This window comes from Mycolicibacterium arcueilense, assembly GCF_058536225.1.
Map to the genome: position 1 here is coordinate 55,683 of NZ_JBZTYL010000022.1, position 227,507 is coordinate 283,189.

The following is a 227,507-nucleotide window of genomic DNA, read 5'->3' on the forward strand; positions in this document are numbered from 1 at the left end:
CAACGAGGCCGCGCAGATGGTCATCGACGTGGTCAGGTCGATGTCTGCTGAGCTCGGCCTCACCGAAACGCAATTGGTGAACAGCGACGTGGCAGCGAGCCTCGAGGATCTCGGCAGTCTGCTGCTCAGTGCCGGGATCGGCCTCGGCATCCAGCGGGCCATCGATCCCTCGGTGCCGGCGCGGCCGTTCACCGACGCATTCGGGCACCTGGTGAAACTGCTTGCCGCCCTGGGATCGCCGAAGTAACCCGAAGGAGTTTGGATGGAATTACCGGCCGCCGCACTGTCGACCCGACGCCCGAGTCGCAGATCCCGGGCGTGCTACGGCATCGCCCGCCGAACCCTCCTCGTCCAGGTACGTAGATCCGTCGCCTATCAAGGGAGTCGATCCGCCGAGGATCGCCTTACGGCAATCGGTCGTCGCATCAATGCACTCGCGCGGCTCCAGCGACTGCGTCCGAAGCGGGGGCTGCGGGTCAGCCGGATCACGCTGGGGCGCGTCACCGTCGAGACCATCCGCACCGCCGAAGCTGCACACCGCCCCCTGTCCGACGGTGCCATCCTCTATCTGCACGGCGGGGGGTTCTTTCTCGGCGGCTTCGACACCCACCAGCACGTCGTGGTCGCACTTGCCCGGCGAACCCAACTTCCCGTGGTGCACGTCGAGTATCGGCAGCACCCTGATGTGACCGTCGACGAATCCGTCGCGGACTGCCTGCGCGTCTACCGCTGGATGTTGGACCAGGGCGCAGAGCCGGCCAACACCGTGGTGGCAGGTGACTCGGCAGGTGGATTCCTGGCCTTCGCAACCGTTCTCGCCGCCCAGGCGCAGGATGTCGGTACGCTCGCCGGCGTCATCGGTGTCAGCCCACTGCTCGAACTCGACGGAGAACGCCGCTCCGGCCATCCCAACTTCGCCGAGGACAGGATGGGAATCGGACTTGCCCTGCCGATGATCGTCGAATGCGTCGGCCCCAAGGACTCGGACGGTCATGCCCTGTCACCGGTCAACGGAGTGCTCACCGATTTTCCGCCGAGCCTGATCATCGCGGCGGAATCGGAGGCACTGCGTTGCGATGCCGAACGCATGCATGAGGTGCTGACCGAAGCGGGCCGGTCGAGCACGCTCAAGGTCTGGCCCGGTCAGCTCCACGCTTTCCCGGCGTTCCTGCCGTTTCTGCCGGAGAGCCGGGAGGCCCGCGACTGCATGGTCGAGTTCATTCAGGACTGCTTGGGCACCAGTAAGCGCAGTGCAGCCGGCACCGCGGACACCGTGACCGGCAACGGAGCCGCGTAATCCCCGTCGGCGTAGGCGTTGATCCCTGGGCATTCCACGTGGATTGTCTTGGCCCGCTTGGTGGTCACCTCGTCGAGCTCGACGTGGGTGCCCTTGAAAACCGTGGGGAACAGGCGGATCAATCTGGTGCGGGATGCCGACGTGATCATCGTGACGTCGAGCAGTCCGTCCGAATGGTCCGCACCCGGGCAGATCAACATGCCACCGCCGTAACTGCGGGTGTTACCGAACGCCGCCAGGGTGAGGTCGGTGCGGATCTCTGGGTCGTCGTCAAACGTGAGCCGGAACGGCAGCAATCGTAGCTTCGAGATCTCCGCGACCATCGCCACGTTGTAGCGCATCCGGCCGTGCGGCCACCGCATCCGGTTGGTCCGGTCGCTGACCAGCGAATCGAATCCGGCGGCCATCACGGTGCCGAACCACTTGACCGCGCCGGCGGCATCCTCGATGTGACCGAGGTCGACCGTCTCGGTGTAGCCGTCGGCGATGACGTCGGCCGCGGCCTCGGGATCGCCTGTCGGCAAACGGTATTCGCGCGCGTGGTCATTGCCCGTCCCGGCCGGGACGATGCCCAGCGGGACATCGCCGGTGGCCAGCGCCTGCAGGGCCAGCGAGATCACCCCGTCGCCGCCGACCACCACGAGGGCGTCGGTGCCACGGTCGAGGGCCTCGTCGACCAGGCGGCGGGCGTGCGCGGCGTCGGTCCCGACGATGGCGCACACGTCGATGCCGCGCCGCTGGAGCTGCGCGACCGCCCGCTCGGCCGCATGCGGCGCATTGCCATGTCCCGATAGGGGATTGGTCAGGACCGTGACCCGATTCACGGAATCAGCTTGCCCGGGTTGAGGATTCCTGCCGGATCCAGTGTGGCCTTGACGGCGCGCAACACCTGGGCGCCGAGGTCTCCGATCTCGTCCCGCATCCACGGGCGGTGGTCCGCACCGACGGCATGGTGGTGGGTGATGGTGCCGCCGTTGCGCACCATCGCTTCGGAGGCCGCGGTCTTCGCGGCCTGCCACTGCTCGATCGGGTTGCCGCGCTGGGCGGCGACGACCGTGAAGTAGAGCGAGGCGCCCGTGGGGTACACATGCGAAATGTGGCACATCACCAGGGCCGGCGTGCCGGATTCGGCGAGCGCGGTGGTCAGGGCCTCGGTGACCGCGGCCTTCAGCGTGCCCAGGTTGGACCAGGTGGTGGCGGTCTCCAGTGTTTCGCACAATGCGCCGGCGGCCAGCAGTGAATCACGCAGATACGGTGCGTTGAACCGGCCGTGCTCCCAGCCTCGCGCCGGGGCCTCGCCCAGCGACGTGCCGCCCTGGGCTTCGAGGACTGCGCGGGTCTCCTCGTGGCGGCTCTCGGTGTGCGCCGCGGTGCCCTCGAACAGCGTGATGGCCAAGCAGCCCCCGGTGATGCTCTGCTCGCCGATGCTGTCGGTGGTGGCCAGGTTCACCCCGGTCTCGGCCTCATTGGACAGCCGGATCACCGTCGGCCCGGTGCCGGTCTGGATGACCGCCCGCAGCGCCTCGGCGCCGGTCGCGAAATCCGGGAAGGACCACGCCTCGTAGCGGGTGGTCTCGGGCACCGGGTGCACGCGAACCCGGACCCGGGTGATGACACCGAACACCCCTTCCGAACCGAGGAGTAGCTGGCGCAGATCCGGTCCGGCCGCCGAGGCCGGGGCGCGACCGAGCTCGAGCGTCCCCGCCGGGGTCACGGCGCGCAGTCCACGGACCATGTCGTCGAAACGCCCGTAGCCGGCCGAATCCTGCCCCGAGGACCGGGTGGCGGCGAACCCGCCGATGGTGGCGAACTGAAAGCTCTGCGGAAAGTGGCCCAGCGAGAAGCCATGTGCGCCCAGCAGTGCCTCGGCCTGTGGCCCGGTGACGCCCGCGCCCAGTTCTGCCTCGCCGCTCACCTCGTCGAGGCTGTGCAGCGCGTCGAACCGGCGCAGATCGAGCGCCACGACCGCGGCGAAGTCGCCGCGCAACGGATCGAGGCCGCCCACCACGCTGGTCCCCCCGCCGAACGGGACGACCGCGATGCGGTGTTCGGAACAGTAGGTCAGGATTGCGGCGACCTCGTCGTCAGTGCCGGGCAGCAGGACCGCATCGGGTGCATCCTGAACGGCGGAACCATTGCGGCGCAACAGGTCCAACGTCGACTTGCCGCCGGCGCGCAGTAGCCGTGACATGGTGTCGGTGCCGCAGTGGGGTGCACCGACGATGGCGGCGAGGGCCTCGCGATCGGCGTCGGTCAGGGCCGACGGCTGCAACTGCACCTGCTCGGGTGTCGGCTCTGCCGCCGGAGCTGCGTCGACGCCCAGCGCCTGTTGCAGCAGGGAGCGGATTCCGTCGGACAGCGGCTTGGCCGCGTCCGGATCGCCCCAGGCATTCCACTTCATCGGAGGCAGAAACTGTTCGGCCGGCTGAGTCATGCGTTACAGTATTACACATGATGTCAATCAGTAACGAGAGATCGCTGAGCGACCAGATCTTGGATGCCGCCGCGAGCTGCGTGCTGGCCTTCGGCGTGGACCGGGTGACCCTGGCCGAGATCGCCCGCCGGGCCGGGGTCAGCCGCCCGACCGTGTACCGGCGTTTCCCCGATACCCAGTCGATCCTGGCTGCGCTGCTCACTGCGCGGGTTGTCGGTGTCCTCGATGCAACCGAAGTGAGCGGTCCGGACCGGGCGGCGCTGGTCGACCGCATCGTCACGGTGGCCGCGCGGCTGCGTCACGACGAGGTGATCATGGCGGTCCTGCACTCGGCGCCGGAGGTGGCGATGGTCTACATCTCCGAGCGGCTGGGCACCAGTCAGCAGATCCTGATCGATGCACTGGCCGGGGAACTCAAGCTCGCCCAGGAGGTGAGCTCTGCAACCGACCGGGTCCGCGCGGGGGATCCCCGCCAGCTGGCGACCATGTGCCTGCTGATCACCCAGTCGGCAATCCAGTCCGCGCAGATGGTCGAGCCCATCCTCGACGCCGATGCCCTGGCGGTCGAGCTCACCCACGCACTGAACGGATACCTGGCATCATGACCGGCCCGACTGCGCTCAATCACACGAGGCGCACAACCGAATTGGCGGCACTCGCCGACGGCGAACAGGTCGACGTGATCGTCATCGGCGGCGGGATCACCGGTGCGGGCATCGCCCTGGACGCCGCCACACGGGGTCTGAGCGTGGCACTGGTGGAAAAGCACGATCTGGCCTTCGGGACCAGTCGGTGGAGCTCGAAACTCGTACACGGCGGACTGCGCTACCTGGCCACCGGCAACATCGGGATCGCTCGCCGCAGTGCCATCGAACGCGGAATCCTGATGACCCGCAACGCACCCCACCTCGTCAAGGCCATGCCGCAGCTGGTGCCGCTGTTGCCGTCGATGGGCCGCGGGTCACGCGCGTTGGTGCGCACCGGATTCGTGGCCGGAGATGGGCTGCGCAGGCTGGCCGGTACCAGCGCGTCGACCCTGCCACGCTCACGCCGGGTGGACGCACGCCGCACTGTCGAACTGACCCCGACTGTGCGCACCGAGGGGCTCGACGGCGGTTTCCTGGCCTACGACGGTCAGCTCATCGACGACGCCCGTCTGGTGGCCGCCGTCGCCCGCACCGCCGCGCAGCACGGAGCCCGCCTCCTGACGAGGGTGTCGGCCGGCGCTGCCGGCGCCACCTCGGTGCAGCTGACCGACGAACTGACCGGCGATTCCTTCGATGCGTCCGCGCGCGTGGTGATCAACGCCGCCGGCGTGTGGGCCGGTGATCTCGACCCGGCGCTCACGTTGCGCCCCAGTCGCGGAACACATCTGGTATTCGATGCCGCGGCCTTCGGCAATCCCACCGCGGCCCTGACCATTCCGATACCGGGGGAGTTGAACCGGTTCGTCTTCGCGATGCCCGAACAGCTCGGCCGGGTCTATCTGGGGCTCACGGACGAAGATGCACCGGGTCCCATTCCCGATGTGCCCCAACCGACTCCGGGTGAGGTCAACTTCCTGTTGGACACCGTCAACACCGCGCTGGCCACCGACCTGACCACCGAGGATGTGCGGGGCGCCTATGCCGGGCTGCGGCCGCTGATCGATACCGGGGAGGGCAATACGGCCGACGTGTCCCGCGAGCACGCGGTGGTGGAGTCGGCGAGCGGGGTGATCAGCATCATCGGTGGGAAGCTCACCGAGTATCGCTACATGGCCCAGGATGTGCTCGACCGGGCTCTGGCGCTGCGCGGGCTCACCGCCTCGGGGTGTCGTACCGCCAACCTGCCGCTCGTCGGCGCGCCGGCGAATCCGGTGTCCACCTTGCGATCTGAACACGCGTTGCCGTCGTCACTGGTCGCGCGGTACGGCTCCGAGGCTCCCAACGTGATCGCGCGGGCACAGTGCGCTCGCCCCACCGAGCCGGTGGCCGAGGGAATCGACGTCATTCGCGCGGAATTCGAGTACGCCGTCACGCACGAGGGCGCCCTGTGTGCCGATGACATCCTCGACCGGCGCACGCGTATCGGGCTGGTCAGCGCAGACCGGGACCGTGCCGCCGGCGTGGCCGCCGAGATGATCGCCGAATTCGGGGAAGTCGAGTAGCCGGCGAACCCGGTCTGTGACTACGGCTGCGCCAGCAGCGTTTCGCGCACCGCTGAACTGGTGTGGCGCTGCCACATCGCCTGGGCGCCCACCAACAGCGGTGGTTCGAGTTCGATGACCATCACCCGGCCGTCCATGGCAGGGCCGGGGGGAGTGGTGACGAACGTGACCGCCCCAGTCGTGAGAGGGGCTGCGACGGTGGCCGCGCCTTGGACCCGGCTGACGACGTATTCGGGTTCGAAGCCGGCCCGCCGGCAGGCACCTATCAGAAAGTCGCTGTAATACGACGCCCCAGGGGGAGCCCACAGGGCGATGCGCTCGCCGGCCAGCTCGTGAATGCCGACGACCGGCCGGGCGGCCAGCCGGTGTTCACGCGGCACCGCTAGCCGAATGCGGTCGTAACCCAGGATGGCCGTTGCCAATTCGTTGGTCGGAACAACTCCCCGGCGTAGACCGAGGTGCACGCTGCCGTCGAGCACCGCATCGGTGAGCTGATCGGGGTAGAGCTGACGAAAGGTGAAGGAGGTGTCGGGGAATGCGTAGATGGCGGGTTCGAGACGGGTATAGGCCTCGCTGCCGCTGAGTGCCGGGGTGTGGCCGACTACGAACATCTCGGCGGTTCCGTGGGCGCTGTGTTGCACCCGTGTGGCCACGGTCTGTGCCGCTGCCAGCAGTGGCCGGCCCTCGGCGAGCAGCAACTCACCGGCCCGGGTGAGCGTCAGGCGGCGGCCTTCGCGCCGGAACAGCGTGGCACTGAGGTCCTTCTCAAGTTGCTGCATGGAACTGCTGAGAGCCTGCTGGCTAATGTGCAGCGAAGTGGCCGCAGCGGTAACGCTACCGACATCGGCGATGGCGATAAACTGACGTAAACGTCGCAGATCAGGCACGTCCGGTGACACTGGTTCACCCTATACAACTTGTGCTTGTGGATGCCTCCGGTTTTTGCGTTGTTGCTCTGTGAATGACGAAACTACGCTTGTGATTGTGAGCAAACTAGAGGGTAAGTCAGCAATCGTTGCCGCCGGCGCGAAGAACCTGGGTGGTCTGATCAGCGCGACGTTGGCTTCGAGGGGTGTCAATGTCGCGGTTCACTACAACAGTGCCTCCAGCGAGGCCGACGCCGACAAGACGGTGGCGGCAGTGCAGGCCGCCGGGGTCAAGGCGGTCAAGGTGCAGGGCGATCTGACGGTGCCGGCCAATGTCGAGAAACTGTTCGACACTGCGATCGATGCCTTCGGTAGCGTCGACATCGCGATCAACACCGTCGGCAAGGTACTGCGTAAGCCGTTCGTGGAAACCACTGAGGCCGAATATGACTCGATGTTCGACATCAACGCCAAGGCGGCCTATTTCTTCCTGCAACAGGCAGGCAAGCGGCTCAACGACAACGGCTCGGTGGTCACCATCGTCACCGCATTACTGGCGGCCTACACCGACGGGTACTCGACCTACGCGGGCTCCAAGAGTCCCGTCGAACACTTCACCCGCGCCGCCTCCAAGGAATTCGGCGTCCGCGGCATCAACGTCAACAACGTCGCCCCCGGCCCGATGGACACGCCGTTCTTCTACCCGCAGGAAACCCCGGAGCGGGTCGAATTCCACAAGTCACAAGCGATGGGCAACCGGCTGACCGAGATCACCGACATCGCCCCGCTGGTCGTGTTCCTGGCAGACGAGGGCCACTGGATCAACGGGCAGACCATCTTCGCGAACGGTGGTTACACCACGCGCTGAAACGCCGAATGGCCAGTTATTGCACGGGCTTTCGCCTGAAATGTGCAATAACTGGCCATTCGCGCCAGCTGAAGAGTTACAGCGGGATGTTCTTGTGGCGGCCGCGCCGGTGCGGGGCCTCGGCCAGCGCCTGCGTCAACTTGCTGCGGGTGTGGGCCGGGTCGATCTTCTCGTCGACCACGCCGATCTCGATCGCCGAATCCACACCGCCGGCGATGCGCTCGTGCTCGATCGCGAGTTCCTCGTGCAGGGTGTCGCGTTCGGCAGGATCGGCGACTGCGGCCAGCTTGCGCTTGTGCAGGATGCCGACGGCCGCCTTGGCGCCCATGACCGCGACCTCGGCGTCCGGCCAGGCGAACACCTTGGTGGCGTTGAGCGACCGCGAGTTCATCGCGATGTAGGCGCCGCCGTAGATCTTGCGGGTCACCAGGGTGACGCGGGGGACCGAGGACTCACCGAAGGCGTGCAGCAGCTTGGCGCCGCGACGCACCACGCCGCCCCATTCCTGATCGACACCCGGCAGGTAGCCCGGAACGTCGACGACCACCACCAGTGGAATGCCGAAGGCGTCGCACAACCGCACGAAACGTGCTGACTTCTCGGCGCTTTCGGAGTTCAGGCAGCCACCGAGGCGAAGCGGGTTGTTGGCGATCACGCCGACCGACCGGCCGGCCAGGCGACCGAGGCCGACGACGATCGACGGGGCCCACTTACCCTGGAACTCCTCGAAAGGCACACCCTCGTCGAGGAGAGCCTCGATGATCGGGTGCACGTCGTAGGCGCGGCGAGCCGATTCGGGCATCAGCGCGGCCAGGTCGGTGTCGCCGGCCTCGGCCTTGGTGCGATCGAAATGACCCTGCTGGCTGAACAATCCGACCAGACGGCGGCCCCGCTCGTAGGCGTCGAGCTCGTCGTCGGCGACGATGTGGCACACACCGGACTTCTTGTGGTGGGCGTCGGGGCCACCGAGCGACACCATGTCGACGTCCTCACCGGTGACACTGCGCACCACGTCCGGACCGGTGACGAACACCTTGCTGTCCGGGGCCATGATGATCACGTCGGTCAGGGCGGGACCGTAAGCCGCACCGCCCGCGGCGAATCCGACGACCACCGAGATCTGCGGGATGTAACCCGACGCCCGGATCATCGCCTCGAAGACCAGGCCGACCGCGTGCAGCGCCTTGACGCCCTCGGCCAGCCGCGCACCGCCGGAGTGCCAGATCCCCACGATCGGGCTCTGCTCTTCGATGGCGTTGTCGTACGCGTTGACGATGTGGGCACAGCCCTCGATGCCCATGGCACCGCCCATCACGGTGCCATCGGTGCAGAACGCCACCGTGCGAACACCGTTGACCGTGCCGGCTGCCGCCAGCACGCCCGAGCGGTCCCGCTCGTGCAGCAGCTCGACGCTGCCGTCATCGAAGAAGGTCTGCAGGCGAAGCAGCGGGTCGCGGGGGTCGAGCGACTCGGCAGCGGTTTCGGGGGCCATGATCGTCATTTAGGTCTCCTTTAGTGGAAAGCTCTGGAAGCTCAGTACTTTCCGAAGGCGAGCGCGACGTTGTGCCCACCGAATCCGAACGAATTGTTGATGGCGTACTTGTAGTCGCCTTGCCGCGGCTCACCGGCCACCACGTCCAGATCGATCTCCGGATCGAGGTTGCGCAAGTTGAGCGTCGGAGGAATGACGCCGTCACGCAGCGCCAAAACCGTCAGGATGGACTCCACAGCACCGACCGCGCCGACCGAATGGCCGAGCGCGGACTTGGGCGCGTAGACCGCGGGTGTGTGACCGCCCATCGCGTTGTTGATTGCCTTGCCCTCGGCCACATCGCCGACGCTGGTGCCGGTGGCATGCGCGTTGATGTGATCGATGTCTGTAGGTTGCAGGCCCGCCAGTTGGACGGCGCGGGTCATGGCGTAACCGGCCTGTTCGCCGTTCGGGTCCGGCGCCACGATGTGGTAGCCGTCCGACGTCACGCTCGCCCCCATGAGGCGGCCCAGGATGTTGGCGCCGCGTGCCTTGGCGTGCTCTTCGGTCTCGATGACCATCAGCGCACCGCCCTCGCCGAAGACGAATCCGTTGCGGTCTTTGTCGAATGGCCGACAGGCACCCGCCGGATCATCGTTGCTGTTGGACAGCACGATGCGCATCTGCGCGAAGCCGGCGATCGGCACGGCTTCGATCTTCGTTTCCACGCCACCACAGATCGCGATGTCGGCCTCACCGAGCACGATCTGGCGCCAGGCGTTGGCGATGGCTTCCGAACCCGAGGCGCAGGCGGAGATCGAGGTGCACACCCCGGCCTTGGCCTTGCGATCGAGTCCGACGGCTGCCGCCGCGCCGTTGGGCATGTACATCTGCACCACCAGCGGCGACACGGCGCGCAGCCCCTTGTTGCGCATCCCGTCGTACGCGAACACGAGTTCCTCGGAGGAACCCATGCCCGTGCCGATGGACACCATGAGCCGTCGGGTATCGACCTCCGGGGAGCCTGCGTTGGCCCAGACCCGGCGGCCGATCACCGTCGACATCTTTTGCAAATATGACAGTCGGCGCAGTTCTACCCGCGACAACTCGTGATCAAAGTCCTCCAGGAGATGACCACCGATGCGAACCGGCAGGTCGTACTCCTCGACGAACGAATCGGTGAGAGTGCGGATGCCACTCTGCCCGTCGAGCAGCTTCTTCCAAGTGCTTTCAGCATCGGTTGCCAGCGCCGTTGACATGGCTACGCCGGTGACAACCACATTGGGAAAACCATTCCCCGTGGACAATCCCGCCATATTTACGGAGTTCTTCCTTCCGTGCATTCCCTCGGTTTTTTACCCTCGGGTTTACCTACTGGACGTCTGCCGCCCTCAGTACTTCCCAAAGGCCAGAGCCACATTGTGGCCACCGAATCCGAACGAGTTGTTGATGGCGTACTTGTAGTCGCCATAACGAGGCTCGCCCGCAACCACATCGAGATCGATCTCGGGATCCGGTGTCTCATAGTTCAGCGTCGGGGGGATCACCCCGTCCCGCAAGGCGAGCACCGTCAACACCGACTCGAGGGCACCGACCGCACCGATCGAGTGACCGAGAGCCGACTTCGGCGCGTACACGGCAGCGTTCTGACATCCGGCAACGCGGATGGCATTGGCTTCGGCGGTGTCACCGATCGGGGTGGCCGTGCCGTGGGCATTGATGTGATCAATGTCCTTGGCTTCCAGACCCGCGGTTTCCATCGCCCGCTTCATCGCGGCACCGGCACGCTGACCGTTGTCCGCCGGAGCGACCATGTGGAAGGCGTCCGAGGTGATGCCGGCACCCATCAGGCGGGCCAGCGGCTTGGCGCCACGAGCCAGGGCATGCTCCTCGGTCTCGATGATCATCATCGCGCCGGCCTCGCCGAACACGAAGCCATCACGATCCTTGTCGAACGGCCTGGACGCACCCGCGGGATCCTCGTTGCGGGTCGACATGGCGCGCATCATCGAGAACGCTGCGATCGGCAGGGCCTCGATTCCGCCTTCCACGCCGCCGACGACGGCGAAGTCCGCGTCACCCATCACGATCTGACGCCAGCCGTGGGCGATGGCCTCGGAGCCCGACGAGCACGCCGACACCGGGGTGATGACCCCGGCACGGGCGCCCAGCTCCAGGCCGGCGACCGCGGCCGCACCGTTGGGCATGATCATCTGAACGGCGAGCGGGCTGACCTTGCGGATCCCGCCCTCGTTCATCGCGTCGTAGGTCTCGACGATCTTCTCGCCACCGCCGAGACCGGTGCCGATCACGACCGCGAAACGATCGGGATCGACCTCGGGCGCACCCGCGTTCTTCCATAGCCGGCGGGCCAGCACCAGAGACATGCGCTGCACGTAGGAATTACGGCGCAACTCGATGCGGGTCAGGTGACTGTCGACGTCATCGACGAGGTGACCACCGATACGCACCGGAAGGTCCCACTTGGTGACGAAGTCGTCGGTCAACTCACGGATGCCGCTTTCTCCGGCCAGGAGGCCCTTCCACGTGCTCTCGATGTCAGCAGCGAGCGCCGTGGTGGCCTCCACGGCAGTCACCACGACGTTCGGGAAGCCTCCGTTAGCAGTGGAAGGTTTTGTCATTCCGAGCCAAACTTCTCGCGCAGGGCGGCGGCGGCCTCGGGGTTCTCTTCTTCGAGCTTCTGGATGTAGGAGACCACGTCACCGACGGTGCGCAGGCCGGCCAGATCCTCGTCGGGGATCTTCACGCCGTACTTGTCCTCGGTCTGCACGGCGATCTCGACCATCGACAGCGAGTCGATGTCCAGGTCGTCGACGAACGACTTCTCGGGGGTCACCTCAGACGGCTCGATGCCGGTGACCTCTTCGATGATCTCGGCGAGACCGGCGATGATTTCTTCTTGACTGGCGGCCACAATGGCTCCTTCTTGTTGTTGACAGCCCTCCGGGTGCGGAGGACATACGGGACGTTCGGTTGGTGCTGCTATTCAGTTGTCGCTGGACTTACAGCTCGTCCAGCCCATCCAGGTCTGCTGGGGCTTTAATAGCCCTGGCCGGTGTGCCCTTCAGTTCGCGCTTCGCGATGCCGACCAGGGTGCCCGCCGGCGGGAACTCGACGATCCCGGCGCGCTCGGCGCCCTGGAAGCGATCCCGCAGGGTGGCGGTACACAGATCCCAGCGCACCGGCTTGGTCAGCTGGGACACCAGCTTCTCCATGGCATCGGCGGCCGAGGCGACGGGCTGGCCGTCTGCGTTCGACAGGAGAATCGTGGTCGGGCCCAAGGACTCTGTGGTCGTTACCGCTTCAACTGCGGCGGCGTAGCCGTCGAGGGCCGAGGCCATGTACCGGGTGTGGAATGCACCTGCGGTGGCCAGCTGACGGACGCGGGCCTTGGCCGGCGGATCCTCGGCGAGCTTCTCCAGCGCCGCGATCGCGCCGGCAGCCACGATCTGGCCGGCCGCGTTGCGGTTGGCGGGTACCAAGTCCAGCGACTCCAGCCGCGCCAGGACTTCGGCCTCGTCGCCACCGAGAACCGCCGACATGCCGGTCGGCTCGACCGCGCAGGCCTTGGCCATCTCGGCGCCACGGGTGGCGGCCAGCTTGACCGCATCATCGGCGGAGATGACGCCGGCGATCGCGTAGGCCGCGATCTCACCGACGGAATGGCCCGCGACGATGGTTTCAGCGGTCTGGGGGAGGCCCCGCTTGGTCAGTTCCTCATACGCCAGCAAGGTGGCGGCCACGACCAGCGGCTGGGTCACCGCAGTGTCGGTGATCTCCTCGGCGGTGGCGGTGGTTCCGAGGCGCGCCAGGTCCAGGCCGCTGATCTGCGACCACGTGGCGAGGCGATCGGCCGCACCGGGCAGCTCCAGCCAAGCGGAGAGCATGCCGGGCGTCTGCGATCCCTGTCCGGGGGCAAGCAATGCGAGCACGGGTTGAGGCACGTCATTAAGAGAACACTGTGAAGACGGTTTTGTGGGGTGTAAGAGATTATGAACCTTGTCTTATGTTTTTGTAGGTTCCCCACAAAAGTGCATGTTATGCGACGTTCCCTATATCGCAGCGCAATCTGGCACAGGCCTCTCGGGCGGCAGGTGATTCAAGATCAGGCCCGCTGCCTCGGGGAATGAGCCGGGCGAATCGCCGAGATGGCGGCGTTACCACCATATGGCGTGTTCGGCTGGTATGCCTGTTTGCTCAATCTGCCGACGGTCGACGCAACCCGCAGCACGTAGGCGTCCCGTGGAACGACCGGATCGCGGCCGGTGAAGTCGCCGATCCGTTTGAGCCGGTAGCGCACCGTGTTTGGATGAACGAACAATTTGCGTGCACAAGCTTCTATGGCGCCCCCGGAATCCAAGAACGCGTCGAGGGTCTCCGTGAGCGCCGGGCCGGCGTCGGCCAATGGGCGCATGACCTCGGTTTCCAGTGCTGCGATCGCAGTCTCGTCTCCCAGCAGAGCCCGTTCGGGCAGCAGCTCGCGTGCCGGCACCGGCCGGGGTGCGCCGGGCCAGCCGGCCACCGCGTTCATGCCGGAGATCGCCTCGGTCGCGCTGCGGTGTGCGGCCGTCAGTGTCGGGGAGGTCGGCCCGACCACCACCGGACCGTCCGCGAACACCGACAGCAGGTCCACCAGGAAGCGGTCGGTTGCTGACAGCGGGCCCGACACGATCGTCACCAACCAGGTTCCGTGCACGTCGGACAGTGCCGCCCGGTCGTGACGCTTCACGACGTCGTGGATGTCGTCGCGGGCCAGATCCAGCCGGTCCGGACGCGGCAGGCCGACGATCACCGTGGCCGGAGCGGTGGCGTCCCAGTTCAGCGCCGCCGCCTGGGACTGCAGCTCGGGCCCGGTATCCCCGCGCACCACGGCGTCGACGACGTTGGCCTCCATCCGCAGATCCCACGCCCCGCGGGCCTCGGCCTGGTCGGCGTACGCGCTGGCCGCCGCGAACGCCAGGTCCCGGCTGTAGCGCAGGATCCCTGCGGTCAGCGCGTTGAGCTGCACCTCGGAGCGGGCCAGCAGCGGCACCACCTCTTCGAAGAACTCCATCGAGGTCCGGACCATCTCGACCGATTGGCGTAGGGCGATCCGTCGACGCAGGTCCTGCGGCACCACCTCGAAAGCCTGCGCGGTGTAGCTGACGTCGCTTTCCGGGTCGCGCATCCACTCGACGAAGTTCACGACGGCGGTCTGCACGACCAACTGGACGCTGGCCCGCTGCGACGCGTCGAGATCGGAGAAGAAGTCGAGACGCTCGGCCATGGCGTGGACCGCCTCGGTGGCCAGCCGGCCGGAATACTGCTTCAACCGGCGCAGCGTCGACTCGGGCACGCTCTCAAGGACCTCGACGGTCGATTTGGGCGGCACGAACCGCTTGTCAGCCATCCCTAAAAGCTACGCCAATATTCTGGTGGATTCCTCCAAGAGGACCGCGCCGAGGGCTGTCGCTCCCTTAAGAGAGACAGCCCTCGGCGCCCTCGGCTAGGCGCTGCCGGTGTCGACGTAGGACACCGCCGCGGCGAACACGTCGTCGATCTTGTATTGCTTGGCCGCCGCGGTGGGCACCGAAGGATCGATCTCCCCGTCACGGGCCAGCCCTTCCAGTGCTGCCACCACGACCGACTCGGCGTCGGTGTTGAAGAAGCGCCGCGCAGCGGGCCGCGTGTCGGAGAAGCCGAAGCCATCGGTGCCCAGGGTGATGTAGGTACCGGGGACCCACGGCCGGATCTGCTCGGGCACCGCACGCATCCAGTCCGATACCGCCACCACCGGGCCGGCCGCATCGGCCAACGCGCTGGTGACATGCGGGGTGCGGGCGGGCTGATCCGGATGGCGCAGCCGGTGCCGCTCGATCTCCACGCCTTCGCGGTTGAGCTCGCCCCAGCTGGTCACCGACCACACGTCGGCCGCCACATCCCACTCCGCCGCCAGCATGTCCGCGGCGCGCAGCGCCTCGGGCATCGAGACGCCCGACGCCAGGATCTGAGCGGTGTTGCTGCGTGTCTCGGCGGCCCGCCGGTAGCGGTACATGCCGCGCAACAGGGCCTCGGTGTCCAGACCGGCCGGTTCGGCGGGCTGCACGTAGGGCTCGTTGTAGATGGTGATGTAGAAGAACACGTTCTCAGCGTGCTCGCCGTACATCCGCTGCAAGCCGCTCTCGATGATGTGGGCGATCTCGTAGGCGAACGCCGGGTCATAGGTCACCGCGGCCGGATTGGTCGACGCCAGCAGCAGCGAATGACCGTCGGCGTGCTGCAGGCCCTCACCGGTCAGCGTGGTGCGCCCGGCCGTCGCGCCGAGCACGAAGCCCTTGGCCATCTGATCCGCCGCGGCCCACAGGCCGTCGCCGGTGCGCTGGAACCCGAACATCGAATAGAAGATGTAGATCGGGATCATCGGCTCGTTGTGCGTCGAGTAGGAGGTGCCGACGGCCGTGAACGACGCGGTCGAACCGGCCTCGTTGATGCCCTCGTGCAGAATCTGGCCGACTTCGGATTCCTTGTAGGCCAGCATCAGTGCCGAGTCCACCGAGGTGTAGAGCTGCCCGTTGCGGTTGTAGATCTTCAGGCTCGGGAACCACGAGTCCATGCCGAACGTGCGCGCCTCGTCGGGGATGATCGGTACCAGCCGCGGTCCGATGTTCTTGTCCCGCAACAGTTCCTTGAACGTGCGCACCGTCGCCATCGTGGTGGCCACGGACTGGTTGCCGGACCCCTTCTTCAGCGCCTGGTAGGTCTCTGAGCCGGGCAATGGCAGCGGGGTGGTCTTGTTGCGGCGGGCCGGGACGAATCCGCCGAGGCTCCGGCGACGGTCCAGCAGGTACCGGATCTCTGGGGTCTCCGGTCCTGGGTGGTAGTACGGCGGCAGGTACGGGTCCTCTTCGAGCTGGGCGTCGCTGATAGGCACCCGGGTGACGTCGCGGAAGTCCTTGAGGTCTTGCAGCGCAAGCTTTTTCATCTGGTGCGTGGCGTTGCGGCCCTCGAAGTGGCTGCCCAGGGTGTAGCCCTTGATGGTCTTGGCCAGGATGATCGTCGGCTGGCCCTTGTGCTCCATCGCGGCGCGGTAGGCGGCGTACACCTTGCGGTAGTCGTGACCGCCGCGCTTGAGGTTCCAGATCTCCTGATCGGTCATCGGCTCGACCAGGGCCTTGGTACGCGGATCGCGACCGAAGAAGTGATCGCGCACGTAGGCGCCGTCGTTGGCCTTGTAGGTCTGGTAGTCGCCGTCGGGCGTGGTGTTCATCAGGTTGACCAGCGCGCCGTCGCGGTCGGCGTGCAGCAGCGCGTCCCACTCGCGGCCCCACACCACCTTGATGACGTTCCAGCCCGCGCCGCGGAAGAACGACTCCAGCTCCTGGATGATCTTGCCGTTGCCGCGCACCGGGCCGTCCAGGCGCTGCAGGTTGCAGTTCACCACGAAGGTCAGGTTGTCGAGCGCCTCGTTGGCGGCCACCTGGATCAGGCCGCGGCTCTCCGGCTCGTCCATCTCGCCGTCGCCGAGGAACGCCCACACGTGCTGATCGGAGGTGTCCTTGATGCCGCGGTCGTGCAGGTAGTGGTTGAACCGGGCCTGGTAGATCGCATTCATCGGACCCAGGCCCATCGACACCGTCGGGAATTCCCAGAAGTCCGGCATCAGGCGCGGGTGCGGGTAGGACGGCAGGCCGCCGCCGGGGTGGCTGTGCTCCTGGCGGAAACCATCCAGTTGGTCGGTCGTCAGCCGGCCTTCCAGGAAGGCGCGGGCGTAGATGCCGGGGGAGGCGTGGCCCTGGATGAAGACCTGGTCGCCGCCGCCCGGATGGGATTTGCCGCGGAAGAAGTGGTTGAAACCGACCTCATACAGCGACGCCGACGATGCGTACGTCGAAATATGGCCGCCCACACCGACTCCCGGGCGCTGGGCGCGGTGCACCATGATGGCCGCGTTCCACCGGATCCAGGCGCGATAACGTCGCTCGACGTCCTCGTCGCCGGGGAACCAGGGCTCCAGTTCGGTCGGGATGGTGTTGACGTAATCGGTCGACGTCAGGGCTGGGATGGCGACGCGCTTCTCGCGTGAGCGCTCGAGCAGTCGCAACATCAGGTACCGGGCGCGCGCCGGGCCGGAGCGCTCCAGCAACTCGTCGAACGACTCGAGCCATTCCGCGGTCTCGTCGGTATCGATATCCGGAAGGTAGGACGCAACCCCCTCCCGAATGACCCTCACCCGGTCGGGTTCGGCTGCGGTAGAGGAGTTTTGGGCCAGATCCTGGCGCACGAACTCGGTGGTCAACTTCCGCTCCTTGTTAGGCGGTAACAACTGACAGTGCTTGTGGCACCTTCTATCGTCCACCCATCTTGCCGCCTCCGCGCCGCTGGGGGTGGGGGTGCGTAAGTTACCCATGAGTTGCTTTGTGAACCGGTAACGTCTGCAGATCGTGCCGGTTGATGGGCGATTTGGGGCAAAGGCGAGGATTGCCGCGCGCGCAGTCGGCGGGGCCGCGGTGATCGCCATGGTGGTAGTGGGTTGTACGTCCATTACCGGCGGTACCGCACAGGTCGATTCCTCCGCTGCTCCCGTATACCGGGCATCGGTGAAAGCGTCGATCGAAGAGTCCTCTCTGAGCTCGGTGACCCGCGAATCCGAACGCCAGGCCTCGTTGACCACCCGCGCCGTGCACACCGTGTGCGAGGACCTCAGTACCTCCACGGTCGACGCAATCAATGCGGTCAACGGCTACGTCGAGGCGGTCAACAACGGGGGTGACACCGCCGCCAAGGCCGGCCCCGCGATCGACGGGCTCAACCGCAGCGCCGATCTGGTCGGTTCCGGCCTGTCGGACGCGCTGTCCCCGGATCTGCACGCCGCCCTGACCGAGTGGATCGACTCGGCGAGAGCCCTCGTCAGCGCCATTTCCGGCCACGTCGGCCCGGATGAGTTCAACGCCGTATCGCAGCGATCGAACACCGCACGAGAGAACGCACTCACCAGATGCGACAAGGCTTACTGACAGGTGCGCGGACAAACTCGCCCGCCGGACACCCGCACTGATGCCTCGTCGTGCGACGATAGATCGCAACACGCATCGCGCACGCGAATGAACGAGTGATGGTCAAGTCTTGAGAGAGGCTCGAGAAGAGGTTAAGGAGGACCGACGGTGGTCGCGGCGGGGACGGACTCAAGCCCGAACTACGCCCACATACTGGGCATCCAGAAGGATCAGATAGTCCAGGAACTGGGTTGGGACGAGGATAGCGACGACGACATCCGGGCCGATATCGAAGAAGCGTGCGGATCTGAGCTGGTAGATGAGGATTCGGACGAAGTAGTCGATGTCGTATTGCTCTGGTGGAGGGACGACGACGGGGATCTCGTCGACCGGCTGATGGATGCCATCACCCCACTCGCCGAGGACGGCGTGATCTGGGTGGTGACTCCCAAGACCGGTAGACCCGGGCACGTGCAGCCCGCGGAGATCGCCGAATCGGCGCCGACGGCCGGTCTCATGCAGACCTCGTCGGCCAAGTTGGGGGATTGGACGGCGAGCCGGTTGGTGCAACCCAAGTCGAAGGCTGCCGGAAAGAGGGGATAGTGCTCGCTGTCGGTGCCCCGGCGCCCGATTTCACGCTCCGGGACCAGAACGGCAGGCCTGTCACCCTCAGCGCGTACCGCGGTGCCAAGGACGTGCTGCTGGTGTTCTTTCCGTTGGCGTTCACCGGTGTGTGCGAGGGCGAGCTCGGAGAGATCCGCGACAAGCTGCCGCTGTACGAGAACGATCACACCGCGACGCTGGCTGTCTCGGTCGGCCCGCCCCCGACGCACAAGATCTGGTCCATCGAAAGTGGATTCACGTTCCCGGTGCTCTCGGATTTCTGGCCGCACGGCGAGGTCGCCCAGGCCTACGGCGTCTTCAACGACGAAGCCGGGTATCCGAACCGCGGCACGTTCGTCGTCGACAAGACCGGTAGGGTCCAGTTTGCCGAGATGATGGACCCGGGCCAGGCGCGCGATCAGGCGGTGTGGCGGGAGGCATTGGCGGCCTTACGGGTCTGACTAGTCTTCGCGGGATTTCCGGTCACGCCCCTGCGGCGTGTACCGTGCCTGCGACGGGGCGCGTAGCTCAGTGGTAGAGCTCTGGTTTTACACACCAGCGGTCGGCGGTTCGATACCGTCCGCGCCCACCAAGATCATCATCAGCCCGTCGGGCGTCATCCCTTGCAGTGCAGGTCGACGTAGACCGTGGTGTAGCGCGTTTGGGTGCCCACCTGGCCGGCCGGTCCCCGGATGATCCAGTTGTTCTTGACGTCGTGGCCGTCGCGCACCGCACTGACGGTGCACTGATCCACCGAGTTGTTGCCGACCTTGGCGACGATGACGTTGTAGCCGTCGGCCTTCAACTTGTCGATGGTCTCCTGCGCGGACGGGTTCGACGGTGCGGGGACGGCGGGAGCGGCCGTTATCAGGCCCAAGGCCGCTGCACCTCCGATAATCGCCACAACACCGGTCATTCGGTTATATCTTGGTCCTTTCATGATTGGAAACACCACCTTTCCAGTAGGTGAAATATCCTTCAGTCTAAGTTCGAATAGAGGTGGCATCGACCACCTCATATCGAAATCACATGTTTTCACCGGATGGTTTCCCACGGAGAATTCATATGAATCGAATGTCTAATTCACAGAGGATGGCCAGCGTCATAGAGTGCGCCATCGGCGATCCTAAGGTGAATTGCGTTCTAGAGAATCATTCCCCTGGCCGCAGCATGTATCCGACTCCGCGAACGGTGTGGATCATCGGCGAACGTCCGGTGTCGATCTTCTTCCGCAGATATGAGATGTAGAGGTCGACGATGCTCGACCGGCCGCCATATCCGTAATTCCACACCCGGTCCAGGATCTCGGCGCGGCTGAGCGCCCGGCGCGGGTTGCGCATCAAGTAGCGCAGCAGCTCGAACTCGGTGGCGGACAAGGACACGGGCACCCCGTCGCGCAACACCTCTCGGCTGGCGTCGTCAAGCACCAGATCACCCACCTGTAGCGTCTCGACCTCAGGTGATGCCACGTCACTGGATCTGCCCAGCAGGCCGCGTAACCGCGCCATGAGCTCTTCGAGGCTGAATGGCTTGGTCATGTAGTCATCGGCTCCCGCTGCCAGCCCCGGTGCGCGGTCCATCACCGAATCGCGCGCAGTGAGGAGCAGGGTCGGCGTGTAGCTGGCGGACTCCCGGACGCGTCGCAGAACCTCCAGCCCGTCGACATCGGGCAGCATGACGTCGAGCACCACGACATCCGGGTCGGTCTCATCGAAACTTGTGACAGCTTCCTGGCCGTTGCGAGCGACCTCCATCACCCAGCCCTCGTAGTGCAGGGCCATCTTCACCAGGTTGGCCAGCGCCGGCTCGTCGTCCACCAGCAGAACTCGAATGGGTGAACCGTCGGCACGGCGAATGCGCGGCTGTTGACCGGGGACCGCTCCCCGGGGTCGCTGCACACCTGTCACAGACGCCGATGTCATGATTCCATTTTCCTGACGACGGCAATCGCTGTCACCGAGGTCATATCGACTCCTAATGTGCGCAGCTCGCAATACGTTGAATGACGCATCGAACTGCATTCGAAGCGCAAACATTTGGGTTCGCTATGCGTCGGTCCGCATTGCTTGACGCCACTTTCCGACGATTAATAGCCTGGTAGTGGAGAACGGGTAAGCGATGATCGCCTACCCGCGGGTGAATTCGTTCGTGAATACTGCACAGCTTTCTTTTGGTAACGACGTCGGCAACGAAATGCCGCCTTGCCGACGCCGACCATCGACCGAAGGAGCCTGCCATTGCGCAGCGACTGACGCCGGCCACTCAGCGGCCCGCCGACGAACCAATTGGCCCGTCGGAGCAGTCGCGTCTGCACTCACTACTGCGCTATGACCTGCCGGCGTCGCTCGTCGTCTTCCTCGTCGCGCTGCCGTTGTCGTTGGGTATCGCCGTTGCCTCCGATGCGCCTGTGCTTGCCGGAATCATCGCCGCGATCGTCGGCGGCATCGTGGTGGGCATTCTGGGCGGCTCACCTCTGCAGGTGAGTGGGCCGGCCGCCGGGCTGACGGTGATCGTGGCCGGACTCGTCGCCGAGTTCGGTTGGGCTGTCACCTGTGCGATCACCATCTGCGCGGGTGTGCTCCAGGTCTTGCTGGGGCTCAGCCGGATTGCCCGCGCGGCGCTCGCGATCTCGCCCGTCGTCGTACACGCAATGCTTGCCGGCATCGGAGTCACGATCGCCTTACAGCAGACTCACGTGCTGCTCGGCGGTGACTCCGCAAGCTCCGCCTGGCGCAACGTCACCGGACTACCCGGGCAGGTCCTCGATGCGCACGGGCCCGGTACGTTCCTCGGCCTGCTCGTCATCGGCATCCTCGTCGGATGGCGCTGGATGCCGGCGCGGGTGAAAGTGGTGCCCGGCCCGTTGGTGGCGATCCTCGGGGTGACGGTGCTCTCGCTCGTCGCACCATTCGATGTGTCACGGATCAACATCGACGGCTCGCTCGTAGATGCCCTGCAGCTCCCGAACCTGCCCCATGGAAATTGGGGTGCGTTCGCCACGGGGGTACTGACGGTGGCGCTGATCGCCAGCGTCGAAAGCCTGTTGTCCGCCGTGTCGGTAGACCGCCTCCAAAGCCGCGCTCCGCGCACCAATTTCGACCGCGAGCTGATCGGTCAGGGGGTGGCCAACATTGCGTCGGGTTCCATCGGCGGACTGCCGGTGACCGGCGTGATCGTGCGCAGCTCCACCAACGTTGCCGCCGGCGCCCAGACCCGCGCGTCGGCGATCCTGCACGGCGTGTGGGTGCTGGCGTTCGCGGTGCCGTTCGCGGGTCTGGCCAAGCTGATCCCGACATCGGCGCTGGCCGGTCTACTGATCGTGATCGGCATACAACTGGTCAAATGGGCCCACATCAAGACGGCGTGGCGCACCGGCGACCTTGCGGTCTACCTCGTCACGATCATCGGTGTGGTGTTCCTCAACCTGCTCGAGGGCGTGCTGATCGGTCTGGCACTTGCCATCTCGCTGACCGTGTGGCGGGTGGTCCGGGTCAAGATCACTGCCGATCCGGCCGGCGACGGTGAGTGGCGCGTCGTCATCGACGGTTCGGTGACCTTCCTGTCGCTCCCAAGACTCAACAGTGTGCTGGCGTCGGTGCCGGAGGGGTCGCATGTCACCGTCGAGTTGTCGGTTGACTTCATCGACCATGCTGGCTACGAGACCATCGACTCGTGGCAGCGTCAGCAGGTCGCGTCGGGCGGCAGCGTCGACATCCACGATGTCGGCGCGGTCGAGATGGACAGTGCCGTCGCTGGGCCGCCGATGCGCGGATTCACCCCCATCGACAAGCGCACCGGCGTGGTGCCCTGGAGTTCCTGGCAGCCGCGGCTGCGGCCGTCGGTGCTGCACGGACTGGCGGTCTACCACCGCCGCACCGCGCCCTACATCCGGCCGCACATGCAGGAGTTGCGGCACGAACAGAGTCCCGAGACGCTGTTCATCACCTGCGCCGACTCGCGGATCGTGCCCAACGTGATCACCAGCAGCGGACCCGGCGACCTGTTCACCGTCCGCAACGTAGGTAACTTCATCCCGACCGGGCGGCAGGACGTGTCGGTGGACGCTGCGATCGCATTCGCGGTGAAGGCCCTTGACGTGTCGTCGATCGTGGTGTGCGGACATTCCAGCTGCGGCGCCATGAACGCGGTATTACGCGATGGCTCAGGCCAGTCCACTGGTGACGAAGTGTTGGACACCTGGCTGGAGTATGCACGCCCGACCCTGGCTGCCTTCGACGGTGGTTGCCACCCGATCGCGCGGTCGGCAGCCGCCGAAGGGTTCGACGCAGTGGATCAGCTGAGCATGGTGAACGTGGCGTTGCAGGTGCAGACGCTCACCGAGCATCCACTGTTGCGTGACCATTATCAGCAGGGTCGGCTCGACATTCTCGGGCTGTTCTATGACATCCCCAGCGCGGCGGTACTACGGGTGACGCCGACCGAGGTGAGCGCATTCGAAGTGGGGCCCGCACGGTCATAGTGGCGTCGCCAGACCGTCGTGTCGTGCCTCGTCATTCCTTGGGGCGCAGCATGTATCCGACACCCCGCACGGTGTGGATCATCGGCTCGTGGCCCACGTCAACCTTCTTGCGCAGGTACGAGATGTAGAGGTCGACGATGCCCGATTTGCCGCCGAACCCGTAGTTCCACACCTGATCGAGTATCTCGGCGCGACTCAGCGCCCGTCGCGGATGACGCATCAGATACCGCAACAGTTCGAACTCGGTCACGGTCAGCGTCAACGCCGTACCGTCGCGCGTCACCTCGTGACTGGCTCCGTCCAGCACGATGTCGCCGACTCGCAGCACCTCGTCGACCGGCGGTGCAATATGGCTGGACCGCCGCAGCAAACCCCGCAGCCGAGCAACGAGCTCCTCCAGGCTGAACGGCTTGGTCATGTAGTCGTCCGCGCCGGCGGTCAACCCCGATACCCGATCCACCACCGAATCACGCGCAGTGAGAAACAAGGTCGGGGTGTAGGTCTCGGCCGCCCGCACTTGCTGCAAGATCTGCAACCCGTCGATGTCGGGCAGCATGATGTCCAGCACGACGACGTCGGGTTCGGTATCGGTGAACAAAGCCATTGCGTTGCTGCCGTTGTGGGCGACATCCACGGTCCAGCCCTCGTAACGCAACGCCATCGTGACCAGGTTGGTCAGCGCCGGCTCATCGTCGACCAGCAACACTCGGATCGGTGACCCGTCAGCACGATGCATCCGGGGCAGCTGCCCCAGCATCGCCTGCCGGGGTGTTTGTCCACGTGGAGACACCGACATCGCCGCCATAACACCATTGTCCGGAGGCATAGATAACTGTCACATGGTTCATGCCGAATTCATATGCAAACAATTCACGGGTCGATAACTTCATTTCGAAGTATTTGCGCCCCGTGCGGGTCCCAGCTGTGTGCGGCTGGTCGGCGGGCTCTGCGTCGTCCGCCCAAAGATGTTCGGCCGCAACTCAAACGGAGATGGCCGATTGTGGCCTGGCGGCCACTGCGGTCATGGTCCTTGGTGAATTTCGGTGCTACGACCACACCGCCTTCGCGCGTCTCAGCGCGAGTTGTTGCCCGCGCATGGCGGTATCGCCCCGGCAGGATGGGCTGTCCCGGGAGAACTTCATGTTCACGAATCCCGTGAGATCGGCTCGGATGACGTATTTGAACGGAACCGGGCCCGTCCTGTACTCGGGGCTGCCGGGCCGGCACTGCATGCCGGGGTTGACGCGCTCACCGACCCACGCGCCGTTGTGCCGATCGGCGGCGGGGTCCCAAGCCAGATCCAGCTGCCAGGTGCCCTCCGGCGCGGGTGAGAGCACGTGCAGGCACTGCGGGCCGCACCCCGACAAGGTCCAGTTGTAGGGCTCCGGCGCACGGTCCGCCGAAGTCTCGGTGACGGTGTAGAGGCCCGGCCGAGGCAGCGGCGGAACCGGTGCCTGCGGGGCGGCGACCGGCGGGCCCGATGAGTGGAGGCCGCCGATCGCAAAACCGATTGCCAGGGAAGCGGCAACCGGGGCAATGAGCTCTTTCAAGGTTCCTCCGCGTGGGATCATATCCACGGACTCGGCGATACCCTGCCGTACGACCCGAATTCAAGCTCCGGCGAAGAACTCCAGCGCGATGCCGTCGGGATCGCGGAAACTGAGCCCCGACCCGTACGGTGCGTCGACGATCCCGCCATGGGCGATGCCCAGGCCGTCGAGTCGGTCCACCCAGGCCTGCAGTTCCGCACGTGACGCACAGCCGAAGCCGACGTGGTCCAGGCCCACCCGGAACTCGCTGAAACGTCCATCAGGGGCCGGGGTCTGATGCTGGTGGATGCCGAACAGCGTGCCGCCGTCCAGCAGCCACACCAGGTGATGGAAGCCGGCATCGGTGTCCTCGTCGAGCACCGGATCGGCACCGAACAGGGCTCGATACCACGGCCCGCTGATCGCCAGATCGCGAACCGTGACCGCCACATGAGCAAGAGCGGGGAACGTCATCTTGGCCTCCTGAAACAGACTGAGTCAGACCACTCGCTTGCCGAGCCGGTCGCGGATCCGCATGTCCCACAGGTAGATCTGATAACCCAACAGCCACACCTCGTGCGGGATCACGCGATCGGCGACCCGCAGCCCGGTCAACAGCCACTCGAAACGCCGCTGCTGATCGGCTGTCCAGCGCAACTGCATGCGGCTGCGGAACTCTGCGGGTAGAAACCCGGTGGTGGCGAACAGGTTGAACCGGCCGGCCAGCAGGCGCAGCGGGGCGGGCAGGAACGCCATCGCTGCCACGCCGTGCAGATGCTCGCGTACCGGAGGGTCGATCCGCAGGTCGTGCAGCGACTGCTTCCAGTACGTATCGAAGGCGTCCCGGTCTTCCGGCCACATCTCGTCGCGCACCTGCAAGGTGGTGCCCAGCGCGCGGGCGTCGGCGTAAATCGCGTCGGCCGATTCCTCGTCGAGCGGGCCGTAGAGGAACTCGTGCATGTCGACGTAGTAGCGGTACAGGCAGGCCGCCACCCACAGCTGTAGCCGAGGGTCGAAAGCGTTGTAGGACACCGGGCTTGAGGCCCGCGAGCGGACCAGGGCATGCACCTTGTCGATCTGGGCGCGCAGTAGCGCCCGGTCGGTGTCGGTACCCATGGTGGCCGCGGCCAGATAGGTGCCCGTGGTGCGGGCCCGTTTGAACGGATGCTTGTAGACGTTGCCGCTGTCCACCGGGCTCTCCAGCACCCCGTAGCCGACCCCGGGGGAGGACAGCTGCATGATGACGTTGGCCGCGGGCAGCAGCGCCGCCGCCGGGTTGAGCAGATCGGTGACACGTCGCGGGCGTCGTGGCGGACCCAGCCTCATGACTTCGAGTAGACCACCTTGTGAGACGCTGCCGGGGTGTTTGCGCGTAGAAGCCCGCAGGTCTGGCACCGTCGGGCCGCCGGTATCGCCGTCGGGTTCCTGGCCGACCTGCTGCTCGGCGATCCGCGCCGCGGGCATCCGGTGGCCGGGTTCGGCACTGGCGCAGCACGGTTGGAGAAGCTGACCTATGCCGACAATCGCAGGGCAGGTGCCGTGCACACCGCGCTGCTGCTCGGTGGGCTGGCCGGGCTGGGCTGGGCGGCGGGACGCGGCGACCGCATCTGGGTGACCGCGGCGGCCACCTACGTCGCGCTCGGTGGCACCTCGCTCAACCGGGTGGGTGGGCAGATGTCGACGCTGCTGGGAACGGCCGACCTCGACGGCGCCCGCGCCCTGCTGCCTTCGTTGTGCGGGCGGGATCCGGCCGCACTGGACACCTCGGGTCTGACCCGGGCCACGGTGGAATCGCTGGCCGAGAACACCTCTGACGCCCAGGTGGCGCCGCTGGTGTGGGCGGCGATCGGCGGGGTACCCGGGGTGCTGGTGTACCGGGGCGCCAACACGCTGGACGCGATGATCGGGCACCGCTCACCGCGGTACCTCAACTTCGGTTGGGCCGCAGCCAGATTCGACGATGTGCTGAACTACCTGCCGGCCCGGCTGACCGGGGTTCTGACGGTGCTGTGTGCGCCGGTGGTGGGTGGGTCACCGCGGGCGGCCTTGCGGGCGTGGCGGCGCGACGCGGCCCGCCATCCCAGCCCCAACGCCGGGGTGGCCGAGGCCTCCTTCGCCGGTGCGCTCGGGGTGCGGCTGGGCGGCCCGACGCAGTACGCGCATCAACTGGAAATCCGGCCCACCCTGGGCGACGGCCGCATTCCCGAAGTGGTGGATGTGGCCCGCACGGTGCGACTCTCGCGCGCGGTGCAGGCCTCGGCGGCGGCCGTGTCGGTGCTACTTGTGGTTGTCAGCGCCGCTTGCCGTAGCGATCGGCGATCTTCTCCTCGCCGGTGAGTTCGCGGGGCGGTTCCTTTGCGGCCGCCTGGGCGACGGCCCGTTCGCGCCGGCGCTGCTGAATCTCGGCGTAGACGAAGTAGCCCACGCCGAGCGGGGCGACGATGCCGAATGCGATCCACTGGATGCCGTAGGACAAGAACGGTCCGGCGTCGAGGTGCGGCAGGGACAACTCCCCGAGACCGCCGGGTTGGTTCGCCACCAGCTGCAGATACGACCCCGTCAGCGGCACACCGGTGAGCGCGGCGATCTGCTCGGGGTTGATCGAGTACACCTGCTGTGCGCCGTCGTCGCCGCGGAACGGCTCCTTCCCCGGCAGGCGTGCTTCTGCATCCCGGACCCGGGCGGTCACGGTCACCCGGTCGGTCGGTGCCGGCGCGAACTGGGGCACCTTGTTTCCGTCGATCGGGGTGATGAAGCCACGATTGACCAGCACCACCGGCCCGCCGTCCACGGCGAACGGGGTGAGGACCTCGAAGGCCGGTTCGCCGTCGACCACCCGCAGCCGGACCAGCACCTCCGACTTCGGCAGGTAGTGCCCGGTCGCCGTGACCCGCTGCCACTGGGCATCGGGCGCGACCGAATCCTGGTGTGGCAGAACAGTGGTCACCGGGACCGGATCGGCCTGCAGCGAATGGCTGATCTGGTTGTTCTCACGCGAGGTTTTCGTGTTCTTGCCCAGCTGCCAGGGCGCCAGCACCGTGAAACACAGGTAGGCGAAGGCGGCCACCACGATGAACAACGCCACCCATTGCGGCCGCAGCAGGAAGGTCAGGCGTCGCATCAGACTGCCGTTCCCCGGATTCCCCGGTCGGCCAGCGCCGCGTCGACCCAGGCGTGCAGCCCGGGCAGGGACGACTCGATCACGGTGAACACGTCCTCGAAATCGGCCTTGCCGCCGTAATACGGATCCTCCACGTCGAGGGCGTGCGCTCCCGAGCGCGGGTCGAACGAGCGCAGCATCCGCAAACGGTCGGGAACCACGCCCAGATCGGTCAGGATGCGCAGGTGGTTGCGGCCCAACGCGACCACCATGTCGGCGCCGAGATGGTCATCGCAGACCTGGGCGGCGACGTGCTCGCTGGGATAACCGCGCTCAGACAACACCAGGCAGGCGCGGCTGTCGGCGCCGTCACCGGCGTGCCAACCGCCCGTGCCGCCGCTGCTCACCCGGACCACGTCGGCCAGGCCGCGCTCGCGGATCTGGTGGGCGAACATCTTCTCGGCCATCGGGGACCGGCAGATGTTGCCCGAGCACACGAACGTGACATGCAGCTCAGACACCGAGCACCTCCCGAAGTGCGGTAACGCTGTCCACGTGGGCGTGCGCCGCGACCGCGGTGGGGCCGGTGAAATCGGCGGCGCCGTAACCCCAGCCGACCACCACGGTGTCGATACCGTGCTGGGCCGCACCCTCGACGTCGTGCATCCGGTCACCGACCATCAGGACGCGCTCCGGCAGGGGCTGCAACTGGGCCAGCGCGTAGGCGACCACGTCGGCCTTGGCTGCCCGGACGCCGTCGGGGCTGGCTCCCGCGATCACCTCGAAATAGCCGTCCAGGCCGAAATGCTCCAGGATGCGTCGCGCGGTCGGTTCGGCCTTCGACGTCGCGACTGCCAGCCGCACTCCGGCGGCCCGCAGATCGGCCAGCACCGCCTCGACCCCGTCGAACAGGCTGTTCATCGCCCAGCCGCGGCTCGTGTAATCGGCGCGGTAGGCCGCGATCGCGGCGTCGGCGTCGAAACTCGTCGTACCCAGACTCAACGCCTGCAACGTCTCGTGCATGGGTGGGCCGACGATGCGTCCGACCAGGTCACCCTCCGGAATACCGGCGCCGACATGGGTCAGGGCATGGCGGAAGCTCGACACGATCCCGGCCGCCGAATCGGTCAGGGTGCCGTCGAGATCGAACAGCACCAGCTGCGGTCGGGTGAGTTCCAGCGTGTCAGTCACGTCCCCATTCTCCCGTATGCCGCGGGCAGCCCTCCGACCACTAGTGTCGTGCTGTGCCGAACCCACCCCGCGCAGGCGCCCGCTACCACGGCGACCAGGCCGCATTGCCGGGAATGCTGGACTTCGCGGTCAACGTCCGCCCCGGTGGGCCGCCGGTCTGGCTGACCGACCGCTTGGCCGCCCGACTGCCGGACCTGGGCAGCTACCCGACCCAGGCCGATCAACGCCGTGCGGTGGAAGCCGTGGCGACGCGGCACGGCCGAGCCACCGACGAGGTGGCGCTGCTGGCCGGTGGAGCCGAGGGCTTCGCCCTGCTCGCCGGGCTGCGGCCACGGTTGGCTGCGCTGGTCGCCCCATCGTTCACCGAACCCGAAGCCGTCCTGGCCGCAGCCGGTGTGCCGATCCAGCACGTGGTGCTGCCGCCGCCGTTCACGCTGACCGGAGCTGTCGTGCCGGAGGAAGCGGACCTGGTGGTCATCGGCAACCCCACCAATCCGACCGGGGTGCTGCACCGCGCCGACGACATCCTGGTGTTGTGCCGGCCGGGTCGACTGGTGGTGGTGGACGAGGCGTTCGCCGACGGTATTCCCGGTGAGGCGCAGACACTGGCCCGCGAATCACTGCCCGACGTGCTGGTGTTGCGCAGCCTGACCAAGACCTGGGCACTGGCCGGGCTGCGGGTGGGATACGCCCTCGGCGCGCCCGACGAGCTGGCCCGACTCACCGCGCCGCGTCCGCACTGGCCCCTGGGCACCCTGCAACTGGAGGCCATCGCCGCGACCGGCAGTCCGGAGGCCGTGGCCGAGGCGGACGCCTCAGCCCGGCGGCTCGCCGGGTTGCGGGCCTCGATGGTCGCCGGGCTCGAGGAGCTCGGATTGGGCGTGGTGGCGGGCGACGCGCCATTCGTGCTGTTCACCGTGCCCGACGCGGAGCTGATGCGGAAACATCTGGAAAGCAAAGGCATCGCGGTACGGCGTTGCGATACTTTCGTGGGCCTGCCGGAAAACTACCTGCGTGCTGCGGTGCGGCCGGAATGGCCCGCACTCGTCGACGCCATGACGGAGGTACTGCAATGAGCGCGCGACCGGCCGGGGTGCCGTTGGCCGACGTGATCGCCGCCCTGGACGCGGCATACCCGCCGCACCTGGCCCACGACTGGGACTCGGTCGGGTTGGTGTGCGGCGACCCCGGCGAGCCGGTGGAATCGGTCACGATCGCCGTGGACGCGACCGAGGCCGTGGTCGACGAGGTCCCGGACCGCGGCCTGCTGTTGGCTCACCACCCGCTGCTGCTGCGCGGCGTGGACACCGTCGCGGCCGACACCGCCAAGGGCGCGTTGATCCACCGGTTGATCCGCACCGGCCGGGCCCTGTTCTCCGCCCACACCAATGCCGACGCGGCCTCACCCGGCGTGTCCGATGCGCTGGCCGAGGCGTTGGGTCTGAGGGTCGACGCGGTGCTGTCGCCGGTGGCATCCGGTCCCGATCTGGACAAATGGGTGGTGTTCGTACCGGCGGCGGACGCGGCGACGGTGCGCGAGGCGTTGTTCGACGCGGGCGCCGGGCGCATCGGCGACTATTCGCACTGCAGCTGGAGTGTGGCCGGAACCGGCCAGTTCCTGCCGCACGACGGGGCCGCCCCGGCCATCGGCGAGGTGGGCACCGTCGAGCAGGTGGCCGAGGACCGGGTCGAGGTGATCGCGCCGTCGCGGCTTCGGTCCACCATCCTGTCTGCCCTGCGGGCCGCGCACCCCTACGAGGAACCTGCCTTCGACATCTTCGCGCTGGCGCCGATCCCCGGGGACGTGGGCATCGGTCGGATCGGGCAGCTGGATCGGCCAGAGCCCTTGTCGGCGTTCGCATCCCGCGTCCGAGCTGCGTTGCCGGCCACCTCGTGGGGGGTGCGGACCTCGGGGGATCCCGACGCCATGGTGTCGCGCGTCGCCGTCTGCGGGGGAGCGGGCGACTCACTGTTGGGCACAGTGGCCCGCGCCGACGTACAGGCTTACGTCACCTCGGATTTGCGGCACCATCCCGCTGATGAGCACCGACGCCTGTCACCGGTCGCGCTCATCGACGTGGCGCACTGGGCCACCGAGTTCCCCTGGTGTGCCCAGGCCGCCGGAGTCCTGCGCGGGCAGTTCGGTGACGCGCTGAAGGTGCGAGTGTCCTCCGTACGCACCGACCCGTGGAACGTCGAGTGCTGATCGCTACCAACAACATGAAAGTCAGGGCATGAAAGCCGAAGTAAAACAACAACGTTCGCTTCTCGCGCTGACGGAGGTCGATGCCGAACTCGGGCGCATCGAGCACCGCGCCAAGCACCTGGCCGAACAGCAGAAGGTGGACGAGGCACAGGCCGCGCACGCCGCCGCCGGTGACGGGGTCGGCGTGCTCGGCATCGCCCTGGAAGACCTGGAAGCCCAGGTGACCAAGCTCGAAAGCGAGATCGACTCGGTCCGTCAGCGGGAGGACCGCGACCGCAAGCTGATCGACGGTGGCACGGTGGCCGCCAAGCAGGTCGCCGAGATCCAGCATGAGCTGGAAACCTTGCAGCGCAGGCAATCGAGCCTGGAGGACTCCCTGCTGGAGCTCATGGAACGCCGCGAGGAACTGGCGGGACAGCAGGCCGAAGCGATGCAGCGCATCGATGACCTTCAGGCCGCGCTGTCGTCGGCACAGCAGGCCCGTGACGCGGCATTGGTGGAGATCGACCAGGCCAAGCACCAGGCGGTGACCCGCCGCGAAGGACTCGTCGGTCTGATCGATCCTGAGCTCGTCGGTCTCTACGAACGCCTGCGCTCCCGAGGCGGGGCAGGTGCCGGGTTGCTGCAGGGCCGGCGCTGCGGCGCTTGCCGGATCGAGATCGACCGCGGTGAGAGCGCCCGGATCGCTGCGGCGGCCGAGGATGACGTGCTGCGCTGCCCCGAGTGCGGAGCGATCCTGCTGAGGTTCAAGCAGTGAAGGTTCTCGTCGAGGCCGACGGCGGATCCCGGGGAAATCCGGGACCGGCGGGCTACGGCGCGGTGGTGTTCGACGCCGAACACACCGCAATACTGGCCGAACGTAAGGAATCGATCGGCCGCGCCACCAACAACGTCGCCGAATACCGCGGCCTGATCGCCGGTTTGGAGGCCGCTACCGAGCTGGGCGCGGACGAGGTGGCAGTGTCGATGGATTCCAAGCTCGTCGTCGAACAGATGTCGGGACGCTGGAAAGTCAAGCATCCCGACCTGATTCCTCTGCAGCGCCGGGCGGCTGAGCTGGCCGCGGGCTTCGACCGGGCCAGCTACACGTGGATTCCGCGCGAACGCAACAGCCATGCCGACGGGCTGGCGAACGAAGCCATGGACGCTGCGGCAGGCATTCTCACCGAGCAGCCTGCGCCCGAGCCGGCCAAGGAGCCCGTGCAGGCCGAGAAGGCTGCGCTGTCGGCGCCGGGTTGGACCGGTGCGACCGGCGCTCCCACGCGGCTGTTGCTGCTGCGGCACGGTCAGACCGAATTGTCCATCGCCCGGCGCTATTCGGGCCGCGGGAACCCGGTGCTGACCGAGGAGGGGCGCAGGCAGGCCGACGCTGCTGCGCGGTATCTGGGCGCCGGCGGGGGTGTCGCGGCGGTGGTCAGCTCGCCGCTGGAGCGGGCCTATGAGACCGCAGCGGCGGCGGCCAAGGCGCTCGGCGTCGACGTCCGTGTCGACGATGACCTGATCGAGACCGACTTCGGCGCGTGGGAAGGACTGACGTTCGCCGAAGCCGCGCAACGGGATCCGGAACTGCACCGGCGCTGGCTGCGTGACACCAGCGTCGAGCCGCCCGGTGGCGAGAGCTTCGATGCGGTGGCGCACCGTGTCGGTCGGGCCCGCGACCGGATCGTCGCCGAGTACGGCGCGGCAACGGTTCTGGTGGTCTCGCACGTGACCCCGATCAAGACGATCCTGCGGCTGGCGCTCGATGCGGGGGAGGGCATCCTGTACCGGCTGCACCTGGATCTGGCTTCGCTGTCGATCGCCGAGTTCTACGGCGACGGTGGATCTTCGGTGCGGTTGGTGAACCAGACCGCATACCTGTAGGTCAGGCGTGCAGGTGTAATTGTTCGCCGTGCGGGCCGAAGATCGTGATCGCCTCGACCGGTCCGTCGATGACCCCGAACCAGTGCGGGGTCCAGGTCGAGAACTCCACGGCCTCACCGGGTTTGACGACGAAGTCCTGCTCGCCGAGGATCAGGCGCAATTGGCCCGACAACACGTACATCCAGTCGCGTCCTTCGTGGACCGGGAATTCGGCGGGTGGCTTGCGGCGCTTGGCACTGATCCGGATCTTGTAGGCGTGCAGCCCGGACGCCGGGCCCTGCCGGGTCAACGGCCAGTAGGTGATGTCGTGGTGGGTGTGTGAGCTGCCGGTGACCCGGGGATCCTCGGCCTGTGGCGCGCGCAGTAACTCGTCGGTGGTGACCGACAGCGCGGCGGCCAGTCGGGGTAGGTGGTCCAGGGCGAGTCGGCGCTTGCCCGATTCCAGCCGGCTCAGCGTCGATACGTCGATCTGGGCGCGGCGCGCAACATCTTCCAGGGTGAGCCCGCGTTGGGCGCGCAACTCACGAAGCCGGCTGCGGACCAGGGCGTCGATGTCGGCCGGATCGGCTGCGTTTGCCTCCATGGCAAATTAGCTTGGCACTTTGCCATGTGATTGGGCAAGCTCGAAGTCATGGAGAATGTTTGGGACTGCGTAATCGTCGGTGGTGGGGCGGCCGGACTGAGTGCGGCGCTGGTGCTGGGCCGGGCCCGCCGGCGCGTGCTGCTCGTCGACGCGGGGAATCAGAGCAATCTGGCCGCACCCGGCATCGGTGGTCTGCTGGGCAGTGACGGCCGTCCGCCTGCCGACCTCTATGCGGCAGGCCGCGCCGAGTTGGCTGCCTACCCCACCGTGGAGGTGCGCACCGGCGAAGTCGTACGTGGTGAGCCCGGATTCGCCCTCGAGCTGGCCGACGGAACCCGCGAGCAGGCGAGGACGATGCTGTTGGCCACCGGCATGGAGTACCGCGCGCCGAACATCGCGGGGCTCGAAGGCCTCTGGGGCGGCTCGGTTTTCCACTGCCCGTTCTGCCACGGCTGGGAGATGCGCGACGCGCCGGTCGCCGTGATTGCCCAGGGCGACCGTGCGGTGCACTCGGCGCTGATGATGCGCGGCTGGACCGAGGATCTGGTCGTATTGACGAACGGGGACAGTGGGCTGGACGACGCACAGGTCAAGCAGCTGGACGCGGCCGGAATCAGTGTCGACGACCGTTCGATCGCCGGCTTCGTCGCCCGCGACGGTGAACTCGAAGCGGTCGAATTCGCCGATGGCACCCGGCTGGCCAGGCGCGGTGCGCTCGTCGCCGCCACACTGCACCAGCGCTCGCCGCTGGCCGCGCAACTCGGGGCGGTCTCGGCGCCCGGGCCGATCGCCGCCGATGCGCTGCTCGTTGACGGGTTCGCACGCACCTCGGTGCCGGGCTTGTTCGCCGCGGGTGACCTGAGTGCCCAGATGCCCCAGGTGGCCGCGGCTGTCGCATCGGGCAGCCAGGCCGGCGCCGCCGTCGTGCAGCACCTGCTCGGCGAAGACGTCGGACTGCCGGTGCCGCCGTGGCCCGCGCAGACGGCCGTCACTGCCCAGTACTGGGAACGGCATTACGGGCAGCGCGGCCGCATCTGGAGCGGCCGGGTCAATGCTCAGCTGGCGAAGATCGCCGAGGGCCTGCCCGCGGGCCGGGCTCTCGATCTGGGCTGCGGTGAGGGGGGCGACGCCGTCTGGCTGGCCGAACACGGCTGGGAGGTCACGGGAGTCGACGTCTCCGAAACCGCGCTCGCCCGGGCCGCGGCCGAGGCGCGGGAACGTGGTGTGGCGGAACGGATCACGTTCGAACGCCACGACCTGTCCGAGAGCCTTCCGGACGGTCGCTTCGACCTCGTCTCCGCCCAGTTCCTGCAGTCGCCGATCGGCATGGACCGTGCCGCGATGCTGCGTCGCGCCGCCGGTACTGTGGCCGACGGCGGCCTGCTGGTCGTTGTCGATCACGGGGCTGCGCCGCCCTGGGCTCCCGAGCATGTCCGGAAATTTCCGTTCCCCAGCGCCGACGAGGTGGTCGACTCGCTGAGCCTCGACGACGCGCAATGGGAACGGGTTCGGGTGGGTGCCGACGAGCGGGAGGCGACCGGTCCCGATGGGCAACCCGGCACCTTGATCGACAACGTGATGGTGTTGCGTCGTTTGGGCTGAATCGACTTGTCGTACCCGTGTGGCATAGTCGAATGTATGTTCGATATTGCGGGTTTGGCGCAGGTCAACCCACATGCCGATGAGGCCGAGTTGCATCGGCGCATCGAGGAACTCGAACGGGCCAAGTCGGCTGCGGCCGCCGGCCAGGCCCGGTGCGCGGCCTTGTTGGACGAGAAGCGCCGGGCCGACGAGGCGGCGGCGCGGGTGCCGAGGGCCAAACGAGGTCGTGGGGTGGCCTCGGAGATCGCGCTGGCCCGCCATGATTCGCCGACGTGTGGCAGTCGGCATCTCGGGTTCGCCAAGGCGTTGGTGTACGAGATGCCGCACACGTTGGCGGCGCTGGAGTCCGGTGTGCTGTCGGAATGGCGGGCGACTTTGATCGTGCGGGAGTCGGCATGCCTGACGGTCGAGGATCGCCGGGCGCTGGATGCCGAGATGTGTGGCGATGTCACCAAGCTTGACGGTCTGGGAAACGGGCGGATCGAGGCGGAAGCCAAGAAGATCGCCTACCGGCTGGATCCTCAGGCATTCGTCGACCGGATGGCGAAGGCAGCGGAGGATCGAGATGTCTGGATCCGGCCCGCGCCGGACTGCATGGCGCGGCTGACGGTGTTGTTGCCGGTGCAGAAGGGCGTGGGCGTGTATGCGGCGCTCAAACGCAGCGCTGATACGACGTTCGACGGCCGGACGCGCGGCCAGGTGATGGCCGACACCGTGGCGGAGCGGGTGACCGGCCGCCCCGCCACGGTGCCCGAGCCGGTGGCGGTGAATCTGTTGCTCTCCGACCAGACTCTGGTCGGGGAAGACGAGAATCCGGCCGTGGTCGAGGGATACGGACCGGTGCCGGCGTCGGTGGCCCGTTCCCTCGTGAGTGACGCGGTGGCCGACGAGCGGTCGCGGGCCACCCTGCGGCGGCTCTACCGACACCCGAAATCCGGGGCGCTGGTGGCGATGGAGTCACGGTCGCGGCTGTTTCCCAAGGCGCTGGCCCAATTCATCGGATTGCGGGACCAGACCTGCAGAACCCCCTACTGCGACGCCCCGATCCGCCATTACGACCACGCCCAGCCGCATGCCCGGGGTGGTCCCACCAGTGCACGCAACGCTCTCGGCGAGTGTGAACGGTGCAACTACGTCAAAGAATCACCCGGGTGGAGAGTGACGACCAGTGACGAGAACGGTGTGCACACAGCCGAATTCGTCACCCCGACCGGCGCGGTCTACCGGTCCACCGCCCCGCCGCCACCCGGGCCCATCGAGAGGTACGACAGCGTGACCGAGCTGCGGGTCGCGATCGAGTTCGCGCGCTGCGCGCCCGCGGCTTAGTCACTGCGGTTCAGTCCGTGCGTTGGGTCAGTCGGATGCTGTTGCCCGACGGGTCACGGAATCCGGAGTCGATGCCGTAGGGCATCTGATTGGGCGGCTCGGTGAACTCGACGCCGCGGGCAGTGAGCTCCTCGTAGCTCTTCTGGCAGTCGTCGGTGGTCAGAAACACCGTGCCGGCGAAGCCCTTTGCGGTCAGCTCCTGGACTTGCTTGCGGGTCGTTTCATCCATCACGGGCTCGCCGGGCACAGCCATCAGCACGATGCCGACGTCCTCCTGTCCCGGCGGGCCGACCGTGACCCACCGGAAGTTGCCCATCTCCTCCGGAAACGAAACATCTTCGCGCACTTCCATTCCCACCTTCTCGGTCCAGAACTTCAACGCGACTTCCTGATCGTGAACCCACAGATGCGTGTAGGCGATTTTCATCATGAGCAGACGCTACGTCCGCTCCGGCCCGGCCGTCTTCTCCGTTTGTGCTGTCTTGGCCCGTCCGGTGTGCGCGCGCCGGGTATCGCGCGCCAGAATGCAACTGGGCACCGGGGCGCGCAGCATCGCAGGCGGCAGGCCGGCGCGATAGGCCGCCGGAGGCTTGCCGTACACGCGAGCGAAACTTGTGGTGAACGACCCCACGCTGTGCAGGCCGACCATCACGCAGATGTCCGCCACCGAGCGGTCGGTGTTGCGCAGCAGTGCCGCAGCCCGCTCCAGGCGCCGGCTCTGCAGATAGGCGCGCGGAGACTCGCCGAAGGTGCGGGTGAACATGCGGCTGAAATGCGCACGGGACAAGCCGGCCGCCGCGGCAAGGTCGTCGACGGTGATCGGATCCGCGTAGCGGGCGTCCGCCAGATCCTTCGCGCGGAGCAAATATCGTGCCGGTGGCACCTGAGCCATGATTTTGAGGGTAGTCTGACCAGCGCGAACGAGTTGGCTGGGCGGCCGCGGCACCTTCGGGTGTCGAGGAAAGTCCGGACTTCACAGAGCAGGGTGATTGCTAACGGCAATCCGAGGCGACTCGCGGGAAAGTGCCACAGAAAACAGACCGCCACCTGAGCCCTTGCGGCCAGGGGTAAGGGTGAAACGGTGCGGTAAGAGCGCACCAGCACCCCGGGTGACCGGGGTGGCTAGGCAAACCCCACCCGAAGCAAGGCCAAGAAGGCCGCAACCTGGTTGCGGCCGCGCAGGCGTTCGAGGGCTGCTCGCCCGAGCCTGCGGGTAGGCCGCTCGAGGCACCCGGCAACGGTGTGTCCAGATGGATGGTCGCCACTGACCCTCCTGGCAACGGGAGGGCCAGCACAGAATCCGGCTTACAGGCCAACTCGTTCGCCCCCAGCCCCCTAGTGGGCCTTGCGCACCGCCTTGGCCAGCTTCTTCAGCGCGTCGTCCAACAACGCCCGGGACTGCTGGGCGGCGTCGTGCTCCTGTTGATAGAGCAGCCCGTAGGTGAAGGTGTCCTCACCGGCGGCATGTGCGGCATCGGCTTGGGTGCTCAGATGTGCCTTGCTCACCACGCTGTCCTGGTGGTCGCCCAGCAGGGTCTGGATGCTCTTCGCCCGATCGGACACCTTGTCCGCCCCGGTCGCAGCCGCGGTGTAACGAAGCCGCTTGGCGCCCTTGCGGATCCGGTGTAGCGCCTCATCCTTCTCCTCAGCGCTGGCATCTTCGGCAGCCACCGCCGCAGCGGTCTTGGCCGCCTTGCGTACCCGCTTGTACGCGGCGTCGATACTCACCGAAGACTTTGCAGAGTCCGCGGATTCCGCCTGCTCGGCACTGACCAACTCTTCCAGTGAGTCCAGCAGCCGGAAGTAGCGCTGCGACCGCATCGCCAACAGGGAACGTCGCCAGCCGGCGGTGTAGCGGCGGTTGGCACCCTCGACCAGACGCTGGCGCACCGGGCCGCGGACCAGCTCGGCGGGCATCTCGTCCAGCGCGCGCTGATAGCGCTCGCCCAGCACCTCGGCATCACGGGCCACACCCAGGACGGCGGCCAGCGCCCGCAGCTCGTCGAGCACCCAGCCGTCGTCATCGAGTCCGAAGGAGTCCTTGGACTCCTGCAGCAGACTGCGGATCTTGCGGGTCGTCACCCGCATCTGATGCACCGAGTCGTAGGCGTCCGCACGTACCGCGCGGTCCCACTCCAGCAGTGCGTCGATCTGCTCCGCGATGGCCCGGTGTACCGGATCGGCCGGGGGAGTCGGGGCCGGGACCTGGTCGGTACCGAGGACTTTGGCCAGTTTCGAACCGTGCCCGGCCGGTTCCGCGCCGGCATCCGCCAGCCGGTTTGACAGCCGATCCATCAGGTCGTCGGGCACATCGGCGGTGAGCAGCTCCAGCTCCCACTCCCGCCAGCTCTGTTCTTCGCCCTCAACGGCCGAAGCGGTCACCCGGTCATCACAGAATTCGACGAGTGCGACGCCGTCCGTCCCGTGCAGTACCTCGACGCTGCGTTCGGTGCTGACCCGGGCCACCGGGGCCAGCGGACGATCCCGGACGATCGCCAGTACGATGTCGCGCAGATCCTCGGGCACTGTGTCGGTCCCCGCGCCCAGTGGGGTGCGGACCTCGGTGCGGGTGTCGACCCCGGCCGGGAGCTTCAGGTGCCAGCCCGCGTCGCTGCCGCCGGTGCGGCGCCGCAACGTGATGCGGTGCGCGGCCAGGTCGCGATCGGGGGTGTCGAAGTACACCGCATCCAGATGCTGGGTCGGGGTGTGCTCCACCTCGGTGACGGCCGACAAACCCTCGAACGAGGGCGAGACGGTGTCCTCGGTGACGGCGAACTTCCGCTCGATTTCGGTGTATCTCGCGGTCTTGGATTTGCCGGGAGCCATAGTCACCTTCGCTGTGCACCGGAGGCGGGAGATCGGATGGCACCAGCGTGCCATATCCGGGTGGGTGCCACGACCGGTGTCCGGTCACAGCAACATCAAGACTTGGCGCTGTCCCGACCGCGCTGTCGGTCAGGTCCGCAGACGTCTCTTACTGTTGCTGGCATGGGGGCTGAGACGACACCGGCGAACGCCAGTGCCGGGCGCGGACGCCCGCGGCTGGAGCGGCCGCGGCGGCCGGGCACGACTGCCCGCGAACAGATCCTCGACGCCGCCGCCGAGCTGTTCACCAACCACGGCTACGCCAGCACGTCGACCCGGCGGATCGCCGACGAGGTCGGGGTGCGACAGGCCTCGCTGTACCACCATTTCGCCACCAAGGACGACATCCTCGACGCCCTGCTGGCAGGCACCGTCGACGAGGCCCTGCGCCTGGGCGCCGAACTGCTCGACAGCGCGGGTACGGCGGCACAACGCCTGCACATCCTCGCCGTCGCCGATGCGCGCCAGTTGTGTGCAGGACGGTGGAATCTGGGTGCCCTCTATCTGCTTCCCGAGCTCCGGACCGACCGGTTCGCGCCGTTCCGGCAACGGCGCGCCGAGCTTCGCGAGGTGTATCGCAGGTTGTCAGAGGCGGTGATCGCCGAGTGCGAGGGTCCACCCGCGGCCGCCGACCTGCCGTTCCGGTTGGTCGAATCGGTGGTCAACACCCGCTCCGACGAGGTCGAGGGCACGCCCGCGCAGCCATGGGTGATTGCGGAGGCGGCGCTTCGGATCCTCGGGTTCGACGGCGACTTCAGTCCGCTGGTGACTGCCACCGCGGCCCGACTGGGGGTGCGACCGCCGCAAACCCCGGCCCGCTAGAGTTCGGGCCGTGACCGAGCCCACCTATGAAGCCATCTCGTTCGAACAGTCCGGAGCCGTCGCGTACATCACGCTGAACCGCCCGGACGCCGCGAATGGCATGAACGACACCATGACTCGCGAACTGGCCGACGCCGCGCGGCGCTGCGACACGCCCGCCACCAAGGTCGTGGTGCTGACCGGTGCGGGCCGGTTCTTCTGCGCGGGTGGCGACCTCAAATCGTTCGCCACCGCGCCCGACCGGGGCCGCTTCATCAAGGGCGTCGCCGACGACCTGCACCAGGCCATCTCATCGTTCGCCCGGATGGATGCCGTGCTGATCACCGCGGTCAACGGCACCGCGGCCGGCGCCGGGTTCAGCCTCGCGGTGACCGGCGACCTGGTCCTGGCCGCCGAATCCGCCACCTTCACCATGGCGTACACGAAGGTGGGCCTGAGCCCCGACGGCAGCGCGTCCTATCACCTGCCGCGGCTCGTCGGCCTGCGCCGGGCACAGGAGCTCATCCTCACCAACCGCACGCTCTCGGCCGCCGAGGCACAGGAGTGGGGACTGGTCACCGAGGTGGTCGCGGGCGACGAACTGGCCGCGCGTGCCGCCAAACTTGCCGAGCAGGTGGCCGCCGGTTCCGGCGGATCCAACGGTGCGGTCAAGTCGCTGTTGGTGTCCTCGTTCAAGAACAGCCTCGAAGAACAGATGGCTGCCGAAGGGCGCTTCATCGCCGAGCGGGCCAACTCCGCCGACGGCCGCGAGGGCGTCGACGCGTTCCTGGCCAAGCGCAAGCCCGACTTCGCCTAGAAGCTCTGGCCGTGAAAGCTCAGGCGTAGCCCTCGATCACCACGGTCTCCATGTCGGGAACGTCCTGGCGTAGTGCCAACAAGACGCCGGGCGCGGCCACCAGTCCGAGGATCGCGTCGAAGGGGACTTCGGACACCGGCTGACACGTTGTGTTGCTGAACATCCGCAAGAACGACGGACCGTCTGGATCGCTGCCGTGCTCCCGGCTGAAATCGGACACGACGAAGCCGTCGCGCAACGCCACGTAGCCGACGTCGGATTGCCTGCGGTTGGGTAGTAGCGTGCCTGCGGGGTACACCGGTGTCGTGGTGGTGCAGCGCGGTTTCCCGTCGTTGCCGTACACCGACAGCACGTCCCACTTGCGTCCGTCGTAGTGGTGGCGGACCAGGAAGTCGTCGGCGGGTGCCGGCGTGGTCTGCGCGCCGACATCCGCCGGCAGCGGCACGATGAGCTTCTTGCCCGGATCGACGTAGTAGTCGCTCGCGCGGCGCGCGTCGTGCGCACCGGTGCGGAGATAGAGACCGGTCGAGCCGGTGGGGAACGCGTAGATCGAGAAACCCCGCCAGGAATCGTCATCGAGCGACACGTCCGGCAGGTACGTGTGCTCCCAGAGCTTCGCACCGTTCTGTGGGTCAGCAGTGAGGATGCGGTGGTCCACCACGTACCGTCCCTCGCTCTCGCGTTCGCACCACAACAGTGACGTGAGCCGATTACCGGTATCGACGGCGCGCTGCTCCGAACAATCTCCGCTCGGATTCGCCACCGACCACATGGGCTCACCGGTGCGAGCATCGAACCGGGTCCACGTCTCGTCGGTGCGGTCGATAAGGAAAGGATCGGCGTCATAGAGGCCTGATTCAGCGAGGAATGCTGACGTCAATCGCGCGTCGCGGCGGGTCCACAGCCGTTGCCCGGTAACGGAGTCCAGGCCCAGCAGAACATATTTCCGGTCCCGGCCAGGGGACGGTGCCGCACCGAAGTCCGCTATGACCACGGTGGTGCCCTGGTCGTAGACCCGCGCCGAGAGTGCGGGCTCTGCCGGTCCGCTTCTGCGGTAGTGCCAACGCTCCTGACCGTCGGCACCATATGCCGTGACTTGACCGCCATAACTGACGATGAAACCCGCACCCGCCGGCCAGATTTCGTAACTCGCCTGGTCGAAAGCTGGCCGCGCCCCAGGCAGTTTCACGCTGAATCTGTGCTGACCGAGCGCTGTCGGGTACGGCGGAATGTCGACTCGATCCGCTGTGGTCGCGTCGATGAATCTGGAGTCGTTACCGGCGAACCCCGCGGCGACGGTCACCGCGCCGGACAGCACGACCGCGACGACGACACCGACCACCAGCGCCGACTTCACGCGTCGAGTCCACCAGGGCAGCCCGAAGCCCGCGAACACCGTGGCGACTGCACCGGCGATGGCAAGCACCCAGGCGCCCACCGCCGCCGGCAGCGCCACCGTGATGGGGCCTTCACTCATGACATCGCGGAAGTAGCCAGGCACGCCGGTGCTGAACGCGGCGAGGAACACGAGGGCGCAGATCGCCACCACGCCCACGGAGCCCCAACGGGGTGGCGTGGCGGCTGTCCGCGGCCGCATGGTGCGTTGGAGCGGGATCAGCAGCAATACGGCGACGACGGCTGCCGACACGGAAAGGAAGGTGGCCGAGTTCCACGGATGCTCGTCGACGCCCGAAGGGGGCGCGGCATCGCCGACTACACCGAACCTGGCGTCGAGGCGACTCCAGACTGCCAGTGCAATCGCCGACAACAGCAGGACAATGGCGGCGCCGGCGGAGAATGACGCAATTCGACTCGGTGCGGTGCGGTCAGAGGGCTTGTCCTGGTCGCTGTTCACACACTCAATCGTCACACGGATCAACGCACCGTCAGATCAACAAAAACGTCGCTGAATCCGTTCTCCAGCGACGCTTTCGTTGATCTCGGCGGGGGAGAGATCAGTAAGAGTGCTCTTCGGCCGGGAACACCCCGGACGCCACGTCGTGGGCGTACTGCGTTGCGGCCCGGTGCAGTTCGCCGCCTACGTCACCGAAGCGCTTCACGAACTTGGCGGTCTTGCCACTGGTGAGCCCGGCCATGTCCTGCCAGACGAGCACCTGGGCATCGCAGTTGGGGCCGGCCCCGATGCCGACGGTGGGGATGGTCAACTTGCCGGTGATCTGCGTGGCCAACTCGGCGGGCACCATCTCCAGCACGACCGCGATGGCACCGGCTTCCTGCACGGCGATCGCGTCGTGAATGGTCTGCTCGGCGGCGTCGCCGCGACCCTGCACGCGGAACCCGCCCAGCCCGTTGACACTCTGCGGCGTGAAGCCGATGTGCGCGACCACCGGGATGCCCGCGGCGGACAGAGTTGCGATCTGATCGGCCATCCGCTCACCACCCTCGAGCTTGATGGCCTGCGCGCCGGTCTCCTTCATGAAGCGGGTGGCGGTCGCCAGGGCCTGGGTGGGGCTGCTCTCGTAGCTGCCGAACGGCAGGTCGGCGATCACCAGGGCGTGCGGGGCGCCCTTGACGACCGCGCGGGCCAACGGGATCAGCTCATCGATCGAGATCGGCACGGTGGTGTCGTAGCCGTAGACCACGTTTGCGGCGGAGTCGCCGACCAGCAGTACCGGAATCTCGGCCTCGTCGAATACCCGTGCGCTGGAGTAGTCGTAACACGTGAGCATCGCCCACTTGTGGCCTTCGGACTTCCACTTCTGCAGTGTGAGCGTGCGGACCTTGGTGCGCGGCTTGGCTTCGACAGAATCGGAAGCACCATAAACAGACTGTTCAGACATCGTCGTCCCTTGTGATGGTCGGTTCGATCCTCGAGGCCGCTCTGCGGTCCCCGGGTTCGGCTGACAAATGCAAGTCTGCCACTGCACGTAATGAAGGCCAAAGCGACGTTCGAGTGGATTTCCTCACAGTTTGTGCGCGGAGCCCTAACATCAGCGGCATGCAACGGCTCAGCGGACTCGACGCCAGCTTCCTGTACCTCGAAACTGCCGCGCAGCCCATGCACGTGTGCTCGGTGCTCGAACTCGACAGCTCGACCATGCCGGGCGGCTACACCTTCGACCGGATGCGTGACGCGCTTTCCCTCACGATCAAGGCGATGCCGCAATTCCGGGAGAAGCTGGCCGACAGCCGGTTCAATCTCGACCACCCGGTGCGGGTGGAAGACAAGGACTTTGACGTCAACCGGCACCTGCACCGGATCGGCCTGCCCGGGCCCGGTGGGCGGGCCGAGCTGTCCGAGATCTGCGGACACATCGCGTCGCTTCCGTTGGACCGGACCCGGCCATTGTGGGAGATGTGGGTGATCGAGAACGTCGCGGGCACCGACGCCCAGGCCGGAGGCCGATTGGCGCTGATGACGAAGGTGCATCACTCCGGCGTCGACGGGGTGACCGGCGCCAACCTGATGTCGCAGCTGTGCACCACCGTGGCGGACGCACCGCCTCCGGATCCGGTCGACGGCGTAGGCGACGCCACTGGCGCCGAGATCGCCATCAGCGGTGCACTCAGGTTTGTGACCCGGCCACTGAAGCTGGCCAACGTGCTGCCCACCACCGCGAGCACGGTCATCGACACGGTGCGCCGGGCAATCAACGGGCAGGCGATGGCGGCCCCGTTCAACGCGCCGAAGACCGCGTTCAACACCAACATCACCGGTCAGCGCAGCGTGGCGTTCGCCCAGTTGGACCTTGAGGACATCAAGACCGTCAAGAACCACTTCGACGTCAAGGTCAACGACGTCGTGATGGCGCTGGTGTCCGGCGTGCTGCGCACCTTCCTGCACGACCGCGGTGAACTGCCGGAAAGCTCGCTGGTCGCGATGGTGCCGGTATCGGTGCACGACCGCTCCGACCGGCCCGGCCGCAATCAGGTGTCGGGGATGTTCTCCAAACTCGAAACCAACATCGAGGATCCGGCTGAGCGGCTGCGCGCCATCTCGGCATCGAATTCGGTTGCCAAGCAACACAGTTCCGCGATCGGCGCGACGCTGCTCCAGGACTGGACCCAGTTCGCGGCACCGGCGGTGTTCGGTGCCGCGATGCGGGTGTACGCGGCCAGCCGGCTGTCGGGAGCCAAACCCGTCCACAACCTCGTCATCTCGAACGTGCCCGGGCCGCAGGACCCGCTTTACCTACTGGGGTGTGAGGTCAAGGCCATGTACCCGCTGGGCCCGATCTTCCACGGATCCGGTCTCAACATCACCGTGATGTCGCTGACCGGCAAGCTCGACGTCGGCATCATGTCCTGCCCGGATCTGCTGCCTGACCTGTGGGATATGGCCGACGACTTCCACGTCGCGCTCGACGAACTCCTTGCCGCTACCCGATAGAGTCGGGGCACCTCGTGACCAGGCCCGGCCTGCGGCGATGTCGTGTCATGGCAGCATGGTCAGCCATGAAGTTCAGGATGAGGTTCGGCGCGCTGCTGGCGATGACGGCGGTGGCCGCGGCGGGCTGCACCCAGGTGGTCGACGGCCAGGCCAAGATCGCCGTTCCGCGGCCCGGCACGCCGGTGCAATGGCTGCCGTGCAACGCCGGCTCCGGGGACCACGTGCAGATCCCCGACAACGCCGAATGCGGGATGCTGTCGGTGCCGGTCGACTACTCGAAACCTGACGGCGACGTCGCCCGCCTGGCGATGATCCGATTCCCTGCCGCGGGCCAGAAGATCGGCTCGCTGGTGATCAACCCCGGCGGCCCCGGCGAATCCGGCGTGGAATCGGCCGTCTCCCTGCTGTCGGGCCTGCCGCAGTCGGTCAAGGACCGCTTCGACATCGTCGGGTTCGATCCGCGCGGTGTCGGATCCTCCACACCTGCGGTGTGGTGCAACTCCGACGAGGACAACGACCGGTTGCGTGCCGATCCGACGGTGGAATACACCCCCGAGGGCGTCGAGCACCTGGAGAACGAGACCAAGAAGTTCGTTCAGCGCTGCGTCGACAAGATGGGCAAGGAGTTCCTGGAGAACGTCGGCACCGAGAACGTCGCCAAGGATCTGGATGCCATCCGCGCGGCCCTCGGTGACGACAAGCTGACCTACCTCGGCTACTCGTACGGCACCCGCATCGGCGCCACCTACGCCGAGCAGTTCCCGCAGAAGGTCCGCGCGATGATCCTCGACGGTGCCGTCGACCCCAATGCCGATCCGGTGGAAGAGGACATCCGCCAGGCCGCGGCGTTCCAGAAGGCCTTCGACAACTACGCCACGGACTGCACCACCAAGAACCCCGACTGCCCGCTGGGCACCGATCCGGCCAAGGCCGTCGAGGTGTACAAGAGCCTGATCGACCCGCTGGTGGAGCACCCCGCCAAGACCCGCGATCAGCGCGGGCTGGGCTACAGCGACGCCACCGTCGGCACCATCCTGCCGCTGTACTCGCCGAATCTGTGGCGGCACCTCACCGAGGGCCTGACCGGACTCAAGAACGGTAACGGGGATGTCATGCTGGCGTTGGCAGACCTCTACATGGGTCGAGATGCCAAGGGCCACTACAACAATTCGACCGACGTCCGCGTCGCGGTCAACTGCGTGGACAAGCCCGCGATCACCGACCGGGCCACCGTCGTCGAAGAGGACCGGCGGGCCCGTGAGGTGGCCCCGTTCATGAGCTATGGCGAGTTCACCGGACATGCGCCCATGGGCACCTGCGCGTTCTGGCCGGTACCGCCTACCAGCAAGCCGCACGAGATCTCGGTGAAGGGCCTGCCTCCGACCCTGGTGGTTTCGACCACCAACGACCCGGCGACGCCATACCAGGCGGGCGTCGACCTGGCCCGCCAACTCGGCGGCACCCTGGTGACCTTCGAGGGCACCCAGCACACGGTGGTGTTCCAGGGCAACAAGTGCATCGACGACATCGCCGCGACCTACCTCGTCGACGTGACGGTGCCCCCGCCCGGAACCCGTTGCTGACCGGTCCGACCGTCAAGGTCACCGGTTGGTCTCCGGCCGATCTCTGGTCGGCCTCAGGCGCAGACCCGGCGGTGGCCGCCGTGCGACCATGACTGCCGTGTGGTGGGCGGGCAGGCGGGCGGCGAGAGCTCTTGCGGTGACTCTGCTCAGCGCATCCGCGGTGGTGTGCCCGGTCGCCGTCCCCGTCGCGGCTGCTGCGCCGGAATCCGGGCCGGAGTGGGGAAGTTGCGCTCAATGGGTGCAAGATCCGGCACGGATTCCGATGGCGCAGTGCAGCACGGTCGCTGTTCCGATCGATTGGAATTCCCCGGACCCCCAAGGCGCACAAGCACAATTGGCCGTCATCCGGATTCCGGCCAGTGGTGAGCGGATCGGCTCCCTGTTCATCAACCCGGGCGGCCCCGGTGCCTCGGCGGTGGACACCGTCGCCGGCATGGGTGCCGCGCTGGCCGGCTCCCCACTCACCGATCATTTCGATCTGGTCGGCTTCGATCCGCGCGGCGTCGGGCATTCCACCCCGGAACTGCGCTGCCGAACCGACTCCGAGATCGACGCCTACCGCCGCGAGCCGATGGCCGATTACAGCCCGGCCGGGGTCGCCCACATCGAAGACGTCTACCGCCAGTTCGCGCAGCAATGCCTCGACCGCATGGGCGCACCGTTCCTGGCCAATGTCGGCACCGCCTCCGCCGTGCGGGACATGGATGCGGTGCGGGCCGCGCTGGGGGAGGAACAGATCAACTATCTGGGCTTCTCCTACGGCACCGAACTGGGCGGCGCGTACGCCGAACAGTTCGGGAACCGGGTGCGCACGATGGTGCTCGACGGCGCGATCGACCCGAGCCTGGATCCGATCACCAAGAACGTCCGCCAGCTCGCCGGCTTCCAGAAGGCGTTCGACACCTACGCTGCGGAATGCGCGACGTCAGCCGACTGTCCTCTGGGCACCGACCCTGCCCAGTTCGTCAGCCGGTACCAACGGCTCGTGGATCCACTGGTGACGACGCCACACCCCACTGCGGACCCGCGTGGACTCGGCTACGCCGACGCGATCACCGGCACCGGCAACGCCCTGTACTCGGCGCGATACTGGCCGTACCTGACGAGCGGGCTGCTCGGATTGACGCGCGGCACCGACGCGGGTGATCTGCTGTTGCTCGCCGACGACTACTGGCGCCGCGACGAAGCCGGGCACTACCAGAACATGCAGGACGCATTCACCGCGATTCGGTGCGTCGACACGCCGTTCCCCACCGACCCGGCGGTGTGGGCCGACGCGGATCAACGGACCCGTGCTGCCGCCCCGTTCATGTCCTACGGCCAGTTCACCGGATACGCGCCGCGCGACATCTGCGCGCTGTGGCCGGTGCCCGCGACGTCGTCACCGCACCCAGTCACCGGGCCCGGACCGGGCAAGGTCGTGGTGGTGTCCACCACCGGCGACCCGGCCACGCCGTATCAGGCCGGGGTGGAACTGGCCCGGCAAATGGACGCGGCGCTCATCTCGTTCACGGGCACCCAACACACCGTGGTGTTCAACGGGAACGCGTGCGTCGACACCGCGGTACTGAACTTCTTCGTCACCCAGGGCTCTCCCGGCGACCTCTCCTGCTAACTCCTTGCAGGCCCGTAACACAGAATTAACAGCCGATGCCTACGCTGCGCTCATGGACCGCCAGAAGGAATTCGTGCTGCGCACCCTGGAGGAACGCGATATCCGGTTCGTTCGGTTGTGGTTCACCGACGTCCTCGGCTACCTCAAATCGGTAGCGATCGCGCCCGCCGAACTCGAAGGTGCCTTCGAAGAGGGCATCGGTTTCGACGGCTCTTCGATCGAGGGCTTCGCCCGTGTCTCGGAGTCCGACACCGTGGCACGGCCTGATCCGTCCACCTTCCAGGTACTGCCCTGGACCACCAGCGCCGGCAAGCACTACTCGGCGCGCATGTTCTGCGACATCACCATGCCGGACGGCTCACCGTCGTGGGCAGACTCGCGGCACGTGCTGCGCCGGCAGCTCGCCAAGGCCAGCGACCTGGGCTTCACCTGCTACGTACACCCCGAGATCGAGTTCTTCCTGCTGCAACCCGGCCCGGACGACGGGTCAGTGCCGGTGCCGGCCGACAACAGCGGCTACTTCGACCAGGCCGTGCACGATTCGGCCCCCAACTTCCGCCGCCACGCCATCGAGGCGCTGGAGCAGATGGGCATCTCGGTGGAGTTCAGCCACCACGAGGGCGCGCCCGGCCAGCAGGAGATCGACCTGCGCTACGCCGACGCGTTGTCCATGGCCGACAACGTGATGACCTTCCGCTACCTGGTCAAGGAGGTCGCCCTGGCCGACGGCGTGCGGGCGTCGTTCATGCCGAAGCCGTTCGGCGAGCACCCCGGCTCGGCGATGCACACACACATGAGCCTGTTCGAAGGCGACACCAACGCCTTCCACAGCCCCGACGACCCGCTGCAGCTGTCCGACGTGGCCAAGTCCTTCATCGCAGGCATCCTTGAGCACGCCAGCGAGATCAGCGCCGTCACCAACCAGTGGGTGAACTCCTACAAGCGCCTGGTTCACGGCGGTGAAGCCCCGACCGCGGCCTCGTGGGGCGCGGCCAACCGCTCAGCGCTGGTGCGCGTTCCGATGTACACCCCGCGCAAGGCGTCGTCGCGGCGCGTCGAGGTCCGCAGCCCGGACTCGGCATGCAACCCGTACCTGACGTTCGCGGTCCTGCTCGCCGCCGGTCTGCGCGGTGTGGAGAAGGGGTACGTGCTGGGCCCGCAGGCCGAGGACAACGTCTGGAGCCTGACACCCGAAGAACGGCGCGCCATGGGCTACCGCGAGCTGCCGTCCAGCCTGGGCAACGCGCTGGAGGCCATGGAGAACTCCGAGCTCGTCGCGGAAGCGTTGGGGGAGCACGTATTCGACTACTTCCTGCGCAACAAGCGCGCAGAGTGGGAGAACTACCGCAGCCATGTCACGCCCTACGAGCTGAAGAACTACCTGTCGCTGTAACGTCGGGGGATGGCCAAGCCTGCAACCGATCGCCCGAAACTGCCCAGCGTCGGTCGGCTCGGTCTGGTGCATCCCCAGGCAGCGGCCCACTTGGAACAGCTCGGCTGGAACACCGAGTCGCACGTCGAACTGCTGTGGTCGCTGTCGCGTGCACCGGACGCCGACGTCGCGCTGCTGGCAATGATCCGGTTGACCGATGCGCTCGGCGCCGACGCCGACGAACTCAACCGCCGGCTCCTGACCGACAAGGCGCTGCGGGGCCGGCTGTTCGGGGTACTCGGCTCCTCGCTGGCTCTCGGTGATCACCTCGTCGCCCATCCGCAATCGTGGCGGTTGTTGGCCGGTGCGGTCGACCTCCCCGGTGCCGATGAGTTGCACAGCGTGTTCACCGCTGCGGCCAGGTCAGCCGAGATCGACAGGGGCACAAGCAGTGCCGTGCCCGCGCTGCGGGATCTCTACCGGGACCGGTTGCTGGTCCTGGGTGCGCTCGACGTCGCCTCTACCGTCGAGAACGAGCCGGTGCTGCCCTTCGTCGAGGTGGCCGCCCACCTGTCCGACCTGGCCGATGCCGCGCTGAGCGCCGCGCTGACGGTGGCCACCCGCGTCGTGTGCGAAGACGGCGTGCAGCCCCGGCTGGCGGTCGTCGCCATGGGCAAATGCGGAGCGCGCGAACTGAATTACGTCAGTGACGTCGACGTCATCTTCGTCGGGGAATCGGTCGCGGACGGCGACGGCGACGACAACCTGGCCACCGCGACCCGGGTGGCCGGCGAGATGATGCAGTTCGCCGCCGATGCGTTCTTCGAGGTCGACGCCGCGTTGCGCCCCGAAGGTAAACGCGGACAACTGGTCCGCACGCTGGAATCCCATGTCGCCTACTACCAGCGCTGGGCGAAAACCTGGGAATTCCAGGCCCTGCTCAAGGCGCGTCCCGCCGCAGGCGACGCCGAACTGGGCAAGGCCTACATCGAGGCACTGATGCCGATGGTGTGGACCGCGTGCGAGCGTGAGGATTTCGTTCCCGAGGTCCAGGCCATGCGCCGCCGCGTCGAGGAGCTCGTCCCGGCCGGAGTGCGGGCCCGCGAGATCAAGCTCGGCACCGGCGGCCTGCGCGACGTCGAATTCGCCGTCCAGCTCCTGCAATTGGTGCACGGCCGCACTGACGACTCACTGCATGTGGCGTCCACCGTCGACGCGCTGGCGGCGCTCGGCGAGGGCGGTTACATCGGCCGCGACGACACCGCCAACATGACTGCCTCCTACGAATTTCTGCGGCTGCTCGAGCACCGACTGCAGCTGCAGCGGCTCAAACGCACCCACATGCTGCCCGACGACAGCGACGTAGAGGCGTACCGATGGCTGGCCCGTGCGGCGCACGTGCGCCCCGACGGCCGGCACGACGCCCAGGGCGTGCTGCGCGAGGAACTCAAGCGGCAGAGCATGCGGGTGTCGCGACTGCACGCCAAGCTCTTCTACCAGCCTCTGCTCGAAACAGTGGGCCAGCCGGCGTTGGGCATCGGTGCCGGCATGAGCACCGAGGCGGCCGAACGTCAGCTTGCCGCACTGGGTTACGAGGGGCCGCAGAGTGCATTGACCCACCTGGCCGCGCTCACCGGCCAGAACGGGCGTCGGGGCACAGTGCAGCAGGTGCTGCTGCCGACCCTGTTGGACTGGCTGTCGGACACCCCCGACCCGGACGCGGGCCTGCTGGCCTACCGCCGCATCAGCGAGGAACTGTCCGAGCAGCGCTGGTACCTGTCGACCCTGCGCGACGAGGGCGCGGTGGCCAAGCGGTTGATGCGGGTGCTGGGCACCTCGGCCTACATCCCCGAACTGCTGATGCGCGCCCCCGAGGTGATCCAGTTGTACGCCGACGGGCCCAACGGGCCCAAACTGCTCGACGGCGATCCCGACAGCGTGGCCCGCGCCCTGGTGGCCTCGGCCGGTCGGCACCCTGACCCGGTACGCGGCATCGCCGCCGCCCGCACCCTGCGCCGTCGCGAACTGGCCCGGATCGCCTCCGCGGACGTGCTGGGCCTGCTCGACGTGACCGACGTGTGCAAGGCCCTGACTTCGGTATGGGTCGCCGTGTTGCAGGCCGCACTCGACGCGGTGATCCGGGCCAACACACCCGAATCCGGCGCGCCCGCACGCATCGCCGTGATCGGGATGGGCCGCCTCGGTGGCGGCGAACTCGGATACGGTTCCGACGCCGACGTGATGTTCGTGTGCGATCCGAACACCGGCGTCGAAGACTCAGCGGCGGTGCGCTGGTCGGTGAGCATCGCCGAACAGGTCAGGGCACTGCTGGGGACACCGAGTGCGGACCCGCCGTTGGAGGTCGACACCGGGCTGCGCCCGGAGGGCCGTAACGGGCCCCTCGTGCGCACGCTGGCGTCATACGCGACCTATTACGAGCAGTGGGCGCAGGCGTGGGAGATCCAGGCCCTGCTGCGCGCTCACCGGGTGGCCGGTGATCTGGAGCTCGGCGAACGTTTTCTGCTCATCGCCGACAAGACGCGTTACCCCGCCGGTGGGGTGTCGGCCGAAGCCGTCCAGGAGATTCGCCGGATCAAGGCACGCGTGGACGCCGAACGGCTGCCCCGCGGCGCGGACCCCAACACCCACACCAAGCTGGGCCGTGGCGGACTGGCCGACATCGAGTGGACCGTGCAGCTGCTTCAGCTGCGCTACGCCCACAACCTGCCTGCGCTGCACAACACTTCGACCCTGCAGACCCTCGATGCGATCGGTGCGGCCGAACTGGTCGCCGAGAGTGACGTCGAGCTGTTGCGCGAGGCCTGGCTGACGGCCACGCGGGCGCGCAACGCCCTGGTCTTGGTGCGCGGCAAGCCCACCGATCAGCTGCCCGGGCCGGGCCGTCAGCTCAACGCGGTCGCGTTGGCGGCGGGGTGGGGCAGCGACGACGGCGGGGAGTTCCTGGACAACTATCTGAGGGTGACGCGGCGGGCGAAGGGTGTGGTCCGCAAAATTTTCGGCGGGGAGTAGCCGCCAGGGCTTAACTGGCCCCCGCGTGCAGGACGTCCCAGTGGCTGGTGTTAATAAGGGCATATAACCAATTCACTGGGAGTCCGGATGAAGCACACGTTCGACGTCATCAGCGCGGCCGAGCACGAACGGCTCGAAGCGCTCTACGAACCCTTTGCCCGGGCGATGCGCGAACTCGTCGACGCCGGCGTGCGCACCCAGGTGGACCCGCAATCCATCACCGAGGCCACCGCGGCCGTCGAGGCCGTCACCGCCTCGCTGCGCCGCGAACAGCGCGACGGGCCACACGCCTTGCTTCATGCCGAGACCAACCGCCCGGTGGTGTGGGCCAACCCGGTCGTCGGACTGCGCAACGCACTGGCCCCGCCGCTCGTGATCGAGCATGCCGAGGACGGCAGCTGCTGGAGTGAATTCGTGCTGGGCGCCGCCTATGAGGGGCCGCTGGGCTGGGTACACGGCGGCATCTGTGCGCTGGTGCTCGACCACATTCTCGGCGAGGTGGCCAGTGGGGGACTGAACGAGCCGCGCTACACGGGCACCATCACGTGCCGGTACAACCGCGGCACTCCGCTGGGGCCGCTGCGCGCCGAGGCCTACATCGACCGGACCGAAGGTGTCAAAACCTTTGCGCGGGGCCACATCAGCGATGGTGACGGGATCACCGTCGAGGCGGAAGGCATCTTCATCACGCCGGCGTGGGCACGGGACGCCGGATGAAGTTCTACGTAAGCATGGCCTTCATGGACACCCGGGAGGCCGTCGAAGTGGCCAGGGCCGCAGACGATCTCGGGTACGACGGCATGGGTATCCCGGATCACGTGGTGAACCTGGAGACGCTGTCCACACCGTATCCGTACACCAAGGACGGCAAGAGGCGCTGGGAGGCGTTCACCGACTGGCCGGACCCATGGGTGATGATCGGGGCGCTGGCGCTCGTCACCACCAGGTGCAAGTTCGTCACCACCGTCTACCTGCCCGCGATGCGTGACCCGTACTCCGCCGCGAAAGCCATCGGCACCGCGGCCTATCTGGCCGACGGGCGGCTGGAACTCGGCATCGGCGTCGGCTGGTGCGAGGAGGAATTCGAGCTGCTGGGCCAGCAGTTCGCACGACGCGGCAAGCGCACCGACGAGATGCTCGAGCTGATGAAGAAGCTGTGGCAGCCCGGCTGGACTGAGTTCGACGGCGAGTTCTATTCCACACCGCGTCTCGAGATGGAGCCCACGCCGCCGCGGATCCCGATCTACGTCGGCGGTCTGTCCGACATCGCGCTGCGCCGGGCAGCGCGCCACGACGGCTGGATCGGCGATCTGATCTCCACCGATGACGCCCTGCAGCGGGTCGATCGGTTGCGCGAGGTGCGCGCCGAAAATGGTTTGACGATGGATGATTTCACCATCATCACACCGCTGACCGACGCATTCACCCCCGAGCACTACGCGCGTGCGGAGGCCGGTGGGATTCAGGGCATCATCACCATGCCGTGGATGTTCTACTCCGGGCCTTCGGCGACCCTGGCCGAGAAGATCGACGGGATGAAGCGGTTCCGCAAGGACCTCGCGCTGGACTAGGCGGCAAGCCGCTTGCGGCGCGTGGCGTCCAACGCGTAAGCGCCACCACCGATCGCGGCGAGCAGCAGGAAGCCGAAGCAGTACAGCACGGCGAGTTCGCCGCCGTTTTCGATCGGCCACAGGCCGTTGGGCTGATGCTGGGTGAAGTAGGCGAACGCCATCTCGCCGGAGGCGATGAAGGCCGCGATGCGGGTGAACAAGCCCGCCATGATCATCAGGCCGAGCACCAGCTCGATGACGCCGGCGTACCAGTACGGCCAGGTGCCGACCGGGGTGGCGCCACTACCGGAATCGACTGGCCAGGCAAATAGTTTCGATGCCCCGTGGATGGTGTAGAGGAGGCCGAACACGACACGGAACAAACTGATGACGGCGGGCGAAAGCGAGCCGAGTCGGGTGTCCAGATTGGTCGTCATAGGCAGACAATACGCTTACCAGGACAGGAAACTCACAGCTCGAGCAGCACCGTTACCGGTCCGTCATTGACTAGTTCCACCTTCATATGAGCCCCGAAAACTCCTGTTTGCACAACCGCACCCAACTTCTTGAGTGCGTCCGCGAATTCCGCCACCAGAGGTTCAGCAACGGCACCGGGTGCGGCCGCGTTCCAGGACGGGCGCCTGCCTTTGTCGGTGTTGGCGTACAGCGTGAACTGGCTGATCACCAGGATGGGTGCGGCAACGTCCGCCGCGGACTTCTCACCGTCGAGAATCCGCAATTGCCAGAGCTTTTCGGCCATCCGCCGGGCCTTGGTGGCGTCATCGTCATGGGTCGCCCCGACCAGGGCGACCAGCCCCTGCGGGTTCGGCGCGATCGAGCCGACGATTTCGCCGTCGACCGCAACACTCGCCGATGTCACCCGCTGCACCAGAACCCGCATCGGTCCATTGTGCGGGCAGGGACCGCCGTTTCTACGCCTGGGTCGTGCTCATCGAACATCGACGACCCGGGAGTGGAAATCGACGTGACTGATCACGGTCTGTGGATACGGAAAGGCCGGGCGACACCCGAATCGGATGTGCCCGGCCTGGCCGTTCTACTGCGACTTACACGTCGCGTCGGCGGTGCCGACTTACACGTCGTAGTAGAGCGAGAACTCGTAGGGGTGAGGCCGGATCTGGATCGGCATGATCTCGTTCTCCCGCTTGTAGGAGATCCAGGTCTCGATCAGGTCCTCGGTGAACACGCCGCCCTCGGTGAGGTACTCGTGATCTTCTTCGAGCCTGTCGATGACCGCGGCCAGCGAGGTCGGGGCCTGCGGGATGTTGGCGGCCTCGTCCGGCGGCAGCTCGTAGAGGTCCTTGTCGACCGGGGCCAGCGGCTCCATCTTCTTCTTGATGCCGTCGATGCCGGCCATCAGCATGGCTGCGAATGCCAGGTACGGGTTACCCGAGCTGTCCGGGCAGCGGAACTCGAGGCGCTTGGCCTTCGGGTTGTTGCCGGTGATCGGGATACGGACGCAGGCCGAGCGGTTGCGCTGGCTGTAGACCAGGTTGATCGGAGCCTCGTAGCCCGGCACCAGACGCTTGTAGGAGTTGACCGTCGGGTTGGTGAACGCCAGCAGCGACGGGGCATGGTGCAGGATGCCGCCGATGTAGTGGCGGGCCAGGTCGGACAGCCCCGCGTAGCCGGACTCGTCGTGGAACAGCGGCTTGCCGTCTTTCCACAGCGACTGGTGGGCGTGCATGCCGGAACCGTTGTCACCGAACAGCGGCTTGGGCATGAATGTGACGGTCTTGCCGTTCTGCCACGCGGTGTTCTTGATGATGTACTTGAACAGCTGCACGTCGTCGGCCGCGTGAAGCAGCGTGTTGAACTTGTAGTTGATCTCGGCCTGACCGGCGGTACCCACCTCGTGGTGGCCGCGCTCCAGGGTGAACCCGGCGTTGATCAGGTTGGTCGACATCTCGTCGCGCAGGTCGACGTAGTGGTCGTACGGCGCCACGGGGAAGTAGCCACCCTTGGGGCGGACCTTGTAACCGAGGTTGGGACGGCCGTCGGCCTCGGAGGGCTCGCCGGTGTTCCACCATGCCGACTCGGAATCCACCTCGTAGAAGGTGCCGTTCATGCGGGAGTCGAAGCTCACCGAGTCGAAGATGTAGAACTCGGCCTCGGCACCGAAGAAACAGGTATCGGCGATACCCGTGCTGGCCAGGTAGTTCTCCGCCTTGCGGGCCACGTTGCGCGGGTCACGCGAGTAGGCCTCGCGGGTGAACGGGTCGTGCACGAAGAAGCTCAGGTTCAGCGTCTTGGCGGCGCGGAAGGGATCGATGCGGGCGGTGTCGGGGTCCGGCAGCAGCATCATGTCGGATTCGTGGATCGACTGGAATCCGCGGACCGACGAGCCGTCGAACGCGAGGCCGTCCTCGAATACGCTCTCGTCGAACGCCGACGCCGGGATCGAGAAGTGCTGGACGACGCCTGGCAGATCGCAGAAGCGAATGTCGACGTACTCGACGTTCTCGTCCTTGATCAGCTTGAAGATGTCGTCGGACGTCTTTTCTGCCACTTCAGTGTTCTCCTTTACTGGTAACCCGCGGGTTGACGCTAAGGACACGATGTTGCGCAGTCGTCAACCATATGTTGCGCGCAAGTTACGCGATGACCGTTCTCTGTGACATGAGCTACTCGCCGCAACGAAACCGGCCACGCCTATTCTGGCCCTATGGCGCGCACGATGGGAACTTGGCTGTCCGGACCTTCCTCCGAACCCGCCAGTGGATATCCGGGCGAGCGGCTCGGACTGCCCCAGCAGGGGTCCGGGTCGATCGCCCGATTCGGCCGGCGCGTCGGTGCCATTCTGGCCGACTGGCTGATCTCGCTGGGCCTGACGGCGGTGCTGGCAGTGTCCTTCGGGCTGATGAGTCGCGACGAACTGCTGTACTCGATGGATTTCCGGAACATCGCACTGCTGGTGTGGTTGGTGATCGGGGTCGCCGCCGTGCGCTTGTTCGGCTTCACCCCGGGCCAGTACCTGCTGGGTCTGGCGGTGATCCCACTCGACGGTCGCGACCACGTCGGGTTGGGCCGGGCGCTCACCCGCAACCTGTTGATCGTGCTGGTCATCCCGGCGCTGTTCACCGACGAGGACCATCGAGGTCTCCACGACCTGGCATCGAAGACCGCGGTGGTGCGGCGCTGAACCTAGCGCCGACGCACCGTGCGCTGCACGCCACGCATCTTCGCGCCGGCGGGCATCGGACCCTTGGGCATGCCGGCCGGACCGGCCTTGGTGCCCAGTGCAGCGAGCCGGGACTCGATCGAGTCCATCTGTTTGACGGTGATGTTGGCCGGCAGCTTGTTCAGGTGGCGCTCCAGCTTGGATAGCGGCACCTCGCCCTCACCGTTGCCGACCACGATGTCGTAGATCGGGATCTCGCCGACCAGGCGGGCGGTGCGCTTCTTCTCCTGCGCCAGCAGCGGCTTGACCCGGGTGGCCGAACCCTCACCGACGAAGATCACACCCGGACGACCGATCACCCGGTGCACTGCGTCGAAGTGACCCGTCGCGGCGACACCCGGGGTGACCCGCCACTTGCCACGCAGGTTGTCGAGCGCCCAGGCCGCGGCACCCGTCTGGCCCTCGGCCTTCTTGTACACCGACTTCTGGGCCCGGCGGCCGAAGATGATGAACGCGACGAGCGCGCCCAGCACCACACCGAGCGGCACCATCGTGTACATGGTGAACCCGCCGATGAGCAGGCCGGCGACCACAGCGGCGGCCACGATCAGCACGAACGCGCCGATCATGTACGGCAGCAGGCGCTTGTCCTCTTTGCGCTGGATCTGGAATGCCTGCCACAGCTGACTGCGCCGCTGTTTCGAGGCCGCCTTACGGGCAGCCTTCGCCTCGGCCTTTGCCGCCTTCGTTTCTGCGGCAGTGCGGGTTTTCGCCATTACTTCAGGATACGGGGGGGTGATCCGCGAACCGAACCCGCGCGGCCTGGGCATAGAGTCGGCCCGCGCGGTAGGACGAACGGACCAGTGGTCCGGCCAGCACACCGGCGAATCCCAGGCCCTCGGCATAGCTCGACAATTCGACGAACTCGTCGGGATGGACCCAGCGTTCGACCGGGTGGTGACGCGGTGACGGCCGCAGGTACTGGGTGATCGTGACGATGTCGCAGCCCGCATCGTGCAGGTCGTTAAGGGCCTCGCGCACTTCCTCGGAGGTCTCGCCCATCCCGAGGATCAGGTTCGATTTGGTGACCAGACCGAAGTCGCGGGCGGAGGTGATGACCGCAAGGCTGCGGTCGTAGCGGAACGCCGGCCGAATGCGCTTGAAGATGCGCGGCACCGTTTCGACGTTGTGCGCGAACACTTCTGGGCGCGACTCGAAAACCTCTTGAAGCTGTGCGGGCTCACCGTTGAAGTCCGGGGCCAACAACTCCACGCCGGTGTTCGGGTTCAGCGCATGGATCTGACGGACCGTCTCCGCGTACAGCCACGCCCCGCCGTCGGGCAGGTCATCGCGGGCCACCCCGGTCACCGTGGAGTACTTCAGCCCCATCGCCTGCACACTCTCGGCGACCCGGCGCGGCTCGTCGCGGTCCAGCTCGGCCGGCTTGCCGGTATCGATCTGGCAGAAGTCACAGCGGCGGGTGCACTGCTCGCCGCCGATCAGGAACGTGGCTTCCCGGTCCTCCCAGCATTCGAAGATGTTGGGGCAGCCGGCCTCCTCGCACACCGTGTGCAGGCCTTCGCGGCGAACCAGGCCCTTGAGCTCGGTGTACTCCGGACCCATCTTGGCCCTGGTCTTGATCCACGGTGGCTTGCGTTCGATGGGCGTCTGCGCGTTCCGCACTTCCAGACGCAGCAGCTTCCGACCTTCAGGCACCACAGTCACTGGTTCATCCTACGTTCAGCGCTACTTCCAGGCGTCCGTCGAGCGCGTCGGACACGGCCGCGGCGACGCGGCCGGTGACGTCCTCGACGGTGATGCGACGGCCGAGTTCCGCCGTCAGCGATGTCACGCCGGCATCCGCGATCCCGCACGGCACGATCGACGAGAACGCCGACAGATCGCAGTCACAGTTCAGCGCGAACCCGTGCAGCGTCGTGGCCCGGGACACCCGGATGCCGATCGCGCCGACCTTGCGGGCCGGCCGCAGCCCATCGCCGGGAACCCACACCCCGGACCGTCCCTCGACCCGGCCCGCCTGCAGACCGAGATCCGCGCACACGCTGATGAGTGCTTCCTCAAGGCGCCGAACGAAATTCACGACGTCGAGCGGCTCGGTCAGGCCGATGATGGGGTAGCCCACCAACTGTCCGGGCCCGTGCCAGGTGATCTTGCCACCGCGGTCCGTGTCGACGACGGGAGTGCCGTCCACCGGGCGTTCGTGCGGCTCGGTCCGCTTGCCGGCGGTGTAGACCGCAGGGTGCTGCAGCAGCAGCAGAGTGTCGGGCCCACCGGCCACCCTGGCATCGGCGATCTCGCGCTGTAGTTCCCAGGCGGCTTCGTAATCGACCGTCCCCAGCTGCCGCACCGCCACCGGTGTCGGCGCCGAGCGGATGGATGCTGCCATGATCGTCCACGCTACTCGCGCGCAAAATTGCTGACCGGCGCAGGGGTTTGCGCCCGATATCGTCGGACGGTGCCGACCTTTTCCGCTCGCTTCTCGCCGTGGCGACTGGTGCTGCTGCTGTTGTTCACGCCGCTTTTCGCCGCGATATCGGCCTCGATGACCTTGAACGCTGAGCTCTCGCTGCTGTACCGGGCACTCGGTGGGGCCAGTTGCCTGATTTCCCTGAGCCTGGTGGTCATCGCGGTGATCGGGCTGTTGGACCGCAGCGAGCAGGTCCGGGTGGCGCCCGACGGCATCTACTACAAGCGGTGGTCGGAGACGGTCATCCCGTGGGACGAGATCGTCGATGTGACGGTGTTCAAGGACCGCTATCAGAACTTCATCATGCTGCGCCTGGCGGACCCGCAACGGTTTCCGTCGACGACGCTGGTGGGTCGATTGGGCCGGGCCAATCGGCGGCTGGCCGGCGGTGACGTCGCAATATCGCTGACCTATATGGACCGTTCGTTCGACGATGCCATGACGGTGATCGAGGACTACCGGGCTACGTCAGCTCGCTAGTCCTTGGGCGCGGTGGCGTACGCCAGCGCCTCGCCGACGGTGTTGTGGTGGAAGCTGAATCCGGCCCGTTCCAGGGCAGCGGGGATCGCGCGCTGGCCGATGAGCAGTCCTTCGTCGGCGATCTCACCGAGCAGCGTGCGCAGCGCGAATCCCGGAACCATCACCGGGGTGGGACGGTTGAGCGCCCGGCCCAGTGCCGCGGTGAACTCGGCGTTGGTCACCGGGGCCGGCCCGGTGAGATTGACGGGGCCGGACAGGCTTTCGGTCGCCATCGCGAACAGCACCGCGCGGATCTCGTCCTCCAGGCTGATCCACGGGATGTACTGCCTGCCGTTGCCCAGCCTGGCGCCCAGGCCGAGAGAGAACAGCGGCTTGAGCCGGTTCACCATGCCGCCCGACGGGGACATGACCAGCCCGGTGCGCAGCAGCACCACTCGCGTCCCGGCGGCGACGGCCGGCGCGGTCGCCGCTTCCCAGTCCGCGCACAGCCCGGCAAGGAAACCGCGCCCTTCGGGCGCGGACTCGTCGGTCACCCGGTCCCGGGTGTCGCCGTAGTAGCCGACCGCGCTCGCATTGATCAGCACCGGCACCCCGGCATCGGCGACCGCCCCGGCCAGCACCTCGGTGGGGCCGATCCGGCTGTCGCGCAGGCTCTGTTTGAAGGCGCCCGACCACCGTTTGTCGCCGACGCCGACGCCGCAGAGGTTCACCACCGCGTCCACGCCCTGAAGCGCCCCGGCGTCGAACTCGCCGGTGTCGGGGTTCCAGAACAGCTCGTCGCCGTTCGATGGTGCCCTGCGTACGATCCGGAGCACCCGGCGATCGGCAGCGCGCAGCGCTGTTACCAGCGCCGAACCGATCAGACCGGATGATCCCGCTATCGCGATGACGGCGTCCGCCACAGTGGGGAGCCCCTCCTAACGGCGTTTACAGCCCGAGGTCGGCCTCGAAAGCACCTTCTTCGAGCCTGCGCTTGATGGTGGTCACGAACCGGCCGGCGTCTGCGCCGTCGATCAGCCGGTGGTCGTAGGTCAGCGGCAGGTAGCACACCGAGCGCACACCGATCGACTCATTGCCGTACTCATCGGAGATCACCCGCGGTCGCTTGACGATCGCCCCGGTGCCCAGCATCGCCGCCTGCGGCGGCACCAGGATCGGGGTGTCGAACAGCGCGCCCTGGCTGCCGATGTTGGTGATGGTGAACGTGCCGCCGGACAACTCGTCGGGCTTGAGGTTGCCCGACCGGGCCCGGGCCGCGATATCGGAGATGGCGCGCGCCAACCCGCCCAGCGACAGGTCGCCGGCGTTGTGGATCACCGGGGAGAGCAGACCCTGGTCGGTATCGACCGCGAAGCCGAGGTGCTCGGCGTCGTAGTAGGTGATCTCCTTGGTGTCCTCGTTGTAGCTGGCGTTGATGTTCGGGTGGATCTTCAACGCATCGATGACGGCGCGGGCGATGAACGGCAGGTAGGTGAGGTTGACACCCTCGCGCTCGGCGAAATCTGCCTTCGCCCGGGCGCGCAACGCCACGATCTTGGTCATGTCGACCTCGTGGGTCTGGGTCAACTGCGCAGTCGCCTGCAACGATTCCCGCGTCTTCTTCGCGGTGATCTGGCGAATCCGGTTGGCCTTCTGCGTCGTTCCGCGCAGGTGCGCCAGCGCCGGGGACGGGGCCGCCGAGGAGGCGGCAGGTGCGGCCGCGGCAGGGGCCGCCGGTGCGGCCGGAGCCGGGGGAGCCTTTTTGGCCTCGGCCGCGGCGAGCACATCCTGCTTGCGGACGCGGCCACCGACACCGGTGCCCTTCACCGATGCGAGGTCGACACCGTTCTCAGCGGCCAACTTTCGCACCAACGGGGTGACGTACGGCGAGCCGTCTCCGGCTGCTGCCGGGGCCGCGGGCGTCGGAGCCGCGGGAGTCGGTGCGGGGGCGGGGGCAGCCGGGGCCGGAGCAGCGGGGGCCGGCTCGGCCTTGGGTTCCGGCGTGGGCTCGGGCTTGGGTTCCGGCTTGGGCTCGGGAGCAGGTGCCGGAGCGGGGGCCGCCGGGGCCGGAGCAGCGGCCGGCGCCGCGGAGGCGTCACCGATCTTCGCCAGCTCGCCGCCGACGGCGACGGTGTCGTCCTCTTCGGCGGTGATCTCCAGCAGGGTGCCGGCCACCGGCGACGGGATCTCGGTGTCGACCTTGTCTGTGGACACCTCGACGAGTGGCTCGTCGAGGCCGACCGAGTCGCCGACCTTCTTGAGCCAGCGGGTGACGGTGCCCTCGGTGACCGACTCACCCAACTCGGGCATCACGACGGTGGTGGCCGACCCGGAGGCGGCGGGAGCCGGGGCGGACGGCGCCGGCTGTGCCGGGGCCGCGGGCTCCGGGGCAGCAGTCTCGGCCGGCGCGGCCGCGGGCGCGGTGGCCTCGGGCTGCGGCTCGGGTTCGGGTTTGACTTCCGGCTCCGAGGCCGGTGCTGCGGACGCTTGTTCGCCGGCGTCGCCGATGACGGCGAGCTCGCCACCGATCTCGACGGTGTCGTCCTCTTGGGCGACGATCTTCGTCAGCACACCCGCGGCGGGCGACGGGATCTCGGTGTCGACCTTGTCCGTGGACACCTCCAGCAGAGGCTCGTCGAGTTCGACGGTGTCGCCCTCTTGTTTCAGCCAGCGGGTGACGGTCCCCTCGGTGACGCTCTCACCTAGCGCGGGCATCTGGACGGAGATGGCCATGTATTGACTCCTCGGACGGTCACTTGTGACGACTCGAACTCTGGCTTACCACAGCTAGGTGCACTGGGTACGGCACCTAGGTGGATTGTCGGAACCATCCTGTCACTGCAGCAACATTCGCACTCACTCAGGGTTGCCGATCCTCTGGCACTATCGAGTGAGGGTTTGCAGGGCGGTTCGTCGAACTTCCCCAGAGCTGAGGAGATCCGTCCGTTGGGCCTGTTCGATACGTTTCGCCGAAACCGGTCGGCGCGCGGATCCGGCAGCGACCAGGCCGGAGACCTGCAGTATCTGCAACGTTGGGTGGCCGAGCATGTCGGGGTCGAGGCATTCGTCGAACCCCGCACCACCGTCACGGAGGTGACCGTGGTGCTCGTTGCTGCGGACGGGGAATGGACGCGGCGCCGCACGGGTGGCGAGGCGGGCGCGTGCAGGCTCAGCGAGCGTTTGCAGATCCCCGTGTACGACGTGCAGAAGGTGGGATATCCGCAACGGATGCGGGACTACGACGCGCGTCGACGCATCGAACGGCAGCGCGCCGTGTACCGCGAACTCGACGACCGTTAGAGTCAAGGCAACCGGTACCTCCGGTATTGGATACTGTTCGTCACAGGTACCTCGTGGAGGGTGGACTATGCAGCGCTTCGTCGACAGCTCGGACGGAACCCGTATCGCGGTTTACGAACAAGGGGACCGGCAGCGCCCCACGCTGGTGATGGCCCATGGCTGGCCGGACTCCCACGTGCTGTGGAACGGTGTCACGGGCGAACTCGGGGACCGCTTCCACATCGTGCGGTACGACAACCGCGGCGCCGGGGCCTCGGATGTTCCCAAGGCCGTCGCCGCCTATCGCATGGATCGCTTCGCCGATGACCTGTCCGCGGTGATCGACGCCGTGAGTCCCGGCCGCCCTGTGCACGTGCTGGCCCACGACTGGGGGTCGGTCGGCGTATGGGAGTACCTGAGCCGGCCCGAGGCCTCCGAGCGGATGGCGTCCTTCACGTCGGTGTCGGGACCCAGCACCGACCACTACGGATCCTTCGTGCGCGGCCGCCTGGCCCGCCCGTACCGGCTCATCCGGTTCGCCAAGGCGGTGAACCTGGCCTCGCGGTTCAGCTACTGGATCCCGTTCTCGGTCCCCGTCGTCGCGCCGGCCCTGATGCGGCGCGGTGCCGCGCGTCGACTGCAGGCCATCGACACCGCCGGCCCCAAGTTCCAGTCCGAGACGCTCGACACCGATGCTGCCAACGGGCTGAAGATCTACCGCGCCAACGCGATTCGCTCGTTCACGACGCTGCGGAGCGACCACTATGTGACGGTGCCCGTGCAGTTGATCTGCAACGACCACGATCCCGTGGTGCGCGGGCACGGCTATGACGAGTCGTCCAAGTGGGTGCCGCTGTTGTGGCGCCGCGACCTGAAAGCTGGCCACTGGGCGCCGTTCTCACACTGGCGGGCCATCGCCAACGCGACAGCCGAACTGATCGATCACATCGAGGGTGCCCCGGCCTCCCGGGCACTGCGGCGTGCCCAGGTCGGCCGCTCGCGTGACCCCTTCAGCGACACACTGGTTTCGGTGACCGGTGCAGGCAGCGGCATCGGCCGTGCCACCGCTCTGGCCTTCGCCGCGCAGGGCGCTGAACTGGTGGTCAGCGATATCGACGAGGCTTCGGCCAAGGCCACCGCCAACGAGGTCGCCGCGCGCGGTGGAGTAGCGCACGCCTATGGGCTCGACGTGTCCGACGCCGAGGCGGTGGAAAGTTTCGTCGAACAGGTCTGCAGCGCACACGGGGTGCCCGACGTGGTGGTCAACAACGCCGGAATCGGCCACGGCGGCAAGTTCCTCGACACCCCGGCCGAGCAGTTCGACCGGGTGCTCGATGTGAACCTCGGGGGAGTCGTCAACTGCTGCAGGTCATTCGCCCGCCGCCTCGTCGACCGCGGTACCGGCGGCCACATCGTCAACGTGGCCTCGATGGCCGCCTATTCGCCGTCGGCTTCGATGAACGCCTACTCGACCAGTAAGGCCGCAGTGTTCATGTTCTCCGACTGCCTGCGCGCCGAATTGGAGGCGGCGGGAGTCGGTTTGACCACGATCTGCCCGGGCATGATCGACACCAACATCATCGACACCACCCGCTTCGACGTCCCTGCCGAAAAGCAGGATCAGGTGGAGCAGTTGCGCGCGGCGACGAAGAAGGCCTTCGCCGCGCGGCGCTACGGGCCGGACAAGGTGGCCAAGGCCATCGTCGCCGCGGTCCGCAAGGACAAGGCGATCCGTCCCGTCACCCCGGAGGCCTATGCCGCCTACGGCGTGGCACGGCTGGTGCCCTCGGCGCTGCGCCGGGTGGCGCGGTCGGGCTCCCTGTAGACCGCTACTGCGGGTGGGCCGTCAGGTACTCGCCGACGGGTATCCGCGACTCCGCGGCGTACCCGATGGGCAGTAGTACGTCACCCGCGGTGGATACGTAGTACACATCCCAGCGGTAGAACGCGCCGAACGCCGCGGGATCGGCGGCCATCGCGGCGGCATAGTCGGTGACCGCTCGCACGTACTCGTCGGCGTTGTTGTACCGGAACAGGGCGTTGTCGGGGTCGTGCGCAAAACCGTTGGCGGCCAGGTAATTTCCGGCGGCCATGATGCTGTCCCGGGGTGAGTGGATGTCGCCGCCCAGGCCGTACGCGGCAAATGTGGATGGCATGAACTGCATCGGCCCCTGCGCGCCGGCCGAGCTGTCGCCGGTGACGCTGCCGAAGTGCGTCTCGATCAGGTTGATCGCCGCAAGGTAATTCCAGCTCACACCGGAGGCCGCCTCGGCCTCGCGGTACGCGTCCAGGAGCACCTGAGGCGGAGCCGGCGGGTTGATCCGCCACGCGGGCAGGCTGTCCCTGGGCTCGGCCAGCGTGGCGAGTTGCCGCCGCGCATCGACATTGTGGTCGTAGAACGCGACCAGTTCCGCGGGGATGCGGGGCCGGATGATCGCGTCCCATTCGGGGTGGCGGCCGATGGCCCGGTAGGCGACCTGCTGACGCCGGGCCGCCTGTATCAGCGCCGTCTCCGGTGTCGACGGATCGCGCAGGGCGCGCTCGTCGGCGACCAGATCCTGCGCCAGCCGACCCGGGTCCGCCGCCAGGAGCGGCTGCGCACCGGCGGGGGAGGTCTGCGTGGTGACAGGCGGCCGCGGTGTCGTGGTCTGGGTGCCCGGGCTCGGGGTTTCCGACGTTCCGGAACAGCCGGAAAGCACTGAGCCCAACGCGAACAAGATGGCGAGACTGCGAGCGATTCTCGGCATCTTGTTCACGTCGGCTCTGGCCCGATCAGCCGTTGTCGGCGATATCCTCCAGGACCGCGAACATCGTGCGCGTCGGCACTCCGGTGCCGCCCTTGGGCGTGTAACCCCAAGGCCCTCCGGTGTTGTAAGCCGGGGCGGCGACGTCGATGTGCGACCACTGGACCCCGTCGGCGACGAACTCGCGCAGATAGGTGCCCGCCACCAGCATCCCGGCGTAGCGGGACCCGCTGACGTTGGCCAGGTCCGCCACCGTCGACTTCAGGTCGTCCTTCAGTTCCTCGGGTAACGGCATGGCCCAGCCGTTCTCGCCGACGGACTGAGACAGCGTCGCCACCCGGTCACGGAACTCGTCGCTACCCATCACGCCCGGCGTGCGGGAACCCAGGGCCACGGTCTGCGCGCCGGTCAGGGTAGATGTCTCGATCAGATAATCCGGCTCGTCCTCGCACGCCCGCACGATCGCGTCGGCCAGGATCAGACGACCTTCGGCGTCGGTGTTGAGCACCTCGACGGTGATCCCGCCGTACTGGGTCAGCACATCGCCCGGGCGCTGCGCGGTCGACGACGGCATGTTCTCGGCCATCGGCACGGTCGCGATCACCTCGATCGGAAGGTTCTGCCTGGCGGCCAGCACCACTGTCGCGATGACCGCGGCGGCACCACCCATGTCCGAGGTCATGTGATGCATGTTGGCGGCCGGCTTGATCGAGATGCCGCCGGTGTCGAACGTGATGCCCTTCCCGACGAGCGCGACCCGCTTGGCCTTCTTGCCCTTGGCGCCCCGGTGGATCAACCGCACCAGGCGCGGCGGGCGCGATGACCCCTTGCCGACACCCACGATGCCGCCGTATCCGGCCTTCGCCAGAGCTTTGTCGTCGAGCACCTCGACCTCAAGCCCGGCGTCCTCACCCAAAGCCTTTGCGCGCTTGGCGAATTCGTCCGGAAAAAGGTGGCTGGGCGGGGTGTTGACGAAATCCCGGGCCGTCGCGACTGCCGAAGCGATGTCCACCGCGCGCTGCGCTTCCGCCTTGGTAGCGGCCTTGGTATCGGCGGCCAGGGCGACGATCTCGGTGAGGCCGGCGTCTTTGGGCGCGGTCTTGGCGCTGCGGAAGTCGTTGAAGCGGTAGGAGCCCAGGATCAGGCCCTCGACGGCGGCTTCCAGATCGATGTCGGACAGCGTGGTGACGACCGTCTCGGTCCCGTTCAACGACCGCGCGGCCGTGCCTGCGGCCCGGCGGATCGCATCGGCGGACCACTCGTCGCGCGGCTTGCCCAGGCCGACGGCCAGCACACTGGCAGCCGCGACGCCACTCACCACCACCCTGGTGACCTGGTCGGTGCCCCCCTTCGCGCCGAGCGCGGCGAGCGCGACGTCGATCTCACCGACCGCCTCGGCGTCGAGGAATGGGTTGCCGACGACGGTCGCGGTCGCGTCGTCATCCGGCCCGCTGACCACGGGAACGATCAGTACAGCGTCGCTCTTGCGTTTGGGCAGCGAGGCGCTGACGGTGACGTTGGGAACCTGGTAACCGGGATTTGCGGGGCTCACCCCGCCCACCCTAGACGCAGCGGATAGGCGGCGACCGGCTTGGCGAAGCCCTTCAGCGTCAGAGAGCGAGGCGGCGCGAACGCCTGTCCGTCGAGGAGTTCGCGCAGCGGCTCGGACACCAGGACCTGGCTGGGCTCGGCGGCCGCGACGAGGCGAGCCGCCCGATTCACCGGATTGCCGAAGTAGTCGCCGCCGATGGCCAGCATTTCTCCGAAATCGAGTCCGGCGCGCACCTGTAGATGGGTCTCGGCGGCTCGGGGGTGGGTCACCAGGTTTACGGCGACCTGGAGTAGCTCGGCGGGTTCGGAGCCGACCCACATGATGGCGTCCCCGAGGAACTTGACGACGCGGCAGCCGGCGGCGTGCACAACTTCGGTGCTGGTGGCACTGAACTCGTTGAGCAGTGCTGACAGCTCGGCGGACGTCAACATCTGGGTGAGCGTGGTGAACCCGGACAGGTCGGCAAAACCGATGCCGCACAACACATTCGAAGAGTCGTCGTGAACGACGTGCTCGAAATAGCTGCGCGCACTCATCACATGGTGGCGGTGCACGGCATCGATCATCGAGCCGATCCGGGGGATGAACCCGGCGGCCGTCCGGTAGGCCTTGGCGGTGATGAGCTCATCGTGGGACACGTTGAGCTGGACGTCGGGCGTGCTGGCTCGGCTCATCGCCGACAGCGCTTCGGCCAGGCGAGCCATACCCGAACCGATCACGCGCAGCAGGCCGGTGGCCTCGACGTCGCCGACCAGCAACCGCAACTCCGCCCAGGTGCGCAAGGTCTCCAGATCGGCCCTGCTCAGCGTCTTCACCTCGCAGCCGGCCACGGTCAGGCCCAGCGCGGCCCAGGCCCGCTGCACATCTTCCAGCGGGACGTCGAGCTCGGCGGCCACATCGGCCAGACAGAATTCCGGCGGACCCGACCACTGCAGGACATCCCCGGCCAGCCCGAACAGCCGACCCCGGGACTCGGCCTCGATCATCTGCTCGGCGGTGAAACCCAGCCCGTCGAGGTACTCGATGAGCGGGGCACGGTCCCGCGCATCGGTAATCCCGGCGGCGGCCAGTGCATCGAAATCGACCACCCGACCAGTGTGCAATCCGTCGGCCCGATCCGGCAGGCAGTTTAGGGTGAACTCGTGAGTGACGACCTGCTGCACGGACCGTTGGAAGACCGCCACCGCGAACTGGGGGCCAGTTTCGCCGAGTTCGGCGGATGGCTGATGCCGGTGTCCTACGCCGGGACCGTCTCCGAGCACAACGCCACGCGTGAATCCGTCGGCCTGTTCGACGTCAGCCACCTCGGCAAGGCACTGGTCAAAGGACCGGGTGCGGCGGCCTACGTGAACTCTGCCCTGACCAACGACCTGAACCGCATCGGAGCGGGCAAGGCGCAGTACACCCTGTGCTGCACCGAGTCGGGCGGCGTGATTGACGACCTGATCGCCTACTACGTCTCCGACGACGAGATCTTCCTCGTGCCCAACGCCGCGAACACCGCGGCTCTCGTCGCCGAACTGCGCAAGAACGCCCCCGACGGGCTGACCATCACCGACGAACACCGCTCCTACGCCGTACTGGCCGTGCAGGGGCCGAAGTCCGCCGAGGTGCTCGGCGCGCTCGGGCTGCCTACCGACATGGACTACATGGGCTACGCCGATGCCGAATACGACGGCGTGTTCGTCCGGGTGTGCCGCACCGGCTACACCGGCGAGCAGGGCTACGAACTGCTGCCGGCCTGGGACCGCGCCGGCGTGGTATTCGACGCCCTCGTCACGGCTGTGCGCGCGGCCGGCGGCGAGCCCGCGGGCCTGGGCGCCCGCGACACCCTGCGCACCGAGATGGGCTACCCGCTGCACGGACACGAGCTGTCGCTGGACATCTCGCCGCTGCAGGCCCGCTGCGGCTGGGCGATCGGATGGAAGAAGGACGCGTTCTGGGGGCGCGACGCGCTGCTCGCCGAGAAGGAAGCCGGACCGGCCCGGGTGCTGCGCGGCCTCAAAGCCGTCGGCCGCGGAGTGCTGCGCGCCGATCTCGCGGTGCTCGACGGGGACACCCGGATCGGGACCACGACCTCGGGAACGTTCTCGCCGTCACTGAAAGTCGGTATCGCGCTGGCGCTCATCGACACCGCCAACGACATCGCCGACGGGCAGCGGGTGAACGTCGACGTGCGTGGCCGCGCCGTCGAATGCGAAGTGGTCAAGCCACCGTTCGTGGCCCCGAAAACACGTTAGCCTCGGGCGATACAATCGCTGCATGACTAGCGGCCATCTCGAGTTCTCGGTTTCAGCCAACGCGAATCCGGCGACCGATGCGGTACGCGACTCGATCCTGGCCAACCCCGGCTTCGGCAAGTACCACACCGACCACATGGTGGCCATCGACTACACCGCCGGACAGGGCTGGCACGACCCGCGGGTGGTCCCGTACGGGCCGATCGAGCTCGATCCCTCGGCCATCGTGCTGCACTACGCACAGGAAGTGTTCGAAGGGCTCAAGGCCTACCGCTGGGCGGACGGCTCGATCGTGTCCTTCCGGCCGGAATCCAACGCCGCGCGGCTGCAGACCTCGTCGCGGCGGCTGGCCATCCCGGAACTTCCCGAGGACGTGTTCATCGAATCGCTGCGTCAACTCATCGCGGTCGACGAGGCGTGGGTGCCCGCGGCCGGCGGTGAGGAGTCGCTGTACCTGCGGCCGTTCGTGATCGCCACCGAACCGGGCCTGGGCGTGCGACCGGCCAACGAGTACCGCTACCTGGTGATCGGCTCGCCGGCCGGGGCGTACTTCAAGGGCGGCATCAAACCGGTCAGCGTGTGGCTGTCGCACGAGTACGTGCGCGCGTCACCCGGCGGCACCGGTGCGGCCAAGTTCGGCGGCAACTACGCGGCCTCGCTGCTCGCGCAGGCGCAGGCCGCCGACAACGGGTGCGACCAGGTGGTGTGGCTGGACGCGATCGAGCGCCGCTACGTCGAAGAGATGGGCGGGATGAACCTGTTCTTCGTCTTCGGCAGTGGTGGTTCGGCCAGGCTCGTCACCCCGGAGCTGTCCGGCTCATTGTTGCCGGGCATCACGCGAGACTCGTTGCTGCAGTTGGCAACCGACGCCGGATTCGCGGTCGAGGAACGCAAGATCGATGTCGACGAGTGGCAGAAGAAGGCCGCCGCCGGTGAGATCACCGAGGTGTTCGCCTGCGGTACGGCGGCGGTGATCACCCCGGTGTCCCACGTCAAGCACGCCGACGGTGAGTTCACCATCGCCGACGGGCAACCGGGCGAGATCACCATGGCCCTGCGCGACACCCTGACCGGGATCCAGCGCGGCACCTTCGCCGATACACACGGCTGGATGGCCCGGCTGAACTAGCCGATCGCCAGCCCGAGCGCGGTCAGCGTCGTCGTCACCTCGACGGCGGCGCCCAGCACGTCGCCGGTGATGCCGCCGAACCGTCGCACGCAGTGGGCGACCAACAGCGCCGAACAGCCCACGGCCACCAGCACCACGGCCGGGCCCTGCCACATCCGCGGACCTGCCCATGCGGCCAGGACGGCAACGGCGCCCACCCAGGCCGCCACGACGGCCACCGGCTGGGTGCCCGCCACCGCACCACCCAGTGAGCTTCCCGCTGCGGCGGGCACCGACCGCCGGCAGGCGACGACCGCCGCGACGCGTCCGGTGGTGACGGCGACGACGACGGCCACCGCGCTGAGTTGAGTGAATGCCATTGCCTGACAACCGATCACCACGATCACCGCGGCGACACCGAACGGCCCCGCCGAGCCGTCACGCATGACCGCCAGTGCCCGCTCCGGCGGGCCGTAACAGCCAAGACCGTCGACGGTGTCGCAGAAACCGTCGATGTGCAGTCCGCGGGTGGCCAGCAGCAGCACTGCCACCGCCAGGAGGCCGGGCAGGGCAGCACCGGTGCCGAAGGCCCACTGGCCACCGGCGACCACCGCGGCCGCGAGTGCCCCGAGCATCAGGCCGGCCACGGGCAGCGCGGTGAGCGCGCCCCGACCGATACCGGCCGAAGTTCGCACCGGCAGGACCGTGCCGAACGCGAACGCCCCGCCGAGCGCGGAAATCACGGTGTCTCTTCGGAGATTCCGGCTACTGCGGCCTCCTCGAAGGTGGCCATCGAGGCCAGGGTGGCGATCGCGGCCCGCACGATCGGCAGCGCCACCGCGGCGCCGGTACCTTCGCCCAGGCGCATGCCGAGGTCGACGATCGGCTCCAGTCCCAGCTGTGACAGCGCCAGGGTGTGGGCCGGTTCGGTCGACCGATGGCCGGCCTGCCACCACGCCTGCGCACCCGGTGCCAGCTTCTCGGCCACCAGGGCCGCGGCCGTCACCACCATGCCGTCCAACAGCACCGGGGTGCGCCGCACCGCGGCCTGGGCCAGGAACCCGGCCATCGCGGCCAGGTCGGCACCGCCGCACACCCGCAACAGACCCACCGGATCGCTGGTCACCGACCGGGCCCGGTACAGCGCGTCGCGTACCGCGCCGGTCTTGCGCATCCAGCCTTGGTCGTCGATGCCGGTGCCGCGGCCCACCGCCACGACAGGTTCGGTTCCCGTCAGTGCCGCCACCAGAGTTGTTGCTGCCGTGGTGTTTCCGATTCCCATATCGCCGGCGATCAGCAGATCGGCCCCGGCGTCGATCTCTTCGTCGGCGATCTGGCGCCCTGCCGAGATCGCCGCGACCGCTTCCTCTTCGCCGAGGGCGTCCTCGACCGCGATGTTGCCCGAGCTTCGGCGGATCTTGTGGGCGCCGATCGCGGGGGACAGGGGCTCGTCACAGTCGACGGCGATGTCGGCGACGCGCACCGTGGCGCCGGCCACCTCGGCCAGCACGTTGATCGCGGCACCGCCCGCGTCGAAGTTGGCCACCATCTGGCCGGTCACCGCGGACGGAAAAGCCGAAACGCCTGCGGCGGTGACCCCGTGGTCGGCCGCGAAGACCACCACGCGTGCCCGGTTGAGCGCCCGCGGCGGGCACACACCCTGACACGAGGCCGCCCAGACCGCGAGGTCTTCCAGCCGACCGAGGGAGCCGGGCGGTTTGGTGAGCCGGGCCTGGCGGGCCCGCGCCGCCGCGGCCGCCTCGGCATCTGGTGCAGAGACCGGGGCGAAGGCCTCGTCCAATTCCGTCATGACGGCTCCTTCACCGTGAGCGGTTGGCCGGCCACCACGAGCACCACGCGGTCGCACACCCTGGCCAGACGCTGGTTGACCGTGCCCAGTTCATCGGCGAACCGGCGTCCCGCCTCGGTGGCAGGCACCACCGTGAGCCCGACCTCGGGGCTGACCAGGACCAGGGGAGCGGTGAACGCGTCCACCGCCTGCACGAGGACATCGACTTCGCTGTCGACGGGTGCTCCGGTCCAGGCGCCGAGGCGGTCCATCGTCGCGGTCAGCCAGCCGCCGATGTCGTCGACAAGCGTTGCGGTGCCCGGACTCTCGCCGGCGCCGGAGTTCAGCGCCCCGGACAGATCACAGGTCTCCACGGTGTGCCAGTGCGCGGGCCGACGCACCTGGTGTGCGCTCACGCGGTCGGCCCAGGCCGGATCGCCGTCGCCGCCGGGCCCGGTGGCCAGGTAGCGCACGGGCGCCTCCCCGGCAGCGCGGGCGATCGCGGTCTCGGCCCACTGCGATTTACCCGAGCGGATACCGCCGAGCACCAGGGTGCGCACTCCTCAGGCCGCCTGGAATGGCATCAAGAGATCTTGTCGCCGCGTTCGACCGCCGGCCGCGGCGCGCGCATGCGGCGCAGCTGCGACGCCCGGCTGGCTGCGTAAAGTCCGAGCTTCCAACCGCTTTCGGTGTTGTCGGGGAACTTCTCGTCCACCATGTGATTCACCTTGCGGCCCACGATGAACCCGTCGATCAGCATGATGACGACCAGGATCAGCATCGCGTACGACAGGATCTGCTGGAACTTCAGCGACGGCAGCGCAAGCATGAAGAAGATCATCGCCAGGGCGGCGGGCATGAACAGGCCCAGCACATTGCGGCGGGAGTCGACGATGTTGCGGACATAGCGGCGAACCGGGCCCTTGTCGCGGGGCAGCAGGTAGGACTCCTCGCCGGCCATCATCTTCTCGCGGCGGTCGGACATGTCGGCCCGGCGGGTGAGCCGCTCGATCTTGCGTTCTTCCTTGGACAGCTTGGGTCCGCGCAGCTCCTTGCGGCGCTGCCGTGCCTCGGCGGAGGTCTGCGGTGCCGGTGCGACCGGGCCACGACGCTTGGCGGCCTCGTTGCGTTTTGGTGTCGGCCTGCCCTTGGGGGCGGTGCCTGAGGTCGCACCGCCGGCCGTAGATTCGGCGGCGGTCGATCCGGCCGACCCGTCGACGACCTGGTCGGTCCCGGCGGATTCGCCTTCGTTGTCCTTCTTGCGGCCCAGCAGCTTCACGACTGCCAGGTTACTGCCCGCCGCAGGTGGCCCGGCCACATGCCCCGGCCTGTGGATAAGTCGGGAATAGCGCCGGAACAAGGTACCGTTGAGGTAGTAGACGCGTGGTACGTCCTCGCGTTTCCTTGATGCCCAGGGATGTTTAGGGAGAGCTATGACTGTTCAGGACGCCACCTCCACCGAAACCCACGGTGTGACCCTGTCCGACGCTGCGGCGACGAAGGCGAAGGCGCTGCTGGACCAGGAAGGCCGCGACGACCTCGCGCTGCGTATCGCGGTTCAGCCGGGCGGCTGCGCCGGACTGCGCTACAACCTGTTCTTCGACGACCGCACCCTCGACGGTGACCTCAATGCCGAGTTCGGCGGCGTGAAGCTGGTCGTCGACCGGATGAGCGCGCCGTACGTTCAGGGCGCCACCATCGACTTCGTCGACTCCATCGAGAAGCAGGGCTTCACGATCGACAACCCGAACGCCACCGGCTCCTGCGCCTGCGGCGACTCCTTCAACTGACGTGAGCTGACGCCCAGCGGTCAGTACTGACCGCTGGTGCGCAGTACATACGAGCACACCAGAACGTGCTCGTTCTTCCCGTCTTTCTGCACCAGTAGCTGTGCCACGCCCTGCTGTTCCTGGGCGGTGGAGCTTTGGCCTCGTATCGACCCGCTGGCCGGTGCGACCTGCATGGTGAACAGCACCTGAGCCTGCGTGGTGGACCACGGCACGTTCGCGTCGATGCCCGTCACCTCGACGTGGCTGAATTGCTTCTGAAATGCGTCACTGGCCAGTCCGGCCACTGCGAGGTCCGCCTTGCGGTCCTTGACCCCGTCGTACAGCCCGCACAGCGTGTGCCGCGCAATGGTTTCGTCATCCCCGTCGAGCAGCGCGTCGAGGTACTCCTGGATCGCGGCCTGCGCCCGCGCATCGGAGACCACCACCGGTGCCGCGGTCCCGGGCCGGCCCGCGACCAGCACGGCCGTCAGCACCCCTCCCAACGCCGCCACCACCAGCAGCGCCGCCAGAATCTTGGGCCAGCGCCGCCGCGTGGGGTAGGCCACCGGCGGCGGGAGCGTCCCGGGGTATGCCGACGGTTCGGTCGGCACCGGCTCGGGATAGGGCTGGGGCGGAATGTGCTCGGGGTACTGGTAAGAACCAGTCATCAAATGACGCTCCCCGCGTGATCTGGAGGTGGGTCAGCCGTCTACGGTGACCGGGAATACGGTTATACGCAGGTTAGCGCAACCCGCGAGGTGCGACTCTGCGCGCAGATCGCCGGAAGGCCCACGCGGGTACTGTTATGTAGCCGACTTAACGAAATGAGGGGTGACACTACGTGACCATCGCAGTTACCGGATCCATCGCGACCGACCACCTGATGCGGTTCCCGGGCAAATTCTCCGAGCAACTGCTGGCCGACCACCTGCAGAAGGTGTCGCTGAGCTTCCTGGTCGACGATCTGGTGATCCACCGTGGGGGAGTCGCGGGCAACATGGCCTTCGCGATCGGTGCCCTCGGCGGCGATGTCGCGCTGGTGGGTGCCGCCGGACAGGATTTCGCCGAGTACCGGACCTGGCTGGAAGGCGCCAACGTCGACTGCGGCAACGTGTTGATCTCCGACAGCGCCTACACCGCCCGCTTCGTCTGCACCACCGACGAGGACATGGCCCAGATCGCCTCGTTCTACCCCGGTGCGATGTCGGAGGCGCGCAACATCTCCCTGGCCGATCTGGTGAACCGCGTCGGCAAGCCCGAGCTGGTGATCGTCGGTGCCAACGACCCCGAGGCGATGTTCCTGCACACCGAGGAGTGCCGCAAGCTCGGCCTGGCCTTCGCCGCCGACCCCTCCCAGCAGCTGGCCCGGCTCTCCGGTGACGAGATCCGCAAGCTCATCAACGGCGCCACCTACCTGTTCACCAACGATTACGAGTGGGACCTGCTGCTTCAGAAATCGGGCTGGAGCGAGGCGCAGGTGATGAGCCAGATCGGCATGCGCGTCACCACCCTCGGTGCCAAGGGCGTCGATCTGGTCAGCTCCGACGGCACGTTCGTGCACGTCGGCGTCGTGCCGGAGAAGCATCAGGCCGACCCCACCGGTATCGGCGACGCCTTCCGGGCCGGCTTCCTGACCGGGCGCAGCGCCGGATTGGGTCTGGAGCGCTCCGCGCAGCTGGCCTCCCTGGTCGCGGTGCTCGTGCTCGAGGCGACCGGCCCCCAGGAGTGGACCTGGGATGCGGCCGAGGCCGTGCAGCGCCTCACCGACGCCTACGGTGCCGAGGCCGGTGCCGAGATCGGCAAGGCGCTCGGCAACTAGCCTGCCGGCTCTGGGCCCGCTGGGCCCAGAGCCGCCTAGAGCTGTACCGGGTAGTGCGGTTCGGAGATCTGCGGGGTCACGCTGTGCTCGACGAAGATGGCGTGCCACAGCATGAAGATCAGCACGGTCCACAGCCGGCGGCTGTGATCACTGACGCCGCTGCGGTGCTCGTCGAGCATGGTGCGCACGGCGGCGAGGTCGACATACTGCCCCGCTCCCGACGAGGCCGTCATCGCGTAGGCCCAGTCCATCAGCTCTCCGGCGCGAAGCCAGTGCCGGATCGGGACCGGGAAGCCCAGCTTGGGCCGATTGAGCACATGGGCCGGAATGATTGGCTCCAGTGCCCGGCGCAGCGCGTACTTGGTGGTCGAGCGGGTGATCTTCTGATCGACGGGCAGCCGGGACGCCACCGCGAACACCTCGGGGTCCAGGAACGGCACCCGCAGCTCCAGTGAGTTGGCCATGGTGATCTTGTCCGCCTTGACCAGGATGTCGCCGCGCAGCCAGGTGAACAGATCGATGTGCTGCATGCGGGCCACCGGATCCCAACCCCGCGACTCGGCGTAGATCGGGGCAGTGACGTCGGTGTGCGTCCACTCCGGCCGGAAACCCGGAAGCACCGCCCGCAGCTGCTCATCGGAGAAGCTGCGGGCATTGCCGTAATAGCGCTCCTCGAGCGTCAGCGAACCGCGGTGCAGCAGGCTCTTGCCGCGCATGCCCTCGGGCAGTGGCTTGGACGCCTTGCCCAGCGACTTGCGCACCGGACGCGGCAGATAGTCGAAAGGCCGCAGCGACAACGGTTCCCGGTAGATCGTGTAGCCACCGAACAACTCGTCGGCGCCCTCGCCGGACAGCACCACCTTCACGTGCTTGCGGGCCTCGCGGGCAATGAAGAACAACGGCACCAGAGCCGGGTCGGCCACCGGCTCGTCCAGGTACCAGACGATCTCGGGCAGCGCCTCGACGAACTCAGCCTGGCTGACCACCTTGGTGACATGCCGGGCGCCGATGGCCTCGGCGGACGCGACGGCCACGTCCACCTCGGAGAAGCCCTCCCGCTCGAATCCGGTCGTGAAGGTGATCAACCGGGGGTTGTGTCGCATCGCCAGCGCCGCGGTGGCCGTCGAATCGATGCCGCCGGACAGGAACGCGCCGACGGTCACGTCGGCGCGCATGTGCTTGGCGACCGAATCCTCCAGGGCGGCGGTGATCTCGTCGTAGCGGGACTGCTCGGCGCCCTTGACGAAAGGCACCGCGTTGAACTTCGGGAAGAAGTAGCGCGTCACCTCGGGACGACCGCCGGGCTTCAGGCGCGCGTAGCTGCCCGACTCCAGCCGGCGGATGCCGCGGTGCAGCGTCTCGGGTTCGGGTACGTACTGCAGCACGGTGTAGTGCTGCACCGCCCGCTCGTCGATGGTCAGGTCCAGCCCGAGAATGTCGGCCAGGCCCAGCAGGCACTTCTTCTCGCTGCCCACCGCGGTGCCCCCGGGCCCGGTGGCCATGAACAGCGGTTTGATGCCGAACGGATCCCTGGCGCAGAACAATTCACGCTCGACGGTGTCCCAGACCGCGAACGCGAACATGCCGCGCAGTCGATTCAGCGCGTCTGCGCCCCAGTGGTGGTACGCGGCCACGATGGCCTCGCCGTCGCCGTCGGTGTGAAATACGGCACCGAACTCGGTGCGCAACTGCTCACGCAGCTCCAGGTAGTTGTAGATCTCACCGTTGAAGACGAGTGCGTAGCGGTCCGGCGCGTCGGCGGGTCCCCAGCGCAACGGCTGGTGACTGTGCGCGATGTCGATGATCGACAGCCGGTTGAAACCGAGCACCACAGTGGCGTCGCCGCTGGTGTCGGCCCACGTGCCGGGCTCGTCGGGGCCGCGGTGACGCATCAGGTGGGAGGCGCCCGCCACCGCGTCGACCAGCCGCGATCCGGCGTCGGGGGAGGCGTCACCCTGGGTGGATTGGGCTGGGTCAGTTACCAAGGCGAGCAGTCCACACACCGCGTCAGTATGCCTAATCCGGCGGCTTCCCGAGACCACCACCCGCGCGGTCGCGCCGGTCCCTCCGCTCGCGTTGCGATCCCATTCCCGAGTCGCTTCGCTCCCGTGGACCGGCGTGGTCTACGCTGCGTAGTATTCGCAAAACAACGACCGGTCGCGGTCGCGAAATACCGATCTAGGAGGCGCCAACGTGACACCTCGCGGGCTTAAGAAGGTGGCCCGAGCGGCGTTGTTGACCATTGTCCTGGGTGGCTCAGCGCTCTTGCTGAGCGGCTGCAGCTGGCAGGACGCACTCGCGCTCGGTTGGCCGACCGGAATCACTCCGGAGGGCAAACTCAACCGAGAGCTGTGGATCGGCTCCGTGATTGCGTCCTTCGTTGTGGGCGCCATCGTGTGGGCTCTGATCTTCTGGTCGAGCGCGTTCCACCGGAAGAAGAAGGGCGACACCGAGCTGCCGCGCCAGTTCGGCTACAACATGCCGCTGGAGCTGGTGCTGACGGTCATCCCGTTCCTCATCATCTCGGTGCTCTTCTACTTCACCGTGGTGGTCCAGGAGCGCATGCTGCACAAGGACCCGAACCCCGAGGTCGTCATCGACGTGACCGCCTTCCAGTGGAACTGGAAGTTCGGTTACCAGAAGATCGACTACGCCGACGGCACGTTCGATTACGACGGTGTCGACCCCGAGCGCAAGGCCGCGATGACGTCCAAGCCCGAGGGCAAGGATGCGCACGGCCAGGAGAAGGTCGGCGCGGTGCACGGTCTCAACCCTGAGGACCGCACCTACCTGAACTTCGACAAGATCGAGACCCTGGGTACCTCCACCGAGATTCCGGTGCTGGTCCTCCCGGTGGGCAAGCGCATCGAGTTCCAGCTCAACTCCGCGGACGTGATCCACGGTTTCTGGGTGCCGGAATTCCTCTTCAAGCGCGACGTGATGCCCGACCCGGTGGCCAACCACTCGGACCACATCTTCCAGGTCAGCAAGATCGAGCAGACCGGCGCGTTCGTCGGGCGTTGCACCGAGATGTGCGGCACCTACCACTCGATGATGAACTTCGAGGTCCGGGTCGTCGAACCCAATGACTTCAAGGCCTACATCGACCAGCGCAACGCGGGCAAGACCAATGCCGAGGCGTTGACGGCGATCAACCAGCCGCCGCTGGCCACCACCACGCACCCGTTCGATACCCGACGCGGTGAGCAGGCACCGCAGGCGAGCAAGTAGGGGCTACACGCAATGCATATTGAAGCTCGACTGTTCGAGATCCTCACGGCGTTCTTCGCCTTGTCGGCGGTGGTCTACGGCGTGTTGACGGCGATGTTCGCCACCGGTGGCGTGGAGTGGGCCGGTACCACCGCGCTCGCCCTCACCACCGGCCTGACCTTGATCACCGGCACCTTCTTCCGCTTCGTGGCGCGGCGTCTCGACACCCGCCCCGAGGACTACGAAGATGCCGAGATCAGTGACGGCGCAGGGGAACTCGGCTTCTACTCGCCGCACAGCTGGTGGCCGATCCTGATCGCGCTGTCCTTCTCGGTCGCCGCGGTCGGTACCGCCCTGTGGCTGCCCTGGTTGATGGTCGCCGGCATCTGCTTCGTGCTGATGGCGGTCAGTGGCCTGGTCTTCGAGTACTACTGGGGTCCTGAGAAGCACTGACCCCGTCCGGACGTGCCGATTGTGGCCTGCTCAGGTCACAATCGGGCCGTCACTTCATCCGCCACCGGCAGCGCCGGACTCGCCGGCTTCACCTCGTTGGGTAATGTTGCCGGGGCACTGTCACCAGCGAACGGTTTCGTTCGTTCCGCGTGGCAGTGAAGTTGTCGAGAAGGATAGGCGTAGATGAGCGGGCCGAATCCCCCGGAACCGGGTGCCTCCGGTTCTGATTTGCCGGATCAACCCGGAAAACACTCCGCACCCGAGGATCGGACTCCGGTGGCGGGCGCTGACGCGGATGGCGGCGAGACCGAGTTCTACTCGCAGGCCTACTCCGCGCCCGAGTCGGAGCAGTTCACCAGTGGGCCCTACGTGCCCGCCGACGTGGCGCTCTACGACTACGACGACTACGACCCGGCGACCGAACTCGTCGACACGGCCCCACCGCCGCGCTGGCCGTGGGTGGTCGGTGTCACCGCCATCATCGCCGCGGTCGCCCTGGTGGCCTCGGTGGCCGTCCTGGTCACCCGGGATGAGGACACCGCCAACCTGGCCACCCCGAAGCCGAGCACCACTACGTCGGCGCCGCCGGTGCAGGACGAGATCACCACGACGACCCCGCCCCCGCCGCCGCCCCCGCCACCTCCGACGTCCGAGGAGCCCCCGCCCCCGCCGCCTCCGGAGACTGTGACGGTGACCGAGCCGCCCCCGCCGGCGCCCGCGCCGACCGGCGAGGCACCTCCGCCTGCCCCGGGTACGTCGGCCCCGCCGACCACCACCACGACGCATGCCGGACCGCGTCAGGTGACCTATTCGGTGACGGGCACCAAGGCGCCGGGTGACATCATCACGATCACCTACGTCGACGGGAACGGAAACCGGCGCACCCTGCGCAACGTCTACATCCCGTGGACCTTCACGATGACCCCGATCTCGAACTCGGATGTCGGCTCGGTCGAGGCGTCCAGCCTGTTCCTGGTCAGCAGACTGAACTGCTCCATCACGGCGAGTGACGGCACGGTGCTCTCGTCCAACGCCAACAACTCCGCACAGACTGCCTGCTGATGTCCGGGCCCATCAGCGAACTCGAGACCACCGACCGGGTTTTGCTGGGCGCCTGCGCCGCGGTGTGGCTCGCGGCGCTGGGCGCCGGAGTGGCGGCCGTCGTCGCCCTGGTGGACCTGGGTCGTAGCCATCCGCAGGGCTCCGAGAACGCCGACGTTCCCTGGGTGCTGTACACCGTGATCGGCCTGTCGGTGTTGGTGATCGCCGGGGCGGTGCCGCTGCTGCTGCGGGCCCGAGCCCAGGCCGACAACCGCCAGCCCGGACGCAGGCCTCAGCCGCCGGCCCGCTCACCACGCCCGATCGGGGGCAGCTACCGGGCCGCGCCGGTCGAGATGAGCCGCTACGCCGCGGGCAACGGCGGCGCCGCCGCGGCCGAGGCGCTGTGGCTGCGCTGCATCCTGGCGCTCGTCTGCGCCATCGGGTTGGGCGCAGCAGCCATCGGGCTGGCCACCTATCTGATGGCGACGGGCAGTGAGGTGGCGGCCTGGTGCCTCTATGGCCTGGCCGGTGTGGTCATTGTCGGCATCGTCGCGCTGCCGATCGTGGCGGTGCGCCAGTTCGACGCGTTGCCCTCCTGAACTCGCGCGAGGCCCAGCGCATCTCGGGTTTTGCTGCGAAACGTGCCGGCTGGTGCGTAGCCTCGGTGTCCAGGTGCGGACAAGGGGCCAACGACACGGAAGGCGAGGCCGCGCATGAGAAAGCTCTTGGCGGGCTTGGTAGCGGCCGGCGTGGGCATTTCGCTTGTCGGTTGCGGGACTGACACCAAGACCGAGCCCACAACCTCCTCCGGTGCCACCTCGGCGACGACGACCACGAGTGCCGCCGCAGAGCGGCCGAACATCACCGGTCCGAACAAGACGATCAACGACTACATCACCGAGAACAAGATCGCCGAGACGCCGTTCAAGCCCGACGAGCCCGGCACGCCGGATTTCGACTTCCCGTTCCCTCCGGGCTGGAGCAGTGCAGGTGACAAGACACCCGACTGGGCCTACGGCGCCATCGTCTACGACAAGCCGGTGGATCCCGCCGATCCACCGGCCATCATCGCCATCGCATCGAAGCTGACCGGCAACGTGGACGCGGCCGAGGTCCTGAAGCACGCGCCGGGGATGTCGCAGAACCTGCCGGACTACAAGTCGGTGATGGATCCCGAGAAGGCCACGCTGGGTGGCTTCGAGGCGGTCCGGTCAGCCGGCACCTACACCCACAACGGCGAAGCGCGCGTGATCGCCCAGAAGACCGTGGTCATCCCCGGCAACGACGCCCTGTTCGTGCTGCAGCTCAACGCCGAGGCCCCGGAAGGGCAGAAGGATGTGGTGATCGACGCAGCCAAGGTCATCGACGAGCAGACCAAGATCACCCCGTAGCGGAGACCATGACATGTTGATCAGAACCAGGGCACCCGAGCTCCTGTTGGCGACTCTGTGCAGCACGATGCTGGCCTCCGCGGTTCTGGCGGCGGCTCCGTCGGCGACGTCGGCGCCCTGTCCGGGAGGCAGCACTCTGGACCCGACCACCGGCATCTGTTGGTCGGAGAACAGCCCGAGCAACAGCTTGGGCGGCTCCGGCAACATCCCTTGCCTCCCTGGGCGTCTGGGCCTGTGCCTCGGTGCGCTGCAGAACACCCCGGTTCCAGGGGCGGCACTGCAGACGACGCACCCGCCTGCCGGGCCGGCGCCGCGGTCAGGGCCCAAGGGCACCTGGCCGTAGCACTCGTCGTCGCCGGCTCCGTACCCCCGCACATAAAACAATCGCCGCAACCTCTTTCGAGAGGCTGCGGCGATTGTTCGGGGTAGGGGAGTGGTCAGTGGTGACCGTTGGTCTCCCCGTTGCCATTTCGCTCCTGCTGTTCGCGCAGGGCGGTCAGGGCCTTGTGCTCGGAGGCATGGGCAGCCTCGGTGAGCGCATCGTGCTCGACCGCCGGATCGGCGAACAGGAAACTGCCGGTGCCGGGTGAACCAGCCGAACCGAGCTTGTTCATCCGCTTCGGCAGGGCAGCGCCCTGGTACTCCAGCGGGATCGGGTGGCCGTGGTCGTCCACCGGTCCCAGCGGCTGGTGCAGCTCGACGTAGGCACCGTGCGGCAGGCGCTTGATGATGCCGGTCTCGATGCCGTGCTCCAGCACCGCACGGTCGCTGCGCTGCAACGAGATGGCCCAGCGGTAGGCGATGAAGTACACGATCCCCGGCAGCACCACCATGCCGATACGGCCGATCCAGGTGGTCGCGTTCAGCGAGATGTGGAACTTGAGCGCGATGATGTCGTTCATCGCGGCCAGGGTCAGCACCATGTAGAACGCGATCGCCATGGCACCGATCGCGGTACGCACCGGCACGTCACGCGGACGCTGCAGCAGGTTGTGGTGGGCGTCGTCGCCGGTGACCTTCCGCTCGATGAAGGGGTAGGCGATCAACAGACCGAACACACCGCCCATGATCAAGGCAACCCAGACCACCGCGGGGATGGTGTGACCGAACGGGTAGAACTCCCAGGCCGGCCAGATACGCGCCAGGCCTTCGGTCCACATCATGTAGAAGTCGGGCTGGCTACCCGCCGAGATCTGAGACGGCTTGTAGGGCCCCAGATTCCAGATCGGGTTGATCGTCAGCAGACCGCCCATGAGGCCGAGCACGCCGGTGATCATCGCGAAGAACGCACCCGACTTCACCGCGAACACCGGCATGACGCGCACGCCGACCACGTTGTGCTCGGTGCGGCCGGGGCCGGGGAACTGGGTGTGCTTCTGGAACCAGACCAGCGCCATGTGCGCGCCGATCAGGGCCAGGATGATGCCCGGGATCAACAGGATGTGCAGTGCGTACAGGCGCGGGATCAGGATCTCGCCGGGGAAGTCCCCGCCGAACAGCGCCCAGTGCAGCCAGGTTCCGATGATCGGCATGCCCAGGGTGATCGACGACAGCGCGGCGCGCAGACCGATACCGGACAGCAGGTCGTCGGGCAGCGAGTAACCGAAGTAGCCCTCGAACATCGCCAGGATCAGCAGCAGTGAGCCGATCACCCAGTTGGCCTCACGCGGGCGGCGGAACGCACCGGTGAAGAAGATGCGCGCCATGTGCACCATGATCGATGCGGCGAACATCAGTGCGGCCCAGTGGTGGATCTGGCGGACGAACAGACCGCCGCGCACCTCGAAGCTGATGTCGAGTGCGGACTCGTAGGCCCGCGACATCTGAACGCCCCGCAGCGGTTGGTACACGCCGTCGTAGGTGACGTGTGCCATCGACGGATCGAAGAACAGCGTCAGCCAGACACCGGTGATCAGCAGCACGATGAAGCTGTACAGCGCGATCTCACCCAGCAGGAAGGACCAGTGGGTGGGGAACACCTTGTTCAGCTGCCGGCGCACCGCCGCCGAGGGGTGGTAACGGGAATCGATCGCATCGCCCTGTGCGGCAGCGATCTTGGCAAGGTCAGGGCTCATGATTTGCGCTCCCAGAATGCCGGTCCGACGGGCTCGACGAAGTCGCCGTTGGCGACCAGGTAGCCGTCTTTGTCGATGGTGATGGGCAGCTGCGCCAACGCGCGCGCAGCCGGACCGAATATGGGCTTGGCGAAGTGCAACGCGTCGAACTGCGACTGGTGGCACGGGCACAGGATGCGGTAGGTCTGCTGCTCGTACAGCGACGAGGGGCAGCCCAGGTGCGAGCAGACCTTGGTGTAGGCGAACAGCTCACCAAAGTTGAAGCTCTCCTGGCCTTTTCGCTTGACCACGCGGGGCATGTCGGCCGGCTTGATGCGGATCAACATGACCGGATTACGCACACCCATCGAGATCTCGGTGAGGTGGTGCTCGGACTCGACGGTGGTGCCGTCGCCGTCAGACTCGCGCCAGGGGAAGACCGTCTCCATGCCACCGGCGTCGAGATCCTCGGGCCGCATCTTGACGAACGGCGACGAACCGGGACGTCCGGTCGCGCGAGCCAGGTAGATGGTCTCGCCGTGGAATCGGGGCGTCCACCCCGAGGTCCACAACACGGCCTTCTTGCCTTCCGCGGTGGGCACCACGGGCTTCCACGGGTTCTTGATCAGACCGCCGATGAAGGCCACCAGGGTGCCGGCCCCGAATGCGCCGAGGCCGATGCCCAGCGACAAACCGATCAGCTTGCGGCGCTTGACGGTCGAGCCCTCGAGGGCGTCGGTCAGGTTGGCCGCGATGGTCTTGCGGGCGATCTCGGGGGAACGCCCGTCGTGGCGGTCCTGGACCGAGATCTCCTCGGGGATGAACTTCTTCTGGAACAGCACCGCGCCGATGCCGATCGCCAGGATCGACAGGCCGAAGGTCAGGCCGTACAGCGGGGTGGCCAATGAGTAGAGGAACTCGCCCTCCGAGCCGAAGGGCTGGTACTCCCACGGCCAGAACAGGAAGACCAGCAGCAGCGCCAGGCCCGAAAGCCCGCCGAGCAGAAGCCAGTACGCCACCAGCCGCTCGGTGCGCTTCTCCGCCTTGGTGCCGGGGACCGGCCAGCGCGGCTCCTTGAAGATGGTCTCGACACCGTCGATCTTGCCGCCGAGCTCGACGAGCTCCTCACGCGACATCTCAGCCAGTTCGGCGTCTGACGGGATCTTCGGGGTGTTGTCGGTCATGCTCGTGCCCCGATCCACATTGCCACGCCGATAGCGGCGACCATTCCGATAATCCACATCGCCATGCCCTCGGGAGCGGGGCCGAAGCCGCCGAGCCCGTATCCGCCGTAGCTGGGCGTCTGAGCCGACTCACGGACGTAGGCGACGATGTCGCGCTTCTCTTCCGGCGACAGCTGCCGGTCGGAGAACTTGGGCATGTTCTGCGGCCCGGTCTGCATCGCGGTGTAGATCTGTGCCGGCTCGGTCTCGCCGAGGTCCGGCGCGTACTTACCGGAGGACAGCGCGCCACCCTTGCCGGTGAAGTTGTGGCAGGACGCGCAGTTCAGCCGGAACAGGTCGCCGCCGCGGGCCACGTCGGACCCGATCAGCGATTCCTGGGCCACGCCGCCGTGCTCGTCGCGGATCACGGTCGGGCCGCCGCCGTTGGCCTGAACAAAGGCGCCGAGAGCGTCGATCTGGTTCTCGTCGAAGTGCTCGGGCTTGGACGGTGCCTGGGCCTCACCGCGCATCGCGGGCATGCGACCGGTCGACACCTGGAAGTACACCGCGGCCTCGCCGGTGCCGATCAGGCTGGGCCCACGATCGGGCACACCCTGCAGGTTGGCGCCGTGGCACGAAACGCACGACGTGTCGAACAGTTGCTTACCGGTGCGCAGCAGCGCCGACTGAGACTCGTCGGCGACTGCGACCTGCGGTGTGGGTGTCAGCGTGGCCGCAACACCACCTGCGACTGACAGGCCGACCAACAGCAGGAGACCTGCTGACAGTCGTCGGCGCAGTCGTCGGCGCGACTTGCTGGTCATCGAACCCCTTCTCATCGAATCGAACATCGGCCGGCCGATCAGCGGACGAAGTAGATGGTGGCGAACAGCGCAATCCAGACGATGTCGACGAAGTGCCAGTAGTACGAGACGACGATCGCCGCGGTGGCCTGCGCGGGCGTGAACTTACTCATCTTTGTGCGGGCCAGCAGCAAGATGAACGCAACAAGTCCGCCGATGACGTGCAGGCCGTGGAAACCGGTCGCGAGATAGAAGACCGATCCGTAGGCACTGCCCGGGATGGTGGTGCCGTGCTCGACCAGGTGGATGTACTCGTATCCCTGGCCCAGTACGAAGAACAGGCCCATCAGGAACGTGATCACATACCACCGGCGCAGCCCGAACACGTCGCCGCGCTCGGCGGCGAACACGCCCATCTGGCAGGTGAAGGATGACGCGATCAGAACCAGCGTCACCGGAACAGCAAGGGCCAAATTGAGTTCGGTCGGCTCGGGCGGCCAGTCGCCACCGGCTTGCGCGCGCGCGGTGAAATACATCGCGAAGAGTCCAGCAAAGAACATGAGTTCACTGGAAAGCCACACGATGGTGCCGACACTGACCATGTTCGGTCTGTTCAGCGAATGAACGCGCGACGTTATTGCCGTTCCCGAGGTACCTACAGCGCTCGTCACATCCGCAAGTATGACGCTTTGTAGTTGTCGAACTCCACCCGGGTCGAGCAATTGGTCGGATTCGTGTCGCGTTGGGTTCCCCGCGCCCCGGAGACGAGTCCCGCCCGGGCGATAGCATTCGGCGGTGGCTCCTGCATCTTCATCGCTATCCGCATCGTCGTCCGGCTCTGTGGCGGCACCGTCGTGGCCCCTCATTCTCGGGCGCCTGACCACCGAGCAGAGCCTGCCCAACGGTTATGCGGGTTGGGCCATGGACCAGATCATGACCGGAGTTGCGACGCCGGCTCAGATCGCCGGCTTCGCCGTGGCGATGAAGATGAAGCGACCGACCTCGGCGGAGGTCGGGGAGTTGGCCGACATCATGCTGTCGCACGCGCGTCGGGTACCGACGGATCGGATCGGTCACGAGACCGTCGACATCGTGGGGACCGGTGGCGACGGTGCCAACACGGTGAACCTGTCGACCATGGCGGCCATCGTGGTGGCGGCCTGTGGCGTTCCGGTGATCAAACATGGCAACCGGGCGGCGTCCTCGCTGTCGGGTGGCGCGGACACCCTGGAGGCCCTCGGGGTGCGGATCGACCTGGGCCCCGATGAGGTGGCGCGCAGTGTCGCGGAGGTGGGGATCGGGTTCGCCTTCGCGCCGCAGTTCCACCCGTCGTATCGGCACGCCTCGGTGGTGCGCCGGGAGATCGGGGTTCCCACGGTCTTCAATCTGCTTGGGCCGCTCACCAATCCGGCCGGGCCGCGGGCGGGGCTGATCGGCTGTGCCTTCGACGACCTGGCCGAGGTGATGGCCGGGGTCTACGCGGCCCGTGGTTCCAGCGTGCTGGTGGTGCACGGCGACGACGGTCTCGACGAGCTCACCACGACGACCACCAGCACCATCTGGCGCGTCCAGGCCGGGACGGTGGACCGGCTGAAGTTCGACCCGGCGGCCTTCGGATTCAAGCGCGCGGACATCAGGGAGTTGGTCGGCGGTGACGCCACGGCCAACGCCGCCGAGGCGCGGGCCGTGCTGGGCGGCGCCAAGGGCCCGGTGCGTGACGCGGTGGTGCTCAATGCGGCGGGCGCCATGGTCGCCCATGCCGGGCTAGCCAGCGACGCCAAGTGGGTGCCGGCGTGGGAGGCCGGTCTGGAGCGGGCCGTCGAGGCGATCGACTCGGGTGCGGCCGAACAACTGCTCGCGCGTTGGGTGCGGTTCAGCCTGCAGTTCTGAGTTCTGCTGCTGGGCCGCGGCCAGGCGGGCCGAGCGGGCGGTGGCGGCCCACGTCGCGTAGCGACCCGCCGCCCCGATCGGTGTCGCGTAGCCGGTGTCGGTCCGCACGATGCGGACCCCGGGTGCGGCCAGCCAGCGGGCGATGAGCGCGGTCTCCTCCACGAGCGCGCCACCCAAAGGTGTTGCGGTGGGCAGGATCACCTGCGCGGCAGCGCAGATCGCGTCGACCACCGGCATCGGCGGAACCCCGCGCCCGGCTGTGCCTGCCCCGGCCAGTTGGCCATGGCGGATCACCGCGAAATGCCAGCCACCGTGGCCGTCGGCGCGGGCGGCCACGAGTTCGGGGAGATCGGCCAGGGCGCGCAACCGCTGCCCCCGCCACAGCGCCTCGATGGCGACCGCGGCGTGATCGCGCAGCCGCGCCGCGGTCTCGTACCGCCGGGCTGTCGCGATCTCGCCGATATGGGTGAGCGTGGCCGCCAGCGCACTGTGGTCGGTGCCGTCGATCAGTGCGGTGGCACGTTGCACCGCCCCCGCGTACTGCGCGGCCCCGGTGTCCTGCGGTGCCGGGCACGGGGACAGTTCCACCTCGGGACAGCGGTGCACGGCTGCCGCGCCGAAGCGGGCCGTGCAGGTGCGCACCCCGGTGAACCGGGCCAGCAGCGCCGCCGATCCGATGGCGTCGGATCGGGCCGAGAACGGTCCGAAAGCGGTGCGGTGCCCCGGGTTTCGCACCGCCGACAGTCGTGGGAAGGCCTCGTCGGTGAGAACCACCCACCACCACCGCTGCGGGTACTTGGAGCGCCGGTTGTACGGCGGCGCGTGCGCTGCGAGCAATCGGAGCTCGCGGACCCCGGCCTCCAGATCGTGGGCGCATTCGACGTGGTCGACGGCGCGCGCCAGCGAGGCCATCTCCTTCATCCGGGTCCGCGGGTCGGCGCCGGTGAAGTACTGGCGGACCCGGCGGCGCAGATCGACTGCGGTGCCCACGTAGAGCACCTCGTCGGAGGGGCCGCGGAACAGGTACACGCCGGGACGGTTGGGCAGCCGGTCGGCCAGTGAGCGGTTGCGTCGCTGAGCCGGTGTGACGTCGGGCAGATAGTTCTTCAGGTCGGCGAAGGTGTGGATGCCCTGGTTGCCGACCCGCTCGATCAGCCCGTGCAGGACGTCGACGGTGGCACGGGCATCGTCGAGGGCGCGGTGGGTGGGTGTTGTGGACGCCCCGAACAGGCGGGCCAGGGCCGACAGTTTCACGCTCGGCGCCTCGTCGCGGGTGAGTACGCGGCGGGCGAGTTTGACCGTGCACAGCACCGGAGGCCGCGGCCAGCCGAGCTCCGCCCGTTGGGCTGCCGCCCGCAGGAAGCCGATGTCGAAGCCGGCGTTGTGGGCGACCAGCACCGCACCTCGGGAGAACTCCAAAAACATGGGGAGGACGCTGTCGATCTTCGGCGCATCGCGCACCATCGCCGTGGTGATCCCGGTGAGCTCGACGATCTGCGGTGGGATGGCCCGGCCGGGGTCGACGAGCGTCGCCAACTCGCCGATCACCTCGCCGCCGCAGATCTTGACCGCGCCGATCTCGGTGATGGCGTCGTAGCCGTCGCCCGGTGTCTTCGCGGTGGCCCGGCCCCCGGTGGTCTCCAGATCCACCACCACGAAGGTGGTGTCGGCAAGCGAGAGGGCGTCCATGGCGCCGTCCGAGCCAAAGCCGAAGGCCAGCTGCTCGGCATCGGCGATCTTGCGCTGGCCCATGCCGATGACGGTAGGCACTGCCCCCGACAATCTGAGGCCGGCTGTCCGCGTGTCGCGCCGGATCGGCGCGCCGCTACTTGTCGGTCCGTCCCGATAGCGTGCGCCCAACACCGATCGAGAGGACGGTCAAGATGAGCGGAGTACGCCAGGACAACTGGTTCTACGCCGACGAGCCCCACCCCCATGAGCCCGACACCGGCAGCGTGACCATCGACTGCGACGATTGCGCGGTACGCGGGCCCGGCTGCCAGGACTGCGTCGTCAGTGTTCTGCTCGGGGCTCCCGAAACTTTGCTGGATGACGAGCGTCAGGCACTGGAAGTGCTCGCTGACGTGGGCCTTGCGCCACGGCTGCGGCTCGTGCCCATTCACCGGAACGGCAGATCTGGCGTCGCCTGACGACACGCAGCGCTTCGTGCACAGGAAAATATTCCGGGTGAGCTGTTAAATTTGCAGCTTCTGTTGGACAAGGCCGATGCCGTTTCGTAACCTATCTGAGACCTAAGAGCAGTTCGAGGCGGCTCGCCATCGCCAGTTGTGAGGACAAAAACTTGAGGCACGAGCGCGCGCACCGGCCCACAAGTCGTTTCAAGCGACCCGTTGCAGGTGCAATAGCGAGCTTGACCTTGATATCCGGATTCTTGGCCGCGAGTTCGCAGGCCGATCCCGCCGACGATGCGATGGCAAAGCTCAATGAGTTGTCCCGGCAGGCCGAGCAGACCACCGAGGCCATGCACTCGGCGCAGCTCGACCTGAACAACAAGGTTGCCGCCCAAGAGATTGCGGAGCGTAAGCACGCCGAGGACACCGCGACGGTCGATGAGGCCAAGTCACAGCTGGCAACCTTTCAAACTTCGGTCAACAAGGTAGCTGCGGCCCAGTACATGGGCGGTCGCACCTCCGGCGTCGATGCCATCCTGACGGCCGGCTCACCGCAGCAGCTGATCGAGCAGCTCGCCGTGCAGCGGGTGATGGCGACCGAGATGTCGGCGCAGATGAAGAACTTCCGTTCGGTGGGCGAGAAGGCCGCTGTGGCCGAGCGTGAGTCGGCGAAATCGGCCGCCGACGCCAAGACCGCCGCCGAGCAGGCTGCCGCGGTGCGCGCCGAGCTGCAATCCAAGCAAAGCCAGCTGCAGGTGCAGATCGCGATCGTGAAGTCGCAGTACCAGGCCCTGAGCCCGGCCCAGCGGGAAGCGATGAACGCCCTGCCGCCGACCCCGCCGGTGCCTGCCCCCGAGGCGTTGCCGCCGGCGCAGGATCCCGCCGTGTTGGCCGACCCGCCGAACGGCATTCCGCCCGGTGACGTCGCCCCGCCGGAAGGCGCACTCCCAGGTGGGGGCGACGGACATTCCGGCACCGTCATCCAGGCCGCGCTGAGCCGCATCGGCTCGCCGTACTCCTGGGGCGCGGCCGGTCCCAGCTCCTTCGACTGCTCCGGCCTGGTGATGTGGGCGTTCCAGCACGCCGGGATTTCCCTGCCGCATTCGAGCCAGGCCATGGCCCGCGGCGGTCAGCCCGTCTCGTCAGATTCGATGCAGCCGGGTGACGTGGTGACCTATTACTCCGACGCCTCCCACGTCGGCATCTACATCGGCGACGGAATGATGGTGCACGCGTCGACCTACGGCACCCCGGTGAGGGTCGCCCCGGTCAACAATGCGCCGATCTACAACGTTCGTCGTTACTGAGTCATCCGACAGCGGCTCTGATCTGAGCACCCGCAGGCGGCTGCTGGTCGCGGTATTGCTGGTGGAACTGGCGTTGGCGACCGCGCTGCTCTGGCGGTCCGCGTCACCCTCGCCGTCGCTGCCGGCTGCGCCGCCGCAAGTCACCTCGTCTCCCGCCGTCTCGGCACCGCCGGAGCCCGTCACCTCGATGGTGTTACCCGACGGGCGCACCGCCCTGCTGCTGGCCCTCGGCGGGCCGCAATCTTCGGCCCTGCTGGACCGTCTCGGCCCCGAACTCGGCGCGGCTGACGCTGCGGTGACGGCGTTCTGGGGCCCGGACTGGCCCCGCGACATCGAGATCGCAGTCGCAGGCTCCGATGAACAGTTCCGGGTGCTGGCCGGCGGAGCCGCCGACATCGCCGCTACCACCACCAGGCAGCGGATCATGTTCGCCCCCGGGGCTGCCGGCATGAGCCCGGCTGCGTTACGAATCGTGTTGCGCCATGAACTTTTTCATTATGCGGCGCGCTCGCGGACCGCGGCCGACGCGCCCCGCTGGCTCACCGAGGGAGTGGCCGACTACGTCGGTAGGCCACCCGCGCCGGTCCCCGGTCCGTCCCGGGCCGGCGAGCTGGCCCAGTTGCCCACCGATGCCGATCTCGACACACCCGGCGCCGCCCGCAGTCTGGCCTACGACCGGGCATGGTGGTTCAGCCGTTATGTCGCCGATGCGTACGGCATCGGCAAGCTGCGTGAGCTGTACCTGCGCGCCTGCGAACCCGGGCACCCGGATGTGGCCACTGCGCTCCGGGAAACCCTGGGCGCCGACCTCGATGCCGTAGTTGCCGGTTGGCACCGTTGGTTGACCGGATAGCCTGTCGCCGATGGACGGCAAACGGGCGGGGACAGCGCGATGACGCGGGTTTTGTTGGTCACCAACGACTTTCCACCGCGTCGCGGCGGGATCCAGTCATACCTGGAGGCCTTCGTCGGGGAGTTGATCCGCGACGGCTCGCACCAGCTCACGGTGTATGCGCCGAAGTGGAAGGGCAGCGCCGATTACGACGTGGCCGCCGGGTACCGGGTGGTGAGGCACCCGACCACGCTGATGATCCCGGAGCCGATGGTGGCGACGCGCATGCAGCGGTTGATCGCCGAGCACGACATCGAGACGGTGTGGTTCGGGGCGGCCGCCCCGTTGGCGCTGCTGGGCCCGCTGGCCCGACGCGCCGGAGCCACCCGCGTGGTGGCCAGCACCCACGGCCACGAGGTCGGCTGGTCGATGCTGCCGGTGGCGCGGAGCGCCCTGCGCCGCATCGGAGATGACGCCGACGTCGTGACGTTCATCAGTCGCTACACCCGCGGCAGGTTCGCCTCGGCGTTCGGTCCCCACGCGGCGTTGGAACGTCTGTCGCCCGGCGTCGACACCGACCGATTCGTGCCCGACCCGGTGGCCCGGGCCGAGCTGCGCGCACGGTACGGGCTGGGACAGCGCCCGGTGGTGGTCTGCCTGTCCCGCCTGGTGCCGCGCAAGGGCCAGGACATGCTCGTCCGCGCCTGGCCCGCGATCCGGCGTCGCATCCCCGACGCGGCCCTGGTCATCGTCGGTGGGGGACCGTATCTGCCGACCCTCAAGCAACTCGTGCACACGCACGATGTGGCCGCCGACGTCGTTTTCACCGGTGCGGTGCCGGGTGCGGAGCTGCCCGCGCACCACGCGATGGCCGACGTCTTCGCCATGCCGTGCCGTACTCGTGGAGCGGGGCTGGACGTCGAGGGACTCGGCATCGTCTACCTGGAGGCCTCGGCCTGCGGCGTGCCGGTGGTCGCCGGAACCTCCGGCGGGGCACCGGAAACAGTGCTGGACGGTCAGACCGGCACCGTCGTGGACGGCACCGACGTGGCCGCGGTGGCGACGGCAGTGGGCGATCTACTGGCCGATCCGGGCCGCGCCGCCGCGATGGGTGTGGCGGGGCGGCACTGGGCCGTCGACAACTGGCAGTGGCGCTCGCAGGGCGCGCGGCTGACCGGGTTGCTGTCGGGCTGAACCCGGTTCAGCCGTAGCCGGCCTCAGCCGTACAGCGCCGCGATGTCGGTGGCGAACTTCTCGGCCACCACCTTGCGCTTGACCTTCAGCGTCGGGGTCAGCTCGCCGGTGTCCTCGGTGAAGTCGACGGGCAGGATCCGGAACTTGCGGATCGACTCGGCATGCGACACCGCCTGATTGGCGTCCTTGACCGCCAGGTCGATCTCGGCCAGCAGGTCCGGGTCGTCGGCGAGATCGCCGACCGAGGCGCCGGTGTCCTTGCCGTTGCGCTGCTTCCAACCCGGGAATGCCTCAGGGTCGATGGTGATGAGTGCGGCGATGAACGGCTGTTGATCGCCGACGGCCATGGCCTGGCTGATCAACGGATGGGCCCGCAGCCGGTCCTCGAGCAGCGCGGGGGCGACGTTCTTGCCGCCGGCGGTGACGATGATTTCCTTCTTGCGCCCGACGATGGTCAGGAAACCGTCGTCATCGATGGCGCCGAGGTCGCCGGTGTGGAACCAGCCGTCAGAGAACACCGCGTTGGTCTCGGACTCGTTGCCCCAGTAACCGCTGAACACCACGCCGCCCTTGACCAGCAGCTCACCGTCCTCGGCGATACGCATGCTGTTGCCGGGCATCAGCTTGCCGACCGAGCCGACCTTGAGGTCGTTGACCCGGTTCACGGTGATGGCCGCGCTGGTCTCGGTGAGGCCGTAGCCCTCGTAGATGCTCAGGCCCACACCGCGATAGAAGTGGCCCAGCCGGGCACCCAGGGGTGCGCCACCGGAGATGGCCGCCCGGCATTCACCGCCGAGGGCTGCCCGCAGCTTGCCGTAGACCAGCTTGTCGAACAAGGCGTGCTTGGCGCGCAGCAGCAGACCGGCGCCCCCGGTGTCCTGCGCCTTACTCCACTCGATTGCGGTATCGGCTGCGATCGAGAAGATCTTGCCCTTGCCGTCGTTGCGGGCGTTCTGCTCGGCGGTGTTGTAGACCTTCTCGAACACGCGGGGCACCGAGACCACGAGCGTCGGCTTGAACACGCCGAAGGTCGGGACCAGGTTCTTGATGTCGCTGGTGAAGCCGAGGGTGACCTTGTTGGTGAAGGCGGCGATGGTGATGGCCCGGGCCAGCACGTGGGCCAGCGGCAGGAACACGAGCATCCGCTCGCCCGGGGCCAGCTCGGTGGGGAAGCACGCCTTGGCGCCCCGGATCTCGTAGAGCAGGTTCGAGTGGGTCAGCTGGCAACCCTTGGGCTGGCCGGTGGTTCCCGACGTATAGATCAAGGTGGCCGGATCGGCCGAGCGGATGCCGGCCAGGCGCTTGTCGAGTTCGGCGGGGTCGGCCGACTTACCGGCCTCGGCCATGGCCTCCAGCGCGGGGGTGCCGGTGCCGTCGATCCGCAGCACCTTGCGCAGCTCGGGCAGCTGGCCGCGGAGTTGTTCGACGGTCTGCGCGTGCCCGTCGGTCTCGGCGAAGATGATCTTCGCCGCAGAGTTGTCCAGGACGAACCGCACCTGCTCGGCCGAGGAGGTCTCGTAGATCGGCACGGTGACCGCGCCGACCGACAGGATCGCGAAGTCGATGATCGGCCACTCGTAACGAGTGGCCGAGATGATCGCCACGCGGTCGCCGGGCTGGATTCCCTCGGCGATCAGCCCCAGGGCGACCGAACGAATCTGGTCGGCCGCTTCGGCGCAGGTCACGTCGGTCCAGGCCCCGTCGACCAGGCGTCGGAAGATGACGTGGTCAGGGCTGTCGGCCGCGTGCGCGGATACCGAGCTGACGACGCTGTCGTGCTCGTCGACGGCAAAGGACGCGGGCACGTTGTACTCCCGCATTGACTCACGCACGATCTTGCCCTCCAGGCTTGTGATGGTGGCTTTGCGCGTCAGCCTAGTCGGCCGCGGTAGGCAGGTGATCGCGCATATGTGAAGCTTGTCCGCGATGAACAGCATTCAGATCGCCGACGAGACATTCGTCTGCGCCGATCCGGTCGCCGTGGGCGCCGCGGTTGCCGACCCCGCCAGCTGGCGGCGGTGGTGGCCCGACCTGGTGCTCAAGGTCGTCGAGGACCGCGCCGAGAAGGGCCATCGCTGGAATGTGACCGGTGCGTTGACCGGCACCATGGAGGTCTGGCTGGAGGAGGTGATGGACGGTGTGGTGCTGCATTACTTCCTGCACGCCGAACCGTCCGGTGCCACGGCAAAGCAGTTGGCCGACATGGATCTGGCAAAGATGAACCACCAGCGGCGCGTGGCGGGCAAGGCGATGTCCTTCGGGATCAAGCAGCGGTTGGAGTCGGCGCGCCCGGTCGGGGTGTCCCGACTGGCCTGACGTCTGGCGCGTTTGACCGGGTCTATCTGCGGGAGGGTAGATTTCTCGGCGAGAGCCAGAGCACCCCCGCGGGGCGGGGGAAGTAGGGGAACCCCGCGTGCGGGGAGATAGGGCGATGCGGTGGCCGACAAGACGACACAGACCATCTACATCGACGCCGATCCGGTGACGGTGATGGACGTCATCGCCGATATCGGCTCGTATCCGCAATGGGTCGCCGAGTACAAGGAAGCCGAGGTCCTGGAGACCGACGCACAGGGCAACCCCAAGACGGCCAGATTGGTGCTCGACGCCGCGGTGCTCAAGGACACGATGGTGCTGGCCTACGTGTGGCCTGCTGATCGCACCTCGGTGACCTGGTCCTTGGTGTCCAGTTCGTTGCTGCGGTCGCTCGAGGGGGCATACCGCTTGGCGCCCAAGGGATCCGGCACGGAGGTCACCTACGAGTTGTCGGTCGACCTCATCATCCCGATGATCGGGTTGCTCAAGCGCAAGGCTGAGCGCAGGCTCACCGACACGGCTCTGAAGGACCTCAAGAAACGAGCCGAGGCTGAGTGACTTCGCCGGATGGGAGCACACCTTCTCCTGCGAGGATCAGCCTTTTCGTCGGCAAGGGCGGCGTAGGTAAGTCGACGCTGGCGACCGCCACCGCGGTGCGCGACGCCGCTGCCGGCCGGCGGGTGCTGATCGTGTCCACCGATCAGGCGCATTCCACCGGCGATGTCCTCGGGATCGCGCTGGCTCCCACCGGGCAGCGGGCGCCCACCCGCGTGCTCAGTGATCTCGACACGGAACTGACCGGCACGGGCGGGGTCCTGGATGCCCTCGCGTTGGACACGCTGGCCCTGCTGGGTGCGCGGTGGGTCTCCACGGCCGGCCCGTTGGCAGCCCGGTTCCCCGAGTCGGATCTGGGAGACGTTGCCCCAGAAGAACTTTCGGCGCTTCCGGGAATCCAGGAAGTGCTCGGTCTGCACGAGGTGGGTGAGCTCGCCGATTCCGGTCGCTGGGATCACGTCGTGGTGGACTGCGCCTCGACCGCCGATGCGCTGAGAATGCTGACGCTGCCGGAGACCTTCGGTCTGTATCTGGAGCGGGCCTGGCCCCGGCACCGCAGACTGTCGGGCTCACCGGATGCAGTCAGTGCGGCCATCGTCGCGCTGATCGAACAGGTGGATGCCGGTATCCGCCGGCTCGGCACCTTGCTGACCGACGGCTCACGGGTGAGCGCGCATCTGGTGCTCACGCCGGAGCGGGTGGTGGCCGCCGAGGCCTCGCGGACCCTGGGATCGCTTGCCCTGATGGGCGTCGAGGTGGGCGAGATCATCGTCAATCAGATTTTGGTACAAGATGATTCGTTCGAGTACCAGAACCTGCCGGCGCACCCCGCCTTCGACTGGTACAGCGAGCGGATCGCCGAGCAGCAGACCGTGCTCGACGAACTCGACGCCACGATCGGAGACGTGCAGCTGGTGCTCGTACCGCACGTGCCGGGCGAACCGATCGGTCCCAAGGCGCTGGGGGAGCTGATCGACAGTGCCCGGCGGCGCGACGGATCGCCGCCGCCGGGACCGCTGCGGCCCATCGTCGATCGGGAGTCGGGGTCTGGACTCGAAGCGGTGTACCGATTGCGGCTAGAGTTGCCGCAGATCGATTCGGCCGGCCTCACGCTGGGCCGCGTCGATGACGACTTGATCATCGGCGTCGCAGGCATGCGCCGCCGCGTGCGGCTGGCCTCGGTCCTGCGTCGGTGCATCGTGACGGATGCCCAACTGCGCGGTGGCGAGCTGACCGTACGTTTTCGTCCGAACCCGGAGGTGTGGCCGGCATGACGGGGTCTCATCCCGAGCTGGGTTCGGAGCTGCGGCAATTGGCGCAGGAAATCCTCGACCGGCTGGATCCGGCTGTGCGGTTGGCAGCGGCCAACTTCGCGGCGTCGGCCGACAGCGCGCCGGGCAAGTGCCAGCAGGTGTGGTGCCCGGTGTGTGCGCTCGCGGCGGTCGTCAACGGTGAGCAGCATCCGCTCCTGTCGGTCATCGCCGAGCACAGCGTGGCTCTGCTGACGGTGATCCGAGCGGTCCTCGACGATGAACGAGCCGATGGATCCGGCAGTGGTGGGGATGGCGGTCCCGAGGGAGGTAGCCCGTCACCCGACGGGGGACCGGACGCACCGTCGCCCGACGATTATCCGCCTCCGCCGCCTCCTGGTCGCTACCAGCACATCCCGGTCACCTTCGAAGACTGAGCCGGCTGAGGCGCGGCTGAGACACAGCGGGCATTCAGGCCTTGATGTGGTAGCCACAACATGGCCTGGGTACAGTTGTCGCAGAGCATTGCGCGGTGCGCACAAGGTGGAGGGTCCATGTGGTATTGGCTGTTCAAGTACATCCTGTTGGGCCCCTTGCTGGCCGTCCTCGGTCGGCCGAAAATCACTGGGCTGGAACATGTTCCGACCGACGGTCCGGCCATCCTGGCCAGTAACCACCTGGCGGTGATGGACAGCTTCTACCTGCCGCTGGTGGTCAGCCGCCGCATCACGTTCCTGGCCAAGCAGGAGTACTTCACCGGCACCGGGATCAAAGGCCGGTTCCTGGCCTGGTTCTACACCGTCGTCGGCCAGGTGCCGATCGACCGCACCGACGCGGATTCGGCGCAGGCCGCCCTGACCACCGGCGCGCGGATCCTCGGCGAGGGCAAGCTGCTCGGCATGTATCCCGAAGGCACCCGCTCACCCGATGGTCGCCTGTACAAGGGCAAGACCGGACTGGCCCGGCTGGCCCTTGAGACCGGGGTCCCGGTGATCCCCGTGGCGATGGTCGGCACCGACGTGGTCAACCCGCCGGGATCGAAGGGGCTGCGGTTCGGCCGGGTCGAGGTCAGGTTCGGCAAGCCCATGGACTTCAGCCGGTTCGACGGACTGGCCGGCAACCGCTTCATCGAGCGCGCCGTGATCGACGAGGTCATGTACGACCTGATGGACCTCTCCGGTCAGGAGTATGTCGACATCTACGCCGCCGCCATCAAGGAGAGCGCGCAGCAGACCAACGGTCAACCGGTCGACACCACCAAGCCGGCGTCGCGCCTTCCGCACGCCGCGGCGGGTTAGGCCGCTTCGCCCCCGGTCAACCGGACCAGTGGGGCGGCGGGCTCAGCGGTGGTCTGACCCGCCCGCGCGGCGGACACGAACCCGATGACCGCGATGACCGCGAGCGCCCACCACAGGTAGGCGTCACCGGCGAGCTGCCGCATCAGCGACGCGGCGGTCTCGTGGTGGGGGGTCAACAGTGCGATGGGCGTCCACACCATCAGGGCGAGTCCGATCAGCGTCACCAGGGCCAGCGACAGCGCGGCCAGGGAAGTCTTGCGCATCCGGTAGGCGAGCACGCCGGTCACCAACAGGGTCGGCAGAGTCCAGACCCAATGATGTGACCACGACACCGGTGACACCACCAGTCCGAACATGGCCACGCAGATCAGTGCGAGCACCGGGCCCTCATCGGCGCCTGAGCGGAGGATCCGTCGGGCCGCCCACACCGTCAGTGCCAACACAGCGAAGCAGGCCACGACCCACAAGGCGAACCGCGGTCCCTCGGACAGGCCGAGGCGGGCCAGCGTGCCTGCGATGTTCTGGTTGGTGTTGAGAGTGGCCGTACCGATCCGGTCGGTGTTGCGCACCGTCTCGGTCCAGTACTCGATCGAGTCCGTCCAGGCCAGGACAAACCCAGCCAGCGTCGCCACCACCGCGGCCGCGGCGGTCCGCAGCAGCGTGTGGATGTCGCGGCGCAACAGGAAGTACAGCAGGAACACCGCGGGGGTGAGTTTGAGCGCGATCGCCAAACCCAGCAGCACGCCGCGCGGCCACGGCGTGCGGCGCGGAACGCAGTCGGCGACCACGAGCGTCATCAGCACCACGTTGATCTGCCCGAACTCGAAGTTCGACCGGATCGGTTCCAGCCAGATGACCGCGGGCGCTACGAGGGCGGCGGCCAGCCAGCAGCGCCGCAGCCAGGCCGGCTCGGAGGTGATGGTCGTGTCGGGCCAGACGTTCAGCCGGGTCAGCACGATCACCATCGAGACGATCAGCAGCACCAGTGTGGTGGCCGTGATCGCCACGCTCGCCGCCGGTAACGAGAGCCAGGCGAACGGGGCGAACATGATCGCCGCGAGCGGGGGATAGGTGAACGGCAGGTCGAGACCGCCCTGCGTGTGGAAAATGGCGCCGTCGGCGTACAGCGGCTGGTTGTCCAGCCACGCCCGCCCGCCCATCCGATATACGTCGATGTCGATGCGATAGGGCACGTGCCCCAGAAGCTTCCAGCCGACCAGGATCAACCCGGCCGCTGTGAGCAACTGGAAAAGCCGCCACCCGATCGTCGGTGCCCAACCAGCCCCGCCGGGCGACTGCCGCTTACTCATGTCCTCAACAGACTATCGGGGGCAACTCGCAGAGGGCGCATCCGCACTCGCGACGCGCGCAGGTCGGCGTAAGTTCTCTGTCCGTGCACGCGACCGTCCACCTCGATTTCCTCACCCGCGATCGCCTGCCGCTGCTGTGCTGCCTGGTGGCGTTCATTCTCACGTTCTTCGTGACCCGCATCGTGGTGCGTTACATCCGCCGCAATGCCGGCAGCGAACGGCCGCCCAGGTGGTGGCAGCCCCGCAACATGGGACACGGTTCCGTACACATCCACCACATGGTGATCGGTGTGGTGCTGGTGCTCGTGTCGGGCGTGACGATGGTGACGCTCGCGGTCAACGGCGGTGTACCGGAGTTCACGGTGGCTGCGGTGTTCTTCGGAATCGGCGCGGCCCTGGTGCTCGACGAGTTCGCGCTGATCCTGCATCTGTCGGACGTGTACTGGGCCGAGGACGGCCGGACGTCGGTGGATGCGGTGTTCGCCGCGGTCGCGGTGGCGGGGTTGTTGATCCTGGGTTTCAATCCGCTGTCATTCTTTGATATCGGTATCTGGCGCGAGGACCAGTCGGCGGCCATGCGCGCGCTCGTGGTCGGGGTGGCGGTGCTGACCCTGCTGCTGGCGGTGGTGGTTCTGCTCAAAGGCAAGGTGTGGACTGGATTGGTGGGCATGTTCATTACCCCGTTGTTGTTCGTCGGGGCGGTTCGGCTGTCGCGGCCGCATGCTCCGTGGGCGCGCTGGCGCTACACCGGCCATCCGCGCAAGATGCACCGTGCACTGGAGCGGGAGCGCTGGCTGCGCCGGCCCGTGGTGCAGGCCAAACTGTGGTTGCAGGACGCGATCACCGGGATGCCGAAGTTCCCCGACGACGCCACTGTCGATGCGCAACTGGATCGCGAGATCCACGCGGCCCCCGCACCGGTGTCGACGGCGGCGGCGAAGACGGACGAGCGGGCAGGACGGATTGGTTGATGCGCTACTTCTACGACACCGAGTTCATCGACGACGGTCACACCATCGACCTGATCTCGATCGGCGTGGCCGCCGAGGACGGACGCGAGTACTACGCGATCTCGACGGAATTCAATCCGGACCGGGCCGGTCGGTGGGTGCGCAAACACGTACTGCCCAAGCTGCCGTCGCCGTCGTCGAAGCTGTGGCGGTCCCGGCGGCAGATCCGGTCGGAGCTGGAGGATTTCTTCGACATCGACGGTGACGAACCGATCGAGCTGTGGGCCTGGGTGGGCGCCTATGACCACGTGGTGCTATGTCAGCTGTGGGGGCCGATGACCGACCTGCCTCCGGCGATGCCGCGGTTCACCCGCGAGCTGCGCCAGTTCTGGGAGGAGCGCGGTTCGCCGCGGATGCCGGCGCGACCGACCGATGCGCACGATGCGCTCGTCGACGCACGGCACAATCTGCACCGGTTCCAGCTGATGACGGGTGAGGGGCTCAGGCCGGCGCGGCAACCCGGGTGACAAAGCCCTGAAAACGGCCGTTCACCGGCGGCTACCATGAACGGGTGAACTGGACCGTCGACATCCCCATCGACCAGCTGCCGCCACTGCCTCCGCTGACCGACGAGCTGCGTCAACGGCTCGATGCGGCGCTGGCCAAGCCGGCGGTACAGCAGCCCAGCTGGGACCCGGACGCGGCCAAGGCCATGCGTACCGTGTTGGAGAGCGTGCCTCCGGTCACCGTGCCGTCGGAGATCGAGAAGCTCAAGGGCCTGCTCGCCGACGTCGCCCGCGGCGAGGCCTTCCTGCTGCAGGGTGGCGACTGCGCCGAGACGTTCGTCGACAACACCGAGCCGCACATCCGGGCCAACATCCGCACCCTGTTGCAGATGGCGGTGGTGCTGACCTACGGCGCCAGCATGCCGGTGGTCAAGGTGGCCCGAATCGCCGGCCAGTACGCCAAGCCGCGGTCGGCGGATCTGGACGCGCTCGGCCTGAGGTCCTACCGCGGTGACATGATCAACGGCTTCGCGCCGGATGCTGCGGTGCGCGAGCATGATCCGTCGCGGTTGGTGCGGGCCTACGCCAATGCCAGCGCCGCGATGAACCTGGTGCGCGCGCTGACCTCGTCCGGGCTGGCGTCGCTGCACCTCGTGCACAACTGGAACCGAGAGTTCGTCCGGACCTCGCCCGCCGGTGCCCGGTACGAGGCGTTGGCGGGGGAGATCGATCGGGGCCTGAAGTTCATGTCCGCCTGCGGGGTGGCGGACCGTAATCTGCAGACCGCCGACATCTTCGCCAGCCACGAGGCGCTGGTGATCGACTACGAGCGCGCGATGCTGCGGCTGGCCGATCCCGCGGAGAACCCGGACGGGCCGCCCAAGCTGTACAACCAGTCCGCGCACTACCTGTGGATCGGTGAGCGCACGCGTCAGCTCGACGGTGCCCATGTGGCACTGGCCGAGGTGATCGCCAACCCGATCGGGATCAAGCTGGGGCCGACCACGACGCCGGAGATGGCCGTCGAGTACGTCGAGCGGCTGGATCCGAACAACGAGCCCGGCCGGCTGACCCTGGTGACGCGGATGGGCAACAACAAGGTGCGCGATCTGCTGCCGCCCATCATCGAGAAGGTCCAGGCCACGGGCCACCAGGTGATCTGGCAGTGCGATCCGATGCACGGCAACACCCACGAGTCGTCGACCGGCTACAAGACCCGCCACTTCGACCGCATCGTCGACGAGGTGCAGGGGTTCTTCGAGGTGCACCACACCCTGGGCACCCACCCCGGCGGCATCCACGTCGAGATCACCGGTGAGAACGTCACCGAGTGCCTCGGTGGGGCGCAGGACATCTCGGATTCGGATCTGGCCGGTCGCTACGAGACCGCGTGCGATCCGCGGCTCAACACCCAGCAGAGTCTGGAGTTGGCGTTCCTCGTCGCGGAGATGCTGCGCGGCTAGCACTGTGGGCTAGAGCAGCGCCGCGACATGGCTGCCCAGCGTCCATGCTGCGGCGGCGACGAGGCCCGTCAGGGTGAGAACCGCGATCACCCAGAACGCCAGCGCCCGTTTGGCGCGCTGCTGGGCCCAGTAGAACTCGCTCATCTCGATACCGGCGAATTGCCCTGCCTCGAAAGAGTATTCGGCGTCTTCGGGGCCGGCCGGGATCGGTGCCCAGTCGTGCTGGTCGCGGGTGATCTCGCGGGTCGGCTGGCGCGGTGCGGGGGGGACCGGTGGCGCAATCGGCGGGGGCGGCGGGGCGGCCGTCACGACGGTGGCGCTCTCCGCCCGGCGGCCGTCGGCGGCACCGAGATCATGCACGCGGGTAGCGGCCAGGTGCTGCGCCGAATGTTGCGGTGCGGGCACCCGGAATGCCGGCAGCCCGAGGTCGTCGACGATCTCGGTCAGTTCCGCCCGCATCTCGTCGGCGTCGGCGAAGCGCTGCCCCGGATCGCGTGCCGTGGCGCGGCGTACGAACTGGTCGAATTGCGTTGGCACCCCGGCGATTACCCCGCTCGGCGCCGGCACATCGTTGTCCATGCGCTGGTATGCGACAGTGAGCGCCGAGTCACCGGTGAACGGGGTGACTCCCGTGAGCAGTTCGTAGGTGAGGATCCCGACGGCGTACACGTCGCTGCGCGGATCGGCGTCACCGGTACTGACCTGCTCGGGGGACAGGTAGGCCGCGGTACCCAGGATCACGCTGGTCGAGGTGATCTTGGCCTCGGCGACGGCGCGCACCAGACCGAAATCGGCGATCTTGACCTCGCCGTCGTCGGAGATCAGGACGTTCTCGGGCTTGATGTCGCGGTGCACGAGGCCGGCGCGGTGTGCGACTGCGAGCCCGCCGAGTACCGGTGCCAGCACCGCGGCGACCGCGTGCGGGGGCATCGGGCCGCGTTCGGCCAGCAGCTCGCGGAGCGTGCCACCCTCGATGAGTTCCATCACCAGGAAAGGTGGTTGGTGGGATGGTCCGGAGCCTCCGCCGCCCTGGTCGTAGACCGCGACCAGCCCAGGATCCTTCAACCGGGCCACGGCCTTGGCCTCGCGTCCGAACCTGGTCAGGAAGTGGCTGTCGCCGCTGTAGCGGGAGTCCATCACCTTCAGCGCCACGGGGCGGTCCAGGCGGACGTCGAGGCCGCGGTAGACCGTGGACATGCCACCGGTGGCGATGGTGGTGTCCACGCGATAGCGCCCGTCGAGCATGGTGCCGACGAGTGGATCCGATTGCTGCTCCACCGGACACATGTTACGAGTTGCGGCCGTAGTCCTAGAATCAGTGCGGTGAGCAGCATTCCGGTCGCCGATGATGTCTTGGACCCCGACGAGCCCGTCTACGATCTGCCGACGGTGTCGGGTTTGCTCGGCATCCCGGTCACCAAGGTGCATCAGCAGTTGCGCGACGGCCAGTTGATCGCCGTGCGCCGCGACCGCGTCATGGTGGTGCCGCAGGTCTTCTTTGATGACAAGGGCCACGTGGTCAAGCACCTGCCCGGCCTGCTGGTCGTGCTGCGTGACGGCGGCTACCGCGACACCGAGATCGTGCGCTGGTTGTTCACCCCGGACGAGTCGCTGACGATCACCGCCGACGGACGCACCGAGCAGGTGCCCAATGCCCGCCCGATCGACGCCCTGCATTCCCACCAGGCACGTGAGGTTCTGCGCCGCGCGCAGGCGCTAGGTTACTGACGGCTGGTTTTCGGCCGCCGGCTCAGCCGCGGGCCGCTCGGGTGCGCGGTACAGCGAGTACCACGCCACCACTGCGCATGCCGTGGTCAGCAGGACGTGCGCCCACGAATACATGCCGTGGGCCCCATCGGGTTTCCACATCACCATGATCCAGGTGGATAGCCCGGCCACCACCGCGATGGCGGGCCGGGTCTGGATCAGGGCGGCCGCCACGGCCAGCGGCCAGGTGTAGTACCAGGGCAGCGCGGCGGGGACGAACAACACGACCACCGCCATGACCAGGGCGGTGCCGGTGAGGGCTTCGCGGTCGGTGTGCCGGTAGCGCCACCACAACAGCGGCAGGGCGATCACGATCGTCAGGATGCCGATGATGCGGGTGACCTCGAGCACGGCGTAGAAGTTGACCGGGAAGATCAGGCCGCCGATGGCGTTGATCAGGTTGGCGGCGGCCGTGGGCACGGTGAGCCAGTTGATGATCTTGACGTTGCCGGCAGCCAGGGCCGAGAGCCAGCCGAGGCCGACGCCCGCGAGCCACGACATCACCGCGAACACGGCGGCGAGGATCGCCATGGAGGCAACGGTGGCCACGACGAATGCCCGCACCGGCGGTTGGTCGCGGCGGTCGCGCAGTTGCCGCGCCCACACCCACACGATGAACGGAAGTGCAAGTCCCGCGGTCGCTTTGACTGCGACGGCCATGGCGATCAGGCCGACACCCCAGACCGGGTGCCGTCGGAACGTCAGTGCGATGCCGGCCATCATGAGCCCGACCATCAGCATCTCGTTGTGCACGCCGCCCATCAGGTGGATGATCACCAGCGGGTTGAGCACGCAGACCCACAGGGCGGTGGCCGGACTCGCGCCGATGTGCCGCGCGACGCGCTGGGTCGCCCAGATCAGCAAGACCAGTCCGGGCAGCATGCACAGCCGCAGCAACATGGTGCCGGCCACGACGTCGTCGCGCACCAGCATCGTGACGAACTTCGCGACCAGGATGAAGGCCGGTCCGTAGGGTGCGGTGGTCGTCGTCCAGATCGGGCTCACGTTGTCCAGCAGGACGTTCGGATTCTCCACCGGCCCGACCACATAGGGATCGAGGCCGTCGCGCAGCAGCGCGCCCTGGGCGAGGTATGAGTAGGTGTCGCGGCTGAACAGCGGGACGCTCAACAGTAGTGGCGCGAGCCAGAAACCGGTCGTGGCCACCATGGTGTACTCGCTGGCGGTGCGGTCGATCACGCGCCGGCCCAGCCACAGCCAGGCGATCAGCATCATGGCGACGCCGACCCACAGCAGGATCGAGGACAGCACGAGGCCGTGCCCGAATCGCAGCCAGGACAGGTGCAGTGACTCCAGGAGCGGGTCGTGTATTCGGGTGCTGCCCGCGCCCAGTCCGCCGATGGTCAGTACGGCCGCGCCGAGGAAACCCAGCCGGGCCGGGCGGGCATCGGCGGACATCGCAAATGCGGCCAGGCGTGAGATATGTTGCGCGACCCCGGTTCTCGGGGTCTCGGTCGGCATAGTTGTCATGAGGGAGTCGTCATGTCGTTGTGACGTGCTCCTACGCCGACCGGTTCGCCGCGAACCGGGCGATCTCGGCCAGACCGGTCTTTGCCTGGGGGTGGATGGGAGCGGCGGCCAGGGTGTCCAGGGCGCGGTTGGTCAGCAGCTCGATGTGCGCCTCGACGGCGGCCAGGGCGCCCACCGATTCGATGGCCCGGCACAGGTCGCCCACCTTGGCGTCGGACAGTTCGGTGCCCACCGAGGTGCGCAGCAGCTCTGCGGCCGCGGGGTCGGACTTGTCGGCGAGCTCGAGAGCCTCGGCCAGCAGTACCGTGCGCTTGCCGGATCGCAGGTCGTCACCGGAGGGTTTTCCGGTCACCGCCGGGTCGCCGAACACCCCGAGCACGTCGTCGCGGAGCTGGAAGGCGACCCCCAGATCGTTGCCGACCTGGTGGAAGATCTGCTGCACGTCGGGCCGGTCGGCGGCCGCGGCGGCGCCCAGCTGAAGCGGACGGGCCACGGTGTAGGACGCGGTCTTGAAGGTGTTGACGTTCATCGCCGAGGCCACCGATTCGGCGCGGCTGGCCTCCGCGACGATGTCGAGGTACTGGCCGCCGAGGACTTCGGTGCGGATGTGACGCCAGACCTGCTGGACGCGCTGCTGCGCGTCGGCGGGGATCGGGGCGGAGGCGACGATGTCGTCGGCCCAGGACAGCGCCAGGTCGCCGGCCAGGATGGCCGCCGACAACCCGAACTGTCGCGACGAGCCGTGCCAATTGCGCTCGCGGTGCCGGTCGGCGAACACCCGGTGCACGGTGGGCAGGCCACGGCGGGTGGCCGAATCGTCGATGACGTCGTCGTGCACGAGAGCACAGGCCTGCAGCAGCTCCAGTGCGGCGAACAACCTCAGCACATCGGGATCGGCGGGGCGGTCGGCCGGGTCGATCACCGCGCGCCAGCCCCAGTAGGCGAAGGCGGGGCGCATCCGTTTGCCGCCGCGCAGCACGAATTCTTCGAGAGCCTCGGTCAGCTCGGCGTAGTCGGTCCCGATGTACTCGCAGTCGCGGCGGCGCTCACGGAGGTAGTCGCGCAGTTGGTCGGTGACGGCTGCGGCCAGCTCGACGGTTGACGGAGCCGATGTTTGCACGCTCAGCGCCCGCCCCTTTCTGTGTTCAACGGTGTGTCCGGAGAGTGCACTCAGCGTAGAGCGTGTCACGCGTTTTGTACCAAGTGAGGGCCGCCCGGCAATTGCTGGGCGAGGTCGGTGGTCAGTCGCCGCCGGTGACCGGGTCACCCGGTTTCGGGGAGGTGTCCCGGCTGATCCAGGCCAGGCTTCCGATCACGCCGGCCACCAGGAGTGCGCCGACGATGAGCCAGATGGTCGCGGTGGTGAAGGACCGGGCACTGGGATCGGTGTAGCGGGCCTGGGCGCTCATGGTGCTGACGATGCCCGGCCGCAGTTTCCATTCCACGATCGAGGAACTCACCTGATCGCCGTTGGTCGAGGTCACTTCGCCGGGGAACGACACCGTCAGCAGAACGTCGGCCTGCGGATCGTTGAGCGAGGTGAGGTCCACCCGGCCTTCCAGGATCACCAGGTCACCCGCGCGGCGCAGGGAGATGTCGACGCCGGCGGCATCCCGGCTCATGCCGGCGAGCTGGGGCAGTTCGGCGAACGTGAGGTCGGAGAAGACGGCCTGGGAACCGACGTAGTCGTCGCGGCTGTACTCCGAGACGGCGACCTTCGTGGCGAACGGAAGGTTGTTCAGCAGCTGCGGGCCCTTGTCGTCGGCGTCGCGCGGCTTGGCGGCGGCGATGATCTGACCGGACACCCTGTCGTCGGGGGAGACCGTGATCGACGTGCGGACCCGGACGCAGCCCACCGCCATGGGCAGGATCAGCAACAACATCACCAACGTGAGCAGGCGGGTCCGTCGGCTACGTCTGGGAAGGCGGCTGGGTGGTCGGACATGCACGCTGGTCATCGTGCCAGATCTCACAACGGCAGTGGGCGACCGAGGATGGCGAACGGCCGGGGGTCGCCGGCGAAGTGGTATCCGCGGATGACGTCGGTGAAGCCCAGCCGCCGGTACAACCGCCACGCCCGGTTGGCCTCGCCGTTGATCTCAGGGGTCGACAACAGCACGTGCGATTCATCCCGACCGGCCAACAGTCGCCTGGTCAGAGCCTCGCCGAGGCCCTGACCCTGGGCGCGCGGCTCGATGTGCAGCTCGGTGAGTTCGAAGTAGCTGGCCATCAGGTCGGCGATGTGTACCGGGTTGGTGCCCATCCGCTGGAGGCCGGAGATGACCTGTTGCTGCCACCACTGATCCGGCGCGCCGCTGTAGCCGTATGCGATCCCCTGCAGGGGAGCGTCGAGCAGATCCGCGCTGTCGGGCCTGGTGGATTCGGGGGCCTCGACGGCGGCCACGCATTTCCAGCCTGCGCGGCGCGTGTGTTCGAGCCACAGCGCGGCGCGCTGTTCCTCGGTTCCGCGTGGGTAGCGCATGGCGTCGACGTACACGCGCAGAGCCTCGGGAAGCCGGCGCTTCATATCGTCCGGCGACAGATCGATGAGATACGTCGCCAATGCTTTCGCCTTTCGCCCGCCCGGTGTCCTGCCTAACTCATTATCTTCAGCATTATCCGGTTGACAGACGGTCGGTCCCGTCGACCCGAGCTATCTCATGACGACCTACAATCGACGGCGAACAAGGTGGTACGGCTCGGATCGACCTCGTATCATTAGGGTTAGGTGCCCGTGATTGCGGGCACGTGAAATCTTGAAAAGCGACGGCGGCGTCGGCAAGGAGGGACGAATGCCACTCTCCGATCATGAGCAGCGCATGCTCGACCAGATCGAGAGCGCGCTGTATGCCGAGGATCCCAAGTTCGCCTCGAGCGTTCGTGGTGGGACCTTGCGCGCGCCATCGGCTCGGCGCAGGCTTCAGGGCGCGTTGTTGTTCGTCCTCGGCCTGGCGTTGTTGGTAGTCGGTGTCGCGGTGAAATCGCTGTGGCTCGGTGGTTTCCCGGTGCTGTCGGTGTTCGGCTTCGTCGCGATGTTCGCCGGCGTGGTGTTCGCCGTCACCGGCCCGCGCGTGACCGGCGGTCCCGGGCGGGCAGCCCAGGGTTCCGGCAATGCACCGCGGCAGCGTCGTCAGCGCGGCGGCGGCTCTTTCACCACTCGGATGGAAGACCGGTTCCGGCGCCGGTTCGACGACTGAACCGTCTGACTGAGTCAGGGGGCAGCCCGTAACGGGTTGCCCTCTTTTTTTGTGCGCTTTTCCTGCCTGCCCGGCCGGTGCCGAGGGCGGCCCAGCGACACGCCGGAGTAGGTGCCCCGCTCCCGGCTGTGGGGCGATGTGGGGGAGCGCAGCAGATTCTCAGGGAATTTCTCCCCACAACCCCCCACCTTCTCGCCGCAGGCCTTCACCTGCGGTTTTTCTGTTTCCGTGGGCGTCGGTGGGGCGCTGAGGTGTCGCCAGGGGGCAATTGTGGGCGGTTCGGGTGGGGAGAACGCCCAAACTGGACCAACTAAATGGAGCAAAGTGGGGGATCGTGGGGTAAAGTGGCGGCCAACGGGGAAACAGAACCCCGTGCGGAGGGCACAAGGCCTGGATCTCACAAGCGACTCGGGATCCGAACTCCGGCGGCGGGAGGTGTCCAGATGTTTCTGGGTACCTACACGCCCAAGCTCGACGACAAGGGGCGGCTCACACTGCCCGCCAAGTTCCGCGACGTACTGGCAGGAGGGTTGATGGTCACGAAGAGTCAAGATCACAGCCTGGCCGTGTACCCGCGGGATGAGTTCGAGGAACGTGCACGCAAAGCGGTGGAAGAGGCCAAGGCGCATCCGGAGCGTCGCGCGCAGTTGCGGGTTTTCGCCGCGGCCGCAGACGAGCAGCGTCCGGACGGCCAGGGGCGGATCACCCTGTCGGCGGATCACCGTCGCTACGCAAACCTGTCCAAGGAATGTGTGGTGATCGGATCGGTCGACTACCTGGAGATCTGGGACGCCGACGCGTGGCAGGAGTACCAGCAGACCCACGAAGAAAACTTCTCCGCGGCCACTGATGACACTCGCGACGTTCTGTGATGGTGCCGCTGATACAGCCGGTCAACCGGCGGCCGGTCTGGAGTTAGCCCGTGCAACGAGGCCTCTGCCCGAATTGGCCCTGGCGTACTTCCCCAACGCCAGGTCCGTGAATTCGGACAGAGACCCCGGTGCAGGGGCCATTCCGAGCGGAGGTGTTTCAGCGGTGCCAGATTCCCCAGATCAGTCCGACTCCGAGGGCCACGGTCACATCCCGGTTCTGCTCGACCGCTGCGTCGAGCTGCTGGCCCCCGCGCTAACCCGTCACCACGACGACGGCACGGGCGCTGTGCTGGTGGACGCCACGCTCGGCGCAGGCGGCCACTCCGAGCGCTTTCTCACCGACTTTCCGGGCCTGCAGGTGATCGGCCTGGACCGTGATCCCAACGCGCTCGGCATCGCCGGTGCCCGACTGGCTCCGTTCGGTGACCGGATGCGGCCGGTGCGGACCCGCTATGACGGAATCGCCGGGGCGATCATGGATTCCGGCTTCACCCGGATCGACGGCGTGCTGTTCGACCTCGGTGTGTCCTCCATGCAACTCGATCAGACCGAACGCGGCTTTTCCTACTCCGCGGATGCGCCGCTGGACATGCGGATGGATCCCGACGCTCCGCTGACGGCCGCGGACATCCTCAACACCTACGACGCCAAGTCGATCGCACGCATTCTGCGCGACTTCGGTGAGGAGCGCTTCGCCGGCCGGATAGCCGACAAGATCGTCAAACGCCGGGCTCAGCAACCATTTTCGACAACCGGTGAACTGGTCGAGCTGCTCTACGAAGCGATCCCGGCACCGGCTCGTCGTACCGGAGGGCATCCGGGTAAGCGCACCTTCCAGGCGCTGCGGGTGGCGGTCAACGGCGAACTGGATTCGTTGCGCGCCGCCCTGCCTGCGGCGCTCGCCGCACTGACCGACGGCGGACGGATCGTGGTGATGTCCTATCAGTCGCTCGAGGACCGGATCGTCAAGCAGGCGTTTGCCGCGGCCACCGCCTCGCGGACCCCTCCTGGCCTACCCATCGAATTACCCGGCCATGAACCGGAATTCGTCACGCTGACCCGCGGTGCCGAGAAGGCCCGCCAAGTCGAGATCGATCGCAATCCGCGTAGCGCTCCGGTGCGCCTGCGGGCACTGGAGAAGGTTGGGGAAGGGGGCAACTCATGAAGGTCAAGCGACCCGAGCAGCTGCGCGAGGCAGACCGCAGGCGTCCGGTGCGTCAACCCGCCCGAGGTGGCGGGCGGCGCACCGAGCAGGCCCCGCCGCGCAAGCGCCGGCCGGGTTCCGAACAGCGGCCCGCGCGTCCTGCGTCGAGTGCCGGCCCGATTCAGCGGCCGGGTACCCGTCCGGCCCGCCCCAAGAGCACCAGCCAGGCCAAGGCTCGGGCGAAGGCGCGTAAAGCCAAGGCTCCCAAGGTTGTCCGTCCGCCACTGCGGGTCCGCCTGCGGGAGCGTCTGCTGGTCCGGCTGGCCTCGATCGAGCTGAACCCACGGGTCCTGATCTCCCGGGTCCCGTTCGTCGTGCTGGTGATCGCGGCGCTGGGGCTGGGGCTCGCGGTCACGCTGTGGCTGTCGACCGGTTCGGCTGAGCGGTCCTACCAGTTGGGCCACGCCCGCCAGGTCAATCAGGGTCTGATGCAACAGAAAGAGGCGCTGGAGCGCGATGTGCTCGAGGCGCAGGCGGCTCCGGCGCTGGCCGAGTCGGCCCGCAATCTGGGCATGATCCCATCGCGCGATACCGCACACCTTGTGCAGGATGCCGCAGGCAACTGGACTGTCGTCGGCACCCCCAAGCCTGCCGAAGGCGTGCCGCCGCCCCCGCTGAACACGCCGCTGCCCGAGGAGGCTCCGCCGGCTCCGCCCGCGCCCCCGGCCCCGCGGGTCGTCGATCCGCGCGAGCTAACGGTGCGGGCACCGCGTCCGGGTGTTCTTGGCGTACCGGGCATTCCGGTCCCTCAGGCCGATGCGCCCCACGGGGCGCCCGGAGCGGTACCGCCGGCTCCCGGGCCGGTACCGGCTGCCGGTCCCGCACCGGACGTGCTCGCAGCTCCGGCACCTGCCCCGTTGGCCGCGCCCGCGCCGGTTGACCCCGCGCAGATCGCCCCGCAACAGGTTCCCGATCCGACGCACGTGCCCGGTGTGCCGACCGCACCCGGACCGGCCGTGCCTGCACTGGCCGCGCCGGTGCCGGTTGCTCCTGCACCGGCCGCTCCTGCGCCGGCTGCTCCCGCGCCCGTCGCGCAGGCGCTGGCAGCTCCGGGCCCGGTCACCCCGGTGGAGCAGTTCAGCCCACCGGTGGCGCCGGCGGCACACGTCCCGGCTGCTGCCGTGAACGCCCAGGCACCGGCCGCATGAGCCGCGGCCCGGGCCGCGGCGGCCAGACGCCCAAGCCGCAGCGGGCCAAGAAGGCCTCGCCCGGACCGGGGCACGAGGCGGGGGTTCGCCGCACCAGGGTTGCCGCTCCCGAAACAGGTTTGCGCAGCTCGTCTTTCGTGTTCCGGCACCGGGCCGGGAACCTGGTGATGCTGGCGGTGCTGGTGGTCGCCGCGGTGCAGTTGTTCACGCTCCAGGTGCCAAGGGCGGCGGGTCTGCGTGCCGAGGCGGCCAGTCAGCTCAAGGTCACCGATGTGAATCCCGCGATGCGGGGCAGCATCGTCGACCGCAACGACGACAAGCTGGCGTTCACCATCGAGGCCAAGGCCCTGACGTTCCAGCCGGTCCGGGTCCGCAAGCAGCTCGCCGAGGCCAAGGCCAAATCCAGTGAGGCGCCGGATCCGGATCGTCGGCTGTCCGACATCGCCAAGGAGATCGCCGCCCGGCTCGACAACCGGCCCGATTTCAAGACCGTGCTCAAGAAGCTGCGGAGCAACGAGACCTTCGTCTACCTGGCCCGCGCGGTCGACCCCGCGATCGCGAGCGCGATCATGGACAAGTTCCCCGAGGTCGGCGCCGAGCGCCAGGACCTTCGCCAGTACCCGGGCGGGTCGCTGGCGGCCAACATCGTCGGCGGCATCGACTGGGACGGCCACGGCCTACTGGGACTTGAGGATTCGCTCGACGCGGTGCTGGCGGGTTCCGACGGTTCGGTCACCTACGACCGCGGCTCGGACGGCGTGGTGATCCCGGGCAGCTACCGAAACCGCCACGACGCGGTGAACGGGTCCACGGTGCAGCTGACCCTCGATGACGACATCCAGTACTACGTCCAGCAGCAGGTGCAGCAGGCCAAGGACGCCTCGGGTGCCAAGAATGTCTCGGCTGTCGTGCTGGACGCGAAATCCGGTGAGGTACTGGCGATGTCGAACGACAACACGTTCGACCCGAGCCAGGACCTGGGGCGGCAGGACAGCCGCCAGATGGGCAACCTTCCGGTGTCCTCGCCGTTCGAGCCCGGTTCGGTGAACAAGATCATCACCGCCTCGGCGGCGATCGAGTACGGTCTGGCCAACCCCGACGAGGTCCTGCAGGTGCCCGGCTCGATCGACATGGGCGGGGTCACGGTCCGCGACGCGTGGAACCACGGCGTGATGCCGTACACGATGACCGGTGTGTTCGGGAAGTCGTCGAACGTCGGCACCCTGATGCTGGCCCAGCGCGTGGGTCCGGATCGGTTCTACGACATGGTGCGCCGGTTCGGGCTGGGGCAGCGCACCGGCGTCGGCCTGCCGGGCGAGAGCTCGGGGCTGGTGCCGCCCATCGATCAGTGGTCGGGCAGTTCGTTCTCCAACCTGCCTATCGGACAGGGTCTTTCGATGACACTGCTGCAGATGGCGGGGATGTATCAGACGATCGCCAACGACGGGGTGCGGATGCCACCGCGGATCATCAAGTCCACGATTGCGCCGGATGGCTCCCGGACCGATGAGCCACGGCCCGAAGGGGTTCGGGTGGTGACGCCGGAGACCGCCCGCACGGTCCGCAACATGTTCCGTGCCATCGTGCAGCGCGATCCGATGGGTGCGCAGCAGGGGACCGGCCCGCAGGCCGCGGTCGAGGGCTACCAGATCGCGGGGAAGACCGGTACGGCGCAGCAGATCAACCCGGCGTGCGGTTGCTACTACGACGACGTCTACTGGATCACCTTCGCCGGCATGGCGCCCGCGGACGATCCGCGCTACGTCGTCGGCATCATGATGGACGCCCCGCACCGCGCTGCGGACGGCTCACCGGGATCCTCGGCGGCGCCGCTGTTCCACAACATCGCCTCGTGGCTGCTGCAGCGTCACAACGTCCCCTTGTCGGCCGATCCGGGTCCGCGGTTGACCCTGCAGGCGACCTGACCGCGATAGTCGTGGGTGGTGCGGTCGGCGGACCGCAGATGGGTACTGTGGCATGGCCATGAAGCTGCGTCCCAGCCGTCCCGCCGGCCAATACCTCGTGCCGCTCGCCGAACAGGTCCAGGCGGTATCCGCCACCGGAAATCTGTTGCCCGAACTTCGGGTGACGGGAGTGACCCTGCGTGGCCAGGATGCCCGGCCCGGTGACCTGTTCGCGGCGCTGCCGGGTTCGGCGGTGCACGGCGCGCGCTATGCGGCCGACGCGGTTGCCGCCGGAGCGGTGGCGGTGCTCACCGACGCCGCCGGGGCGGCCGAACTGGACGCGCTCGAGGTCCCGATCCTGGTTCATCCCGACCCTCGTTCGGTGCTCGGCGAGGTGGCCGCCGAGGTGTACGGGCGTCCGTCGGAGCGGCTGACCGTCATCGGGGTGACCGGCACCTCGGGCAAGACCACCACGACGTATCTGGCCGAGGCCGGCCTGCGGGCCGCCGGGCGGGTGGCCGGGCTGATCGGCACGGTGGGGGTGCGCATCGCCGGCCGCGATCTGCCGAGCGCGCTGACCACGCCCGAGGCGCCGGATCTGCAGGCGCTGCTGGCCCTGATGGTCGAAAGCGGGGTCGACACCGTGGTGATGGAGGTGTCGAGCCATGCGCTGACGCTGGGCCGCGTCGACGGAATCGTCTTCGCGCTCGGCGGGTTCACCAATCTGTCGCGCGACCACCTGGATTTCCATCCGACGATGCAGGACTACTTCGAGGCCAAGGCCGGCCTGTTCGACCCCGGGTCGCCCAACCACGCCCGCGCGGCAGTGGTCTGCGTCGACGACGATGCGGGTGTGGCGATGGCCCGGCGGGCCGAGAAGGTGACGACCGTCAGCGCCGCGGGCGCGGCAGCGGACTGGCAGGTGCGCGACGTCTCGGCCGTCGGCGTCGGATCCCAGGAGTTCACCCTGATCGACCCGGCCGGGGTGGCCCACCCGATGCGGATCGGGCTGACCGGTGCCTACAACATCGCCAATGCGGCTCTGGCGGTCGCGCTGCTGCACGGGGCCGGCGTGACACCCGAGCAGGCGGCGCCGGGGCTGCGTGCGGCGACCGTGCCGGGGCGGCTCCAGCCGATCGACCGCGGACAGGAGTTCCTGGCGCTGGTCGATTACGCGCACAAGCCCGGTGCGCTGCGCGCGGTCCTGGAGACGTTGAGGGCGAGCGCAGCGACGGGGGATCAGGCAGCGCGGGCGTCGGGGCCGGGCCGCATCGGGGTGGTGTTCGGGGCGGGCGGCAACCGGGATACCGGCAAGCGTGCGCCGATGGGCCGAGTGGCGGCCGAACTGGCCGACCTCGTCGTCGTCACCGATGACAATCCACGCGACGAAGACCCCGCGTTGATCCGGGCGGCGATCATGGCCGGCGCCGCCGAGGCGCAGACGTACGCGGAGGTCGTGGAGGTCGCCGACCGGCGAGCGGCGATCGAGCGTGCGGTGGCCTGGGCCGGGCCCGGCGACACCGTGCTGATCGCCGGTAAAGGCCACGAGAGCGGCCAGACCGGAGGCGGCCACACCAGGCCTTTCGACGATCGTGACGAGTTGGCGGCGGCGTTGGACGCACTCAAGACAGGGGAGTCGGGCACGTGATCGAGATGACCGTTGCCAGGATCGCCGAGATCGTCGGCGGTGAGTTGGCCGACATCACCGCCGAAGAGGCGGCCGCCACCACGGTCACCGGCACCGTCGAGTTCGACTCCCGCGCGGTGGCTCCCGGTGGCTTGTTCCTGGCGTTGCCCGGTGCCCGCTCCGACGGCCATGACTTCGCGGCGGGGGCGGTGGCGGCCGGGGCCGTGGCTGTGCTGGCCGCGCGCCCGGTCGGGGTGCCCGCCATCGTCGTCAAGCCCGAGCCTGGGGCTGCCGACGCCGCTTCTGGCGCTTTGGAATTCGACACCGACGGCTCCGGCGCGGCGGTGCTGGCCGCGCTGGCCAAACTCGCGGCGGCGGTGGCGGCCGAGCTCGTCGCCGGTGGGCTGACGATCATCGGGGTGACGGGATCCTCGGGCAAGACCTCGACCAAGGATCTGCTGGCCGCGGTGTTGGATCCGCTGGGGCAGGTCATCGCGCCGCCGGGCTCGTTCAACAACGAGTTGGGCCATCCCTGGACGGTGTTGCGCGCCACGCCCGAGACCGATTACCTGATCCTGGAGATGTCGGCGAGACACCCGGGCAACATCGCCGCCCTGGCCGCGATCGCCCCGCCGCAGATCGCGGTGGTGCTCAACGTCGGCACCGCCCACCTCGGCGAGTTCGGTTCGCGCGAGGCCATCGCCAACACGAAAGCCGAGTTGCCGCAAGCTGTTCCGGCCTCAGGCGTGGTGATCCTCAACATCGACGACACCGCGGTGGCGGCCATGGCAGGCAAGACCGCGGCCCGCGTGGTGCGGGTCTCGCGTGAGCCCGGTTCCGAGGTGGACGTGTGGGCCGGTCCGGTCGCCCTCGACGGTCTGGCCCGGCCCCGGTTCACGCTGCACGCGGGCGGCGAGATCGAGGTGGCGCTCGCGGTGCACGGCGATCACCAGGTGGGCAACGCGTTGTGCGCGGCCGCGGTCGCGCTACAGTGCGGCGCGGGCCTGGATCAGGTGGCGACGGCGTTGGCAGGCGCCGGCCCCGTCTCGCGCAACCGGATGCAGGTCGGTACCCGGGCTGACGGTGTGACGGTGATCAACGACGCCTACAACGCCAATCCGGACTCGATGCGCGCCGGGCTGAAGGCGCTGGCCTGGATGGCCCGTGAGGGCTCGGGTGAACCGGCCGTTGACCACGCGGGTGAACCCGCCTTTGACCTGCGCGGAAAGCGCCGCAGCTGGGCGGTGCTGGGTGAGATGGCCGAACTCGGTGACGACGCGATAACCGAGCACGACGCCATCGGACGGTTCGCGGTGCGCTTAGATGTGTCTCGGTTAATCGTCGTCGGAACCGGGAGGACTATGAACGCCATGCACCACGGCGCGGTGATGGAGGGTTCGTGGGGATCGGAGTCCACGATGGTCGACGACGCCGATGCTGCGCTGGCCTTGCTGCAGGCTGAGCTGCAGCCCGGGGATGTGGTGCTGGTGAAGGCATCCAACTCGGTGGGGCTGGGTGCGCTGGCCGATGCGCTGGTTGCCGCTGAGGACGCAGACGATCGGAACGCCGACCGATGAAGCTCATCCTGATCGCCGTCGGTATCGCCCTGACGGTTTCGATCCTGCTCACCCCGGCACTGATCCGGCTGTTCACCAAGCGTGGGCTGGGACACGAGATCCGTGAGGACGGCCCGGCCAGCCACGCCAAGAAGCGCGGGACGCCATCCATGGGCGGCGTGGCGATCGTGGCCGGCATCTGGGCGGGCTACCTGGGCACCCATCTGGTCGGGGTGGCCCTGGGCGGTAACGGTCCGTCGGCCTCGGGGCTGCTGGTGCTGGGGCTGGCCACGATGCTCGGCCTGGTCGGCTTCGTCGACGACCTGATCAAGCTGCGGCGCTCGCGCAACCTTGGCCTGAACAAGACCGCCAAGACCGTCGGCCAGCTGACCGCCGCGGTGCTGTTCGGCGTGCTCGCCCTGCAGTTCCGCAACGGTGACGGCCTGACCCCGGGCAGCCCTGAACTCTCCTATGTCCGCGAGATCGCCACGGTGACGCTGGCGGGCTGGGTGTTCGTGTTGTTCTGCGTTGTGATCGTCAGCGCCTGGTCCAACGCGGTGAACTTCACCGACGGCCTGGACGGGCTGGCGGCAGGCGCAATGGCGATGGTGACCGCGGCCTACGTCCTGATCACGTTCTGGCAGTACCGCAATGCGTGCGCCACGGCGCCCGGTCTGGGCTGCTACAACGTGCGCGACCCGCTGGACCTGGCGATCATCGCCGCTGCGACCGCCGGCGCGTGTATCGGCTTCCTGTGGTGGAACGCCGCACCGGCAAAGATCTTCATGGGCGACACCGGCTCGCTGGCCCTTGGCGGCATCATCGCCGGGCTATCGGTGACCAGCCGCACCGAGATCCTCGCGGTCGTTCTGGGTGCGCTGTTCGTGGCCGAGGTGACCTCGGTGGTGGTGCAGATCCTGGCGTTCCGTACGACGGGCCGCCGCGTGTTCCGGATGGCGCCGTTCCACCACCATTTCGAGTTGGTGGGCTGGGCTGAGACCACGGTCATCATCCGGTTCTGGCTGCTGACGGCGATCGCCTGTGGTCTGGGTGTGGCCCTGTTCTACAGCGAGTGGCTCACCGCAGTCGGGGCCTGACGGTGGCTGGCCCATCCGGCGGGCACGGCGACGACCGGGGGCTGCTCTCGCTGCTGACCCCGGGTGCCCCGGTGCTGGTGACCGGTGCGGGGGTGACCGGACGTGCCGTGCTGACGGCGTTGGCGCCGCTGAACGTGGCTGCGACGCTGTGCGACGACAACGCCGAGGCGCTTCGTGTTCTCGCGGAGCAGGGCACCGCCGTGATCGATCCGGCCGGCGCCATCGCGTCCATCGCCGACTACGCGCTGGTGGTGACCAGCCCGGGATTCCCACCCACGGCGCCCGTGCTGGCTGCTGCCGCCGGGGCCGGGGTACCGATCTGGGGCGACGTGGAGCTGGCCTGGCGGCTGGACGCTGCGGGGCATTACGGTCCGCCGCGGCGCTGGTTGGTGGTCACCGGTACCAACGGCAAGACCACCACCACCTCGATGCTGCACGAGATGCTGCTGGCCGATGGACGCCGAAGCCTGTTGTGCGGCAACATCGGTGACCCGGTCCTGGCGGTACTGGACCAGCCGGCGGAGTTGCTGGCGGTCGAGCTCTCCAGTTTTCAGCTGCACTGGGCGCCCTCGCTGCGCCCGGACGCCGGTGTGGTGCTCAACGTGGCCGAGGATCACCTCGACTGGCACGGTTCGATGGCCGGCTATGCCGCCGACAAGGCCAGGGCACTGTCCGGGCGGGTGGCCGTGGTGGGTCTCGACGATCCGGTGGCCGCCGGTCTGCTGCCGGCCGCCGGTGCGCCCGTGCGGGTCGGGTTCCGGCTGGGCGAACCGGCCGCCGGTGAGCTCGGGGTCCGGGACGGCAAGCTCGTCGACCGTGCGTTCGGCGACGACGTCGAGTTGGCTGATGCCGCGACGATCAGGGTGGCGGGGCCGGTCGGTGTGCTCGATGCGCTGGCGGCCGCGGCCCTGGCGCGTGCGGTCGAGGTGGCGCCGGCTTCGATTGCCACCGCCTTGGCGTCGTTCCAGGTCGGCAGGCATCGTGCCGAGCTGGTGGGCGAGGCCGACGGGGTGCGCTATGTCGACGATTCCAAGGCCACCAACCCGCATGCCGCGCAGGCCTCGATCACCGCGTTCGATCGGGTCGTGTGGATCGCCGGGGGCTTGCTGAAAGGCGCTTCGGTCGACGATTTGGTGCGTCACGTGGCGAATCGCCTGGTTGCTGTGGTGCTGATCGGGCGGGATCGGCGAATGGTTGCCGATGCGTTATCGCGACACGCCCCGGATGTCCCCGTCGTCGAGGTTGTGGCGGGGGAGGATTCTGGGGTGCTTGAGACAAATGAGTCTATTGGTGATCATGTGACTCGTGTGATCGATGTCGGGGACCGTCCGGTCTCCGATGCGGTCATGGCGGCGGTCGTGGATGTCGCCCGCGGGTTGGCCGGCGCGGGGGACACCGTGTTGCTGGCCCCGGCAGGCGCGTCCTTCGATCAGTTCAGCGGCTACGGCCAGCGTGGCGATGCATTCGCCGGCGCCGTCCGCGCCGCGATCGGGTAGGGCGGTGGCCGGCATCCTGGCCCGGCTGCGCCGCCGTGACGGTGCCGCAGCCGGCGAAACCGCCGATTCAGCCGCCGGAACTTCCGAGGCTGCACCCAGCTCGAACGCCGCGGCTGGATCGTCGGCGGCTCCGCGAACCCGGTTCGGCGCCTGGCTGGGCCGTCCGATGACCTCGTTCCATCTGATCATCGCGGTCACCGCGCTGCTGACGACGCTCGGTCTGATCATGGTGCTCTCGGCGTCGGGCGTGTACTCCTATGACTTCGACGGGTCGCCCTGGGCGGTGTTCGGCCGCCAGGTCATGTGGACGGGCGTCGGGCTGATCGCGTTCTACATCGCCCTGCGGATGCCGGTCCGCACCCTGCGCCGGATAGCCTTCCCCGGCTTCGCCTTCACGATCCTGTTGCTGATCCTGGTGCTCATCCCCGGAATCGGCAAGGTGGCCAACGGCTCTCGCGGCTGGTTCGTGGTCGCCGGGTTCTCGATGCAGCCTTCGGAGCTGGCCAAGATCGCCTTCGCGATCTGGGGCGCGCACCTGCTGGCGGCCCGGCGCATGGAGCGGGCCTCGTTGCGCGAGATGCTGGTCCCGCTGGTGCCTGCCGCGGTGATCGCGCTGGCATTGATCGTCGCCCAGCCCGACCTCGGGCAGACCGTCTCGCTGAGCATCATCCTGCTCGGTCTGCTGTGGTACGCCGGTCTGCCGCTGCGGGTGTTCCTGTCCTCGCTGCTTGCCGCGGTCGTGGCGGCCGCGGTGCTGGCAGTCTCCGCGGGCTACCGGTCCGACCGGGTGCAGTCCTGGCTCGACCCGGCCGCCGACGGCCAGGGCATCGGCTATCAGTCCCGCCAGGCCCGGTTCGCCCTGGCCAACGGAGGTATCTTCGGTGACGGCCTGGGCCAGGGCACGGCGAAGTGGAACTACCTGCCCAATGCCCACAACGACTTCATCTTCGCCATCATCGGCGAGGAGTTGGGCTTCGTCGGCGCGCTGGGCCTGCTGGCCCTGTTCGGTCTGTTCGCCTACACCGGGATGCGCATCGCCCGCCGTTCGGCCGATCCGTTCCTGCGCCTGCTGACGGCCACCACCACGCTGTGGGTGGTCGGTCAGATGTTCATCAACGTCGGCTACGTGGTGGGCCTGCTGCCGGTCACCGGGCTGCAGCTGCCACTGATATCGGCCGGTGGATCATCGCAAGCCACAACACTTCTGATGATGGGCCTGGTCACCAATGCGGCCCGGCACGAGCCGGAGGCCGTCGCGGCGCTGCGGGCCGGCCGCGATGACCGGGTGACCCGGCTGTTGCGGCTGCCGTTGCCCGAGCCCTATATCCCCACCCGCCTGGAGGTCGCCCGCAACCGGCTGCACGATCGTCGGAAGTCGCCCTCACGCGGTGCGGGCAAGCCGGCAGGCAAGGCCGGCGCCAAGCCCGCAGGCAAGGCGGGTGCCAAGACCTCCGGCAAGCAGACGGGCAAGCAATCCAGGACCAGTCAGGCGAACGCCAGACAGGCGGCGCCGCGCCGCACGTCGCGGAGCGGGGACCGGCCGGTGCGCCGGGCCGGGCGCGCTGCTGGTCAGCAGCCGGCGGGGGGCGGTAAGTCCTCGGTCCGATATCCTGCAGGCCAGCGGAAACAGGGTCATCGGGCCCGGACTTTGGAAGGTCAGCGTTACGGGTGAGTGAGGGTAAGACGGGCCGGCGGATATCTGGTCCTCGGGGCCAGGAGCGAAGCGAGCGCGGGATATCTGATCCTCGGGGGCAGGAGCGAAGCGACCGGGGGATATCGGTCGTTCTGGCCGGTGGTGGCACGGCAGGTCACGTCGAACCGGCGATGGCGGTGGCGGATGCGCTGCGGGAACTCGATCCGCAGGTCCGGATCACGGCCCTCGGAACCGCCCGCGGTCTGGAAACCCGCCTGGTGCCGCAGCGCGGTTATGACCTCGAGCTGATCACGCCGGTGCCGCTGCCGCGCAAGCCGTCGGGAGACCTGGTGCGGTTGCCGCTGCGCGTGCGGACCGCGATCCGTCAGACCCGTTCGGTGCTGGCCGGCGTGGAGGCCGACGTGGTGATCGGGTTCGGCGGCTATGTCGCGCTGCCGGCCTACCTCGCGGCCCGCGGTGGCTTCGGTGTGCACGGGCGTCGGCGCGCCGTTCCGGTGGTGGTCCACGAGGCCAATGCCAGTGCCGGCCTGGCCAACCGGGTCGGCGCGGTCTCGGCCCGCCGGGTGCTCTCGGCGGTGCCCGAACCGGGGCTGCGCAAGGTCGAGGTGGTGGGCGTACCGGTGCGCGCGTCGATCACGTCACTGGACCGCGCGGCGCTGCGCGCCGAGGCCAGGGCGTTCTTCGGTTTCGCGCCGGATGCCAAGGTGCTGTTGGTGTTCGGTGGTTCGCAGGGCGCGCAGTCGCTCAACCGCGCGGTGTCCGCGGCGGCCGAAGCTCTTGGTGCTGCCGGTGTTTCGGTGCTGCATGCGCACGGGCCGAAGAACACCCTCGATCTGCCGCCGGCCGCGGCGGGGGCGCCGCCGTACGTCGCGGTGCCGTATCTGGACCGGATGGACCTGGCCTATGCCGCAGCCGATCTGGCGATCTGCCGGTCGGGGGCGATGACGGTTGCCGAGGTGACCGCAGTGGGCCTGCCCGCGGTGTACGTCCCGTTGCCGATCGGCAACGGCGAGCAGCGGCTCAACGCACTGCCTGTGGTTTCGGCCGGTGGCGGCATCGTCGTCGACGATGCCCAACTCGACGGGGGATTCGTGGCGGATACGGTCGCCGGCCTGATGACCGACGACGCTCGGTTGGCCTCGATGACGGCCGCCGCCTCGTTGTCGGGCCACCCCGACGCCGCTCGGCGGGTGGCGCAGGTCGCCCTGGATGTCGCTCGCGACCGACGAAAGAGGCTGCAGTGAACGCTAATTCACTTCCGGCTGAACTGCAGCGAGTGCACATGGTCGGGATCGGGGGCGCCGGGATGTCGGGCGTGGCCCGGATTCTGCTGGACCGCGGTGGCCTGGTGTCCGGATCGGACGCCAAGGAGTCGCGCGGTGTCGTGGCCCTGCGGGCCCGCGGCGCCGAGGTCAGAATCGGTCACGACGCGTCGTCGCTGGATCTGTTGCCCGGTGGGCCGACCGCGGTGGTGACCACCCACGCCGCGATCCCCAAGACCAATCCGGAACTGGTCGAGGCCCGGCGCCGCGGAATCCCGGTCATCCTGCGGCCGGTGGTGCTGGCCAAGCTGATGGCCGGCTACACCACGCTCATGGTGACGGGTACCCACGGCAAGACCACCACCACCTCGATGCTCATCGTGGCCTTGCAGCACAGCGGTTTCGACCCGTCGTTCGCGGTGGGCGGGGAACTGGGCGAGGCGGGCACCAACGCCCATCACGGCAGCGGGAAGTGCTTTGTCGCCGAGGCCGACGAGAGTGACGGCTCACTGCTGGAGTACACCCCGAATGTCGCGGTGGTCACCAACATCGAAGCCGACCACCTGGATTTCTTCGGTAGTGAGCAGGCCTACACCGCGGTGTTCTCCGCATTCGTCGACCGCATCGCGCCGGGTGGCGCGCTCGTGGTGTGTACCGATGACCCGGGGGCGGCTGCGCTCGCCGAACACACCGACTCACTGGGCATCCGGGTGCTGCGGTACGGCAGCACGCCCGCCGGCGATCTGGCCGGCACCCTGCTGAGCTGGGAACAGCAGGGGACCGGGGCGGTCGCCCACATCCAGCTCGCCGGTGAGCCGCATCCGCGCGCGATCCGGCTCGCGGTGCCCGGCCGGCACATGGCGCTCAACGCACTCGCTGCGCTGCTGGCTGCCATCGAGGTGGGTGCGCCGGCCGAGGCCGTGCTCGACGGACTGGCCGGATTCGAGGGGGTGCGACGGCGTTTCGAGCTGGTCGGGTCACTGAACGGCGTCCGGGTCTTCGACGACTATGCGCACCATCCCACCGAGGTCCGGGCCACTCTTGAGGCGGCCCGCACGGTCGTGGATCAGACCGGTGGCCGGGTCATCGTCGCGTTCCAACCGCACTTGTACTCGCGCACAGCGACTTTCGCTACGGAGTTCGGGTCCGCCCTCAGCGCGGCCGACGAGGTCTTCGTGCTCGACGTGTACGGCGCGCGGGAGCAGCCGCTGCCCGGTATCAGCGGCGCCACGGTCGCCGAACATGTCAGCGTGCCGGTCACCTATGTTCCCGACTTCTCGGCGGTCGCCGCGGCAGTCGCCGCCGCGGCCCAGGCGGGTGACGTGGTGCTCACCATGGGTGCCGGTGACGTGACCATGCTGGGCAAGGAGATCGTGACCGAGCTCGGGATCAAGGCGAATCGCACCGCGCCGGGCCGATCATCGACGGAATCGCCGTGACCGAGACGGGTCCCGGCGGTCCCGACGAGGTGACCGAGGAAACCGCTCCGGTGGAATCCGGCCCGGTTCACGAGGAATCCGGCCCCGGCGAGCCCGGCGACCCGCCCACGGGTGAGTCCGCCCAGCCCGCGGCGGGGTCGGATGTGCCACCCGCAGCAGAGCCCGATGTGCCGAGCGCGGCAGAACCCGACTATGAGGGCCCCCGCCGCCGCGCCCGCCGCGAGCGCGAGGAGCGCCGGGCCGCGCGCGACCGGGCAGTGGCGATCGAGCATGCCCGCCGCGAGGCCAAACGCAAGGTGAACGGGCAGCCTTCGGACAGCCCGAACACGGTGGCCCGTAGCACTATTCGTGGTCTGAAGGTGCTGCTGTGGTCGGCGTTGGTCAGCGTGGTCGCGGTGGCGTTGGGCCTGGTTCTCTACTTCACGCCGGCAATGGCGGCGCGCAACGTGGTGGTCAACGGTGCCGCGGCAATCCCGCAGGAGCAGGTGCTGGCCGCCGCTGCGGTGGCGCCCGGTACGCCGTTGCTGCAGATCAACACGGATGCGGTCGCCGAACGGGTGGCCACGATCCGTCGGGTCGCCACCGCCCGGGTGCAGCGTGAGTATCCGTCGACCCTGCGGATCACGGTGGTCGAGCGGGTGCCGGTGGTGGTCAAGGACTATCCCGACGGCCCCCATCTGTTCGACCGCGACGGAGTCGATTTCGCCACGGAACCGCCACCGCCGACATTGCCGTATCTGGACACCGACCATCCCGGTCCGGCGGATCCGGCCACCAAGGCTGCGCTCGAGGTGATGTTGGCCCTGCCACCGGATGTGGTCGCACAGGTGGGCCGGATCGCCGCCCCGTCGGTGGCCTCGATCGCGCTGACGCTGGCCGACGGCCGGGTTGTGGTGTGGGGGACCAACGATCGGACCGACGAGAAGGCACTGAAGCTGGCCGCCCTGCTGACCCAGCCGGGCCATACCTACGACGTCTCCAGCCCAGATCTCCCGACTGTCAAGTAGTTCGAGCCAAAATTGCCGCGCGGCGCGTCGGCGCGCCTGCCGCGATCACCGGCGTTGGCCCCCTACCGTTCTGTTTGCGCGGAACTACTTGACATAACTCTAAGCCTATGGTTGAGGTTGAGAGTTTGCCCCAAGAAGGATTCGGCGTCAGAAGCACTGTGAACACCCAACCTGGGAGGAAGACGATCCATGACCCCCCCGCATAACTACCTAGCGGTAATCAAGGTGGTTGGTATCGGCGGCGGCGGTGTCAACGCCGTCAACCGGATGATCGAACAGGGCCTCAAGGGCGTCGAGTTCATCGCCATCAATACCGACGCACAGGCACTGCTGATGAGCGACGCCGACGTCAAGCTCGACGTCGGCCGCGACTCCACCCGTGGGCTCGGCGCAGGCGCGGACCCCGAAGTGGGCCGCAAGGCTGCCGAGGATGCCAAAGATGACATCGAGGAGCTGCTGCGCGGCGCCGACATGGTGTTCGTCACCGCCGGTGAGGGCGGCGGCACCGGAACCGGTGGCGCACCGGTCGTCGCGTCGATCGCGCGCAAGCTCGGTGCGCTCACCGTCGGCGTCGTCACCCGGCCGTTCTCGTTCGAGGGCAAGCGCCGAAGCAACCAGGCCGAGAACGGCATTCAGACGCTGCGCGAGAGCTGCGACACCCTGATCGTCATCCCCAACGACAGGCTGCTGCAGATGGGCGACGCCGCGGTGTCGTTGATGGACGCGTTCCGCAGCGCGGACGAGGTGCTGCTCAACGGCGTCCAGGGCATCACCGACCTGATCACCACGCCCGGTCTGATCAACGTCGACTTCGCCGACGTCAAGGGTGTGATGAGCGGCGCGGGCACGGCGTTGATGGGCATCGGCTCGGCGCGCGGCGACGGCCGGGCGCTCAAGGCCGCCGAGATCGCGATCAACTCGCCGCTGCTGGAAGCCTCGATGGAAGGCGCGCAGGGCGTGCTCCTGTCGGTGGCCGGCGGCAGTGATCTGGGCCTGTTCGAGATCAACGAGGCCGCCTCGCTCGTGCAGGACGCCGCCCATCCCGAAGCCAACATCATCTTCGGCACGGTGATCGACGACTCGCTCGGTGACGAGGTGCGGGTCACGGTCATCGCGGCCGGCTTCGATATGGCCGGGCCCAGTCGCAAGCCTGTGGTCAGCCCGAGCTCGGCGCCGACCCAGCCGATCGCCTCGGCGCGTTCCGGCAAGGTGACCACGTCACTGTTCGAACCGACGGATGCGGTCAGCGTCCCGGCACACACCAATGGCGCCACCGTGAGTGTCGGTGGCGACGGAGACGGCGGGATAGCCGACGACGATGTCGACGTCCCACCGTTCATGCGGCACTGAGCGGGGCCCGGCGGCGGGTCCGGATACTGGGATCGTGAGTGTTCGTATTCGGCGGGTGACGACCACCCGCGCCGGCGGGGTCTCGGCACCGCCCTTCGATTCGTTCAATCTCGGCGACCATGTCGGCGACAACCCGGCCGCGGTGGCCCAGAACCGGCGTCGCCTGGCGGCCGCCGTCGGGGCCGACGCGCTGGTCTGGATGAATCAGGTGCACAGTGATCATGTCGTCACGGTGGACGGGCCGCGCGACACCGCGGTCGATAATGCCGACGCATTGGTGACGACGACCCCGCGTTTGGCATTGGCTGTGGTGACCGCCGATTGTGTCCCGGTATTAATGGGCGATGCCCGCGCCGGCGTGATCGCCGCCGTCCATGCCGGACGGGTCGGCGCGCAGAACGGCATCGTGGTCCGGACCGTGGAGACGATGCTGGCCGCCGGAGCCCGGGTCGGGGACATCTCGGTGCTGCTCGGTCCTGCGGTCAGCGGCGCCAATTACGAGGTGCCCGAAGCGATGGCGGCCGAGGTCGAAGAGGTCTTGCCCGGTGCTCGGACGACAACCTCGCGCGGCACGCCCGGTTTGGACCTGCGGGCCGGAATCGCCCGGCAGTTAACGGGTTTGGGCGTCACCGCGATCGACGTGGACCCGCGGTGCACGGTCGCCGACCGGGCACTGTTCAGTCACCGCCGGGACGCGCCGACCGGACGGCTGGCGAGTGTGGTGTGGATGGAGCAGCAGCCCGGATGAAGCCTGGAACCGGCCCCGAATGAGCCTGGAGTGAGAGTGAGATGAGCACCGTGCAGCGCGGGCGTGACGCCGATCGGACGGCCCAGTTGACCGCCGCACTCGGTGCCGCGCGGGCGCGTCTGGCGCGGGCCGCAGAATCGGTCGGGCGAAATGTCAATGAAATTGAATTGCTTCCGATCACGAAATACTTTCCGGCCTCCGATGTCATTATTCTCAATCAATTAGGGTGCCTCGCATTTGGTGAATCCCGCGAACAAGAGGCCGCGGATAAAGTCGATTCTGTTCGCGCGGAATTAACGGATGTTCCGATTCGCTGGCACATGGTGGGACGCATCCAGCGGAAGAAGGCGCGGGCCGTCGCGGGCTGGGCGCACACCGCGCACTCGGTCGACAGCATCCGTCTGCTGACCGCACTGGACCGGGCTGTGGGCGAGGCGCTGGCCGCGGGTGCGCGGACCGATCCGCTGCGCGTGTACATCCAGATCAGTCTCGACGGGGACACCGAACGCGGCGGTGTCGATGTGGATGCCCCCGATCTCGTCGACGAAATCTGTGGGTCAGCGAACTCCGCCGAGGCGTTGGAGTTCGTTGGTCTGATGGGAATTCCGCCACTCGCGTGGGATCCCGACGACGCTTTTGCGCGGCTGGCCGCCGAGCGGGACCGGGTGCAGCGCGACTACCAGCACCGGCTCGAGCTGTCGGCGGGAATGTCCGGGGATCTCGAAAGCGCCGTCAAACACGGATCGACGTGTGTGCGTGTCGGAACCGCGCTGATGGGGCAACGCCCGCTAACGTCACCGGAAGTAGTCACACCAGTCACATCTTCATCACAGACACCACCACCCCCATCGTCAGCAGAAGGGTCGCCGAGATGAGCACACTGCACAAGGTCAAGGCCTACTTCGGCATGGCGCCGATGGAGGACTATGACGACGAGTACTACGAGGACGACGATCGCGGTGCGGCCCGTAGCTACGCCCGGCGTCCCCGTGACGAGCGGTTCGAAGAGGACAGCTACGGCTACGAGGCTCCCGAGTACGACGAGGGCCCGGCCTACCGGGGCGGGTACCCCGGCGGTTTCGCCGACGAGCCGCGGTTCGATGCCCGGATGCGCGCCCCCCGCGAATTCGACCGTGCCGCACCGCGTCTGGGTGCACTGTCCGGATCCACCCGGGGTGCGCTGGCGATGGATCCCCGCCGGATGGCGGAGCTGTTCGAAGCAGGCAGCCCGCTGGCGAAGATCACCACCCTGCGGCCCAAGGACTACAGCGAGGCACGCACCATCGGCGAGCGGTTCCGGGACGGCACCCCGGTGATCATGGACCTGGTGTCGATGGACAACGCCGACGCAAAGCGCCTGGTCGACTTCGCCGCCGGGCTGGCGTTCGCGCTGCGCGGATCGTTCGACAAGGTGGCGACGAAGGTGTTCCTGCTGTCGCCGGCCGACGTCGACGTCAGCGCCGAGCAGCGGCGCAGGATCGCCGAGGCCGGCTTCTACGCCTATCAGTAGAGCCGCGACGTGAGTCGCGGAGTTGTGGCGCCGCCGCGCATGCCTGAGGTCTCAGAAGGGCCCCGGGTAGGCTGGCGGCGTCGCACTATCGGCTGACCACGTCATCTGTGTGAGATGTGTCCGGCCTACGGCGACCTGTATCCAATGTCACACATCCTGCTGTAGTGAGGTCGGCTCAGTTGTCGCTGTTCTTCGAAATTCTCGGTTTCGCGCTGTTCGTGTTCTGGCTGCTGCTCATCGCGCGCGTCGTCGTCGAGTTCATCCGGTCCTTCAGTCGCGACTGGCATCCCAAGGGGCTGACCGTCGTGATCCTGGAGCTCATCATGACCGTGACCGATCCGCCGGTGAAACTTCTGCGGCGGCTCATTCCCCAGCTCACGATAGGCGCCGTGCGCTTCGACCTGTCGATCATGGTGCTGCTTCTCGCGGCGTTCATCGGGATGCAATTGGCGTTCAATGCGTCGATGTAGAACGTCTGCGCGAGTGGGTGGGAGAGACCCGCTCTCGGCGTTTGCCGAATGGTCCACAAATGCGTAAGAAGATTGAAATTCGTTCTTAAAAATAGGCCTCCACTGCAACCGCCGGGTCTGGTGTGACAGGATGGACTCCAGTTGCGATCAAGCAAGGCTTTACACTTTGAGATCGGTTGACGGTCCAAGACTTCAAGGGGGCAGACAATGCCGCTCACACCAGCGGACGTCCATAACGTCGCGTTCAGCAAGCCGCCCATCGGCAAACGTGGCTACAACGAGGACGAGGTCGATGCCTTTCTCGATCTGGTTGAGAACGAGCTGACTCGGCTCATCGAGGAGAACGCCGATCTTCGGCAGCGCGTGTCTGAGCTCGATTCTGAGCTGGCATCGGCGCGGTCGGGAGCGGGCGGCGCTCAGTCCACCCAGTCCATCCCGCTCTACGAGCCGGAGCCCGAGCCCACGCCGCCGCCCCAGCCGGTCTACGAGGCCCCGGTGGCGCCGGTCGCCCCTCCCGCTCCGCAGAGCGAGGACACCGCCGTGCGTGCCGCCCGGGTGCTCAGCCTGGCGCAGGACACCGCCGACCGCCTGACCTCCACGGCCAAGGCCGAGTCGGAGAAGCTGCTCTCGGACGCGCGCGCCCAGGCCGACGCCATGGTCAGCGATGCGCGTAAGACTGCCGAGACCACCGTCTCGGAGGCCCGGACCCGTGCCGACGCGATGCTGGCCGATGCACAGACCCGCTCGGAGACCCAGCTGCGCCAGGCTCAGGAGAAGGCCGACGCGCTGCAGGCCGACGCCGAGCGCAAGCACTCCGAGATCATGGGCACGATCAATCAGCAGCGCACGGTCCTGGAGGGCCGCCTGGAGCAGCTGCGCACGTTCGAGCGTGAGTACCGGACCCGTCTGAAGACCTACCTGGAGTCTCAGCTGGAAGAGCTGGGCCAGCGCGGTTCGGCCGCTCCGGTGGACTCCAGCGCCAACAACGACTCGGCGGGTGGTTTCAGCCAGTTCAACCGCGGCAACAACTGACCGGTAAGCCCGACTTCCTCACACTGTCGTGAACCGGCCCGATCACGGGCCACCACACTTAGGGTTGAACGATGTTGATCATTGCGCTCGTGCTTGCCGTCATCGGCCTGGCCGCGCTGGTGACCGCGGTGGTCACCAGCAATGAATTGATCGCCTGGGTCTGTATCGGCGCCAGCGTGATCGGCGTGCTGCTGCTGATCGTCGACGCATTGCGGGAACGCTCGCGCGGAGCGAAGACCGGTGCCGCCGAAGACGCTGACACCGCGGCGGCCGACGAGGCCAACGCCACCGAGACGACCGAGACCTTCGACGCGGTCGACGCGCCCGTGGACTATCCCGACGAGCTGGTCGCCGAGCCGGAGTCGGATGTCGCCGTGGAGTCCGACGCCGCCGATGCGGACGTCGAGGTCGACGATTCGGCCGAGAAGTACAACAAGAGCTAACGCGCGCCGGGCTGTGTGGTGGGTGCTGCCAGTAGGCGGCGTACCTCGTCGTCACTGACCTGGTGGAAGTCGGCGAACGCCTGGCCCACCGCTTCGAACCGGGGTGGGGTGCTGGTGCACACCACCTCGTCGGCCTCCGCCATGAGCTGACCGCTCACCGTCGGTGGTCCGACCGGGACTGCCACCACGACCCGTCGCGCCGCGCGTACGGCACGGACCGCGGCCAGCATCGTGGCGCCGGTGGCGATACCGTCGTCCACCAGGATCACCGTCCGGCCGGTGAGGTCGGGAGGTGGTGCACCCCCGCGGTAGGCCTGCTCCCGACGCTCGATCTCGGCGGTCTCGTGCCGGATCGTCTCGGCGATGGTGTCGTCGTCGATGCCGAGGCGGTTCACCAGCTCATCGTTGAGGACCAGCCCGCCGCCCGAGGCCACCGCACCCATGGCGAGTTCCTGCCACTGCGGCACGCCCAGCTTGCGTACCACGAACACATCCAGCGGCGCATGCAGGTACGAGGCGACTTCCCACGCGATCGGCACTCCGCCCCGGGCCAGGCCGAGAACGAGTACCTCGGGTCGGTCGCGGTAGGACACCAGCTGCTCGGCCAGGACCCGGCCCGCCTCGTGGCGGTCCTGGTAGGTGCGGTCCCTGCTCGCTCGAAGACTCCAGGTGTTCATCGGCACTGTGCCGACGCTGATGGAGAATTCCGCCGGCTCATGTCAGCCTACGTCGATGGTCGGTCCCGGACCACCCGGCTGAGGAAGCCCCGGACCAGGATGCGTAGCCGGGATGCCGCGTCGTCGATGAATTCCGTTGTTTGCAAGCGCAATTCGTCAGGACTACGGCCGATCTCGGCCACCGATCCGTCGCGGTCGTGGGCCAGCCAGACTTCCAACAGCCCGGAATCGAGCTCAGGGTGGAACTGCAAGGCCAGCGCTGTGCCCAGCACGAAGGCCTGTGGGGCGGCGGGCGTGAGGGCGATCTCGGTGGCGTCCGGCGGCAGTGTCCAGCGGTCGAAATGCCACTGGAACCATCGGCCGCCGGGAACCAACTGCTCGTCGTCGGTGGTCACGTCGTACCAGCCGACCTCGGGTGCCGGCGACCTGCTGACCGATCCGCCGAGGGCCTGGGCGACGAGCTGTCCGCCGAAGCACACCCCGAGCACCCCGACCCCGGCCTCGACAGCCGCGCGCACCATGGCCATCTCGGCTCCGACCCAGCTGTCGAGCAGGGTCTCGTCGTAGACCGCCCAGCGGGCGCCCAGCGGAACGATCACGTCGTAGTCGGTCGGATCGGGGAAGATCACCTCGCCTGCGGGGGTGTCCTCCCGCTCGGGCGCAACCACCTGGAACGTGTCGATGTCGAACCCGCATTCGGCGAAGACATCGGCCAGCATGGCCTCGGTGGCCGTGTGGTCGTTTCGGAGGAACAGAACCTTCGGTGTCACGCCGCCATTATGCGATGCCCGGCGACCTTCAGGTCTAATTATTAGACCTTCAGGCTGCCTCGAAGTTCAGCGGCAGTGACGCGGGACCGGTAATTCCTGTCATCGGTTTCCAGGGCGCCCGTCCCTCGCACCGGGGGTTGCGCAGCTTCCGGGTGAGTACGCGCAGTGCCTCGGTGAGCTCGACCCTGGCCAGATGGACACCCAGGCAGTAGTGCAAACCGCCCCCGAACGTCATCATCGCCGGGGGTCCGATGCGGTTGACGTCGAATCGCTCGGGCTCGCCGTACACCTGGGGATCCCGGTTCGCCGCAGCGAAGTTCACCACCACCTGGGTTCCGGCGGGGAAAGTGAGGCCGCCCAGTTCGGCATCCTGCAAGGCGATCCGCACACTGCTCAGTGCGATCGGCGTGTGGCGCAGCAGTTCATCGACGAAAAGTGGTGCCATATCAGGGGTCTCGGCCAGCATCAGCCACTGGTCGGGGTAGTCGCACAGCACCTGGACGGCCGCCGCGAGTTGATTGCGGGTGGTATCGGTGCCCGCCAGTATGACGCCGCCGGCCAGCATCAGCAGCTCGGAATGTGTGAGGCGGTCACCGTCGACCTCCGCCCGGACCAGATCCGAGAGCAGATCATCGGTCAGGCTGGAATTCCGACGCTCCACCATGGCATCGACGTAATCGTCGAGCTGCAGCCAGGCCGCCTCGACCGTGTCGGCGTGCTCGCCGAGGTTCCAGCTGAACATCTTGAAGATGTCATCGGCCCACTGGGAGAACAGGTGCCAGTCCTGGCGCGGGGCGCCGAGCAGCGCGCAGATCACTGGGATCGGATACTGCACGGCGATGTCGGCAACCATGTCGCAGTGCCCCTGCGGCAGGTAGGGGTCCGTGAGTTCGGTGACGATGTCGACGCAGGTTTCGCGAAGCCGGTCGGCGCTGCGGGGTGCGAACGCCTTGGCGACGAGTCGGCGCAACCGGGTGTGCGATTCGGTATCGACACCCAGCAGGCTGCTGTTCGCGCGGTCCCACAGCGGGCCGGACGTGATGCCCTGCGCGGCCAGGAACACGCCTTTCGGGAACCCGAAGCGTGCATCGCGCAGGGTCGTGCGGACCAGGTCGTAGCTCAACAGCTCAGGACCGTGGGGCCCCATCGCGATCGGGGAGTGGGCGCGGGCCTGCGCGATCAGCCGGTGCGCCGCCTCGGGATCGGTCTCGTGCTCGTAGTCGAGCGGGGGGAGGTCGGCATCGGTTACCAGCGTCATGACGGCCTCCGCGTGATCGGGGCAAGAAACCTGCTGATAGTGATGCTGGTCTTTGCGACGCCGCGAGTCGTGAGTAGTGGGCTACCTCACTTGGCCCGGTAACGCCGTTCGGGCCTACCCGTTCCGTATTGCAACCGCAGTTCCAAAGTCCCGGTGCTGAGATAGTGCTCCAGATAGCGCCGCGCGCTGACGCGTGAAATCCCTACTAGTTCAGCGCATTCCATGGCTGAGACCTCACCGGCGGTGCGTACCGCGGCCATGACGAGGCGACCGGTTTCGGCGCCGAGTCCTTTGGGTAGGACCACCGCCGAGCCGCCGAACAGCGCGTCGATGGTCGACTGATCGGCGCCTCCGGCGCCCGCGAGCGCCTCGGCGCGGGTGGCGAACGCCGCCAACTTCGTCTGCAACTGATCGAAGTCGAACGGCTTCACCAGGTAATCGGCGGCGCCGCCGTCCAACGCGCCTCGGACCGTGTCGAGTTCGCGGGCCGCGGTGACCATGATGACGCCCACCTGGTTGCCCTCGGCGCGCAACCGCCGGAGCACCTCAAGCCCGGTCATGTCGGGCAGGTAGACGTCGAGCAGGATCAGGTCGGGACGCAGCTCGGCTGCCGCCGCCAGCGCGTCGGCCCCGGTGCGGACCACGCCGACCGGGCGGAATCCGTCGACGCGTTCGACGAAGCGGCGGTGGATCTCGGCCACCATGAAATCGTCGTCGACCACCAGTACGTCACGCATGCAGTCTCACCACGAACAGGGCGCCGCCACCCGGCGCGTCGGTAACCTCGACGGCACCCCCGTGCTGGGCCGTGACCAACCGGACCAGGGCCAGGCCGATGCCTCTCCCGCCGGGCACCTCGGCCTTGGAGGTGACACCGCGGGAGAAGATGGACTCCCGAAGGTGTTCGGGCACGCCGGGTCCGGAGTCCGAGACCGCCAGTACCAGGCCGGCCGCATCGTCGATGCGCACGTCCACCCGTGCGGCCGCCGAGCCCACCGACACGTCGACGGCGTTGTCGATCAGATTGCCGAGCAATGTGATCACGTCGGTGGCCAGAGCCGGGTCGAGTGCGTCGAGGTGGCTGTCGTCGGTCAGGCCGAGGGTGACCCCGCTCTCGGCGGCCAGTGACGTCTTGGCGATCAGGAGCGCGGCCACCGCCGGATCTGAAACATGTTGGGTGACAGCCTCGTTGATCTCGGCTCTGCGCCGGGTCAGGGTGCCCACCAGAGCGCGGACCGCGTCGAACTCGCCCAACTGGGTCAGCCCCGAGATGGTGTGCAGTTGATTGGAGAACTCGTGGGTCTGGGCCCGCAGCGTGTCGGTCACGCTTCGGTGTGAGGACAGTTGAGCCTGGAGTGCGGCGAGCTCGGTGCTGTCGCGCATGGTGGTCACCGTACCGATCCGTTGGCCCTGGCTGCGGGCGGCGCGGCGGTTGAGTGCCAACACCCGGGTGCGCGTGGTGATCACCACGTCGGATTCGTCGGCGCGAGTTCCCTCACCGGACAACAGAAATGCCACCACCGCCGGTTCCAGGCCGACCGCATCGGCACGGCGGCCCACCGCGTCCGCGCCGATGCCCAGCAGATCGGACGCGCTGTCGTTGACCACCGTGATGACTCCGTGGTTGTTCACCGCCACCACACCTTCACGGATGCTGTGCAGCAGCGCTTCTCGGTGATCGGCCAGGTTGGCGATCTCCGCGATGTCCAGGCCACGGGTGTGACGGTTGATTCGGCGCGACAACAACCACGATGCCAGCATCCCGAGCGTCGCACCCAGTCCGAGGTAGATCAGCAGGCGCTCACCGGCACCGCCCAACAACTCCCACAGCGACGGGTAACGCTCGCTGACCGAGACGATCGCCAGCACCGCGCCGTCGGCGGCCAGGATGGGGACCTGTCCGACCAGGCGGTGCGTGCCGTCGACGTCGCTGTCGCCGGACCACGCACGGCCCTCGTCGGCCCGGCTACTGCTCAGGTCGAGTCGTCGGCCGATGCGGTCCGGATCCGACGACACCCGCACAGTCCCGGCGGGATCGGTGATCTCGGCCCGCTCGGCGCCGGACAGGGCCACCGCACGTTCGACCTCGGGCGCCAGCACCGAAGCAGCGAACGGGTCGGCGTAACGATCCCGGACGACGGGTGTCGACGCCACGTTCTCGGCGACCGCGATCATCCGCTGCCCGCGGACATCACGGAACTCCCGCGTGGACTGCGCCACCGACACCGCGGCCACCGCGACCAGCACCACCGCGACCACCAGAAGCTGGAACACCAGAAAGCGTGCGGCCAGGCTGCCATTGGGCAAGAACCGGGTCCGTGACCGTGGTGTCCGCGGGGCTGGTGAACTCAACGAACAAAACTTCCTTTGCGTCCGAATGGGTGACCTGCGTCACGTCATGGGTCCAGTATTGCTGACCATGAGGTTTCGACGACTAGGTGCCGGGCTGATGGTGGCCGTGGTCGCGCTGATGCTGGTCACAGCCTGCGGGGTTACCCGCGGCGACGAATCCAGGGGTCTGCATCGGCTGCGCATGATGGTGCCGAACAGCCCAGGTGGCGGTTACGACCTGACTGCCCGTACCGCGGTGAAGGTCATGGAGGACACCGACATCACGGGCCGTATCGAGGTGTTCAACGTCATCGGCGCCGGCGGCACCGTGGCGATGGCCCGGCTGATGAACGAGAAGGGCAACGACGACCTCATGATGATGATGGGGCTCGGCGTGGTGGGTGCCGTCTACACCAACGGCTCCTCTGCGCGCGCCTCGGACGCCACCGCGCTGGCCAAGATGGTCGAGGAGCAGGAAGGCATTCTCGTGCCGGGGGATTCGCCGTTCCGCACCATCGGTGATCTCGTGGCGGCGTGGAGGGCCGACCCCGCCAAGGTCACGATCGGCGGCGGATCCTCACCGGGTGGGCCCGACCACCTGTTCCCCATGGAGACCGCACGGGCGGTCGGAGTCGACCCGCGCAAGGTCAACTACATCACCTACGACGGCGGCGGTGATCTGCTGACGGCCCTGCTGGGCAAGAAGATCGCGGCGGGTACCACCGGCCTCGGCGAGTTCGTCGACCAGATCGAGGCGGGGCAGGTCCGGGTGCTGGCGGTCTCGGGTGCCAAGCGGGTCGAGGGGATCGACGCGCCGACCCTGAGCGAGGCCGGCATCGACCTGACGTTCACCAACTGGCGCGGAATACTGGCGCCGCCAGGCATTTCAGGTGAGGCCAAGGATGCGATGGTGCGGGCGCTGACCGACCTGCACGGCACCGAGCAGTGGCGCGACGCGCTGGTCAAGAACGGCTGGAGTGACGCGTTCAGCACGGGAGCCGACTTCGAACAGTTCCTGCGTGATCAGGACAACCGCGTCTCGACGACGCTGAGCGAATTGGGGTTGTTGTGAAGGTCGACAAGGCCCAGTATCTGGTCTGCGTGGTCCTGGTGGCCGTCGGCGCATTCCTGATCTACGACGCGCTCACGCTGACCGGTGGATTCGCCAAGGTCGATCCCGTTGGGCCGCGCGACTTTCCGCTGGGGATCGGGATCATCCTGATCGCGCTCGCACTGGTCCTGGCGATCGCGATCCCGCGCGGATCGGTGGGCGAGGCCGATGCCGGCGAGGATGTCGACCCGAACATGCCGGGGGACTGGCGCACGGTGGGGCTGCTGGTCGGACTGTTCGTGTTGGTGATCGTCCTGGTCAAACCGCTGGGCTGGGCCATCACGGGAGCACTGCTGTTCGCCGGGGCGGCAACGATTCTCGGTAATCGCCATTACCTCCGCAATCTTGCGATCGGCACGGTGCTCTCGGTGGGGAGCTTCTACGCGTTCTACTCCGGGCTCGGAATCCCGCTGCCCGCAGGCATTCTGGACGGGATTCTGTAGATGAACAACTTCGAATGGTTGCTTCAGGGTTTCGCCGAGGCAGCGACCCCGATGAACCTGCTGTACGCCGTGATCGGGGTGCTGCTGGGCACCGCCGTCGGCGTGCTCCCGGGCATCGGCCCGGCCATGACAGTGGCCCTGCTGCTGCCGGTGACCTACAACGTCAGCCCGAGCGCGGCTTTCATCATGTTCGCCGGGATCTTCTACGGCGGGATGTACGGCGGATCGACCACCTCGATTCTGCTGAACACCCCCGGTGAATCCTCGTCGGTGATCACCGCGATCGAGGGCAACAAGATGGCCAAGGCCGGCCGGGCCGCCCAGGCCCTGGCCACCGCCGCCATCGGCTCGTTCGTCGCCGGCGCCATCGGCACCGCGCTGCTGGCGGCGTTCGCGCCGCCCATCTCGCGGTTCGCGGTGACCCTCGGCGCCCCCTCGTACCTGGCGATCATGCTGTTCGCACTGGTCGCGGTCACCGCGGTGCTGGGTTCGTCCAAGCTGCGCGGCGCGATCTCGCTGTTCCTCGGCCTGGCGATCGGCGTCGTCGGCATCGACTTCCTGACCGGCCAGCCTCGTGCCACCTTCGGCCTGCCGCAGCTGTCCGACGGCATCGACATCGTGGTGATCGCGGTGGCGATCTTCGCTCTCGGCGAGGCACTCTGGGTGGCCGCGCACCTGCGCCGCCGGCCGGCGGACGTGATCCCGGTGGGGCGGCCGTGGATGAGCCGGCAGGACTTCGCCCGCTCGTGGAAACCGTGGCTGCGCGGCACCGCCTACGGATTCCCGTTCGGCGCGCTGCCCGCCGGTGGCGCCGAGCTGCCGACGTTCCTGTCCTACATCACCGAGAAACGACTCTCGAAACATCCCGAGGAGTTCGGCAAGGGTGCCATCGAGGGCGTCGCCGGTCCGGAGGCGGCCAACAACGCCTCGGCCGCGGGCACCCTGGTGCCGATGCTGTCGTTGGGCCTGCCCACCAATGCCACCGCCGCGGTGATGCTGACCGCATTCGTGTCCTACGGAATTCAGCCCGGGCCAACGCTTTTCGAGAAGGAACCGCTGCTGATCTGGACATTGATCGCCAGCCTGTTCATCGGCAACTTCCTGCTGCTCGTGCTCAACCTGCCGCTGGCGCCGCTGTGGGCCAAGCTGCTGCGCACCCCACGGCCCTACCTGTACGCCGGCATCCTGTTCTTCGCCACGCTGGGCGCGCTCGCGGTCAACGTGCAACCGCTGGACCTGGCGCTGCTGCTGGTGTTCGGGCTGTTGGGTTTGATGATGCGCAGGTTCGGGTTACCGGTGCTGCCGTTGATCATCGGGGTGATCCTGGGCCCGCGCATCGAACGGCAACTGCGCCAGAGCCTGCAGCTCGGCGGGGGTGACTGGACCAGCCTGTTCACCGAGCCCGTCGCGATCGTCACCTATGTGCTCATGGCCGTCCTGCTGTTGATGCCGTTGGTGCTCAAGCTGATGCACCGCAGTGAGGAGACGCTGTTGATCGTCGAGGATGACGCGGATCAGCAGCAGAAGGCGGCCCGGCAATGACCGACGAGCGCTTGCGCGAGGAGCATCAATGATTGTCGTCGGCTACACCGCGGATGCCTTCGGCATTGCCGCAGTCGAGCACGCCATCGCCGAGGCCGCCCTGCGGGGCACCAGCGTGCTGGTGATCAACGCGACCTCGGGCGAGGCCTATGTGGATTCCCGGTTCGCCCGCTCCGGTCAGGTCCACGACGTCGAGGAACGGCTACGGGAGAGCGGCGTGCCGTTCGAGTTGCGCCAGCCGGTGGGGGTCGATGCGGTCACCGAACTGCTCGATGCGATGGACGCCGCCGACGCCGAGTTGCTGGTGATCGGTATCCGGCACCGCAGCCCGGTGGGCAAGCTATTGCTGGGCAGCGTGTCGCAACAACTGCTGCTGGAATGCCCCAAACCGGTTCTTGCGGTCAAACCCGAGCACCACTAACACAGCCTGAACTGGGGTTATTGCCCTCACAGGCGGCAGCTTCACGCGGTGAGGATCAGTTTTCGTGGCGATAACGTCGCTGGAAAGATCCGACAACACCCTCACCGCACGATGGGGGCATGGCGGACGGCGCGGCCCCGGGTTCGGTCCCGAACAAGACACACCGGACTGCGTGTTCGTACTGTGGCGTCGGCTGCGGTATCGAGGTCACTACCAGGGTCGATGACGGCCGCACGGTGATCGCCCGGGTGAGCGGCGACAAGCTGCACCCCACGAATTTCGGTCGGCTGTGCACCAAGGGGGCGATGCACGCCGAGATGATGGCCGCCGACGACGACCGGCTCACGTCCGCTTTGCTGCGGCCCACGCGTTCCGATGAACTGCTGCCGACACCGGTGGACGACGCGGTAGCCGAGGCGGGACGCCGGCTGCGGGCCATCGTCGACGAGCACGGCCCCGACGCCGTCGCCCTCTATGTGTCCGGCCAGATGACGCTGGAGGCGCAGTATCTGGCCACCAAGCTGGCCAAAGGCTTCCTGCGTACCGTGCACATCGAATCGAATTCCCGGTTGTGCATGGCGAGTGCGGGCACCGGATTCAAACAGTCGCTGGGCTCCGACGGGCCGCCGGGGTCGTACACCGATTTCGACCGGGCCGACCTGTTCTTCGTCACCGGTGCCAACATGGCCGACTGCCATCCGATCCTGTTCCTGCGCATGGCCGATCGGCTGAAGGCGGGCGCCAAGCTGATCGTGGTGGACCCGCGCCGGAACGCGACCGCCGAACGTGCCGACCTGTTCCTGCAGATCAACCCGGGAACCGATCTGGCCCTGCTCAACGGCCTGCTGCACCTGCTGGTGGAGCGCGGCGACATCGACGAGCAGTTCATCGCCGAACACACGGCGGGGTGGGAGGCGATGCCGGAGTTCCTGGCGGACTACCCACCGGAGCGGGTCGCCGAGATCACCGGGATCCCCGAAGCCGACATCCGCACCGCCGCAGCGATGATCGCCGAGGCCGGGGAGTGGATGAGTTGCTGGACCATGGGCCTCAACCAGAGCACGCACGGTACCTGGAACACCAACGCGATCTGCAACCTGCACCTGGCCACCGGCGCGATCTGCCGTCCGGGCAGCGGCCCGATGTCGTTGACCGGTCAGCCCAACGCCATGGGTGGTCGGGAAATGGGTTACATGGGGCCGGGTCTGCCCGGTCAGCGGGCGGTGTTCGCAGCCGATGACCGGGCGTTCGTCGAAACTCGGTGGGGGCTGGCGCCCGGCACCATCCGCTCCGAGGTCGGTCCCGGCGCCATCGGCATGTTCGAGCAGATGGAGCAGGGCTTGATCAAGGCCTGCTGGATCATCTGCACGAATCCCGTTGCCAGCGTGTCCAACCGTAAGACGGTGATCAACGGGCTGGAGGCCGCAGAGCTGGTCGTGGTTCAGGACACCTACCGGTCGACGGCCACCAATCACTACGCCGACATCCTGCTGCCCGCGGCGTTGTGGGCGGAATCCGAAGGCGTCATGGTCAATTCGGAACGCAACCTGACCCTGCTGTCCCCATCGGTCGCCCCGCTGGGGCAGGCCCGGCCGGACTGGCAGCTGATCTGTCAGGTGGCTGCGCACCTGGGCTTTGCCGAAGACTTCGGTTACCAGTCGGCAGAAGAGATCTTCTCGGAGATCTGTGGGTTCGCGAACCCGAAGACCGGATACGACCTGCGGGGTGCCGGGTACGAGAGGTTGCGCCAGACCCCGCTGCAGTGGCCGGTTCCTCCGGTCGACGGCCCCGGTGGGGACGAGGACCGGCACCCGATCCGCTACCTCAACGACGGCGTGAGCCAGGAACTGTTCGTCGACGCCACCGGGCACCGGCCCCGGCTGGCCTTCGCGACGCCGTCGCGGCGGGCCGTCTTTCACGCCCGGCCGCACATGGATGCCGCGGAACTGCCCGATGACGACTATCCGATGGTGCTCAACACCGGCCGGCTGCAGCATCAATGGCACACCATGACCAAGACCGGCAAGGTGGACAAGCTCAACAAGCTCAATCCCGCGCCGTTCGTCGAAATCCACCCGCTGGACGCCCTGGAGCTCGACATCGTGGAGGGACAACCGGTCGAGCTGACCTCGCGGCGCGGCCGTGCGGTACTCCCCGCGGTACTGTCCGACCGGGTCCGGCCAGGCAACTGCTTCGCGCCCTTTCACTGGAACGACGAGCACGGCGAGTACCTCACCGTCAATGCGGTCACCAACGATGCCGTCGACCCGGACTCGCTCCAGCCGGAGTTCAAGGTGTGCGCGGTCAGCCTGCGTCCGGTCCGGTCGGTCGACGGCACCCCGGCAGTGCATCCGCTCGCCGCGGAGATGGGCTTGGGCGCTGAGCGCAAGCCGGCTCTCAACCAGGACGAGAAGATCTATCTGGCAGGGTTTTTCACCGGACTGCCGGACGACCCCGTAGGTGTCCCGGTGCTTCCGGCAACGGCGCCGCTGAGTTCCAGGGTGCGGCTGTGGGTGGACGGAGTGCTGGCCGGGCGCTATTCGCGGGCCGGTGACGGTGCGCCGGGCGAGCGGTCGGTACCGGGTGGGCCGCTGGTGCTGTGGGCCTCGCAGACCGGCACCGCCGAGGAGTTCGCCGCCGGGCTGGTGGGCCGCATCGACGGGGCGTCGTTGGTCAACATGGACGACCTCGCACTGTCCGACCTGGCCGCCGCACGGGACATCCTGATTGTCACCAGTACATTCGGTGACGGTGGTCCGCCAGACAACGGCGCCGACTTCTGGAGCCGGTTACAAGCCCCGGATGCACCCCAGTTGCACGGGGTTCGCTACGCGGTGCTCGGCATCGGCGACAAGTCCTACGACAACTTCTGCGGGCACGCCAAATCGCTGGATCAGCGGCTGGCCGATCTGGGTGCCACCAAGCTGCTCGAGCGCGCCGACTGCGAGGCCTACGATGACGAGCCGATGCGGCGCTGGGCCGATTCGGTCACCACGGCGCTGACCGGTGCGACGCCCGCCCCGGCGGTCGTCGGTGTGGCCAGCCGCGCCGTGATCCCCACCGAGCCCGACGAATTCACCAGGGCCAAGCCTATTCTGGCCGCTCTGGCGCGCAATGAGCTGCTGACGACGCCGAGCGCGGCCAAAGAGGTGCGTCAGTTCGGCTTCGACATCTCCGAATACGACGTGAGCTATTCGGTCGGTGACTCCCTGGGCGTCTACGCCAGTAACGACCCGGCCGTGGTCGACTCCTGGCTGGCGGCCACCGCGCTGAACCCGAACTCGGTGATCGAGGTCGACGGTGTCGAGCAGTCGCTACGCGATGCCCTCATCTCGTCGTACGACATCTGCCGCGTGACGCCGGACCTGTTGCGCTTCGTCGCCGATACCTGCCCGGATCGCGGCGCGGCCAAGGTCTTACGTAATTCCGGTGAGCGGCGGAGCAATTGGCTGCGAAACCGCAACGGCCTCGACGTCGTGACCGAGTTCGCGGTGCACGCCGAACCCGAACAGTGGCAAGAGGTTCTGGTCCGGCTGACCCCGCGCAACTACTCGATCTCGTCGAGCCCGCTGGTGAGTCCGCACGAGGTCCAGTTGACCGTATCGGTGGTGCGCTACCGCGGGCCGGGGGGCGCGGCCCGGGGCGGGGTGTGTTCCACGTTCATGGCGGACCGCGCTGCGGCCGCGCCGGTGTTCCTGCAGCGCTCACCGCATTTCCGCCCGCCCGAGGACACGGGCGCGCCGATGATCATGGTCGGCCCGGGTACCGGGGTGGCGCCGTTCCGGGGATTTCTCCAGGAGCGCCGGGCGCTGGGGCACAGTGGTCGCAACTGGTTGTTCTTCGGCGATCAGCACCGCAGGGAGAACTTCTACTATCGGGATGACCTGGAGGACATGGTCAGTGATGGGTTCTTAAGCCGGCTGGACCTGGCGTTCTCGCGAGATCAGGCCGACCGGGTGTACGTGCAGCACAAGATGCTCGACCGCGGGGCCGACGTGTGGCGCTGGCTGGACGACGGCGGTCACTTCTACGTCTGCGGTGACGCAGCCAGGATGGCCAAGGACGTGGACGCCACGCTGACCACGATCCTGCGCACCCACGGCGGGATGTCCGAAGACGCCGCGCGCGACTACAAGCGGGAACTGGTTGCCCAGAAGCGGTATGTGCGCGACGTCTATTGAGATCGACTATTGCGCTGGTCTCATCTACCTAGGTCGTTCCAGACGATCTTGGCGAGCTCGTCGCGGTCGGCCACCCCGAGCTTGATGCAGGCGCGGTAGATGTGGCCCTCCACGGTGCGGACCGAGACGGTCAGTCGTTCGGCGATGTCGCGGTTCGACATTCCCTGGGCGACCAGACCGGCCACCTCGCGTTCGCGTCCGGTCACCGGAAGGGGCCGGGCGGCCGATCGAATCGCCGGGGTGGCCGCACCGCCGCACTTGGATGCCAATTGCAATGCGTGCGCGGCAGATTCGGTGCTGTTGCGGCGGTGCCCGGCCTTGTCGTGCAGGGGTACTGCCTGGGCGGCGGCGTCGGCTGCCGACAGCAGCAGGCCGGCCTCCTCGAACGCACCCGCCATCTTGTCCAGCTCGACGGCGTCGGCGGCGGCCACCGCGGCGGCGTGCCGTGCGTACAGGGCGGGCAGCGGGCCGCCGACCCGGTCCACCAGGTCCTGCAGGCGGCGGGTCACACTGCGGTCACCGAAGCGCGCCGCGCTGTGCAGGGCCTCTGCCTCGACCGCGAACTGGCCGGAGGAATGCGCCGCATCGGCGGCCGCCCGGGCCAGGTCGATCGCCGAGCGGTGCCCGCCCTTGGCGGCGGCCAGCCAGGCCTTGGCGACCATCCTGAGCGGCTCGTGCAGCGCCATGAACTCGCCCGAGTGTTCCTTGGCGTCCTCGAGTACCCGTTCCGCGTCGGCGGGGTTACCCACCCCGGCGTAGGCGCGGGCCAGCAGTAGCCGGCCGGGCAGTTGCCAGGGCAGGGAGCTCTCGGCGTTGAGCGCGGCCAGGGCCTGCTCGATGGCCAGGATGGCATCGTGGAACCGGCCGCTGTGGGTGGCGGCCACGCCGTCCATGATCTTGGCGATGGCCCAACCGGCGAACTGGCCTGCCGAGGAGAACTCGGTGTACTCGGTGGCGCGTTGCTGGGCCAGTTCGAGTTGACCGGTGTAGGCCAGGGCCAGCACCTCGCCGTAGAACACCATGATCCGGACCATGCCATCGGTGGTCTTGCGCTGAGCGCGGCACCGCGAAGCGATCGGCAGGTAATCGTTGCCCCGACCCACCAGCGGCATCGCCAGGCCTGCGGCGAACGCTGCGAAATCCACGGCCTGCCGGGGCGCCTCGGGGTTTGCCAGAACCCGTTCGGCGATCTCGAGTCCTTCGGGAATCTTGTTCTCGTGGACAGCCATTCCGCCGCCGAAGGCGTCGATCACCAGTCTCAGGGTCGGATGGGTGACCCGTTCCCGTAGGAGGGCGAGCACCTGACCGGCGCGCGTCACGTCGCCCATGGACCAGAACAGGTTGGACAACCGCGGAATGCCCCACTGCACAAGTTCCATCTCGTTGAGATCGGCAGCCGAAAATTGTTCCAGGATGGCATCGGCCTGCGCCGGATGGCCCTGCCACAACAACGCGCGGGACAGCAGCGCGGCTGCGCCGAGTCCGCCGCCGTGATTGAAAGCAGCGCGGGCCAGTTTTTCCCCGAGTGGGAGGTTGGACAGGAAGACCGCGTCCTTGGCGGCTGTGATCAGCAGTTCGATGTCGGTGCCCTGGTCGCTCTCGATGGCCAACTCGGCCAACTTGATTCGGCTGGCAGGGGAATCGAGGTTGCGCTCGTGCAGGATCTTGGCGATGCGGCCGCGCAGCTTGCGGGCCGAGGCGGTGCCGACCCGGCGGCGCACCGCCTCGCCGAACAGGGGGTGGCTGAAGCGGACGTTGATCTGGCCGTCGTCGGCGACGATCCGGATCAGCCCGCGCATCTCGGCCGCGTCCACCGCTTCCTCGCCGGCCAGTTCTGCCAGCGCATCGATATCCAGCGGTTCGCACAGCGACAGCAGCTTCAGGGCGTGCAGGACATCCTCGCCGGCATGAGCCAGACGTTCGTCGAGCAGCTCGACGAGCCCGGAAGGAATGACGGTGGGGCCGCGGAACTGCCACACCCCGTTGACCTCCGTCAGCGTGCCGGCGTCGACCGCACCCTCGACCATGTTGCGCAGGAACAGTGGGTTGCCGCCCGAGGTCTCCCACATCACGTCGGCACTGAGCCCCTCCAGCGTTCCGCCCAGGACGGTTTCGATGAGGGAGATGCTCTGCTGCTTGGTGAACGGGTTGAGTTCGAAGCGCTGGAGGTAGCCGTCCTTCCACAACGAGGTGACGGCATCGGGCACCGGCTCACCGCTGCGCACGGTGGCCACCACGTGGCCCGAGCGCTCCACGGCGATCTGGTGCAACAGTGTCGCCGACAACTGGTCGAGCAGATGCGCGTCGTCGATCCCCACGATGGTGTCGCCGTCGGCCACAAGTGATTCGCGTGCCGAGCCGATGAGGGCGATGGGGTCGCGTGACCCCGACGACGACACCCAGTGGGCGAACGCGCCGAGCGGGATGCTGCGAGACGACTCGGTGCATGCGGTCCAGTGCACTTTCCGGCTCAACGATGCGGTGACGGTGCGCGCCAAGGTGGTCTTGCCGACACCCGCAGCTCCGACGAGCACGACTCCGCAGCTGTCCGTCCCGCTGAGGGCGGCCCGAATGGCCTCGTGCTCGGCGGGCCGGTCCAAAAGCTGCCACTGACCAGGCATGAATCCTGAGTCTAGGGGTACCAGGCCCGGATCGCTGCCGAACAGAGGGTCGACAGGGCGTCGGGTGTCGGCCGTAGGGGCGAATGTTCTTCCCATTGCAAGTATTTCCCGTTCGCTGGGGCTCAGTCCGGCAGTTCGGCAATGTCGAAGGGCTCGTGTCGGTCGATGTGATTCATCTTGTGCCTGAAGTCGCTCGACGCCTCATACACCTTGCGCTTCAGCCGATTGATGGATCCCAGTGGGCGATGTGCCTCAAGGCCGCGCCACGAGTTGAACGAGAGCACGTCGTCGCCGTAGGCGCGGCGCAGCGCGCTGTACGGGTTCTGTTGGGGAAACACCACCTTGGCCACCGGAAGGTACGGGGATTTCCAGGGTTTCGTGGCGTCCTCGATCGGCATCTGTTTCGCGTCCAGACACAGTTGCACGCTGAACGTGTACTCGGCGGAGTGCTTTTCGAAGAACGCCATGATCAGATCGCGGTGCTCGTCCTGTCCGGGATTACGCGGAAGGGTCTGGTCGGCAAGCGCTTTCACCTCCGGTGAGGTCGGCTCGTACTTGAAACGTGCCACATAGTCGCCGTACCGGATCGGGGCGGAGGAGTAGAAGGTCTCGCCCAGGATGGGACGGTTCGGGGCGATGAACACGGCCAGATTCGGCGGTATCGGCAGGCCGATCTTGTTGAGCGCGCTGAGCAGTTCGCTGCCTGCCCACAGCGCGCCGTCAGACAACCGGGCGAGCAGGGTGGCGCTCAGCATTCCCAGCCTGCGGTAAGCGTGTGCATCGGCGAACAGGAATTCCTCGTGGGTGACGAGCACGAAGTCCTGCGTGACATTCGATTCGTCGGTCGGGTCCTTCATGGCGCGCTCCCCGTGCACGCCGATGGCCTTGATTCCGAGTCCACGCACGCCGCGGTTGCGGTCGCTGCGCAGTACGCCGGAGGTGGTGGAGATACGGGCGATCACCGGGTAGCTGCGCGCTTCGGCGAACATGCCCTGGGCGAGCACCTCCGGTAGATCCGGGTTGACGATGAGTTCGCCGCGCAGGATGGCGTGGCTCTTGGCGTGTGCGTCACGCAGCCCGTGCTTGAACTTCTTGTAGGCCCGTTCGTTGTTCTTGTGCAGAGACCCGATGATCTTCTCGATGTCCTCGGCCTCGTCCGCCCTGGGCTGCTCGAGATTCTCGCGGTAGGGAACCGGGCTCAGGCTTTCGACGATGCGACGTACGTCGGCGGCGGTCATGGCAGCGGTCATGCGGAGGCCTTTCTGATGGGGGAGACAGGGGACCAGGGGGCGAACGGGTTGGCCACACCGGATAGGGCGGGAGCCAGTTCGGGGAAGTGGCGTAACAACACCGAGCGCATGTCGTTGTCCCGCACCCACTTCATGCCGGCGACGGTGTAGGTCTCTTCGCGGAAGTCGGTGGTGAAGAAGCGGTCGCTTTCCAGGCGGCGGGTGGCCATCAGGATGAAGACCCGGAATGCGGTGTCGCTGAAGCCGAATCCGGATGGTTTGGGCTCGGCGTACAGGCCGATCACCAGGTCCACGAGGTCCACGTCGTCGTCGTAGATCTCGCGCAGTTCGGCCGCCAGCGCGGTGTCACCGGTCAGCTCCTCGAACGTCCTCACCGGCTTGAGCCGGAACAGCTTCCGGAACTCGTTGTACCGCGGCACCCCTCGTTCCCGGCAGCGGATCAGATCGATCGTGGCCAGGTCGATCAGGGTGCCGTCCACCCGGTGCAGGTGCTGCAGATGCCTGGGGAAGTTGTGCAGCGACAGCGCGCCGGGATGGGCGCGGCCGAAGGAGTAGAAGAGGTCGGACATCGGGGTTTCGGCCAGCCGGGCACGCACATTGAGCACCGACAGCTCGGGTAGCTCGTGCCGGGCGGTGACGTGGTCGTCGGCCAGTGCGCGGAACGTGAACTCGTCGGGGATCAACGGGTGCATCCGGTACACCGCCACGAATTCCTCGGTCAACGAGTACGGCACCCCGTGATGGGTGGTGGGCGAGCCGGGGATGCCGTGCAGCAGGGGACTGCTGCTCACGCGTCCGAAGCTTCGCCTGAACCGGGGGCCGAGCTTCTCGCCCAGCAGCCCGAACCAGTTGACCCGCATGGCTGTCACCGTTGTCGGGTGCGCGATGATGGCCGGGGTCCAGTCCACGGTGTGGATCTTCGCCATCAGGGCGGAATTGACCAGCCGCGCCTTGTCGTAGAGCTGTTGGCCGGTGAGGTACGGGTACTTCTGCGCCAGGTGGTCGCAGATGGCGTTGTGCTCGCGCATGAACAGCGAGTGCAGTAGTGCCAGGCCCACCCAGAAGTTCCCCGCGGTGCCGGTGAGGTCGGCGGTGGCCTCGACCTCGGCGGGCGGCAGGCCGGACTCGTCGATGCGCAGCTTGCCGCCGTCGGGTGCACGCAGGGCGCTGGCGAATGCCGGTGTGGTCCCGTAGATCTGGGACGCGTCCCACCAGTGCGACTCCTGGGTGACGAAAGTGGGCGGGCCGGCCGGCCCGGGCTGAGGGTCCGGCGGTGTGCGCTCGACGCGCATCGGTCGCTGGGGCCACGGATCGTCGTCGAGCAGCGGCACCACCCAGGGTTGGGTGGCGACCGAGCCGTGGGCGAACCAGTCGTGCACCTCGAACTGAATCCACGCGGCGGCCAGCAGGTTCAATGTGGTCGCGGGCTGAAAGCTGTCGCGGGTCAGCAGGCTGCGGCTGATCAACCGTGGATTGGGGTCGAGCAGTCGCTGGTCGGATTCCGGATAAGAGTGTTCCGGCGGGACGTTACGGCCGAACCGGCAACCCACGGACCCCATGCCCGGGACTTTGAGATCGTTGTAGGACCCGTCGCGGGTGCGCGCGCCCAGATAGTTGCCGGCCCCGGCAGGACCGCCCGGCGGTATCGGGCCCGGTTCAGCGGCATACAGATTCGACGTTCGCAGCTGATGGCGCAGTCCGATCAGGACGGCCAGCCCGATCGCCTTGGGCAGTCGGGCCCAACCCACCGTCTGATCGATGTACTGGGCGACGCGGGCCGCGAAGGTGGCCGTCAGCGATCGCGACCGGGACCAGACTGCGGCGACGAACGCCGGCGTCTGTCTCGCCGTGGTCACCATTCGTTGTTTCCCTCCGGCCGAAATATCGAGCCTGTCGGCCTCGATTGTTGTTCACGGAAGCAGAAATGACATGAGTAGTCGGCTACTCGAACCGGCACCGACGCTTCGCCGAGTATCGAGTAGTCGAATACGCGTGTGCGCGTGGCTCGGCTGAGCGACGATCAATCGACGCAGGAAAACCTGGGGTGGTTGATTATGCCGAGGAGTGCGGTGAGTTCAACGGGGGAAGACTGGGCGGATCGGGTGCTCAGTGCGCTGGGGGATCTGGACGACGCCGGCACTACCGCAGACATGGCACTGCTGACCGAGACGGTCGCCGCCAAGTTCGCATCGAGGTTCGACGAGCGCGACCGACAGTACGAGAAGGACAAACCCTACTGGCACAACCGCGTTCACGATGCCGTCACCGGACTGCGCCGACGGAAGCTGATCGCCCCGAAGGCGCCGAAGAGCACGACGGTGCAACTGACCGACACCGGCCGTGCCGCTGTTGCGGACGCCCGCGAACGGGCCGGGTCCGCAACCGAGCCGGCGGTGCGGGCCGTGGCTCCCACGGATCTACCGCCACCCCAGGTCGGAACTCCGGAACCACCCAAACGCGACCCGGTTCTGGCCGGCGTCGTGACCGCGCCACTGCGCACAGCGATGGCCCAGGCGGACGGCACCACGGCCATACCGATCATGGTCGAGCTCAACCTCACCTTCCAGCCGTCGGTGGCCGACGCGATCGAGCGGGTGAGACGGCTGTGGGAGATGGTCGGCGGGGCGGGAACTCCGGTGCCGCTGGCCGATCAGTTCATGGCAGGCGACCTCACGTCGGACCAGATCAAATCGCTCGTGTCCGCCGACGCCGTCCCACAGACCTGGGCCGGGCGGGCGATCTACCGGATCTGGCCGGACTTCGAGGTGCACACCCAGATCGACGCCTCCTCGACCACCATCAAGGCCGTCGCCGCGCAGCGGTCGTTCGACAGCTTCGGGGAGGGGATCGTCTGGGCCGTGGTCGATTCCGGGATCGACGAGACGCACGCGCACTTCGCGGAGTACCAGAACCTGCGTCATCCGTCGGTGGTCGATCTGCACCACGACTTCACCGGCGGCGACGCTCCGCTGACCGACACCGATGGGCACGGCACGCACGTGGCCGGGATCATCGCCGGAGGCCTGGTGGGTCGCAAGCCCGCTGATGTCGTGGTGGTCGAGAAACGGCTCAATGACCCTGAGCATGGCGGCGATCCGATCACCGCACCGCGCACGGTCTCGGATCCGGACCGCTTGGCGGGTATGGCGCCCAAGGCCAAGCTGGTGAGCCTCAAGGTGCTGGGCCCCGGGGACCAGACCTCTCGGGTGAGCCGGGTCATGCAGGCGCTGGCCTATGTCAGGAAGCTCAACGCCGGAAGTGAGCGGGTACCGCGGATACACGGCGTGAACCTCAGCCTCGGATACGAGTTCGACGCCGAGTGGTACGCCTGCGGGCAGAGCCCGATGTGTATCGAGGTCGACAAGACCGTGCGCTCGGGCGTGGTGGTGGTCGTGGCCGCGGGCAATTCCGGCTATGTGTCGCTGAGTACGGCATTCAGCAAGGATTCGGTGAAGTTCACCGCGGACATGACGATCAACGATCCCGGCAACACCGAAAGCGCCATCACCGTCGGTTCCACACACCGCAGCTCGCCGCACACCTTCGGGGTCTCGTACTTCTCCTCACGCGGCCCCACCGGGGACGGGCGGCGCAAGCCAGACCTGGTCGCACCGGGTGAGCGCATCACCTCGGCCGCGGCCGGGGAGCGCCGGGAGGCCGTGACCAACCAGATCGACGTCAAGCCCGGCGTGCCGGTGTACGTCGAGGAAAGCGGCACCAGCATGGCCGCACCGCATGTGTCCGGAGCGATCGCGGCGTTCCTGTCGGTGCAGCGCGAGTTCGTCAGTGAACCCGAGGCCGTGAAACGCATCTTCGTCGAATCAGCGACCTCACTGAACCGCGACCCCGCCTTCCAGGGCAGCGGCATGGTCGATCTCATGCGTGCACTGCAATCCGTCTGACCTGAAGGGGACTGAAATGACCAACGATGTGGCAGAACGGATCTGGCGGCTGGTGTTCGACGCCGAGGGTGATCCCGATCCAGCGGTGCTGGCCGATCTCAAGGGCCGGATCGGTGCTGCGGGGCTGACCGATCTGATCATCTTCTCCCACGGCTGGAACAACGACGAAGCGGCTGCCAAGTCGTTGTACGAGCGGTGGTTCGGGCTATTGGCCCCGCAACTCGACCCGGCGCGTGCGGTCGGGTTCGTCGGGTTGCGGTGGCCGTCGCAACTCTGGCGTGACGAACCGATCCCGGATTTCTCCGGGGCGACGGCACACGACGGCGGGGGCGCCGCCGCGCTGGGAGACGAGGTGGCGGTGGTGCCCGCCGGGCCGGCGACCATCGAACCGGCGCAGCTCGACGAGCTCAAGGACCTGTTTCCCGACGGCAAGGAACAATTGGACGCCATCGCAGGCCTGTTGGCGGCGCCGCCGAGCAGCGATCGGCTGCCGGAACTGCTCGATGCGCTGCGCGCGTTCAGCGCCGCCACCCAGACCGGCTTCAACGACGGCGAGGTTGCCGCCCCGGACGCCGGGCCGGGGATGCTCGACGAACACCAGGACCCGGAGCAGCTGTTCACCACCTTTGCCGACGAATTATCCAATGCCGGTATGCAATTCGATGACGATGGGGGTGGGGGAGCGGCCGGCCTCGGTGACATCGCGGGGCGGCTGTGGCACGGCGCCAAGGAGGCGCTACGGCAGTTGAGCTACTGGAAGATGAAGAACCGTGCCGGCGTGGTGGGCCGGCGCGGACTGGGCCCCGTCGTCGATGCGTTGCACGCGGAGTTCCCCGATCTGCGGATTCACCTGGTCGGGCACAGTTTCGGGGCCCGGGTGGTGTCCTACGCCATCGCGGGGATGAGCGAGGTGCAACCCTCACCCGTCAAGGCGGTGACGCTGCTGCAGGGCGCGTACTCCCGGTTCACCTTCACCGAGCGGTTGCCGTTCCGGAAGGGTTCCGGTGAGTTGGTCGGCATGCTCAACCGCATCGACGGCCCGCTGACCGTCTGCTTCTCCAGCCATGACCGGGCGCTCGGCACGTTCTATCCGCTGGCCTCGGCAGCGGCGGGCGAGGACGCGGCCGGGGCCGAGGATCCATTGTTCCGGTGGCGGGCCATGGGATCGCACGGGGCGTACCAGTCGCAGACCCAGAGCCTGGGCACCGTGAATGCGACCTACCCGTTCCAGCCCGGCCAGATTCTGAATCTGAATTCGTCGGAGGTGGTGGCCAAGGACGACGGCCCATCGGGCGCGCACAGCGACATCTTCCACGAGGAATTGACCTGGGTTGCCGTCGCCGCCGGGAAATTGAACCCGGCTTGATTGATTGTGTGTCCGAGGGGGGACTTGAACCCCCACGCCCGTTAATAGGGCACTAGCACCTCAAGCTAGCGCGTCTGCCATTCCGCCACTCGGACTCGACCGACCACTCGGGGTCGGGCGCCTAAGGTTATCGGATCGAGTGCCCTAGACCCAAACCGGCGTCTCGGTGGTACGAATGTGACTGTGACTGTCCCCGCTTCCAGCGCGGACGAGGTAGTCGATCTCGTCAGTGCGCTCATCCGATTCGACACCTCCAACACCGGTGACCCGGCCACCACCAAGCCCGAAGCGGACTGTGCGGAATGGGTGGCCGACCGCCTCCGTGAGGTCGGCTACACGACCGAATACGTCGAGGCCGGGGCCCCCGGCCGCGGCAATGTCTTTGCCCGGCTGCCTGGTGCCGACCGGTCCCGCGGCGCCCTGATGATCCACGGGCACCTCGACGTCGTGCCGGCCGAGCCCGCCGACTGGAGCGTGCACCCGTTCTCGGGTGCCGTGAAGGACGGCTATGTCTGGGGCCGCGGCGCGGTGGACATGAAGGACATGGTTGGGATGACCATTGCGGTGGCCCGGCATTTCAAACGGTCCGGCATCGTCCCGCCCCGCGACCTGGTGTTCGCGTTCGTCTCCGACGAGGAACACGGCGGCACCTACGGCGCCAATTGGCTGGTGGACAACCGGCCCGACCTGTTCGACGGCGTGACCGAGGCCATCGGCGAGGTGGGCGGCTTCTCCCTGACCGTGCCCCGCAAGGACGGCGGGGAGCGCCGGCTCTACCTGATCGAGACCGCCGAAAAGGGACTGGCCTGGATGCGGCTGACCGCCCGCGGCCGCGCCGGTCACGGCTCGATGGTGCACGACGACAATGCCGTGACGGCCATCGCCGGCGCGGTGGACCGGTTGGGTCGCCACCAGTTCCCGCTGGTGCTCAACCCGGCGGTGGAGGAATTCCTCACCGCGGTGGCCGAGGAGACGGGCTACGACTTCGACGTGAACTCGCCGGATCTGGAAGGGACCATCGCAAAGCTCGGCGGGGTGGCCCGGATCGTGTCGGCCACGCTGCGCGACACGGCGAACCCGACCATGCTCAAGGCGGGCTACAAGGCCAACGTCATTCCCGCATCGGCGGAGGCCGTGATCGACTGCCGGGTCCTGCCGGGCCGCAAGGAGGCCTTCGAGCGCGAGGTCGACGAGTTGATCGGCCCCGACGTCACGCGCAGCTGGGAGCGGGATCTGCCGTCGTACGAGACCACGTTCGACGGTGATCTGGTGGACGCGATGAACGCAGCGATCCTGGCGATGGATCCCGAGGCCCGCACCGTGCCCTACATGATGTCGGGTGGGACGGACGCGAAGTCGTTCCAGCGGTTGGGGATTCGCTGCTTCGGCTTCGCCCCGCTGCGGCTGCCGCCGGACCTGGACTTCGCGGCGCTGTTCCACGGCGTCGACGAGCGGGTGCCGGTGGACGCGCTGCAGTTCGGCGCGGGCGTTCTGGAACACTTTTTGCGGAACTGCTGACCGCACTACGACACGAGCTACGACGAGAGGGAACCATGACCGCATCTCCGTACGACAACCTGCCGAAGCTGCCGACGTTCACCCTGACCTCCGAATCGGTCACCGACGGTCAGCCGCTGGCCAACGACCAGGTCAGCGGGATCATGGGAGCCGGCGGTGAAGACGTTTCGCCGCAGCTGAGCTGGTCGGGCTTCCCGGCGGAGACCAAGAGCTTCGCCGTCACGGTGTACGACCCCGACGCGCCGACCGCCTCGGGCTTCTGGCATTGGGCGGTGGCCGATCTGCCCGCCACGGTGACCGAGCTGCCGGCAGGCGCCGGCGACGGGGGCGACCTGCCCGGAGGCGCCGTCACGCTCACCAACGACGCGAGCCTCAAGCGCTACCTCGGTGCGGCACCGCCCGCCGGTCACGGCCCGCACCGCTACTACATCGCGGTCCATGCGCTGCCGGTGGAATCGTTGGAGCTGCCCGAGGGCGCCACCCCGGCCTATCTGGGCTTCAACCTCTTCGGTCAGGCGATCGCCCGCGCCGTCATCCACGGCACCTATGAACAGCACTGAGCAGAAGTAGCAATTCTGCGGGCGCGGTGGGGTCAGCGTGCAGCTGATCCCACCGCGTCGCTCAGCGACGCGAACCCGCCGGCGTGCAACCGGTCGGCGACGCCGTCGTGAATCTGCTTGGCCCACAATCCGCCGCCGTAGATGAACCCCGTATAGCCCTGGAGAAGCGTCGCCCCGGACGTGATCCGCTCCCAGGCGTCGTCGGCGGTTTCGATGCCGCCGACGCTGATCAGCACGAGCTTGTCACCCACCCGGCGGTACAACTGGCGCAGCACCTGCAGGGACCGGTGCGCCACGGGGCGTCCCGAGATCCCGCCGGTGCCGAGATCCGCGACGCCGGGCGTGGCGAGCCCGTCCCGCGAGATGGTGGTGTTGGTGGCAACAATGCCTGCCAAGCCGAGTTCGACTGCCAGGTCGGCGATTTCGTCGATGTCGGCATCGGAGAGGTCCGGGGCGATCTTGACCAGTACGGGCTTGTGCGTCTCGGCCTTGACCGCGGCCAGGATCGGCCGTAGCGATTCCACGGCCTGCAGATCCCGCAGTCCGGGGGTGTTGGGGGAGCTGACGTTGACGACGATGTAGGCGGCGAGTGCGCTCACCAGTCGGGTGCTCTCGGCGTAGTCGGCCACCGCGTCCTCGGGGGGCGTCACCTTGGTCTTGCCGATGTTCACCCCGATCGGCACATCGGGGGTGTGCTGGGCCAGCCGGATGGCCAGGGCGCCGGCGCCCTCGTTGTTGAAGCCCATCCGGTTGAGCAGCGCATGGTCGTCGGGCAGCCGGAACAGCCGCGGCTCGGGATTACCCGGCTGCGGTTGCGCCGTGACGGTGCCGACCTCCGCGTAGCCGAAGCCGAGCGCGCCCCAGGTCTCCAACCCGCGGCCGTCCTTGTCGAACCCGGCGGCCAGCCCCATCGGACCCGGGAACCGCACTCCGAACACCGTGCTGGCCAGTGCTGGATCGGTGGGCGCCAGCCGTCGCTCCAGCGCCCGACGCAGGAAGGCGGGACCGGTGACGGTGCGCAGCAGGGTGAACACCCACAGGTGGATCCGTTCCGGGGGCACCAGGAACAGCGCCCGCCGCAGGGCCGCGTAGATCACAGCGACGGCGCCTGGGGTGTGCCCGGCATGGATGACGCGGATTTCTTGCGGCGCAACAGCACCCGTCGGCTCCCATCTGTGTAGGCCCGCACCCGGGTCAGTTCCCAGCCGCGGTACTCCGCCTCGATCGACAAGCGGATCGAGGCGCTGATCCTCGTGACATCCGGCGGTAGCCGCAGCGGAATCCAGTCGTACTCCTCGGAATGGTCCTCGGCGACGACCTTGTCCCATCCCGGGGGCATGCGGCCCTGCTGGATGGTGGTCATCGGCGACCCGACGCGCTACCGATCACCTGAACCCCCGCTCCCGACCCCGACACCACGTAGAGGGTGTCGGTCTTGTCGTCGTAGGCCAGGGAGTTCGGTTGCTGCACGGTTCGATAACGCACCTTTTCCACCGGTATGCCGGTGGAAAGATCGTAACCAATCACGTTATTGGTCGCGGTTTGCGACACCCAGGCCAGCTTGTCGGACCCGACCAGGCCGTAGGGCGCGGCGGGCACCGGGTAACGCTGCCGCATGATCAGGGGATCTGCGCCGAACACCAGTAGCTCGTCGCCGCGGGTGTCGGCGACGAGGACCCGCCCGCGCGCGTCGGCGGCCAAGGTGGTGGCGCCTTCGCCGGCCCGCAGCGCCTGTGCGGCCTTGGTCCCGCCGGGATTGACGGCCGTCACCGAGGTCTGGCCGCGGTCGAGAACCACGGCCGTGTTTCCTTGTGTGACAAGCGAATCGACCCGCGCGAAGATCTTGAGCTGGGCAGCCACGGTGTGGTCGCTGCCCAATGTGTAGACCGCTCCGTCGGCGCTGCCCAGCACCGGATTGCCGTCGGCGCGCAGCGCGATCGCCGTGAAGTCGACGCCCTGCGCACCGTCCACGTCGATTTTGCTGGGCTTGGCGTCGGCCAGGCCGACCCGGAAGTATCCACCGCGGGTGGATGCCAGGACATCACCCTTGCCGTCGACGCTGAGCGCGGTGGCCGCGGGCATCAGCGTCACCTCGCGCGTTGGGCGGCCGGCGGCCAGCAGGCTCAGCGTCGACTGACCTTCGGACGCCGGGGCCAGAACGGCCAGGGTGCCGGTTGCTGGGTCGAATACCGCACTCACAGCATGCCCGCGTAATTGTCGGATCTGACCGTCCGGCGTGGCGGTGACAGGAGGCGAAACCGCAGCCTGAGCGGGCTCGATGGTGGGCGGCGGGGTGTCGGCGGGGTTGGACGTGCAGCCCGCGGTGAGCAGCAGGGCCAGCGCAACGAGGCCGGCGCGAACTGGCTGACCTGCAAGGATTGGGCGCAACGGAGGGCTCTCGGTCGGAATCGGATGGTCGGTGACGTGCAGGAATACAGTCTAGGCATGGCGCTGGATCTGAAATGGTCGCGTCTGCAACCATCGCGGCATAAGTAGAGGTATGGTTCGACCATGACCCTCGCCGCAGACCGGGAACTGGGCACTCGAGAGTTTGCTATGGAGGATATTTCCACTGGTGTACACGCCAGTGGGTTTGGCCAAGTTGGCGATGGCCGGAGTTTTTCTTTCCACATCGAACGTCAGCAACTCGTGATCGAGGTCTACCGTCCGCGGCTGTCCGGACCGGTTCCGGTCGAGGACGATGTGGTGGCCATGGCCACCCGCAAACTGACCGACATCGACCTGTCTGATGAACGCAGCCTCTCGGCAACGGTCCGGGACGCGGTAGCCGACGCGCAACGGGTTTCGCGCGCCACTCGCTGACGCATCGCACTGCCCGCGTCACGGTACGGTCGTCGTCGTGACTGACGTCGGTGCCATGTCCTGGCTGCAAGTGGTTGTGTTGTCGATTGTCCAGGGGCTCACCGAGTTTCTGCCGGTCTCGTCCTCGGGACACCTCGCGATCACCTCCCGGGTGTTCTTCGACGACGACGCGGGCGCGTCGTTCACGGCGGTCACCCAGCTGGGCACCGAGCTGGCGGTGCTGGTGTACTTCGCCAGGGATATCGGCCGGATCATCAAGGCCTGGTTCGCGGGGCTGTTCAATGCGGCACACCGGTCCTCCGACTACTGGCTGGGCTGGTGGGTGATCATCGGCAGCATTCCGATCGGAGTGTTCGGCCTGCTGTTCAAGGACGAAATCCGTACCGGCGCACGGAATCTGTGGTTGGTGGCCTCGGCGCTGATCGTGTTCTCGGCAGTGATCGCCGCGGCCGAGTACTACGGCAGGCAGGTTCGCCGCGTCGAGCAGCTGACCTGGCGCGACAGCATCATCGTCGGCCTGGCCCAGTGCCTGGCCCTGGTACCGGGGGTCTCCCGCTCGGGCGCGACCATCAGCGCCGGGCTCTTCCTCGGCATGGAGCGCGAGCTGGCGGCCCGGTTCGGCTTCCTGCTCGCGATCCCCGCGGTGTTCGCCTCCGGCATCTTCTCGCTGCCCGACGCCTTCCACCCGGCCGGAGACGGAATGAGCGCCAGCGGCGCCCAACTGCTGGTGGCCACCGTGATCGCCTTCGTCGTCGGCTTTGCGGCCATCGCCTGGTTCCTGAAATTCCTGGTGTCGCACAGCATGTACTGGTTCGTCGGCTACCGGGTGGTGCTGGGCGCGGTGGTGCTGGCCCTGCTGGGTACCGGGGTGGTCGCAGCGCAGTGATCCCGACCGTGCAAGCTGAACTGTGACCGACGAGCGCTGGCGCAAGGAGCCGATATGACCGTGATCCTGCTGAGGCACGGCCGCTCGACCTCGAACACCGCACACACGCTGGCGGGCCGGAGCGAGGGCGTCGACCTCGACGAGCGCGGTACTGAACAGGCCACCGGCCTCGTCGCGCGCATCGGGGAGCTGCCGGTGACCGCGATCGTGCACTCTCCGCTGCTGCGTTGTGTGCGCACCGTGGCGCCGCTGGCCGAGGCGCTGTCCTTGCAGCCGATCGTCGACGAACGGCTGACCGAGGTGGACTACGGCAGCTGGACCGGGCGCGCCATCGGTGAACTGGTGAAGGAACCCCTGTGGTCGGTGGTCCAGCAGCAGCCCAGCGCGGCGGTGTTCCCCGAGGGCGAGGGGCTGGCTCAGGTTCAGGCCCGGGCGGTCGCCGCGGTGCGCGAACGCGACCGCGCGCTGGCCGAGGAGCACGGCGCCGACGTGCTGTGGCTGGCCTGTACGCACGGCGACGTGATCAAGGCGGTGCTAGCCGACGCGTTGGGGGTGCACCTGGACGGATTCCAGCGCATCACTGCCGATCCGGCATCGATGAGCGTGATCCGCTACACCGAACTGCGCCCGTTCGTCATGCACATCAACCACACCGGGACCCAATTGAGCGCCGGGCTGGCCGCCAAACCCGCCACCGACGCCGTGGTGGGTGGGTCCACCAACTGACCAGCGGTACCGATACCGGTATTTTGGAAGGTGCCATGTCCCGCGCAATTCACGTCTTCCGCACACCCGACCGTTTCGTGGCCGGGACCGTCGGCCAACCCGGTAACCGAACTTTCTACCTGCAGGCTGTCCATGACAAGCGGGTGATCTCGGTGATCTTGGAGAAGCAGCAGGTCGCGGTGCTGGCCGAGCGTATCGCGGCATTGTTGACCGAGATCAACCGCCGCTTCGGCACACCGATCCCGCCCGACACCGGTGAAGTCAGTGATCTACTGCCGCTGGTCACTCCGGTCGACGCCGAGTTCCGGGTCGGGACGATGGGGCTGGGTTGGGACTCGGAAGCGCAGACCGTGGTGGTCGAGCTGCTGGCGGTCTCTGAAGGCGAGTTCGATGCCTCGGTGGTCCTCGACGATGCCGAGGACGGTCCCGACGCCGTGCGGGTGTTCCTCAGCCCGGAGTCGGCCCGGGAGTTCGCCACCCGATCCAATCGGGTGATCTCGGCCGGACGCCCGCCCTGCCCGCTGTGCGATGAGCCACTGGATCCCGACGGCCACATCTGCGTGCGTACCAACGGCTATCGGCGCGGTGAGGTGGCCGGGTCCGAAGATGACGCAGATTCCTAGCCCCGATCCCGACCCCGACGATGACGCGGTCCTGGCCGACGGTGAGTTGACGGTGATCGGCCGCATCCGGTCGGCCAGCAACGCCACCTTCCTGTGCGAGGCCAACCTGGGTGCGCGGCAGGTGCACTGCGTGTACAAGCCGATCCGCGGTGAGGCGCCGCTGTGGGATTTCCCCGATGGCACCTTGGCGGGCCGTGAGCTGGGCGCCTACCTGGTATCGGCCGCATTAGGTTGGGACGTCGTGCCCCGCACCATTATTCGTGACGGACCGGCCGGTCCGGGCATGCTGCAGCTGTGGGTGGACCAGCCCGGCGATCAGGTGGGCGACGAGCCCGATTCCGGCCCGGACCTGGTGGACCTGTTGCCGGCCGGGCACCTGCCGCCGGGCTTCCTGCCCATCCTGCAGGCCTACGACTACGCCGGCGACGAGGTGACGCTGGTGCACGCCGACGATCCGCGACTGTTCCGGATGGCCGTGTTCGACGTGCTGATCAACAACGCCGACCGTAAGGGCGGGCATATCCTGGCCGGTCTCGACGGCGCGGTCTACGGCGTGGATCACGGGGTGAGCCTGCACGTCGAGGACAAGCTGCGGACCGTGCTGTGGGGCTGGGCCGGCAAGCCCGTCGACGACGAAACTCTGGCCGACGTCACCGCGCTGCGTGACGGGTTCGGTGACCTGGCAGAGCAGCTGTGCGCACACATCACGGACGCCGAGATCGCCGCGTTGCGGTCCAGAATCGTTGGACTACTGGGCAATCCGGTGATGCCGACGCCGGACCGGCATCGGCCGATCCCGTGGCCCGCGTTCTGACCAGGTCACTGCGGTAGCGGCTTACGCCACTGCGGCAGGCTCAGTTCGATCCGTTCCGCCGGCGACTCCGACCAGCTGGCCGCCAGCCCGTGACTGGCAGCCAACTCCACGATGCGCTTGCCGACGATGACATCGGTCTGGGCCAGCGCCTCGTCCTGTGCCGCCTCGTCTCCGTTCGCTGCGGCGCTGCGGATCGCGTCGGGCAGCGTCGGGTGCGGGTTGAACGAGCCGAATCCCAGGTACAGCGTCGCGTCGGGGTAGCCGAGATCGAATGCGTCCTGCTGGTGGAAGTAGACGTAGCCGACCTCGCGGACGCCATCGGGCGGAAGCGGTGTGGCTTCGGCGGCGATGTCGTTGGACGCGCAGGTTGCGCAGCAGGTGAAGCACATGCGGGCCACGATCGATTCGGATTCCAGCTGGTCGAAGATGCGTTGCAGCCGCCCATAGTCGCCGGTATCGGGCCAGCGGGCCTGCTCGGTGAGCCGGTCCTCCCACATTGTGCGCACCAGGGTGGTCACCTCGTCGCGATGCTCGTCGAGACCCTCGCTGCGCTCGAACGCCCACTCGGTGATGTCGTCGAGTGTCCAGAAGCCCGCCACCAGATATGGCGTGACGTAGGCGATCAGGTCGCGTCGGAGGGTTTCGGGCAAGCTCATGATTCCGAATCTAAGGCCACCCGGGCCGCGTCTTGCGCACCAAATTCTCGCGCGGTTGCCCGCGTTCTAGCGGGCGCGCCCGAACCCTTCGAACGGATTCCAGGACTGACTGCCGCGCACGACGTGCAGGTAGTAGGCGTAGTTCGCGGTGGACATCGCCAATGCCCCGACACCGATGCTGATGGCCCGGCCGATCGAGTCGCTGACGTCGAGCACAATCAGCACCGCCGCCACTGCGATGGTCAACCCCAGCAGCGCCAATCCCTTGCGCCACATGCCTTTGACGAAGAAGTAGATCGGCCCGAACAGGAACGCCAGGATGTTCGACGTGAGCCGCAGCTTGGCCATGAAGCTGAGGTTGCGGTACGCGGCCTTGGATTCGGGGCTCGAACTCGGCAGGCCGTAGGTGTTGAAGAAGTCGAACTTCCAACGCCACGAGTCGGACAGGTTATCGACGGGGGTCTGCTCGGTCATCGCCCGACCTTAACGGCACAACCGGCCCCGCCAGCACATCGACCGGGCGTGCCACCGATACTGGTCGGATGCACTCGACCGATGCCGACCTGGCTGCCGCAGTGGCCAAGGAGGCCGGTGAGTTGTTGCTGGCCGTGCGTGAAGAGATCGGTTTCTACGACCCGTACTACCTCGGCGACGAGGGGGACCGGCGCTCCAATGCCCTGATCCTGGACCGGCTGGCCCAGGCCCGTCCCGGCGATTCCGTGCTCAGCGAGGAGGCGGTCGACGACCTGTCCCGCGTCGACGCCGACCGGGTCTGGATCGTCGACCCCGTCGACGGCACGCACGAGTTCTCCCTGCCCGGTCGCGAGGACTGGGCGGTACACATCGCGCTGTGGCAGCGCTCCGTCGGCGTCGACGGAGGCCTGTCGGACGCTGTGGTGGCCCTGCCCGCCCGCGGTGAGGTCTACCGCAGTGACACGGTCAGCCCGCCCCGCCCGCGCCGTGACGGTCCGCTCTTGATCACCGCGAGCTCGAACCGGCCCCCGGCGGTGCTGTGGCGAATGCGCGAACAACTCGACTTCCGGATGGTGCGCATCGGCTCGGCGGGAGCGAAGGCCATGGCGGTCGTGCGCGGCGACGTCGACGCCTACATTCACGCTGGCGGCCAGTGGGAGTGGGATTCGGCCGCTCCCGCGGGCGTGGTGCTGGCTGCGGGCCTGCATGCCTCGCGCCTCGACGGCTCGGAGCTGCGCTACAACCGCGCCGACCCGTACCTGCCGGATTTCGTGATGTGCCGCAAAGAGCTGGCACCGATCCTGTTGGAGGCGATCGGGATGGCCCGATGAGAAATGCGCACGGCGATTCGGGAATGGAATGGGCCGCGGCGTTGTCTGACTTGCTGAACTGTGCGGGACCGACCGGCGGGAGGCCGTCCTGAGCGAGCACCTTAGAGTCGAGGCCATGCGATCGTGGTCGGCACCGTCAATTCCGGTGCTGGAGGGGCGTGGTCCGCAGCTGCGGCTGTACGACAGCGCCGACCGTCAGGTACGTCCGGTGACCCCCGGGCCGACGGCCACCATGTACGTCTGCGGCATCACTCCCTATGACGCCACCCACCTGGGCCATGCCGCGACCTACCTGACGTTCGATCTGGTGCACCGGCTGTGGCTGGATGCCGGGCACACCGTGCACTACGTGCAGAACGTCACCGACGTGGACGATCCGCTGTTCGAACGGGCCGAACGCGACGGCATTGACTGGCGCGACCTCGGCGACCGCGAGACCCAGCTGTTCCGCGAGGACATGGCGGCCCTGCGGGTGCTGCCCCCACACGACTATGTGGCCGCCACCGAGACGATCACCGAGGTGGTCGAATTGGTGGAGAAGATGCTGGCCTCCGGTGCGGCGTACGTCGTCGACGACGCTGAGTACCCCGACGTGTACTACCGAGCGGACGCCACCGCGCAGTTCGGCTACGAGTCGGGCTACGACCGCGAGACCATGCTGCGGCTGTTCGGCGAGCGGGGCGGCGATCCCGACCGCTCGGGCAAGAGCGACGAACTCGACGCCCTGCTGTGGCGCGCCGAACGGCCCGGTGAGCCCAGTTGGCCGTCACCGTTCGGGGCGGGCCGGCCGGGCTGGCACGTGGAGTGCTCGGCGATCGCGCTCACCCGCATCGGCTCCGGGCTGGACATCCAGGGTGGCGGCAGCGACCTGATCTTCCCGCACCACGAGTTCTCCGCCGCCCACGCCGAATCCGTCACGGGGGAGCGGAGATTCGCCCGCCACTACGTGCACGCCGGCATGATCGGCTGGGACGGGCACAAGATGAGCAAGAGTCGCGGCAACCTGGTGCTGGTGTCCCGGCTGCGCGCGCAGGGAGTGGACCCGTCGGCCATCCGGCTCGGACTGTTCGCCGGGCACTACCGCAGTGACCGGTTCTGGAGCGACGCCGTGCTCGACGAGGCCAACGCCCGGCTGAAGCAGTGGCGCACGGCCACGGCCCTGCCCGCCGGTCCGGATGCCACCGACGTGGTGGCCCGGTTACGCCGGTATCTCGCCGACGATCTGGATACCCCGAAAGCGCTTGCCGCACTGGATGGCTGGTGTACCGATGCGCTGGCCTACGGCGGACACCACACCGCTGCGCCACGACAGGTCGCCGCCACCGTGGATGCGCTGCTCGGCGTCGAACTCTAGGCCTCGTCGGGCGCGCCCCGGTGGGGTACGTTGCGGCAATGGGTTCTGTGAACGGGAAAGTCGTCTTCATCACCGGCGGAGCACGCGGCATCGGCGCCGAGGTGGCCCGCCGACTGCGGCGCCGCGGCGCCAAGTTGGTGCTCACCGACCTCGATGAGGCGCCGCTGAGCGCACTGGCCGCCGAACTCGGCGAGGAGCACGTGCTGACCGCGCTGGCCGATGTGCGTGACCTGACCGCCATGCAGAAGGCCGCCGACGCCGCCGTCCAGCGGTTCGGCGGCATCGACATCGTGATGGCCAACGCCGGTATCGCCAGCTTCGGCTCGGTGATGCAGGTCGATCCCGAGGCGTTCAAGCGGGTCATCGACATCAACGTCGTCGGCGTGTTCAACACCGTGCGGGCCACGCTGCCGTCCGTGGTCAAGCGCCGCGGGTATGTGCTGGTGGTGTCCTCGCTCGCGGCCTTCACCTCGGCTCCCGGGCTGGCCGCGTACCACGCTTCCAAGGCCGGCGCCGAGTACTTCGCCAACACATTGCGCCTCGAGGTGGCCCACCTCGGCGTCGACGTCGGCTCGGCGCACATGAGCTGGATCGACACCCCGCTGGTGCAGGACGCCAAGTCGGACCTGTCGGCGTTCCGGGAGATGCTCTCCAAGCTGCCGCCGCCCCTGAACCGGACGACGACCGTCGACGCCTGCGGCGCCGCCTTCGTCAAAGGCATCGAGGGCCGCAAGAAGCGGATCTACAGCCCGGAATGGGTCGGGGCGTTCCGATGGATCCGGCCGTTCGTCACCACGCCACTGGCCGAGCGCGACATCCGCAAGTTCACCCCGACGCTGCTGCCGAAACTCGATGCCGAGGCCGCCGCACTCGGCCGCTCGACCAGCGCCCGTATCGAGGCCCTGGAAGACAAGTAACACCGCCCGCTCGGCGGGTCAGCGCCCCCGGCGCCGCAGGTAGCGCTCGAACTCGGCCGCCAGCGCGTCGCCGTCGATCTTGCCGAGCGCCTCGTTCATGTCGACCTCGGCGTCGCCGCGCTGCTCCAGGGAGGCGACGTATTCGGCGATCTCCTCGTCCTCGGCGGTCATCTCGGTGACAGCCTGCTCCCACTCCTCGGCGGCAGCGGGCAGATCGGCCAACGGCACCTCGACGTCCAGCACGTCCTCGACCCGGCGCAGCAGCGCCACCGTGGCCTTGGGGCTGGGCGGCTGCGACACGTAGTGCGGAACCGCGGCCCAGAAGGTCACGGCCGGGATGCCGGCCTGCACGCACGCGTCCTGGAACACCCCGGCGATCCCGGTCGGACCTTCGTAACGGGTCTCTTCCAGGCCGAAGAATTTCGCCGACTCGGCCGAATACGCCGAGCCTGACACCGGCACCGGCCTGGTGTGCGGGGTGTCGGCCAGCAGCGCACCCAAGATCACCACGGTCTGCACATTGAGTTTGTCGGCGATGGCCAGCAACTCGGCGCAGAAGGTGCGCCAGCGCATGTTGGGCTCGACGCCGTGCATCAACACCACGTCGCGGTTGCTGCCCGGCGGACGGCAGTGCGAGATTCGCATCGACGGCCACACCAGTTCCCGGGTGACGCCGTCGACCTGGCGGATCACCGGACGGTTCACCTGATAGTCGTAGTACGACTCGTCGTCGATCTCGACGATCGGTTGGGCTTCCCAGATCGCATCCAGGTGGTCCAGCGCGTCACTGGCCGCGTCACCGGCGTCATTCCAGCCCTCGAAAGCCGCCACGACGGTGGCGTCCTTCAATTCGGGCAAGTTCATACGCCGGCCGGCGTTCGGATACGACGGTGTCACACCTTCAGCCTAAGCCTTGGATGGTGCCGATGAGCCCGTTGTCCGCGCGGGTCGCGGCGGCACCGAACCGGCGTATTCGATAGACCGACTATCCTGTTTGTGTGGCTGTCGCTGACAAGTCTGCCCACGACGCGAATCTGCTCGACACCTTGTCGCAGCGCGTGGTGGTGGGCGTCGGCGCAGTCGAGACCAAATACGTTCGGCTGCAATCTGGTCAAGGCGCGCGTCGCCAAGCGGGTCGGGTCGATCGCAGCGACGAGTTGGGCGTCCAGACGTCGATCAGGTGACGACGTAGACTCTTCTGGTCGAGAGGCGTTGCAACGGCTATCTGGGGGATCAGGTCTCCCTCGGTATCCGCCACGCTCGGCAGAGTCAAGGACGCCTTCCGTTATGGAAGGAGTGCACTGTGAACGCCCCCGAGCCGAACAAGCTTGAGCCCAATATCCGCCCTGACTGCACCGAGGCACTGACGGACACCCTGCGTCGGCGGATCATGGTGATCGACGGCGCGATGGGCACGGCGATCCAGCGCGACCGGCCGGACGAAGCCGGCTACCGGGGCGAGCGGTTCAAGGACTGGCCCAGCGATCTCCAGGGCAACAACGACCTGCTCAACCTGACGCAGCCGCAGATCATCGAGGCGATCCACCGGGAGTACCTGGAGGCGGGCGCCGACATCCTGGAGACCAACACGTTCAACGCGAACGCGGTCTCGCTCTCCGACTACGACATGGCGGACCTGAGCTACGAGCTGAACTACGCCGGCGCTGCCCTGGCCCGGGCGGCCTGCGACGAGTTCAGCACCCCGGACAAGCCGCGCTACGTGGCCGGGGCGCTGGGCCCGACGACGCGGACCGCGTCGATCTCGCCGGACGTCAACGATCCCGGAGCCCGCAACGTCTCCTACGACCAGCTGGCTGCCGCGTATCTCGAAGCCGCCAACGGGCTGATCGACGGCGGCGCGGACCTCATCATCATCGAGACGATCTTCGACACGCTGAACGCCAAGGCCGCGGTGTTCGCCCTCGAGACGCTGTTCGAGGACCGCGGACGCCGCTGGCCCGTGATCATCTCGGGCACCATCACCGATGCGTCCGGGCGCACACTGTCCGGCCAGGTGACCGAGGCGTTCTGGAACTCGATCCGGCACGCCAACCCGATCGCGGTGGGGCTGAACTGCGCCCTCGGCGCGCCGGAGATGAGGCCCTACATCGCCGAGATGTCGCGGATCGCGGACACCTTCGTCTCCTGCTACCCCAACGCCGGCCTTCCCAACGCGTTCGCCGAGTACGACGAGTCGCCGGAGAGTCAGGCCTCCTACATCGCCGAGTTCGCCGAGGCCGGCCTGATCAACCTGGCCGGTGGTTGCTGCGGAACGACGCCGGCACATATCGCCAAGATCGCCAAGGTCGTCGACGGCAAGCCGCCGCGTGAGGTGCCGGAGATCGAGGTCGCTACCCGGCTCTCGGGCCTGGAGCCGCTCAACATCACCAAGGACTCCCTGTTCGTCAACATCGGTGAGCGCACCAACATCACGGGCTCCGCCCGGTTCCGCAACCTGATCAAGGCCGAGGACTACGACACCGCGTTGTCGGTCGCTTTGCAGCAGGTCGAGGTCGGCGCGCAGGTCATCGACATCAACATGGACGAGGGCATGATCGACGGCGTCGCCGCGATGGACCGGTTCACCAAGCTGATCGCGGCCGAGCCCGACATCAGCCGCGTTCCGGTGATGATCGACTCCTCCAAGTGGGAGGTCATCGAAACCGGCCTGAAGAACGTGCAGGGCAAGCCGATCGTCAACTCGATCTCCATGAAGGAGGGCGAGGAGAAGTTCATCCGCGAGGCGCGGTTGTGCCGCAAGTACGGCGCCGCCGTCGTGGTGATGGCCTTCGACGAGCAGGGGCAGGCCGACAATTTGGAGCGCCGCAAGGAGATCTGCGGGCGCGCCTACCGGATCCTGACCGAAGAGGTCGGCTTCCCGGCCGAGGACATCATCTTCGACCCGAACTGCTTCGCGCTGGCGACCGGTATCGAGGAGCACGCGACCTACGGGATCGACTTCATCCAGGCCTGCGCCTGGATCAAGGAGAACCTTCCCGGGGTGCACATCTCCGGCGGTATCTCGAACGTGTCGTTCTCGTTCCGGGGCAACAACCCCGTCCGCGAGGCGATCCACGCGGTGTTCCTGTTCCACGCCATCAGGGCAGGCCTGGACATGGGCATCGTCAACGCCGGTGCGCTGGTGCCGTACGACTCGATCGATCCCGAGCTACGCGACCGGATCGAGGACGTCGTCCTGAACCGTCGCGAGGATGCGGCCGAGCGGCTCCTGGAGATCGCCGAACGGTTCAACAAGTCGGAGAAATCCGAGGATCCGGCCGCAGCCGAGTGGCGCGGCCTCCCGGTCCGGGAGCGGATCACCCACGCCCTCGTCAAGGGCATCGACGCCCACGTCGACGCCGACACCGAGGAATTGCGGGCCGAGATCGCCGCCGCCGGCGGCCGCCCGATCGAGGTGATCGAGGGCCCGCTGATGGACGGCATGAACGTCGTCGGCGACCTCTTCGGTGCGGGCAAGATGTTCCTGCCCCAGGTGGTGAAGTCGGCCCGGGTGATGAAGAAGGCGGTCGCGTACCTGCTGCCCTACATCGAGGCGGAGAAGGCGCAGAACGGGACGGCCGACTCCAAGGACACCAACGGCACCATCGTGATGGCGACGGTGAAGGGCGACGTCCACGACATCGGCAAGAACATCGTCGGGGTCGTGCTGCAGTGCAACAACTTCGAGGTGATCGATCTCGGTGTGATGGTGCCTGCCCAGAAGATCCTGGACGCGGCGAACGAACACAACGCCGACATCATCGGGCTGTCCGGCCTGATCACCCCGTCCCTGGACGAGATGGTCAACTTCGCCGTCGAGATGGAACGCCAGGGCCTGGAGATCCCGCTGCTGATCGGTGGGGCGACGACCTCGCGCGCCCACACGGCCGTGAAGATATCGCCCCGTCGCAAGGGGCCGGTGGTCTGGGTCAAGGACGCCTCCCGCTCGGTGCCGGTCGCCGCCGCGTTGCTCGACGACAAGCAGCGCCCGGCACTGCTGGAGTCCACCGAGGCCGACTATGCGTCTCTGCGTGAACGGCACGCCCAGAAGAACGAGCGGCCGATGCTGACGCTGGAGAAGGCCCGCGCGAACCGCACGCCGATCGAGTGGGACGGGTACACCCCGCCGGTGCCGGCTCAGGGTGTGGGAGTCCGCGATTTTCACGATTACGACCTGGCCGAGCTGCGGGAGTACATCGACTGGCAGCCGTTCTTCAACGCCTGGGAGATGAAGGGCCGCTTCCCCGACATCCTCAACAACCCGGCGTCGGGCGAGGCCGCCCGCAAGCTGTACGACGACGCCCAGGAGATGCTCGACACCCTGATCAAGGAGAAGTGGCTGCGCGCCAACGGGGTGATCGGGTTCTTCCCGGCGAACGCGGTCGGCGACGACATCGAGGTCTACACCGATGAGACCCGTACCGACGTGCTGACCACGTTGCACAACCTGCGCCAGCAGGGCGAGCACCGCGACGGCATCCCGAACCGGTCGCTGGGTGACTTCATCGCACCGAAGTCCACGGGTCTGGCCGACTACGTCGGGGCCTTCGCGGTCACCGCGGGGCTCGGCAGCCAGGAAAAGATCATGGAGTTCAAGGCCGCCCTCGACGACTACAGCGCGATCCTGCTGGAGTCGCTGGCCGATCGGTTGGCCGAGGCGTTCGCCGAGCGGATGCACCAGCGGGTCCGTGAGGAGTTCTGGGGGTACCAGCCCGACGAGCACCTGGACAACGAGGCGCTCATCGGCGAGAAGTACGTGGGGATCCGCCCGGCCCCCGGCTACCCGGCCTGCCCGGAGCACACCGAGAAGGTCACGCTCTGGAAGTTGATGAACGTCAAGGAGCGCACCGGTATCGAGCTGACGGAGTCGATGGCGATGTGGCCCGGTGCTGCCGTCAGCGGCTGGTACTACTCACACCCGCAGTCGCAGTACTTCGTGGTCGGCCGGATGGCTCAGGATCAGGTCGCCGACTACGCGAAGCGCAAAGGTTGGACCCTCCAGGAAGCCGAGCGTTGGCTCAGCTCCAACCTCGCCTACAACCCGGAGGACTGAGCGAGCCGAAGCTGCTTGAGCCGGAACGGTTCTCGTTCCGGCTCAAGCGCGAGGCGGCTAGGTGAACAGGCTCCGGTTGCGGGCCGCCCACTGCGCGATCGATTCGGCCGGTGTGCCGGTCAACAGCTCGACGTTGTCGTTGGCGGACTGAGGCTCCAGTTCGCCGTCGAAGAGGTCGAGGTACCAATGCGCACCGTCGCCCATGACGGGGCGCAGCAGCGCTTCGGCCTCGGCGCGGTTACATTGCTGCGCGTCGACCGGCAAGCCGATGCCCGCACCTATCTGGCGGGCAATGTCGGCGCGTGACAACGCGACCGGGCCGGTGAGTTCGTACATCGCGCTCAGATGCGCGTCCTGCAGCCCGACCAGCAGGTGCGCCGCCACCCGGGCGATGTCGTCCATCGACACCGGCGATTCGACGTGATCGGGGGCGATGTCGCGGACAGTGCCGGTCTTGATCTGCGGAGCCCACATCGCGAAGTTCTCGCAGAACTCGCCGGGCCCCAGCTGGGTGTGCGCCAGCCCTGAGCCGGTGATGGCCTCGGCGTGCTCCGTCCAATGTGCACCGCCGGACAGCGCCACGATGTACTGCACACCCGCTTGCACCAGCATCTCGAGCGTGGGTCCGACGGTGGCGGGGAACGGCGCCAGATACACCCGCTCGACGCCCTCCAACGCGGCCGGCAGCGTCTCCGGCTTTCCCAGGTATCCGGTGATTGCTGTCACAGATTCCGGCAGTGCCGCCTTCGCCGGGTTTGTGGTCAAAGCGCGGATGCCCCCGGCGCCCAACGTGATCAGCTGATCCACGACGCGCCTGCCGATGTTTCCTGTGGCTCCCGTCACCAATACCGTCATGCTCCCACGCTATCGACGCTGTCCGACAATGCGAGAATGGCTGCCATGCGTGCGGTGCTCTGGGATATGGACGGCACGCTCGTCGACTCCGAAAAGCTGTGGGACATCGCCATGCACGCGCTGTACGCGCGCAACGGCGGCGTTCTGACCGACGAGGTCCGGGAATCCACCGTCGGCGGCTCGGCCGAGACTGTCATGCGCATCGTCTACGACGATCTCGGCCTTGACCCCGATCCTGCCGCGATGGCCGAATCGGCGGACTGGCTGCATGACTACACCGGTGAGCTGTTCGAACAGGGATTGCCGTGGCGGCCCGGGGCCAAGGAGATGCTCGACGGTCTGACCGCCGCCGGGGTCCCGATGGCGCTGGTGACCAACACGCGTCGCGGGCTCACCGAGCGGGCCCTGAAAAGTATTGGCAGCCACTACTTCACGGTGAGCGTCTGCGGTGACGAAGTGGACCGGGCCAAGCCGGCGCCGGATCCCTACCTGCGGGCGGCGCACCTGCTCGGGGTGCCTGTGGAGCACTGTCTGGCCGTGGAGGACTCGGTCACCGGAACGGCGTCGGCCGAAGCCGCCGGTTGCCCGGTGTTGGTGATACCAAACGATGTCGCGGTGCCGGCGGGAACGCGGCGCAGGCACGCCGAGACGCTCGGCGCGCTCGATGTCTCGGACCTGCGGACGATCCATGCCGAGCTGGCGGCGGACACGGACGCACGCAGCGCCTGACCCGCGTCCAATTCAGCTGCCGGATATGGCCCTAGCTGCCGGTCCGCTGTGCCAAGGTGATTGTGATCGGTCACGCAATGGTGCGGAGGGGACACGGTATGGCACACGGTCCGGCAGGTGACGGCACTCCCGCGGTCCACGACGACGACTATTACTCATCCGGACGCAGCGCGGTGCGCATCGCCTCGGTCGCTGCCCTGGGTGGGTTGTTGTTCGGCTACGACAGCGCGGTCATCAACGGTGCGGTCGACGCCATCCAGAAGCACTTCGACATCGACAACAAGATCCTGGGATTCGCAGTCGCCTCTGCGCTGCTCGGTGCGGCTGTAGGTGCGCTCACCGCGGGCCGGATAGCCGACCGGATCGGCCGGATCGCGGTGATGAAGATCGCCGCGGTGCTCTTCTTCATCAGCGCGATCGGCACCGGGCTGGCGCCCAGCGTGTGGGTGGTGGTGTTGTTCCGTGTCGTCGGCGGTATCGGAGTCGGGATCGCCTCGGTGATTGCCCCGGCCTACATCGCCGAGACCTCGCCACCGCGGATCCGCGGCCGGTTGGGATCGCTGCAGCAGCTCGCGATCGTGTGCGGCATCTTCCTGGCCCTGAGTATCGACGCGCTGCTGGCCCACATCGCCGGGGAAGCCGGCAAGGAACTCTGGCTCAACCTGGAGGCCTGGCGGTGGATGTTCCTGTTGATGACGGTTCCCGCTGTCGTGTACGGCCTGCTGACCTTCACCATTCCCGAATCACCGCGGTATCTGGTTGCCACACACCGGATTCCCGAGGCGCGCAAGGTGCTGTCGCGGCTGCTGGGGGAGAAGAACCTGGAGATCACCCTGGGCCGGATCCAGGACACCCTTCAGCAGGAGAAGCCGGCGGCATGGCGCGACCTGCGTAAGCCGGCAGGCGGTGTCTACGGCATCGTGTGGGTGGGCCTGGGGCTGTCGGTGTTCCAGCAGTTCGTCGGCATCAACGTGATCTTCTACTACTCGAATGTGTTGTGGCAGGCCGTCGGATTCGACGAGAGCTCGTCGTTCATCATCACGGTGATCACCTCGGTGACCAACATCGTCACCACGCTGATCGCGATCGCATTGATCGACAAGATCGGCCGCAAGCCGCTGCTGTTGATCGGTTCGGTGGGGATGGCGGTGACACTGGGCACGATGGCGGTCATCTTCGGGACTGCCCAGACACATGAGGTGCTCAACAAGTCGACCGGTCTGATGGAGCTGCAACCGTATCTCGGCGGCATCACCGGGCCGATCGCCCTGGTCGCGGCGAACCTGTTCGTGGTGGCCTTCGGCATGTCCTGGGGCCCGGTGGTGTGGGTGCTGCTCGGCGAGATGTTCCCCAACCGTATCCGGGCGGCCGCGCTCGGCCTGGCCGCCGCCGGGCAGTGGGCAGCGAACTGGCTGATCACTGTGTCGTTCCCGGAACTGCGCAACGTCCTTGGCGTGGCGTACGGCTTCTATGCCATCTGTGCGGTGTTGTCGTTCGTGTTCGTGTGGCGCTGGGTCGAGGAGACCAAGGGCAAGAACCTCGAAGACATGCACGCCAATGCGTTGAGCGCCTAGCGGTCAACCGGCGGGTCCCGGTCCGGCGGCAGCAGAGGTGGCTCGAAATCGTCGGCATACGGCGACCAGCCCACGCTGCGGGCGATCTCGACAGCTGCCTCGACCAGCTTCTCGGGCGAGCAACCCTGGTGGGCCAGATGGACCTCGCAGTGCCCGACGACCACCCAGACGCTGGACAAGTGTGGTTGCACCAGAGCGAACTCGGCGGGATCGGCGCGGTGTGCCGCGTAGGCTCCCTGGGCGGGATCCGCGCCGTAGCGCAGTTCCTCGACCTCGGCGGCGAAGTCCGGCACGGGATGCATCGACAGCGTCAGGGTTGCGGGCGAGGTCGGGTCAGAGCCCCAGGAAGCCGACAGGCAATCGAGCGGCGGGATGGGGTTGGCGCGGCGATTGTTCTGGACCAGGTCCGCAACGGGCAGGTGTTTGGCCAGGATCGTGCGGATTGCCGAGACCCGGGCGGTGTAGGTCGGCAGCGCGTCGCCGACAGATTCGCTCACCCTTCTATGGAACCCCACAAATGGACCCCCTCCGAGCATGAAACAATTCATGCCTGTGAAGACCTTCGAGGCCCTGTTTGCCGAACTCAGCGACAAAGCGCGCACCAGACCTGCCGGTAGCGGCACGGTCGCTGCCCTTGACGCCGGCATCCATGGGCTCGGCAAGAAGATCCTGGAAGAGGCCGGCGAGGTGTGGCTGGCCGCCGAGCACGAGAGCGACGAGTCGCTCGCCGAAGAGGTCAGCCAGTTGCTGTACTGGACCCAGGTGCTGTTGCTCTCCCGGGGCCTGACCCTCGACGACGTCTACCGGAAGTTGTGAGCCGTGGCCGATCAGATGTTGCGCGTCGCGGTGCCCAACAAGGGCTCACTCAGCGAGGCAGCCGGCGAGATCCTCGCCGAGGCCGGATACCGTCGCCGGCGCGACCCCAAGGACCTGACCGTCGTCGACCCGGTCAACAACGTCGAGTTCTTCTTTCTTCGTCCCAAGGACATCGCGATCTACGTGGGTTCGGGTCAGCTCGATCTGGGCATCACCGGACGTGACCTGGCTGCCGACTCCGATGCCCCGGTGCGTGAGCGACTGTCGCTCGGCTTCGGCAACTCCACCTTCCGTTACGCCGGACCCGCCGGCCGGGAGTGGAGCTCGAAGGACCTGGCGGGCAAGCGGATCGCCACCTCATTTCCGAATCTGGTTCGCAAGGACCTTGCCGCGCAGGGCATCGAGGCCTCGGTCATCCGGTTGGACGGTGCCGTGGAGATCTCGATCCAGCTGGGGGTCGCCGACGTGATCGCCGACGTGGTGGGTTCGGGCCGCACCCTGGGCCTGCACGATCTGGTGGCCTTCGGTGCGCCGCTGTGCGAGTCGGAGGCCGTCCTGATCGAACGTGACGGGGCCGACGGTGACGACAATGCCTCGGCGCGCGATCAGCTGACGGCACGCGTGCAGGGCGTGGTGTTCGGCCAGCAGTACCTGATGTTGGATTACGACTGCCCGCGTGCGGTTTTGGAACAGGCCACCGCGGTGACGCCGGGGCTGGAGTCACCGACCATCGCGCCGCTGGCGGATCCGGATTGGGTGGCCGTGCGGGCTCTGGTGCCGCGCCGCGACGTCAACGCGATCATGGATGAGATCGCCGCGATCGGTGCCAAAGCGATACTCGCATCGGATATTCGGTTCTGCCGCTTCTGATCGGCACGCACCGCCGTCTCTGATCGGCGGGTGCCGCGACGTCTTGCGTGTTAGCGTCCGGGGGACAATTCCAGGCCTCGGAGGTTGCCGTGACGCATTTTCTGGTTCTGTTGTTGGCTCTGCTCATCGGCGTGGTGGCCGGATTGCGGGCGTTCACCGCACCGGCCGCGGTGGCCTGGGCCGCTGCACTGAGCTGGATCAACCTCGACGGCACCTGGGCCCAGTGGTTGGCGCACCCGGTCACGGTCACCGTGTTGACCGTTCTCGCTGTGGTGGAGTTGGTTACCGACCAGCTTCCGCGCACGCCGAGTCGTAAGACGCCGGTGCAGTTCGTCGCTCGCCTGCTCACCGGCGCCTTCGCCGGTGCGGTGATCGGTACGGCGTGGGGGTACACCTTCGGTGGTCTGGGCGCGGGTCTCGTCGGCGCGGTGCTGGGAACCTTGGGCGGATACGAGGCACGCAGCCGCCTGGTCGCCCGCAACGATGGGCATGATCTGCCGGTCGCTCTCGTCGAGGATGCGGTCGCCGTGCTCGGCGGTTTCGCGATCGCCGCCCTGACCGCGATCGTCTAGCGCGTGGCGCCCGCGCGGAGTTTCGACGCGATCGTCATCGGCGCGGGTCAGGCCGGGCCGCCGCTGGCGGGCCGGCTGACCGCCGCGGGCCAGACCGTCGCGGTGATCGAACGCAAGCTGGTCGGCGGTACGTGTGTCAACTACGGCTGCATCCCCACCAAGACCCTCGTGGCCAGCGCGCACGCCGCCCACCTGGCACGTCGCGGAGCTGATTTCGGCATCGGCACAGGCGAAGTCGCCGTCGACATGGGCAAGGTCAAGGCCCGCAAGGATGCGATCATGCTGTCCGACCGGCACGGGGTCGAGGACTGGCTGCAGGGCATGGACGGTGCGGAGCTGATCCGCGGACATGCCCGTTTCGTGGACCCGCACACCGTCGACGTCGACGGTGAACTGCTGCGGGCCGAGCGGATCTTCCTCAATGTCGGTGGCCGCGCGGTGGTCCCGGATTTTCCCGGCTTGGACGGCATCGACTACCTGACCAATGTCGGCATCCTGGACCTGGACGTTCTGCCCGAGCACCTCGTGATCGTGGGCGGCAGTTACATCGCTCTGGAATTCGCGCAGATGTACCGGCGGTTCGGTGCGCGGGTGACGGTGATCGAGAAGGGGCCGCGGCTCACCTCCCGTGAGGACGAGGACGTGTCGGCCACGATCGCCGAGGTCCTGCGGGCCGAGGGCATCGGTGTGGTGCTGAACGCCACCGACATCCGGTTCAGCAAGCAGGACGGTGGTTTTGCGGTGATCCCGCGCGACGGCGCCGATCCGATCGTCGGGACACACCTGCTGCTCGCGGTGGGGCGCACACCCAACACCGACGACCTCGGGTTGGAGCACGCCGGCGTGGAGCTCGACGGTCGCGGCTACGTCGTGGTCGATGATCAGCTGCGCACTACGGCCGGGCACATCTGGGCAATGGGGGACTGCAACGGCAAGGGCGCGTTCACCCACACGTCCTACAACGACTTCGAGATCGTCGCCGCCAATCTGCTCGATGACGACCCGCGGCGGGTGAGCGATCGCATCACCACCTACGCGCTCTACATCGATCCACCGCTGGGCCGGGCCGGCATGACCGTCGACCAGGTGCGGCAATCGGGCCGAAAAGCGTTGGTGGGCAAGCGCCCGATGACCCGGGTCGGCCGCGCAGTGGAGAAGGGTGAAACCCAGGGCTTCATGAAGGTGGTGGTGGATGCCGACACCGAAGAGATTCTGGGGGCAGCCATCTTCGGGGTCGGCGGTGACGAGGTGGTGCATTCCATTCTCGACGTCATGACCGCGAAACTGCCCTACACCGCGATATCGCGGACCATGCACATCCATCCCACCGTCAGCGAATTGGTTCCTACGATGCTGCAGGAGCTGAAGCCGCTGGACTGAACGTGCGGCCGATGTTGAGCTGGCGCGTCACCAGCGCGACCCGCTGCCCGAGGTGGTGGCAGGTGCGCACATCGGAGGGATGCACCTGGTCGGGGTTGGCGTCCACGTTGGTCTGAGCGCCGGCGCCCAGGAAGAAGCCGAGCCGGTTGAGATCGTCCTCGCTGCTGAACGAGTGGTTCCAGCCGGTGCTCAAACCCAGGTTGACCCAATGCATGTGGTGTTGGGCGGCGAAGACCACCAATGAACTGAGTGTGTTGAGCTTGTCGCCGCTCTTGCCTCCGGAGTTCGTGAAGCCGGCGGCCACCTTGTCTCGCCAAGTGCCGTCCATGCACCGCCGGCCGGTTTTCTCGGCGAATGTCTGAAATCCTGCCGAGACGTTGCCCATGTAGGTGGGGCAGCCGAAGATCATGGCGTCGATGTTGTCCAGCAGGTCCCAATGCTCGTCGGACATGGTGTCGACGTGGATGACGGTGACGTCGGCGCCGCCGTCACGAGCGCCCGCCGCGACAGCATCGGCCAGGGTTGACGTGTGGCCGAATCCGGAGTGGTAGACCACGGCGATCGTGGGTGCGGCAATGTCAGTTCCATTGTGTGGCATGTTGTTTCCTTCTATCGGGTCCACTAGGTGCCGAGCTTCTTGGCGACGTCCTGATAGCGCCGGGCCCAGTCGGGCAATGGCTGTCCGCCGAGATGCGCCTCGAGCCGGTCCAGATAGGCGTGAGTGCCCGGGTGGAAGCCCTGGCCGTCCGAGACCGTCAGGCCGCGGTGGCTGAACCGCAGCAGGGTGCCGTCGCCGTCGGGGGTCAGTTCGTAGCGCACGACACCGGGCTCGGGAGCGGACAGCACCGCCTGGCTCCATTCGTGCTCGAAAACCCTTGGCGGGTCCCATACCCGGATCCGCCCGGTCATCTTCTTCTGCTGCGGCGGAATCGGAGGTGCATGGGGGATCATCTCGATCGTGCCGCCTTCACGGGCGTCGATCGTCGTTTCGCCCATCCATTGATTGCGCTGCGCGGGATCGGTGATCGCGGCCCACACCGCGTCGACGGGATAGGGGAGGCGCCGCTCGAAATTCAGTGCGGCCCGATCGCCGTCGACGGTGAGTTTTCCTTCACGGCTGGTCATTTCGTCTCCTTGTGGGTCGCTTTGAGGTGACGCTCCAGGGCGTCGAGATGATCGGACCAGTAGCGGCGATACCGCTCGATCCACTCGTCGATCTGCACCAGCCCGTCGGGACGCAGCGCGTAGATGCGGCGCTGCGCGTCGGGCCGTACCTCGACCAGGCCGACCTCCCGCAGCACTCGAAGGTGCCGTGACACGGTGGGTTGGGTCAGCTCCGGGAGGGTGGCCACCAGCTCGCCCGCGGTGCGTTCACCCTCGACGAGGGCGTCGAGCAATACGCGGCGACTGGGTTCGGCGACTGCCTCGAACACGTCCATGCGCCGAGTATTGCACTACATCTATATAGATACAAGAGAATACAAGCCCCGCAATCTCAGCGACGCCTCCGCGAGTCGGCCCGCCGAGACCTGAGCGCAACCCGCTACAGCAGGGTCGCGTAGATTCTTTGAGGATCAATCCGAGCATCTAACGCAGCATTCAACGAAGGCCATCATGTCCGAGGATCAGAACGCAGACGTTCCACCGAATCACCTCTCCATCGACCCGCGGAGCGCCTTCTACGACGAACAGGTGCTCCTCCGCGACGTGGGTATTCGGTTCAACGGCGTCGAGAGAACCAATGTTCACGAATACGACGTGGCCGAGGGTTGGGTGCGTGTTGAAGTGCCTACCGCGAAGGATCGCCGCGGAAATCCTATGGTCGTCAAGCTCAGTGGCACGGTTGAACCTTATTTCCGCTGAGCCCAAATAGCGGACGCCCTTGGGCTTCGGGGGCCTGAAGCAAGCCTTGCGGCCATGCCTCGTCGGACTACAGTGGGCAGGGTCGGGGTGCTCTCTTGAGGCGATGGCCGGAGGTGCGACATGAACCGATTGAAGAAACTCGGAATTATTGCCGCCGGACTAGGTTCGGTTGCGGTACCGATCGGCACCGCAGTCGCCGGGGCCGGGCCGGCTTCGGCCGATCCGGGGCTGTGCGTGAACGGTCCCTACGGCTACGCGCAGGCCTGCGTCGACGTCCCCGGCTGGTACAACGGCTGGTATGACGGTCCGCGGTGGCGCGGCGGCTGGCACGGCGACGACCAGGGCGAGGACGATTAGCCGCAGGATCGGGCAGCGGCCCGTAGCATCCGCAGTTGCCCGATCTCGGCGGCGTTCTTCGTCAGCTCGACGTTCAACCACAGCACCATGTCGGCCAGTGACCGGCCGGAGTCCGGCCCCCACGGAAACGTCGCGGGGACAAGGAGATCCGTGTCGGTCAGCGAATCCAGCAGGCCGCTCCAGCGGGCACTGAGCACCCTGATCCGCTGCACCGCGGCCTCAGGGCCGGGCCAGTCGATCTCGGTACGCGGCGTTGGGGACCTGCCGTCGACGTGGTCCAGGGCGGTCGACCACCAGAAGATCATGTGCCACGTGAGCCAGCCGATGGTCGGAACCGGAATCGGATCGGGCTCGGTATCCGCCCAGTCCGGCCACCATCGACCTGCTGAGTCCTGGTGCACTGTCCACACCAGAGGGCCGGGCTCCCACAGGTGATCCTCGTCGGACAGGGCGGAGAGGTGCAGGTCGGCCAGCGCCCAGGCCAGGTCGAACTGACGGCGCAGCTCGGTGATCACGGTGTCCGCATCACCAGCAGTGTCTGCGCCGAGGTTCCGATGAACCCTTTGCGGTCAAAGATTTCCGCCGTCGTCGCACCGACACCGTCCGGTCCGATGGAACCGCGGGCCCGCACCGCGAAGTCCGAGCCTTCTGGAAGCCGGTGCAGATGCACCGCGGTGTCGGTGTTCATGAAGATGAACTTCTCCGGATCCAACGCTGCGCCAATACCGTTGGCGGAATCCACCACGAGCGCCAGGCGCTGCAAGGCCGTCGTCTCCTCGTCGTCGACCACGGGTGTCAACGGACTCATCCATGCCGCGGCGGCCTCGCCCTCGGCGGTGCGCTGCCGCCGCCAGGACACACTTTCCAGATAGCCCGGTGCCCCTTCCCAGTTGTGCGCGACGTCGGCGGCCTCGCCTTCCACCAACGGGGCAAAGCGGTCGGTGGCCACGTCACTGGTGTCGCTGGGAGCCAGCAGCCACGCCGTCACCCGCGCCACCGCGCGCCACGTGCCGTCGGGACGAGCCGCCTCCATCTCCGAGGCGACCATCGAGATCCGTGACCCGGGCCGGTCCACCCAGGCCCGGACCCGCACCGGCGCAACGGGAATGGCGCCGAGGATGTCCAGGGTCAACCGTCCCACCCGCAGGCCCGAGCCCGCGGTCAGCTCCTCGATCACCTTGGTCAGCAGTGCCAGCGGCGGTGAGCCGTGCTGAATGGCCGGATCCCAGTTGCTCCGCGTGTCAGCGGTGGATTCGAACAGCTGGTACTCACCATCGGTACCGAGCCGATGGTAGTGACACCCGATCATGCAGCTCCTGATTCTGGCCACCCGGGATACGGCGGCGGGGTGCCGCCGAACGCCGGACACAAACTCTGATGCGCACACCACGAGCACAACCGCGACGGGTTGGGCCGGAAGTCACCCGTGGCCCCGGCCGCCTGGATGGCCTTCCAGATCGCCATCAGCGTGCGCTCGAACCGCAACAGCTCGTCGTGCGCGGGGGAGTAGTCGAGCACCTGGCCGTCGGCCAGATACAGCAGCCGCAGCCGCGACGGCATCACTCCACGCGAACGCAGCAGCGCCACGGCATAGAACTTCATCTGGAACATCGCCTTGAACTCGGCCTGCGCCCGCGCCTCCGGCGGGGCCTTGCCGGTCTTGTAGTCGACGACGCGCAACTCGCCGGAGGGGGCGACATCGATCCGGTCGACGAATCCGCGCAACAGGGTGCCGTCGGCCAGTTCGACCTCGAGCCGGTGCTCGCAGCACTGCGGATCGAACCGCGTCGGATCTTCCAGGCGGTAGTACCCCGACAACAGAGCCCTGGCCTCTGCGAGCAACGTGTCCGGATACTCGGTGTCGGCCAGCTCGGGCTCGGCAGCGACGACCTGCTCCCACGCCGGCTCGACCAGCGTCAGCGCGGTGTCATGCACCCGCTCGGCCGCGGGCAGCCCATAGAGCTGCTCCAACGCGGCGTGCACCAGCGACCCGCGCAGCTGCGCCGTGGACCGCGGCTCGGGGAGCCGGTCGATGGCGCGAAACCGGTAGAGCAGCGGGCACTGCTTGAAATCGCCGGCGCGCGACGGTGACAGCGCCGGGCGGCGCGGCGTCGGGGCCGGTTCTTCACTCACACCGGTAAGCCTAGGACCGGGCTCCGACAAATTTGCACAACCCCGGGCACCCGGCCCGGTGCGGGTACTGGCAGGCTGGACGTCCGTGGCAGGGAAGAGACCGACCGGACCGTTTGCCGTTGGCGACCGGGTGCAACTCACCGACGCCAAGGGCCGGCGCTACACGATGGTGCTCAATCCCGGCGGTGAGTTCCACACCCATCGCGGCATCATCGCCTTCGACAACGTGATCGGGCTGCCGGAAGGCAGCGTGGTCAAATCCACCAACGGCGACCAGTTCCTGGTGCTGCGACCGCTGCTGGTCGACTACGTGATGTCGATGCCGCGCGGTGCGCAGGTGATCTATCCGAAGGACGCCGCGCAGATCGTCCACGAGGGTGACATCTTCCCGGGCGCCCGGGTGTTGGAGGCCGGTGCCGGATCCGGCGCGCTGACCTGCTCGCTGCTGCGGGCCGTCGGCCCCGAGGGCCGGGTGACGTCGTACGAGATCCGTGACGATCACGCGCCGACCGCCGAGAAGAATGTCATCACGTTCTTCGGTGAGCGCCCGGAGAACTGGGACCTGGTGATCGCCGACCTCGCCGACTACGACGGCCCGGAGCAAGACCGCGTGGTGCTGGACATGCTGGCGCCCTGGGAGGTGCTGCCCGCCGTCTCCAAGGCGCTGGTCGCCGGTGGCGTGCTGATGATCTACGTCGCCACCGTCACCCAGCTGTCGCGGGTCGTGGAGGCGCTGCGTGAACAGCAGTGCTGGACCGAACCGCGGGCCTGGGAGAGCATGCAGCGCGGCTGGCACGTGGTGGGTCTGGCGGTGCGCCCGGAACACAACATGCGCGGCCACACCGCGTTTCTGGTCAGTGCGCGCAAATTGGCGCCGGGCGCGGTGGCGCCGGTCCCGCTGCGCAAGAAGCGTCAACTCGCTGTCCAGGCCGCCGTCGACGCCGCCCTCGAATCTGAGTCGGGCGCCTGACGGCGTATCGGTCGTCGTCGTTTTTTGCATAGCGGTTGCTTCGTGGCCGCAATCACTGCCCTCAGGTCGAAAACGGCGCGCCTGGCGATCCGCGCGCTGACGGGTCAGTCTTCGCTGTGGTGCAGGCCCCGCCGGGTGGAGAGCAGCTCGAGTTCGGGGCGGCCGGCCACCATCCGCTCGGCGGCATCGAGCACGTCGACCACGTGGTGACGGTCGGCGGCGACGAGAGCGACGCCGATGCCGGCGCGGCGGTGCAGATCCTGGGTTCCGGTTTCGGCCGCCGACACCGCGAGCTTGCGCTGAAGCTCGGCGATCACCGGTCGGATGACCGAGCGCTTCTGTTTGAGCGAATGCACGTCACCGAGCAACAGGTCGAACTCCAGCCAACCGATCCACATGAGTCAGCGGGGCGGTGTCGGGGCGGGCGGTGTGGATGCCTCGGCACCCGCACCCATGACCAGCAACATGTCGGCGGTGTGTCTGGTCAATTGCCAGCCGTCGCCGTGCGGGGTGAATTCCATCGGGAAGCTGAAGGTGCGGTCCGAATGCTCGCCGCCCGCGGTGGCCTTGACGGTTGCCACCACGTTCTTCGGCTCGGTCGGCGAGAAGGCCAGGTCGGTGGCCTCGAAGGTCAGCGGCATGAAGCCGTTGTCGGCCAATGCACGGCCGAACTTGTCCAGCGCCGCGGCGTCCTCGGCGGTGCCCTGTTCCACCAGGACCACCTTGTCGGCTCCGGGGACGTTGACGTCGGCCAACCGGTCCAGCACCCCGGTCAGCGCCTCGGGGGCAGGCAGCGGTGCCGAGGGCGGTGCCGCCGGCATGGTCGTCGACACCGCGCTGGTGGTCGGGTGTGATCTCTTGGCCGGGTGCTCGCCACTACTACACCCGCAGAGCCCAAGTGCCGCCACGATCGTGGCGGCACTCAGGACTGCGATACGGCTGTGGTTCAACTACCTACTCAGCCGACAGAGGACAGCAGGTTCAGGGCCGACCCCTTGGAGATCTGCCAACCGGTCGGGCTCGGGCCCGCCACGAACTGGATGTTCTGGGTGGCGGTGCCGCCGGTCGCCGAGGTGGCGGTGACGTCGGCGTAGGCCACGCCGCCCTGGTCATCGATGTTGGCGATGTCGAAGGTCAGCGGGAACTTTCCTTCAGCGGCGGCCTTGCTGTACGCGCGGTCGGCGGCGATGCTCTCGATCCGGCCGATGCCGCCCTGGATGTAGGGGGCCTTGCCGCTGAACGAGCCGCCGCTGGCGAGCGCCTGCAGGGTCTGCACCAGTGGCGACGCCAGGTCCGGTGCCGGGGTGGCCGGCAGGGGCGCGTCGAACACCACCGGCTGGATGGCCGGGGCGGCCGACATGCCGCTGGATGCAATAGAAGTCACACCCGCCGCTGCTCCGCCCACCACGGCGGCGGCAGCAGCTGCGGTGATAAAGCCGGTAACGAGGGTTTTCAAGGCCACGATTGTCCTTTCGATCGGACCAACTGAACTAAGAGGCTAACAGTGGTGCTGGTGTGTCTCGTTCCTAGAGCGCACACAATGGCTGAATCGCCGGTAGCGTTGAAGTTGTTACTGCACCAACTTACGGTGCGGGAGGGAGCGCAATATGAGTGAGTCAGAGCGTTCGGACGGCCATGCCGAGAGTTTCTCGGCCGGCCACCCGCAACCCATGTCCAGCGATGATGCCGCCGAGCTCGAATCGCTGCGCCGTGAGGCTGCGGTTCTGCGTGAGCAATTGGAGAATGCGGTAGGGCCCCAGAGTGGGCTGCGAAGTGCCCGTGACGTCCACCAGCTTGAAGCCCGGATCGACTCGCTCGCATCGCGCAACGCCAAGCTGATGGACACCCTCAAGGAAGCCCGCCAGCAGTTGCTCGCCCTCCGCGAGGAGGTGGACCGGCTGGGCCAGCCGCCCAGTGGCTACGGCGTGCTGCTCGGCACCCACGAGGACGACACCGTCGACGTGTTCACCTCCGGCCGCAAGATGCGACTCACCTGCTCTCCGAACATCGAGACCTCCTCGCTCAAGCAGGGCCAGACGGTCCGGCTCAACGAGGCGCTCACCGTGGTCGAGGCGGGCAACTTCGAGTCTGTCGGCGAGATCAGCACGTTGCGCGAGATCCTGGCCGACGGACACCGAGCCCTGGTGGTCGGGCATGCCGACGAGGAACGCATCGTCTGGTTGGCCGAGCCTCTGATCGCCGCCGAGGACCTGCCAGAAGATTCCGACGGCGCTCTCGACGACGGCCGGCCCCGCAAACTGCGTCCCGGCGATTCGCTGCTGGTCGACACCAAGGCCGGGTACGCCTTCGAGCGGATTCCCAAGGCCGAGGTCGAGGACCTGGTGCTCGAAGAGGTGCCCGACGTCAGCTACAACGACATCGGTGGTCTGGGTCGGCAGATCGAGCAGATCCGCGACGCCGTGGAGCTGCCCTTCCTGCACAAGGAGCTCTACCGGGAGTACTCGCTGCGGCCGCCGAAAGGTGTGCTGCTCTACGGTCCGCCCGGGTGCGGCAAGACGCTCATCGCCAAGGCGGTGGCGAACTCGCTGGCCAAGAAGATGGCCGAGGTTCGTGGCGACGACGCCCGCGAGGCGAAGAGCTACTTCCTCAACATCAAGGGCCCCGAGCTGCTGAACAAGTTCGTCGGTGAGACCGAACGTCACATCCGGCTGATCTTCCAGCGTGCCCGTGAGAAGGCGTCCGAAGGCACCCCGGTGATCGTGTTCTTCGACGAGATGGACTCGATCTTCCGTACCCGCGGCACCGGCGTCAGTTCAGATGTCGAGACAACGGTTGTGCCGCAGCTGCTTTCGGAGATCGACGGCGTGGAGGGGCTGGAGAACGTCATCGTCATCGGCGCCTCCAACCGCGAGGACATGATCGATCCGGCGATCCTGCGGCCCGGCCGCCTGGACGTCAAGATCAAGATCGAGCGGCCCGACGCCGAGTCGGCGCAGGACATCTTCTCGAAGTACCTGACCGAGGCGCTTCCGGTGCACGCCGACGATCTCGCCGAGTTCGGTGGCGACCGGTCGCTGACGATCAAGACGATGATCGAGAAGGTCGTGGACCGGATGTACGCCGAGATCGACGACAACCGGTTCCTGGAGGTCACCTACGCCAACGGTGACAAGGAAGTCATGTACTTCAAGGACTTCAACTCCGGCGCCATGATCCAGAACGTCGTCGACCGGGCGAAGAAGAACGCCATCAAGAGTGTGCTGGAGACCGGTCAGCCCGGTCTGCGCATCCAGCACCTGTTGGATTCGATCGTCGACGAGTTCGCCGAGAACGAGGACCTGCCCAACACCACCAATCCCGATGACTGGGCCAGGATCTCGGGCAAGAAGGGCGAGCGGATCGTCTACATCCGCACGCTCGTCACCGGGAAGAGCTCGTCGGCGAGCCGTGCCATTGATACCGAATCGAACCTGGGCCAGTACCTGTAGTAGCGGAGGTCGGGGGCCGTGCACCCGCCACGGTTCCCGGCCGGCCGCCCACACCGCCGGGCAGCGATGCCGCCCCCGGGCGGCACCGACCCCATCCACGGATCGAATCCTGGGTCAATGCATGCCATTTCGCGCTGTTTGCGGTGCCCTCAGACGCGCTTCCTGAACTCTGACTCGCGCTGAACATGTTGATGGCAACCAACCGCCGTGGCCTGACGGGCTAGGGTGGTGGGCTGCCACAACAGGAGGGTGATGTCCCGTGAGCCGGCGGTATCTCGGACTGGCGATGCTGATGTTCTTGCTCTGTCTGATGAACGCGATTGCGCCCCGGGCGTCGGCACAACCTGAACCGGAACCGGACCCTCGATCCATCACTGTCGCCGTCCATGCTCTCGAGCCGTTTGTCATGGAGACCGGCAGTGACACCCTCACCGGGTTCTCGATCGATCTGTGGGAGGAGATCGCCCAGCGTCTCGACTGGGAGAGCGACTATCAGAAGTGGGACGACGTTCGCGGCCAATTGCAGGCCGTGGCAGATGGCAAGGCAGAGGTGGCGATCGGGGCGATCTCCCTGACTTCGGCGCGGGAGAGGATGTTCGACTTCTCCCAACCCACCCTCGACGCGGGGCTGCAGATCATGGTGCCGGTGCACGACACCACCCCGTCCACACCCGGACTGGCCGGGTTTCTGGGCCTGATCTTTTCCAAAACCATGCTGGTCTGGCTGATGGCGGCGGTGGTGGTGAGTGTGTTGCCCGCGCACATCTTCTGGCTGGTGGAACGGCGGCACGCGAGTCCGGCCGTGTCCCGCGCGTACTTGCCTGGCATTTTCCAGTCGTTCGGGTGGAGCGTTGGTTCCCTGGTCGGTCGGAGCAGCACCGCACCGCGGCGCTGGGTCACCAAATCGTTGGCGATCCTGTGGGGTTTCGCCGGAATCGTCTTCGTCGCGTTCTACTCGGCCAATCTGACGGCCACACTCACGGTTGCGAAGCTGGAATCGAAGATCAGCGGACCCGCCGACCTGTACGACAAGACTGTCGCCACCGTCGCGGACACCACCTCGGCGTCCTACCTACGCGGCATGGGGGTGAGCGCCACCGAGATGCACTCCATCGAGGAGTGCTACGAGGCCTTGCGTGAAGATGGTTACGACGCAGTGGTTTTCGATGCCCCGGTGCTTCGATACTATGCCGCCCATCGCGGTGACGGCGTCGGGGTGATGGCAGGCCCGGTGTTTCAGGACGAGAACCACGGGTTCGTCTTCGCCGTCGGAAGCAAGCTCCGCAAACCGATCGACCAGGCGCTGTTGCGAATGCGTGAAGACGGTTCCTACGACATGATCAAGGAGAAATGGTTCGGCGACGACGTCGCCACCTCGGCGGCCAATCCGAACTGACCGGGTGGTCAGTCCGGGACGGTGGCCGAGGGGATGTCCGCGCCGATCGCAGCCAGCTCCTCGAGCACGACGGAGACGGCCGGGCGCGCCGCCGCGCCCGTGCGGGTGACCGCCTCCACCCGGCGGGCCACCGAGATATCGGTGATCGGCAGCCGCACCAGCTCGCGGGTCAGCCTCACGTAGCGGGGCATCAGGGCGATCCCGGCGCCCACCTGTACCAGCTCCTCGACCACGCGGAAATCGTTGATTCGCTGCGTGATTCGTGGTTGGACGCCGGACAGGATCGCTATCGAGTTGAGTACGTCGTCGACCATCAGTCCACCCTCGACGCCGATCCAGCGTTCGTCGGCCAGGTCGGCCAGCCTTACCTGATCCCTGCCGGCGAAGCGGTGCCCGGCGGGTACCACGACATCCAACGGCTCGCGTAACAGTTCTTCTGCCTCGAAGCGCGGGCCCCAGGAGGCGGGGTCGCGCTCGTCGCGGTGGACCACCACGACATCGAAGTCGGCCAGTTGTGCCGGTGCCCGGGACGCCGGCACGTCGACGTCGCGCCCGAGCACCTGGACCCCGCGCTCGGCCGCCCGGATGACCAACGGGGCCAGCAGCATTGCCGCACCAGAGGGGAAGAACGACACACTGACCGTGCCCCGGGGAGTGCTGCGGTAGGCGTCCATCTCGCTCCGGGCCCGGTCCAGTGCCGCCAACACGGCGTCGGCGTGGCCCACCAGGACCTGTCCGGCATCGGTCAGACGTACCCGTCTGCCCTCGGGTTCGATCAGCGGTACGCCCGCCTCGCGTTGCAGGATCTTGAGTTGCTGTGAGACCGCCGAGGGCGTCATGGACAGCACCTGGGCCACCGCGGCAACGGTGCCGTGGTCGGCGAGTTCACGCAGCATCCGCAGGCGTCCGGCATCCATAAAGTAATGCTACATATAAACAGTAGAAACATTAGCTTGACTGAACTATTGGGCAGGCGACACGCTGATTCGCATGACCCGTCGCACCGACCTCTGTTTGCTTGCCGTGGCGGTGGTGTGGGGTTCGAGCTACCTGGCCACCAAGGAAATCGTCACGGCGCAAACGGTTTTCGTGATACTGGTGGTGCGGTTCGCGGTCGCGGCCACGGTGCTGGCCGCGGTCGTGTCCCGGCGGTTGCCGGAGCTGACCCGCACCGAGGTGGTTTCGGGCGTCGTCGGTGGGGGTCTGCTGGCTGCCGTCTGTGTCGCCGAAACCTATGGTGTGACAATGACTTCGGCGTCCAACGCCGGGCTGATAATGGCGCTCACCATCGTGGCCACGCCGGCGATGCAGCGCCAGCGGGTAGACCACCGCTTCTATCTCGCGGCGACGCTGGCGGTGATCGGTTGTGCGTTGCTCACTCAATCCGGCGGCCTGACCGTCCCGCGCACCGGGGACATCGTGATGGTGATCGCCGCCCTGTTGCGGGCGGTCCACGTCACCGTCATGGCACGCTTCTCCGACGGCCGCGGGATCGATTCGGCACGAACCACTTTGGTGCAACTGCTGACGGTTGCTGCGGTGGCGTCGGCGCTGTGCGTGGCGTCTGGGCAGTCGGTCGTCGCGACGACGGTCGCCCACGGCCCGGCTGAATGGGCCCTTGTCGGCTACCTGGCGCTGGCGTGCACGGTGTTCGCGTTCCTGGTCCAGCTGCGGGCGCTGAGCACGACCAGCCCGGCCAGGGTCAGCCTGCTGGTGGGTACCGAGCCGCTGTGGGCCGGGATCTTCGGCGTCGCCTTCGCCGGCGATCCCGTCACCGGTGCCGGCAGTGCCGGGGCCGTACTGGTGGTGACCGGTGCCGGCTGGGGGCGGATGGTGCTGGGCTACGGATCACGTGGTGTTGCCCGTAGTGCGATCCGGCGAGCAACGCGGAGCCGTCGATTGCAGGGGAAAGGTCCGAGGCTATTCGATCGGGACATTATCGTGCGCCACACCAGCGATTATTAAATTTCGATTGGAATTTTTCCAATGAAATGTTGTCGGGAAATGGTTGCGGATGCGTTCGGTTGACCTGTTCGGGTCGGCGTGGGGGACTGGGTGGAGACGGCCGCGGGCGACGAGCTGGTACCCCCGCCCAAGTGTAACGATTAGATAACGGTGCAAACGCTTTTCTGAGATTGACGAATGTCGAAGTTAATGCAGGTCAAGAGCTGTCTCTGTAGACGTATCTGCGCGCCAGGAGGAGTGTCGGCGCTTGATCCCGGCAGGGCGGTGTGCTTACGTCGAGGGCACCGATGGCATGAAACTGACGATGATCGTTGAGAAGTTCGGTGGTGACTTTTAACTCGATATGCACGTTTTAGAAAGCGTCCCGGGGCGCCATTCCCGGGAAGAATTCCTGCGCCAACCACGGGGTACCGATGCCATTGGCATCCGTGACCTCGCGGAAGCTACCGGGGTGCTGGATGTGAATTCCACTTACGCCTATCTGTTGCTGGCGACCGATTTTGCTGCCACGTCAATAGTGGCCGAACGTGACGGTGACCTGCACGGATTCATCACGGGTTACCACCCTCCGCCGCGACCCGATGTCCTGTTCGTATGGCAGGTGGCCGTGGCGCCGTCGGCGCAGGGCGGGGGACTGGCAAGCACCATGCTCGACGCGCTCGTCCACCGGGTGCGGTCGCAGCGTGACGGGCGTCCGGTCACCGTGGAGGCCACGGTCGCCCCCGGCAACACCGCGTCACGCGCATTCTTCGGCGCCTTCGCGCGCCGTCACGGCGTCCCCCTCGTCGAAGATCCGCACTTCGGATCCGACCTGCTCGATGCAGGCGGAGCGCACGAGGATGAGCCCATCCTGCGGATGGGGCCGATCACCACACCGCTTTCGCGCTGAAATCAATTATCTGATAACCATTTTGATCCGAATTGGAAGGATTGTCCCTTGCTGCTCGCAACGACAGCTCCCCTGACCGAATCTGACCTGCCCGACGTCTTCAGCTCGGTGGAATCCGAGGTCCGCAGTTATTGCCGTGGCTGGCCCACCGTGATGAACAGCGCCTCGGGCTCCTGGGTGACCGACACCTCGGGACGCACCTACATCGACTTCTTCGCCGGGGCCGGGGCGCTGAACTACGGCCACAACAACGCCGCCCTGAAGGAGCCGTTGCTCGAATACCTTGCCTCCGACGGCATCGTGCACTCGCTGGATATAGCGACGGCGGCCAAGCAGCGCTTCCTGGAGACCTTCGAGCGGCTCATCCTGCGGCCGCGAGGGCTCGACTACAAGGTGCAGTTCCCGGGGCCGACCGGAGCCAACTCCGTCGAGGCGGCGCTCAAGTTGGCCAGGAAGGTGACCGGCCGCGAGTCGGTTATCAGCTTCACCAACGCATTTCACGGCATGACGCTCGGAGCACTGTCGGTCACCGGAAACTCGATGAAGCGCGCCGGTGCCGGTATCCCGCTGGTGCACGCCACCCCGATGCCCTACGACAACTACTTCGGTGGAGTCACCGAGGACTTCCAGTGGTTCGAGCGGGTGCTCGATGATTCGGGCAGCGGGCTCAACCGACCTGCCGCGGTGATCGTCGAAACCGTCCAGGGCGAAGGCGGACTCAACGTCGCACGGATCGAATGGCTGCGTGCCCTGGCCGAACTGTGCCGCAAGCGCGACATCCTGTTGATCGTCGATGACGTCCAGATGGGTTGCGGTCGCACCGGGCCGTTCTTCAGCTTCGAGGCAGCCGGCATCGTGCCGGATATCGTCACGATATCCAAGTCGGTCAGCGGATATGGCCTGCCGATGGCGCTCACGTTGTTCCGCCGCGACCTGGACGTGTGGGCGCCGGGGGAGCACAACGGCACCTTCCGCGGGCACAACCCGGCTTTCATCACCGCGACGGCGGCGATCGAGACATACTGGGCGAACGATGAGTTCAGCGCCGACACGGTTGCCAAGGGCGAGCTGGTCCGAGTGCGGCTGGAGGAGATCGCCGCTGCCCACGACGGAGTGACCGCCCGTGGCCGTGGCATGGCCCAGGGTCTCAAGTTCGTCGAGGCGGACCTGGCCGGTAAGGCGTGCCGGGCCGCCTTCGACCGCGGTGCGCTGATGGAAACCAGCGGTCCGTCCGACGAGGTGGTCAAACTTCTACCGCCGCTGACCACGACGCCTGCCGAACTGTCGGAGGGGCTCGACATCCTCGCCGAGTCCGTCGCCGTCACGCTGGCCTGAGGGGGGCTTGAAACATGATTGTTCGTACCACTGCTGAGATCACCGGGACCGATCGCGATGTGGCCGACGCCAGCTGGCGATCGAAGCGCATCATCCTGGCCGGTGACGGCGTCGGTTTCTCGTTCCACGAGACCACCATCGAGTCGGGTTCGGTCAACGAGTTCCACTATCAGCACCACGTCGAGGCGGTCTGGGTGATCGAGGGCACCGGCACGCTGACGGATTTGGAGACCGGGCAGGAGTATCCGCTCGCCGACGGAACCATGTACCTGCTCAACAACAACGACCGCCACCGGGTCACCTGCGATCAGCAGCTGCGCATGCTGTGCGTGTTCAACCCTCCGGTGACCGGGCGGGAAGTGCACGACGAGAACGGTGTCTACCCGGCGCCGCAGTCGGTGGCATGACGGCAGTTCATCGAGGAGCCGAAAGCGGATCACGCATCGGCTTGCCCAACGAGGAACGGATGGATCACTACCCGACCCGGCTCGACCACGCCATCGAGCCGATACCGCGTCGCGAGCCTGTGGTGTGGGGTGGCGCGGCCGACGGTCCGCTCAGCCAGCCCCACCTGGACGGCTTCTCCGAGTACGGGTACCTGGTGGCGCCGGAGACCGTGTCGGATGACTGGCTCCCGCTGCTCCGCCATGAAATGGACCGGATCGCAGCGGATCTGGACACCGATGACCCGCGGGTGATCCGGGAGCCGGGTGGCACGATCCGGTCGATCTTCGAACCGCATCTGCTCAGCGACCTGGTCGCACAGGTGGTCCGGCTCGACACGGTGTTACCGGTCGCGCAGCAACTGCTGGGCGGCGACGTCTACATCCATCAGGCCAGGATCAACCTCATGCCCGGCTTCACCGGGACCGGGTTCTACTGGCATTCGGACTTCGAGACCTGGCATGCCGAGGACGGCATGCCAGAGATCCGCGCGGTCTCGTGCTCGATCGCCCTGACCGAGAACTACCCGTACAACGGGTCACTGATGGTGATCCCCGGATCGCACCAGACGTTCTACCCGTGCGTCGGCGCCACGCCCGAGGACAACCACGACACGTCACTGGTCGCCCAGAACATCGGCGTGCCCGATCAGACGACGCTGACCAAGGCCGTCGACGAGCACGACATCCACCAGTTCACCGGTCCGCCCGGTACCGCGCTGTGGTTCGACGCGAATCTGCTGCACGGCTCGGGGTCCAACATCACCCCGCTGCCGCGCTCGAACGTGTTCCTGGTGTTCAACTCGGTGGACAACGCGCTGACCGACCCGTTCGCGGCCAAGCGGCCACGGCCCGAATACCTGGCGGCTCGGGGCGCACAAGCCGTCACCTAGGCTGGCCCCATGCAACGGATCATCGGAACAGAGGTCGAATACGGCATCTCCTCGCCGTCCGATCCGACTGCCAATCCGATCCTGACGTCGACTCAGGCGGTGCTGGCGTACGCGGCGGCCGCCGGGATCCAGCGCGGCAAGCGCACCCGGTGGGACTACGAGGTCGAATCCCCATTGCGCGACGCCCGCGGGTTCGACCTGTCCCGGGCCTCGGGGCCGGCCCCGATCGTCGACGCCGACGAGGTCGGCGCGGCGAACATGATCCTCACCAACGGTGCCCGGCTGTATGTGGACCACGCCCACCCGGAGTACTCGGCGCCCGAGTGCACCGACCCGATGGACGCGGTGATCTGGGACAAGGCCGGTGAGCGGGTGATGGAGGCCGCCGCCCGCCACGTCGCCAGCGTGCCTGGGGCGGTCAAGCTTCAGCTGTACAAGAACAACGTCGACGGCAAGGGCGCCTCGTACGGGTCGCACGAGAACTACCTGATGAGCCGTCAGACCCCGTTTTCCGCGGTGATCGCGGGGTTCACCCCGTTCCTGGTGTCGCGGCAGGTGGTGACCGGCTCGGGCCGTGTCGGCATCGGGCCCTCGGGGGACGATCCCGGCTTCCAGTTGTCGCAGCGGGCGGATTACATCGAGGTCGAGGTCGGCCTGGAGACGACGCTCAAGCGCGGCATCATCAACACCCGCGACGAGCCGCACGCCGATGCCGACAAGTACCGCCGGTTGCACGTGATCATCGGTGACGCCAACCTGGCGGAGACGTCGACCTACCTGAAAGTCGGCACCAGCTCCCTGGTGCTCGACCTGATCGAGGAAGGCCCGCAGTTCGGGCTCGACCTGTCCGATCTCGCGCTGGCCCGTCCGGTGCACGCCGTGCACGTGATCAGTCGTGATCCGTCGCTACGGGCCACGGTGGCGCTGGCCGACGGCCGGGAGATGACCGCCCTCGCGCTGCAGCGGGTCTACCTGGACCGGGTGGCCAAACTGGTGGACAGCCGGGACCCGGACCCGCGGGCTGCGCATGTCGTGGAGACCTGGGCCCATGTGCTGGACCTGCTCGAGCGCGACCCGATGGAATGCGCCGAGATCCTGGACTGGCCGGCCAAGCTGCGGTTGCTGGAGGGCTTCCGGAACCGCGAGAACCTGGCCTGGTCGGCGCCGCGGCTGCACCTGGTCGATCTGCAGTACTCCGATGTCCGGCTGGACAAGGGCCTGTACAACCGGTTGGTCGCCCGCGGTTCGATGAAACGCCTGGTCACCGAGCAGCAGGTGCTCGACGCCGTCGACAACCCTCCGACCGACACCCGCGCCTACTTCCGGGGTGAATGCCTGCGTCGATTCGGTGCCGACATCGCCGCGGCGAGCTGGGACTCGGTGATTTTCGATCTCGGCGGCGATTCGCTCGTCCGGATTCCGACCCTGGAGCCGCTGCGGGGAAGCAAGGCCCATGTCGGTGCTCTGCTGGATTCCGTGGACAGCGCGGCCGAACTCGTCGATCAACTCACGAACTGACCATCTGGACCGGTGAGCTATCCCCGGCAATCGGGGTGCCGACCGGTACTGTGGAAGAACCGGTTGGGCGGTTAGCCCAGCCGATGACAATTGCAGGAGGCAGCGATGGCTCAAGAGCAGACCAAGCGTGGCGGTGGCGGCGGCGAGGATGACGACCTCCCGGGTGCATCCGCTGCCGGCCAGGAGCGTCGCGAGAAGCTGGCTGAGGACACCGACGATCTGCTCGACGAGATCGACGACGTGCTGGAAGAGAACGCAGAAGACTTCGTGCGTGCATACGTCCAAAAGGGCGGCCAGTGACCTGGCGCGAAAACCTGTCTCTGCCCCGACCAACCCTCTCCGGTACCCAATCTGTAGCCATGGACCTGTCGTCTTTCTCTGAACTGCTGCGCCGGCAGGCCCCCGAGCTGTTGCCGGTCAATCGTGTCGCCGACGGCACGATCAACCCCACCAACGCGGTGCCGCACGGGACCACCATCGTCGCGATCAAGTACCCCGGAGGGGTGCTGATCGCCGGTGACCGCCGCTCGACTCAGGGCAACATGATCGCCGGGCGCGACGTGCAGAAGGTGTACATCACCGACGACTACACCGCGACGGGCATCGCAGGCACCGCGGCCATCGCCGTGGAATTCGCGCGCCTGTATGCCGTGGAACTGGAGCACTACGAGAAGCTCGAAGGCGTTGCCCTGACCTTCCGCGGGAAGGTCAACCGGCTGGCCATCATGGTGCGCGGCAACCTCGGTGCGGCACTGCAGGGTTTCGTGGCCCTGCCGTTGCTGGTCGGTTTTGATGTTGATGCCAGCGATCCGCAAAGTGCGGGCCAGATCGTGTCCTTCGACGCGGCAGGTGGCTGGAACATCGAAGAAGAGGGCTACCAGTCCGTGGGCTCCGGGTCGATCTTCGCCAAATCGTCGATCAAGAAGCTCTATCCCGGTGTGGTGGATGCGGATTCGGCTCTGCGGGTGGCCATCGAGTCGCTCTACGACGCCGCCGACGACGACTCCGCCACCGGCGGCCCCGATCTGGTGCGCGGCATCTATCCGACTGCGGTGACCATCGGTGCCGAGGGAGCCGCGGAGATCACTGAGGAACGCATCGCCGAGCTGGCCCGCGACGTCATCGCGCGCCGGACCCGGACGGGCGGTGAGGGGTAAATGAGCTTCCCGTACTTCATCTCGCCTGAGCAGGCGATGCGTGAGCGTTCCGAACTGGCGCGCAAGGGCATTGCCCGCGGGCGCAGCGTCGTGGCGTTGGCGTATGACAGCGGTGTGCTGTTCGTGGCAGAGAACCCGTCGCGGTCGCTGCAGAAGGTCAGCGAGCTCTATGACCGGGTCGGTTTTGCCGCGGTCGGCCGGTTCAACGAGTTCGACAACCTGCGGCGCGGCGGAATCCAGTTCGCCGACACCCGCGGGTACGCCTACGACCGCCGCGATGTGACCGGCCGTCAGCTGGCCAACGTCTACGCGCAGACGCTGGGCACCATCTTCACCGAGCAGGCCAAGCCTTACGAGGTTGAGCTGTGCGTGGCCGAGGTGGCGCACTACGGCGAGACGAAAGCCCCTGAGCTGTACCGCATCACCTATGACGGGTCGATCGCCGACGAGCCGCACTTCGTCGTGATGGGCGGCACCACGGAGCCGATCATCGCCGCGCTGAACGAGTCGTACAGCGAGAACCCCGACCTGGGTGCGGCGGTCAAGATCGCCGTGGAGGCGTTGAGCGCGAGCGGCAACGGCTCTGAGCCTCGGACTCTCGGTCCCGCGACACTCGAGGTGGCCGTCCTCGATGCGACCCGGCCGCGTCGGTGCTTCCGTCGGATCACCGGGGCCGCGCTGGAAGCGCTTCTGCCCGAGGCTGTTTCGGACAAGCCGGCCGCTGATGAGCCGTCGGAGAAGCCGAAGAAGTCAGGAAAGTAGGTTGATCACCGCTTCGGCCTCCGTGCCGTCGCGGTAAAGACCCCACGCCAGCTCCGCCAGTTCGTCGGGATTTATCGTCGGCAGGTCGGCGTTACCCGCCATCGCTCGGTGGATGTCACCGCGCTCGATGAGTCCGCCGATGGTGATGGTGCCGGCATAGACACCGACGGGTCGGAGGGCGGCGTGCAGGGTGACCGCATAGTTGCGCAAGGCGGCCGCCGCGAGTGCCAGGCCACCGAGTGGGGGCATCGGCACCACGCTGCTCAGTCCGCCTGCGAACAACAACCCGCCGGTGCCGCGTTCACGCATCTCGGGTAGGAGCCGGCTCGCGAAGTCGACCGCAGGCACCACGCTGTTCAGTGCGGCGCGGGCGCCGGTGGCGTCGAGATCGGCGATGTCTTCGGTGGGTGCCGTTTCGAATGCGGCCGGGCCGTAGTAGCCGACGTCGATGCGTCCGAAGCGTTCGCGCACCGCACCCAATGCCGCCGCGAGTTGTCCGGAATCGTTCGCATCGGCCACGTAGGCCGCGGCCTCCACGCCGTTGCCGGTCAGGGCCGCCAGGTAGTCGGGGTGACGTGCGGGGGACCGGGAGATCAGGGCCACGCGGTGTCCGGCGGCGCCGAAACGCTGAGCAATCGACAGTCCGAGCCCGGGTCCGACGCCGAGCACCACCAGGACCGGAGACGAAGTTGAGGTCATACTCAACTTACTAGCATAAGTTGAGTGTTGTCTCAACTTCGCTATGCTGGGCGACATGTCGGCGATGCGTGCAGATGCGGTCCGCAACCGGGACCGTTTGGTGGCGGCAGCCGCTGAGCTCTTCACCGAACGAGGCGTCGACGTACCGCTCGACGAGATCGCCCGTGCGGCCGGCGTCAGTATCGGCACGCTCTACAACCACTTCGCGAATCGCGGGGCACTCCTGGATGTGGTGCTGTCCGACCGGTTGGCCGTCATCGACCGGTTGGCGAGGCAGGCGCTCGACGACGTCGACCCGTGGCGGGGATTCGTCGGATTCCTCGACGGGCTGTTCACGATGCAGGCGTCCGACCGCAGCATCAACGACGCGGTGGCCAGGAATCCGGTCGGTGCCGTCGACGTCGCGGGCGAATGTGGCCGAGCCGGTGGGCTTCTCGAGGCCGTGGTGGGCCGGGCCAGGGCTGCCGGGGTGTTGCGCCCCGACTTCGGTGCCGATGACCTGGCCACGTTGATGTGGGCCATGTCGAAAGTGATCGCGATGGCCGACGGTGACGACGCCGTGTGGCGGCGCCACCTGGGGTTCGTGCTGGACGGGCTGAGGAGCCCTGCCGGCTCACCTGCTGTCGGTGGTCTCGGGGCGCCAGCCGACGTAGGTGAACCACAACCCCATGGCGGTCAGGAGTAGGAAAAAGCACCGCGCCGCGATCAGCAGCCCGGGGCTGGCCACGGTGGCGTCGGCGCCGGATTCGACGGCCGAGGGGATGGCCATCATGGCGGCCCCTCGCAGTGCGACGAACCAGCCGAACAGGGAGATCAGCACCGCCGTCACGCTGTACCAGTACTGGTGGAACGCGATCACGACCAGTCCCATCAGCAACATGGCGGCGCCCAGGATCCAGGGCAGGATGCCGCTGGTGAACAGGTCGCCGAGCAGGGTCTGCAGGGTGGGCAGCCGGATCGCGATGATCACGGTGGCAACGGCGACGAAGGGGCCGAGGACCCGGGCGAACGCGCGGGTGCGTTGTCGGGCCTGCGGGGTGGGTTGCGGCATGTGCGGCTCCTGATTGATAAACCGACTGACGGTCTATTTTTAGGCTAGGCTCGGACTGCGCCCAACGTCAATGGAGGATTCGTGGCACGCCAGGTGAACCCCGCCGAACACGCCGCCCGGCGTCGGGAGATCCTCGATGCGGCCCTGCGGTTGATGCACGACAAAGGCTACGAGGCGATGACGATCGAGGACCTGCTGGCCGCATTGCAGATCTCGAAAGGCGCGCTGTACCACTATTTCCGCTCAAAGCGCGCCCTGCTCGAGGGGGTCATCGAGCAGATGGGTGAGAGCGCCACCGCCCGGTTGGCCGGCATCGTCGAAGACCCGCACCGCAGTGCGCTCGACAAGATGCACGCCTACTTCGACGGATCGAGGGCCTGGAAATCGGAGAGTGCCACCGAGGTGGCAACCCTGATCCGGTTGTGGCACGACGAGAACAATGCGCTGTTGCGGCAGAAGATGACCCAGGGCTCGATGCGCACCACCGCGCCCATGCTGGAGGCGATCATCCGCCAGGGGTGCGCCGAAGGCGTCTTCGACACCGACTACCCGCACGAGGCGGCAGGCATCCTCATCGGCATGGGGCTCCACCTGGCCGATGCGTTCATCGACGCCATCGAGGCAGACGGCGCCGTGGGTTCCGACATCAGCGGGCCGCATGCCCAGAAGGTGGTGGGTGCCTACCTGCAGGCGTTCGAACGCATCCTCGGTGCACCGGCCGGGTCACTGCACGAACCGGCGTCGTCAGCTCAGGGGGAAACGTAGTTTCGCGACCGCGGTCTGGTTCCAGATGCCGGCGGTGATCTCGTCGGGCCGGACGGCGTAGGCCGCACCGCCGTTGTCGAGTACCGTCACCGCGACTCGGGACAGCACGTCATAGCCGGAATCGTCGTAGTGCAGCGCTCCGGTGGCGGCTTCGATCCGGCCCACCACATCGACGGTGAAGTTGTACACCAGCGTGTCCACCGCCCCGGCCGTCGCGGCCCGGGTGATGTCGCCGAGATCGGTGGCCACTAGTCCCTTGCTGATGTCGTTGCCCAGCTCGTCGACCCAGGCGCTGGCCTGTTCGGCGTTCAGGGCGGGCAGCGACTCACGGATGGCGCCGTCGATCTGATCGGGCCGCAGCTGGTCCGCTGCACCGGGCACCGCCACGATCTGGCGCTTGTGGTCGAGCCCGCGGTACATGTCGAGCAGCGGGTCGGTCGCGAACAGGTACAGCGGCCGCGTCGATGACGGATCGAGTTGCCCCAGTTCGCCGTCCACCGCATCGGCGACCCGCTTGGCGTACTGCTCCAGCAATAGCTTCTTGCCCTCGTCACCGACCAGGCGCCGCACATGCCCCCGGTCGCGCACGGTGGCCCGGTTGGTCGCATCGGCGACGTCGGCCGCGTACTCGCCGGTGAGCTCCAACTCCTCGGCCCGCGTGCTGGCGGTCGCCTGCCACAGGTTCCAACCGTCGGCGGACAGCGTCAGCGCATATGCGTCCTGCGGTGTGGTGACCGCCCGCACCAGCTGGCCGATGTCGAAGTAGCTACCCACCTGCAGCTGGCTCTCCAGGGCGTTGGGTAGGACGTAGACCTCATGGAAGTCGTCGGCGATGAAGATGGCCACCGAACGGGACAGGCTCAGCCACAGTTCCGATTCGGCGATCTCGTTCCACCGTGATCGCAGCTGTTCCTCCACGGCATGGCGCGCCCCGGATTCGCGGATCGTGCGCAGGGCCCGGTCCACCGCGCTCTTCGCGGTGAGCACGCTCTTCTCCCGCTCGTCCGGTCCCGGTGCGGTTTCCGCGTAGACCGTGATGGCGTTCTCGTGAGGCTCGCCAAGGCGGATCAGGTCGGCAACATCGGGCAGTTCGTAGCGGGTCATCACCACTCCTTTGCGCGGACTCCTTTCGGTCCATCTTCCCGTGACTTGGGCTGACCAGGGTCAAAAGTCCCAGATCGGTGGCGCCACGAACACGATGACGGTGCTTGCCCACCGTTACCGTGAACCACCCCGTAAGCTCGTTAGCGTGCAGCGACGAATCATGGGCATCGAGACGGAATTCGGTGTGACCTGCACGTTCCATGGCCATCGCCGGCTCAGTCCCGACGAGGTTGCCCGCTATCTGTTCCGGCGGGTGGTGTCGTGGGGCCGCAGTTCCAACGTCTTCCTCCGAAACGGCGCCCGGTTGTATCTCGACGTGGGTAGCCACCCCGAGTACGCGACCGCCGAGTGTGACAACCTGACGCAGCTGGTCACCCACGACCGCGCCGGTGAGCGCGTCCTGGAAGATCTGCTGATCGACGCCGAGCAGCGCCTGGCCGACGAGGGCATCGGCGGCGACATCTATCTGTTCAAGAACAACACCGACTCGGCGGGCAACTCCTACGGTTGCCACGAGAACTACCTGATCGTGCGGGCCGGCGAGTTCTCCCGGATCTCCGACGTGCTGCTGCCGTTCCTGGTAACCCGACAGCTCATCTGCGGTGCGGGCAAGGTGTTGCAGACGCCCAAGGCCGCCACCTTCTGCCTGAGCCAGCGCGCCGAGCACATCTGGGAGGGCGTCTCCAGCGCGACGACGCGCTCGCGGCCGATCATCAACACCCGTGACGAGCCGCACGCCGACGCCGAGAAGTACCGCCGGCTGCATGTCATCGTCGGCGACTCCAACATGTGCGAGGCCACCACCATGCTCAAGGTGGGCACCGCCTCGCTGGTGCTGGAGATGATCGAGGCCGGCGTCCCGTTCCGGGACTTCTCCCTGGACAACCCGATCCGGGCCATCCGCGAGGTCAGTCACGACCTGACCGGTCGTCGTCCGGTGCGGCTGGCCGGTGGGCGGCAGGCCAGCGCCCTGGACATCCAGCGGGAGTACTACAGCCGGGCCGTGGAGTACCTGCAGACCCGTGAGCCGAGCACCCAGATCGAGCAGGTGGTCGATCTGTGGGGCCGCCAACTCGACGCGGTCGAGAGCCAGGACTTCGCGAAGGTCGACACCGAGATCGACTGGGTGATCAAGCGCAAGCTGTTCCAGCGCTACCAGGATCGCTACAACATGGAGCTGTCCGATCCGAAGATCAGCCAGCTCGACCTCGCCTACCACGACATCAAGCGCGGTCGCGGGGTGTTCGACCTGTTGCAGCGCAAGGGGCTGGCGTCCCGGATCACCACCGACGAGGAGATCGACGCCGCGGTCAACACGCCGCCGCAGACGACGCGGGCCAAGCTGCGTGGCGAGTTCATCAGTGCGGCACAGGAAGCCGGCCGGGACTTCACCGTGGACTGGGTGCACCTCAAGCTCAACGACCAGGCTCAGCGCACCGTGTTGTGCAAGGATCCGTTCCGATCGGTCGACGAGCGGGTCAAGCGCCTGATCGCCAGCATGTGAGCTCTAAGCTTTCATCTCGTGGCGGTATCCAAAGTCGAGCGGTTGATAAATCTTGTCATCGCGTTGTTGTCCAGCGATCGGTTCCTGCCTGCCGACAAGGTCCGCAAGATCGTCCAGGGCTACGAGGACAGTCCCACCGATGAGGCGTTCTCCCGCATGTTCGAGCGCGACAAGAACGAACTGCGCGACCTCGGGATCCCGTTGGAGACGGGCCGGGTTTCCAAGTTCGACTCGACCGAGGGCTACCGCATCAACCGCGAGGAATATGCATTGCCCGCGGTCCAGTTGACGGGCGATGAGGTGGCGGCGGTCGCGGTGGCCACGCAGTTGTGGCAGTCGCCCGAGTTGATCACTGCGACGCAGGGGGCGCTGCTGAAGCTGCGTGCGGCCGGCGTGGACGTCGATGCCGACGGGGTCGGTGTCGCCATTGCGTCGACTGCGACGCTGCCCGGGTTGCGCGGTTCTGAAGAAGTGTTGCGAATCCTGTTGGCGGCGATCGACTCCGGGCATGCGGTGCGGTTCCGGCACCGTGCCTCGCGCAACGCCGAACATACGAGCCGCACCGTCGAGCCCTGGGGCGTCGTCACCCATCGCGGCCGGTGGTACCTGGTGGGGCATGATCGCGACCGCGACGACACCCGTACTTTCCGTCTTTCCCGCATCGATGCCGACGTGAGCACCATCGGACCGGCAGGTGCGGTGGCCAAGCCCGAGGGGGTGAACCTGCGCGACATCGTCGCCCGCGCGGTCGCCGAACAGCCGACCGGGGAGCAGGCCAGGGTGTGGATCGCCGGCGGACGTGCCACCGCGCTGCGCCGCCAGGCCATCGAGACCGTACCGCGCACGCTGGGCGGGCGCGCAGGGGAGGAGATCACCGTCGACATCGGAATGTCGGACCGGCTGGCCCGTGAGATCGCCAGCTACGGCGTCGATGCGGTCGCGCTGGAACCACAGTCGTTGCGCGAGGATGTGGTGAGCAGGTTGCGGGCGCAGGTGGCGCAGGCATGAGTCAGGTCTCGACCCGGCTGGTCCGGATGCTCAACATGGTGCCGTATTTCCAGGCCAACCCGAAGGTGACGCGTGACGAGGCAGCAGCCGCGCTGGGGGTCACCCGCAAGCAGCTTGATTCCGATCTCGAGCAGCTCTGGATGTGCGGGCTCCCCGGCTACAGTCCCGGCGATCTCATCGACTTCGACTTCGAAGGCGACACAGTCGAAGTCACGTTCAGCGCGGGTGTCGACCGCCCGCTGCGACTGACGTCCACAGAAGCCACCGGAATCCTGGTGGCGCTGCGGTCGCTGGTCGACGTTCCCGGCATGGTGGATCCGGAGGCCGCGCGCAGCGCCATCGCCAAGATCGAATCCGCGGCAGGCACCCAGCGCGCGGCCCTCGAGGAGTCCGGTTCCGACGAGAGCATGCCCCAGGAAACCGGGGCGGCCGCGGCGGTCCGCGCTGCCGTGCGGGACGCCCGCGCGCTGACCCTGGAGTACTACTCGGCGTCGCGTGACTCGCTCACCACCCGCACGGTGGACCCGATCCGCGTGGTGCTGATCGGCGACAACAGTTATCTGGAGGCGTGGTGTCGCACCGCCGAGGCGGTCCGGATGTTCCGGTTCGACCGGATCGTCGCGGCCGAGCGTCTCGCCGATCCGTCGGCGCCACCGTCGCCGGCGGTACAGGCCGGCACAGACACCTCGCTGTTCGATCCCGACACCGCGGACCCGTCATTGCCGTCGGCCACCCTGCTGATCGACTGCTCCGCGGCGTGGATGTTCGACTACTACCCGTTGCGGGTGGTCAATGAATTGCCCGACGGGGCGTGTGAGGCAGTGATGACCTACGCCTCGCCCGAGTGGATGGCGCGCTTTCTGCTCGGGTTCGGTTCGGCGGTGCGGGTGTTGGCCCCGCCGGACCTCTCACAGCGGGTACAGGAATCTGCCGGTGAGGCTCTGCGCGTCTACGACGCGGTGGCGCCGCACGCCTACGACGCCGGCGACACACGCGCGTAGACTCAGCACAGACGTCTGGAGGTAACCAAATTGGGTGGTCTACAACCCTGGCACTGGATCATTGTCATCGCGGTGTTCGTGCTGCTTTTCGGCGCCAAGAAGCTGCCGGACGCGGCCCGGTCGCTCGGTAAGTCGATGCGGATCTTCAAGTCGGAGATCAAGGAGATGCAGTCGGATTCTTCCGGGTCTTCGGCCGACGCGCCGCAACCGGCGAAGCCGATCACGTCCGAGCGGGTCGAGACTCCCGCCCCGGAGCAGTCCCCGGACCGCCACACGGCCTGACCGGTCCGGCAACCGATCGCGGTCATCGCCCCGCGATGCCGTGTCGCGTCTACGACCAGGCCTCTTAGAACACGCCCGTGACCTCCGGATTCATCAAGAAGCTCGATCCTCGCCGCCGCCGTTCGCGGGTCAACCCCGACGGCACGATGTCGTTGGTCGACCACCTGCACGAACTGCGCAATCGTCTGCTGATCGCGGTGGCCGCAGTTCTGGTCACCACCATCTTCGGATTCCTGTGGTACACCCACGGTTTCTTCGGCGTGCACAGCCTGGGCGAATGGCTGCGTGGTCCCTACTGCTCGCTGCCGGATTCGGCCCGGGCGACCATCGCCCCCGACGGGGAGTGCCGGCTGTTGGCGACCGGCCCGTTCGACCAGTTCATGCTGCGCCTCAAGGTGGCGTTGGCAGCCGGCCTGGTGATGGCCTGCCCGGTCTGGCTGTACCAGCTGTGGGCGTTCATCACCCCGGGTCTGTACAAGAAGGAACGCCGGTTCGCGATGGCGTTCGTCGGGGTCGGCGCGGTGTTGTTCATCACCGGTGCGGTCCTGGCCTACGTGGTGCTGGCCACGGCCCTCGGCTTCCTGCTGACCGTCGGCAGTGACGTACAGGTCACCGCGCTGTCAGGCGAGCAGTACTTCGGATTCCTGATCAACCTGCTGCTGGTGTTCGGCATCAGTTTCGAATTCCCGCTGCTGATCATCATGCTCAACCTCGTCGGCATGCTCAGCTACGAGCGGCTGAAGGCGTGGCGCCGCGGACTGATCTTCGGGTTGTTCGTGTTCGCGGCGTTCGCCACGCCCGGCTCGGACCCGTTCACCATGCTGGCGCTGGCCTGCGCGCTGAGTCTGTTGCTGGAGTTCGCCATCCAGGTCGCCCGGATCAACGACAGGCGCAAGGCCCGGCGCGAGGCTCTGGAGGTGCCGGAGGACGAGGCCGCGCCGATCCCCACGGTGGAGCCCGTTCCGAGACCCGACCCGGTGACAGCGCCGGACTCGGGGGCACCGAGGATCGGCATCGACGACGATGCCACCTGAGTCGGGTGATCAGAACGGTGGCGAACTGACCAAGTTCACCGCCGAGTACCCGTTCGCACTCGACGATTTCCAGCTCCGTGCCTGCCGCGCGCTGGAAAGCGGCCACGGCGTCCTGGTGTGTGCGCCCACCGGGGCGGGCAAGACCGTGGTCGGCGAGTTCGCCGTGCACCTGGCGCTGGCGGCCGGCGGCAAGTGCTTCTACACCACACCGATCAAGGCGCTGAGCAACCAGAAGCACAACGACCTGGTGGCCCGCTACGGTGCGGACAAGATCGGACTGCTCACCGGCGACCAGTCCATCAACGGTGACGCCGACATCGTGGTGATGACCACCGAAGTGCTTCGCAACATGCTGTATGCGAATTCGCCTGCACTGCACGGACTTTCCTACGTCGTGATGGACGAGGTGCACTTCCTGGCCGACCGGATGCGCGGGGCGGTGTGGGAGGAGGTGATCCTGCACCTGCCGGAGGAGGTGCTGCTGGTCAGCCTGTCGGCCACCGTCAGCAATGCCGAGGAGTTCGGTGGCTGGATCCAGACCGTCCGGGGTGACACCACCGTCGTCGTCGACGAACACCGGCCCGTCCCGCTCTCCCAGCACATGCTCGTCGGCCGGCGACTGTTCGATCTGTTCGAGGGCACGAACAGCACGCTCGTCGACCCGGACCTGTTGCGCCACATCAGCCATCGGCGTGAGGCCGACCGACTGGCGGACTGGGAACCACGGGGCCGTGGACGTGGTCGGGGCGGGGGTCGTCCCCAGCTGTACCGGCCGCCCAGCCGGCCCGACGTCATCGCCACCCTGGACGCCGCGGGGCTACTGCCCGCCATCACCTTCGTGTTCTCGCGGGCCGGCTGCGACGCGGCCGTCCAACAGTGCCTGCGTGCACCACTACGGCTGACCACGGACGAGGAACGCGGCCGGATCTCCGAGATCGTCGACCGGCGCTGCGCCGACCTGGCCGAATCCGACCTGATCGTGCTCGATTACCACCAGTGGCGGGAAGGCCTGCTGCGCGGCCTTGCCGCCCACCACGCCGGCATGCTGCCGGTGTTCCGGCACACCGTGGAGGAACTGTTCACCGCGGGCCTGGTCAAGGCGGTCTTCGCCACCGAAACCCTGGCACTGGGAATCAACATGCCCGCTCGCACCGTGGTGCTGGAGCGGCTGGTGAAGTTCAACGGCGAGCAGCACGTTCCGTTGACACCGGGGGAGTACACCCAGCTGACCGGACGGGCCGGGCGCCGCGGCATCGACGTCGAGGGCCACGCCGTGGTGCTGTGGCGGCCCGACGACAGCAACGCCGAACCTGCCGAGGTCGCCGGCCTGGCTTCGACCCGAACTTTCCCGTTGCGCAGCTCGTTCGCCCCGAGCTACAACATGACGATCAATCTGGTGCAGCAGATGGGCCCCGAGCAGGCCCACAAACTGCTGGAACGGTCCTTCGCCCAGTACCAGGCGGACCGGTCGGTGGTCGGGCTGGTGCGCGGGATCGCGCGAGGTGAACGGATGATGGGCGAGCTGGCGGCCGAACTCGGTGGGGCCGACGAGCGCTCGCGCGAGGAGCCGTGGACTGAGCCGCCCATCCTTCAATACGTCCGGTTGCGGGCCAAGATCGGTGAGCGTGAACGTGCGCAGTCGCGCGCCTCACGCCTGCAGCGACGTAGGGCGGCCACGGACGCGTTGGCAGCGCTGCGCCGTGGCGACATCATCACCATCACCCAGGGCCGCCGCGGCGGACTGGCGGTCGTGCTGGAGCCTGCCCAGCGCGACAGCGACGACCCGAGACCACTGGTGCTGACCGAACATCGCTGGGCCGGCCGGATTTCGTCGGCCGACTATTCGGGCGCCTCGGCGCCGCTGGGTGCGATGACGCTACCCAAGCGGGTGGAGCACCGGCAGCCGCGCGTACGCCGGGACCTCGCGTCGGCATTGCGGTCGGCCGCGGCCGAGCTGTCGTTGCCCTCGAAGCGCTCGAGCCGTGGCGCCGCTGCCCCCGAACGTGACGTCGATCCCGAACTCGCCGGCCTGCGTGCCGAGTTGCGGGATCATCCGGCACATCAACAACCGGGCCGTGAGGCGCAGGCCCGGATCGCCGAACGCTATCTGCGCATCGAACGCGACAACGCCCAGATTCAGCAGAAGGTGAACGCGGCGACGAACTCACTGGCCCGCACCTTCGACCGGATCGTGGCGCTGCTCAGCGAACGTGGCTTCATAAAAGCGGACAACGACGGAGAACTGAAGCCGGATCTCAGGGTCACCGATGCCGGCCGGCTCCTGGCCCGGATCTACAGCGAGAGCGATCTGCTGGTCGCCGAATGCCTCCGCGGCGGTCAGTGGCAGGGCCTGCAGCCGGCGGAACTGGCCGCGGTGCTCTCTGCCGTCCTGTTCGAGTCGCGGGGAGACACGGCGGGCGGTGTGCTCGGTGTCGACATTCCCACCGCGGGCCTGCGCCGCGCGCTGGCCCAGACCCGGCGGATCTCGGCGGACCTGCGGGGCGACGAGCAGCGCCACCGGCTGGCCCCGGGCCGCGAACCCGACGAAGGATTCGTCACCGCCGTCTACCGCTGGGCCACCACCGGTGATCTGGCAGCGGCCCTGGCCGCCTCCGACGTCGGGTCGGGTTCGGCGCTTTCGGCGGGCGATTTCGTGCGGTGGTGCCGCCAGGTGCTCGATCTGCTCGACCAAGTCCGTAACGCCGCGCCGCAATCCGCGCTGCGCAATACCGCGAAACGCGCTGTCAACGATGTTCGGCGCGGCGTTGTTGCTGTTGATGCGGGGTAGGGTGTCGGGGGCGACACCGAACAGGATCAAGGAGAACCATGAGCGGACCGCAGGGACCTGACCAGGGACAACCATCGCCCGGTCAGCAGCCCGAGCCCGGGTCGGACCAGGCGCCGGGCGCCGAGGCGTGGCAGCCGCCGACTCCCGCCTCCGAGGACGCCTCGACCAACGCTCCGGCCTGGCAGCCCCCGGCGTACACGCCACAGCAGTATCCGTCGTACCCGCCGCAGCCAGGTGTGCAGCAGCCGGACTATTCACAGCCGCAACAGCCCCAGCAGCCGCAGTACCCCGGGCCTGAGCAGTACGCCCAGCAGCAGGCGTACCCGCAGCCCGGCCAGCAGCCCCAGTACGGCCAGGTGCCCGGTTATGGACAGCAACCCCCGTACGGTCAGCCCGGACAGCCGGGTCAACCCGGCCAGCCAGGTCAGTTCGGTCAGCCGGGGCAATACGGTCAACCGGGCCAGTACGGTGCTCCCGGTCAGTTCGGTCAGTACGGCATTCCAGGTGCCGAGCAGGGCTCGAAGGCATCCCTCGGAGTGATCGGTGGCGTCGTCGGCGGCGTTCTCGCCGTCATCGTGCTGGTGGTCTGCATCCTCGGTTTCTGGAAGCCGGGCTTTTTCGTCACGACCAAGCTCGACATCGACAAGGCCCAGAGCGGCGTCGAGCAGATCCTCACCGACAAGACCAACGGCTACGGCGCCACCAAGGTCACCGGCGTCAAGTGCAACGACGGCGAAAACCCGAAGGTCGAGAAGGATGCGACCTTCGACTGCGAGGTCACCATCGACGGCACCAAGCGCAAGGTCACGGTGACGTTCAAGGACGACAAGGGCACCTACGAGGTCGGCCGGCCCAAGTAGCCCGTCGGCCGGGTAGTCCCTCCGGCCAGGTAGCCCTCCGGCGTCGTTTTCTACTGCAGGGTCGTTTCTCCGCCGCGCCGGGAACCACCCTGAGGTAGAAAACGACTCGGATCAGTGACCGCGAACCCGCGCGATCAGCCGGGCAGTCGGTCCAGAGCCGCCTGCAACCGGCTGATCGACGAGGTCACGCCGTACGCTTCCGCCAGTTGGGCGACCCGCGCGGGGTCACCGGCAGCCAGTGGCAGCTCATCGGTTGCATTGGATAGCGCGACCGGAGCATCCGTGGCCACCCGCACCACCGGTTCGGCCGCGGCCATATAGTCGGCGGCGGCCAGCAGTTTGGCCCGATGTGCTTTGGACAGTGAAGATTTCGGGTCCTGAGCGGCTTCCTGGATGCCCACCAGCGAGCCATGCCGGGCCAGTAGCGTCGCGGCCGTCTTCTCGCCGATCCCGGGCACCCCGGGGAGACCGTCGGACGGGTCGCCCCGCAGCAGAGCCAGCTCCGCGTAGGCCGGCCCGGCCCGGTCGATCGGAACCCCGTACTGCTCGGCCACTTCCAGCGGGCCGAACTTCGTCGCCTTGGCCAGACCGCGGCCGATGTAGAGCACCCGGACCTCGGGGGCCGGCTCGTCGCGCACGAGTTGCAGCAGGTCACGATCGCCGCTGACCACCACCACGGGATCGTGCTGCTCGCGGGTGGCCAGCGTGCCGAGCACGTCGTCGGCCTCGAACCCGGCCGCCCCGGCCGTCGCGATGCCGAACGCGTCGAGCAGCTCCATGATCATGTCGACCTGCGGGGTGAGCTCGTCGGGAACCTCTTCGACGTACAGGGGGGCCGCCGGAGCCGCTCCGGCGGCGACATCCGGCAGAGCCTGGGGCTCTTCGACCCGGTGGGCCTTGTACGACGGCACCAGGTCCACGCGCCACTGCGGCCGCCAGTCGTCGTCGCGGCACACCACCAGCCGGCGTGGCCGCTCCCGGGTCACCAGCGTGGCAATGGAATCGAAGAACCCGCGCACGGCGTTCACCGGCCGGCCATCGGGCGCCTTGATCGACGACGGCACCCCGAAGTACGACCGGAACCACATGCTGGCGCCGTCGAGCAGCAGGACGGGGTCGCTCATCGGGTTTCCTCCATCCGACCGAAGACATAGGACGCGGCGGTGACGGCTTTGCCGTCGGCACCCTCGTCGTGCAGGGTCGCGCGCACCGCGATGGTGCCATCCGCCCCGGGCAGCACCTGGGTGTCGACCCGGAACGGGCCGGCCTTGCCGCGAGCCAGGAACATCACATGCGACGAAAGACCTTGCAGTGCCTCGGTCTTTGCCGCGCCGGCGGCGGCGTCGGCAGCGGCCGCCTCCAGGATCACGAACTGCGGCCCGATGTGCAGCGCGGCGTCCGGTGAGGCCACCTCGACTGCCAGTTCCGGCAGTGCCCAGTGCCCATCGGTGCGTTTGGTCCCGCCGAACACCTGCCACAGCGGCGGCAGATCCGGACCGTCGACGATGTCGATCGGGTCGACCGGCATCTTCCCCAGCCCCTCCGGTGGCACGCCGATCGAGATTCCCTGCCCCTCGGTGAGCGCGATGACCCGGTCCGGATTGTCGGCGTCGACGATCACCGACCGGCTGTAGGCCAGTTGCCTGCCCTGCTTGAGCACTTCGGTGTCCACCCGGATGCGCTTCACATCGCGCGCCGGGTCCAGCACCTGGCAGGAATGGATGACCGGATTGGGCACGGCCTCCAGATCGCTCACCCCGCCACTGTCCGGGGAGGAGATGCCCAGCACCGCGAGCAGCACTCCGCCGGTTGCGTTGCGCATGTCGCGGCGCAACGTCACCGTGTCGTCGACCGGGCCCAGATCCATCGAGGAGTAGGAGCGGCCGAGGTAGCGGTAACTCAGCAGGCCGCCCCAGCGCCGACGCAGCTCGGCAGCGTAGGCCTCGGGATCGTCGGTGAGATCACGGATATCACGCAACATTCCAGCGACAGTAGCCGGTGCGAGGTGGCGCCCCTGGGCGGACACTCGGACGGACACCGGCGCGACGCAGCGATTAGCCTCGACCCCATGACCGTCAGCCGATTCAGCACCGATGTCTACGCCCACCGTCTTTCGGCGGCCGCGTCAGCCGCCGCGGATGCCGGCCTGGCCGGTCTGGTCATCACCCCGGGATATGACCTGAGGTACCTGGTCGGCTCACGGGCGCAGACCTTCGAGCGGCTGACCGCACTGGTCCTGCCTGTCACCGGTGATCCGACCATCGTGGTGCCGCGCCTGGAGCTGGCTGCCTTGCGGGAATCCGCGGTCACCGATCTCGGTGTGACGGTGCGTGATTGGGTGGATGGCCAGAATCCCTACCAGATGGTGGCCGAGGCACTCGGTGGAACCGGCGTGAAGACAGCGGTCACCGACTCGATGCCCGCGCTGCACCTGCTGCCGCTGGCCGACCTGCTCGGGGTCGTCCCGGTGCTGGCCACCGACGTGCTGCGGCGGCTGCGGATGATCAAGGACCCGGCCGAGATCGACGCGCTGCGGAAGGCTGGTGCGGCGATCGACCGCGTGCACGCCCGGGTTCCCGATTTCCTGGTGCCCGGCCGCACCGAGGCTGACGTGGCCGCTGACATCGCCGAAGCGATTGTGGCCGAAGGGCATTCAGAGGTGGCGTTCATCATCGTCGGCTCCGGCCCCAACGGCGCCGACCCACACCACGAATGCTCGGAACGCGAGCTGAGCGCAGGCGACGTCGTCGTCGTCGACATCGGCGGGCCGTACGAGCCCGGCTACAACTCCGACTCCACCCGCACCTACAGCATCGGCGAGCCGGATCCTGAGGTGGCGCGGCGCTACGCGGTGCTGCAGCGGGCCCAGCAGGCGGCCGTCGCGGCGGTACGGCCCGGCGTGACCGCCGAACAGATCGATGCGGCCGCCCGCGATGTGCTGGCGGCAGAGGGCCTGGCCGAGGCGTTCGTCCACCGCACCGGACACGGCATCGGACTCTCGGTGCACGAAGAGCCCTACATCGTGGAGGGGAACGACCTGACGCTGGAAGCCGGGATGGCGTTCAGTGTGGAGCCCGGCGTGTACTTCCCGGGGCAGTGGGGCGCCCGCATCGAGGACATCGTGGTGGTCACCCAGGACGGCGCGGAGTCGGTCAACAACCAGCCGCACGATCTCGTCGTGGTGCCGGTTCGGTAGGGGGAACTAGCCCTCGCTGCGGTCCAGCAGCTCCGAGGAGCCCAGCACGCGCTCGATCCGTACCTCGATCACCACGCGGCGGGGATTCACCCGCGGGGTGCGGTAGCGCTGGGCATACCGAAGCTCGGCGTCGCGGACGGCGTCGGGCTCGCTGCTCACCGTGGACTTGCCCTCCAGCGACAGCCAGCGCGCACCGTCGACCTGGCTGAGGACTGCGATGCCACGCTCGTGCGCGTTCACCGCCTTCTGCGAACCACCGTTGGTGATGACCCGCGCGATGTGGGTCTTCGGGTCGAAGGTGAAACCGACCGCCACGACGTGCGGGGAGTTGTCCGAGCGCAGCGTGGTGAGCATCGCGAGGTGACGTTCGGTGAGGAACGCCAACGCTTCGCTGGTGAGCTTGGTGGTTGCCTTGCCACGAGATGTAGCCATCGGGGTCCACGCTAGCGCAGGACATAATCGCTGCCATGGAGGACACAGCAGACACGGCCGGGATTGCCGGCACGGATCCCCGTGTCGTGGTGATTTTCGGGGGTCGTAGCGAGATCGGTGCCGAACTCGCGGTGCGGCTCGCCGCCGGAGCGGTCGTCGTGCTGGCCGCCCGCCGTGCCGATCAGCTCGATGAGCAGGTTGCTGCGGTGCGGGCGGCGGGCGCTGCGGCGGTACACACCGTCGAGTTCGATGCCGACGACGTCACCGGTCACACCGGCGTGGTCGAGTCGATCGAGGCCGCGCACGGGCCGATCGGCACCGCGGTGCTGGCCTTCGGGGTGCTGGGGGATCAGGACCGCGCCGAGGCCGACCCGGCCCACGCCGTGGCCGTCGTACACACCGACTATGTGGCCCAGGTCGGCCTGCTGACCGTGCTCGCTCAGCGCATGCGCGCCAGGGACCGTGGCCGACTGGTGGTGTTCTCCTCGATCGCCGGGGCCCGGGCCCGCCGGGCGAACTACGTCTACGGTTCGGCCAAGGCCGGCCTCGACGCATTCGCCTCCGGCCTGACCGACGCCCTGCACGGAACCGGCGTGCACCTGCTGATCGTGCGGCCCGGGTTCGTGATCGGCCGGATGACCGAGGGCATGGATCCGGCGCCGTTCTCCAGCACCCCGGCCCAGGTGGCCGACGCCGCGGCCAAGGCGCTGCGCAAGGGCAAGCGCGCAGTGTGGGTGCCGTGGGTGATCCGCCCGATGATCTTCGTGACGCGGTTCGTGCCGCGGCCGATCTGGCGCAAGATGCCCCGATGAGTCCGACGATCACCGTGGTCGGCATCGGGGCCGACGGGATGGCCGGATTGTCGCGCACGTCGCGCGACGAATTGGCGCGCGCCACCGTGGTGTACGGCTCACCCCGGCAACTGGAACTGCTCGACGACAGCGTGACGTCGGACCGGCGCGAGTGGCCGTCGCCGATGCTGCCCGCGCTGCCGACACTTTTCGGCGACGCCGATGTGCATGTGGTGGCGAGCGGGGATCCGCTGCTGCACGGCATCGGCGCGACGCTGATCCGGTTGTTCGGCGCGCAGCAGGTTCGGGTGCTGCCGCATGTGTCGAGCGTGACGCTGGCCTGCGCCCGGATGGGGTGGCCGATGCCCAACACCGAGGTGATCAGCCTGGTGACCGCCGCGCCGCACACCGCGGTGCGGCGTGGTGGCCGGGCGGTGGTGCTGTCGCGCGACGCGCAGACTCCTGCCGTGCTGGCAGGACTGCTGAGCGAATCCGGCCGGGGCGATTCGGAATTGACCGTGCTGGAGCAACTGGGCGGGTCAGGGGAGCGCCGCCACGACGGCCTCGCCCGGGACTGGGCGAGTACACCGCCGGCCGGAATCGACGACCTCAACGTGATCGCGGTGTCCTACCTTCCCGACGAGCGCCGGGCCCAGGCGCTGCCGGACGAGGCGTTCACTCATGACGGGCAGCTGACCAAGCAGTCCATCCGGGCCGTCACCCTGGCCGCGCTGGGACCCCGACCTGGGGAGCTGCTGTGGGATGTCGGCTCGGGCTCGGGCAGCATCGCGATCGAATGGTCGCGCAGCGCAACCGGTTGCGCGGCGATCGCATTCGAACGGGATGAGCAGCGGCGGGACCGGATCATCGGCAACGTCACGGCGTTCGGGGTCCGGGTGGACGTGCGGGGTGGTGCGCCCGAGTCGCTCGACGGTGCGCCCGATCCTGACGTGATCTTCGTCGGCGGCGGCGTCACGCAGCCCGGGCTGCTGAAGGCGTGCTTCGACCGGCTGCCCTCAGGTGGACGGCTGGTGGTCAATGCCGTCACGCTGGAATCTGAAGTAGTTGTCGCGCAATGGTATTCGAAGGAAGGCGGCGAGTTGCGGCGTTATCAGCACTACCAGGGCGGTGCGATCGGCGGATTCACCGGCTGGCGTCCTGCGCTGCCGGTGACCCAGTGGGCGGTGGTCAAGCGATGACGGTGTACTTCATCGGCGCCGGCCCCGGCGCGGCCGACCTCATCACCGTGCGCGGCGCCAAGCTGCTCGGCAGCTGTCCGGTGTGTCTGTACGCCGGGTCGATCATGCCCGACGATCTGCTGGCGTTGTGTCCGCCCGACGCCAAGGTCGTCGACACCGGTCCGCTGAACCTGGATCAGATCATCGACGAGTTGGTGGCCGCGGAGCGCGCGGGTGTCGACGTGGCCCGGCTGCATTCCGGCGATCCGTCGATCTACAGTGCGTTGGCCGAACAGTGCCGCAGGCTCGACGAACTAAGCATCGGGTACGAGATCGTGCCCGGTGTACCGGCATTCGCGGCGGTGGCCGCGGCCCTGGGGCGCGAACTCACCGTCCCCGGCGTGGCCCAGACCGTCACCTTGTCCCGGGTGGCCACGCTGTCCACGGCGATGCCTGAGGGTGAGGATCTGCGCACGCTGTCGGCCCCGGGCGCGACGTTGGTGCTGCACCTGGCCGCCGCCCAGATCGACAACATCGTCCCGCAGCTCCTCGACGGCGGGTATCGCCCCGAAACCCCGTGTGCGGTCGTGGCATTCGCCAGCTGGCCGCAGGAGATCGTGCTGCGCGGCACGCTCGCCGACATCGCCGAGAAGATGCATGCCGCCGAGGTGACCAAAACCGCGGTCATCGTCGTCGGCGATGTCCTTGCCGCGGAAGGGTTCTCCGACAGCTACCTGTACTCGTCGGATCGGCGTCGCGGGGCCACCCACTGATGAAAGTCCTGCTGCTCGGTGGCACCGGGGAGGCTCGAGCCCTGGCCGCGGCGCTACACCCGGAGGTCGAGGTGATCAGCTCGCTGGCCGGGCGGGTCCCCGACCCGGCGCTGCCGGTCGGTCCGGTACGCATCGGCGGGTTCGGCGGTGTGGACGGTATGCGGCGCTGGCTGGTCGACGAGCGTGTCGAGGCGGTTGTCGATGCCACCCACCCGTTCGCCGCCACCATCACCGCGCACGCGGCACAGGTGTGCGCCGAACTCGGCGTGCCGCATCTGGTCCTGGCCCGGCCGGCCTGGGCCCCAGGAGCGGCGATCGTGGTGGGATCGGACACCGAAGCCGCCGAAACGGTGGCGGCCAACGGCTATGCGCGGGTGTTCCTCACCACCGGCAGATCCGGCACCCGGGCGTTCAAAGGCATCGACGCCTGGTTCCTGATCCGGGCCGTCACGCCGCCCGACTCCGACACGCTGCCTGCCGATCACGAACTGCTGCTGTCCCGCGGGCCGTATGACTACGACGGGGAACTGGCACTGCTGCGGGAGCACCGCATCGATGCGTTGGTGACCAAGAACAGCGGCGGTGCGATGACCGAGCCCAAACTGCGGGCGGCCGAGTCGGCGGGCGTGGCGGTGGTGATGGTGGACCGGCCGGCACTCCCACCCGGCGTGCAGACGGTCGCCACGGTCGCCGAGGCTGCGGGCTGGGTTAGAGCCAAAACCGCAGGCTGAGGCACCCCGCAGCAGTAGGCTCCGAACGTGGCGGAGACGTCATATGCACCGTGCGGCGGTCTGAGTCTCGCCTACCAGGTATTCGGAGACGGGCCCGTCGACCTTGTCTACGCCGGTTCGTTCGTCAGCCATCTGGAGCTGTTCTGGACGATGCCCGAGTTCGAGGCCTTCATGGAGCGGATCTCGACGTTCTGCCGGGTCCTGCTGTACGACAAGGCCGGCGTCGGGCTTTCGGATCCCGTCCCGCAGGTACGCACGCTCGACGAACGGGCGGCCGAGATCGAGGCCGTGATGGATGCCGCGGGGTTCGGCCGTGCGGTGCTGTTCGGGTTGAGCGAGGGCGGACCCGCGGCGATGCTGTTCGCGGCGACCCGGCCCGAACGCACCCAGGCCCTCATCCTCGCCGGCACCTTCGCGTACTTCGGTATCACCGAGTGGGCTGACTTCGACCGTGACCCGTCCGAGCTGCACGCGCGGATTCTCACCGAGATGGGCGAGGACTACACGCCCTCGACCCGGCAGCTCGCCACCTTTCAGGAATTCGGCCGCGCCAGCACCTCTCTGTGGGGTACCGGTGCGGCACTCAAACTCCTGCTTCCGGACGCCGGTTCGGTGCGCCAGCTCGGGATGGTCGAGCGGATGAGTGCCAGCCCGGGAATGGCCCGGGCCACGCTGGGGGCACTGTTCCGGATCGATGTGCGGTCGGTCCTGTCGACGATCACCGCGCCGACTCTGGTCATCCATGCCACCGGCGATCTGGTCCCGATCCAGGGCGGGCGGTATATCGCCGCCCGCATTCCGGGTGCGCGGCTGTTCGAGGTGGACGGCACCGACCATGCGCCCTGGATTGCCAACCCCGACGAGATCACCAGCAAGATCGAGGAATTCCTCACCGGCAGCCATGCCGCACCGTCGCAGTCGCACCGGGCGCTGCGCACGGTGCTGTTCACCGACATGGTGGCCTCCACCCAACACGCCGCGGCCACCGGTGACGAGCGGTGGCGGGCGGTGCTGCATCGGATGGGGGAGATCACCGGTGACCTGACCGGTCGATTCGGTGGTGTCGTGGTGAAGAGCACCGGTGACGGACACCTCGCCACATTCGACGGCCCGACACAGGCGATCCGCTGCGCCGAGGCGCTGCGCGATCAGACCGAGACCATGGGCATCGAGATCCGCGCCGGCATCCACACCGGCGAATGCGAGCTGCTGGACGGCGATATCGGGGGAATCGCCGTCCACATCGCGGCGCGCATCCTCGGGTTGGCCGGCGCGGGGGAGATCCTGGTGTCGAGCACCGTCCGCGATCTCGTCGTGGGCTCGGGAACCGGCTTCCAGGACCGCGGCGACGTCCAGCTGCGTGGGGTGCCGGGCACCTGGCGGCTCCTGGCGGTCGATCGCCACGGCGCGCGGGCCGGAACGCCCGAAGCGGAGCTGGCCGCGGTGCCCACGCCTGGTCCGAGGCCCACGATGCGTCGATCGGATCAGGCCATGGCGGTGATGGCACGGCGGATGCCTCGGATCGTGCGGGGGATTGCCCGCGTCACCCCTGGCACCCGGGTCACGGGACCGCCGGTCAGACGTTGATCAGATCGAGCGTGCCGAGTTCGCGGATGGCCTGGCAGCCGCGCTGGGCCATCACCACCATCATGTCGTCGCCGCGCTCGGTGGAACTGGCGAACGCGGTGCCCAGCACCGTGATCAGCGGCGCCTGCAGCATGCCCAAACGGTAATCCTGCCAACAGGTTTCGCGGTCATAACCGGTGACACCGTGGGACAGTAGCCGGTCGTGGTAGGCCGTGACGAGGTCGGCTTCGGCGGCAGCCCGGACGGTCGGATCCAGGCTGGTCGCGGTGAAGTACGACAGGTCGCGAGCGGGCAGGCCGGAGCCGAGAGTCTGCCAGTCCACCACGGTGATCCGGGTCCGGTCGGGGTCGAACAGCATGTTGTCCAGGCGGTAGTCGCCGTGCAGGATCGCGAACCGGTCCGGTTCGGCCAACAGCCACGGGGTGACGACCGACATCGCGGCACGCATGGTGTCCTGGTCCTCGGCGCTCAGGCGTGCGCCGATCTTGTCCAGCGTGATGTCGGCGGCCATCTTGGCGACGTCACCGAATCCCTTGGCGGAGTCGGGCTCCGGCTTGGGCATGGCGATACCGGGAAAGTTGGCCCACCGCGGGTCGGCCCACGTCGGCCCGTGCAGGTCGGCGAGTGCCAGGACTGCCAGCGTGGCCTCGGCCGGGGTGCAGCCGGCGATCTGATCACCCTGCTCGGCCGGCGCCATATCGGCGAGGAGCAGGACGAAATCGGTGCCCTCTCCGGCGATCTCGCAATGGTGGCACTGTGGGACCGGGATCTGTACGTGGTCGGCGACATTGGTGTAGAACGCATGCTCTGAGCGGTACCCGATGGTGACGCGGTCGCGCACCGTCTCGTCCTGTGACGGCAGCTTGACCGCGAACGTACCCGGAAGAACATCGTCGTCGCGGTAGGTGACCGACACCCGGTAGGTGGCACCGGTCTGGCCCGTGCCGATCGGTGCGGTCTGTACCGAATCCACTTCGGCACCAAGGACCTTCGACAACCATCCGGCGGTCACCTCGGCAGGTTTGCCCGGGATGGACATGGGGATGGAACCCGCCGCGGTCATCGAATCGTCCCGTAGATCGAGCCCATCCACATTGCCTCAGCACCTTCCGATAGTTGTTGTCGCGACAGCGGTCCACCGAGGACGAATCGTTCGACCAGTCGATCGTTGAACTCGATCAGCAGGCTCGCGAGTACCACCGGATCGGCGCCGTCGGGCGCCCGGCCTGCGGCGCGTTCGGCGGTGATCACGGTGGAGACGGTGGGGACGAAGGACTCGCGCGCCTGGTCCCACAGATCACGAACCGCCCCGCTGGATCCCCGCGCCTCCAACATCGCTTGCACCAGGTAGCGATGATCCTCGGCTGTCCGCAGCACGGCCTCGATGGTGTCGTGGACGCGGTCTCGGGGTGGCCGGGTCGCGTCGGCCAGGATGTTGTTGGCGGCGAACAACGCGTCGTACATGGGCTCGACCAAGGCTGCGACGGCGGCTGCCTTGTTCTCGAAATAGAAATAGAACGCGGATCGACCCACCCCGGCCTGGCGTGCCACCTCGGCGATGTTCAGCGCGTCGAACCCGGTCTTCTGCAGGTGCTCGTTGAGCGCCTCCAGGATCGCGGTGCGGCGCTGATCGCTGCGTTGGGGTTGCCGACGGTCGACCGGTGACCGCGCGGGTGCGTCCTGTGGTGCCGTCGGCATGGTGGCCGGCCCTCCCATTTCGAACGGGTGTGACGCCGGACACTATCGGTCCTACTGACAGCTGTCAATGAATCTCGACGCGCGTCAGTCGATGAGCTCAGCCGGGGTACTGGCGCGGGGTGAACACCCGGTCCTCGGTGGTGTCACCGGCCGCCGAGCCGCTGTACCACTGCGTTTGCGACGAGCCGATGATCAACATCGTGCGCATGTCCACCTGGGCGGGATCCAGATCGGCGAGTCGGACGACGGACACCCGTTCGCCCGGGCCCGGCTCGGCGCCGGAGACGGCCCGTGCGACGACCACCGGGGTACTCGGATCGCGGTACTCCAGCAGCAACTCGCGCATGGCGCCCACCTGCCAGGTCCGCGTCTTGGAGGCCGGGTTGTAGATCGCCAGCGCCAGATCGGCCTTGGCCGCGGCGGTGAGACGCTCGGCGATCACGTCCCACGGCTTGAGCCGGTCGGACAGCGAGATCACCGCGTAGTCGTGGCCGAGCGGGGCGCCCACCCGGCTGGCGACCGCCTGCGCGGCCGTCATCGCGGGGATCACCCGGACCTCGACGCCGGGCCACTGCTTGGCTTCCTCGAGCACCGCGGTGGCCATGGCGAATACGCCGGGATCGCCGGAGGACACGACCGCAACCGTCCGGCCCTCCTGGGCCAGCTTGCAGGCCAGCTGCGCGCGGGCCGGCTCGTCGGTGTTGTCGCTGGGGTGATGGTGCTGCCCGGCGCGGGCCCCGACCCGATCGAGATACGGGCCGTAGCCGATCAGGTCGGTGGCGGCGGACAGTTCGCGGCGGCTCTGCGGGGTCATCCAGTCCGAGTCGCCCGGTCCGAGGCCGACGACCACGACACTGCCCTGAGGTGTGGTGGAACGTGACCGGCCGGGCACCATGGCCAGGGAGAAGTACGGCACCTTGACGTCCGTGGCGCCGTCGCCGCCCACCTCGGCCGCCGGCGACACCCGCTGCCGGTCGGTGCTGGCCCGCTCGACGTAGTACGCCTCGTCGAGTCGTCCGGTCGACTCCAGGGCTTCCCGCACCCGGGTGTACGAACGGCCCAGCTTGAGCACGACGGCGGCGTCGGTGTCGGCCAGGCGGCGTTCCAGCTCTGCGGTGGGCAGTGTGCCGGGCAGGATCGTCAACACGTCGTCGCCCTGCACCAGCGGAGTGCCCGTGGCGGCCGAGGCCGCGCTCACCGAGGTGACACCGGGAACGATGACGGCATGGAATCGCTCGGTCAGCCGGGTGTGCATGTGCATGTAGGAGCTGTAGAACAGCGGATCGCCCTCGGCCAGCAGGGCCACGTCGCGGCCGGCCTCCAGGTGCGCGGCGATGCGCTCGGCCGCGGCGGCATAGAAATCTTCCATCGCGCCGACGTACCCGCCGGGGTGCTCGGTGGTCTCCGTGGTGACGGGGTAGACCAGGTGTTCCTCTAGCTGACCTTCGCGCAGGTAGGGCTCGGCGATGCCCCTGGCGATGCTGTGACCGTGTTTGGCGCTGTGGTAGGCCACCACGTCCGCCGCACCGATCAGGCGGGCCGCCTTGACCGTCACAAGTTCCGGATCGCCCGGGCCCAGCCCGACGCCGTACAGGGTGCCCCGGGTTTCACGTTCTGACGCCGTTGTGCTCACTCGTGCTCACTCGCAATCGAATTGACGGCGGCCGCGGCCATGGCGCTGCCACCGCGCCGGCCGGTCACCACCAGATAGGACATGCCACGCGGGCGCTCGACCAGTTCCTGCTTGGACTGCGCCGACCCGACGAAACCGACAGGCCCGCCCAGCACCGCGGCCGGCACGGGCGCACCCTCGTCGAGCAGTTCCAGCAGCCGGAACAGTGCTGTCGGCGCGTTGCCGATCGCCACGACCGCCCCGCCGAGGCGGTCGGCCCACAGGTCGACGGCGGCCGCCGACCGGGTGAATCCCAACTTTGCTGCCAGCTCCGGGGCGCGCGGATCGGCCACCAGTGAGACGACTTCGTTGTCGGCGGGCAGTCGCGAGCGGGTGATCCCGGCCGCGACCATCGACGAGTCGCACAGCACCGGGGCGCCAGCGGCGAGGGCGGCGTGTGCCCTGGTCACGACATCGTCGGAGTAGGAGACGTGATCGGCGACGTCGACCTGGCCGCAAGTGTGGATCAGCCGGACGACCACCCGCGACACATCGTCGGGGAAGCGCGACAGGTTCGACTCGGCACGGATCGTCGCGAATGACTGCCGGTAGATCTCGGCGGCGTCACGGATGTAGTCGAGCACCCGCATACCCTACGGGGGCGCGATACGCAGCCGGTATCCGTCCTCAGTAGCGATCAGGACCTCGGCGGTGGGTGGGCTGCCGCAGGCCCGCTCGCAGCCCACGAAGTGCCGGTGCGTCTCCGTGGGGTTGTCGACCGCCTCGGCCGCGTCGCCGCGCACATCGGCGATCGACTTGGCGCATCCGGGGCTGCCGGTGCAGGCGCTGACCCGCAGCCACGGCGAGTTCTGGTCGAACACGAGTCCCAGTGGCGCGAGCACACGAAGCGACATGTCCGCTTCACCTTCGCCGACGTCGCACACCAGCACCGAGCGCCACGGGGTGATCACCAGTGGCGACTCGATCGCAGCCAGGAAGTGGGCGGTCCGGGCCGGCAACACACCCAGGGGCAGTCCGGCGCCCAGAGTGATGCGGCCGTCGTTCTGCTGAATCCAGCCGACGGGCGGTTGCACTGTCGGCGGCCAGGTGGCGCCCGCCGGGGCAGTGACGTCCAGACCGTCCAACAGCGCCGAATGGTCGTCGAGTTCGGTTATCCGCCAGGCCTTTCCGCGGATGTCGAGGAACCGTCTGGCCACCTCGATGAGGGTGGTCGTCGCGTCACCGATGTCGAGTCGTACCCCGGTGTCACGGCCGGCCAGCAGGAGTGCGCACGTGCCGTCGTCCAGCGCGTGCACCCCGGCGTCGGCGTCGATCCCGGACATGTCGCCGCGGCCGTCGTCGAGGCTGAACCAGAACCTGCCCGGCAGCGCGGCCAGCGCCGGGTCGGCCTGGATGGCGTTGTCGAGTTCGGTGACCAGTGGGCGGACGTCGATGATGCCGCCCGAACGTCCGGACAGGGGTGAGGCGACGATGTTGCGGGCCCGCTCGTGGGTCGGCGATGGCAGAAGCCCGGCGTCGGCCAGCACGGTGGCCGCCCCGTCGGTGTCGGTCAACGCCCGGATCTGGATGTTGCCGCGCGAGGTGAGTTCCATTGCCGGAGAGCCGAACTGCTCGGCGACGTCGGCCATTGCGGTCAATTGCGTCGAGCTGATCATGCCGCCGGGGAGCCGAACCCGCACCAGGGCGCCGTCGGCGGCCTGGTGCACCGTCAGTGCGCCGGGGCAGGCGTCGTTGTCGCGGGTTCTGGTCATCTCGCAGTCCATCCTACTTTCGGCCGGTGTTGTGACATCCGTCATAGGTGCGGAAACCTGTTCGGTCGCTTACAGATCGGCCATTTTCGACGCCGCCGGACGTACCGTTTAGGGGAATTTCCGGGACCACCGGTACCGGGAAGTTGAACAGGTTGACAGAGGCTCTGACGAAAGGAGTGATCCATGCTCGCCTTCGGTGCATTCGCCGTGCTCGTGCTGGTGCTCGTTGCGACGCCGGGCCGGCCCTACCGGCAGTCGTGGCACGACCGGTTCGGCGAAACCCAACCCTGAACGTTGCTGATCCGTACCGCACCGGCTGCCCCGATCGGGTAGCCGGTGCGGTACGAATGGGGGGTGTCCCACCCTTCTGACGCCGCCGCTTCGACCGCCGCAAACGATGCCGCTACGCCCACCGTCCTGCTGCTGTCGACCTCGGACACCGATCTGATCACTGCCCGCGCCAGTGGGGCGCGGTACCGCTGGGCGAACCCGTCGCGGCTGGTCAGCGGTGAGCTCGCGGAGCTCCTCGAGGGTGCCGACATCGCGGTGATCCGGATCCTCGGTGGGTACCGAGCCTGGCAGGACGGCATCGACACCGTGGTGTCGAGCGGCCTGCCGACCATCGTGGTGAGCGGCGAGCAGTCGCCCGACGCCGAGCTGATGGGGCATTCGACCGCCCCGCAGGGTGCGGCCCTGCAGACCCACATCTATCTGGCCCAGGGCGGTCTGGAAAACCTCGCGAACCTGCATTCCTTCCTGTCCGACACCTTGCTGATGACCGGATTCGGTTTCGCGGCGCCGGTGAGCACTCCGAATTGGGGTGTCCTCGAGCGCGCCGCCACCGACGCCGCCGGTCCGACCGTGGCCGTGCTGTATTACCGCGCCCAGCAACTCGCCGGAAACACCGGCTACGTCGAGGCATTGTGTGACGCCGTCGAGCAGGCCGGCGGCCGGGTGCTGCCGGTGTTCTGCGCCTCCCTGCGCACCGCCGAACCCGAACTCCTCGAGTTGCTGGGCACCGCCGATGCGCTCGTCACCACAGTGCTCGCTGCCGGCGGCGCCACCCCGGCGACAGTCGGTGCCGGCGGTAACGACGATTCATGGAACGTCGCTCACCTTGCCGCACTGGATATTCCGATCCTGCAGGGCCTGTGTCTGACCAGTTCGCGGGATCAGTGGTCGGATAACGACGACGGCATGTCGCCACTGGACGTGGCAACCCAGGTCGCCGTTCCCGAGTTCGACGGGCGCATCATCACCGTGCCGTTCTCCTTCAAGGAGATCGATTCCGAAGGGTTGATCTCCTACGTCGCCGACCCCGAGCGTTGTGCGCGGGTGGCCGGCCTGGCCGTACGGCACGCTCGGTTGCGAGCCATCCCGGCTGCGGAAAAGAGAGTGGCCGTGATGTTTTCGGCCTATCCCACCAAGCACGCCCGCATCGGCAATGCCGTCGGTCTGGACACCCCGGCCAGCGCGGTCGCACTGCTGCGCACGATGCGCGATGCGGGGTACGACATCGGCGACACCGGAGCGCCCGGCGACCTTGCCACAATCGTCGACTCCGGCGACGGGGATGCCCTGATCCACTCTCTGATCGAGCGCGGCGGTCAGGACCCGGACTGGTTGACCGACGAGGCCCTGGCCGCCAACCCGATCCGGGTTCCGGCAAAGGATTACCGGGCCTGGTTCGCCACGCTGCCTGCCGAGCTATCCGATGCGGTCGCCGAGCACTGGGGCCCGCCACCGGGAGAGCTGTTCGTCGACCGCAGTCGCGATCCCGACGGAGAGATCGTCATCGCGGCCATCCAGGCCGGCAACGTGGTGCTGATCGTTCAGCCGCCGCGCGGCTTCGGGGAGAACCCCGTGGCCATCTACCACGACCCCGACCTGCCGCCCAGCCACCACTATCTGGCCGCCTACCGCTGGCTGGACAAGTCGTTCCCGGGTTCGTTCGGTGCGGACGCCGTGGTGCACCTGGGGAAGCACGGGAACCTGGAATGGCTGCCGGGCAAGACGCTGGGTATGAGCGCGGCCTGCGGCACCGACGCCGCACTCGGGGACCTGCCATTGATCTACCCCTTCCTCGTCAACGATCCGGGGGAGGGCACCCAGGCCAAGCGCCGGGCGCACGCCACCCTGATCGACCACCTCATCCCGCCGATGGCGCGCGCCGAAACCTACGGTGACATCGCCAAACTCGAACAGCTGCTCGACGAGCACTCCACAGTCTCCGCGCTGGACCCCGGCAAGCTGCCGGCGATCCGCCAGCAGATCTGGACGCTGATGCGCGCGGCCAAGATGGACCACGATCTGGGTCTGGAGGATCGTCCCGACGAGGAATCCTTCGACGACATGCTGCTGCACGTGGACGGCTGGCTGTGCGAGATCAAGGATGTCCAGATTCGCGACGGTCTGCATGTGTTGGGTCAGAAGCCCACCGGCCCAGGTGAACTCGATCTCGTGCTGGCCATCCTGCGGGCCCGGCAGCTGTTCGGCGGCGAGCAGACGGTTCCCGGGTTGCGTCAGGCGCTGGGCCTGACCGAGGACGGCAGTGACGACCGCGCGGCCGTCGACGCCGCCGAGGCCGGTGCCCGCGAGCTGGTGGCCGCGCTCCAGGAATCCGGTTGGGACGCTTCCGCAGTGGACCGCATCACCGACAATCCCGAGGTGGCCCGCATCCTGCGCTTCGCCGCGACCGAGGTGGTGCCCCGGCTGGCCGGTACCGAAGCGGAGATCGACCAGGTGCTGCGCGCCCTGGCCGGCGGCTTCATCGCCTCCGGGCCGTCCGGCTCGCCGTTGCGCGGACTGGTCAACGTGCTGCCCACCGGCCGCAACTTCTACTCGGTGGACCCCAAGGCGGTTCCGTCGCGGCTGGCCTGGGAAACCGGTGTGGCGATGGCGGATTCACTTCTGGACCGCTACCGGACCGACTACGGCCGCTGGCCGCAATCGGTCGGGCTGTCGGTGTGGGGTACCTCGGCCATGCGCACGGCCGGTGACGACATCGCCGAAGTGCTCGCCCTGCTGGGAGTGCGGCCGGTGTGGGACGACGCGTCCCGCCGGGTCGTCAACCTGGAGCCGATCGACCTGGCAGAACTCGGCCGACCACGCATCGACGTCACGGTGCGCATCTCGGGGTTCTTCCGCGACGCCTTCCCCCACGTGGTCACCATGCTCGACGACGCCGTGGCATTGGTGGCGGGTCTCGACGAGCCGGTCGAGGATAACTACGTTCGTGCCCACTCGCAGGCCGACCTGGTCGAACACGGCGATCAAAGGCGAGCCACCACAAGGATTTTCGGTTCCAAGCCGGGAACCTACGGGGCCGGTCTGCTGCAGCTGATCGACAGCCGCAACTGGCGCGACGACGCCGACCTGGCTGAGGTGTACACCGCCTGGGGCGGATTCGCCTACGGTCGCGGACTCGACGGAGCCCCCGCCGCCGATGACATGAACCGGGCCTACCGGCGAATCGCGGTGGCGGCCAAGAACACCGACACCCGCGAACACGACATCGCCGATTCCGACGACTACTTCCAGTATCACGGCGGCATGGTCGCCACCGTGCGGGCACTGACCGGACAGGCCCCGGCGGCCTACATCGGTGACAACACCCGCCCAGATGCCGTCCGCACCCGCACGCTGTCAGAGGAGACCAACCGGGTGTTCCGGGCCCGGGTGGTCAACCCGCGCTGGATCACGGCAATGCGCAGGCACGGCTACAAGGGTGCCTTCGAGATGGCGGCCACGGTCGACTATCTGTTCGGCTACGACGCCACCGCGCACGTGATGGCCGACTGGATGTACGAACGGCTCTCGGCCGAATACGTTCTCGACGACGAGAACCGCAAGTTCATGTCGGAGTCCAACCCGTGGGCGCTTCACGGCATGGCCGAGCGACTCCTGGAGGCTGCGGGGCGTGGCATGTGGGCCGAGCCCGAGCAGGCCACCTTGGACGGGCTGCGTCAGGTGCTGCTGGAAACCGAGGGCGAACTCGAGGGCTGACCGCGCTGACTCTGCGCCCAGGGCGCACCGTTCTCGCACATTTGCGCCCTGTTCGCAGAGTCAACGCCCGCCGACCTGTTGGCTTAGATTGGGCAGCATGGCTCTCACCTTCGCCGATGTCGCCAAGGCCAACTACGTTCTGCTGACCACGTTCACCAAGGACGGGCGGCCCAAGCCGACCGCCATCTGGGCCGCGCCGTCACCTGACGGGCTGGTGGTGATCACGCAGGAAACATCCTGGAAGGTCAAACGGATCCGCAACACGCCGCGGGTCACCCTC

At 67.6% G+C, this 227,507-nt stretch carries 219 protein-coding genes, 2 tRNA genes, 1 other RNA gene and 1 pseudogene (2 of these 223 cut by a window edge); 131 read left to right on the top strand and 92 right to left on the bottom strand.

Annotated features, from left to right (window positions below):
• Both AC4LGL_RS21345 and AC4LGL_RS21350 read left to right on the top strand, forming a co-directional pair.
• On the top strand, window positions 1-247 hold the final stretch of the coding sequence (locus AC4LGL_RS21345) for a TetR/AcrR family transcriptional regulator (RefSeq protein WP_055115214.1). Its footprint begins 389 nt before the window's first position; the window shows 247 of its 636 coding nt (coding positions 390-636); its start codon lies off the left edge, out of view; its stop codon occupies window positions 245-247.
• A gap of 15 nt (window positions 248-262) precedes the next feature.
• Complete coding sequence (locus tag AC4LGL_RS21350; RefSeq protein ID WP_491840514.1) at window positions 263-1,297, top strand: alpha/beta hydrolase; 1,035 nt, start codon at window positions 263-265, stop codon at window positions 1,295-1,297.
• On the opposite strand, the gene AC4LGL_RS21355 is transcribed toward AC4LGL_RS21350, so the two are convergent.
• Window positions 1,222-2,121 carry a diacylglycerol kinase gene (locus tag AC4LGL_RS21355; protein WP_491840515.1) on the bottom strand — a complete coding sequence of 300 codons (900 nt, stop codon included), beginning with the start codon at window positions 2,119-2,121 and terminating at the stop codon, window positions 1,222-1,224. The genes AC4LGL_RS21350 and AC4LGL_RS21355 overlap by 76 nt on opposite strands.
• Window positions 2,118-3,698: an FAD-binding oxidoreductase gene (locus tag AC4LGL_RS21360; RefSeq protein WP_491840755.1), complete on the bottom strand. Its 1,581-nt coding sequence runs from the start codon at window positions 3,696-3,698 to the stop codon at window positions 2,118-2,120. Before AC4LGL_RS21360 ends, AC4LGL_RS21355 begins: the two co-directional genes overlap by 4 nt.
• A 50-nt stretch (window positions 3,699-3,748) precedes the next feature.
• On the opposite strand from AC4LGL_RS21360, the gene AC4LGL_RS21365 reads away from it, so the two are divergent.
• Both AC4LGL_RS21365 and AC4LGL_RS21370 read left to right on the top strand, forming a co-directional pair.
• Window positions 3,749-4,336: a TetR/AcrR family transcriptional regulator gene (locus tag AC4LGL_RS21365; RefSeq protein ID WP_491840516.1), complete on the top strand. Its 588-nt coding sequence runs from the start codon at window positions 3,749-3,751 to the stop codon at window positions 4,334-4,336.
• Window positions 4,333-5,880 (top strand): glycerol-3-phosphate dehydrogenase/oxidase, encoded by a 1,548-nt coding sequence (locus AC4LGL_RS21370; protein ID WP_491840517.1) that lies wholly within the window; start codon window positions 4,333-4,335, stop codon window positions 5,878-5,880. Before AC4LGL_RS21365 ends, AC4LGL_RS21370 begins: the two co-directional genes overlap by 4 nt.
• A gap of 20 nt (window positions 5,881-5,900) precedes the next feature.
• Here the strand turns inward: AC4LGL_RS21370 and AC4LGL_RS21375 are convergent, their stop codons facing one another.
• Entirely contained in the window at window positions 5,901-6,779 is an 879-nt protein-coding gene (locus AC4LGL_RS21375; protein ID WP_491840518.1) for a LysR family transcriptional regulator, read from the bottom strand.
• Window positions 6,780-6,864: 85 nt separating this feature from the next.
• Here AC4LGL_RS21375 and AC4LGL_RS21380 point away from each other — a divergent pair, with 85 nt between their 5' ends.
• Window positions 6,865-7,614 (top strand): SDR family oxidoreductase, encoded by a 750-nt coding sequence (locus AC4LGL_RS21380; protein ID WP_491840519.1) that lies wholly within the window; start codon window positions 6,865-6,867, stop codon window positions 7,612-7,614.
• Between the two features lie 76 nt (window positions 7,615-7,690).
• Here the strand turns inward: AC4LGL_RS21380 and AC4LGL_RS21385 are convergent, their stop codons facing one another.
• The 7 genes from AC4LGL_RS21385 to aceE all read right to left on the bottom strand — a co-directional run bounded on the left by AC4LGL_RS21385 (window position 7,691) and on the right by aceE (window position 17,381).
• Window positions 7,691-9,115 (bottom strand): acyl-CoA carboxylase subunit beta, encoded by a 1,425-nt coding sequence (locus tag AC4LGL_RS21385; protein WP_491840520.1) that lies wholly within the window; start codon window positions 9,113-9,115, stop codon window positions 7,691-7,693.
• A gap of 32 nt (window positions 9,116-9,147) precedes the next feature.
• A complete protein-coding gene (kasB, locus tag AC4LGL_RS21390; RefSeq protein WP_491840521.1) occupies window positions 9,148-10,401 on the bottom strand; it encodes a 3-oxoacyl-ACP synthase KasB in 1,254 nt (417 codons plus the stop codon).
• 75 nt (window positions 10,402-10,476) lie between these two features.
• Window positions 10,477-11,727, bottom strand: coding sequence for a 3-oxoacyl-ACP synthase KasA (gene kasA / locus AC4LGL_RS21395; RefSeq protein ID WP_491840522.1), 1,251 nt, complete (start codon window positions 11,725-11,727; stop codon window positions 10,477-10,479).
• Window positions 11,724-12,020: a meromycolate extension acyl carrier protein AcpM gene (gene acpM / locus AC4LGL_RS21400; RefSeq protein WP_003884427.1), complete on the bottom strand. Its 297-nt coding sequence runs from the start codon at window positions 12,018-12,020 to the stop codon at window positions 11,724-11,726. Before acpM ends, kasA begins: the two co-directional genes overlap by 4 nt.
• A gap of 88 nt (window positions 12,021-12,108) precedes the next feature.
• On the bottom strand, window positions 12,109-13,038 hold the full coding sequence (locus tag AC4LGL_RS21405) for an ACP S-malonyltransferase (RefSeq protein ID WP_491840756.1): 930 nt from the start codon (window positions 13,036-13,038) through the stop codon (window positions 12,109-12,111).
• A 173-nt stretch (window positions 13,039-13,211) separates the two neighbouring features.
• Window positions 13,212-14,495 (bottom strand): PucR family transcriptional regulator, encoded by a 1,284-nt coding sequence (locus AC4LGL_RS21410; protein ID WP_491840523.1) that lies wholly within the window; start codon window positions 14,493-14,495, stop codon window positions 13,212-13,214.
• A 96-nt stretch (window positions 14,496-14,591) separates the two neighbouring features.
• Complete coding sequence (aceE, locus tag AC4LGL_RS21415) at window positions 14,592-17,381, bottom strand: pyruvate dehydrogenase (acetyl-transferring), homodimeric type (RefSeq protein ID WP_491840524.1); 2,790 nt, start codon at window positions 17,379-17,381, stop codon at window positions 14,592-14,594.
• A 301-nt stretch (window positions 17,382-17,682) separates the two neighbouring features.
• Here aceE and AC4LGL_RS21420 point away from each other — a divergent pair, with 301 nt between their 5' ends.
• The 4 genes from AC4LGL_RS21420 to AC4LGL_RS21435 all read left to right on the top strand — a co-directional run bounded on the left by AC4LGL_RS21420 (window position 17,683) and on the right by AC4LGL_RS21435 (window position 19,273).
• A complete protein-coding gene (locus AC4LGL_RS21420) occupies window positions 17,683-18,099 on the top strand; it encodes an Rv2240c family protein (protein ID WP_491840525.1) in 417 nt (138 codons plus the stop codon).
• 147 nt (window positions 18,100-18,246) lie between these two features.
• A complete protein-coding gene (locus AC4LGL_RS21425; protein ID WP_491840526.1) occupies window positions 18,247-18,681 on the top strand; it encodes a DUF3052 domain-containing protein in 435 nt (144 codons plus the stop codon).
• Window positions 18,681-19,142, top strand: coding sequence for a peroxiredoxin (locus AC4LGL_RS21430; protein WP_491840527.1), 462 nt, complete (start codon window positions 18,681-18,683; stop codon window positions 19,140-19,142). Before AC4LGL_RS21425 ends, AC4LGL_RS21430 begins: the two co-directional genes overlap by 1 nt.
• 56 nt (window positions 19,143-19,198) lie before the next feature.
• Window positions 19,199-19,273 (top strand) — tRNA-Val (locus tag AC4LGL_RS21435).
• A gap of 24 nt (window positions 19,274-19,297) precedes the next feature.
• On the opposite strand, the gene AC4LGL_RS21440 is transcribed toward AC4LGL_RS21435, so the two are convergent.
• Window positions 19,298-19,597, bottom strand: coding sequence for a hypothetical protein (locus AC4LGL_RS21440; RefSeq protein WP_491840528.1), 300 nt, complete (start codon window positions 19,595-19,597; stop codon window positions 19,298-19,300).
• 235 nt (window positions 19,598-19,832) lie between these two features.
• On the bottom strand, window positions 19,833-20,603 hold the full coding sequence (locus AC4LGL_RS21445; protein WP_491840529.1) for a response regulator transcription factor: 771 nt from the start codon (window positions 20,601-20,603) through the stop codon (window positions 19,833-19,835).
• 314 nt (window positions 20,604-20,917) lie between these two features.
• On the opposite strand from AC4LGL_RS21445, the gene AC4LGL_RS21450 reads away from it, so the two are divergent.
• Entirely contained in the window at window positions 20,918-23,161 is a 2,244-nt protein-coding gene (locus AC4LGL_RS21450) for a SulP family inorganic anion transporter (RefSeq protein WP_491840757.1), read from the top strand.
• Window positions 23,162-23,192: 31 nt separating this feature from the next.
• Here the strand turns inward: AC4LGL_RS21450 and AC4LGL_RS21455 are convergent, their stop codons facing one another.
• The 4 genes from AC4LGL_RS21455 to AC4LGL_RS21470 form a co-directional block, all read right to left on the bottom strand.
• The gene (locus tag AC4LGL_RS21455; RefSeq protein WP_491840530.1) at window positions 23,193-23,966 is read right to left on the bottom strand and encodes a response regulator transcription factor; all 774 of its coding nucleotides are present in this window, start codon (window positions 23,964-23,966) and stop codon (window positions 23,193-23,195) included.
• Between the two features lie 241 nt (window positions 23,967-24,207).
• Window positions 24,208-24,711: a hypothetical protein gene (locus AC4LGL_RS21460; protein WP_491840531.1), complete on the bottom strand. Its 504-nt coding sequence runs from the start codon at window positions 24,709-24,711 to the stop codon at window positions 24,208-24,210.
• Between the two features lie 60 nt (window positions 24,712-24,771).
• Window positions 24,772-25,164: a VOC family protein gene (locus tag AC4LGL_RS21465; protein ID WP_491840532.1), complete on the bottom strand. Its 393-nt coding sequence runs from the start codon at window positions 25,162-25,164 to the stop codon at window positions 24,772-24,774.
• 24 nt (window positions 25,165-25,188) lie between these two features.
• Window positions 25,189-26,016, bottom strand: a complete 828-nt coding sequence (locus AC4LGL_RS21470) for an oxygenase MpaB family protein (protein ID WP_491840533.1) — start codon at window positions 26,014-26,016, stop codon at window positions 25,189-25,191.
• A gap of 36 nt (window positions 26,017-26,052) precedes the next feature.
• On the opposite strand from AC4LGL_RS21470, the gene AC4LGL_RS21475 reads away from it, so the two are divergent.
• Complete coding sequence (locus tag AC4LGL_RS21475; protein ID WP_491840534.1) at window positions 26,053-27,027, top strand: cobalamin biosynthesis protein; 975 nt, start codon at window positions 26,053-26,055, stop codon at window positions 27,025-27,027.
• On the opposite strand, the gene AC4LGL_RS21480 is transcribed toward AC4LGL_RS21475, so the two are convergent.
• The 3 genes from AC4LGL_RS21480 to AC4LGL_RS21490 are packed head-to-tail and all read right to left on the bottom strand — an operon-like array spanning window position 26,981 to window position 28,981.
• Window positions 26,981-27,811, bottom strand: coding sequence for an SURF1 family cytochrome oxidase biogenesis protein (locus AC4LGL_RS21480; protein ID WP_491840535.1), 831 nt, complete (start codon window positions 27,809-27,811; stop codon window positions 26,981-26,983). The two genes, AC4LGL_RS21475 and AC4LGL_RS21480, sit on opposite strands and share 47 nt — an antisense overlap.
• The gene (locus tag AC4LGL_RS21485) at window positions 27,811-28,311 is read right to left on the bottom strand and encodes a low molecular weight protein-tyrosine-phosphatase (RefSeq protein ID WP_088304475.1); all 501 of its coding nucleotides are present in this window, start codon (window positions 28,309-28,311) and stop codon (window positions 27,811-27,813) included. Before AC4LGL_RS21485 ends, AC4LGL_RS21480 begins: the two co-directional genes overlap by 1 nt.
• Complete coding sequence (locus tag AC4LGL_RS21490) at window positions 28,304-28,981, bottom strand: HAD-IA family hydrolase (RefSeq protein ID WP_088304476.1); 678 nt, start codon at window positions 28,979-28,981, stop codon at window positions 28,304-28,306. The genes AC4LGL_RS21485 and AC4LGL_RS21490 overlap by 8 nt, the downstream gene beginning before the upstream one ends.
• A 53-nt stretch (window positions 28,982-29,034) precedes the next feature.
• Here AC4LGL_RS21490 and cobC point away from each other — a divergent pair, with 53 nt between their 5' ends.
• The 4 genes from cobC to AC4LGL_RS21510 are packed head-to-tail and all read left to right on the top strand — an operon-like array spanning window position 29,035 to window position 33,050.
• The gene (cobC, locus tag AC4LGL_RS21495; protein WP_491840536.1) at window positions 29,035-30,057 is read left to right on the top strand and encodes an Rv2231c family histidinol phosphate aminotransferase CobC; all 1,023 of its coding nucleotides are present in this window, start codon (window positions 29,035-29,037) and stop codon (window positions 30,055-30,057) included.
• Window positions 30,054-31,187, top strand: a complete 1,134-nt coding sequence (locus AC4LGL_RS21500) for a Nif3-like dinuclear metal center hexameric protein (protein ID WP_491840537.1) — start codon at window positions 30,054-30,056, stop codon at window positions 31,185-31,187. Before cobC ends, AC4LGL_RS21500 begins: the two co-directional genes overlap by 4 nt.
• Before the next feature lie 28 nt (window positions 31,188-31,215).
• Window positions 31,216-31,944, top strand: a complete 729-nt coding sequence (locus tag AC4LGL_RS21505) for a zinc ribbon domain-containing protein (RefSeq protein ID WP_491840538.1) — start codon at window positions 31,216-31,218, stop codon at window positions 31,942-31,944.
• Window positions 31,941-33,050: a bifunctional RNase H/acid phosphatase gene (locus tag AC4LGL_RS21510; protein WP_491840539.1), complete on the top strand. Its 1,110-nt coding sequence runs from the start codon at window positions 31,941-31,943 to the stop codon at window positions 33,048-33,050. Before AC4LGL_RS21505 ends, AC4LGL_RS21510 begins: the two co-directional genes overlap by 4 nt.
• Window position 33,051: 1 nt before the next feature.
• On the opposite strand, the gene AC4LGL_RS21515 is transcribed toward AC4LGL_RS21510, so the two are convergent.
• Entirely contained in the window at window positions 33,052-33,633 is a 582-nt protein-coding gene (locus AC4LGL_RS21515; protein ID WP_491840540.1) for a type II toxin-antitoxin system RelB family anti-toxin, read from the bottom strand.
• Window positions 33,634-33,681: 48 nt separating this feature from the next.
• On the opposite strand from AC4LGL_RS21515, the gene AC4LGL_RS21520 reads away from it, so the two are divergent.
• Window positions 33,682-35,235, top strand: a complete 1,554-nt coding sequence (locus AC4LGL_RS21520; protein WP_491840541.1) for an FAD-dependent oxidoreductase — start codon at window positions 33,682-33,684, stop codon at window positions 35,233-35,235.
• Window positions 35,236-35,271: 36 nt separating this feature from the next.
• Window positions 35,272-36,561 (top strand): HNH endonuclease, encoded by a 1,290-nt coding sequence (locus AC4LGL_RS21525; RefSeq protein WP_491840542.1) that lies wholly within the window; start codon window positions 35,272-35,274, stop codon window positions 36,559-36,561.
• A gap of 10 nt (window positions 36,562-36,571) precedes the next feature.
• Here the strand turns inward: AC4LGL_RS21525 and AC4LGL_RS21530 are convergent, their stop codons facing one another.
• Entirely contained in the window at window positions 36,572-36,991 is a 420-nt protein-coding gene (locus AC4LGL_RS21530) for a VOC family protein (RefSeq protein WP_491840543.1), read from the bottom strand.
• Between the two features lie 9 nt (window positions 36,992-37,000).
• Window positions 37,001-37,453: a helix-turn-helix transcriptional regulator gene (locus AC4LGL_RS21535; RefSeq protein WP_055115158.1), complete on the bottom strand. Its 453-nt coding sequence runs from the start codon at window positions 37,451-37,453 to the stop codon at window positions 37,001-37,003.
• A 29-nt stretch (window positions 37,454-37,482) separates the two neighbouring features.
• Here AC4LGL_RS21535 and rnpB point away from each other — a divergent pair.
• Window positions 37,483-37,885: RNase P RNA component class A (gene rnpB / locus AC4LGL_RS21540), an RNA gene on the top strand.
• A gap of 11 nt (window positions 37,886-37,896) precedes the next feature.
• On the opposite strand, the gene AC4LGL_RS21545 is transcribed toward rnpB, so the two are convergent.
• On the bottom strand, window positions 37,897-39,387 hold the full coding sequence (locus AC4LGL_RS21545; protein WP_491840544.1) for a CYTH and CHAD domain-containing protein: 1,491 nt from the start codon (window positions 39,385-39,387) through the stop codon (window positions 37,897-37,899).
• 162 nt (window positions 39,388-39,549) lie between these two features.
• Here AC4LGL_RS21545 and AC4LGL_RS21550 point away from each other — a divergent pair, with 162 nt between their 5' ends.
• Together AC4LGL_RS21550 and AC4LGL_RS21555 are read left to right on the top strand one after the other, a co-directional pair.
• Entirely contained in the window at window positions 39,550-40,248 is a 699-nt protein-coding gene (locus AC4LGL_RS21550) for a TetR/AcrR family transcriptional regulator (RefSeq protein ID WP_491840545.1), read from the top strand.
• A gap of 10 nt (window positions 40,249-40,258) precedes the next feature.
• Window positions 40,259-41,044, top strand: a complete 786-nt coding sequence (locus AC4LGL_RS21555; RefSeq protein WP_491840546.1) for an enoyl-CoA hydratase/isomerase family protein — start codon at window positions 40,259-40,261, stop codon at window positions 41,042-41,044.
• 19 nt (window positions 41,045-41,063) lie between these two features.
• Here the strand turns inward: AC4LGL_RS21555 and AC4LGL_RS21560 are convergent, their stop codons facing one another.
• A complete protein-coding gene (locus AC4LGL_RS21560) occupies window positions 41,064-42,899 on the bottom strand; it encodes a BamB-related PQQ repeat family beta-propellar protein (protein WP_491840547.1) in 1,836 nt (611 codons plus the stop codon).
• Window positions 42,900-42,999: 100 nt separating this feature from the next.
• A complete protein-coding gene (gene panB, locus AC4LGL_RS21565; RefSeq protein ID WP_055115148.1) occupies window positions 43,000-43,845 on the bottom strand; it encodes a 3-methyl-2-oxobutanoate hydroxymethyltransferase in 846 nt (281 codons plus the stop codon).
• Between the two features lie 158 nt (window positions 43,846-44,003).
• Between panB and AC4LGL_RS21570 the strand changes: the two genes are divergently transcribed.
• The 7 genes from AC4LGL_RS21570 (at window position 44,004) to AC4LGL_RS21600 (ending at window position 54,566) form a co-directional block, all read left to right on the top strand.
• Window positions 44,004-45,395, top strand: coding sequence for a WS/DGAT/MGAT family O-acyltransferase (locus AC4LGL_RS21570; RefSeq protein ID WP_491840548.1), 1,392 nt, complete (start codon window positions 44,004-44,006; stop codon window positions 45,393-45,395).
• A 65-nt stretch (window positions 45,396-45,460) separates the two neighbouring features.
• A complete protein-coding gene (locus tag AC4LGL_RS21575) occupies window positions 45,461-46,978 on the top strand; it encodes an alpha/beta hydrolase (RefSeq protein ID WP_491840549.1) in 1,518 nt (505 codons plus the stop codon).
• An 88-nt stretch (window positions 46,979-47,066) separates the two neighbouring features.
• Window positions 47,067-48,593: an alpha/beta hydrolase gene (locus AC4LGL_RS21580; protein WP_491840550.1), complete on the top strand. Its 1,527-nt coding sequence runs from the start codon at window positions 47,067-47,069 to the stop codon at window positions 48,591-48,593.
• Window positions 48,594-48,645: 52 nt separating this feature from the next.
• Window positions 48,646-49,986 (top strand): type I glutamate--ammonia ligase, encoded by a 1,341-nt coding sequence (gene glnA, locus AC4LGL_RS21585; protein WP_036449413.1) that lies wholly within the window; start codon window positions 48,646-48,648, stop codon window positions 49,984-49,986.
• A gap of 9 nt (window positions 49,987-49,995) precedes the next feature.
• Window positions 49,996-52,995 (top strand): bifunctional [glutamine synthetase] adenylyltransferase/[glutamine synthetase]-adenylyl-L-tyrosine phosphorylase, encoded by a 3,000-nt coding sequence (locus AC4LGL_RS21590; protein WP_491840551.1) that lies wholly within the window; start codon window positions 49,996-49,998, stop codon window positions 52,993-52,995.
• Window positions 52,996-53,082: 87 nt separating this feature from the next.
• The gene (locus AC4LGL_RS21595; protein ID WP_491840552.1) at window positions 53,083-53,712 is read left to right on the top strand and encodes a PaaI family thioesterase; all 630 of its coding nucleotides are present in this window, start codon (window positions 53,083-53,085) and stop codon (window positions 53,710-53,712) included.
• Entirely contained in the window at window positions 53,709-54,566 is an 858-nt protein-coding gene (locus AC4LGL_RS21600; RefSeq protein WP_491840553.1) for a TIGR03619 family F420-dependent LLM class oxidoreductase, read from the top strand. The genes AC4LGL_RS21595 and AC4LGL_RS21600 overlap by 4 nt, the downstream gene beginning before the upstream one ends.
• Here the strand turns inward: AC4LGL_RS21600 and AC4LGL_RS21605 are convergent.
• The 3 genes from AC4LGL_RS21605 to glnA (AC4LGL_RS21615) all read right to left on the bottom strand — a co-directional run bounded on the left by AC4LGL_RS21605 (window position 54,563) and on the right by glnA (AC4LGL_RS21615) (window position 57,075).
• Window positions 54,563-54,982 (bottom strand): DoxX family protein, encoded by a 420-nt coding sequence (locus tag AC4LGL_RS21605; protein ID WP_491840554.1) that lies wholly within the window; start codon window positions 54,980-54,982, stop codon window positions 54,563-54,565. The genes AC4LGL_RS21600 and AC4LGL_RS21605 overlap by 4 nt on opposite strands.
• Before the next feature lie 32 nt (window positions 54,983-55,014).
• Window positions 55,015-55,446 carry a D-aminoacyl-tRNA deacylase gene (gene dtd / locus AC4LGL_RS21610; RefSeq protein ID WP_491840555.1) on the bottom strand — a complete coding sequence of 144 codons (432 nt, stop codon included), beginning with the start codon at window positions 55,444-55,446 and terminating at the stop codon, window positions 55,015-55,017.
• Between the two features lie 192 nt (window positions 55,447-55,638).
• Window positions 55,639-57,075 (bottom strand): type I glutamate--ammonia ligase, encoded by a 1,437-nt coding sequence (gene glnA, locus AC4LGL_RS21615; RefSeq protein WP_491840556.1) that lies wholly within the window; start codon window positions 57,073-57,075, stop codon window positions 55,639-55,641.
• Window positions 57,076-57,231: 156 nt separating this feature from the next.
• On the opposite strand from glnA (AC4LGL_RS21615), the gene AC4LGL_RS21620 reads away from it, so the two are divergent.
• Window positions 57,232-57,708: an RDD family protein gene (locus AC4LGL_RS21620; protein ID WP_491840557.1), complete on the top strand. Its 477-nt coding sequence runs from the start codon at window positions 57,232-57,234 to the stop codon at window positions 57,706-57,708.
• A 2-nt stretch (window positions 57,709-57,710) separates the two neighbouring features.
• Here the strand turns inward: AC4LGL_RS21620 and AC4LGL_RS21625 are convergent, their stop codons facing one another.
• From AC4LGL_RS21625 to lipB, 3 genes are read right to left on the bottom strand one after another with little or no spacing between them, the layout of a single operon-like run.
• Complete coding sequence (locus AC4LGL_RS21625; RefSeq protein ID WP_491840558.1) at window positions 57,711-58,463, bottom strand: DUF4191 domain-containing protein; 753 nt, start codon at window positions 58,461-58,463, stop codon at window positions 57,711-57,713.
• A gap of 4 nt (window positions 58,464-58,467) precedes the next feature.
• A complete protein-coding gene (gene lipA, locus AC4LGL_RS21630; RefSeq protein ID WP_491840559.1) occupies window positions 58,468-59,412 on the bottom strand; it encodes a lipoyl synthase in 945 nt (314 codons plus the stop codon).
• Between the two features lie 4 nt (window positions 59,413-59,416).
• The gene (gene lipB / locus AC4LGL_RS21635) at window positions 59,417-60,094 is read right to left on the bottom strand and encodes a lipoyl(octanoyl) transferase LipB (protein ID WP_491840560.1); all 678 of its coding nucleotides are present in this window, start codon (window positions 60,092-60,094) and stop codon (window positions 59,417-59,419) included.
• 69 nt (window positions 60,095-60,163) lie between these two features.
• On the opposite strand from lipB, the gene AC4LGL_RS21640 reads away from it, so the two are divergent.
• Window positions 60,164-60,655 (top strand): STM3941 family protein, encoded by a 492-nt coding sequence (locus AC4LGL_RS21640; RefSeq protein ID WP_491840561.1) that lies wholly within the window; start codon window positions 60,164-60,166, stop codon window positions 60,653-60,655.
• On the opposite strand, the gene AC4LGL_RS21645 is transcribed toward AC4LGL_RS21640, so the two are convergent.
• Together AC4LGL_RS21645 and sucB are read right to left on the bottom strand one after the other, a co-directional pair.
• Window positions 60,652-61,557, bottom strand: coding sequence for a TIGR01777 family oxidoreductase (locus AC4LGL_RS21645; RefSeq protein ID WP_491840562.1), 906 nt, complete (start codon window positions 61,555-61,557; stop codon window positions 60,652-60,654). The two genes, AC4LGL_RS21640 and AC4LGL_RS21645, sit on opposite strands and share 4 nt — an antisense overlap.
• A 25-nt stretch (window positions 61,558-61,582) precedes the next feature.
• Entirely contained in the window at window positions 61,583-63,367 is a 1,785-nt protein-coding gene (gene sucB, locus AC4LGL_RS21650; protein WP_491840563.1) for a 2-oxoglutarate dehydrogenase, E2 component, dihydrolipoamide succinyltransferase, read from the bottom strand.
• A 213-nt stretch (window positions 63,368-63,580) separates the two neighbouring features.
• On the opposite strand from sucB, the gene AC4LGL_RS21655 reads away from it, so the two are divergent.
• Window positions 63,581-63,934: an oxidoreductase gene (locus AC4LGL_RS21655; RefSeq protein ID WP_491840564.1), complete on the top strand. Its 354-nt coding sequence runs from the start codon at window positions 63,581-63,583 to the stop codon at window positions 63,932-63,934.
• 67 nt (window positions 63,935-64,001) lie between these two features.
• The gene (locus AC4LGL_RS21660; protein WP_491840565.1) at window positions 64,002-65,738 is read left to right on the top strand and encodes an SDR family oxidoreductase; all 1,737 of its coding nucleotides are present in this window, start codon (window positions 64,002-64,004) and stop codon (window positions 65,736-65,738) included.
• Between the two features lie 4 nt (window positions 65,739-65,742).
• Here the strand turns inward: AC4LGL_RS21660 and AC4LGL_RS21665 are convergent, their stop codons facing one another.
• The 3 genes from AC4LGL_RS21665 to AC4LGL_RS21675 are packed head-to-tail and all read right to left on the bottom strand — an operon-like array spanning window position 65,743 to window position 69,297.
• Complete coding sequence (locus tag AC4LGL_RS21665) at window positions 65,743-66,660, bottom strand: lytic transglycosylase domain-containing protein (protein ID WP_491840566.1); 918 nt, start codon at window positions 66,658-66,660, stop codon at window positions 65,743-65,745.
• Between the two features lie 25 nt (window positions 66,661-66,685).
• A complete protein-coding gene (locus AC4LGL_RS21670; RefSeq protein WP_491840567.1) occupies window positions 66,686-68,209 on the bottom strand; it encodes a leucyl aminopeptidase in 1,524 nt (507 codons plus the stop codon).
• Complete coding sequence (locus AC4LGL_RS21675; RefSeq protein ID WP_491840568.1) at window positions 68,206-69,297, bottom strand: adenylate/guanylate cyclase domain-containing protein; 1,092 nt, start codon at window positions 69,295-69,297, stop codon at window positions 68,206-68,208. Before AC4LGL_RS21675 ends, AC4LGL_RS21670 begins: the two co-directional genes overlap by 4 nt.
• A 54-nt stretch (window positions 69,298-69,351) precedes the next feature.
• Between AC4LGL_RS21675 and gcvT the strand changes: the two genes are divergently transcribed.
• Both gcvT and AC4LGL_RS21685 read left to right on the top strand, forming a co-directional pair.
• Window positions 69,352-70,449, top strand: a complete 1,098-nt coding sequence (gene gcvT, locus AC4LGL_RS21680; protein ID WP_491840569.1) for a glycine cleavage system aminomethyltransferase GcvT — start codon at window positions 69,352-69,354, stop codon at window positions 70,447-70,449.
• A 22-nt stretch (window positions 70,450-70,471) separates the two neighbouring features.
• The gene (locus AC4LGL_RS21685; protein WP_491840570.1) at window positions 70,472-71,578 is read left to right on the top strand and encodes a branched-chain amino acid aminotransferase; all 1,107 of its coding nucleotides are present in this window, start codon (window positions 70,472-70,474) and stop codon (window positions 71,576-71,578) included.
• Here AC4LGL_RS21685 and AC4LGL_RS21690 read toward each other — a convergent pair.
• From AC4LGL_RS21690 to AC4LGL_RS21705, 4 genes are read right to left on the bottom strand one after another with little or no spacing between them, the layout of a single operon-like run.
• Entirely contained in the window at window positions 71,575-72,300 is a 726-nt protein-coding gene (locus AC4LGL_RS21690) for an adenosylcobinamide-GDP ribazoletransferase (protein ID WP_491840571.1), read from the bottom strand. The two genes, AC4LGL_RS21685 and AC4LGL_RS21690, sit on opposite strands and share 4 nt — an antisense overlap.
• On the bottom strand, window positions 72,297-73,367 hold the full coding sequence (cobT, locus tag AC4LGL_RS21695) for a nicotinate-nucleotide--dimethylbenzimidazole phosphoribosyltransferase (protein WP_491840572.1): 1,071 nt from the start codon (window positions 73,365-73,367) through the stop codon (window positions 72,297-72,299). The genes AC4LGL_RS21690 and cobT overlap by 4 nt, the downstream gene beginning before the upstream one ends.
• Window positions 73,364-73,906, bottom strand: a complete 543-nt coding sequence (locus tag AC4LGL_RS21700) for a bifunctional adenosylcobinamide kinase/adenosylcobinamide-phosphate guanylyltransferase (protein ID WP_491840573.1) — start codon at window positions 73,904-73,906, stop codon at window positions 73,364-73,366. The genes cobT and AC4LGL_RS21700 overlap by 4 nt, the downstream gene beginning before the upstream one ends.
• A gap of 23 nt (window positions 73,907-73,929) precedes the next feature.
• On the bottom strand, window positions 73,930-74,625 hold the full coding sequence (locus tag AC4LGL_RS21705; protein WP_491840574.1) for a DUF3043 domain-containing protein: 696 nt from the start codon (window positions 74,623-74,625) through the stop codon (window positions 73,930-73,932).
• A 154-nt stretch (window positions 74,626-74,779) separates the two neighbouring features.
• Between AC4LGL_RS21705 and AC4LGL_RS21710 the strand changes: the two genes are divergently transcribed.
• Window positions 74,780-75,136, top strand: a complete 357-nt coding sequence (locus AC4LGL_RS21710; RefSeq protein WP_055115090.1) for a HesB/IscA family protein — start codon at window positions 74,780-74,782, stop codon at window positions 75,134-75,136.
• Window positions 75,137-75,156: 20 nt separating this feature from the next.
• Here the strand turns inward: AC4LGL_RS21710 and AC4LGL_RS21715 are convergent, their stop codons facing one another.
• A complete protein-coding gene (locus AC4LGL_RS21715) occupies window positions 75,157-75,783 on the bottom strand; it encodes an Rv0361 family membrane protein (RefSeq protein ID WP_491840575.1) in 627 nt (208 codons plus the stop codon).
• Window positions 75,784-75,956: 173 nt separating this feature from the next.
• Between AC4LGL_RS21715 and AC4LGL_RS21720 the strand changes: the two genes are divergently transcribed.
• A complete protein-coding gene (locus AC4LGL_RS21720) occupies window positions 75,957-76,934 on the top strand; it encodes a carbohydrate kinase family protein (RefSeq protein ID WP_491840576.1) in 978 nt (325 codons plus the stop codon).
• Window positions 76,935-76,969: 35 nt separating this feature from the next.
• Here the strand turns inward: AC4LGL_RS21720 and asnB are convergent, their stop codons facing one another.
• Entirely contained in the window at window positions 76,970-78,937 is a 1,968-nt protein-coding gene (gene asnB, locus AC4LGL_RS21725; protein WP_491840577.1) for an asparagine synthase (glutamine-hydrolyzing), read from the bottom strand.
• A 190-nt stretch (window positions 78,938-79,127) separates the two neighbouring features.
• On the opposite strand from asnB, the gene ctaC reads away from it, so the two are divergent.
• From ctaC to AC4LGL_RS21755, 6 genes are all read left to right on the top strand, one after another.
• On the top strand, window positions 79,128-80,165 hold the full coding sequence (ctaC, locus tag AC4LGL_RS21730) for an aa3-type cytochrome oxidase subunit II (protein ID WP_491840578.1): 1,038 nt from the start codon (window positions 79,128-79,130) through the stop codon (window positions 80,163-80,165).
• A gap of 12 nt (window positions 80,166-80,177) precedes the next feature.
• Window positions 80,178-80,597, top strand: coding sequence for a cytochrome c oxidase subunit 4 (locus AC4LGL_RS21735; protein ID WP_491840579.1), 420 nt, complete (start codon window positions 80,178-80,180; stop codon window positions 80,595-80,597).
• Between the two features lie 183 nt (window positions 80,598-80,780).
• Window positions 80,781-81,659 carry an MmpS family transport accessory protein gene (locus tag AC4LGL_RS21740; protein WP_491840580.1) on the top strand — a complete coding sequence of 293 codons (879 nt, stop codon included), beginning with the start codon at window positions 80,781-80,783 and terminating at the stop codon, window positions 81,657-81,659.
• Complete coding sequence (locus AC4LGL_RS21745) at window positions 81,659-82,237, top strand: DUF2561 family protein (protein WP_491840581.1); 579 nt, start codon at window positions 81,659-81,661, stop codon at window positions 82,235-82,237. The genes AC4LGL_RS21740 and AC4LGL_RS21745 overlap by 1 nt, the downstream gene beginning before the upstream one ends.
• 114 nt (window positions 82,238-82,351) lie before the next feature.
• The gene (lpqN, locus tag AC4LGL_RS21750; protein WP_491840582.1) at window positions 82,352-83,029 is read left to right on the top strand and encodes an envelope biogenesis lipoprotein LpqN; all 678 of its coding nucleotides are present in this window, start codon (window positions 82,352-82,354) and stop codon (window positions 83,027-83,029) included.
• Between the two features lie 13 nt (window positions 83,030-83,042).
• Window positions 83,043-83,372, top strand: a complete 330-nt coding sequence (locus tag AC4LGL_RS21755) for a hypothetical protein (RefSeq protein WP_131812934.1) — start codon at window positions 83,043-83,045, stop codon at window positions 83,370-83,372.
• 94 nt (window positions 83,373-83,466) lie between these two features.
• On the opposite strand, the gene qcrB is transcribed toward AC4LGL_RS21755, so the two are convergent.
• The 4 genes from qcrB to ctaE are packed head-to-tail and all read right to left on the bottom strand — an operon-like array spanning window position 83,467 to window position 87,720.
• The gene (gene qcrB, locus AC4LGL_RS21760; RefSeq protein WP_044523629.1) at window positions 83,467-85,104 is read right to left on the bottom strand and encodes a cytochrome bc1 complex cytochrome b subunit; all 1,638 of its coding nucleotides are present in this window, start codon (window positions 85,102-85,104) and stop codon (window positions 83,467-83,469) included.
• Window positions 85,101-86,267, bottom strand: a complete 1,167-nt coding sequence (gene qcrA, locus AC4LGL_RS21765; RefSeq protein ID WP_491840583.1) for a cytochrome bc1 complex Rieske iron-sulfur subunit — start codon at window positions 86,265-86,267, stop codon at window positions 85,101-85,103. The genes qcrB and qcrA overlap by 4 nt, the downstream gene beginning before the upstream one ends.
• Complete coding sequence (gene qcrC, locus AC4LGL_RS21770; RefSeq protein WP_082941691.1) at window positions 86,264-87,070, bottom strand: cytochrome bc1 complex diheme cytochrome c subunit; 807 nt, start codon at window positions 87,068-87,070, stop codon at window positions 86,264-86,266. Before qcrC ends, qcrA begins: the two co-directional genes overlap by 4 nt.
• A 38-nt stretch (window positions 87,071-87,108) precedes the next feature.
• On the bottom strand, window positions 87,109-87,720 hold the full coding sequence (gene ctaE, locus AC4LGL_RS21775; protein ID WP_003885537.1) for an aa3-type cytochrome oxidase subunit III: 612 nt from the start codon (window positions 87,718-87,720) through the stop codon (window positions 87,109-87,111).
• A 124-nt stretch (window positions 87,721-87,844) separates the two neighbouring features.
• Between ctaE and trpD the strand changes: the two genes are divergently transcribed.
• A complete protein-coding gene (gene trpD, locus AC4LGL_RS21780; RefSeq protein ID WP_491840584.1) occupies window positions 87,845-88,939 on the top strand; it encodes an anthranilate phosphoribosyltransferase in 1,095 nt (364 codons plus the stop codon).
• Here trpD and AC4LGL_RS21785 read toward each other — a convergent pair.
• Window positions 88,877-90,691: pseudogene (locus tag AC4LGL_RS21785) on the bottom strand (DEDD exonuclease domain-containing protein); the annotation flags it as partial. The gene trpD and the pseudogene AC4LGL_RS21785 overlap by 63 nt on opposite strands.
• Before the next feature lie 131 nt (window positions 90,692-90,822).
• On the opposite strand from AC4LGL_RS21785, the gene AC4LGL_RS21790 reads away from it, so the two are divergent.
• The 4 genes from AC4LGL_RS21790 to pimB all read left to right on the top strand — a co-directional run bounded on the left by AC4LGL_RS21790 (window position 90,823) and on the right by pimB (window position 94,404).
• A complete protein-coding gene (locus AC4LGL_RS21790) occupies window positions 90,823-91,089 on the top strand; it encodes a hypothetical protein (RefSeq protein WP_491840585.1) in 267 nt (88 codons plus the stop codon).
• Window positions 91,090-91,241: 152 nt separating this feature from the next.
• Window positions 91,242-92,378, top strand: coding sequence for a peptidoglycan hydrolase RipC (gene ripC / locus AC4LGL_RS21795; protein ID WP_491840586.1), 1,137 nt, complete (start codon window positions 91,242-91,244; stop codon window positions 92,376-92,378).
• Window positions 92,347-93,231 carry a peptidase gene (locus AC4LGL_RS21800; protein ID WP_491840587.1) on the top strand — a complete coding sequence of 295 codons (885 nt, stop codon included), beginning with the start codon at window positions 92,347-92,349 and terminating at the stop codon, window positions 93,229-93,231. Before ripC ends, AC4LGL_RS21800 begins: the two co-directional genes overlap by 32 nt.
• A gap of 39 nt (window positions 93,232-93,270) precedes the next feature.
• Window positions 93,271-94,404, top strand: a complete 1,134-nt coding sequence (gene pimB / locus AC4LGL_RS21805; protein WP_491840588.1) for a GDP-mannose-dependent alpha-(1-6)-phosphatidylinositol monomannoside mannosyltransferase — start codon at window positions 93,271-93,273, stop codon at window positions 94,402-94,404.
• A 23-nt stretch (window positions 94,405-94,427) separates the two neighbouring features.
• On the opposite strand, the gene AC4LGL_RS21810 is transcribed toward pimB, so the two are convergent.
• Window positions 94,428-96,224, bottom strand: coding sequence for an AMP-dependent synthetase/ligase (locus tag AC4LGL_RS21810; RefSeq protein ID WP_491840758.1), 1,797 nt, complete (start codon window positions 96,222-96,224; stop codon window positions 94,428-94,430).
• Window positions 96,225-96,330: 106 nt separating this feature from the next.
• On the opposite strand from AC4LGL_RS21810, the gene AC4LGL_RS21815 reads away from it, so the two are divergent.
• The 5 genes from AC4LGL_RS21815 (at window position 96,331) to AC4LGL_RS21835 (ending at window position 99,823) form a co-directional block, all read left to right on the top strand.
• A complete protein-coding gene (locus tag AC4LGL_RS21815) occupies window positions 96,331-96,720 on the top strand; it encodes a polyketide cyclase / dehydrase and lipid transport (RefSeq protein ID WP_055115060.1) in 390 nt (129 codons plus the stop codon).
• A gap of 120 nt (window positions 96,721-96,840) precedes the next feature.
• Entirely contained in the window at window positions 96,841-97,278 is a 438-nt protein-coding gene (locus tag AC4LGL_RS21820) for an SRPBCC family protein (protein WP_064883117.1), read from the top strand.
• Entirely contained in the window at window positions 97,275-98,549 is a 1,275-nt protein-coding gene (locus tag AC4LGL_RS21825; protein ID WP_491840589.1) for an ArsA family ATPase, read from the top strand. Before AC4LGL_RS21820 ends, AC4LGL_RS21825 begins: the two co-directional genes overlap by 4 nt.
• The gene (locus tag AC4LGL_RS21830; RefSeq protein WP_491840590.1) at window positions 98,546-98,962 is read left to right on the top strand and encodes a hypothetical protein; all 417 of its coding nucleotides are present in this window, start codon (window positions 98,546-98,548) and stop codon (window positions 98,960-98,962) included. The genes AC4LGL_RS21825 and AC4LGL_RS21830 overlap by 4 nt, the downstream gene beginning before the upstream one ends.
• 117 nt (window positions 98,963-99,079) lie before the next feature.
• Window positions 99,080-99,823: a lysophospholipid acyltransferase family protein gene (locus tag AC4LGL_RS21835; RefSeq protein ID WP_491840591.1), complete on the top strand. Its 744-nt coding sequence runs from the start codon at window positions 99,080-99,082 to the stop codon at window positions 99,821-99,823.
• On the opposite strand, the gene AC4LGL_RS21840 is transcribed toward AC4LGL_RS21835, so the two are convergent.
• A complete protein-coding gene (locus tag AC4LGL_RS21840; protein WP_491840592.1) occupies window positions 99,820-101,133 on the bottom strand; it encodes a glycosyltransferase 87 family protein in 1,314 nt (437 codons plus the stop codon). The two genes, AC4LGL_RS21835 and AC4LGL_RS21840, sit on opposite strands and share 4 nt — an antisense overlap.
• A gap of 83 nt (window positions 101,134-101,216) precedes the next feature.
• On the opposite strand from AC4LGL_RS21840, the gene AC4LGL_RS21845 reads away from it, so the two are divergent.
• The 3 genes from AC4LGL_RS21845 to AC4LGL_RS21855 are packed head-to-tail and all read left to right on the top strand — an operon-like array spanning window position 101,217 to window position 104,052.
• Window positions 101,217-102,104 carry a hypothetical protein gene (locus tag AC4LGL_RS21845; RefSeq protein WP_491840593.1) on the top strand — a complete coding sequence of 296 codons (888 nt, stop codon included), beginning with the start codon at window positions 101,217-101,219 and terminating at the stop codon, window positions 102,102-102,104.
• Window positions 102,104-102,610, top strand: coding sequence for a polyadenylate-specific 3'-exoribonuclease AS (locus AC4LGL_RS21850; protein ID WP_055115050.1), 507 nt, complete (start codon window positions 102,104-102,106; stop codon window positions 102,608-102,610). Before AC4LGL_RS21845 ends, AC4LGL_RS21850 begins: the two co-directional genes overlap by 1 nt.
• 44 nt (window positions 102,611-102,654) lie before the next feature.
• The gene (locus tag AC4LGL_RS21855; RefSeq protein WP_491840594.1) at window positions 102,655-104,052 is read left to right on the top strand and encodes a class II 3-deoxy-7-phosphoheptulonate synthase; all 1,398 of its coding nucleotides are present in this window, start codon (window positions 102,655-102,657) and stop codon (window positions 104,050-104,052) included.
• Window positions 104,053-104,061: 9 nt separating this feature from the next.
• On the opposite strand, the gene AC4LGL_RS21860 is transcribed toward AC4LGL_RS21855, so the two are convergent.
• Window positions 104,062-105,339, bottom strand: a complete 1,278-nt coding sequence (locus AC4LGL_RS21860; RefSeq protein ID WP_491840595.1) for a protein kinase domain-containing protein — start codon at window positions 105,337-105,339, stop codon at window positions 104,062-104,064.
• 36 nt (window positions 105,340-105,375) lie between these two features.
• Here AC4LGL_RS21860 and AC4LGL_RS21865 point away from each other — a divergent pair, with 36 nt between their 5' ends.
• The gene (locus AC4LGL_RS21865) at window positions 105,376-105,780 is read left to right on the top strand and encodes an Rv2175c family DNA-binding protein (RefSeq protein WP_491840596.1); all 405 of its coding nucleotides are present in this window, start codon (window positions 105,376-105,378) and stop codon (window positions 105,778-105,780) included.
• On the opposite strand, the gene AC4LGL_RS21870 is transcribed toward AC4LGL_RS21865, so the two are convergent.
• The 4 genes from AC4LGL_RS21870 to AC4LGL_RS21885 form a co-directional block, all read right to left on the bottom strand.
• Complete coding sequence (locus AC4LGL_RS21870; RefSeq protein WP_491840597.1) at window positions 105,769-107,307, bottom strand: alpha-(1->6)-mannopyranosyltransferase A; 1,539 nt, start codon at window positions 107,305-107,307, stop codon at window positions 105,769-105,771. The genes AC4LGL_RS21865 and AC4LGL_RS21870 overlap by 12 nt on opposite strands.
• A 31-nt stretch (window positions 107,308-107,338) precedes the next feature.
• The gene (gene idsA2, locus AC4LGL_RS21875) at window positions 107,339-108,427 is read right to left on the bottom strand and encodes a bifunctional (2E,6E)-farnesyl/geranyl diphosphate synthase (RefSeq protein ID WP_491840598.1); all 1,089 of its coding nucleotides are present in this window, start codon (window positions 108,425-108,427) and stop codon (window positions 107,339-107,341) included.
• A gap of 121 nt (window positions 108,428-108,548) precedes the next feature.
• Window positions 108,549-109,265, bottom strand: a complete 717-nt coding sequence (locus AC4LGL_RS21880; protein WP_491840599.1) for an LppM family (lipo)protein — start codon at window positions 109,263-109,265, stop codon at window positions 108,549-108,551.
• A gap of 11 nt (window positions 109,266-109,276) precedes the next feature.
• The gene (locus AC4LGL_RS21885) at window positions 109,277-109,870 is read right to left on the bottom strand and encodes a GNAT family N-acetyltransferase (RefSeq protein WP_491840600.1); all 594 of its coding nucleotides are present in this window, start codon (window positions 109,868-109,870) and stop codon (window positions 109,277-109,279) included.
• A 229-nt stretch (window positions 109,871-110,099) separates the two neighbouring features.
• Between AC4LGL_RS21885 and AC4LGL_RS21890 the strand changes: the two genes are divergently transcribed.
• The 20 genes from AC4LGL_RS21890 to AC4LGL_RS21985 all read left to right on the top strand — a co-directional run bounded on the left by AC4LGL_RS21890 (window position 110,100) and on the right by AC4LGL_RS21985 (window position 132,323).
• Entirely contained in the window at window positions 110,100-110,504 is a 405-nt protein-coding gene (locus AC4LGL_RS21890; RefSeq protein ID WP_055120335.1) for an SCO2097 family morphological protein, read from the top strand.
• A gap of 443 nt (window positions 110,505-110,947) precedes the next feature.
• Window positions 110,948-111,376, top strand: a complete 429-nt coding sequence (mraZ, locus tag AC4LGL_RS21895) for a division/cell wall cluster transcriptional repressor MraZ (protein WP_055115035.1) — start codon at window positions 110,948-110,950, stop codon at window positions 111,374-111,376.
• A 37-nt stretch (window positions 111,377-111,413) separates the two neighbouring features.
• Window positions 111,414-112,541, top strand: coding sequence for a 16S rRNA (cytosine(1402)-N(4))-methyltransferase RsmH (rsmH, locus tag AC4LGL_RS21900; RefSeq protein ID WP_491840759.1), 1,128 nt, complete (start codon window positions 111,414-111,416; stop codon window positions 112,539-112,541).
• Window positions 112,538-113,728, top strand: coding sequence for a cell division protein FtsL (ftsL, locus tag AC4LGL_RS21905; RefSeq protein WP_491840601.1), 1,191 nt, complete (start codon window positions 112,538-112,540; stop codon window positions 113,726-113,728). The genes rsmH and ftsL overlap by 4 nt, the downstream gene beginning before the upstream one ends.
• Entirely contained in the window at window positions 113,725-115,653 is a 1,929-nt protein-coding gene (locus AC4LGL_RS21910; RefSeq protein ID WP_491840602.1) for a peptidoglycan D,D-transpeptidase FtsI family protein, read from the top strand. Before ftsL ends, AC4LGL_RS21910 begins: the two co-directional genes overlap by 4 nt.
• A gap of 52 nt (window positions 115,654-115,705) precedes the next feature.
• Window positions 115,706-117,280: a UDP-N-acetylmuramoyl-L-alanyl-D-glutamate--2,6-diaminopimelate ligase gene (locus AC4LGL_RS21915; protein ID WP_491840603.1), complete on the top strand. Its 1,575-nt coding sequence runs from the start codon at window positions 115,706-115,708 to the stop codon at window positions 117,278-117,280.
• Window positions 117,277-118,836 carry a UDP-N-acetylmuramoyl-tripeptide--D-alanyl-D-alanine ligase gene (locus AC4LGL_RS21920; protein WP_491840604.1) on the top strand — a complete coding sequence of 520 codons (1,560 nt, stop codon included), beginning with the start codon at window positions 117,277-117,279 and terminating at the stop codon, window positions 118,834-118,836. Before AC4LGL_RS21915 ends, AC4LGL_RS21920 begins: the two co-directional genes overlap by 4 nt.
• A complete protein-coding gene (gene mraY / locus AC4LGL_RS21925) occupies window positions 118,833-119,912 on the top strand; it encodes a phospho-N-acetylmuramoyl-pentapeptide-transferase (RefSeq protein WP_491840605.1) in 1,080 nt (359 codons plus the stop codon). The genes AC4LGL_RS21920 and mraY overlap by 4 nt, the downstream gene beginning before the upstream one ends.
• A 41-nt stretch (window positions 119,913-119,953) precedes the next feature.
• A complete protein-coding gene (gene murD / locus AC4LGL_RS21930; RefSeq protein ID WP_491840760.1) occupies window positions 119,954-121,408 on the top strand; it encodes a UDP-N-acetylmuramoyl-L-alanine--D-glutamate ligase in 1,455 nt (484 codons plus the stop codon).
• Window positions 121,409-121,412: 4 nt separating this feature from the next.
• Window positions 121,413-123,080: a putative lipid II flippase FtsW gene (gene ftsW / locus AC4LGL_RS21935; protein ID WP_491840606.1), complete on the top strand. Its 1,668-nt coding sequence runs from the start codon at window positions 121,413-121,415 to the stop codon at window positions 123,078-123,080.
• A 23-nt stretch (window positions 123,081-123,103) separates the two neighbouring features.
• Entirely contained in the window at window positions 123,104-124,306 is a 1,203-nt protein-coding gene (murG, locus tag AC4LGL_RS21940; protein WP_491840761.1) for an undecaprenyldiphospho-muramoylpentapeptide beta-N-acetylglucosaminyltransferase, read from the top strand.
• On the top strand, window positions 124,303-125,763 hold the full coding sequence (gene murC, locus AC4LGL_RS21945; RefSeq protein ID WP_491840607.1) for a UDP-N-acetylmuramate--L-alanine ligase: 1,461 nt from the start codon (window positions 124,303-124,305) through the stop codon (window positions 125,761-125,763). Before murG ends, murC begins: the two co-directional genes overlap by 4 nt.
• Window positions 125,760-126,770, top strand: a complete 1,011-nt coding sequence (locus AC4LGL_RS21950) for a cell division protein FtsQ/DivIB (RefSeq protein WP_491840608.1) — start codon at window positions 125,760-125,762, stop codon at window positions 126,768-126,770. Before murC ends, AC4LGL_RS21950 begins: the two co-directional genes overlap by 4 nt.
• Window positions 126,771-126,959: 189 nt before the next feature.
• Window positions 126,960-128,120, top strand: coding sequence for a cell division protein FtsZ (gene ftsZ, locus AC4LGL_RS21955; RefSeq protein ID WP_055115017.1), 1,161 nt, complete (start codon window positions 126,960-126,962; stop codon window positions 128,118-128,120).
• A 34-nt stretch (window positions 128,121-128,154) separates the two neighbouring features.
• Entirely contained in the window at window positions 128,155-128,868 is a 714-nt protein-coding gene (gene pgeF / locus AC4LGL_RS21960) for a peptidoglycan editing factor PgeF (RefSeq protein WP_491840609.1), read from the top strand.
• Window positions 128,869-128,909: 41 nt separating this feature from the next.
• Window positions 128,910-129,743: a YggS family pyridoxal phosphate-dependent enzyme gene (locus tag AC4LGL_RS21965; RefSeq protein ID WP_491840610.1), complete on the top strand. Its 834-nt coding sequence runs from the start codon at window positions 128,910-128,912 to the stop codon at window positions 129,741-129,743.
• The gene (locus tag AC4LGL_RS21970) at window positions 129,740-130,378 is read left to right on the top strand and encodes a cell division protein SepF (protein ID WP_491840611.1); all 639 of its coding nucleotides are present in this window, start codon (window positions 129,740-129,742) and stop codon (window positions 130,376-130,378) included. Before AC4LGL_RS21965 ends, AC4LGL_RS21970 begins: the two co-directional genes overlap by 4 nt.
• A gap of 179 nt (window positions 130,379-130,557) precedes the next feature.
• Window positions 130,558-130,848: a YggT family protein gene (locus AC4LGL_RS21975; protein ID WP_055115011.1), complete on the top strand. Its 291-nt coding sequence runs from the start codon at window positions 130,558-130,560 to the stop codon at window positions 130,846-130,848.
• 207 nt (window positions 130,849-131,055) lie between these two features.
• A complete protein-coding gene (gene wag31, locus AC4LGL_RS21980) occupies window positions 131,056-131,880 on the top strand; it encodes a DivIVA-like cell division protein Wag31 (protein WP_064932637.1) in 825 nt (274 codons plus the stop codon).
• 71 nt (window positions 131,881-131,951) lie between these two features.
• Window positions 131,952-132,323, top strand: a complete 372-nt coding sequence (locus tag AC4LGL_RS21985; RefSeq protein ID WP_491840612.1) for a hypothetical protein — start codon at window positions 131,952-131,954, stop codon at window positions 132,321-132,323.
• On the opposite strand, the gene AC4LGL_RS21990 is transcribed toward AC4LGL_RS21985, so the two are convergent.
• From AC4LGL_RS21990 to AC4LGL_RS22010, 5 genes are all read right to left on the bottom strand, one after another.
• Window positions 132,320-133,000, bottom strand: a complete 681-nt coding sequence (locus AC4LGL_RS21990) for a phosphoribosyltransferase (protein WP_491840762.1) — start codon at window positions 132,998-133,000, stop codon at window positions 132,320-132,322. The two genes, AC4LGL_RS21985 and AC4LGL_RS21990, sit on opposite strands and share 4 nt — an antisense overlap.
• A 47-nt stretch (window positions 133,001-133,047) precedes the next feature.
• Entirely contained in the window at window positions 133,048-133,770 is a 723-nt protein-coding gene (locus AC4LGL_RS21995) for a type 1 glutamine amidotransferase (protein WP_491840613.1), read from the bottom strand.
• 49 nt (window positions 133,771-133,819) lie between these two features.
• Entirely contained in the window at window positions 133,820-135,028 is a 1,209-nt protein-coding gene (locus AC4LGL_RS22000; protein ID WP_491840614.1) for a cytochrome P450, read from the bottom strand.
• A gap of 86 nt (window positions 135,029-135,114) precedes the next feature.
• Window positions 135,115-135,765: a response regulator gene (locus AC4LGL_RS22005; protein ID WP_491840615.1), complete on the bottom strand. Its 651-nt coding sequence runs from the start codon at window positions 135,763-135,765 to the stop codon at window positions 135,115-135,117.
• Entirely contained in the window at window positions 135,758-137,380 is a 1,623-nt protein-coding gene (locus tag AC4LGL_RS22010) for a sensor histidine kinase (protein ID WP_491840616.1), read from the bottom strand. The genes AC4LGL_RS22005 and AC4LGL_RS22010 overlap by 8 nt, the downstream gene beginning before the upstream one ends.
• A 67-nt stretch (window positions 137,381-137,447) precedes the next feature.
• On the opposite strand from AC4LGL_RS22010, the gene AC4LGL_RS22015 reads away from it, so the two are divergent.
• The 5 genes from AC4LGL_RS22015 (at window position 137,448) to AC4LGL_RS22035 (ending at window position 145,057) form a co-directional block, all read left to right on the top strand.
• Complete coding sequence (locus AC4LGL_RS22015) at window positions 137,448-138,431, top strand: Bug family tripartite tricarboxylate transporter substrate binding protein (RefSeq protein WP_491840617.1); 984 nt, start codon at window positions 137,448-137,450, stop codon at window positions 138,429-138,431.
• Window positions 138,428-138,913, top strand: a complete 486-nt coding sequence (locus tag AC4LGL_RS22020; protein WP_491840618.1) for a tripartite tricarboxylate transporter TctB family protein — start codon at window positions 138,428-138,430, stop codon at window positions 138,911-138,913. The genes AC4LGL_RS22015 and AC4LGL_RS22020 overlap by 4 nt, the downstream gene beginning before the upstream one ends.
• Entirely contained in the window at window positions 138,914-140,455 is a 1,542-nt protein-coding gene (locus tag AC4LGL_RS22025; RefSeq protein WP_491840619.1) for a tripartite tricarboxylate transporter permease, read from the top strand.
• Window positions 140,456-140,483: 28 nt separating this feature from the next.
• Window positions 140,484-140,876 (top strand): universal stress protein, encoded by a 393-nt coding sequence (locus AC4LGL_RS22030; RefSeq protein ID WP_491840620.1) that lies wholly within the window; start codon window positions 140,484-140,486, stop codon window positions 140,874-140,876.
• Window positions 140,877-140,995: 119 nt separating this feature from the next.
• Window positions 140,996-145,057: a bifunctional nitrate reductase/sulfite reductase flavoprotein subunit alpha gene (locus AC4LGL_RS22035; protein WP_491840621.1), complete on the top strand. Its 4,062-nt coding sequence runs from the start codon at window positions 140,996-140,998 to the stop codon at window positions 145,055-145,057.
• Between the two features lie 20 nt (window positions 145,058-145,077).
• Here AC4LGL_RS22035 and AC4LGL_RS22040 read toward each other — a convergent pair whose 3' ends face one another.
• From AC4LGL_RS22040 to AC4LGL_RS22050, 3 genes are all read right to left on the bottom strand, one after another.
• Entirely contained in the window at window positions 145,078-147,678 is a 2,601-nt protein-coding gene (locus AC4LGL_RS22040) for a LuxR C-terminal-related transcriptional regulator (RefSeq protein WP_491840622.1), read from the bottom strand.
• Window positions 147,679-147,800: 122 nt separating this feature from the next.
• Window positions 147,801-148,916 (bottom strand): catalase family protein, encoded by a 1,116-nt coding sequence (locus AC4LGL_RS22045; protein ID WP_491840763.1) that lies wholly within the window; start codon window positions 148,914-148,916, stop codon window positions 147,801-147,803.
• An 8-nt stretch (window positions 148,917-148,924) separates the two neighbouring features.
• On the bottom strand, window positions 148,925-150,787 hold the full coding sequence (locus AC4LGL_RS22050) for a peroxidase family protein (RefSeq protein ID WP_491840623.1): 1,863 nt from the start codon (window positions 150,785-150,787) through the stop codon (window positions 148,925-148,927).
• Window positions 150,788-150,997: 210 nt separating this feature from the next.
• Between AC4LGL_RS22050 and AC4LGL_RS22055 the strand changes: the two genes are divergently transcribed.
• Both AC4LGL_RS22055 and AC4LGL_RS22060 read left to right on the top strand, forming a co-directional pair.
• Window positions 150,998-152,830: a S8 family serine peptidase gene (locus tag AC4LGL_RS22055; RefSeq protein ID WP_491840624.1), complete on the top strand. Its 1,833-nt coding sequence runs from the start codon at window positions 150,998-151,000 to the stop codon at window positions 152,828-152,830.
• A gap of 16 nt (window positions 152,831-152,846) precedes the next feature.
• The gene (locus tag AC4LGL_RS22060; protein WP_491840625.1) at window positions 152,847-154,196 is read left to right on the top strand and encodes an alpha/beta fold hydrolase; all 1,350 of its coding nucleotides are present in this window, start codon (window positions 152,847-152,849) and stop codon (window positions 154,194-154,196) included.
• Between the two features lie 9 nt (window positions 154,197-154,205).
• Here AC4LGL_RS22060 and AC4LGL_RS22065 read toward each other — a convergent pair.
• A tRNA-Leu gene (locus AC4LGL_RS22065) sits at window positions 154,206-154,291 on the bottom strand.
• An 88-nt stretch (window positions 154,292-154,379) separates the two neighbouring features.
• Here AC4LGL_RS22065 and AC4LGL_RS22070 point away from each other — a divergent pair.
• Window positions 154,380-155,714 (top strand): M20/M25/M40 family metallo-hydrolase, encoded by a 1,335-nt coding sequence (locus AC4LGL_RS22070; RefSeq protein ID WP_491840626.1) that lies wholly within the window; start codon window positions 154,380-154,382, stop codon window positions 155,712-155,714.
• 35 nt (window positions 155,715-155,749) lie between these two features.
• Window positions 155,750-156,274 carry a YbhB/YbcL family Raf kinase inhibitor-like protein gene (locus tag AC4LGL_RS22075; protein ID WP_491840627.1) on the top strand — a complete coding sequence of 175 codons (525 nt, stop codon included), beginning with the start codon at window positions 155,750-155,752 and terminating at the stop codon, window positions 156,272-156,274.
• Window positions 156,275-156,306: 32 nt separating this feature from the next.
• Here AC4LGL_RS22075 and AC4LGL_RS22080 read toward each other — a convergent pair whose 3' ends face one another.
• Genes AC4LGL_RS22080 through AC4LGL_RS22090 form a run of 3 tightly spaced genes read right to left on the bottom strand, consistent with a single transcriptional unit; the run spans window position 156,307 to window position 158,662 of the window.
• A complete protein-coding gene (locus AC4LGL_RS22080) occupies window positions 156,307-157,368 on the bottom strand; it encodes a quinone-dependent dihydroorotate dehydrogenase (protein WP_491840764.1) in 1,062 nt (353 codons plus the stop codon).
• Complete coding sequence (locus AC4LGL_RS22085; RefSeq protein WP_055114955.1) at window positions 157,368-157,637, bottom strand: DUF5703 family protein; 270 nt, start codon at window positions 157,635-157,637, stop codon at window positions 157,368-157,370. The genes AC4LGL_RS22080 and AC4LGL_RS22085 overlap by 1 nt, the downstream gene beginning before the upstream one ends.
• A complete protein-coding gene (locus AC4LGL_RS22090; RefSeq protein ID WP_491840628.1) occupies window positions 157,634-158,662 on the bottom strand; it encodes a YncE family protein in 1,029 nt (342 codons plus the stop codon). Before AC4LGL_RS22090 ends, AC4LGL_RS22085 begins: the two co-directional genes overlap by 4 nt.
• A 123-nt stretch (window positions 158,663-158,785) precedes the next feature.
• On the opposite strand from AC4LGL_RS22090, the gene AC4LGL_RS22095 reads away from it, so the two are divergent.
• The 5 genes from AC4LGL_RS22095 to AC4LGL_RS22115 are packed head-to-tail and all read left to right on the top strand — an operon-like array spanning window position 158,786 to window position 162,146.
• A complete protein-coding gene (locus tag AC4LGL_RS22095) occupies window positions 158,786-159,097 on the top strand; it encodes a hypothetical protein (protein ID WP_064934495.1) in 312 nt (103 codons plus the stop codon).
• Window positions 159,098-159,152: 55 nt separating this feature from the next.
• Window positions 159,153-159,983: an undecaprenyl-diphosphate phosphatase gene (locus AC4LGL_RS22100; RefSeq protein WP_491840765.1), complete on the top strand. Its 831-nt coding sequence runs from the start codon at window positions 159,153-159,155 to the stop codon at window positions 159,981-159,983.
• Window positions 159,984-160,037: 54 nt separating this feature from the next.
• Entirely contained in the window at window positions 160,038-160,709 is a 672-nt protein-coding gene (locus tag AC4LGL_RS22105) for a histidine phosphatase family protein (protein WP_491840629.1), read from the top strand.
• 35 nt (window positions 160,710-160,744) lie between these two features.
• Entirely contained in the window at window positions 160,745-161,332 is a 588-nt protein-coding gene (locus AC4LGL_RS22110) for an Rv2134c family protein (protein WP_491840630.1), read from the top strand.
• Window positions 161,316-162,146: an Rv2133c family protein gene (locus tag AC4LGL_RS22115; protein ID WP_491840631.1), complete on the top strand. Its 831-nt coding sequence runs from the start codon at window positions 161,316-161,318 to the stop codon at window positions 162,144-162,146. Before AC4LGL_RS22110 ends, AC4LGL_RS22115 begins: the two co-directional genes overlap by 17 nt.
• Window positions 162,147-162,151: 5 nt before the next feature.
• Here AC4LGL_RS22115 and AC4LGL_RS22120 read toward each other — a convergent pair whose 3' ends face one another.
• Both AC4LGL_RS22120 and AC4LGL_RS22125 read right to left on the bottom strand, forming a co-directional pair.
• The gene (locus AC4LGL_RS22120) at window positions 162,152-162,802 is read right to left on the bottom strand and encodes a DUF6891 domain-containing protein (protein WP_491840632.1); all 651 of its coding nucleotides are present in this window, start codon (window positions 162,800-162,802) and stop codon (window positions 162,152-162,154) included.
• 66 nt (window positions 162,803-162,868) lie between these two features.
• The gene (locus AC4LGL_RS22125; protein ID WP_491840633.1) at window positions 162,869-163,276 is read right to left on the bottom strand and encodes a DUF2628 domain-containing protein; all 408 of its coding nucleotides are present in this window, start codon (window positions 163,274-163,276) and stop codon (window positions 162,869-162,871) included.
• A 68-nt stretch (window positions 163,277-163,344) separates the two neighbouring features.
• Here AC4LGL_RS22125 and AC4LGL_RS22130 point away from each other — a divergent pair, with 68 nt between their 5' ends.
• From AC4LGL_RS22130 to AC4LGL_RS22140, 3 genes are all read left to right on the top strand, one after another.
• Window positions 163,345-164,106: a 3'(2'),5'-bisphosphate nucleotidase CysQ gene (locus AC4LGL_RS22130; RefSeq protein ID WP_064887148.1), complete on the top strand. Its 762-nt coding sequence runs from the start codon at window positions 163,345-163,347 to the stop codon at window positions 164,104-164,106.
• Between the two features lie 115 nt (window positions 164,107-164,221).
• On the top strand, window positions 164,222-165,460 hold the full coding sequence (gene mshC, locus AC4LGL_RS22135; protein ID WP_491840634.1) for a cysteine--1-D-myo-inosityl 2-amino-2-deoxy-alpha-D-glucopyranoside ligase: 1,239 nt from the start codon (window positions 164,222-164,224) through the stop codon (window positions 165,458-165,460).
• A 38-nt stretch (window positions 165,461-165,498) separates the two neighbouring features.
• Window positions 165,499-166,377, top strand: coding sequence for an SDR family oxidoreductase (locus AC4LGL_RS22140; protein ID WP_491840635.1), 879 nt, complete (start codon window positions 165,499-165,501; stop codon window positions 166,375-166,377).
• A gap of 18 nt (window positions 166,378-166,395) precedes the next feature.
• Here AC4LGL_RS22140 and AC4LGL_RS22145 read toward each other — a convergent pair whose 3' ends face one another.
• Window positions 166,396-167,241, bottom strand: coding sequence for a PAC2 family protein (locus tag AC4LGL_RS22145; RefSeq protein ID WP_276029659.1), 846 nt, complete (start codon window positions 167,239-167,241; stop codon window positions 166,396-166,398).
• A gap of 134 nt (window positions 167,242-167,375) precedes the next feature.
• Here AC4LGL_RS22145 and AC4LGL_RS22150 point away from each other — a divergent pair, with 134 nt between their 5' ends.
• Both AC4LGL_RS22150 and metH read left to right on the top strand, forming a co-directional pair.
• On the top strand, window positions 167,376-167,561 hold the full coding sequence (locus tag AC4LGL_RS22150; protein ID WP_491840636.1) for a hypothetical protein: 186 nt from the start codon (window positions 167,376-167,378) through the stop codon (window positions 167,559-167,561).
• Between the two features lie 119 nt (window positions 167,562-167,680).
• The gene (gene metH, locus AC4LGL_RS22155) at window positions 167,681-171,430 is read left to right on the top strand and encodes a methionine synthase (RefSeq protein ID WP_491840637.1); all 3,750 of its coding nucleotides are present in this window, start codon (window positions 167,681-167,683) and stop codon (window positions 171,428-171,430) included.
• Window positions 171,431-171,487: 57 nt separating this feature from the next.
• On the opposite strand, the gene AC4LGL_RS22160 is transcribed toward metH, so the two are convergent.
• A complete protein-coding gene (locus tag AC4LGL_RS22160; RefSeq protein WP_491840638.1) occupies window positions 171,488-172,285 on the bottom strand; it encodes an SDR family oxidoreductase in 798 nt (265 codons plus the stop codon).
• Window positions 172,286-172,330: 45 nt separating this feature from the next.
• On the opposite strand from AC4LGL_RS22160, the gene AC4LGL_RS22165 reads away from it, so the two are divergent.
• The gene (locus AC4LGL_RS22165; protein ID WP_491840766.1) at window positions 172,331-173,014 is read left to right on the top strand and encodes an HAD family hydrolase; all 684 of its coding nucleotides are present in this window, start codon (window positions 172,331-172,333) and stop codon (window positions 173,012-173,014) included.
• Window positions 173,015-173,112: 98 nt separating this feature from the next.
• Window positions 173,113-174,588 carry a sugar porter family MFS transporter gene (locus AC4LGL_RS22170; protein WP_491840639.1) on the top strand — a complete coding sequence of 492 codons (1,476 nt, stop codon included), beginning with the start codon at window positions 173,113-173,115 and terminating at the stop codon, window positions 174,586-174,588.
• Here AC4LGL_RS22170 and AC4LGL_RS22175 read toward each other — a convergent pair.
• Window positions 174,585-175,085 (bottom strand): DUF7956 family protein, encoded by a 501-nt coding sequence (locus AC4LGL_RS22175; protein WP_491840640.1) that lies wholly within the window; start codon window positions 175,083-175,085, stop codon window positions 174,585-174,587. The two genes, AC4LGL_RS22170 and AC4LGL_RS22175, sit on opposite strands and share 4 nt — an antisense overlap.
• Before the next feature lie 37 nt (window positions 175,086-175,122).
• On the opposite strand from AC4LGL_RS22175, the gene AC4LGL_RS22180 reads away from it, so the two are divergent.
• The 4 genes from AC4LGL_RS22180 (at window position 175,123) to AC4LGL_RS22195 (ending at window position 178,226) form a co-directional block, all read left to right on the top strand.
• Window positions 175,123-175,404, top strand: coding sequence for a phosphoribosyl-ATP diphosphatase (locus AC4LGL_RS22180; protein WP_491840641.1), 282 nt, complete (start codon window positions 175,123-175,125; stop codon window positions 175,402-175,404).
• Between the two features lie 15 nt (window positions 175,405-175,419).
• A complete protein-coding gene (hisG, locus tag AC4LGL_RS22185; protein WP_491840767.1) occupies window positions 175,420-176,274 on the top strand; it encodes an ATP phosphoribosyltransferase in 855 nt (284 codons plus the stop codon).
• A gap of 89 nt (window positions 176,275-176,363) precedes the next feature.
• Window positions 176,364-176,846, top strand: coding sequence for a DUF4126 family protein (locus AC4LGL_RS22190; RefSeq protein WP_135360690.1), 483 nt, complete (start codon window positions 176,364-176,366; stop codon window positions 176,844-176,846).
• A gap of 3 nt (window positions 176,847-176,849) precedes the next feature.
• Entirely contained in the window at window positions 176,850-178,226 is a 1,377-nt protein-coding gene (locus AC4LGL_RS22195; protein ID WP_491840642.1) for an FAD-containing oxidoreductase, read from the top strand.
• Here the strand turns inward: AC4LGL_RS22195 and AC4LGL_RS22200 are convergent.
• Genes AC4LGL_RS22200 through AC4LGL_RS22210 form a run of 3 tightly spaced genes read right to left on the bottom strand, consistent with a single transcriptional unit; the run spans window position 178,192 to window position 179,665 of the window.
• Window positions 178,192-178,824: a flavodoxin family protein gene (locus AC4LGL_RS22200; RefSeq protein ID WP_491840643.1), complete on the bottom strand. Its 633-nt coding sequence runs from the start codon at window positions 178,822-178,824 to the stop codon at window positions 178,192-178,194. The genes AC4LGL_RS22195 and AC4LGL_RS22200 overlap by 35 nt on opposite strands.
• Window positions 178,825-178,847: 23 nt before the next feature.
• On the bottom strand, window positions 178,848-179,351 hold the full coding sequence (locus tag AC4LGL_RS22205) for an SRPBCC family protein (RefSeq protein WP_491840644.1): 504 nt from the start codon (window positions 179,349-179,351) through the stop codon (window positions 178,848-178,850).
• Window positions 179,348-179,665, bottom strand: a complete 318-nt coding sequence (locus AC4LGL_RS22210; protein ID WP_491840645.1) for an ArsR/SmtB family transcription factor — start codon at window positions 179,663-179,665, stop codon at window positions 179,348-179,350. The genes AC4LGL_RS22205 and AC4LGL_RS22210 overlap by 4 nt, the downstream gene beginning before the upstream one ends.
• A 175-nt stretch (window positions 179,666-179,840) precedes the next feature.
• Here AC4LGL_RS22210 and AC4LGL_RS22215 point away from each other — a divergent pair, with 175 nt between their 5' ends.
• Both AC4LGL_RS22215 and AC4LGL_RS22220 read left to right on the top strand, forming a co-directional pair.
• Window positions 179,841-180,089, top strand: coding sequence for a DUF3297 family protein (locus tag AC4LGL_RS22215; protein WP_491840646.1), 249 nt, complete (start codon window positions 179,841-179,843; stop codon window positions 180,087-180,089).
• 120 nt (window positions 180,090-180,209) lie between these two features.
• Window positions 180,210-180,446: a hypothetical protein gene (locus tag AC4LGL_RS22220; protein WP_491840647.1), complete on the top strand. Its 237-nt coding sequence runs from the start codon at window positions 180,210-180,212 to the stop codon at window positions 180,444-180,446.
• Here the strand turns inward: AC4LGL_RS22220 and AC4LGL_RS22225 are convergent.
• Genes AC4LGL_RS22225 through AC4LGL_RS22235 form a run of 3 tightly spaced genes read right to left on the bottom strand, consistent with a single transcriptional unit; the run spans window position 180,443 to window position 182,579 of the window.
• Window positions 180,443-180,961 (bottom strand): DinB family protein, encoded by a 519-nt coding sequence (locus AC4LGL_RS22225; protein WP_491840648.1) that lies wholly within the window; start codon window positions 180,959-180,961, stop codon window positions 180,443-180,445. The two genes, AC4LGL_RS22220 and AC4LGL_RS22225, sit on opposite strands and share 4 nt — an antisense overlap.
• On the bottom strand, window positions 180,958-181,755 hold the full coding sequence (locus tag AC4LGL_RS22230) for a thioesterase family protein (RefSeq protein WP_491840649.1): 798 nt from the start codon (window positions 181,753-181,755) through the stop codon (window positions 180,958-180,960). The genes AC4LGL_RS22225 and AC4LGL_RS22230 overlap by 4 nt, the downstream gene beginning before the upstream one ends.
• On the bottom strand, window positions 181,752-182,579 hold the full coding sequence (locus AC4LGL_RS22235) for a RecB family exonuclease (RefSeq protein WP_491840650.1): 828 nt from the start codon (window positions 182,577-182,579) through the stop codon (window positions 181,752-181,754). The genes AC4LGL_RS22230 and AC4LGL_RS22235 overlap by 4 nt, the downstream gene beginning before the upstream one ends.
• An 85-nt stretch (window positions 182,580-182,664) precedes the next feature.
• On the opposite strand from AC4LGL_RS22235, the gene AC4LGL_RS22240 reads away from it, so the two are divergent.
• On the top strand, window positions 182,665-183,549 hold the full coding sequence (locus tag AC4LGL_RS22240) for a tRNA (adenine-N1)-methyltransferase (RefSeq protein WP_491840651.1): 885 nt from the start codon (window positions 182,665-182,667) through the stop codon (window positions 183,547-183,549).
• 104 nt (window positions 183,550-183,653) lie between these two features.
• Here the strand turns inward: AC4LGL_RS22240 and AC4LGL_RS22245 are convergent, their stop codons facing one another.
• Genes AC4LGL_RS22245 through AC4LGL_RS22255 form a run of 3 tightly spaced genes read right to left on the bottom strand, consistent with a single transcriptional unit; the run spans window position 183,654 to window position 185,011 of the window.
• A complete protein-coding gene (locus tag AC4LGL_RS22245) occupies window positions 183,654-183,947 on the bottom strand; it encodes a DUF503 domain-containing protein (protein WP_491840652.1) in 294 nt (97 codons plus the stop codon).
• 3 nt (window positions 183,948-183,950) lie between these two features.
• Window positions 183,951-184,499 carry a lipoprotein LppK gene (lppK, locus tag AC4LGL_RS22250; RefSeq protein ID WP_491840653.1) on the bottom strand — a complete coding sequence of 183 codons (549 nt, stop codon included), beginning with the start codon at window positions 184,497-184,499 and terminating at the stop codon, window positions 183,951-183,953.
• Between the two features lie 8 nt (window positions 184,500-184,507).
• Window positions 184,508-185,011, bottom strand: coding sequence for an MTB12 family secreted protein (locus AC4LGL_RS22255; protein WP_491840654.1), 504 nt, complete (start codon window positions 185,009-185,011; stop codon window positions 184,508-184,510).
• Between the two features lie 145 nt (window positions 185,012-185,156).
• Here AC4LGL_RS22255 and arc point away from each other — a divergent pair, with 145 nt between their 5' ends.
• Window positions 185,157-186,998, top strand: coding sequence for a proteasome ATPase (gene arc / locus AC4LGL_RS22260; protein WP_491840655.1), 1,842 nt, complete (start codon window positions 185,157-185,159; stop codon window positions 186,996-186,998).
• Window positions 186,999-187,257: 259 nt separating this feature from the next.
• On the top strand, window positions 187,258-188,394 hold the full coding sequence (locus tag AC4LGL_RS22265) for a transporter substrate-binding domain-containing protein (RefSeq protein WP_491840656.1): 1,137 nt from the start codon (window positions 187,258-187,260) through the stop codon (window positions 188,392-188,394).
• A gap of 8 nt (window positions 188,395-188,402) precedes the next feature.
• On the opposite strand, the gene AC4LGL_RS22270 is transcribed toward AC4LGL_RS22265, so the two are convergent.
• Window positions 188,403-189,311, bottom strand: a complete 909-nt coding sequence (locus tag AC4LGL_RS22270) for a LysR family transcriptional regulator (RefSeq protein ID WP_491840657.1) — start codon at window positions 189,309-189,311, stop codon at window positions 188,403-188,405.
• Window positions 189,312-189,384: 73 nt separating this feature from the next.
• Here AC4LGL_RS22270 and AC4LGL_RS22275 point away from each other — a divergent pair, with 73 nt between their 5' ends.
• The 9 genes from AC4LGL_RS22275 (at window position 189,385) to prcA (ending at window position 197,356) form a co-directional block, all read left to right on the top strand.
• Window positions 189,385-190,359, top strand: a complete 975-nt coding sequence (locus AC4LGL_RS22275; protein ID WP_491840658.1) for a DMT family transporter — start codon at window positions 189,385-189,387, stop codon at window positions 190,357-190,359.
• A 343-nt stretch (window positions 190,360-190,702) separates the two neighbouring features.
• Window positions 190,703-191,248, top strand: coding sequence for a diaminobutyrate acetyltransferase (ectA, locus tag AC4LGL_RS22280; RefSeq protein ID WP_491840659.1), 546 nt, complete (start codon window positions 190,703-190,705; stop codon window positions 191,246-191,248).
• A 48-nt stretch (window positions 191,249-191,296) separates the two neighbouring features.
• Window positions 191,297-192,583 carry a diaminobutyrate--2-oxoglutarate transaminase gene (ectB, locus tag AC4LGL_RS22285; RefSeq protein WP_491840660.1) on the top strand — a complete coding sequence of 429 codons (1,287 nt, stop codon included), beginning with the start codon at window positions 191,297-191,299 and terminating at the stop codon, window positions 192,581-192,583.
• A gap of 14 nt (window positions 192,584-192,597) precedes the next feature.
• Complete coding sequence (locus AC4LGL_RS22290; protein WP_491840661.1) at window positions 192,598-192,990, top strand: ectoine synthase; 393 nt, start codon at window positions 192,598-192,600, stop codon at window positions 192,988-192,990.
• 59 nt (window positions 192,991-193,049) lie between these two features.
• Entirely contained in the window at window positions 193,050-193,919 is an 870-nt protein-coding gene (gene thpD, locus AC4LGL_RS22295) for an ectoine hydroxylase (protein ID WP_491840768.1), read from the top strand.
• A gap of 9 nt (window positions 193,920-193,928) precedes the next feature.
• Window positions 193,929-195,437, top strand: a complete 1,509-nt coding sequence (gene dop, locus AC4LGL_RS22300; protein WP_064887177.1) for a depupylase/deamidase Dop — start codon at window positions 193,929-193,931, stop codon at window positions 195,435-195,437.
• A 105-nt stretch (window positions 195,438-195,542) separates the two neighbouring features.
• Window positions 195,543-195,737, top strand: coding sequence for a ubiquitin-like protein Pup (locus AC4LGL_RS22305; RefSeq protein WP_055114885.1), 195 nt, complete (start codon window positions 195,543-195,545; stop codon window positions 195,735-195,737).
• A 59-nt stretch (window positions 195,738-195,796) separates the two neighbouring features.
• Window positions 195,797-196,594, top strand: coding sequence for a proteasome subunit beta (gene prcB / locus AC4LGL_RS22310; protein ID WP_491840662.1), 798 nt, complete (start codon window positions 195,797-195,799; stop codon window positions 196,592-196,594).
• Window positions 196,595-197,356: a proteasome subunit alpha gene (gene prcA, locus AC4LGL_RS22315; RefSeq protein WP_491840663.1), complete on the top strand. Its 762-nt coding sequence runs from the start codon at window positions 196,595-196,597 to the stop codon at window positions 197,354-197,356.
• On the opposite strand, the gene AC4LGL_RS22320 is transcribed toward prcA, so the two are convergent.
• Window positions 197,345-198,055, bottom strand: coding sequence for an SDR family NAD(P)-dependent oxidoreductase (locus tag AC4LGL_RS22320; protein ID WP_491840664.1), 711 nt, complete (start codon window positions 198,053-198,055; stop codon window positions 197,345-197,347). The genes prcA and AC4LGL_RS22320 overlap by 12 nt on opposite strands.
• Window positions 198,056-198,110: 55 nt before the next feature.
• Here AC4LGL_RS22320 and AC4LGL_RS22325 point away from each other — a divergent pair, with 55 nt between their 5' ends.
• Window positions 198,111-198,740, top strand: a complete 630-nt coding sequence (locus AC4LGL_RS22325) for a TetR/AcrR family transcriptional regulator (protein ID WP_491840665.1) — start codon at window positions 198,111-198,113, stop codon at window positions 198,738-198,740.
• Here AC4LGL_RS22325 and AC4LGL_RS22330 read toward each other — a convergent pair.
• Window positions 198,669-199,106: a hypothetical protein gene (locus AC4LGL_RS22330; RefSeq protein ID WP_491840666.1), complete on the bottom strand. Its 438-nt coding sequence runs from the start codon at window positions 199,104-199,106 to the stop codon at window positions 198,669-198,671. The two genes, AC4LGL_RS22325 and AC4LGL_RS22330, sit on opposite strands and share 72 nt — an antisense overlap.
• An 81-nt stretch (window positions 199,107-199,187) precedes the next feature.
• Between AC4LGL_RS22330 and AC4LGL_RS22335 the strand changes: the two genes are divergently transcribed.
• A complete protein-coding gene (locus AC4LGL_RS22335) occupies window positions 199,188-199,871 on the top strand; it encodes a TetR/AcrR family transcriptional regulator (RefSeq protein ID WP_491840667.1) in 684 nt (227 codons plus the stop codon).
• Here AC4LGL_RS22335 and AC4LGL_RS22340 read toward each other — a convergent pair.
• Entirely contained in the window at window positions 199,851-200,975 is a 1,125-nt protein-coding gene (locus AC4LGL_RS22340) for a baeRF11 domain-containing protein (protein WP_491840668.1), read from the bottom strand. The two genes, AC4LGL_RS22335 and AC4LGL_RS22340, sit on opposite strands and share 21 nt — an antisense overlap.
• 145 nt (window positions 200,976-201,120) lie before the next feature.
• On the opposite strand from AC4LGL_RS22340, the gene pafA reads away from it, so the two are divergent.
• From pafA to AC4LGL_RS22375, 7 genes are all read left to right on the top strand, one after another.
• A complete protein-coding gene (pafA, locus tag AC4LGL_RS22345; protein WP_088304178.1) occupies window positions 201,121-202,479 on the top strand; it encodes a Pup--protein ligase in 1,359 nt (452 codons plus the stop codon).
• An 18-nt stretch (window positions 202,480-202,497) separates the two neighbouring features.
• A complete protein-coding gene (locus AC4LGL_RS22350) occupies window positions 202,498-203,487 on the top strand; it encodes a helix-turn-helix transcriptional regulator (protein WP_491840669.1) in 990 nt (329 codons plus the stop codon).
• Window positions 203,484-204,488 carry a helix-turn-helix transcriptional regulator gene (locus tag AC4LGL_RS22355; RefSeq protein WP_491840670.1) on the top strand — a complete coding sequence of 335 codons (1,005 nt, stop codon included), beginning with the start codon at window positions 203,484-203,486 and terminating at the stop codon, window positions 204,486-204,488. The genes AC4LGL_RS22350 and AC4LGL_RS22355 overlap by 4 nt, the downstream gene beginning before the upstream one ends.
• 30 nt (window positions 204,489-204,518) lie before the next feature.
• Window positions 204,519-204,770 carry a Sec-independent protein translocase subunit TatA gene (gene tatA / locus AC4LGL_RS22360; protein WP_491840671.1) on the top strand — a complete coding sequence of 84 codons (252 nt, stop codon included), beginning with the start codon at window positions 204,519-204,521 and terminating at the stop codon, window positions 204,768-204,770.
• A 77-nt stretch (window positions 204,771-204,847) separates the two neighbouring features.
• Window positions 204,848-205,804, top strand: coding sequence for a twin-arginine translocase subunit TatC (gene tatC / locus AC4LGL_RS22365; protein WP_491840672.1), 957 nt, complete (start codon window positions 204,848-204,850; stop codon window positions 205,802-205,804).
• A complete protein-coding gene (locus AC4LGL_RS22370; RefSeq protein WP_491840673.1) occupies window positions 205,794-208,592 on the top strand; it encodes a DEAD/DEAH box helicase in 2,799 nt (932 codons plus the stop codon). Before tatC ends, AC4LGL_RS22370 begins: the two co-directional genes overlap by 11 nt.
• A gap of 38 nt (window positions 208,593-208,630) precedes the next feature.
• Complete coding sequence (locus AC4LGL_RS22375; RefSeq protein WP_491840674.1) at window positions 208,631-209,452, top strand: DUF4333 domain-containing protein; 822 nt, start codon at window positions 208,631-208,633, stop codon at window positions 209,450-209,452.
• Window positions 209,453-209,586: 134 nt separating this feature from the next.
• Here AC4LGL_RS22375 and AC4LGL_RS22380 read toward each other — a convergent pair whose 3' ends face one another.
• Window positions 209,587-210,576, bottom strand: a complete 990-nt coding sequence (locus AC4LGL_RS22380; RefSeq protein WP_491840675.1) for a 5'-3' exonuclease — start codon at window positions 210,574-210,576, stop codon at window positions 209,587-209,589.
• Complete coding sequence (locus tag AC4LGL_RS22385; protein ID WP_491840676.1) at window positions 210,573-211,433, bottom strand: hypothetical protein; 861 nt, start codon at window positions 211,431-211,433, stop codon at window positions 210,573-210,575. Before AC4LGL_RS22385 ends, AC4LGL_RS22380 begins: the two co-directional genes overlap by 4 nt.
• 87 nt (window positions 211,434-211,520) lie before the next feature.
• Here AC4LGL_RS22385 and AC4LGL_RS22390 point away from each other — a divergent pair, with 87 nt between their 5' ends.
• A complete protein-coding gene (locus tag AC4LGL_RS22390; protein ID WP_491840677.1) occupies window positions 211,521-212,648 on the top strand; it encodes a M24 family metallopeptidase in 1,128 nt (375 codons plus the stop codon).
• A 6-nt stretch (window positions 212,649-212,654) separates the two neighbouring features.
• Here the strand turns inward: AC4LGL_RS22390 and AC4LGL_RS22395 are convergent, their stop codons facing one another.
• The gene (locus AC4LGL_RS22395; protein ID WP_019343992.1) at window positions 212,655-213,080 is read right to left on the bottom strand and encodes a F420-dependent biliverdin reductase; all 426 of its coding nucleotides are present in this window, start codon (window positions 213,078-213,080) and stop codon (window positions 212,655-212,657) included.
• Between the two features lie 35 nt (window positions 213,081-213,115).
• On the opposite strand from AC4LGL_RS22395, the gene dprE2 reads away from it, so the two are divergent.
• Genes dprE2 through AC4LGL_RS22420 form a run of 5 tightly spaced genes read left to right on the top strand, consistent with a single transcriptional unit; the run spans window position 213,116 to window position 218,140 of the window.
• Window positions 213,116-213,892: a decaprenylphospho-beta-D-erythro-pentofuranosid-2-ulose 2-reductase gene (gene dprE2 / locus AC4LGL_RS22400; protein WP_491840678.1), complete on the top strand. Its 777-nt coding sequence runs from the start codon at window positions 213,116-213,118 to the stop codon at window positions 213,890-213,892.
• Window positions 213,889-215,070 carry a precorrin-6y C5,15-methyltransferase (decarboxylating) subunit CbiE gene (cbiE, locus tag AC4LGL_RS22405; protein ID WP_491840679.1) on the top strand — a complete coding sequence of 394 codons (1,182 nt, stop codon included), beginning with the start codon at window positions 213,889-213,891 and terminating at the stop codon, window positions 215,068-215,070. The genes dprE2 and cbiE overlap by 4 nt, the downstream gene beginning before the upstream one ends.
• On the top strand, window positions 215,067-215,822 hold the full coding sequence (cobM, locus tag AC4LGL_RS22410) for a precorrin-4 C(11)-methyltransferase (RefSeq protein ID WP_491840680.1): 756 nt from the start codon (window positions 215,067-215,069) through the stop codon (window positions 215,820-215,822). The genes cbiE and cobM overlap by 4 nt, the downstream gene beginning before the upstream one ends.
• Entirely contained in the window at window positions 215,822-216,553 is a 732-nt protein-coding gene (locus AC4LGL_RS22415; RefSeq protein ID WP_491840681.1) for a cobalt-precorrin-6A reductase, read from the top strand. Before cobM ends, AC4LGL_RS22415 begins: the two co-directional genes overlap by 1 nt.
• Window positions 216,554-216,580: 27 nt before the next feature.
• Window positions 216,581-218,140, top strand: a complete 1,560-nt coding sequence (locus AC4LGL_RS22420; RefSeq protein ID WP_491840682.1) for an adenylate/guanylate cyclase domain-containing protein — start codon at window positions 216,581-216,583, stop codon at window positions 218,138-218,140.
• Here the strand turns inward: AC4LGL_RS22420 and AC4LGL_RS22425 are convergent.
• From AC4LGL_RS22425 to cobG, 5 genes are all read right to left on the bottom strand, one after another.
• A complete protein-coding gene (locus tag AC4LGL_RS22425) occupies window positions 218,130-219,203 on the bottom strand; it encodes a phosphotransferase family protein (RefSeq protein WP_491840769.1) in 1,074 nt (357 codons plus the stop codon). The genes AC4LGL_RS22420 and AC4LGL_RS22425 overlap by 11 nt on opposite strands.
• The gene (locus AC4LGL_RS22430) at window positions 219,200-219,838 is read right to left on the bottom strand and encodes a TetR/AcrR family transcriptional regulator (protein WP_491840683.1); all 639 of its coding nucleotides are present in this window, start codon (window positions 219,836-219,838) and stop codon (window positions 219,200-219,202) included. The genes AC4LGL_RS22425 and AC4LGL_RS22430 overlap by 4 nt, the downstream gene beginning before the upstream one ends.
• Before the next feature lie 97 nt (window positions 219,839-219,935).
• Window positions 219,936-221,471, bottom strand: a complete 1,536-nt coding sequence (locus AC4LGL_RS22435) for a precorrin-2 C(20)-methyltransferase (protein ID WP_491840684.1) — start codon at window positions 221,469-221,471, stop codon at window positions 219,936-219,938.
• Window positions 221,468-222,094, bottom strand: coding sequence for a precorrin-8X methylmutase (locus tag AC4LGL_RS22440; RefSeq protein ID WP_491840685.1), 627 nt, complete (start codon window positions 222,092-222,094; stop codon window positions 221,468-221,470). The genes AC4LGL_RS22435 and AC4LGL_RS22440 overlap by 4 nt, the downstream gene beginning before the upstream one ends.
• 9 nt (window positions 222,095-222,103) lie before the next feature.
• The gene (gene cobG / locus AC4LGL_RS22445; RefSeq protein ID WP_491840686.1) at window positions 222,104-223,222 is read right to left on the bottom strand and encodes a precorrin-3B synthase; all 1,119 of its coding nucleotides are present in this window, start codon (window positions 223,220-223,222) and stop codon (window positions 222,104-222,106) included.
• Between the two features lie 354 nt (window positions 223,223-223,576).
• On the opposite strand from cobG, the gene cobN reads away from it, so the two are divergent.
• The gene (cobN, locus tag AC4LGL_RS22450; protein ID WP_491840687.1) at window positions 223,577-227,227 is read left to right on the top strand and encodes a cobaltochelatase subunit CobN; all 3,651 of its coding nucleotides are present in this window, start codon (window positions 223,577-223,579) and stop codon (window positions 227,225-227,227) included.
• 97 nt (window positions 227,228-227,324) lie between these two features.
• Window positions 227,325-227,507 carry the 5' portion of a PPOX class F420-dependent oxidoreductase gene (locus tag AC4LGL_RS22455; RefSeq protein WP_491840688.1) on the top strand. 201 nt of this gene lie beyond the right edge of the window, so the window shows 183 of its 384 coding nt (coding positions 1-183); its start codon is at window positions 227,325-227,327; its stop codon lies beyond the right edge, outside the window.

Coding starts and splice junctions, on each gene's coding strand:
- AC4LGL_RS21350 (WP_491840514.1), top strand. CDS start 263: ATGGAATTACCGGCCGCCGCACTGTCGACCCGACGCCCGAGTCGCAGA.
- AC4LGL_RS21360 (WP_491840755.1), bottom strand. CDS start 3,698: ATGAAGTGGAATGCCTGGGGCGATCCGGACGCGGCCAAGCCGCTGTCC.
- AC4LGL_RS21365 (WP_491840516.1), top strand. CDS start 3,749: ATGATGTCAATCAGTAACGAGAGATCGCTGAGCGACCAGATCTTGGAT.
- AC4LGL_RS21370 (WP_491840517.1), top strand. CDS start 4,333: ATGACCGGCCCGACTGCGCTCAATCACACGAGGCGCACAACCGAATTG.
- AC4LGL_RS21385 (WP_491840520.1), bottom strand. CDS start 9,115: ATGACGATCATGGCCCCCGAAACCGCTGCCGAGTCGCTCGACCCCCGC.
- kasB (WP_491840521.1), bottom strand. CDS start 10,401: ATGGCGGGATTGTCCACGGGGAATGGTTTTCCCAATGTGGTTGTCACC.
- kasA (WP_491840522.1), bottom strand. CDS start 11,727: ATGACAAAACCTTCCACTGCTAACGGAGGCTTCCCGAACGTCGTGGTG.
- AC4LGL_RS21410 (WP_491840523.1), bottom strand. CDS start 14,495: ATGGCTGACAAGCGGTTCGTGCCGCCCAAATCGACCGTCGAGGTCCTT.
- AC4LGL_RS21440 (WP_491840528.1), bottom strand. CDS start 19,597: ATGACCGGTGTTGTGGCGATTATCGGAGGTGCAGCGGCCTTGGGCCTG.
- AC4LGL_RS21445 (WP_491840529.1), bottom strand. CDS start 20,603: ATGACATCGGCGTCTGTGACAGGTGTGCAGCGACCCCGGGGAGCGGTC.
- AC4LGL_RS21455 (WP_491840530.1), bottom strand. CDS start 23,966: ATGGCGGCGATGTCGGTGTCTCCACGTGGACAAACACCCCGGCAGGCG.
- AC4LGL_RS21465 (WP_491840532.1), bottom strand. CDS start 25,164: ATGACGTTCCCCGCTCTTGCTCATGTGGCGGTCACGGTTCGCGATCTG.
- AC4LGL_RS21470 (WP_491840533.1), bottom strand. CDS start 26,016: ATGAGGCTGGGTCCGCCACGACGCCCGCGACGTGTCACCGATCTGCTC.
- AC4LGL_RS21480 (WP_491840535.1), bottom strand. CDS start 27,811: ATGCGACGCCTGACCTTCCTGCTGCGGCCGCAATGGGTGGCGTTGTTC.
- AC4LGL_RS21500 (WP_491840537.1), top strand. CDS start 30,054: ATGAGCGCGCGACCGGCCGGGGTGCCGTTGGCCGACGTGATCGCCGCC.
- AC4LGL_RS21505 (WP_491840538.1), top strand. CDS start 31,216: ATGAAAGCCGAAGTAAAACAACAACGTTCGCTTCTCGCGCTGACGGAG.
- AC4LGL_RS21515 (WP_491840540.1), bottom strand. CDS start 33,633: ATGGAGGCAAACGCAGCCGATCCGGCCGACATCGACGCCCTGGTCCGC.
- AC4LGL_RS21520 (WP_491840541.1), top strand. CDS start 33,682: ATGGAGAATGTTTGGGACTGCGTAATCGTCGGTGGTGGGGCGGCCGGA.
- AC4LGL_RS21525 (WP_491840542.1), top strand. CDS start 35,272: ATGTTCGATATTGCGGGTTTGGCGCAGGTCAACCCACATGCCGATGAG.
- AC4LGL_RS21530 (WP_491840543.1), bottom strand. CDS start 36,991: ATGATGAAAATCGCCTACACGCATCTGTGGGTTCACGATCAGGAAGTC.
- AC4LGL_RS21535 (WP_055115158.1), bottom strand. CDS start 37,453: ATGGCTCAGGTGCCACCGGCACGATATTTGCTCCGCGCGAAGGATCTG.
- AC4LGL_RS21545 (WP_491840544.1), bottom strand. CDS start 39,387: ATGGCTCCCGGCAAATCCAAGACCGCGAGATACACCGAAATCGAGCGG.
- AC4LGL_RS21550 (WP_491840545.1), top strand. CDS start 39,550: ATGGGGGCTGAGACGACACCGGCGAACGCCAGTGCCGGGCGCGGACGC.
- panB (WP_055115148.1), bottom strand. CDS start 43,845: ATGTCTGAACAGTCTGTTTATGGTGCTTCCGATTCTGTCGAAGCCAAG.
- AC4LGL_RS21570 (WP_491840548.1), top strand. CDS start 44,004: ATGCAACGGCTCAGCGGACTCGACGCCAGCTTCCTGTACCTCGAAACT.
- AC4LGL_RS21575 (WP_491840549.1), top strand. CDS start 45,461: ATGAAGTTCAGGATGAGGTTCGGCGCGCTGCTGGCGATGACGGCGGTG.
- AC4LGL_RS21580 (WP_491840550.1), top strand. CDS start 47,067: ATGACTGCCGTGTGGTGGGCGGGCAGGCGGGCGGCGAGAGCTCTTGCG.
- glnA (WP_036449413.1), top strand. CDS start 48,646: ATGGACCGCCAGAAGGAATTCGTGCTGCGCACCCTGGAGGAACGCGAT.
- AC4LGL_RS21590 (WP_491840551.1), top strand. CDS start 49,996: ATGGCCAAGCCTGCAACCGATCGCCCGAAACTGCCCAGCGTCGGTCGG.
- AC4LGL_RS21595 (WP_491840552.1), top strand. CDS start 53,083: ATGAAGCACACGTTCGACGTCATCAGCGCGGCCGAGCACGAACGGCTC.
- AC4LGL_RS21600 (WP_491840553.1), top strand. CDS start 53,709: ATGAAGTTCTACGTAAGCATGGCCTTCATGGACACCCGGGAGGCCGTC.
- AC4LGL_RS21605 (WP_491840554.1), bottom strand. CDS start 54,982: ATGACGACCAATCTGGACACCCGACTCGGCTCGCTTTCGCCCGCCGTC.
- dtd (WP_491840555.1), bottom strand. CDS start 55,446: ATGCGGGTTCTGGTGCAGCGGGTGACATCGGCGAGTGTTGCGGTCGAC.
- AC4LGL_RS21620 (WP_491840557.1), top strand. CDS start 57,232: ATGGCGCGCACGATGGGAACTTGGCTGTCCGGACCTTCCTCCGAACCC.
- AC4LGL_RS21625 (WP_491840558.1), bottom strand. CDS start 58,463: ATGGCGAAAACCCGCACTGCCGCAGAAACGAAGGCGGCAAAGGCCGAG.
- lipB (WP_491840560.1), bottom strand. CDS start 60,094: ATGGCAGCATCCATCCGCTCGGCGCCGACACCGGTGGCGGTGCGGCAG.
- sucB (WP_491840563.1), bottom strand. CDS start 63,367: ATGGCCATCTCCGTCCAGATGCCCGCGCTAGGTGAGAGCGTCACCGAG.
- AC4LGL_RS21660 (WP_491840565.1), top strand. CDS start 64,002: ATGCAGCGCTTCGTCGACAGCTCGGACGGAACCCGTATCGCGGTTTAC.
- AC4LGL_RS21665 (WP_491840566.1), bottom strand. CDS start 66,660: ATGCCGAGAATCGCTCGCAGTCTCGCCATCTTGTTCGCGTTGGGCTCA.
- AC4LGL_RS21685 (WP_491840570.1), top strand. CDS start 70,472: ATGACTAGCGGCCATCTCGAGTTCTCGGTTTCAGCCAACGCGAATCCG.
- cobT (WP_491840572.1), bottom strand. CDS start 73,367: ATGACGGAATTGGACGAGGCCTTCGCCCCGGTCTCTGCACCAGATGCC.
- AC4LGL_RS21710 (WP_055115090.1), top strand. CDS start 74,780: ATGACTGTTCAGGACGCCACCTCCACCGAAACCCACGGTGTGACCCTG.
- AC4LGL_RS21715 (WP_491840575.1), bottom strand. CDS start 75,783: ATGACTGGTTCTTACCAGTACCCCGAGCACATTCCGCCCCAGCCCTAT.
- AC4LGL_RS21735 (WP_491840579.1), top strand. CDS start 80,178: ATGCATATTGAAGCTCGACTGTTCGAGATCCTCACGGCGTTCTTCGCC.
- AC4LGL_RS21740 (WP_491840580.1), top strand. CDS start 80,781: ATGAGCGGGCCGAATCCCCCGGAACCGGGTGCCTCCGGTTCTGATTTG.
- AC4LGL_RS21745 (WP_491840581.1), top strand. CDS start 81,659: ATGTCCGGGCCCATCAGCGAACTCGAGACCACCGACCGGGTTTTGCTG.
- lpqN (WP_491840582.1), top strand. CDS start 82,352: ATGAGAAAGCTCTTGGCGGGCTTGGTAGCGGCCGGCGTGGGCATTTCG.
- AC4LGL_RS21755 (WP_131812934.1), top strand. CDS start 83,043: ATGTTGATCAGAACCAGGGCACCCGAGCTCCTGTTGGCGACTCTGTGC.
- qcrB (WP_044523629.1), bottom strand. CDS start 85,104: ATGAGCCCTGACCTTGCCAAGATCGCTGCCGCACAGGGCGATGCGATC.
- qcrA (WP_491840583.1), bottom strand. CDS start 86,267: ATGACCGACAACACCCCGAAGATCCCGTCAGACGCCGAACTGGCTGAG.
- qcrC (WP_082941691.1), bottom strand. CDS start 87,070: ATGACCAGCAAGTCGCGCCGACGACTGCGCCGACGACTGTCAGCAGGT.
- AC4LGL_RS21790 (WP_491840585.1), top strand. CDS start 90,823: ATGAGCGGAGTACGCCAGGACAACTGGTTCTACGCCGACGAGCCCCAC.
- AC4LGL_RS21800 (WP_491840587.1), top strand. CDS start 92,347: ATGCGCCGATCTACAACGTTCGTCGTTACTGAGTCATCCGACAGCGGC.
- pimB (WP_491840588.1), top strand. CDS start 93,271: ATGACGCGGGTTTTGTTGGTCACCAACGACTTTCCACCGCGTCGCGGC.
- AC4LGL_RS21810 (WP_491840758.1), bottom strand. CDS start 96,224: ATGCGGGAGTACAACGTGCCCGCGTCCTTTGCCGTCGACGAGCACGAC.
- AC4LGL_RS21815 (WP_055115060.1), top strand. CDS start 96,331: ATGAACAGCATTCAGATCGCCGACGAGACATTCGTCTGCGCCGATCCG.
- AC4LGL_RS21830 (WP_491840590.1), top strand. CDS start 98,546: ATGACGGGGTCTCATCCCGAGCTGGGTTCGGAGCTGCGGCAATTGGCG.
- AC4LGL_RS21835 (WP_491840591.1), top strand. CDS start 99,080: ATGTGGTATTGGCTGTTCAAGTACATCCTGTTGGGCCCCTTGCTGGCC.
- AC4LGL_RS21840 (WP_491840592.1), bottom strand. CDS start 101,133: ATGAGTAAGCGGCAGTCGCCCGGCGGGGCTGGTTGGGCACCGACGATC.
- AC4LGL_RS21850 (WP_055115050.1), top strand. CDS start 102,104: ATGCGCTACTTCTACGACACCGAGTTCATCGACGACGGTCACACCATC.
- AC4LGL_RS21860 (WP_491840595.1), bottom strand. CDS start 105,339: ATGTGTCCGGTGGAGCAGCAATCGGATCCACTCGTCGGCACCATGCTC.
- AC4LGL_RS21870 (WP_491840597.1), bottom strand. CDS start 107,307: ATGACAACTATGCCGACCGAGACCCCGAGAACCGGGGTCGCGCAACAT.
- AC4LGL_RS21880 (WP_491840599.1), bottom strand. CDS start 109,265: ATGACCAGCGTGCATGTCCGACCACCCAGCCGCCTTCCCAGACGTAGC.
- AC4LGL_RS21890 (WP_055120335.1), top strand. CDS start 110,100: ATGCCACTCTCCGATCATGAGCAGCGCATGCTCGACCAGATCGAGAGC.
- mraZ (WP_055115035.1), top strand. CDS start 110,948: ATGTTTCTGGGTACCTACACGCCCAAGCTCGACGACAAGGGGCGGCTC.
- ftsL (WP_491840601.1), top strand. CDS start 112,538: ATGAAGGTCAAGCGACCCGAGCAGCTGCGCGAGGCAGACCGCAGGCGT.
- AC4LGL_RS21910 (WP_491840602.1), top strand. CDS start 113,725: ATGAGCCGCGGCCCGGGCCGCGGCGGCCAGACGCCCAAGCCGCAGCGG.
- AC4LGL_RS21915 (WP_491840603.1), top strand. CDS start 115,706: ATGGCCATGAAGCTGCGTCCCAGCCGTCCCGCCGGCCAATACCTCGTG.
- mraY (WP_491840605.1), top strand. CDS start 118,833: ATGAAGCTCATCCTGATCGCCGTCGGTATCGCCCTGACGGTTTCGATC.
- ftsZ (WP_055115017.1), top strand. CDS start 126,960: ATGACCCCCCCGCATAACTACCTAGCGGTAATCAAGGTGGTTGGTATC.
- AC4LGL_RS21965 (WP_491840610.1), top strand. CDS start 128,910: ATGAGCACCGTGCAGCGCGGGCGTGACGCCGATCGGACGGCCCAGTTG.
- AC4LGL_RS21970 (WP_491840611.1), top strand. CDS start 129,740: ATGAGCACACTGCACAAGGTCAAGGCCTACTTCGGCATGGCGCCGATG.
- wag31 (WP_064932637.1), top strand. CDS start 131,056: ATGCCGCTCACACCAGCGGACGTCCATAACGTCGCGTTCAGCAAGCCG.
- AC4LGL_RS21985 (WP_491840612.1), top strand. CDS start 131,952: ATGTTGATCATTGCGCTCGTGCTTGCCGTCATCGGCCTGGCCGCGCTG.
- AC4LGL_RS21990 (WP_491840762.1), bottom strand. CDS start 133,000: ATGAACACCTGGAGTCTTCGAGCGAGCAGGGACCGCACCTACCAGGAC.
- AC4LGL_RS22000 (WP_491840614.1), bottom strand. CDS start 135,028: ATGACGCTGGTAACCGATGCCGACCTCCCCCCGCTCGACTACGAGCAC.
- AC4LGL_RS22005 (WP_491840615.1), bottom strand. CDS start 135,765: ATGCGTGACGTACTGGTGGTCGACGACGATTTCATGGTGGCCGAGATC.
- AC4LGL_RS22015 (WP_491840617.1), top strand. CDS start 137,448: ATGAGGTTTCGACGACTAGGTGCCGGGCTGATGGTGGCCGTGGTCGCG.
- AC4LGL_RS22025 (WP_491840619.1), top strand. CDS start 138,914: ATGAACAACTTCGAATGGTTGCTTCAGGGTTTCGCCGAGGCAGCGACC.
- AC4LGL_RS22030 (WP_491840620.1), top strand. CDS start 140,484: ATGATTGTCGTCGGCTACACCGCGGATGCCTTCGGCATTGCCGCAGTC.
- AC4LGL_RS22035 (WP_491840621.1), top strand. CDS start 140,996: ATGGCGGACGGCGCGGCCCCGGGTTCGGTCCCGAACAAGACACACCGG.
- AC4LGL_RS22040 (WP_491840622.1), bottom strand. CDS start 147,678: ATGCCTGGTCAGTGGCAGCTTTTGGACCGGCCCGCCGAGCACGAGGCC.
- AC4LGL_RS22045 (WP_491840763.1), bottom strand. CDS start 148,916: ATGACCGCCGCCGACGTACGTCGCATCGTCGAAAGCCTGAGCCCGGTT.
- AC4LGL_RS22050 (WP_491840623.1), bottom strand. CDS start 150,787: ATGGTGACCACGGCGAGACAGACGCCGGCGTTCGTCGCCGCAGTCTGG.
- AC4LGL_RS22060 (WP_491840625.1), top strand. CDS start 152,847: ATGACCAACGATGTGGCAGAACGGATCTGGCGGCTGGTGTTCGACGCC.
- AC4LGL_RS22075 (WP_491840627.1), top strand. CDS start 155,750: ATGACCGCATCTCCGTACGACAACCTGCCGAAGCTGCCGACGTTCACC.
- AC4LGL_RS22085 (WP_055114955.1), bottom strand. CDS start 157,637: ATGACCACCATCCAGCAGGGCCGCATGCCCCCGGGATGGGACAAGGTC.
- AC4LGL_RS22095 (WP_064934495.1), top strand. CDS start 158,786: ATGACCCTCGCCGCAGACCGGGAACTGGGCACTCGAGAGTTTGCTATG.
- AC4LGL_RS22100 (WP_491840765.1), top strand. CDS start 159,153: ATGTCCTGGCTGCAAGTGGTTGTGTTGTCGATTGTCCAGGGGCTCACC.
- AC4LGL_RS22105 (WP_491840629.1), top strand. CDS start 160,038: ATGACCGTGATCCTGCTGAGGCACGGCCGCTCGACCTCGAACACCGCA.
- AC4LGL_RS22110 (WP_491840630.1), top strand. CDS start 160,745: ATGTCCCGCGCAATTCACGTCTTCCGCACACCCGACCGTTTCGTGGCC.
- AC4LGL_RS22115 (WP_491840631.1), top strand. CDS start 161,316: ATGACGCAGATTCCTAGCCCCGATCCCGACCCCGACGATGACGCGGTC.
- AC4LGL_RS22120 (WP_491840632.1), bottom strand. CDS start 162,802: ATGAGCTTGCCCGAAACCCTCCGACGCGACCTGATCGCCTACGTCACG.
- AC4LGL_RS22125 (WP_491840633.1), bottom strand. CDS start 163,276: ATGACCGAGCAGACCCCCGTCGATAACCTGTCCGACTCGTGGCGTTGG.
- AC4LGL_RS22130 (WP_064887148.1), top strand. CDS start 163,345: ATGCACTCGACCGATGCCGACCTGGCTGCCGCAGTGGCCAAGGAGGCC.
- mshC (WP_491840634.1), top strand. CDS start 164,222: ATGCGATCGTGGTCGGCACCGTCAATTCCGGTGCTGGAGGGGCGTGGT.
- AC4LGL_RS22140 (WP_491840635.1), top strand. CDS start 165,499: ATGGGTTCTGTGAACGGGAAAGTCGTCTTCATCACCGGCGGAGCACGC.
- AC4LGL_RS22145 (WP_276029659.1), bottom strand. CDS start 167,241: ATGAACTTGCCCGAATTGAAGGACGCCACCGTCGTGGCGGCTTTCGAG.
- AC4LGL_RS22160 (WP_491840638.1), bottom strand. CDS start 172,285: ATGACGGTATTGGTGACGGGAGCCACAGGAAACATCGGCAGGCGCGTC.
- AC4LGL_RS22165 (WP_491840766.1), top strand. CDS start 172,331: ATGCGTGCGGTGCTCTGGGATATGGACGGCACGCTCGTCGACTCCGAA.
- AC4LGL_RS22170 (WP_491840639.1), top strand. CDS start 173,113: ATGGCACACGGTCCGGCAGGTGACGGCACTCCCGCGGTCCACGACGAC.
- AC4LGL_RS22180 (WP_491840641.1), top strand. CDS start 175,123: ATGAAACAATTCATGCCTGTGAAGACCTTCGAGGCCCTGTTTGCCGAA.
- hisG (WP_491840767.1), top strand. CDS start 175,420: ATGTTGCGCGTCGCGGTGCCCAACAAGGGCTCACTCAGCGAGGCAGCC.
- AC4LGL_RS22200 (WP_491840643.1), bottom strand. CDS start 178,824: ATGCCACACAATGGAACTGACATTGCCGCACCCACGATCGCCGTGGTC.
- AC4LGL_RS22205 (WP_491840644.1), bottom strand. CDS start 179,351: ATGACCAGCCGTGAAGGAAAACTCACCGTCGACGGCGATCGGGCCGCA.
- AC4LGL_RS22210 (WP_491840645.1), bottom strand. CDS start 179,665: ATGGACGTGTTCGAGGCAGTCGCCGAACCCAGTCGCCGCGTATTGCTC.
- AC4LGL_RS22215 (WP_491840646.1), top strand. CDS start 179,841: ATGTCCGAGGATCAGAACGCAGACGTTCCACCGAATCACCTCTCCATC.
- AC4LGL_RS22220 (WP_491840647.1), top strand. CDS start 180,210: ATGAACCGATTGAAGAAACTCGGAATTATTGCCGCCGGACTAGGTTCG.
- AC4LGL_RS22230 (WP_491840649.1), bottom strand. CDS start 181,755: ATGATCGGGTGTCACTACCATCGGCTCGGTACCGATGGTGAGTACCAG.
- AC4LGL_RS22245 (WP_491840652.1), bottom strand. CDS start 183,947: ATGTGGATCGGTTGGCTGGAGTTCGACCTGTTGCTCGGTGACGTGCAT.
- arc (WP_491840655.1), top strand. CDS start 185,157: ATGAGTGAGTCAGAGCGTTCGGACGGCCATGCCGAGAGTTTCTCGGCC.
- AC4LGL_RS22270 (WP_491840657.1), bottom strand. CDS start 189,311: ATGGATGCCGGACGCCTGCGGATGCTGCGTGAACTCGCCGACCACGGC.
- AC4LGL_RS22275 (WP_491840658.1), top strand. CDS start 189,385: ATGACCCGTCGCACCGACCTCTGTTTGCTTGCCGTGGCGGTGGTGTGG.
- ectA (WP_491840659.1), top strand. CDS start 190,703: ATGCACGTTTTAGAAAGCGTCCCGGGGCGCCATTCCCGGGAAGAATTC.
- AC4LGL_RS22290 (WP_491840661.1), top strand. CDS start 192,598: ATGATTGTTCGTACCACTGCTGAGATCACCGGGACCGATCGCGATGTG.
- thpD (WP_491840768.1), top strand. CDS start 193,050: ATGGATCACTACCCGACCCGGCTCGACCACGCCATCGAGCCGATACCG.
- dop (WP_064887177.1), top strand. CDS start 193,929: ATGCAACGGATCATCGGAACAGAGGTCGAATACGGCATCTCCTCGCCG.
- AC4LGL_RS22305 (WP_055114885.1), top strand. CDS start 195,543: ATGGCTCAAGAGCAGACCAAGCGTGGCGGTGGCGGCGGCGAGGATGAC.
- prcB (WP_491840662.1), top strand. CDS start 195,797: ATGGACCTGTCGTCTTTCTCTGAACTGCTGCGCCGGCAGGCCCCCGAG.
- prcA (WP_491840663.1), top strand. CDS start 196,595: ATGAGCTTCCCGTACTTCATCTCGCCTGAGCAGGCGATGCGTGAGCGT.
- AC4LGL_RS22320 (WP_491840664.1), bottom strand. CDS start 198,055: ATGACCTCAACTTCGTCTCCGGTCCTGGTGGTGCTCGGCGTCGGACCC.
- AC4LGL_RS22325 (WP_491840665.1), top strand. CDS start 198,111: ATGTCGGCGATGCGTGCAGATGCGGTCCGCAACCGGGACCGTTTGGTG.
- AC4LGL_RS22330 (WP_491840666.1), bottom strand. CDS start 199,106: ATGCCGCAACCCACCCCGCAGGCCCGACAACGCACCCGCGCGTTCGCC.
- AC4LGL_RS22340 (WP_491840668.1), bottom strand. CDS start 200,975: ATGACCCGCTACGAACTGCCCGATGTTGCCGACCTGATCCGCCTTGGC.
- AC4LGL_RS22355 (WP_491840670.1), top strand. CDS start 203,484: ATGAGTCAGGTCTCGACCCGGCTGGTCCGGATGCTCAACATGGTGCCG.
- AC4LGL_RS22370 (WP_491840673.1), top strand. CDS start 205,794: ATGCCACCTGAGTCGGGTGATCAGAACGGTGGCGAACTGACCAAGTTC.
- AC4LGL_RS22375 (WP_491840674.1), top strand. CDS start 208,631: ATGAGCGGACCGCAGGGACCTGACCAGGGACAACCATCGCCCGGTCAG.
- AC4LGL_RS22380 (WP_491840675.1), bottom strand. CDS start 210,576: ATGAGCGACCCCGTCCTGCTGCTCGACGGCGCCAGCATGTGGTTCCGG.
- AC4LGL_RS22385 (WP_491840676.1), bottom strand. CDS start 211,433: ATGTTGCGTGATATCCGTGATCTCACCGACGATCCCGAGGCCTACGCT.
- AC4LGL_RS22390 (WP_491840677.1), top strand. CDS start 211,521: ATGACCGTCAGCCGATTCAGCACCGATGTCTACGCCCACCGTCTTTCG.
- AC4LGL_RS22395 (WP_019343992.1), bottom strand. CDS start 213,080: ATGGCTACATCTCGTGGCAAGGCAACCACCAAGCTCACCAGCGAAGCG.
- dprE2 (WP_491840678.1), top strand. CDS start 213,116: ATGGAGGACACAGCAGACACGGCCGGGATTGCCGGCACGGATCCCCGT.
- cbiE (WP_491840679.1), top strand. CDS start 213,889: ATGAGTCCGACGATCACCGTGGTCGGCATCGGGGCCGACGGGATGGCC.
- cobM (WP_491840680.1), top strand. CDS start 215,067: ATGACGGTGTACTTCATCGGCGCCGGCCCCGGCGCGGCCGACCTCATC.
- AC4LGL_RS22415 (WP_491840681.1), top strand. CDS start 215,822: ATGAAAGTCCTGCTGCTCGGTGGCACCGGGGAGGCTCGAGCCCTGGCC.
- AC4LGL_RS22425 (WP_491840769.1), bottom strand. CDS start 219,203: ATGACCGCGGCGGGTTCCATCCCCATGTCCATCCCGGGCAAACCTGCC.
- AC4LGL_RS22430 (WP_491840683.1), bottom strand. CDS start 219,838: ATGCCGACGGCACCACAGGACGCACCCGCGCGGTCACCGGTCGACCGT.
- cobG (WP_491840686.1), bottom strand. CDS start 223,222: ATGACCAGAACCCGCGACAACGACGCCTGCCCCGGCGCACTGACGGTG.